This is a genomic window from Pseudomonas paraeruginosa, assembly GCF_003025345.2.
Lineage (GTDB): Bacteria > Pseudomonadota > Gammaproteobacteria > Pseudomonadales > Pseudomonadaceae > Pseudomonas > Pseudomonas paraeruginosa.
This window is the reverse complement of sequence record NZ_CP020560.1, coordinates 3,200,833-3,427,501: the sequence shown is the minus strand read 5'-3', so window position 1 is coordinate 3,427,501 and position 226,669 is coordinate 3,200,833. Positions and strand designations below refer to the sequence as shown.

Here is a 226,669-nt window from a genome sequence, read left to right as displayed (position 1 = left end):
GCCTGCAGCGGGTCTCGGCCACCCTGGATGTCCTCGCCCTGTACCTGCCCAAGGTGTTCGGCGCGGCCCTAGTGCTGATCGTCGGCGTGCTCCTGGCGCAACTGGTCAACAGCGTGGTGCGCGGCGCGGCGGATGGCGTCGGCCTCGAATACGCCAACGGCCTCGGGCGAATCGCCCAGTGGCTGGTCATCATCATCAGCATCTCGGTGGCGGTAGGGCAGCTGGAGGTCAAGACCGACCTGCTCAACTACATCATCGCCATCGTCCTGATCACCGTGGGCCTGGCCGCGGCGCTGGCCCTGGGCCTGGGCAGCCGCGAGGTGGCCGGGCAGATCATCGCGGGAATCTACGTCCGCGAACTGTATCAGGTCGGACAACAGGTGAAAGTGGGCGACATCGAAGGCACTATTGAAGAGATAGGTACGGTCAAGACCATCCTGCTGACGGAAGAGGGAGAGCTTGTGTCACTGGCCAACCGTCTACTGCTCGATCAGCGAGTTACCAGCCGCTGATCCTGGAGAGATAATGGACGTGGCTGCTCTGCAGGGCGGCCCGGCTTACGATATGACTGGCCTGATCTCACTTGAATAAGCCTCACCCCCTGTCACAGCGGTATGACCCACGCCAGCTTTCCGACGAAGAGCTGGTCGAGCGTGCGCACTCGGAGCTGTTCCACGTGACGCGCGCCTACGAGGAATTGATGCGGCGTTACCAGCGCACGCTGTTCAACGTCTGCGCCCGCTACCTGGGCAACGACCGTGACGCGGACGACGTGTGCCAGGAGGTGATGCTGAAAGTTTTGTACGGCCTCAAGAACTTTGAGGGCAAGTCGAAGTTCAAAACGTGGCTATATAGCATCACGTACAACGAGTGCATCACGCAGTACCGCAAGGAGCGCCGAAAGCGCCGATTGATGGATGCGCTCAGCCTCGACCCGCTGGAGGAGGCTTCCGAGGAGAAGTCGCCGAAGGTGGAGGAACGGGGCGGATTGGACCGTTGGCTCGTCCATGTCAATCCGATTGATCGGGAGATTCTGGTTCTTCGCTTCGTCGCGGAACTGGAGTTTCAGGAGATAGCGGATATCATGCACATGGGTCTGAGTGCGACGAAAATGCGCTACAAGCGGGCACTGGACCGCCTGCGCGAAAAGTTTTCAGATGCGACCGAAACATAGTTGGGTAAATATTGTCTCTCTATGCGGGAAGTTCTGATAAACTTGCCACCCAAGTTGTGCGGCTGATTGTTGGACAACTAACTGACCATCAAGATGGGGATTTAACGGATGAAACTGAAGAACACCTTAGGCGTTGTCATCGGCTCGCTGGTTGCCGCTTCGGCAATGAACGCCTTCGCCCAGGGCCAGAACTCGGTAGAGATCGAAGCCTTCGGCAAGCGCTACTTCACCGACAGCGTTCGCAACATGAAGAACGCTGACCTGTACGGCGGCTCGATCGGCTACTTCCTGACCGACGACGTCGAGCTGGCTCTGTCCTACGGTGAGTACCACGATGTTCGTGGCACCTACGAAACCGGCAACAAGAAGGTCCATGGCAACCTGACCTCCCTGGACGCCATCTACCACTTCGGTACCCCGGGCGTAGGTCTGCGTCCGTACGTGTCGGCTGGTCTGGCTCACCAGAACATCACCAACATCAACAGCGACAGCCAAGGCCGTCAGCAGATGACCATGGCCAACATCGGCGCTGGTCTGAAGTACTACTTCACCGAGAACTTCTTCGCCAAGGCCAGCCTCGACGGCCAGTACGGCCTGGAGAAGCGTGACAACGGTCACCAGGGTGAGTGGATGGCTGGCCTGGGCGTCGGCTTCAACTTCGGTGGTTCGAAAGCCGCTCCGGCTCCGGAACCGGTTGCCGACGTTTGCTCCGACTCCGACAACGACGGCGTCTGCGACAACGTCGACAAGTGCCCGGACACCCCGGCCAACGTCACCGTTGACGCCAACGGCTGCCCGGCTGTCGCCGAAGTCGTACGCGTACAGCTGGACGTGAAGTTCGACTTCGACAAGTCCAAGGTCAAAGAGAACAGCTACGCTGACATCAAGAACCTGGCCGACTTCATGAAGCAGTACCCGTCCACTTCCACCACCGTTGAAGGTCATACCGACTCCGTCGGTACCGACGCTTACAACCAGAAGCTGTCCGAGCGTCGTGCCAACGCCGTTCGTGACGTACTGGTCAACGAGTACGGTGTGGAAGGTGGTCGCGTGAACGCTGTCGGTTACGGCGAGTCCCGCCCGGTTGCCGACAACGCCACCGCTGAAGGCCGCGCTATCAACCGTCGCGTTGAAGCCGAAGTAGAAGCCGAAGCCAAGTAATCGGCGGAGCCTTCAAAGAAAAACCCGGCCCAGGCCGGGTTTTTCTTTGCCTGGAAAAAGACCGCTCGTCAGGCGCTCAGGGAAACCGGTTGCGACACGATGCCGCGGGTCACTTCGCCGATCACCAGGATCGCCGGACTCTTCAAGGCGAAACGTCCGGCGTCCCGCAGTAACTTGCCGAGGTTGCTGCGGCACTCGCGCTGGTTGCCCAGGGTGGCGTTCTCGATCATTGCCAGCGGCGTATCCTCGGCCATGCCTCCAGCCAGCAGCCCGGCCTGGATTTCCGCGAGACGGGCTACGCCCATGTAGACCACCAGCGTGGTGCCGCTACGCGCAAGGGCTTCCCAGGCCAGCGGGCTATCGTCCTGGGTATGCGCGGTCACCAGGGTCACGCCGCGACTGATGCCGCGGTAGGTCAGCGGTATGCCGCAGCCAGTGGCGCCAGCCAGCCCGGCGGTGATGCCGTTGACTATCTCGCTGTCTATCCCGTGCCGGGCCAGCCATTCGGCTTCTTCGCCGGCGCGGCCGAAGAGGCATGGATCGCCGCCTTTCAGGCGTACCACGCTGCGCCCCTGGCGGGCATGCCGCAGCATCAGGCGCTGGATGAAGTCCTGCGGGGTGGAGCGGCAGCCGCCGCGTTTACCGACCCGGACCAGCCGGGCGGACGGACAGTGCTCCAGTATGCTCGGGTTGACCAGATCGTCGACCATCACCACATCCGCGTCCTGCAGGGCGCGAACTGCCTTCAGGGTCAACAGTTCCGGATCGCCGGGACCCGCACCCACCAGCCAGACCTTACCGCTCATCGTCGTTCTCCTCAGGCATTCGCCGCCATGGGCCGGGGGGCCGCCAGCAGTCTCTTGATTTCCGGTACGCAGGAGCCGCAGCCGGTGCCGCAGCCGAACTCGCGCTTCAATCCGTCCAGGTCCAATCCGCGGGCGATGCCGCCGAGCACCGTTTGCTGGCTGACGTTCTGGCAACTGCACAGGGTCTTGCCGCCCGCACCCTGGCTGGGTCGTCCCGGTGCCGCGCCGAGTGGGGCGAGCAGCCAGCGGCGTAGCTCGCTATCGGCCCGGCCGGTAAGCCAGAGCTCTTTCAACCAGTCGCGGGCGAGGGTTTCGCCGGCGAGCCGGACGGCGACGATGCGCCCGTCTTCGAGGCGCACGCGTTTGCCGATCGCCCGTCGCGGATCGTCGTAGGCGAGGATCGGTCCGTCGAGCAGCTCGAGCTGGCGGTCTATGCGTTCCAGCAGGGTGCTGTCCGGCGCTTCGCGATGCGCTGCATCGATCAGCAGGGCCGGGCGCTCGCCTCCGGCAAGGCTGAAACCGGCATAGTCGAAGGCTTCGCACAGCGGGCGCAGGGCTTCGAAACGCGTCTGGATATCGATCTCGACCAGGGCGAACAGGCGCCAGGGCAGTTCGACGGACTCGACCTGTACCCCGGCATGCTTGAGTTCCGGCTGCTTCGACAGGGGATCGAAGGCTGGCACCGTCAGTACGTTGCAGCCCAGCCCCTTGAGGAAGCGGTCGCCCCAGTGCATCGGCAGGAAGGCCTGGCCGGGGCGCACCGAGTCGTCTGCGCCCACCGGCAGGACCAGGTCGCCACGCCGGCTCTTCAGGCGAACCAACTGTCCTTCCTGCAGTTGGCGGCGGCGCAGTTCCTCGGGATGCAGGTGTACCAGGGCTTCCCCCTCGTGGCCGAACAGCCGCGCGCAGGTACCGGTCCTGCTCATCCCGTGCCATTGGTCGCGCAGCCGTCCTGTATTGAGGGTCAGCGGGTAGCGGGCGTCGCGCCTTTCCTGCGGGGCGCGATAGGGATCGGCGATCAACTGGGCGCGCCCCGATGCGGTGGGGAAGTGCCAGTCGCCATAAAGGCGCGCGGTGCCCTGCTCGGCACCAGCGGGGAATGGCCATTGCTGCGGCCCCAGGCGGTCGAGCAGCTCGTAGCTGAGTCCCGCCAGGTCGAGGTCGCGCCCGGCGGTGAGTCGTTTGTACTCGTCGAACAGGCTGGCGCTGTCAGCGAAGTCGAACAGGCTGGGCTGGCCTGGACGCAGGCGGTGCTCCAGGCGGCGGGCGAAGTCGCAGACGATCTGCCAGTCCTGGCGGGCTTCGCCGGGCGGGGCTACGGCCCGGCGGACATGGCTGACGCGGCGCTCCGAGTTGGTCACCGAACCTTCCTTTTCTCCCCAGGAAGCGGCTGGAAGCAGAAGGTCGGCGTAGCGACAGGTTTCCGTGGTGGCGAAGGCTTCCTGGACCACCACGAAGGGGCAGCGCGCGAGCGCCTCATGGATCCTGCGCTGGTCCGGTAGCGACTGCGCGGGGTTGGTGCAGGCGATCCAGAGCGCCTTGATCCGGCCTTCATGAACCGCGTCGAACAGCTCGATGGCGCTGAGACCGGGGGCCGAGGGGAGTGTCTCGACGCCCCAGTGGCGGGCTACCTCCGCGCGATGCGCGGGGTCGGCGGCGTCGCGATGGCCGGGCAACAGGTTGGCCAGGCTGCCGGTCTCGCGGCCGCCCATGGCGTTCGGCTGGCCGGTGAGGGAAAACGGCCCGCATCCGGCACGGCCGATCTTGCCGGTGGCCAGGTGCAGGTTGATCAGCGCGCAGTTCTTCGCGCTGCCCGCGCTCGACTGGTTGAGGCCCATGCACCAGAGCGAGAGGAAGCGCGGCGAGCGGCCGATCCATTCTGCGCAGCGCTGCAGGTCGGCGATGGCGATGCCGCAGAGGTCGGCGACCGCGGCGGGGGGGTAGTCGCGCACCAGGTCTTTCAGGGCGGCGAAACCCTCGGTGTGCTCGGCGATGAACGAACGATCGATCCAGTCCTCCCAGAGCAGGATGTGCAGGAGGCCGTGGAACAGTGCGACGTCGGTGCCGGGGAGCAGCGCCAGGTGCAGGTCGGCCAGTTCGCAGGTATCGGTGCGCCGCGGATCGATGACGACGATGCGCATTTCCGGTCGCGCCGCCTTGGCGGCCTCCAGGCGGCGGAACAGGATCGGATGGGCGAAGGCCATGTTGCTGCCGGCGATCAGCACGCAGTCGGCGCAGTCGAGGTCTTCGTAGCTGCATGGCGGTGCGTCGGCGCCCAGGCTGCGCTTGTAGCCGACCACCGCCGAGGACATGCACAGGCGCGAATTGCTGTCGATGTTGTTGGTGCCGACCAGGGCCCGCGCCAGCTTGTTGAAGGCGTAGTAGTCCTCGGTCAGCAACTGGCCGGATATATAGAAGGCCACGCTGTCCGGCCCGTGTTCGCGAATGGTCTCGGCGAAACGCCCGGCGGCATGATCCAGGGCACTGTCCCAGTCGCTGCGAGCCCGCGCCAGTTGCTTGCCGAGGCGCAACTGGGGATGGAGCGCGCGGGCCTGGAGGTCGCCGGTCAGGTGCAGGGTGGAACCCTTGCTGCACAGCTTGCCGAAGTTGGCCGGATGCCGCGGGTCGCCTCGTACGCCGAGGATGCGTTCGCCGTCGTGTTCGATCAGGACGCCACAACCCACGCCGCAATAGCAGCAGGTCGAAGCGGTGGTGCGCAGCGGGGAGTCTGTCGGCATGCTCGCTCCTGTTATCGTCGAGAGATCAGGCGCACAGCGCCACGCTGTCCAGGCCGAGCAGCACCCGTCCGTTTTCCACCCGCACCGGGTGGCGATGGGCGCAGCCCTGGTCCGGGGCCACGGCTTCGCCGCTCTCCAGTTCGATCTGCCAGTTGTGCAGCGGACAGGCCACTCGCTTGCCGTAGATCAGGCCCTGGGACAGCGGGCCGCCTTTGTGCGGGCAGCGGTCATCGAGGGCGAAGACCTGGTCGTCGGCGGCACGGAAGATGGCGATGTCGCCTTTCGGGCCGGCGACCACGCGCGAGCCCAGCGGGTTGATTTCATCGAGGGCGCAGATATCCAGCCAGTTCATCGGTTTACTCCGGTTGGGAAGGGCCGCCGTGGGACGGCCCGGGCAAGGGCTTCAGACGTTTTCCAGTTGCTTGAGCGGAATCCGTTCGAACTCCTTCTTCAGTAGCGGCTGTTCGATGCGCTGCTTCCATGGGTCCTGCTCGAAGGACAGGGCGAATTGCAGGCGGGCGTTGAGTGCCTTGCGGTTTTCCGCGTCCTCGACCACCGCCTTGCGGATATGCGCCATGCCGACCCGCTGCAGGTAATGCACCGTGCGCTCCAGATAGAAGGCTTCCTCGCGGTAGAGCTGGAGGAAGGCGCCGTTGTATTCGCGCACCTCTTCGGCGGTCTTGAGCTTGACGAAGAACTCCGCGACCTCGGTCTTGATCCCGCCGTTGCCGCCGATGTACATCTCCCAGCCGGAGTCCACGCCGATGATGCCGACATCCTTGATCCCGGCCTCGGCGCAATTGCGCGGGCAACCGGAAACCGCCAGCTTGACCTTGTGCGGCGACCACATGTTGAACAGGTCGTGTTCCAGGTCGATGCCCAGTTGCGTCGAGTTTTGCGTGCCGAAGCGGCAGAACTCGCTGCCGACGCAGGTCTTCACGGTGCGGATGGATTTGCCGTAGGCATGTCCCGAGGGCATGTCGAGGTCTTTCCAGATGGCCGGCAGGTCGTCCTTCTTCACCCCCAGCAGGTCGATGCGCTGGCCGCCGGTGACCTTGACCATCGGCACCTGGTACTTGTCGGCGACGTCGGCGATGCGCCGCAACTCGGCGGCGCTGGTCACACCGCCCCACATCCGCGGGACCACCGAGTAGGTGCCGTCCTTCTGGATATTGGCGTGGGCGCGTTCGTTGATCAGGCGCGACTGCGGGTCGTCCCTGGCCTCTCCCGGCCAGGTCGAGATCAGGTAGTAGTTCAGCGCTGGGCGGCAGGTGGCGCAGCCGTTCGGGGTCTTCCAGTCCATGAAGCGCATGGCGGCGTCGAGACTGGTCAGCCGGTGTTCGCGGATGGCCTTGCGGATCTGCCCGTGGTTGAGCTCGCTGCAACCGCAGATGGCCTTCTCGCTTTTCGGCTTGACGTCGGCGGCGCCGCCGACGGTGCTGATCAGGATCTGCTCGACCAGGCCCGCGCAGGAGCCGCAGGAACTGGCGGCCTTGGTGTGTTTCTTGACTTCGTCGACGCTGAACAGGCCGTGTTCCTGTATCGCCTTGACGATGGCGCCCTTGCAGACGCCGTTGCAACCGCATACTTCGGCCGTGTCGGGCATGCTCGCGGCGCTGTTCTGGCCCTGGTGGCCGACATCGCCGAGGGCATTCTCGCCGAACATCAGGTGGTCGCGGATCTGCGCCACGTTGTGGTTTTCGCGGATCTGCCGGAAGTACCAGCCGCCGTCGGCGGTGTCGCCATAGAGGCAGGCGCCGACCAGCACGTCGTCCTTGATCACCAGCTTCTTGTAGACGCCGCCGATGGGGTCGGAAAGGGTGATGGTCTCGCTGCCTTCGCCGCCGATGAAGTCGCCGGCGGAGAACAGGTCGATGCCGGTCACCTTGAGCTTGGTCGAGGTCACCGAGCCCTGGTAGCGGGCATAGCCGAGATGAGCCAGGTGGTTGGCGCAGACCTTGGCCTGTTCGAACAGCGGCGCCACCAGGCCGTAGGCAATGCCACGGTGGTTGGCGCATTCGCCGACCGCATAGATGCGCGGATCGTAGGTCTGCAGGGTGTCGTTGACCAGGATGCCGCGGTTGCAGGGGATGCCTGCGCTTTCGGCCAGCTCGGTGTTGGGACGGATGCCGGCGGCCATTACCACCAGGTCGGCGGGAATCACGTCGTCGTCGTTGAACTGCACGGCACAGACCCGGCCGCTGCCGTTGTCCATCAGCTCGCGGGTCTGGGTGTTCAGGCGGAAGCGGATGCCGCGGGCTTCCAGCGCGCCTTGCAGGAGCTTGCCGGCGGTGCGGTCGAGCTGGCGCTCCAGCAGCCAGTCGGAGAGGTGCACAACGGTCACGTCCATCCCGCGCTGCTTGAGGCCGTTGGCCGCCTCCAGGCCGAGCAGGCCGCCGCCGATCACCACTGCGTGGCTGTGGCTCCGGGCGCAGTCGATCATGGCCTGGGTGTCGGCGATGTCGCGGTAGCCGATCACGCCCTGCAGGCGATTGCCGGGGATCGGCAGGATGAAGGGCAGCGAGCCGGTGGCCAGCAGCAGGCGATCGTACTCGGCTTCGGTGCCATCGGCGGCGACCACTTTGCGGCGGACCCGGTCGATCTGCACCACCTTGCGGTCGAGGAGCAGCCTGATGCCGTTCTCCGCATACCAGTCGAGGTCGTTGAGGACGATTTCCTCGAAGGTCTGTTCGCCGGCCAGCACCGGGGACAGCAGGATGCGGTTGTAGTTGGGATGGGGCTCGGCGCCGAACACCGTGATGTCGTAGAAGTCCGAGTTGAGCTTGAGCAGTTCTTCCAGGGTGCGGACCCCGGCCATGCCGTTGCCGACCATCACCAGCTTGATCTTCTTCATGCGGAGGAGCTCCTGCATAAGGTTGGCGCAAACAAAAAAGGCGTCCCGCTGTTGCCAGCAGGACGCCTTTGTCCAGGTCCCGTTCGGTCGGGAAGCGCCGCCTCGTCGTTGAGGTCGGCGCTGTGTTGTCGATTGTCGGGAAAGTCCAAGCAGGCGCCGTGCCAACTTGCGATATTGCCCCTCTCCACGATCTTGCGGGAATGACACGCGGGATCCGCGAGGCCTTTCTGCTCTGTGCCGGGGCGTTGCGCACCGGACTGGTGCCGCTCAGCTCTCCAGCCAGGCCAGGAATAGCGCCAGGTTGGCCGCGAGGGACAGCAGGGCGATGGCGCGCCAGGTCTTCAGCGGTTCGCGCTCCAGCAGCGGGCGGGGTGTCGTGGCCGGCAGCGCTTCTCCCTGCTGCAGCAGGAGCAGCCATTCCTCGGCGGTCTCGAAGCGCTGTGCGGGGTCGCAGGCGACGGCGCGCAGCAGCAGGTCGTCGATCCAGGCCGGCAGATCCGGGCGATAGCGGCTGGGCGGGACGGGGCGGCCGAAGCGGGGATGCTGGAAGGCTTCGATCTCGCCATAGGGATAGCGCCCGGTCAGCGCCTGGTAGAGGCAGACGCCGGCGGCGTAGAGGTCCTGGCGCACCGCGGGCGGACTGCCGGCGAAACACTCCGGCGCCAGGTAGCTGGGCGTACCCGGCAGCAGGTGGGGGTCTTCGCGCGACAATCCCGGACACCAGGCCAGGCCGAAATCCAGCAGGCGCAGCTCGCCGTCGCGGCCGAGATGGAGATTCTCCGGCTTGAGGTCGCGGTGCAGCAGGTTGCGTCGGTGCAACTGGCCTAGTCCGCGCAGCAACTGGTTGGCCAGCCCCAGCCACTCCGGCAGCGACAGCGGGCCATGGTTGCGCAAGCGCTCGGCGAGAGTCTCTCCGGGGTGCTCGCGCATCAGGTAATACAGATGCTGGCGCTGCGCCAATCCGTGCAGCTCGGGGAAATGCCGGCCCTGGACGCGGCGCAGGAACCATTCCTCGAGCAGCAGGGCCTGCGGCGCCAGCGAGTCGTTGGCACGCGCTGCGGGCAGGGTCTTCAACAGCCAGGGGTGGCCCTGGCCATCCTCGACGCGATAGAGCAGGGACTGGCGGGACTCGCCGAGCAACTGCCGGACCCGCCAGCCTTCGAAGAGCTGGCCGGGCTTCAGCGGCGGCGGCAGCGGCCATTGGCCCAGTTGCGCGAGGGCGTCGCCGAGACTGCCTGCGGGCACGGCTTCCACTCGTACCAGCAGGGCGCTGGCGTTGTCCTGGCTGCCTGCCAGGTGGGCGGCGCGAACCAGGGCCTCGGCGCTGCGCTGCGGCTCGTCGGCGTTGCGCAGGATGCTGCGGATGCCGCTATCGCCCAGCGTGGCCCAGACACCGTCGCTGACCAGTAGCCACTGGCTGCCGGGCTCCAGCTCACCTTCCAGGTAGTCGACCACCAGGTGCTGGTCCAGGCCCAGGGCGCGGGTCAGCACGTGCTGCATGTGCGGTTGCTCCCAGACGTGGTCGCTGGTCTGCCGGAGCAACTCGCCGTCGCGCCACAGGTAGGCCCGGCAATCACCGACGTGCGCCAGTGTGTAGCGCGTGCCGCGCAATACCAGGGCTGTGAGGGTGGTGAGCAGCGGCTGGCCGCCGCCGTTGGCCTGCAGCCAGCGATTCTGCGCCAGCAGCAGGCGGTCCAGGGAATGGACGATGGCCCAGGTCTCCGGAGTGGCGTAGTAGTCCAGGGCCAGTGCCTGCAGGCTGCTGCGCGCCGCCAGGCCGCCATCGGCGCACTGGCTGACGCCGTCGGCGATAGCCAACAGGTGGCCCTTGCTGGCGGCCAGGGCCGGAGCCGGGGTGACCACCCGCAGTGCGTCCTGGTTTTCCGCGCGGGGCCCGCAGGCGCTGGCCTCGCCGATGCTCAGGCGCAGGCCCATGCTCAGACCCGCGCGACGGTGACCGCCGCCGAGCCCCAGGTGGTGCGCCAGCGCCGCTTGACCCCATGGAGGCCGAACCAGGCCAGCACGCCAAGGCTGGCGAACAGCCACAGGCCGAGCTGGTAGTCGCCGGTGCCTTGCTTGATCGCGCCGAGGCCGGCGGTCAGGCAGAAGCCGCCGATGCCGCCGGCCATGCCGATCAGCCCGGTCATCACGCCGATCTCCTTGTGGAAGCGCTGCGGTACCAGCTGGAATACCGCGCCATTGCCGGCGCCGAGGCTGAGCATGGCGACCACGAAGAGACCGAGCGCGGCCATCGCGCTGGGCAGGTGGAAGCCGACCGCGGCGATGCAGATGGCGGCCAGGGTGTAGACCATCAGCAGGCTGCGGATGCCGCCGATGCGATCGGCCATGGCGCCGCCGAGCGGGCGCATCAGGCTGCCGGCGAAGACGCAGGCGGCGGTGTAGTAGCCGGCGGTCACCGGGTTCAGGCCGTACTGGTCGTGGAAGTAGCCGGGCAGGGTGCTGGCCAGGCCGAGGAAGCCGCCGAAGGTGACGCTGTAGAAGAACATGAACCACCAGCTGTCGCGGTCGCCGAGGGCCTTCAGGTAGTCGCCCATGGCCTTGGGCGCCGGCCGCTGCGGGGCGTTGCGCGCGACCATGGCGAACACCAGCAGGGTCAGGACGAGAGGCAGCAGGGCGAAGCCGAACACGTTGTTCCAGCCGAACGCGGCGGCCAGGCCGGGGGCGAAGAGGGCGGCGAGCACGGTGCCGGAGTTGCCCGCGCCGGCGATGCCCATGGCCTTGCCCTGGTGCTGCGGCGGATACCATTGCGAAGCGAGCGGCAGGGCCACGGCGAAGGACGCCCCGGCGAAGCCGAGGAACAGCCCCAGCAGCAGCGCCTGTGGATAGCTGTTCACGCCCAGCAGCCAGGCGGCCGCCAGGGCGGCGATGACGATGACCTGGGCGAGAATGCCGGTGCTCTTCGGCGACCAGCGATCGGCCAGCATGCCGAGCAGGAAGCGCAGCACGGCGCCGGCGAGGATCGGCGTGGCGACCATCATCGCGCGCTGCTGGGTGCTCAGTTGCAGGTCGCCGGCGATCTGCACGCCCAGTGGGCCGAGCACGTACCAGACCATGAAGCTCAGGTCGAAATAGAGAAACGCCGCGAACAGGGTCGGCGCATGGCCGGCCTTCCAGAAGCTGTTGTTCATCGAACACCTCGTATCCAGCGGATTCGGGGGCGGAATGGCCGCCCGGCGGAAGTTGCGTCGCTACAAGGTGAGCGTCCGACAGCGGAACACCCACCCGCCCCGGCACTGGGGCGAAACGACGAAGACGCCACGGGCCTCTCCCGGAGGAGTGGCCGCGCGACGTCTTTGTCGGGGAGGGGTAACCGCCGTTGGCTACCGTCAGGCTGGACTTAGCAAGCTCTTTGCCAAGTCGTCGAGAGCGCGCCGTAGAGCGGTCGCGGGGAAACCTGGGTGGCTGGGTGTGCACGCCCCGGTGGCAAGCGCCGGGAGCCTGCACAGGGCTGGGGCGGCGCATCCGTGCGCCGCGGTGGATCAGCGATGGGCGGTGTTCAGGTGGTAGATGGTCACGCGGCTGCCTTCGCCGCTGTCGCCGGCGTTGTCGTTCACGTAGGCACCGGCCTTGAAGTAGAGCAGCTGGTTGTCCCAGGCGCTGCCCAGGGTCTGGTAGTAGGCGTCCTCTTCGCCGTCCTGGCTGCGCGCGCGTACCGCCAGCTCGCCGCTTGAGGTGACCCGCAGGCTGTAGTTGAAACGCTCGTCCAGGCTCACCTGTTCGAGGATCGGCACGTTGCGACTGTAGGAATCGTCCGGGTGGTTGCGCACCAGCGCCTCCACGCGGCCGAGACCTTCCTCCGGCTTGTAGTAGTACTGCAGTTTCACCAGGGGCTCGCCGTCGTCGGTCTGCGGCGACTTGCTGTGGATCTGGCCGATGATCACCTTGTTCTTCGACGGGACCTTCTCGACGCTCATGGTCACCCGCAGTTCGTTGTCGGCCTGCCAGTAGTACCAGTTGTCGAGGCTGCCGTCGGCCTGGGTCTCGCGCAGCTCGGTGCGCGGGTAGGTGCTGTCCTCGGTGTGCGAACCGTCGATCGGTACCCAGAACACCAGGCCGCCATCGCTGCCTTGCTGGAAATACTGGCTCTGGTAGCCGTTGTTGAGCTGCTGGGTGGTGATCACCTGTGGGGTGGGCTCGGTGGGGATGGTGAGGTTCCAGGTGCTGAGATCGATCATGCTGAGCATCTCCTGACCGCTGAGTAGGCGGTGCGGTTCGGGCGGACGCCTGCGGCTCCTAGCCCTGGGCGTCCACTGCGGGCCTCCCTGGTCATGCTAGTCGAGGGTGGCGAGGGGGTGACTCCCAGAACGGATAGGTCCGCGCCGGGCGCCCGAGCATAGCCGCGCCGCCCCGCGCCGGGGGCCAGCAGGGTGGCTGGCGATATGATCGCCAGCTGCCCATCGGGCTTCAGCCGCCGAGCATGTCGTGCATGGCGATGATCTGTTCGGCGACCTGGATCAGTTTCTGCTGCCGGCTCATGGCCTGGCGCCGCATCAGCGTGTAGGCCTCTTCCTCGCCGCAGTGCTTCATCTTCATCAGCAGGCCCTTGGCCAGCTCGATGCGCTTGCGTTCCGCCAGCTGTGCCTCGCGCGCCTGGAGCTGGGCGCGCAGGGCCTGGTCGCTCTCGAAGCGCGCCATGGCCACGTCGAGGATCGGTTGCAGGCGGCTGGCCTGGATGCCTTCGACGATGTAGGCGCTGACCCCGGACTGGATCGCGCGGCGCATCACGCCCGGGTCGTGTTCGTCGGTGAACATCACGATCGGTCGCGGCTGGTCGCGACTTAGCAGGCAGACCTGTTCCATCACGTCGCGGCCCGGGGACTCGGTGTCGATCAGGATCACGTCCGGACGCAATGTTTCGACGCGGGCCGGAAGGTCGACGGTCAGCCCCGATTCGTCGACCACCTCGAAACCGCTCTCGAGCAGGGCGGTCCTGAGGCGTCCGACCTTCTTCGGGGTATCGTTGATCAGCAGGATACGCAGCATGGCGGGCGCACCAGGGTCAGAGGACGATGCCCTGGCCGGCGTCGGCCAGGGCATGGATCGGGAAGCTGCGGGCGTAGCCGGCGGGGTCGCTGCCGTCCCAGGTGCGGCCGTCCATCAGCGTCGAACTGCGCATGTCGCCGCCCTCCATGTTCAGGCCGAGGGCGCTGGCGGCGTCGCGATACAGCGCGGTCTGCTGCACCGCGCGAGCGATGGCCAGGTAGTCCGGGTCCTCGCGCAGCAGGCCCCAGCGGCGGAACTGGGTCATGAACCACAGGCCGTCGGAGAGCCAGGGCCGGTTGACCGCGCCCTCGCCGAAGAAACGCAGCGGATGGGGATCCTGCCAGGCGTTGCCGAGGCCATCCTGGTAGCGGCCGAGGAAGCGCGGCTGGATCGCGCCGAGCGGCGCGTCTACATAGTCGCGGCCACTGATCAGCTGCGCGGTGCCCAGGCGGTTCTCGGCGTTCCGTTCGATGAAGCGGCTGGCGTCGAGGACCGCCATCACCAGCGCGCGGGCAGTGTTCGGATGGGTGTCGACGAAGGCGCGGGTGGCGCCGAGGACCTTTTCCGGGTGGTCCGGCCAGATCGCCTGGCTGGTGGCGATGGTGAAGCCCTGGCCCTGCTCCACGGCCAGGGCGCCCCAGGGGCCGCCGGCGCAGAAACCGTCGATGCGCCCGGCCTGGAGGTGGCTGACCATCTGCGCCGGCGGAACCACCACGCTGTGCACGTCGTGCAGCGGATCCAGGCCGATGCTCGCCAGCCAATAGTTCAGCCACAGGGCGTGGGTGCCGGTGGGAAAGGTCTGCGCCAGGGTCAGGCATGCACCATTCTGGCGCCGATGGCGGAGCAGTGCCTCGGGACTGGTCACGCCCGCGCGCTTCAGCGATTCGGAAAGATTGATCGCCTGGCCGTTCTGGCACAAACCCATGAGTACCGCCATATCGCGCGGCGGGCTGCCGCCGAGACCCAGCTGCACGCCGTAGACCAGGCCGTAGAGGCACTGGGCGGCGTCCAGTTCGCCATTCAGCAGCTTGTCGCGCAGGGTGGCCCAGGACGGCTGGCGCCTGAGGTTGAGGGTCAGGCCGTAGGGTTGGGCGAAGCCCTGGGTGGCGGCGACGATCAGCGAGGCCGAGTCGGTCAGCGCCATGAAGCCGATGTCCAGGGCGCTCTTTTCCGGTGCGTCGGAGCCGCCGACCCAGGCCTGGTTGCGTATCGCTCTGTCTGTCATCGTCACCTCGTATACGGCGGGGCGGTACGCTCGCCCCTTGTCCGGCGTGCAGGCGCCATCGCTGGCGCGCACCATCGCCGGGGCAGCAGCAAGCGCTATGCCAGGAGGCGGCGGACCTTCGCGCGGGCAAGAAAAAGCCCCGCACGGGGCGGGGCTTCTTCGACGCGTCGCTGGGATCAGGCCTGGACGACCGGGATCTTGGCGTTCGCGGCCGCTTCGCGGAACTCGGCGATCTGGTCGAAGCTCAGGTAGCGGTAGACGTCGGCAGCCATGCTGTCGATGTCCTTCGCGTAGGCCATGTACTCCTCGACGGTCGGCAGCTTGCCGAGGATCGAGGAGACCGCCGCCAGCTCGGCCGAGGCCAGGAACACATCGGTGGCGTCGCCCAGACGGTTCGGGAAGTTGCGGGTCGAGGTGGAGACCACGGTGGAGCCGGTCTGGACGCGAGCCTGGTTGCCCATGCACAGCGAGCAGCCCGGCATTTCCATGCGCGCGCCAGCCTTGCCGTAGATGCCGTAGTAGCCTTCCTCGGTCAGCTGGTGGGCGTCCATCTTGGTCGGCGGGGCCAGCCACAGACGGGTCGGGATACCGCCCTTGACCTTGTCAAGCAGCTTGCCGGCGGCGCGGAAGTGACCGATGTTGGTCATGCAGGAGCCGATGAACACCTCGTCGATCTTGCGGCCCTGTACGCTCGACAGCAGGCGCGCGTCGTCCGGGTCGTTCGGCGCGCAGAGCACGGGCTCCTTGACGTCGGCCAGGTCGATCTCGATCACCGCGGCGTACTCGGCATCCTTGTCGGCTTCCAGTAGCTCCGGCTTGGCCAGCCAGGCTTCCATCGCCTGGGCGCGACGCTCCAGGGTGCGCGGGTCGCCGTAGCCTTCGCCGATCATCCAGCGCAGCAGGGTGATGTTGGACTTCAGGTACTCGGCGATCGCCTGTTCCGGCAGCTTGATGGTGCAGCCGGCGGCGGAACGCTCGGCCGAGGCGTCGGACAGCTCGAAGGCCTGCTCCACGGTCAGGTCGTTGAGGCCTTCGATCTCGAGGATGCGGCCGGAGAAGATGTTCTTCTTGCCTTTCTTCTCGACGGTCAGCAGGCCCTGCTGGATCGCGTAGTAGGGGATCGCATGGACCAGGTCACGCAGGGTGATGCCCGGTTGCAGCTTGCCCTTGAAGCGCACCAGCACCGACTCCGGCATGTCCAGCGGCATCACCCCGGTGGCGGCGGCGAAGGCCACCAGGCCGGAGCCGGCCGGGAAGGAGATGCCGATCGGGAAGCGGGTGTGCGAGTCGCCGCCGGTGCCGACGGTATCGGGCAGCAGCATGCGGTTCAGCCAGCTGTGGATGATGCCGTCGCCCGGACGCAGGGACACGCCGCCGCGGGTCATGATGAAGTCGGGCAGGGTGTGGTGGGTCTTGACGTCGATCGGCTTCGGATAGGCCGCGGTGTGGCAGAAGGACTGCATCACCAGGTCGGCGGAGAAGCCGAGGCAGGCGAGGTCTTTCAGCTCGTCGCGGGTCATCGGGCCGGTGGTGTCCTGGGAGCCGACGGTGGTCATCTTCGGTTCGCAGTAGGTGCCCGGACGCACGCCCTGACCTTCCGGCAGGCCGCAGGCGCGACCGACCATCTTCTGCGCCAGGGTGAAGCCCTTGCCGCTGTCGGCCGGGGCTTCCGGCTTGCGGAACAGGTCGGAGGCGCCCAGGCCCAGCTCGGCGCGGGCCTTCTCGGTCAGGCCACGGCCGACGATCAGCGGAATACGGCCGCCGGCGCGGACTTCGTCGAGCAGGACCGGGGTCTTCAGCTCGAAGGTGGTGACCACTTCGCCGCTGTCGTGGCGAACGACCTTGCCTTCATAGGGGTACACGTCGATGACGTCGCCCATGGCCAGGTTGGTGCAGTCGAACTCGATCGGCAGGGCGCCGGCATCTTCCATGGTGTTGTAGAAGATCGGCGCGATCTTGGTGCCGAAGCAGAAGCCGCCGGCACGCTTGTTCGGCACGAACGGAATGTCGTCGCCGAAGAACCACAGCACCGAGTTGGTGGCGGACTTGCGCGAGGAGCCGGTGCCGACCACGTCGCCGACGTAGGCGACCGGGAAGCCCTTGGCCTTGACCGCTTCGATCTGCTTCAGCGGACCGACCGAGCCCGGCTGGACCGGCTCGATGCCGTCGCGGGCCATCTTCAGCATGGCCAGGGCGTGCAGCGGGATGTCCGGGCGCGACCAGGCGTCGGGGGCGGGGGAGAGGTCGTCGGTGTTGGTTTCGCCGGGGACCTTGAACACGGTGAGGGTCAGCTTTTCCGGGACTTCCGGCTTGGCCTTGAACCACTCGCCATCGGCCCAGGACTGCAGCACGGACTTGGCCGCGGCATTGCCCTTCTTGGCGCGTTCGGCGACGTCGTGGAAGGCGTCGAACATCAGCAGGGTGTGCTTCAGCTGATCGGCGGCGATGCTGGCCAGTTCGGCATCGTCCAGCACCTCGACCAGGGTGGCGATGTTGTAGCCGCCCTGCATGGTGCCCAGCAGCTCGACGGCACGTTGCTTGTCGATAAGGGGGGAGGTGGCTTCGCCTTTGACGATGGCGGAAAGGAAACCGGCCTTGACGTAGGCGGCTTCGTCGACGCCCGGCGGTACACGGTTGGTGATCAGGTCAAGGAGGAATTCTTCTTCGCCGGCCGGCGGGTTCTTCAGCAGCTCGACCAGGCCTGCGGTCTGTTCGGCGTTCAGCGGTTGGGGCACGACACCCTGGGCGGCACGCTCTTCTACGTGTTTGCGGTAGGCTTCAAGCACAGTATTTCCCTCATCAGTGGTCCCGGGGGACACGTATCCAGGAACCGACGCAGATCCGCTCGTCAGGCCCAGGTGGACGGTAATCCACCAACCTACGAGGGCATCGGCAGGTTCCAGACAGAAGCTGTTTTCAAAGTTTTACGCCGGCGGGCTGGGGTGTGGGGCTGGCGAGACGCTTGAGGGTGGCGCCGTCGCCAGCGTACCTGCCGGAAACTGTGCTCGTGACGCTTTGAAAACAGCTTCTAACGGACATTGGCGCCTAAAAAGGCGGAGCAATATTACTGGAAACTCCGCACAAAGTTAAGTCGGAAACCCCAGGCGCCATGGGGTGATCTTGATTAGACAAAGGGCTAAGATGCCGCTTTGTCTTCGTTGTCCCGGTCATGTCTTCGCAAAGAATCAAAACCCCCTGCGTAGGGCTTTGCTCCACGGTATACGGCGACCTGGTATGTCGTGGTTGCAAGCGTTTCCACCACGAGGTGGTCAACTGGAACCTCTACGACGCCGAAGAGAAGCGCGCGGTCTGGAGTCGCCTGGAGCAGTTGCTGGCCCAGGTGATGGCCGCCAAGCTGGAAGTCTTCGACGCCGCGCGCCTGCGCCTGCAACTGGAGCAGCGGCAGATCCGCTTCGTCCCCGAGCAGTCGCCCTATTGCTGGGCCTACCAGCTGATCGCCCGCGGTTCGCGGCTGATCAACCAGATCGAAGCCTACGGCGTGGCACTGCTGCCGGAGTTCCGCGACTGGAACCTGCCGGACCTGCGCGATGCCATCGATCGGGAATTCTTCCTTCTGTCGGAGGCGCATTACCAGCGCTACATCGCGCCCTCGTTCCTGCAGGCCAGCGGGCGCTGACGCCGGCCCGTGAAGGAAAAAGCCGCCCGAGGGCGGCTTTTTTCACTCCGATGTCCCGTCAGTCCTGGCTGGCCAGTTCCTCCAGGTGGCTGATGGTGTCGTCCGGCTTGAGCACCAGGACGTCGCTCTCCAGGGTGTCCAGCACCACCTCCGCGGTATTGCCGATCAGTGCGCCGGACAACCCGGTGCGCGCCACGGTGCCGATCACCGTGACCACCGCGTCGAGCTTCTGCGCGGTGCGCGGGATCAGCACGTCGGCCGGGCCTTCCTCGATGTGCAGTTGTTCGTCGCTGAAGCCGTATTCGGCCTGAAAGGTGCGGCAGGCCTCGCGGTAGCGGGCCTCGATGGTCTCGCTGAGCTGGAAGGTCGGGTCGGCGGAGGAGAGCATCGGCGAGGGATGGGCGCTGATCACGTGCAGCGTGGCCTTGGCCAGGCCGGCGATGTCGTAGGCATGGCTGATGATTCCGGCGTGCAGGGCGCGGTGCTCGCCATCGTTGTTGCCGACATCGACCGCGGCGAGGATCTTGCCGCCGGTCCAGGGACGGGCGGTCTTGGTCATCAGTACCGGGCAGGGGGCGAAGCGCAGCAGCTTCCAGTCGTCCGGGGTGAGGATGGCCTTTTTCAGCGGGTTGTCGGGAAAGTGCTGCTTGATGATCAGCCCGCAGCCTTCGGCCTGCTGCTCGGCGATGATGGTCTGGTGCAGGGAGTCCTTCCAGGCCTGGTTGGTCGAGACGCTGTAGCCTTCCTCGCGCAGCTCCTGGGCCAGGTCGTTGAGGGCGGCGCTGTGGTCGCGGCGCTTCTCGCAGACCAGCAGGTGCAGGTGCGACTGGGTCACGCCGGCGATCAGTTGCGCCCGTTTCAGGGCGAGACCTTCCAGTTGGTCCGGTTCAATCACCACGAGGATGCTGCGAATGGCTTGCATGATCGTCTCCCTGAGTGCTTGTGGTTATCGCTGAAACAACTCTAGACGCAATCCCGCCGCTGCTCTTGATGCATATCAAGCGGGTCGGCCTGCCCGACCGTCGCAGCTTCCGTATAATGCTCCGCCTTTCCTGCCCCGGCCAGCGTCGTGGCAGGCCCTTTCCAGAATGAGTGACCTGCGCCATGTTGCCCGAGATCGACCAATTCCTCGCCTGTTCCACTCCCGCCGCCTGGGTCCAGGCGGCCCTGCAGCGCCAGGACGTCATGCTGCTGGACCACAAGGCCTGCGAGATGAAGGCCGCGGCGACGGCGATGCAACTGATCGGCAAGTACTCCGGCCGCCTGGACCTGGTGAACAGGATGAGCCGCCTGGCGCGCGAGGAGCTGCGCCACTTCGAGCAGGTGCTGGCGATCCTGAAGAAGCGCGGGATCCCGGTGGTCAATGTCAGCGCCTCCCGCTACGCCTCGGCGCTGCGCGACCTGGTGCGCAAGCAGGAGCCGCAGCGGCTGACCGATACGCTGGTGGTCGGCGCCTTCATCGAGGCGCGTTCCTGCGAGCGTTTCGCCGCCCTGGTGCCGCACCTGGACGCGGAGCTGGCGAAGTTCTACGGCGGTTTGCTGAAGTCCGAGTCGCGGCATTTCCAGGACTATCTGAAGCTGGCCTACCAGTATGGCGACGAGGCCGACGTGGAGCGGACGATCGAGGTGGTGCGGGCCAAGGAGGCCGAGCTGATCAGCGGCCCGGACAACGAGTTCCGCTTCCACAGCGGCCTCCCGGTGGACCTGGTGGCCTGAGCCGGAAACAGGAAAGCGCCCCGCGGGGCGCTTTTTTTGCTGCCTGGATCAGTCCTTGACCTTGAGGTCGAGGGCCAGGTCGCGGGCGGCCTTGGTCGCCAGAACGCCCATCAACTGACCGATCTCGTCCTGGCGGCTCGCCGCGCCGTTGGCGCCGGCACCCATCATCACGCTGGGGACGGGGGCCTGGGCGGCGGCTTCGGCCCAGACCTTGTTGATCGCGATCAGCGCGTCGAGCTTCGGCTGCAACGCGCCGTCCGCCTTGATCACCGCTTCGCGGGCGTAGGCCTCGGCGTCGGCGGTGATCTTGGTGGCCTGGGCGGTCACCGTGGCCTTGTCGCGCAGCAGTTCGGCGGTCTGTTTCTCGATCTCGGCGCGCTGCTTCTCGCGCTCGGCGTTGATCACCGCCAGTTGCTTGTCGGTTTCCGCCTGGGTGGTGCGTTCGATCTGGTCGCGCAGGGTTTCCTGGCGCTTGGCCTCGACTTCCTTCTCGCCGCGGGCGGTGACCAGCAGCTTTTCCTCTTCTTCCTTCAGGCGGTTCTGCCGCGCCACCGCCAGCTCGGCGAGCGCCTGCTGGACCTTTACCATGCGCTGCTTGTACTGCGGGTTGGGGTCGACATTGGTGATCCGCGCCTCCACCACTTCGACGCCGAACTTGCGGAACTGCTGCTGCTTGCGTACCGGGATGCCCTTGGCATCGGTGACCTTCTCGGTGACGAACTGGCTGGCGTTGTTGTCGCCGAACGCGCCCTGCTCGGTGCCGGCCTGGAGGATCGCGGTCTGGTGCGGGACGGCGCCGCGCGGACCGCGGACTTCCTTGCGCTTGATCAGGTACAGGCCGTCGTTGAGCTGGTTCTCGAACTCGGCGGCGAATTCGCTGCGGGCACCGGCATAGTAGTCGTCGGCGCTCATCAGCGAGGCGGTGGCCTGGAGGGTTTCCTTGATCGCCGGCACCAGCGCGGTGCGGATGAAGTTGTCCGGGTTGCGGTATTCCTGGGCCATCTTCAGGAACGGCTCGCCGCCGGGCAGGCGGAAGCGCGCGGAGGACTCGACCTTGGCATCGACGTTGCCGAGGAAGACGATCGGGAAGGCCTCGATGGTGGCGCCGAGGCCGTCGTTGTCCGGATTGGTGTCGTTGTCGTCCGTGATCAGCACGGACTGCACGCTGATGGCCTTCTTCCAGGTGGTGGCGCGGCCGAACCACTTGGTCGCGTAGCCGACGTCGTCGACGATCTTCTCGTCGCCGAAGATGGTCCGTACGTGGGTCATGAAGCCGGCTTCGTTGTAGAAGAACACGCCGTTGAACAGGCCGAAGCCGAGGGCCAGAACGCCGATGGGAGCGGCGACGAACTTGATCAGGTTTCCCTTCGAGATGAGCACGATCATTCCTTGATGCGGGGGTGGGGTGCGCGATCCTGCTGAAAGGTGGCCCGCGGCGTCAAGATGGACGATGAAAAAAATGCGAACTGCATAGGCTCTGGCTGAAAGGCCCGCGGGGCGGGCCTGGGCATATCAGAGCGGGAAGGGGGTTTGGCGCAGTCCGTCGGCGTCGGCTTCCAGCGCCCAGCCCTGGCGGTCCCAGTCACCGAGCACGATGCGCCGGGCGGGCTGGCCGTCGACTTCCAGCGCATGCTCGGCCGGACGATGAGTGTGGCCGTGGATCAGGGTACGCACGCCATGCCTGCGCATGGCCAGGGGCACTTCGTCGGCGGTGACGTCGATGATGTCGACGGCTTTCATCCGGGTCTGCGCCCGGCTTTCCTTGCGCAGCTTGCGCGCCAGCTTGTGCCGGGTGGCCAGCGGCAGGTGGCGCAGTACCCAGAGCGTGAGCGGGTTGCGCAGCCAGCGACGCAGGCGCATGTAGGCCTCGTCGCGGGTGCACAGGCTGTCGCCGTGCATCAGCAATACAGGCTCGCCGTAGAGGTCGATCACGCTCGGATCGGGCAGCAGCGTGCAGCCGGCCTCGCGGCAGAACGCCTGGCCGATGAGGAAGTCGCGATTGCCGTGCATCAGGTACAGGCGCGTGCCGCCGTCGGCCACCTGGCGCAGCGCGGTGGCGATGGAGTGCTGGAAGGCGTCCATGCCGTCGTCGCCGATCCAGGCTTCGAAGAAGTCGCCGAGTATGTACAGGGCCTCGGCCCGGCGGGCGCGCTCATCGAGAAAAGACAGAAACGCCCGGGTGATGTCCGGGCGTTCCGCTTCGAGATGCAGGTCCGAGATGAACAGGACGCTCATCGCTTCACTCTTCGACGATTTCGGCCTTCTCGATGATCACGTCCTCGGCCGGCACGTCCTGGTGGCCGCTGCGCATGGTGGTGGCCACGCCCTTGATCTTGTTGACCACGTCCATGCCCTCGACCACTTCGCCGAATACGGCATAGCCCCAGCCCTGGGTGGTGGGGGCGGTATGGTTGAGGAAGTCGTTGTCGGCGACGTTGATGAAGAACTGCGCGCTGGCCGAATGCGGGTCCATGGTACGGGCCATGGCGATGCTGCCGACCTTGTTGGTCAGGCCGTTGTTGGCCTCGTTCTTGATCGGTGCGCGGGTGGACTTCTGCTTCATGCCCGGCTCGAAACCGCCGCCCTGGATCATGAAGTTGTTGATCACGCGGTGGAAGATGGTGTTGTCGTAGTGGCCGCTTTTCACGTACTCCTTGAAGTTGGCCGCGGTTTCCGGGGCTTTCTCTTCGTCTAGCTTCAGGGTGATGACGCCATGGTTGGTATGCAGCTTGATCATGTGGGTAATCCGCTTTGTCGTGAAAATCGAAGGCCTGTCAGGGGGTTGACAGCTTCGGCTATGATAAGCGCTTTGATTTGCCTGGCCTACCCTGGCCGGGCGAGAGCATGACCAAGGATCCCATGAGCAAGCCAGAGACCACCGCCGCCCCGAACTTCCTGCGCCAGATCGTTCAAGCCGACCTGGATGCCGGCAAGCACGCGAAGATCGTCACCCGTTTCCCCCCGGAGCCCAACGGTTACCTGCACATCGGCCACGCCAAGTCGATCTGCCTGAACTTCGGCCTGGCCCAGGAATTCGCTGGCGACTGCCATCTGCGCTTCGACGACACCAACCCGGCCAAGGAAGACCAGGAGTACATCGACGCCATCGAGGCCGACATCAAGTGGCTGGGCTTCCAGTGGTCCGGCGAGGTCTGCTACGCCTCCAACTACTTCGACCAGTTGCATGCCTGGGCCATCGAGCTGATCAAGGCCGGCAAGGCGTTCGTCTGCGACCTCGGTCCCGAGGAGATGCGCGAGTACCGCGGCAGCCTCACCGAGCCGGGCCGCAACAGCCCCTACCGTGACCGTTCGGTGGAGGAGAACCTCGACCTGTTCGCCCGCATGAAGGCCGGTGAGTTCCCCGACGGCGCCCGTTCGCTGCGGGCGAAGATCGACATGAGTTCGCCGAACATGAACCTGCGCGATCCGATCCTGTACCGGATCCGCCATGCCTATCATCACCAGACCGGCGACAAGTGGTGCATCTATCCGAGCTACGACTTCACCCACGGCCAGTCTGACGCCATCGAGGGCATCACCCATTCGATCTGCACCCTGGAGTTCGAAGACCATCGCCCGCTCTACGAGTGGTTCCTGGCCAACCTGCCGGTGCCTGCGCAACCGCGCCAGTACGAATTCTCCCGGCTCAACCTGAACTACACCGTGACCAGCAAGCGCAAGCTCAAGCAACTGGTCGACGAGGGCCATGTCAGCGGCTGGGACGATCCGCGCATGTCGACCCTGTCCGGCTATCGCCGCCGCGGCTACACCCCGGAGTCGATCCGCAACTTCTGCGAGATGATCGGCGTCAACCGTGCCAGCGGCGTGGTCGACATCGGCATGCTCGAATTCAGCATCCGTGACCACCTGGACGCCAGCGCGCCGCGTGCCATGTGCGTGCTGAAACCGCTGAAGGTGGTGATCACCAACTACCCCGAGGGGCAGGTGGAGAACCTCGAGTTGCCGCGCCATCCTAAGGAAGACATGGGCGTGCGCGTGCTGCCGTTCGGTCGCGAGCTGTTCATCGATGCCGGTGACTTCGAGGAAGTCCCGCCGGTCGGCTACAAACGCCTGATTCCCGGTGGCGAAGTGCGCCTGCGTGGCAGCTACGTGATCCGTGCCGACGAAGCGGTGAAGGACGCCGATGGCAACATCGTCGAACTGCGCTGCAGCTACGACCCGGACACCCTGGGCAAGAACCCCGAGGGCCGCAAGGTCAAGGGCGTGATCCACTGGGTGCCGGCCGAAGGCAGCGTCGAGTGCGAGGTGCGCCTGTACGACCGGCTGTTCCGCTCGGCCAATCCGGAGAAGGCGGAAGAGGGTGGCAGCTTCCTCGACAACATCAACGCCGACTCCCTGCAGGTCCTGACCGGCTGCCGCGCCGAACCGTCGCTGGGCCAGGCGAACCCGGAGGATCGCTTCCAGTTCGAGCGCGAAGGCTATTTCGTCGCCGACCTGAAGGACTCCAGGCCGGGCAAGCCGGTGTTCAATCGTACCGTCACCCTGCGTGACTCCTGGGGACAGGGCTGAGGAAAGACCGTGCTGCAGATCTACAACACGCTGAGCAAGACCAAAGAAGTCTTCACCCCGCTGGTCGGCAACCAGGTGCGCATGTACGTGTGCGGCATGACCGTCTACGACTATTGCCATCTGGGCCACGGCCGCAGCATGGTGGCGTTCGACGTGATCACGCGCTGGCTGCGCCATCGTGGCTACGACCTGACGTACGTGCGCAACATCACCGATATCGATGACAAGATCATCAATCGCGCCAACGAGAACGGCGAGCCGTTCGACGTGCTGACCGAGCGCATGATCGCGGCGATGCACGAGGACGAGGCCCGGCTGAACATCCTCAAGCCGGACCAGGAGCCGCGCGCCACCGACCATATCGCCGGCATGCACGCGATGATTCAGACCCTGATCGACAAGGGTTATGCCTATGCCCCCGGCAACGGCGACGTGTACTACCGGGTCGGCAGGTTCGCCGGCTACGGCAAGCTGTCGCGTCGGCGGGTCGAGGACCTGCGCATCGGCGCGCGGATCGAGCCGGGCGAAGCGAAGGAGGATCCGCTCGACTTCGTGCTCTGGAAGGGCGCCAAGCCGGGCGAGCCGAGCTGGTCGTCGCCCTGGGGCGAGGGGCGCCCGGGCTGGCATATCGAATGCTCGGTGATGTCCACCTGCTGCCTGGGCGACTCCTTCGACATCCACGGCGGCGGTAACGACCTGGAGTTTCCGCACCACGAGAACGAGATCGCCCAGAGCGAGGCGGCGACTGGCAAGCCCTACGCCAAGTCCTGGCTGCATTGCGGAATGATCACCATCAATGGCGAGAAGATGTCCAAGTCCCTGGGCAACTTCTTCACCATCCGCGAGGTGCTGGAGAAATACCACCCCGAGGTGGTGCGCTATCTGCTGATCGCCAGCCATTACCGCAGCCCGATCAACTACTCGGAGGAGAACCTGCGTGAGGCCAAGGCCGCCCTGGATCGTTTCTACAATGCCCTGAAAGGCCTGCCGGAGGCGGCGCCGGCGGAAGCGGCCGAGCATGTCGAGCGCTTCGCCGCGGCGATGGACGACGACTTCAACACCGCTGGCGCCTGCTCGGTGCTGTTCGAGCTGGCCCGGGAGGTCAACCGCCTGCGCGACAGCGACCTGCCGGCTGCGGCGGCCCTGGCGGCGCGCCTGAAGCAACTGGCTGGCCTGCTCGGTGTGCTGCAACTGGAGCCGGAGGCCTTCCTGCAGGCGGGCGCCGAGGGCAAGGTCGACGCGGCCGAGGTCGAGGCGCTGATCCAGGCGCGCCTGGAAGCACGGGCGGCGAAGAACTGGGCGGAGTCCGACAGGATTCGCGACCAGCTCACTGCCATGGGCGTGGTGCTGGAGGATGGCAAGGGCGGCACTACCTGGCGCCTGGCCGACTGAGTCCGCAGCGATAAATGAAAAGCCCCGCGTTCGCGGGGCTTTTCATTGCCGGAAACCCTCAGTCGTGCAGGTGCTCGGCTGCGTGCAGGGTATTTTCCAACAGGCAGGCTCGGGTCATCGGTCCGACACCGCCCGGAACCGGGGTGATCCAGCTGGCGCGCCGGGCCGCAACGTCGTACTCCACGTCGCCGACCAGGCGGCCGTCGGCCTGGCGGTTGATGCCGACGTCGATGACGATGGCGCCTTCCTTGATCCACTCGCCCTTGACCAGCCCCGGCTTGCCGGCGGCGACCACCACCAGGTCGGCGCGCGACACGTGGGCCGCCAGATCGCGGGTGAAGCGGTGGGTCACGGTGACGGTGCAGCCGCCCAGCAGCAGTTCCAGGGCCATCGGCCGACCGACGATGTTCGAGGCGCCGACCACCACCGCGTCCATGCCGTACAGGTCGGCGCCGGTGCTGGCGAGCAGGGTCATGATGCCCTTCGGGGTGCAGGGGCGCAGCAGCGGCATGCGCTGGGCCAGGCGTCCGATGTTGTAGGGATGGAAGCCGTCCACGTCCTTGTCCGGGTGGATGCGTTCCAGCAGCAGGGAGGCATCCAGGTGGGCCGGCAGCGGCAATTGGACCAGGATGCCGTCGATGGCGGGGTCGTCGTTCAGGCGGTCGATCAGTGCCAGCAGCTCGTCCTGGCTGGTATCGGCGGGAAGATCGTAGGCCTGGGAAAGAAAGCCGACTTCCTCGCAGTCCTTGCGCTTGTGCGCCACATAGACCTGAGAGGCCGGATCGGTGCCCACCAGGATCACCGCCAGGCCGGGAACGCGCAGGCCTTGCTGGCGGCGCTCGGTCACGCGTTGGGCTATCTGCTGGCGAAGGTTGGCGGCGATCGCTTTGCCGTCGATCAGTTGTGCGGTCATGTCGGAAGGGTAACCATCGAATCGGGTGGAAAAAGGGTACGCATTTTCGCACGGACGCCGCCCGGGGCAAAGGAGGCGGCCCGCTGATTTGCCGTAACTCCTTTATATGACTGAATTTTTTTAAAAAACCCGTTGACGGCCTTTCGCCCCCTGTATAACATGCGCCCCGCTTGCCGAGCACAGCCGGACGCAGGGTAAGAGGTAATGCAAGTCGGTTGCTGACTTTGTGATTGCCAGAGCTTAAAGTTTGCGCTCAGCATTGAATGCAGATGAATAAAGCGCCCGTAGCTCAGCTGGATAGAGCATCCGCCTTCTAAGCGGATGGTCGCAGGTTCGAGTCCTGCCGGGTGCGCCATTCGGCGAATCGGCAAGAAGCAGGCGATGTTTTACCGCAAGTCGTAATATGGTGGGCGTAGCTCAGTTGGTAGAGCACAGGATTGTGGCTCCTGGTGTCGTGGGTTCGATTCCCATCGTCCACCCCATATTCCGAAGCGCCAGGCCCAAGGCCTGGCGTTTTCATTTCCAAGCAGTGTCCCGCGGACGTGGTGGAATTGGTAGACACACTGGATTTAGGTTCCAGCGCCGCAAGGCGTGAGAGTTCGAGTCTCTCCGTCCGCACCACCTTCAGGCAGAGTCCAGTCGACCGCCGCGGGTAACGCCGGATAATCCGGTACGATTTGAAATATGGTGGGCGTAGCTCAGTTGGTAGAGCACAGGATTGTGGCTCCTGGTGTCGTGGGTTCGATTCCCATCGTCCACCCCATATTTTCGAACGCCAGGCCTTGCGCCTGGCGTTTTCGTTTCCCCCCCCACGCCTCTGCATCGTCTTTCCCCGGATTTCCCGCGGTTCCGCCACGCCATCGCTTCCGCCTGGCTCGCTGGTGTCGGCCGGGCATGTCGACGGGTTGAACTTGTCACCGGCGCGGCGCTCTTAAGCGGGCCCGTGTTCCTGCCGGGCCCCTCTAGGCAGTATGAGTGAAGGACATGTCGATGAAATGGACCGAGCAGCGCTTGCGCAAGGCGTTGAAACAGATGGCCAACGATCATGAGTCTGCGGCCGTCGAGATCATGCGCGCCGTCGAGCGCTCGAGCGATCCCAGGCTGGCTCAGCGCTTGCTCGAAGTGATCGAGCGAATGCACCAGGGTGCCGATGTGCTTCGTTCCATCGATGACGACATCGCCAGCGGCGTGATCCGTTGCCAGTGAAGCGCGCCGTGGCCGAGGAGGATCAGGATTTTCCCGTGGCTGCCGGGGGCTCCTGGCGGCCTGTCGGTTTCTGGAGCGGGGCGTTGCCCTGCAGGGCGTTTCGGCGGGCGATGTAGGGTTGGCGGCCACGGAGGGCGAAGGTCGTGAACATGTCCGTGCTCTCTCTTGCGTGTCGTTTCAGAAGCGGTATTCCACCAGCGCGCTGAGCGAGCTTTGCGTACGACGTTCGACGATCGGGCTGTCGCCGGCGTCGCCGGCCAGGCGTTGTATGTCGAAGGCGCCGATCAGGCTGGTGTCCTGGCCAAGGGGATAGCGCCAGGTCAGGCTGGCGCCAATGCTCACCAATCCGCCGTGCGCGTCGTAGGCCTTGAAGCGGCTGCGCGCCGCTTGTCGCGCGCTGACGCCGTACCAGGTTCGCAGGTAGTCGCCGTCGCCGAAGCGGCTGTCGAGAGCCCCGTTCAGCCGGCCGAAGCGGCCTTCGTACAGTTCGCCGGAAAGGCTCAGTTCCAGGCTGCTGAAGGCGGAGCCGGTGTCGCGCTCGCTGTCTTTGCGCAGGGCGTGCTCGAAGGTCGCCCCGAGCGTGACCGGCCCTATATCGTAGGTACCGGCCAGGCCGAGCCGGGGGCGGGCATCGATCGAGCCCAGGCCGTTCAGGCGGTCCGAGCCATGGAAGCGCGAGCGGCGGTCCTTGCGGCGCTCGCTGGGGCCCGCGTAGAGCGCAAGACTGGCGTCCTGCCAGTCATGTTGCCAGCCGAGCCCTTTGTCCAGGTCCAGGAAAAATCCATAAGGACCCTCCACTTCCAGATTGACCAGGGGAGCGCTGACGCGTTCGTCGCTACCGCTGTAGCGGGGCGCGTTGCTGGCGCCCAGGCCGAGGCTGTAGTGCCATTCCTCGGCGGTGGCGGCGGAACACAGGCCGGCGAGCGTGCCGGCGAGGCACAGGGAGGCGGTTTTCATGAGGGATTCCTTTCGATTGGTTCAGGGTGATGCCTGGGTGCCCTGGCGGGCGAAGCGGTAGCCGAGCGCGTTCAGGCCGTCGAAGTCACGGCTGAAGGTGTCCCCCAGGCCCTGGCCGCTGCCGGCCAGGACCGCATGCGCGCTGTCCACGGGTTGCAGGATGAATTCGCCGAGCTGGCCGTTTCCGGTTCGTCCGCGCACCAGCAGGAAGCCATCCGCTAGCCTGATCGACAGGCCATCGAGGTAGCTGTGCCCGCCATTGCCGGACACGCGGTAGCTGCCGACGGTATCTACCCAGGCCTGGGGCAGGGGTGTCCGGGCGATGCGCTCGCCAAGGTAGGTGGTTCGTCCGTGGCGGCGGCAGACCAGGATCTGTCGCTGACCATGGCTGACGACGTCCAGTTGCGGTTGCCCGGGTTCCTTCAGGTCGACGGGCCAGAGTCCCAGCAGCCGTTTTCTCGCCTGGAGCCAGCCCGCGGCATTGCGCATCAGCTCCACGCGCTGGTCGCCGAAGTCGGCATACAGGCGGCCTTTGCGCTCGTGCAGGCGAACCAGTCCAAGACTGGTCGCGTAATGACCGCTCAGCCGCTGGCGATCCATGGGGCTTGGTACTGCCAGACCCGCGGATCTGGAGGGCGTCGTTGTCATCGGGGTGGGCGCGCCGCTTTGCTTGACCCGCAGCATCAGCGAAAGCGCATGCCGCGCCAGGGAGGAGGTGAGGCTGCCGGCGGCGGCGGAATTGCTCATGACGATGGCCGCCAGGCGCTGCTCCGGTGCCAGGATCAGGTAGGCGTGGAAGCCCGCCGCGCTTCCTGCGTAGGCGTAGTGGCGTCCGGCGTTTTCCAGGGACGGCGTGCCGCAGGACGTCAGGAACCACGCGAGACCCACCTGGCAGTCGAAGTCCAGGACGTTGCCGACGTTCTGCTGGCGGAACATCTCCTCGACCGACTGCTTGCGCAGCAACTGCCGGTCCTTGTACCGGCCGTTGGCGAACAGCATGCGGACGAAGCGGCTGAGGTCGGCCGGACTGGCCCACAAACCGTTGGCCGGCAGGTCGCGGGACTCGTCTTCGGTGGCGCCGTAGCCGCGGGCGCGATGCTGTTCCGTCCGCGTGTGCGTGGCGAAGCTGGAGCGGGACATCTGCAGGGGGCGCAGGAGGCTGTCCTGCAGGTGCTGCTCGAAATCCTCGCCGCTGCTGCGTTCGATGGCCGCGCCGAGCAGTGCGTAGCCCAGGTTGGAGTAGGCGACCTGGGTTCCGGGTGGATTGCTCAGCCAGACTCCGGATACTTTCGCGGGCAACTGTGCCAGTGGCAGTGGGCGGTCGTCGAACAGATCCGGCATGTGGTCGCCAGGCAGGCCGGATTGGTGGCTGAGCAGCCGGCGGATGGTAACGGCGCGATCCGCCTCGCCCTGGTCGGCATGGAACCGCGAGCGGACGTAGAACTCGCGCAGGCTGTCCTGCAGGGGGCTGTCGAGCGGCAGCAGCCCGCGCTCTGCCAGTTGCAGCGAGGCGCTGGCGGTCAGCAGTTTGGACAGGCCGCCGACGCGGAAGGCGGTGTGCTCGCTGGCGTTGCTCCTGCGTTCGACGTCGGCGTAGCCGAAGCCGCGTGCCCAGATCAGTTGCTGATCATCGACCAGCGCCAGGGCGAGGCCGGGGACCTTCTGGAGCTTCATCTGCTGGCGGATATGCTGCTGCAGGTAATCGATGACCTCGCCGTAGTGTTCCGGATCGGTGCTTGTCATCGGAGAGCTGGGTGGCAGGCCCTGGCAGCCGCTGGCGCCGATCAGGCAGCCGAGGAGAGGGAGATGCATTGCGCGGAACATGGAGCACCTGGCAGTAAGCGAGGTGTCTCATGCTAGGGGCGGTGCTGCGGACAATCCCAGCAGCTTTGTCAGCAATCTGTGAAAGATTGTTAAGCCTTCAGTGCGGGCGCGCCCAGGTCAGGCGGAACGAAGCGCCGCCTTGCGGGGCTCCCAGCGCTTCGGCGTGGCCGCCATGCCATTGCGCGACCCGGCGAACGATCGCCAGTCCCAGGCCGAAACCGCCAGTGCTGCGGTCGCGGCTATCGTCCAGGCGCGAGAAGGGTTCGAAGATCTTCTGCCGGGCGTCAGCCGGTATGCCCGGGCCGTCGTCGTTGACCCGTATCTGGCAGGTTTCCCCAAGGTCGAGCAGGGCGATCTCGACGCGTGAATGCGCGTGGCGGATCGCGTTGCGCAGCAGGTTGATCACGGCGCGAGCCATGAAGCGCGGCTCGATGCGGATCTGCTCGACCTGGCAGGCGCTGATCTCGCAAGTGATGCCGGCGGCCTCGGCCTCTAGGGTGACGTCGGCGACCACGCTGTCCAGCCAGCTCGCGGCATCGACGATTTCCCGGTGGCTGCCGACCGCACCGTGTTCCAGGCGGGCGTAGGTGAGCAGTTCGGAGACCATTTCCTCCAGTTCGCCAAGGTCGGCGCGCATATCCTCCATCAGCTCCTGGCGCGCTTCGGCGCCGATCTGCTTGTTCAGTTGTTCGAGTTCGAAGGACAGGCGGGAGATCGGCGTGCGCAGCTCATGGGAAACCGCGTTGGTCAGCTCGCGCTGGTTGCTGATCAGGCCCTCGATGCGATCGGCCATCTGATTGAAGTGTTCGGCCAGGGTGCGGATATCGGAGCGCCGGAAGATGCGCGTGCGCGATGAAAGGTCGCCGTCGCCGAAGCGCTGCGCGGCCAGGCGCAGCGTCTCGAGGTCGCGCCAATGCGGGCGTACCCAGACCAGCAGGGCGATGCCGACCAGCGCGCCGAGCAGGATATAGGCCAGTACGGTGTACAGCGGAGTCAGGGAGGGTTCCGGCGGCAGCTTGATATCCAGCAGTTGCGGGCCGTCGTCGATGCGGCTGATGAATTCGGTGAAGTCCTCGCGCACGACCAGAAGGTTCTTGTCGAGGAGTGCCCGTTCTTCCTGCGTCAGCTTCGCCAGGCCGGCGTCCGTCAGGCTCAGGCCCAGGCCGTAGTGGGGGCGCCATTCCTCGAGTTGGCGCAGGCGTCCGGCCTGATCCAGCGGGGCCAGCTTCTCCACCAGCGAATAGGCCTGTCCACGCACGGCGTCGCGGTGATAGTTCTCCAGGATGCTGTCGTAGGCGGCGTCGAGGACATGATCGACCACGAAGATCGCGGCGGCGAAGCCCAGGGCCAGGAGCAGGTAGAGTCGCAGGAACAGGCGCAGCATTCAGAGTTCCCAGCCCAGCGGGTTGAACAGGTAGCCCTTGCCCCAGACAGTCTTGATCCGGACCGGTTCGCGAGGATTGTCCTTCAGTTTGCTGCGCAACTTGCTGATGCAGACGTCGACGCTGCGGTTCAGGCCGTCGAAGCCGATACCGCGGATCTGGTTGAGGATCTCGTCGCGGGAAAGGATCTCCCCCGCCTGGCTGGCCAGTAGCCAGAGCAGCTCGAACTCCATGGTCGTCAGTTCGATGCTGCGACCATCCAGTTCCGCTTCGCGGCGCCGTCGATCGACGTTCAGTTGGCCGAACGCCAGGGTTTCGGGCGAGGCGGGCAGCGGTGCGTGGCGACGTATCAAGGCGCGCAGGCGGGCCAGCAGCACCGGGGGTTCGATCGGTTTGATCACGTAGTCGTCGGCGCCGGACTCCAGGCCGAGGATGTGGTCCAGGTCATCTTCCTGGGCGGTGAGAATGAGGATCGGCAGATTGTCCACGCGGCGGATCTCGCGGCACACCTGGAGGCCGTTCTGGCCGGGAAGCATGAGGTCGAGGACCACCAGTTCCGGCTTGAAGTCGAGAAAGGCGCCGAACGCGGCATCGCCGCGGTGTACCTGGCGCACTTCGAAACCATGCTGGGAAAGAAAGCTGGCGATCAGGCGGGCGAGCTTCTGGTCGTCTTCGACGAGCAATACCTTGCTGAGGGTAGGGCAGTCCATAAGGATTCATCGGTGGGAACGGAATCGGCGGGCATTATATGCGTCGGTCCCGGGCGAAGCTCCAGTGGCGGTCGACGACGTGGCGACCTTGGGAAAGCGGTCGGAATATTCCCGCGATGCCACTGCATCCTGCCGGGGTGACTTCTGCATTTCCCTCTACTAGAATGCATGCCCTTGATTCTGGGAGCCGGAAGGACCGGCTTACGTCTGTGCAACGAGGAATATCCATGCAAGTTTCTGTTGAAAGCACTTCCGCTCTTGAGCGCCGCATGACCGTTGGTGTGCCTGCCGAGCGTATCGAGACCGAAGTCAACAAGCGTCTGCAGCAGACCGCCCGTCGTGCCAAGATTCCAGGTTTCCGTCCCGGCAAGGTGCCGATGAGTGTCATTCGTCAGCGCTATGAAGCTTCCGCGCGTCAGGAAGCCATGGGCGATCTGATCCAGGAAACCTTCTATGAAGCCGTGGTCGAGCAGAAGCTGAATCCGGCCGGTTCGCCGTCGGTAGAGCCCAAGTCCTTCGAAAAGGGCAAGGACCTGGAATATATCGCTACTTTCGAAGTCTTCCCCGAGTTCACCGTTTCCGGCCTGGAAGGCATCAAGATCGAGCGCCTGCAGGCCGAGGTGGCAGACGCCGACGTCGATAACATGCTCGACGTCCTGCGCAAGCAGAACACCCGCTTCGAAGTGGTCGAGCGTGCCGCTCAGAACGACGACCAGCTGAACATCGATTTCGTCGGCAAGATCGACGGCGAAGCCTTCGCCGGCGGTTCCGCCAAGGGCACCCTGCTGGTGCTGGGCTCCGGTCGCATGATCGCCGGTTTCGAAGAGGGCCTGGTGGGCGCCAAGGCCGGTGAAGAGCGCGTGCTCAACCTGACCTTCCCCGAGGACTACCAGAACCTGGACCTGGCCAACAAGGCCGCCGAGTTCACCGTCACCGTCAACAGCGTTGCCGAGCCCAAGCTGCCTGAACTGAACGAGGAATTCTTCGCCCTGTTCGGCGTCAAGGAAACCGGCCTCGATGGCTTCCGCGCGGAAGTGCAGAAGAACATGGAGCGCGAGCTGCGCCAGGCGATCAAGTCGAAGGTCAAGAACCAGGTCATGGAAGGTCTGCTGCAGGCCAACCCGATCGAGGTTCCCAAGGCGCTGATCGGCAACGAGGTGAACCGTCTGCGCGTGCAGGCCGTCCAGCAGTTCGGTGGCAACATCAAGCCGGACCAACTGCCGGCGGAGCTGTTCGAAGAGCAGGCCAAGCGCCGCGTGGTGCTGGGCCTGATCGTTGCCGAAGTGGTCAAGCAGCACGAGCTGAAGGCCGACGAAGCCCGTGTGCGCGAGATGATCGAGGAAATGGCCTCCGCCTACCAGGAGCCCGAGCAGGTCGTCGCCTGGTACTTCAAGAACGAGCCCCAGCTGAACGAAGTCCGTTCTGTTGTACTGGAAGAACAAGTCGTAGATACTGTCCTGCAAAAGGCCACTGTGACCGATAAGCAGGTATCCTACGAGGAAGCGGTCAAGCCGGCCGAAGCTCCGCAAGCGGCCTGATTCGTCCTCTCGTTCGAACCCCACAAGCCAGCCTTAGTGCTGGCTTGTGCGTCTTTGAGGCTTCACTATCTGTTAGGGAGTGATCGCTAGACATGTCTCGCAACTCTTTTATTCCGCACGTTCCCGATATCCAGGCCGCCGGTGGCCTGGTGCCCATGGTGGTGGAGCAGTCCGCCCGCGGTGAGCGCGCCTACGACATCTATTCCCGCCTGCTGAAGGAGCGGATCATCTTCCTGGTCGGCCAGGTCGAGGACTACATGGCCAACCTGGTGGTTGCCCAGTTGCTGTTCCTGGAAGCCGAGAACCCCGAGAAGGATATCCACCTGTACATCAACTCGCCGGGTGGCTCGGTGACCGCCGGGATGTCGATCTACGACACCATGCAGTTCATCAAGCCGAACGTGTCGACCACCTGTATCGGCCAGGCGTGCAGCATGGGTGCCTTGCTGCTGGCCGGTGGCGCCGCGGGCAAGCGTTACTGCCTGCCGCATTCGCGGATGATGATCCACCAGCCGCTGGGCGGTTTCCAGGGCCAGGCCTCGGATATCGAGATCCATGCCAAGGAAATCCTCTTCATCAAGGAACGTCTGAACCAGGTTCTGGCGCACCATACCGGCCAACCGCTGGACGTCATCGCCCGCGACACCGATCGTGATCGCTTCATGAGCGGTGACGAAGCCGTCAAGTATGGCCTGATCGACAAGGTCATGACCCAGCGCGACCAGGCCGTCTAAGGCTCCGCAATGCTGGCGGCCGTGACATTCGGCCGCCTCGTGGGCTTGAAAATGCCCACAATTGCCTTCATCTTGTGTTTGAAGCTACCCATTGGATCGATCGAATGACTGATACCCGCAACGGCGAGGACAACGGCAAGCTGCTGTATTGCTCCTTCTGCGGCAAGAGCCAGCACGAAGTGCGCAAGTTGATTGCCGGCCCCTCGGTCTTTATCTGCGACGAGTGTGTCGACCTGTGCAATGACATCATCCGCGAGGAGGTGCAGGAAGCGCAGGCGGAAAGTAGTGGGCACAAACTTCCGGCGCCGAAAGAGATCCGCACCATCCTCGATCAGTACGTGATCGGGCAGGAGCGGGCGAAGAAGGTTCTGGCGGTAGCGGTGTACAACCACTACAAGCGCCTCAACCAGCGTGACAAGAAGGACGATATCGAGCTCGGCAAGAGCAACATTCTGATGATCGGCCCAACCGGCTCGGGCAAGACCCTGCTGGCCGAGACCCTCGCGCGCCTGCTGAACGTGCCGTTCACCATCGCCGACGCGACCACGCTGACGGAAGCCGGCTATGTGGGCGAGGATGTCGAGAACATCATCCAGAAACTCCTGCAGAAATGCGACTACGATGTGGAAAAGGCCCAGATGGGTATCGTCTACATCGACGAGATCGACAAGATTTCCCGCAAGTCGGATAACCCTTCCATCACTCGCGACGTCTCCGGCGAGGGTGTGCAGCAGGCCTTGCTGAAGCTCATCGAGGGCACTGTCGCCTCGGTGCCGCCGCAAGGTGGCCGCAAGCATCCGCAGCAGGAATTCCTGCAAGTCGATACGCGCAACATCCTGTTCATCTGCGGCGGCGCCTTCGCCGGCCTGGAGCGGGTCATCCAGAACCGTTCCGCGCGCGGCGGCATCGGCTTCAATGCCGAGGTGCGCAGCCAGGAAATGGGCAAGAAGGTCGGCGAGGCGTTCAAGGAGGTCGAGCCGGAGGATCTGGTCAAGTTCGGCCTGATCCCGGAGTTTGTCGGCCGTTTGCCGGTAATCGCCACGCTCGACGAACTCGACGAGGCTGCCCTGATGCAGATCCTCACCGAGCCGAAGAACGCGCTCACCAAGCAATACGCCAAGCTGTTCGAGATGGAAGGCGTCGATCTCGAGTTCCGCCCGGACGCCCTCAAGGCCGTGGCCCGCAAGGCGCTCGAGCGCAAGACCGGCGCACGCGGCTTGCGTTCCATTCTCGAAGGTATTCTTCTGGATACCATGTACGAGATTCCCTCCCAGCAGGATGTCAGCAAGGTGGTCATCGATGAGAGTGTCATCGATGGTTCGTCGCAACCCCTGATGATCTACGAGAACAGCGAAAAGCCAGCCAAGGCTGCGCCTGAGGCATGACAGAGCAGGGGCCTTCGGGCCCCTTTTCTTTTCCGACTGCCACGCTTGTTTTTTCCCGGGCCTAACCCCATCTTAGGCTGAAAGATCTTCCTATCTGTTTCGTGGCCAAGTGCCGCTGTAGAGCCGACATTATGAAAACACTCGTCGAATTGCCCTTGCTGCCGCTACGTGACGTGGTGGTGTACCCGCACATGGTCATCCCGTTGTTCGTCGGGCGGGAAAAGTCCATCGAGGCCCTCGAGGCGGCGATGACCGGCGACAAGCAGATTCTCCTGCTGGCGCAGAAGAACCCCGCTGACGACGATCCCGGCGAGGATGGCCTGTATCGCATGGGCACGGTCGCGACCGTGCTGCAACTGCTCAAGCTCCCGGACGGCACCGTCAAGGTGCTGGTCGAGGGCGAGCAGCGCGGCCAGGTCGAGCGCTTCATCGAGGAAGAGGGGCACATCCGTGCCGCGGTCCAGGTCGTCGACGACGCCGAGGTCGGCGAGCGCGAGGCCGAAGTCTTCACCCGCAGCCTGTTGAGCCAGTTCGAGCAATATGTCCAGCTGGGCAAGAAGGTCCCGGCCGAGGTGCTTTCCTCGCTGAACAGCATCGACGAGCCCAGCCGGCTGGTCGATACCATGGCGGCGCACATGGCGCTGAAGATCGAGCAGAAGCAGGACATTCTGGAAATCACCGACCTGCCGTCGCGGGTCGAGCACGTCCTGGCCCTGCTGGATGCCGAGATCGACCTGCTGCAGGTGGAAAAGCGCATCCGCGGCCGCGTCAAGAAGCAGATGGAGCGCAGTCAGCGCGAGTACTACCTGAATGAGCAGATGAAGGCCATTCAGAAGGAACTGGGCGACATCGATGAGGGGCATAACGAGGTCGAGGAGCTGAAGAAGCGCATCGACAACGCCGGCCTTACCAAGGAAGCGCACACCAAGGCTACCGCCGAGCTGAACAAGCTCAAGCAGATGTCGCCGATGTCGGCGGAGGCCACCGTGGTCCGCTCCTACATCGACTGGCTGCTGAATGTGCCGTGGAAGGCCGAGAGCAAGGTGCGCCATGACCTCGCCAAGGCCGAGGATATTCTCGACGCCGATCACTATGGTCTGGAGGAAGTGAAGGAGCGCATTCTCGAGTATCTCGCCGTGCAGAAGCGGGTGAAGAAGCTCAAGGGGCCGGTCCTTTGCCTGGTCGGCCCGCCCGGGGTGGGCAAGACCTCCCTGGCCGAGTCCATCGCCCGCGCCACCAACCGCAAGTTCGTCCGCATGGCGCTTGGCGGTGTGCGCGACGAGGCCGAGATTCGTGGCCACCGCCGCACCTACATCGGCTCGATGCCGGGGCGTCTGATCCAGAAAATGACCAAGGTCGGCGTGCGCAACCCGTTGTTCCTCCTCGACGAGATCGACAAGATGGGCAGCGACATGCGCGGCGACCCCGCGTCGGCCCTGCTCGAGGTGCTCGATCCGGAGCAGAACCACAACTTCAACGACCATTACCTGGAAGTCGACTACGACCTGTCCGACGTGATGTTCCTCTGCACGGCGAACTCCATGAACATCCCGGCGCCGTTGCTGGATCGGATGGAGGTCATCCGCCTGCCGGGCTACACCGAGGACGAGAAAGTCAATATCGCCTCCAAGTACCTGATTCCCAAGCAGGTCCAGGCCAACGGCCTGAAGAAGGGTGAGCTGACCTTCGAGGAGGCGGCCCTTCGCGACATCATTCGTTACTACACCCGCGAGGCCGGTGTGCGCAGCCTCGAGCGACAGATCGCCAAGGTCTGCCGCAAGGCGGTGAAGGAACATGCCAAGCTGAAGCGTATCCAGGCGCTGGTCACCACCGAAACCCTGGAGAACTACCTGGGTGTGCGCAAGTTCCGCTACGGGCTGGCCGAGCAGCAGGACCAGATCGGCCAGGTGACCGGCCTGGCCTGGACCCAGGTCGGTGGCGAGCTGCTGACCATCGAGGCGGCCGTGGTTCCCGGCAAGGGCCAGTTGACCAAGACCGGTTCGCTGGGCGATGTGATGGCGGAGTCGATCACTGCGGCCCTCACCGTGGTGCGCAGCCGCGCCCAGAGCCTGGGGATCGCGGCGGATTTCCACGAGAAGCGCGACATCCACATCCACGTGCCCGAGGGCGCCACGCCGAAGGATGGACCGAGCGCCGGGATCGGCATGTGCACCGCTCTGGTCTCGGCGATCACGCAGATTCCGGTGCGTGCCGACGTGGCGATGACGGGGGAGATCACCCTGCGGGGACAGGTGCTGGCGATCGGTGGGCTGAAAGAAAAACTTTTGGCGGCGCACCGTGGCGGCATCAAGACCGTGATCATTCCCGAGGAAAATGTTCGCGACCTGAAGGAAATTCCGGACAATATTAAGAGTGATCTGGTTATTAAACCGGTTAAATGGATTGACGAAGTCCTGCAAATTGCGCTGCAATACGCCCCGGAGCCCTTGCCCGATGCGGCTCCGGAGATGGTTGCAAAGGATGATAAACGCGAGCCTGATTCCAAGGAGCGAATTAGCACGCATTAGTCGGTAGGTATTCTTGACACTGTTTTTGGGCCCTTGTTATAAAGCGGCACTTGCTGAGTCAGTTGGCCTACCAGCACAGAATTTCCTTACACCTAACACATAGAAACATACTCAACAGAAATAAGGGGACTTAGAGTGAACAAGTCGGAACTGATCGATGCAATTGCCGCATCTGCTGATATCCCGAAAGCTGTTGCCGGTCGCGCACTGGACGCAGTGATCGAGTCCGTCACTGGCGCCCTGAAGGCTGGTGACTCCGTCGTGCTGGTTGGTTTCGGCACCTTCGCTGTCAAAGAGCGCGCTGCTCGCACCGGTCGCAACCCGCAAACTGGCAAGCCGATCAAGATCGCCGCTGCCAAGATCCCGGGCTTCAAGGCCGGTAAAGCCCTGAAGGATGCTGTCAACTAAGCGTCTTTTTGGACTAGTTCTACCCAGGTTGGCCAAGGCTGGCCTGGCTGCGGAGCGGTAGTTCAGTCGGTTAGAATACCGGCCTGTCACGCCGGGGGTCGCGGGTTCGAGTCCCGTCCGCTCCGCCAGTTACGAGAAGGCGCATCCTCGGATGCGCCTTTCTTATATCCGCATCTCTTACCCACGCCGCGCCGCCCCAGACGGCTGGTCGTGGCAGTTTTTGGGGGCTGCATGCTGCAGAACATCAGGGATAATTCCCAGGGCTGGATCGCCAAGACCATCATTGGCGTGATCATCGTTCTCCTGTCGCTGACCGGCTTCGACGCCATCATCCGGGCTACCGACCATTCCAACGTGGCCGCCAAGGTCAACGGTGACGACATCAGCCTCAACGAAGTCCAACAGGCCGTGGACATGCAGCGCCGCCAGCTGCTGCAGCGCCTGGGCAAGGATTTCGACCCATCCATGCTGGATGACAAGCTGCTCAAGGAAGCGGCCCTGAAGGGCCTGATCGAGCGCACCCTGTTGCTCCAGGCCGCCAAGGACGACAAGTTCGCCTTCTCCGACCAGGCTCTGGACCAACTGATCCTGCAAACGCCCGAGTTCCAGGTGGATGGCAAGTTCAATGCGGACCGCTTCGACCAGGTCATCCGTCAGATGAACTACAGCCGCCTGCAGTTCCGCCAGATGCTCGGCCAGGAAATGCTCATCGGCCAGCTCCGTGCCGGCCTGGCGGGCACCGGCTTCGTCACCGACAACGAACTGCAGTCCTTCGCCCGCCTGGAGCGGCAGACCCGCGACTTCGCCACCCTTGCGGTCAAGGCCGATGCGTCCAAGAGCAGCGTGGCCGAGGACGAGGTGAAGGCTTTCTATGAGGGCCACAAGAGCGAATTCATGACTCCCGAGCAAGTGGTCGTCGAGTACGTGGAGCTGAAGAAGTCTTCCTTCTTCGACCAGGTCAAGGTGAAGCAGGAAGATCTCGATGCGCTGTACCAGAAGGAGATCGCCAACCTCTCCGAGCAGCGCGACGCCGCGCACATTCTGATCGAAGTGAATGACAAGACCAGTGATGAACAGGCCAGGGCGAAGATCGACGAGATCAAGGCGCGCCTGGCCAAGGGCGAGGATTTCGCCGCGCTGGCCAAGGAGTTCTCCCAGGACATCGGTTCGGCCGCCACCGGCGGCGACCTTGGCTATGCCGGACGTGGCGTTTACGACCCGGCCTTCGAGGAGGCCCTGTACGCACTGAAGCAGGGCGAGGTGTCGGCGCCGGTGAAAACCCCGTATGGCTACCACCTGATCAAGCTGCTGGGCGTACAGGCACCGGAAGTTCCGAGCCTGGAAAGCCTCAAGCCTAAGCTCGAGGACGAGTTGAAGAAACAGATGGTCGAACAGCGTTTCGTCGAGGCCACCAAGGACCTCGAAAGTTCCGCCTACGAAGCTGCGGATCTGAGCCAGCCGGCGCAGGAGATGGGGCTGAAGGTGCAGACCAGCCAGCCGTTCGGCCGCTCGGGTGGCGATGGCATCGCCGCCAACCGCCAGATAGTGCAGGCTGCATTCAGCACCGAAGTGCTGGAAGAGGCTGCCAACAGCGGCGCGATCGAGCTGGATCCGGACACCGTGGTGGTCCTGCGGGTCAAGGAGCACAACAAGCCCAAGGAGCAGCCTCTGGAACAGGTCGCCGCGGGCATCCGCGACCGCCTGGCCGCCGAGAAGGCCGCCGAGGCGGCGAAGAAGCAGGGCGAGGCGCTGATCGCCGAGTTGCGCGAAGGGCGTGCGCCGTCTAAGCCGGGCGAAGCCTGGAAAGTGGTCGAAGCCGCTTCCCGGGGCCAGGAGGGCATCGATCCGAAGCTGTTGCAGACCGTGTTCCGCATGCAGCGTCCGGAAGCCAAGGACAAGCCGTCGTTCTCCGGCGTGACCCTGGCCAACGGCGACTACGTGGTGATCCGTCTGAATGGCGTCAGCGAGCCGGAGCAGGCTATCTCCGACGATGAGAAGGCCATGTACCGCCGCTTCCTGGCGTCGCGTAGCGGCCAGGAAGATTTCGCCGCCTTCCGTCGCCAGTTGCAGGACAAGGCCGAAGTCGAGAAATACTGAGACCGAAGTCGACAGGAAAGGCCGCGCAAGCGGCCTTTCCTGTTTCCGAGACATGAAAAAGGCCGCGTGGAGCGGCCTCTTTCGCTAGGCGCAGGACACCTAGTCGTCGCCCAGCGGCCCCATGGCGGTGGTATTGAAGCCGCCATCGACATAGAGAATCTCGCCGCTGATGCCGCTGGCCAGGTCCGAGCAGAGGAACGCGCCGGCGTTGCCGACTTCCTCGATGGTGACGTTACGCCGCAGCGGTGTCTGCCGTTCGTTGGCGGCGAGCATCTTGCGGAAGCTCCTGATCCCGGAGGCCGCCAGGGTGCGGATCGGTCCGGCGGAGACCGCGTTGACCCGGGTTCCTTCCGGTCCGAGGCTGCCGGCCAGGTAGCGCACGCCAGCCTCCAGGCTGGCCTTGGCCATACCCATCACGTTGTAGTTCGGCATGGTCCGCTCGGCCCCCAGGTAGGAGAGGGTCAGCAGGCTGCCGTTGCGGCCTTTCATCATTTCCCGACCGGCTCTGGCCAGGGCGATGAAGCTGTAGGCGCTGATGTCGTGGGCGATGCGGAAGCCATCGCGGGTGGTCACCGCGGTGAAGTCTCCATCGAGCTGATCGCCTGGCGCGAAGCCGACCGAGTGCACGATGATGTCCAGGCCATCCCAGTGCTTGCCCAGGGCGGTGAACACCGCTTCGATCTGGCCATCGTCGGCCACGTCGCAGGGAAAGCACAACTGCGGCCCCGAGCCCCAGCCGCTGGCGAACTCCTCCACGCGGCCCTTGAGCTTGTCGTTCTGGTAGGTAAAGGCCAGTTCGGCGCCTTCGCGATGCATGGCGGCGGCGATGCCGGAGGCGATGGAAAGCTTGCTGGCGACGCCTACGATCAGGGCGCGCTTTCCGGTGAGAAATCCCATTCTACGGTCCTCGTCTGCTATTCGGTTTCCACGGTTGCCGGGGCCATGAAGGCTGCTTCCAGCAGTTGTTGCGTGTACGCGTGCTGCGGTGAGGCGAAGACTTGCTCGGCGCTGCCCTGTTCGACCACCTTGCCGTGCCGCACCACCATCAACTGGTGGCTGAGGGCCTTGACCACCGCGAGGTCGTGGCTGATGAACAGGTAGGTGAGGTTGTACTTGCCCTGCAAGTGCCGGAGCAGCTCGACGACCTGGCGCTGGACGGTGCGGTCGAGCGCCGAGGTGGGTTCGTCGAGCAGGATCAGCGCCGGTTTCAGTACCAGCGCCCGGGCGATGGCGATACGCTGGCGCTGGCCCCCGGAGAACTCGTGGGGGTAGCGATAACGGGTCTGTGGGTCGAGCCCGACCTCCACCAGCGCGTCGATGATCGCCTGCTCCTGTTCGGCTTCGCTGCCGATGCCGTGGATACGCAGGCCCTCGCCAACGATCTCGCCGACGCACATGCGCGGGCTGAGGCTGCCGTACGGGTCCTGGAACACCACCTGCATCTCCCGGCGCAGGGGACGCACTTCGTGCTGCGACAGGCCATCCAGGCGCCTGCCTTCGAAGCGGATGCCACCCTGGCTTTCCAGTAGCCGGAGGATAGCCAGGCCCAGGGTCGACTTGCCCGAGCCGCTCTCGCCGACAATGCCCAGGGTCTGCCCGCGGGGCAATTCGAAATTGACCCCGTCCACCGCCTTCACATGATCCACGGTGCGGCGGAGCACGCCTTTGCGAATCGGGAACCAGACCCGCAGGTCGTCCACCGCCAGCAGGGTGTCGCCGGGTGGATTGGCCGCCGGGCCGCCGCTGGGTTCGGCATTCAGCAATTCGCGGGTGTAGGGATGCCGCGGGGCTTCGAAAAGCTCCGTGCAGGAGGCCTGCTCGACGATCCGGCCGCGCTGCATGACGCAGACGCGGTGGGCGATGCGGCGGACCAGGTTGAGATCGTGGGTGATCAGCAGCAGGGACATGCCCAGGCGTGCCTGCAGCTCCTTGAGCAGGTCGAGGATCTTCAACTGGACGGTGACGTCCAGCGCCGTGGTCGGCTCGTCGGCGATCAGCAATTGTGGCTCGCAGGCCAGGGCCATGGCGATCATCACCCGCTGCCGCTGGCCGCCGGAGAGTTCGTGCGGGTAGGCCTTCAGGCGCCTGGCCGGTTCCGGGATGCCGACAAGTTCGAGCAGTTCGAGAATCCTCGCGGCGGCCCTGGCGCCGCTCAGCCCCTTGTGCAGTGCCAGGACCTCGGCCAGTTGCTTCTCGATGGTGTGCAGCGGGTTGAGAGAGGTCATGGGCTCCTGGAAGACCATGGCGATGCGATTGCCGCGAATGCCGCGCAGGCGCCGTTCCGGCAGTTTCAGCAGGTCCTCGCCCTGATAGTGGATGCTGCCCGTGGGATGGCTGGCGATGGGGTAGGGCAGCAGGCGCAGGATCGAGTGGGCGGTCACCGACTTGCCCGAGCCGCTTTCGCCGACCAGCGCCAGGGTCTCGCCCTGGCGGATATCGAAGCTGACGCCTTCGACCACGCGCTGGCGTTGTTCGCCGGAGGTGAACTCGACGGCGAGGTCGCGGATTTCCAGAATGTTCTCGCTCATCTCATTTCCTCGGGTCGAACGCGTCGCGGGCGGCTTCGCCGATGAACACCAGCAGGCTCAGCATCACCGCCAGCACCACGAAGGCGGAGATGCCCAGCCAGGGCGCCTGCAGGTTGGATTTGCCCTGGGCCACCAGCTCGCCGAGGGAGGGCGCGCCGGGCGGCAGGCCGAAGCCGAGGAAGTCCAGCGAGGTGAGGGTGCCGATGGCACCAGTGAGGATGAATGGCATGAAGGTCAGGGTCGAGATCATCGCGTTCGGCAGGATGTGGCGGAACATGATGGCGCTGTTGCGCATGCCCAGGGCCCGGGCGGCGCGTACATATTCGAGGTTGCGGCCGCGAAGGAACTCGGCGCGGACCACATCCACCAGGCTCATCCAGGAGAACAGCAGCATGATGCCCAGCAGCCACCAGAAGTTCGGCTGGACGAAACTGGCCAGGATGATCAGCAGGTAGAGCACTGGCAGCCCTGACCAGACTTCCAGGAAACGCTGGCCGAGCAGGTCGACCCAGCCGCCGTAGTAGCCTTGCAGGGCGCCGACGATGACGCCGATCAGCGAGCTGAGCACGGTCAGGGTCAGGGCGAAGAGGATCGACACGCGGAAGCCGTAGATCACCCGGGCGAGCACGTCGCGGGCCTGGTCGTCGGTGCCCAGCCAGTTTTCCGCCGACGGCGGGGCGGGAGCGGGAACCTTCAGCTCGTAGTTGATGGTGTCGTAGCTGTAGGGGATCGGTGGCCAAAGCACCCAGCCGTCCTTCTCGGCGATCAGTTGGCTGATGTAGGGGCTCTTGTAGTTGGCTTCCAGGGGGAATTCGCCGCCGAAGGTGGTTTCCGGGTAGCGTTTGAAGACCGGGAAGTACCAGCCGCCGTCATAATGCACGACCAGCGGTTTGTCGTTGGCGATCAGTTCGGCGCCGAGGCTGCCGACGAACAGGATGAGGAACAGCCAGAGCGACCACCAGCCACGCTTGTTGCTCTTGAAGCGGGCCCAGCGGCGCTGGTTGATGGGAGACAGGCGCATCGGATTACTCCCGGTTCTCGAAGTCGATGCGCGGATCGACCAGGGTGTAGACGATATCGCTGATCAGCTTCATGACCAGCCCGAACAGGGTGAAGATGAACAGCGTGCCGAAGACCACCGGGTAGTCGCGGTTCATCGCCGCTTCGAAGCTGAGCAGGCCGAGGCCGTCGAGGGAGAAGATCACCTCGATCAACAGCGAGCCGGTGAAGAAGATCCCCAGCAGCGCAGCCGGCAGGCCGGCGATCACCAGTAGCATGGCGTTGCGGAATACGTGGCCGTAGAGCACGCGGCGTTCGGTCAGGCCCTTGGCACGGGCGGTGACCACGTATTGCTTGCCGATCTCGTCGAGGAAGCTGTTCTTGGTCAGCAGCGTGATGGTGGCGAAGTTGCCGATCACCAGGGCGGTTACCGGCAATGCCAGGTGCCAGAAATAATCGAGAACCTTGCCGCCGAGGCTGAGCTGGTCGAAGTTGTTCGAGGTCAGGCCGCGCAGCGGGAACCAGTCCCAGTAGCTGCCGCCGGCGAACAGCACCACCAGCAGGATGGCGAAGAGGAAGGCGGGGATGGCGTAGCCGACGATGATCGCCGAGCTGGTCCAGATGTCGAACAGGCTACCGTGGCGAACCGCCTTGGCGATCCCCAGCGGGATCGACACCAGGTACATGATCAGTGTGCTCCAGAGGCCGAGCGAGATCGACACCGGCAGTTTCTCGATGATCAGGTCGGTGACCTTGGCGTCGCGGAAGAAGCTCTGCCCGAAATCCAGGTGCAGGTAGTTCTTCAGCATGATCATGAAGCGCTCGGGCGCCGACTTGTCGAAGCCGTACATGCGCTCGATCTCTTTCACCAGCTCAGGGTCCAGGCCTTGCGCGCCGCGGTACTGCGAGCCGGCCACGGCGACTTCGCCGCCGCCGCCGGAGATGCGTCCGGTGGCGCCGCCGGAAGCGGCGTCGAAGCCTTCCAGCTTGGCGATCATCTGCTCCACCGGGCCGCCGGGAGCGGCCTGGATGATGATGAAGTTGATCAGCAGGATGCCGAACAGGGTCGGGACGATCAGCAGCAGGCGCCGCAGGATGTAGGAGAGCATGCGGCGTTACTCCCGTTCCGGCGCGGCGTCTTGCGCGGTTTCGGCTTGCGGCTTGCTCGGCAGCGCCTTGTCGCTGGTCTGCCACCAGGTCATCAGGCCCCAGTCGTAGAGCGGGGTGACCTTGGGCCGGCCGAAGCGGTTCCAGTACGCGACCCGCCAGGTGTCGACGTAGTAGTTCGGCACCACGTAGTAGCCCCATAGCAATACCCGGTCGAGGGCGCGGGTATGATCGATCAGGCTCTGCCGCGAGTCGGACTGGATCAGGCTGTCCACCAGGCTGTCGATGGCCGGATCCTTGAGGCCGATGAAGTTGCGGCTGCCGGCCTTGTCGGCGCTGCTGGAATGCCAGAACTCGCGCTGCTCGTTGCCCGGCGAGTTGGATTGCGGCCAGGTCGCCGAGGTCATGTCGAAATCCCGCGAGCGCAGGCGGTTGACGAACTGCGAGACGTCGACGCGGCGGATCTGCATGTCGATGCCAAGTTCGGCCAGGTTACGCTTGAACGGCAGGATGACCCGTTCCATGTTGGCCTGGAACAGCATGAACTCGAAGGTCAGCGGTTGTCCGTCGGGACCCACCATGCGGTTGTTCTCGATCCTGTAGCCGGCTTCGGTGAGCAACCGGTAGGCCTTGCGCCGCTGCTCGCGGATCACCCCGCTGCCATCGTTGACCGGGTTCTGGAAGACCTGGTCGAAGGCTTCGTCGGGAATCTTTCCGCGCAAGGGTTCGAGGATCTTCAGTTCGGCTTCGCTGGGCAGTTGGTGGGCGGCCATCTCCGAGTTCTCGAAGTAGCTGTTGGTGCGTTTGTAGGAGCTGAAGAACAATTGCCTGTTCGACCACTCGAAGTCGAACAGCAGGCTGATCGCCTGGCGTACCCGGCGGTCCTGGAACACCGGGCGGCGGATATTGAAGGCGAAGCCCTGCATGCCGACCGGGTTGTAATTGTGGATGCTGGCCTTGACGAAGCGCCCGTCGCGCAGCGCCGGCGACTCGTAGCCGGTGGCCCAGTCCTTGGCCGAGTATTCCAGGTTGACGTCGTACTGGCCGGCCTTGAAGGCTTCCAGGGCGACCGACATGTCGCGGTAGGAGTCGATGGTGATGGTGTCGAAGTTGTAGAACCCGCGGGACACCGGCAGGTCCCTGGCCCACCAGTCCTTGACCCGCTCGTAGCTGATGGATCGTCCCGGATCGACCTTGGCGATGCGATAGGGACCGCTGCCCACCGGGATCTCCATGCCGGTCTTGGCAAAGTCGCGTCCAGCCCACCAGTGTTTCGGCAGGATCGCGATCTGGCCGAGGATCAGCGGCAATTCGCGGTTGCCGGCGTGCTTGAAGTCGAAGCGCACGCGCAGCTTGTCTTCGGCGACCACCTTGTCGACATCCGCGTAATAGTTGCGGTACATCGGGTCGCCCTTGCTCACCAGGGTCTCGAAGGTGAACACCACGTCCTCGGCCGTCACCGGCGTGCCGTCGTTGAAGCGTGCCTGGGGACGCAGGTAGAAGCGCACGTAGCTGTTGTCCGGGGCCTTCTCGATCTTCTCGGCGAGCAGGCCGTACTCAGTGAAGGGCTCGTCCTGCGACTGGAAGGCCAGGGTGTCGTAGATCAGGCCCAGCGAAGGTGCGGAAACGCCCTTGCCGATGAACGGGTTGAGGCTGTCGAAGCCGCCGAAGTCGGCCTGGCGGAGGATGCCGCCCTTCGGCGCGTCCGGATTGACGTAGTCGAAGTGCTTGAAGTCGGCGGGGTACTTGGGGGCTTCGTCGTAGAGCGTGAGTGCGTGCTTCGGTGCGGCGAGAAGGGGGCCGCAGCAGCCGAACAGCAGGGCTGCCAGAAGGGGGGTGAAGCGGGGACGGATCATCGGGACGTCTCCAGGTTTTTCTGCCACCACGCGCGCAGGCCCAGGGTGTAGGGCGGGGTGGTGACGAAGGCGAAACGGTTGCGGTACGCCAGGCGGTGCGAATTGAGGTACCAGTTGGGAATGCTGTAGTACTGCCAGAGCAAGGTTCGGTCCAGGGCGCGGGCGGCGGCGACCTGCTCGTCGCGGCTGTGGGCGCCGAGCAGGCGGTTGAGCATCGCGTCGACCACCGGGTTGGCGATCCCCGCGTAGTTCTTGCTGCCCTTGACCTTCGCCTGGCTGGAGTGAAAGTACTGCCACTGCTCCAGCCCGGGGCTCAGGGTCTGCGGCAGGGTCATGAGGATCATGTCGTAGTCGAACTGGTCCAGGCGCTGCTTGTACTGGGCGCGGTCGACGGTACGCAGGCGCGCGTCGATACCGATGCTGGCGAGGTTTTCGCGGTAGGGCTGGAGAATCCGCTCCAGGCTCGGATTGACCAGCAGGATTTCGAAACGCAGCGGTTCGCCCTTCTTATTCAGCAGTCGGTCGCCGGACAGCTTCCAGCCGGCTTCGGCCAGTAGACCGAGCGCATGCCTGAGGGTTTCACGGGGAATGCCGCGCCCCTCGGTGGTCGGCAGGCTGAAAGGCTGCTTGAACAACTGCGCCGGCAACTGCTTGCGGTACGGCGACAGGTATAGCCATTCCTGGCCTTCGGGAACGCCGCGGGCGGCGAATTCGCTGTTCGGGTAGTAGCTGAGCGAGCGCAGGTAGGAATTGCTGAAGAGGGCGCGGTTGGTCCATTCGAAGTCGAACATCTCGCCCAGCGCCTGGCGCAGCGCGCGTTCCTTGAATACGGCGCGGCGGGTGTTCATGAACAGCGCCTGGGTCTGGCTGGGTATCTGGTGCGGGATTTCCGTGCGGATCACTTCGCCGCGCAGGACGGCGGGAAAGCGGTAGTTGTTCAGCCAGTTCTTCGCCTGGTGCTCGATATAGAAATCGAACTCGCCGGCCTTGAAGGCTTCGAAGGCGACTCCGTTGTCCCGGTAGAAATCCACCACGACCCGGTCGAAGTTGTACTTGCCGCGGTTTACCGGCAACTTTTCCCCCCACCAGTCCTTGACCCGTTCGAATACCAGGCGCCGGCCGGGATCGACCTCGACGACACGGTAGGGACCGCTGCCCAGCGGAGGTGTGAAGGTGGTGGCACGGAAGTCGCGATCCTTCCAGTAGTGCTGTGGCAGGACCGGAAGCTCGCCGAGGCGCAGGATCAACAGCGGGTTGCCGGAACGCCGCAGGACGAAACGTACCCGGTGGGGGTTAAGGATGTCGACCCGTTTCACCTCCTGCAGATAGGTGCGGTACATCGGATGTCCCTGCTTGACCAGGGTGCGGTAGGAAAAGGCCACGTCGCTGGCGGTGATCGGCCTGCCGTCGTGGAAGCGTGCCTCCGGGCGCAGGTTGAATACCACCCAGCTGCGGTTTTCCGCGTATTCCACGCTCTTGGCGATCAGGCCATAGCTGGAGGCCGCCTCGTCGCCGGAGGGATCGTACAGGCCGGTGCCGACCATCAGCGGCTCGTTCAGCTCGTTGACGCCGTACTGCAGGAAATCGCCGGTGCCGATCGGACTGGTGCCTTTCAGGGTGTAGGGGTTGAGCGTGTCGAAGCTGCCCGAGGCCATCAGGCGCAGGGTGCCGCCCTTGGGAGCGTCGGGATTGGTCCAGTCGAAATGCTGGAAGTTGGCCGGATACTTGAGCGTGCCGAACTGGGCATAACCATGGCTCTGGGTAATCGCGGCGAAGCCGGGCAGGCTTGCGGCCAGGCCGAGGATCAGGAAGGAGAGGCGACGCATCAGGCGTGTATCCGGGTCCTTGGCTATTTTTGACAACGAATCGTCCGGCAACAGTAACACCTTGCTCGCACAGGAAAAAAGAGGGCGCGCCGGTCCTGTCCGACACGTCGTTTCGCCGTTCCCGCGGTATTTGCGAAAACGCCACGCCGGCGGGAGCGGGCGTGGCGTTTCCAGGGCTGGTCGCAGCGGACCGTCAGCGGCTTGCGGTGTCCAGATACAGGGTCAGGGTCTGGCCAGGCTTGAGCGCCTGCTTGCTGCGTGGGTTCCAGCGCTGCAGGTGCTTCATCTCGACATTGAAGCGCTTGGCGATCAGGTACATCGAGTCGCCTCGCTTGACCTTGTAGTAGGTGGCGCTGTCACGCTTGCCGGACGTGCCTCCCTTGCGCGCCGCCAGGGCCTGGGTGCCGCCTTGCAGCTTGAGCGTCTGGCCGACCTTCAGGGCGTGCTTGTCCAGGCCGTTCCAGCGCTTCAGGTCGTTGACGTCGACGCCGTTGTTGCGCGCGATCTGCCAAAGGCTGTCGCCGTTCTTGACCTTGTAGGAGCGGGTCCGGGCCTGTGGCGCGCTCTGCCGGGCGAGCTGCTGGTAGACAGGCTTGCTGGCGCCGCCGGCGATCTGGCCGGGGATGCTCAGTTGCTGGCCCTTGCGCAGGTGGTTGCTGGACAGGCGATTGGCGCTCTTGAGCTCCGCCACGGTGACCCGGTAGCGGTTGGCGATGCTGTGCAGGCTGTCGCCGCTACGCACCCGGTATTGCTGCCAGGCGGTGATTTCCTTCGGCTTGAGGGTATCCAGCGAGGCGGTCAGGAACGCCGCTTTCTCCATCGGCACCAACAGTTGCTGGGGGCCGTCCATGGTCACGCGGCGCTTGTAGGCCGGGTTCAACTGGTACAGCTCGTCCTCGTCGAGGTCGGCGAGCGCGGCGACGCTGGACAGGTCGATCCCGCGCTTGACCCGCACGGCCTGGAAGTACGGCTCGTTGTTGATCGGGTTCAGGCTGATGCCGTAGGAGTCTGGCGCCATGACGATCTGCGAGAGGGCGAGCAGCTTGGGTACGTAGTCCTGGGTTTCCTGCGGCAGCGGCAGGTTCCAGTAGTCGGTGGGCAGGCCCAGCTTCTCGTTGCGCTCGATGGCGCGGCTGACGGTGCCTTCACCGGCGTTGTAGGCCGCCAGGGCGAGCATCCAGTCGCCGTTGAACATGTCGTGCAGGCGCTCGAGGTAGGTCAGGGCAGCGTTGGTCGAGGCGGTGATGTCGCGGCGGCCGTCGTAGAAGTTGGTCTGGCGCAGGTTGAAATGCTGGCCGGTGGCGGGAATGAACTGCCAGAGTCCGGCGGCATTGCTGCGCGACAGGGCGAACGGATTGTAGGCGCTTTCGATGACCGGCAGCAGCGCCAGTTCGAGCGGCATGTTGCGTTCTTCCAGGCGCTCGACCACGTAGTGCATGTAGAGGCTGCCGCGCTCGCTCGACTGTTCGAGGAACGACTGGTTGCTGAGGAACCAGAGACGCTGGCGTTCGATGCGCGGGTTGGTGCTGATCGCATCCTGGAGCTGGAAACCGTCGCGCATGCGGTCCCAGATATCGTTGTAGGCGGTGTCCTGGCCGGGCTGGGTGTGCAGCCAGGAGGGGTTGAACTGGACGTCGACGGCTCGGGCGCCGGGGCGTGCTGCTTTGGCCTGGGCCTCCCCCTTGATCTGGCCGCTGCCCTGGCAACCGGCGAGGGCGCCGGCGATGAGCAGGATAGACACCCGAACGGCGCGAGCCAGGGCGTCTAGATCGGGGGTTTTACGGGTCTGTGGCGGCATCGGCTGAGTGCTGTTCCGGGCAAAAATTCAGCCGATTCTAGAAATGACCTCAAGGGTGGTCAAGATTTCGCCAGCCTTCAGAACTGGTCCTTCCAGGCCCTCAGGACCGCAAAAACCTCCTCCGGGGTGCGGTTTTGCTGGCCGCTCCGCTGGTCGGCTTTTTTCTTAACAGAATTTTCCGAAACGCGAAGAAATGGATTGGTCGACAATTCCAGCGAGATTTCCGATGGCAGAGTGATGCGATCCCGTTCACGTAGCCGGGTCGCCTCCTCGAAGCGTTCCCGCAGCGCCTGGTTCTCGGGCTCCACCGCCAGCGCGAAGCGCAGGTTGCTCAGGGTGTACTCATGGGTGCAGTAGACCCGGGTGTTGGCCGGCAGGGCCGCCAGCCGTGCCAGCGAGCGATGCATCTGCGCCGGGGTGCCCTCGAAGAGGCGGCCGCAGCCGGCGGCGAACAGGGTGTCGCCGCAGAACAGCAGGGGTGTTTGTGCCGCGTGGTAATAGGCGATGTGGCCAAGGGTATGGCCGGGCACGTGGAAGATCTCGAAGACCAGGCCGAGCACCTCGACCCGTTCGCCATCCTCCAGCGCCAGGTCGCGCGCGGGGATCTTCTCGTTGGCCGGGCCGAGGACCCGCGCGCCGCTCAGCTCCTTCAGCGCGGCGACGCCACCGACATGGTCATGATGGTGGTGGGTCACCAGGATATCGCTCAACCGCCAGTCGGGATGGGCCGCCAGCCAGGCCTCCACCGGCCTGGCGTCGCCGGGGTCGACCACCGCGCAGCGACGGCTTGTCGCATCTTGCAACAGCCAGATGTAGTTGTCGTTGAAGGCGGGCAGGGCGTCGATCTGTATCATGGCTCAATGTCGCTAAGCAGAAGTCATTGGCGCATAGTATTGCTTATTTTCCCTTCGTGCCGATGTCTGTCGCCGCGAGGAGGAAGACGCTGGAGGTACGCATGAACGAACCGCAAGCCTTCGCCCAGACCGATGCCGAATGGCTGGCCTCGATCAACCGGGCGCGCGACTGGTTCCAGGGACCGCTGGGCAGTCTGATGCTGGCCGAAGAGCGACGCCTGCTGTGCGACGAGCTGACCCGCTACTTCGGTGGTTACCTGGTGCACTACGGGCCGCATGCCGAACTGCCGCCGAGCACCGGGCAGATCCAGCGCGGCGTGCGCCTGGGGCCGCCGCTGCCGGGCGTGGACATCGCCTGCGAAGAGGGCGCCTGGCCGCTCAGCGAACATGCCGCGGACGTGGTGCTGCTGCAACACGGCCTGGATTTCTGCGTGTCGCCCCATCGCCTGTTGCGCGAAGCCGCGCGTACCGTTCGTCCGGGCGGCCATCTGCTGCTAGTCGGCATCAACCCCTGGAGTCTCTGGGGTGTGCGGCATTATTTCGCCGGCGATGCGCTGCGCCAGGCACGCTGCATCCCGCCGTCGCGGGCCTGCGACTGGCTCAACCTGCTGGGCTTCGCGCTGGAGAAACGACGCTTCGGGTGCTATCGTCCGCCGCTTGCGTCGGCAGCCTGGCAATCGCGCCTGGCGCGCCTGGAGCGCTGGGGCGATGCCTGGCAGTCTTCGGGCGCCGGCTTCTATCTATTGGTGGCACGCAAGCTGGTCGTGGGATTGCGCCCGTTGCGCCAGAGCAAGCGCGAACCGCGCGGTCAGCTGGTGCCCATGCCGGTGGCGAAAGTCAGCCGGCGAGATTCCGAAATCTAGGCATGACAGATAAAGAACAGGTAGTGATCTACACCGACGGCGCCTGCAAGGGCAATCCCGGGCGCGGCGGCTGGGGCGCGCTGCTCCTCTACAAGGGCGCCGAGCGGGAGCTCTGGGGCGGCGAGCCGGATACCACCAACAACCGCATGGAACTGATGGCGGCGATCCAGGCACTGGCGGCGCTGAAGCGTTCCTGTCCGATCCGCCTGGTCACCGACTCGGAATACGTGATGCGCGGCATCACCGAATGGCTGCCGAACTGGAAGAAGCGCGGCTGGAAGACCGCCAGCAAGCAGCCGGTGAAGAATGCCGACCTCTGGCAGGCGCTGGACGAGCAGGTCGCCCGACACCAGGTGGAGTGGCAGTGGGTGCGCGGGCATACCGGCGATCCCGGCAACGAACGTGCCGACCAGCTGGCCAACCGCGGCGTCGCCGAGTTGCCGCGCTGAGCGGGCACCGTAGAAACAAGCGTTCCAGCAGCCTCGGGCTGCACCGAAAGAGAAGAAAGGCTCATAGATGCGTAGCGTCGTACTGGATACCGAAACCACCGGCATGCCGGTGACCGATGGTCACCGGATCATCGAGATCGGCTGTGTCGAACTGGAAGGCCGCCGCCTGACCGGCCGCCACTTCCATGTCTACCTGCAACCCGACCGCGAGGTCGACGAAGGGGCGATCGCCGTCCACGGCATCACCAACGAATACCTGAAGGACAAGCCGCGCTTCCGCGAGGTCGCCAACGATTTCTTCGAATTCATCCGTGGCGCCCAGTTGATCATCCACAACGCGGCGTTCGATATCGGCTTCATCAACAACGAGTTCGCCCTGCTGGGCCAGCAGGACCGCTCGGATGTCACCGAATATTGCACGGTGCTGGATACCCTGCTGATGGCCCGCGAGCGCCATCCGGGCCAGCGCAACAACCTCGATGCGCTGTGCAAGCGCTACGGCGTGGACAACTCCGGTCGTGATCTGCACGGCGCGTTGCTCGACGCCGAGATTCTCGCCGACGTCTACCTGGCGATGACCGGCGGCCAGACCAGCCTGTCGCTGGCCGGCAGCGGCGCGGAAGGCGACGGCAGCGGGCGCCCGATGGTCAGCCCGATCCGGCGGCTCGATCCGGCGCGGGTAGCCACCCCGGTGCTGCGCGCCAGCGCCGAAGAGCTGGCTGCGCATGCGGCGCGGCTGGCGGTGATAGAGAAGTCGGCAGGCGGTCCGTCGCTCTGGGCGCAACTGGAAGCGCCGGTCGGCGAATAGCCTGCCCACGCACCGCGGGCGCCGCATTCAGCGCGTCGCCCGGTCCTCCAGCGAGGTGTCGCGGAACCGCTCGAAACGGCGGCACCTGCCGTCCTTCACCATCCATATATGCGCCACCCGCGCCTCGAACGACTTGCCGCTGCGGCGGTGGGCGCTGCATATCGACCGACGGCGACCACGTTGTCGCCGCCGCCGATCAGGCGCTCGATCTCGACCCTGAAGCCCTCCCAGTCCCTCTGCAAGGCCTGGAACACCCCGGCGCGGATCGCCACGCCGACATGGGTGCCGGCCAGCGGGAAACCGGCCGTTTCCGTCCATTGCGTGCGTTCGTCCATGTCCGCCAGCATCCCGGCGAGGTCGCCGCGGGTCGAGGCGGCATAGTGGCCGCCGACGATCTGCCAGGCGTTGCGCATCGGTATCTTCTCTCGTGGGAGGGACCATGCTCCTCGCCGGCAGTTGGGGAGGCAGGCGCGCAAGCATGACTTGTGTTGCCGCGACCTTTTCTTATACGCGCAAGCCGCCGGGGGTTACGCGCGTGCCGGCAACTCTCTACCCTGAGCCCACCGGCGGGGTTCGCCCGCCTGCTGCTCGGGATCAACAATGTATAAAGACCTCAAATTTCCCGTCCTCATCGTCCATCGCGACATCAAGGCCGACACCGTTGCCGGCGAACGCGTGCGGGGCATCGCCCACGAGCTGGAGCAGGACGGCTTCAGCATTCTCTCCACCGCCAGTTCCGCCGAAGGACGCATCGTCGCCTCGACCCATCACGGCCTGGCCTGCATCCTGGTCGCCGCCGAAGGCGCCGGGGAAAACCAGCGCCTGCTGCAGGACGTGGTGGAGCTGATCCGCGTGGCCCGCGTGCGGGCGCCGCAACTGCCGATCTTCGCCCTTGGCGAGCAGGTGACCATCGAGAACGCCCCTGCCGAGTCGATGGCCGACCTGCACCAGTTGCGCGGCATCCTCTATCTGTTCGAGGACACCGTGCCGTTCCTCGCCCGCCAGGTCGCCCGCGCGGCGCGCAACTACCTGGCCGGCCTGCTGCCGCCGTTCTTCCGCGCGCTGGTCGAGCACACCGCGCAGTCCAACTACTCCTGGCACACGCCGGGCCACGGCGGTGGCGTCGCCTACCGGAAGAGCCCGGTGGGACAGGCGTTCCACCAGTTCTTCGGGGAGAACACGCTGCGTTCGGACCTGTCGGTCTCGGTCCCCGAACTGGGCTCGCTGCTCGATCACACCGGTCCCCTGGCCGAGGCCGAGGACCGCGCCGCGCGCAACTTCGGCGCCGACCACACGTTCTTCGTGATCAACGGCACTTCCACCGCGAACAAGATCGTCTGGCACTCGATGGTCGGCCGCGAGGACCTGGTGCTGGTTGATCGCAACTGCCACAAGTCGATCCTCCATTCGATCATCATGACCGGGGCGATCCCGCTCTACCTGACCCCGGAGCGCAACGAACTGGGCATCATCGGGCCGATCCCGCTGAGCGAGTTCAGCCGGGAGTCGATCGCCGCGAAAATCGCCGCCAGCCCGCTGGCGCGTGGCCGCGAACCGAAGGTGAAGCTGGCGGTGGTGACCAACTCCACCTATGACGGCCTGTGCTACAACGCCGAGCTGATCAAGCAGACCCTCGGCGACAGCGTCGAGGTGCTGCACTTCGACGAGGCCTGGTACGCCTATGCGGCGTTCCACGAGTTCTACGACGGCCGCTATGGCATGGGCACCTCGCGCAGCGAGGCGGGCCCCCTGGTGTTCGCCACCCACTCCACGCACAAGATGCTCGCCGCCTTCAGCCAGGCCTCGATGATCCACGTGCAGGACGGCGGCGCGCGCCAGCTGGACGTGGCGCGCTTCAACGAAGCCTTCATGATGCACATTTCCACCTCGCCGCAGTACGGCATCATCGCCTCGCTGGACGTGGCCTCGGCGATGATGGAGGGGCCCGCCGGGCGCTCGCTGGTCCAGGAAACCTTCGACGAGGCCCTGAGCTTCCGCCGCGCCCTGGCCAACGCGCGACAGAACCTCGGCCGTGGCGACTGGTGGTTCGGCGTCTGGCAGCCGGAGCAGGTGGAGGGCACCGACCAGGTGCGCACCGGCGACTGGGTGCTGGAGCCGAGCGCCGATTGGCACGGCTTCGGCGACATCGCCGAAGACTACGTGTTGCTCGACCCGATCAAGGTCACCCTGACCACGCCGGGGCTAAGCGCCGGCGGCAAGCTCGGCGAGCAGGGCATTCCCGCCGCCATCGTCAGCCGTTTCCTCTGGGAGCGTGGCCTGGTGGTGGAAAAGACCGGCCTGTATTCCTTCCTGGTGCTGTTCTCGATGGGCATCACCAAGGGCAAGTGGAGCACTCTGGTCACCGAACTGCTCGAGTTCAAGCGTTGCTACGACGCCAACCTGCCGCTCGTCGATGTCTTGCCTTCGGTGGCCCAGGCCGGCGGCAAGCGCTACAACGGCATGGGTCTGCGCGACCTCAGCGACGCCCTGCACGCCAGCTATCGCGACAATGCCACGGCGAAGGCCATGAAGCGCATGTACACGGTGTTGCCGGAAGTCGCGATGCGTCCGTCCGAGGCCTACGACAAGCTGGTCCGCGGCGAGGTCGAGGCGGTACCGATCGCCCAACTGGAAGGGCGCATCGCCGCCGTCATGCTGGTACCCTATCCGCCGGGTATCCCGCTGATCATGCCGGGTGAGCGCTTCACCGAGGCGACCCGCTCGATCCTCGACTATCTCGAGTTCGCGCGGACCTTCGAGCGCGCCTTCCCCGGCTTCGATTCCGATGTGCACGGCCTGCAGCATCAGGACGGACCGTCCGGGCGCTGCTATACCGTTGAATGCATAAAGGAATGAAGCCGATAGGCTAAGGGGAGTCGATGGCGGGGGAGAAAAGGCCGGCAAGCGCGGCATGGGGTTCTGGACCTGCAGCGCGCTGGTGATCGGCAACATGGTCGGCTCGGGTGTGTTCCTGCTCCCCTCCAGCCTGGCGGCGTTCGGCGGGCTCAGCCTGTTCGGCTGGCTGGTATCGAGTACCGGTGCGGTGCTGCTGGCGCTGACTTTCGCCCGCCTGGCGCGGGTCAACCCTGGCGCCGGCGGCCCCTATGCCTATACCCGCGACGGCTTCGGCAGCTTCGCCGGCTACCTGTGCGCCTGGACCTACTGGAAAGCCGCCTGGATCGGCAACGCGGCGATCGCGGTGACCCTGGTCGGCTACCTGCGAGTGTTCATCCCGGCGCTGGCCGATCCGCTGCTGATGGTCGGCGTCGCCATCGGTGCGATCTGGCTGTGCACCCTGATCAACCTGCGTGGCATCGGTACCTTCAGCGTGGTGCAGAACCTGCTGACCGTCCTCAAGCTGCTGCCGTTGCTGCTGGTCGGTATCCTCGGCTGGTTCCACTTCAATCCGGAGTACCTGGCGATCCCGGCGCGCAGCGAGCTGCCGAGCATGGGCTACGCCCAGGCGATAGCCACCACCGCGGCGCTGACCCTGTGGTCGTTCATCGGCCTGGAATCGGCCACCGTGCCGGCGGACGACGTCGAGGATCCGCGCCGCACCATCCCACGCGCGACGCTGTTCGGCACCCTGGCCGCGGCGGCGCTCTACATTCTCTCGATCACCTCGGTGCAGGGGCTGATGCCACCCGAGGTGCTGGCTCGCTCCACCTCGCCGTTCGCCGACGCGGCACGGATCCTGATGGGCGACTGGGGCTACTACCTGGTGGCCGCCGGCGCGGTCATCGCCTGTCTCGGCGCGCTCAATGGCTGGGTGCTGCTGCAGGGGCAGATCCCGGTGGCGCCGGCGCGCGACGGGCTGTTCCCGGAGTCGCTCGGCCAGCTCAACAAGAACGGCGCGCCGGCCCACGGCCTGCTGGCCTCGGGGCTGCTGGTCACGGCGCTGGTGATGGTCGACGGGCATGGCGACCTGGTCGATGTGTTCAACGTGATCATCCTGCTCGGCACCATGACCGGCGTGGTGCCCTACGCGTTCTGCACCGCCGCGCTGTTGCAACTGCTGGCGGTGCGCCCGGGCGAGTTCTCGCCGCGCTCGCGCCGGCAGTTGCTGGTGATCGGTTCGCTGGGCTTCGCCTACTCGCTGTGGGCGCTCTACGGCACCGGCCAGCAGGCGATCTTCTGGGGCTTCCTGGTGCTGATGGCGGGTATCCCGATGTACACCTGGCGGCAGTGGCGCAACCAGGTCAACGGGGTGCCTACGCTCAAAGCCAGTGACTGACCGCCCACCAGCCGAGACCGCCCATGACCAGGGTGTAGGGTAGCGCCATCCACACCATGCGGCCGTAGGACAGGCGCACCAGCGGGGCGATGGACGAGGTCAGCAGGAAGAGGAATGCGGCCTGGCCGTTGGGCGTCGCCACGCTGGGCAGGTTGGTGCCGGTGTTGATCGCCACCGCCAGGGTGTCGAAATGCTCGCGGGTCATGTGCCCGGCGTCCAGCGCCTGCTTCACCTCGGTGATGTAGATGGTGGCGACGAACACGTTGTCGCTGATTGCCGAGAGCAGTCCGTTGGCGATGAACAGCATGCCCGGCTGGCGTTCCGCCGGTAGCGCCAGCACCGCCTGGATGATCGGGGTGAACAGGTGCTGCTGGTGGATCACCGCAACCACCGCGAAGAACGCCACCAGCAGCGCGGTGAACGGCAGGGCTTCCTGGAAGGCGCGGCCGATCTGGTGTTCATCGGTGATACCGGTGAAGGCGGTGATCAGCACGATCACCAGCAGGCCGATCAGGCCGACCTCGGCGACATGCAGCGCCAATCCGATCATCAGCACCAGCGCTGCCAGCGCCTGTACCAGCAGCGCGGCCTTCTGCTGCGGCCCACGCTTGCGGCTTTCGCCCGCGGCGTACTCGGCGAGCACCTGGCGCACCGCCGCCGGCAACTGGGCGCCGTAGCCGAAGCGACGGCTCTTCTCCAGCGCCACGCAGGTCAGCAGGCCGGCTGCCAGCACCGGCATCGACACTGGCGCGACCTGGCGGAAGAACTCGACGAAATGCCAGCCGGCCTCGTGGCCGATCAGCAGGTTCTGCGGCTCTCCCACCAGCGTGCAGACGCCGCCCAGCGCGGTGCCGACCGCCGCATGCATCAGCAGGCTGCGCAGGAAGGCGCGGAACTCCTCGAGATGGGCGCGGTGCAGTTCGGGGACCTGGCGGTCGGTGGCGGGGTCGTAGTCCTCGCTGGCGCGTTGTCCCGAAGCGACGCGGTGGTACACGGCGAAGAACGCCACCGCCACGCTGATCACCACGGCGGTGACGGTGAGCGCGTCGAGGAAGGCCGAGAGGAGCGCGGCGAGCAGGCAGAACAGCAGCGACAGCAGGGTTTTCGAGCGCACGCCCAGCAGCAGGCGGGAAAACAGCAGGAGCAGCAGGTCCTTCATGAAGTAGATGCCGGCGACCATGAACATCAGCAGCAGGAGCACCGGGAAATTGTGCTGCAGCTCGGCATACAGCGCTTCGGGGCTGGCCAGGCCGAGCAGCAGCGCCTCCAGGACCAGCAGGCCGCCCGGCTGCAATGGATAGCATTTCAGCGCCATGGCGAGGGTGAAGATGAATTCGCCGACCAGTACCCAGGCGGCCACCGTCGGGCCGACCAGCCACAGCAGCAGCGGGTTGGACAAGAGGAAGGCAAGGATCGTCAGCTTGTACCAGCGTGGCGAATGCCCGAGGAAGTTCTGTGCGAAAGCCTGGCTCAAAGGGCTGCTCACGATGGTCTCCACGGCGGGGAAAACGCTGAAAATGCCAGCAGGACTTTCGTTAGATCAAGCGTTTAGCGCATCCATCGAAGAGATTGCGGTATCAATGGGCGTGCCCTGCATCACACAGTGCGGCATCGACATTTGGCTCGCCCTTGTTATAGTTGCGGGATTTTCCGCACAACAAAAATCTCTGCGTTCTGACAGCGCAGTTGCTCTGCCGAGGACTATCGCCGTGACCGAGTACAACGCATTCCGTGTGGAGCTGGCAGACAGGATCGCCCACGTCCAGATCAATCGTCCGGACAAGATCAATGCCATGAACCAGGACTTCTGGCGCGAGATCATCGAGATCTTCCGCTGGGCCGACGACACCGACGAGGTGCGGGTGGTCGTGCTGTCCGGGGCGGGCAAGCACTTTTCCTCGGGGATCGACCTGATGCTGCTGGCCCAGGTCGGGGCCCAGCTGGGCAAGGACGTCGGGCGCAATGCCGACGCCCTGCGACGCAAGATCCTCGAACTGCAGGCCTCGTTCAACGCTGTCGACAGATGCCGCAAGCCGGTGCTCGCGGCGATCCAGGGCTATTGCCTGGGCGGCGCCATCGACCTGGTCTCGGCTTGCGACATGCGCTACGCGACCGCCGATGCGCAGTTCTCGATCAAGGAGATCGACATCGGCATGGCCGCCGACGTCGGCACCCTGCAGCGCCTGCCGCGGATCATCGGCGATGGCATGATGCGCGAGCTGGCCTATACCGGGCGCATGGTCGACGGCGAGGAGGCGCGCAGCATCGGTCTGGTCAACCGCACCTATGCGGACCAGGCCGCTTTGATGGATGGGGTCTTCGAACTGGCGCGGCAGATCGCCGCGAAGTCGCCGATCGCCATCCGTGGAACCAAGGAAATGATTCGCTATATGCGCGACCACCGGGTCGACGACGGCCTCGAGTACGTCGCCACCTGGAACGCCGCCATGCTCCAGTCCGCCGACCTGCGGGTGGCGATGGCCGCGCATATGGCCAAACAGCAACCGGAATTCGCTGATTGATGCCGTTGTACATTCTTGCGCGGGAGGCGCACTAGGCCGATGGTCACAGGAGCCACGTCCCTCAGTCTGGTGCGCGACGAGTTGTTCGCCACCATGGAACAGGCCGAACAGGGCCTGGAGCAGTTCATTGCCGAGCGGCAGAACGGCAGCCTGCTGCAGCATGCCGTCGAATGCCTGCAACAGATCCGCGGCACCCTCAACCTGATCGAATTGGCCGGTGCCGAGTTGCTGGCCCAGGAGGCCCTGCAGCTGGCGACCGACATCCCCACCGGGGTCAGCGAGGAGCGCGACGGCCAACTGGCCGCCCTGGGCAATGCCCTGTACGTGCTGCGCCGCTACCTGGAGAACGTCGAGGCCAATCGCCAGGAGATCCCCGAGCTGCTGTTGCCGGCGATCAACGAGGTGCGTTGCGCCGCCGGGCAGCCGGCGCTGCCGGAGAGCTTCTTCTTCAGCGCTCGCCTGGATATCCCGCGGCCGCCGAGCACCGCCATCGACCACCTGCCTGCCGAGGCCGAGCTGGACGAGGAAAGCCGGCGCCTGCGGCACATGTACCAGATCGGCCTGCTCGGGCTGATCCGCGAACAGAACCTCTATCCGAGCCTCAAGCTGATGGGCCGTGCGCTGGCCCGCCTCGACAGCCTGCACGGCGGAGTGGCTCGCTCGCGGCTGTGCTGGATCGGCGCGGCGGCGATCGAGTCGATCGTCGATGGCCAGTTGCTGCCGCGCAAGTCGCGCAAGCAGCTGTTCTCGCGCATCGACCGGGAACTCAAGCAGTTGCTGATCGGCCCGGCCTACGAGGCGCCGCGCCATCTGCTCAAGGAACTGCTCTACCTGGTGGCGCTGTCCGACGGCCAGGGCCCGCGTTCGCGCGAGGTCCGCGAGCTGCATGGGCTGGCGCCGCTGCCGTTCACCGACCACCTGCTGGAAGAGGAATCGCAGCGCCTGTCCGGTCCGGGGCAGTCGGTGATGCGTTCGCTGTCAACGGCGATCCGCGAGGAACTGGCCGGGGTCAAGGACATGCTCGACCTGATCGAGCGCGGCGTGGCCCAGCCGGACAGCCTGAGCAACCTGCACGCGCAGTTGGGCAAGCTGAGCAAGACCCTCGGCATGGTCGGCCTGAATTCGGCCGGCACCGCCCTGCAAACCCAACTGCCCACCGTGGCCGCCTGGGCAGCCAGCGGCGTAGCCGACTCGCCGCAGGCGCTTCTGCGCCTGGCCGATGCGGTGCTGTACGTGGAAAGCATGGTCGGCAACCTGGAGCGTGGCGAGCGGCGCATCAGCCGGCCGTCTCCGCTGGAGGTCGGGGAGGCCGACGCCTTCGCGGTACACCAGCTGGCGGAGGCGCGCATCGTGGTGATCGAGGAGGCCAAGGCCGGCCTGGCGCTGGCTAAGCGGGCGATAACCGCCTATCTCGAATCCAACGGCGACAAGCTGAACCTGGCCAACGTCCCGGCGAGCCTGCAGGCCGTCCGCGGCGGCCTCTGGTTCCTCGGCCAGGAGCGCGCCGCGCTGCTGGTCGGCGGTTGTGCCGACTACATCCAGCAACGCATGATCGAGACTGCGCAGATGCCCTCGGAACAGATGCTGGAAACCCTCGCCGACGCCCTGACCAGCCTCGAGTACTATCTCGAGGGCGGGGCCGTGCTGCGCCCGCAGGGCCAGCCGGACGTGCTCGACCTGGCCAGCGCCAGCGTCAAGGCGCTCGGCCTGCCGGTGGCGGCCTGAGATGGCCGGCGAGTTCCGCTGGCAGGCTGGCCGGCCGGATACCGCCCAGGCGGGTGGCTGGGCGCTCGCGCACTGCCAGCAGCGTTTCCTCCAGGACGACAACGGCCTGCTGTTCCCCCGTGAATGGCTGAAGCGCCAGGACCTCCCGCTGCTGGCCGAGCATGGCGTCGGCCATTGGCAGGGTGAGCCGGTCTACCTGCTGGAGCTGGACGAACCGCTGGAACTGCCGGGAATGGCCTGGACGCCGCTGCGCCAGTTCATGCTGCACGGCGACTTCGACCAGTTCTGCATGCTCGGCTATGCCAGCCAGATCGGCATCTGGGCGCGCCACAACCGCTTCTGCGGCAACTGCGGCACGCGCATGCAGGCGCTGGGTCACGAGCGGGTGATGCAGTGCCCGCAGTGCAACCTGCACCAGTATCCGCGCCTGTCGCCGAGCATGATCGTGCTGGTCACCCGCGGCGACGAAGTGCTGCTGGCGCGTTCGCCGCGCTTCGTGCCGGGGGTCTACAGCACCCTGGCCGGTTTCGTCGAGGCCGGCGAGTCGGTGGAGCAGTGCGTGGTCCGCGAGGTGCGTGAAGAGGTCGGGGTGGAAGTCGCCAACCTGGAATACATAGGCAGCCAGAACTGGCCGTTCCCGCATTCGCTGATGCTCGGTTTCCACGCCGAGTACGTTTCCGGCGAGATCGTCCCGCAGGAGGACGAGATCGAGGACGCCCAGTGGTTCTCCCTCGACGCCTTGCCGCCGTTACCGGCGCAGCGCTCGATCGCCCGGCACCTGATCGACCTGTACCTGGCGCGCCGTTCAGGCGCCGCTGAACCAGTGCTGCCAGGCTAGCCGCGCGGTCAGCGCCAGCACCACCAGGATGAACACCGGGCGAATGAACCTCGCCCCGCCACCGATGGCGGTGCGCGCGCCGAAATAGGCGCCGATCATCAGCGACCCGCCCATGCACAGGCCGAGCAGCCAGACCACCTGGCCGGAGGCGATGAACACCGCCAGCGCCACGACGTTGCTGACGAAGTTCATGCTTCGCGCCACGCCGCTGGCGCGTACCAGGTCCAGGGGGTACATCAGTAGCGAACTGACGGTCCAGAAGGCACCTGTGCCCGGACCCGCCACCCCGTCGTAGAAGCCCAGGGCCAGGCCTTGCGGCCACTGGCGTTTGCGACCGACCGGAGCATCGGCGTCCAGCGGCGCCTTCGGCGTGCCGCCGAAGAGCATGTAGAGTCCGCAGACGAACACCACCGCCGGGAGCATCCGGTTCAGCCATTCGGCGGGCAGCAGGTGGGCGGCCCAGGCCCCCACGGCGGCACCGATGGCGGTGGCGAGCAGGCCGTTGCGCCACTTGCCGGGATGGAACAGCTTGCGCCGGTAGAAGGTGTAGCTGGCGGTCGCGGCGCCGAAGGTCGAGCTCAGCTTGTTGGTGCCCAGCGCCAGGTGCGGCGGGACGCCGGCGGTGAGCAGGGCAGGGATGGTCAGCAGACCGCCGCCACCGGCGATGGCGTCGATGAAGCCGGCGAGAAAGGCCACTGCGGCCAGGATGATCAGGGTGCTGGGGTCTATCGCGAGTTCGAAGGGCATGAAAAACCGGACCTGCTTCCAATCGGGAAACGGCCTCGCTGGCCGTCGGGAGGAGCGGTGCGCATAATGCCCGCAATTTCACCTAGAAGGAATCGCTTGCATGCAGTACGACGGCCTGGCCTGGGCATTCGCGCTATTGGCCTTGCTGGCCATCCTGGTCGCGGCGCGCATCCTGTTCGAGCGCACCTGGTTCCTCGGTTGGCTGCGCGGTACCTGCGGCCTGGCCTTCGTCGCCCTGGCGGCATTGCTGCTGGCGCTGGCCTGGGACCTGCGCAGCTATTCATTGCTCAAGCCCGAGCAGCCGATGGCCACCCTGAGCTTCCAGGCCGAAGGGCCGCAGCGTTACCGGGTATTGATCCAGGAGGGCGCCAGCGAACGCAGCGTAGTGCTGGACGGCGAACTCTGGCAACTGGATGCGCGGATCTTCCGCTGGAAGGGGCTGGCCGCCCTGATCGGCCTGGCGCCGGGCTACCGGCTCGACGCGCTGAGCGGCCGCTTCCTGGCCCTCGAGCAGCAATCCCGCGGCCGACGCCTGAGCCTGTCGCAGAGTCCGCTGGGCGTCGATCTCTGGCGCTGGCTGCGGGCCGGCGAGCACGATCTGTTCCTGTTCGAACCGCTGGCCGGGCGGGTGACCTTCCTGCCGATGGCGGACCAGGCCGTGTTCGCGGTGAACTACGGGGTCGCCGGGCTGCTTGCCGAGCCGATGAACCCGGCGGCCGAGGCAGCGCTCAGGGACTGGCGCTAGGTTTCCCGCCGAAGCTCGGCTCGGCGGCGACCGCCTGGGCCACTTCGCGAAAGCGCTCGACCAGCGCCGATGGCGTGCGGTAGGCCAGTGCCAGCCGGTAGGGAATCCGCGCTCGTCCGTGCAGGGGACGGAAGACCACGCCGGGCGGCCGCAGCGGCTGCAGCAGCGAAGGCACCAGGGCGACGCCGATGCCGCCGGCCACCAGGCCGGCGATGGTCTGCATCTGCCGCGCTTGCTGTACCACGTTCGGGACGAAGCCGGCCTCGGCGCAGGCGCTGGCGATCAGGTCGTGCATGCCCGGGCCGTGGTGCCGTGGGAAAAGCAGCCAGGGCTCCCCGGCTAGTTGCTCCAGGCGCAGGTTGGCATGGTGCGCCAGGGGATGGCCCTCGGGCAGCGCCACGCGCATCTCCCCATCCACCAGCAGGTGCGTGTGCAGGCCAGGCTGGCGCTCCACCGGGAGGACGATCAGCCCGGCATCGGTGCGGTCCTCGCGCAATGCTTCCAGTTGCGCCGCGGTGGTGTCTTCCTGGAGTTGGAAGTCCAGCGCGTCGCCGCCTTGGCGGAACGCCTGGAGGATGCGCGGAAGGAGCAGGTTGATGGTGCTGTCGACGAACGACAGGCGCAGCGTCGGGCGCCCGCTGGCGGCGCTGCGGGCGGCCGCCAGGGTGCGTTCGGCCTGGGCCAGTGTGCGCCGCGCCTCGTCGAGGAAGGCGCGTCCCGCCGGGGTCAGGCGGTGGATGCGGTTGTCGCGTTCCAGCAGGCGCGCGCCGACTTCCTCTTCCAGCCGCCGGATGGCCGTGGTCAAGGGCGGCTGGGCCATGTGCAAGCGCTCAGCGGCGCGGCGGAAGCTGAGCTCCTCGGCCACCGCGACGAACTGGCGGAACTGGCGCAGGTCGGCCACTGCGATACCTCCCGGATATGGCGTGTTGAGAAAGACAGTATTGGATATATCGCGGCGTAACGTCCGACAATTCTCCCGTCCACTCGCTCTGGCCAGACGAGGCGACCCCATCTCCCACAGAGGAAGCCTGTCATGCATACCCATCCTTCTCCGCGTAGCGCGCTGGTCACCGGCGGCTCCTCGGGCATCGGCCTGGCCATCGCCCGACATCTCCAGCAACAAGGCTATCGGGTCGCCCTGGTGGCCCGCGACCGACGACGCCTGGAGGCTGTCTCCGCCGAGCTGGGCGGTGTGGCCTGGATGGCCGCCGATCTCGCCCGACGCGACGACGTCGAGGCGGTCGCCGCCTGGATCGGCGAGACCTTCGATACGCTCGACGTACTGGTGAACAATGCCGGCTTCACCCGGTTGGTCGCCGCCACCACGCCCCTGGCGGAAGCAGAGCGGGAGTGGGATGCATTGCTGGCCGGCAACCTGAAGAGCGCCTTTCTCATGTCGCTGGCGTTGTTGCCACGCTTTGCCGAGGAGGGTGGACGGATCATCCACATCGGCTCGATCGCCGCCCTGGCCGGCAGCGGCAGTCCCGGCGCGCTGGGTTACGCGGCAGCCAAGGCCGGCCTGCACGGCTTCGGCCTGGCGCTGGCACGCGAACTCGGACCGCGCGGAATCACGGTGAACAGCGTGGCACCGGGCTACATCGCCGATACCCGGTTCTTCCCCGGCGGTCTCGACCCGCAGCGGGTGGCCGCCATCGTCGGGGAAACCCCGCTGGGCCGGACCGGGCGAGTCGAGGACATCGCCGCGGCGGTGGCCTGGCTGGCCTCGCCCGAGGCTGGCTTCGTCACCGGAACGGTGGTCTCGGTGAACGGTGGCTGGCGGGTCGGCAACTGAAGCGGAAGCGCCGGGTAACGCCTATGGCATCCGGCTGCCCGAGAACGCAGCTGAATAGCCCGCACTCGTGCGAGGCACTGGCAATCCTGAAATGAAAAGAGGGAGCCTTGGCTCCCTCTCGTGCGCTCGCCGTTCCGTCAGGAAAGGAAACCGCCGTCGACGTTCAGCGCCACGCCGGTGGTGTAGCTGGACGCCTCGCTGGCCAGGTAGAGCACGGCACCGGCCATTTCGCTCGGCTCGGCCACGCGCTTGAGCGGGATGCGCTGCAGGGCGAGGTTGCGGATCGCGTCGTTCTTCACCAGCGCCGAAGCGAACTTGGTGTCGGTCAACCCTGGCAGGAGGGCATTGCAGCGGATGCCGAACTGCGCGCATTCCTTGGCGAAGACCTTGGTCATGCTGATCACCGCGGCCTTGGTCACCGAGTAGATGCCCTGGAACTCGCCGGGCGATACGCCGTTGATCGAGGCCACGTTGATGATGCTGCCGCCACCGTGCTCCTTCATCAGCTTGCCGCCCTCGATGGACATGAAGTAGTAGCCGCGGATGTTGACGTCGACGGTCTTCTGGAAGGCGCCCAGGTCGGTTTCCAGGACGTTGCAGAACTGCGGGTTGGTGGCGGCGTTGTTGACCAGGATGTCGAGGCGGCCGAACTGTTCGCGGATCTGCGCGAAGACGTTCTGGATCTGCTCCATCTCGCCGATGTGGCAGGCGATCGCGGTGGCCTTGCCGCCCTCCGCGGCGATCGCGTCGGCGACCGCCTGGCAGCCGTCGATCTTGCGGCTCGAGACGATCACGTGGGCGCCTTGCTGGGCCAGGAGCTTGGCGATGGCCTCGCCGATGCCGCGGCTGGCGCCGGAGACGAAGGCGATCTTGCCGTCGAGGTCGAACAGGTGGGTCTTGGACATGGGCTATCCCCTTGTAGTGGTCGGTTACAGGCGGGAGCGCTCGATGGCCTGCAGGCTCATCTGCTCCAGCAGCTTGTTCATCTGCACGAACTGGGCGAAACGCTTGTCCTGGGTCTGCCCGTGGTAGTAGCGGTAGTAGATCTGCTGGACGATCCCGGCGAGGCGGAACAGGCCGTAGGTGTAGTAGAAGTCGAGGTTGACGATCGGCCCGATGCCGGCACGCTCGGCGTAGTAGTCGGCGAACTCGCGGCGGGTCAGCATGCCCGGCAGGTGGCTGGGCTGGCGGCGGGTCATTTGCACCGGCGCCGGGTCGCCGGCTTCCACCCAGTAGGCGAGCGTGTTGCCGAGGTCCATCAACGGGTCGCCGAGGGTGGCCAGTTCCCAGTCGAGCACGCCGATGATCTGCATCGGGTTATCCGGGTCGAGGATGACGTTGTCGAAGCGGTAATCGTTGTGCACGATGCCCGGCTTGTGGTGGTCGGCCGGCTGCTTGTCCTTCAGCCACGCCTTGACCGGCTCCCAGAGCGGCGCGTCGGGGGTCAGGGCCTTCTCGTAGCGGTCGGTCCAGCCGGCGATCTGGCGCTGCACGTAGCCTTCCGGGCGACCCAGGTCGGCCAGCCCGCAGGCGGCATAGTCGACGTTGTGCAGCTCGACGAACTTGTCGATGAAGCTCTTGCACAGGCTGCGGGTCTGTTGTTCGTCGAGATTCAGCTCCGGCGGCAGTTCGGCGCGCAGGATGATGCCCTTGACCCGCTCCATGACGTAGAACTCGGCGCCGATCACCGACTCGTCGGTACAGTAGAGATAGGCTTTCGGGCAGTAGGGGAAGCCGGCGTTCAACTGGTTCAGGATGCGGTATTCACGGCCCATGTCGTGGGCCGACTTGGCCTTGTGGCCGAATGGCGGGCGACGCAGGACGAACTCCTGGCGCGGGTATTCGATGAGGTAGGTGAGGTTGGAGGCGCCGCCGGGGAACTGGCTGATCTTCGGGGTGCCTTCGAGGCCGGGGATATGGGCTTTCAGGTACGGGTCGATGACGGCGGCGTCGAGTTCTTCGCCGGCGCGGATGCGGGTGGACTGGTCGGTCAGCGACATGGGGTTCCCTTCTCGTGGTGCCACGGCGGAGCCGCGGAAGCCGGTGCGCGCATCAGGCTGCGCAATGATGGTGACCGGCGATAATTGGCTAATCTAATGCCCTGTCCCGGGCCTCACAAGCCGCCGCCGGGCGTTATGGGCAAGCGTGTTGCCGCTCCATCACGGTGCCTGATCGTCGGCCTGGAGGAATGCCGGACGAAAAAAAACCGGAGCCGCGAGGGACTCCGGTCTTCCTTCTGGCATGACGCCGGAAACGATCAGACCGGGAACAGTTCGCCCAGCTTCATCGCCAGCATCATGTCGCCTTCGGCGCGCAGCTTGCCGGCCATGAAGGCCTGCATGCCGTCGGTCTCGCCGCTGGTGATGCCTTTCAGGGTCTCGCTGTCCATGATCAGGGTGACGTTGGGGTTCTCGGCGTCGCCCTGTACCACTTCGCAGGTACCGTCCTTGACGACCAGGTAGTGGTTGTCGCCGTCTTCGATGTTGAACTGGAACACCAGATCCAGGCCGGCGGCCGCGCTGGCGTTGAACTTGCTTTTCATGGTGGAGACGATGTCAGCAACGGTGGTCATGGGTTCTATTCCTTTCTTCTAGGGTTTTTTCGGCGACCGGAACGGTCGCGGTAGGCCGGCTCATCGATAGGTGATGAGGTCCGGCGCCTTCAACAGTTCCAGGTGCACGTGACTGTTGAAGGAAGCCAGTGACACTTCCTCGCCGCGGAACTTCAGGCGAGTCAGCGAGGTATTGACGATCTGCCAGTTCAGCTCGAAGGCCTTGAGCGGCGGAATGCCGACGATCAGCTGGAGCAGGGCGGTGATGGTGCCGCCGGAGGTGAACACGGCAATCCTGTCCTTGCCGCTGGCCTCGGCCAGCAGACGGCGAAGACCGTCATGGACCTTATCGAGGAATCCGGCCCAGCTTTCCAGCCCATCTTTCTCATGGTTGCCGGAAACCCAGCGCGCGATGATGGTGGAAAACAGGCGCTGGAACTCCGCCCGATGCTCGGCGGCATGGCGAAGGATATGCAGGGCCTCGGGTTGCTCCTCGAGCAGGTCCGGCAGGTGCGCGCGGATCACCGCGTCGGCTTGGAATTCGTCGAACGCCGGATCGACTTCCAGTTCCGCTGTCTGCAGGCCGCCGGCCCGCAGGCGCTCGAGGGCGGCGCGGGCGGTGTGCTGCTGGCGGCGCAGGCCGCCGCTGAGCACGCGGTCGAAACGGACGCCGAGGTTCAGCAGGTGGTCGCCGAGGATCTCCGCCTGGCGCACGCCGGTCGGCGACAACACGTCGTAGTCGTCGGCACCGAACGACGCCTGGCCATGTCGAATCAGGTAGATGCTGCCCACGGGCGGACCTCGGCGGGTGAAAGTTCCGCGAGGGTATGAGGATCACCGGGGGCTGTCAACGAAAAAACATACGCTTGTTTGAATGCCATTCGCTGCCTTTATCGGCCTGCCCGGGCGCGCCCTGCGAAGGTTCTTCCGGCAGCGGCATCGCTGGCCGCCCGTCGGTGGCCTGGGTATGCTTGCGCAATCGTGTCGCCCGCCGATGGGTGCGTCAACAGTAGAGAGGGGGTTGTGTGGAGTTCATTGCCGAATATGCGGGCTTTCTGGCCAGGACCGTGACCGTGCTGGCGGCGATCATCGTGGTGCTGGTGGTGATCGTCGCCCTGCGTGGTCGCGGACGGCGCGGCGCAGGCGGGCATCTCGACGTGCAGAAGCTCAACGACTTCTACAAGGACCTGCGCGAGCGCGTTCGCCATAGTGTCCTCGACAAGGCCAGCCTCAAGGCCCTGCACAAGGAGGAGAGCAAGGCCGCCAAGCAGGCGAAGAAACATCCTGAACAGAAATCGCGGGTCTACGTCCTCGACTTCGACGGCGACATCAAGGCCTCGGCCACCGAGCAACTGCGCCATGAGGTGACGGCGGTGCTGAGCATGGCCGGCAAGGACGACGAGGTGGTGCTGCGCCTGGAAAGCGGCGGCGGCATGGTCCATGGCTACGGCCTGGCGGCCTCGCAGCTGGCGCGTATCCGCCAGGCCGGGGTGCCGCTGACCGTCTGCGTCGACAAGGTGGCGGCCAGCGGCGGCTACATGATGGCCTGCATCGGCGAGCGGATCCTCTCCGCGCCCTTCGCCATCCTCGGCTCGATCGGCGTGGTGGCGCAGTTGCCCAACGTCCATCGCCTGCTGAAGAAGCACGACATTGACTTCGAGGTGCTTACCGCTGGCGAATACAAGCGTACGCTGACGGTATTCGGCGAGAATACCGAGAAGGGCCGGGAAAAATTCCAGGAAGACCTGGAAGTGACCCACGAACTGTTCAAGAACTTCGTTGCCCACTACCGGCCGCAACTGAACATGGACGAGATCGCCACCGGCGAGGTCTGGCTGGGCCAGGCCGCGCTCGGCAAGTTGCTGGTGGACGAACTCAAGACCAGCGACGAATACCTGGCCGAGCAGGCCCGGGAACGCGACGTCTACCAGGTGCGATTCGTTGAACGCAAGAGCCTGCAGGAGCGTGTCGGCCTGGCCGCCAGCGTGATCATCGATCGCGTGCTGGTGACCTGGTGGGGACGCCTCAATCAGCAGAAGTTCTGGCAGTAGGCCGGCGCTGGCAGGGACGAACAGGCTGTCTTAAGGGTTTTCACGAGAGGAGGTCGAAATGGCTGTATTCAAGGCGTTGTGGGTGACGGAAGCGCCCCACGGCGTTTACGAGACGCAGGTGGTCGAGCGCGATACCGGCGACCTGCCGGCGGGCGACGTACTGATCCGCGTGCAGTATTCCTCGCTGAACTACAAGGACGCGCTGTCCGCCAGCGGCAACCGTGGGGTGACTCGCAAATACCCGCATACCCCCGGCATCGATGCCACCGGTGTGGTCGCCGAGTCCTCGGTGGCCGAGTTCGCTCCCGGCGACGAGGTGATCGTCACCGGCTACGACCTGGGCATGAACACCGCCGGTGGCTTCGGCCAGTACGTCCGGGTGCCGGCGGCCTGGGTGATCAAGCGCCCGCAGGGGCTGAGCCTGCGCGAGGCGATGATCCTCGGCACCGCCGGCCTGACCGCGGCGCTGTGCGTGGACAAGCTGGAGCGCAGTGGCCTGCGTCCTGATCACGGTTCGGTGCTGGTCACCGGCGCCAGCGGCGGGGTCGGCAGCATCGCCGTGGAGCTGCTGGCCAAGCTCGGCTACACCGTGGCCGCGGCCACCGGCAAGCTGGAACAGGCCGAGTTCCTCAACCGCCTGGGTGCCAAGCAGATCCTCGACCGCGCCACCGTCGCCGATGGCGTCGACAAGCCGTTGCTCAAGGAGCAGTGGGCCGGCGCGGTGGACACCGTGGGCGGCGACATCCTCTTCAACGTGGTCAAGTCGCTGCAGTACGGCGGCAGCGTCGCCTGCTGCGGGCTCACCGCCGGCGCCGGCTTCAAGGCCTCGGTGCTGCCGTTCATCCTGCGCGGGGTGAACCTGCTCGGGGTGGACTCGGTGGAGCTGCCCCTGGTGGTCAAGGCGTCCATGTGGGACAAGCTGTCCCTGCAGTGGAAGCTCGACAACCTCGAAGAGGTGGTGCGCGAGATCACCCTGGAGGAATTGCCGGGCGCGATCAACCAGATCCTTGCCGGCAAGCTGGTCGGCCGGGCCCTGGTCAACCTCGGCTGAGAGCGTTGCCGGAGCTCAGCTCCGGCAGCAGGTAGCCCGCCCACAGCGACTCGGCGAACTGCGCCCGGAAGAAGCCGAAGTGACCGATGTGGCGGGCGCCGATTTCTTCAGGCGCGATGCGCCAGGCGGTTTTCGGCGCTTCGCGGTAGAAGCCCAGCAGCGATTCGATGCTGCGTCGGGACATCATTTCGTCATCGGTGAATGACAGCGATACCATCGGCGTGCGTACGGTGGAGAAGGCCCGGCGGATGTCCTCGCCATCCGCCAGGGCGTACTGCGGGTGCAGGCACCAGCGCCGCCACTGTTCGATCACCCCGCGCGGCAGATCGCCGACCATGCCCAGGCGGCGGCCCGGGAAATAGCCGAGAAGGGGTGTCAGCAGGGGCGCGATGACATACCACAACAGCCAGACCCTGTTGCGCAGCGGGACGCTGTTTTCCTTCCAGTAGCCGCTGCCGCTGGCGATGCTGAAGATTCGCGCGATGCGTTCGCGCCCTTCGACGAAAGGCAGGATCTGGCCGCCCAGGCTATGGCCGATCCAGTACAGCGGCCTGTCCCCTATCTCGGCGAGCGCGGCGGCGAGCATGGCGCTGCAGTCGTGGCGAGCCCAGTCCAGCACGCTGACCTCCAGTCCGCGCAGCGGCCCGCTGCGCGACTGCCCCATGCCCAGGTAGTCGAAGGTCACGGCGAGATAGCCCCGCTCCGCCAGCCAGGCGGCAAACGCCGCGTAGAAGCGTTGCTCCACGCCCATCGCCGGCGCGATCAGTGCGCAGCCGCGCGGCGCTCCTTCGGGCCGGTACCAGTGGCTGGCCAGTATGTGGCCGTTGCCGTTGTCGATGGCTCGGTGTTGCGCTCGGCTCATGTGGCGCTCCGGTGTCTGTCCAGCACTACGAGGATAGGATCAGGCGAGTGCGCGCCTCCAGCCGGCCGAAAGCACGGTGGGAGGCGCGTGGCCTCAGGCCTGCTGGCTGACGTACATGGTGATCTCGGCGCGGAATACCGGCTGGTCGTCGACATAGGCGACCACCGGCACCACCAGGTTGCCGGTGGCGTTCCAGTCGACCTGGCTGCCGTCGGCCACCGCGCGCACGTCGCCAGTGGCCTTGGCCAGGTACTCGACGGTCATGCCGCGCGGAATCCAGCGGTGGCCGGCGGGGATCGAGGCGTCGGTCATGGTCCCGGCGACCAGTTCGGCGGCATTGCACAGCGCGATGGCGTGCACCGTGCCAATATGGTTCAGCACCTCGCGGCGCTTGGGAAGGTGACTTCGGCATAGCCGGGGCGCAGTTCGACGAACTGCGGGGCGATGCTGGCGAAATAGGGTGCGAACTGGCCGATCATGGCGCTGAACTGGGCCGGGCCGACCTGCCGGTACATCTGCATCATCTGACTCATGGGAAAACTCCGGGCGTTTCAGGATTGAAGATGTGTGCGCACCGGGGCAGTATACGAACGTTAGAAATTTATTCTAGAAAAATATTCTAGTCAGCGTTTCGACGATTATCGACAAGGACCGACATGGGCCGTTCCTCCCGCAAAGACGAGATTCTCCAGGCCGCCTTGGCCTGCTTCAGCGAGCATGGCGTGGACGCCACGACCATCGAGATGATCCGCGATCGTTCCGGCGCGAGCATCGGCAGCCTCTACCACCATTTCGGCAACAAGGAACGCATCCATGGCGAGCTGTACCTGGCGGGGATCGGCCAGTACGCGGCGTTGCTCGAAGCCGGCTTCGCCAGGGCGAGCAGCGCCGAGGAAACGGTCAGGCTGCTGGTCACCAGCTACATCGACTGGGTGGTGGCGAATCCCGACTGGGCGCGTTTCATCCTGCACAGCCGCGGGCGGGTGGAGGCGGGGGAACTGGGTGAGCGCCTGCGGGCCTACAACCAGGCGCACTTCGCAAGGATCCATGCGGCACTGGCGGGATATCGGGCCGAGGGCCTGTTCCGCGAGATGCCGGACGACTGCTTCGCCTCGGTGGTGATCGGCCCGGCCCACGACCTGGCCCGCCAGTGGCTGGCCGGACGGAGCCGGGTGGCGCTGGCCGACTGTCGCGAACTGCTGGCGCAGGTGGCCTGGGACAGCGTACGGGCGGCCTGAGGCGTCCGTGGCGCCAGGAACGGAAAAGCCCCGCCGAAGCGGGGCTTTTTCTCATGGATTGGGCTCAGCCGCGCCGACGGAACAGCGGCAGCGGCTGTTCCACCGAGGTCTGGTAGACCTCGCTGAAGTCGTCCAGGCTGGCCAGGGCGTCTTCCGGGCTGCGGTCGGCACGGATGGCGTAAGCGTCGAAGCCGCAGCGGCGCATGAAGAACAGCTGGTCGCGCAGCACGTCGCCGATGGCGCGGATCTCGCCCTTGTAGCCGTAGCGCTCGCGCAGCAGGCGCGCGCTGCTGAAGCCGCGGCCATCGGTGAAGACCGGGAAGTTCACCGCGATCACCTGGAACCTGTCGAGGTCGCCGGCGATGCTTTCCGGTTCCTCGTCCGCGTCCAGCCAGACCCCCAGGCCGCCGTCGCGGCCGCGCAGGGCCGGGCCGTGCTCGAGCCACAGGGCCAGTGGGATGATCACGTCGTCGCTGTTGGGCACGCTTTCCAGGGTCGCGTCCTTGGGCAGCACGTGCCAGCGGTCGTCGACCACCTGGCGGTCCTTAATGATTCGCTGCATATACGCGCTCCTTGAACGGGTCGATACCGATACGGCGGAAGGTGTCGATGAAGGGCTCTTCCTCGGTCCGGCGTTCCACGTAGACCTGGATGATCTTGTCGATCACGTCGGCCATCTGTTCCTGGGCGAAGGACGGACCGAGGATCTGCCCGAGGCTGGCGTCGCGCGCCGAGCTGCCGCCGAGGGAGACCTGGTAGAACTCCGCGCCTTTCTTGTCGACCCCGAGGATGCCGATGTGGCCGACATGGTGGTGGCCGCAGGCGTTCATGCAGCCGGAGATGTTCAGGTCGATGTCACCGATGTCGAACAGGTAGTCGAGATTGTCGAAGCGACGCTGGATGGCCTCGGCGATCGGGATCGACTTGGCGTTGGCCAGGGAGCAGAAGTCGCCGCCCGGGCAGCAGATGATGTCGGTCAGCAGGCCGACGTTGGGTGTGGCGAAGCCCAGTTCGCGCAGTTCGCCCCAGAGGGTGAACAGCTCGCCCTGCTCGACGTCGGCGAGGATGATGTTCTGGTTGTGGCTGTTGCGCACCTCGCCGAAGCTGTAGCGGTCGGCGAGGTCGGCGATGGCGTCCAGCTGCTTGTCGGTGACGTCGCCCGGGGCCTGGCCGGTGGGTTTCAGCGAGAGGGTCACGGCGATGTAGCCGGCCTTCTTGTGGGCGAAGGTGTTGCGTGCGCGCCAGCGGGCGAAGCCGGGATGCTCGGCATCGAGCCGGGCGAGGGATTCGTCGAGGTCGTCGAGGGCCTTGTAGGCGGGATCGACGAAGTGCGCGGCGACGCGCTGGACTTCGGCCTCGGTGAGGGTGCTCGGACCGTCCTTCAGGCTGGCCCATTCGGCCTCGACGCGCTCGGCGAAGACTTCCGGGGTCAGCGCCTTGACCAGGATCTTGATCCGCGCCTTGTACTTGTTGTCGCGACGGCCATAGCGGTTGTACACGCGCAGGATGGCGTCGAGATAGCCGAGCAGGTGCTGCCAGGGCAGGAACTCGTTGATGAAGCTGCCGACGATCGGGGTCCGGCCCAGGCCGCCGCCGACCGAGACGCGGAAGCCGAGCTCGCCGGCCCCGTTCTTCACCGCTTCCAGGCCGATGTCGTGCACCTCGATGGCGGCGCGGTCGCTCACCGCGCCGTTCACCGCGATCTTGAACTTGCGCGGCAGGTGGGCGAACTCGGGATGGAAGGTCGACCACTGGCGAATGATCTCGCACCAGGGACGGGGGTCCACCAGCTCGTCGCGGGCGACGCCGGCGAACTGGTCGGTGGTGGTGTTGCGGATGCAGTTGCCGCTGGTCTGGATCGCGTGCATCTGCACGGTGGCCAGTTCGGCGAGGATTTCCGGCACGTCCTCCAGTTCCGGCCAGTTGAACTGCACGTTCTGCCGGGTGCTGATGTGGGCGTAGCCCTTGTCGTAGTCGCGGGCGATCTGCGCCAGCTTGCGCAACTGGCGCGAGGAGAGCAGGCCATAGGGCACGGCGATGCGCAGCATCGGGGCATAGCGCTGGATGTAGAGGCCGTTCTGCAGGCGCAGCGGGCGGAACTCCTCGCCAGTCAATTCGCCCGTCAGGTAACGGCGGGTCTGGTCGCGGAACTGCTTGACGCGGTCCTCGACGATCCGTTGGTCGTACTCGTCGTATACGTACATGAATTTTCCTGCTGTCAGGCTATGCGGCTTACTGCGTTAACCAGCGCGCACGGCTACGCGCTCCACGCGGAGTGGGCGCACGATACCAGTTCGGGGTTATGCGTAAAAGTGATGTTTGAGTATATGGTAAGAACCAAAAAGCCTAAGGCGTCAGGCAAGCATAACTGCTTTGCAAGCGTGCCTTTCTTGAGCGATGGGCGGCGCTGGTCTTAACTGGAACATGCCTTTCGATGTCTTCGTCCCGGATACTCACAAGAAGCAGGGGGAGTCATGAGCGAGCCGAGCAAAACCCAGGAAAACCGCGATAGCGTGGTCGACGCGCGCGCGGCCTTCGTACTGATCCTGCTGGTGGTGGCCACCGCCGTCTTCTGGGTCAGCCACCAGTGACGCCTAGCCTCGGCGGCCGCCGGGTCAAAGGCCGCTGAGGCTCAGCACCAGCTTCACGATCCCCGCCAGCAGCAGCACGAACACCAGGGTGAACAGCAGGCCCAGCATGATGAAGTGGACGGGCTTGCCGTGGGTGAAGTCGCGGGCGCGGTTCCGCCCGCTCTGCACGCCGAAGGCGGCAGCCATCACGCTATGCAGCATCTGCCAGAAGGTCGGCGGCTTCTGGTTCGGTTCTTCCGTCTCGATACCCATCGGTGGTCCTCCCTTTTCCATACCTGCCCTGAGAGTCTAGACCCTTGGCGGGAGGAGGGTGGCTTCAGGCCTGGCGGGCGGGGATGCGCCGTTCCGCCGTGCCCTGCGTGGCCCTGGCGCGCAGTTGCCCGCAGCCGCCGTCGATGTCCTGGCCGGCCGAGTTGCGCACCTTGGTCAGCACGCCGCGGCTGTGCAGGTAGCGCACCAGCTCGACTATCCGCTCTCCGCGCGGGCGCCGGTAGGCGTCGCCGTCCATGCTGTTGTAGGGGATCAGGTTCATCACCGCGAAGCGGCCCTTGAGCAGGCGCAGGATGCCGTCCATTTCCTCGAGGCTGTCGTTGACGCCTTCGAGCAGGGTCCACTGGTACTGGATCGGATAGTCGACCTGGCGCGCGTAGGTTTCACCGGCCTCCACCAGTTCTTCGGGGCTCAGTGGCGGCGCCTTGGGCAGCAGCCGTCGGCGCAGTTCGGCATCGGTGCTGTGCAGGGAGAGGGCCAGCGCGGGTTTCACCCGCTGCCCGGGCAGGCGCTCGAATACACGGGGGTCGCCGACCGTGGAGAGCACCAGGTTCTTGTGGCCGATGCCGCCGTCGGTGCCGAGCAGGTCGATGGCTTCGAGGACGTTGTCGAGGTTGTGCGCCGGCTCGCCCATGCCCATGAACACCACTTTCTTCACCGCTCGCCGGCGCCGCGCCAGGACCACCTGGGCGACCATTTCCAGGCTGCCGACCTGGCGCAGCAGGCCGCTGCGGCCGGTCATGCAGAACACGCAGCCGACCGCGCAGCCAACCTGGGTCGAGACGCACAGGCCGCCGCGCGGCAGCAGCACGCTCTCCACCATCTGCCGGTCGGCCAGCTCCACCAGCAGGCGCGACGAACCATCGCTGGCCGGGTGTTCGCTGTGCAGGCGGGCGATGCCTTCCAGTTCCTCGGCCACACGTGGGAGGCCCTGGCGTACGCTCAACGGCAGGAAGTCCTCGGCCCGTTGGCGGGCGGTACAGGCATCCAGGGCCCGGCCCTGCAGCCAGGCGCGGACGATCCTCCCGCAGTGCAGGGGCTTGGCGCCGAGGTCGGCGAGGCGCTGGTGGAGGTCTTGGCTACGCATGGGGCGCGCATCCTACCATTGCCCGCCATGAGGCGGTATGGCCGGCGCCGACGTGCTATCGTTGCGCTCCGCTCCACCCCAGCAACGGAACCGTTCCATGAAATTCGTCCACCAGCGCGAACACCTCAACGAAGACGACATCGTGGTCATCGAGTGTTCGCAGCAATGCAACATCCGTCTGATGAACGACGCCAATTTCCGCAGCTTCAAGAATGGCGGCCGGCATTCCTACCACGGTGGAGCCTTCGACCGCTTCCCGGCGAAGATCAAGGTGCCCAGCACCGGGTTCTGGAACATCACCATCGATACCGTGACCCGGCGCCCGATCAGCGTGACGCGCAAGCCGAACTTCAAGTGGTCGATCAGGTTCGTACGCCGCTCCGGCAACTGATGAGGCCGACGCAGGTCCTCACTTGCGCGGCGCGAATCCATATTGGGCCGGATGTCCAGCGATGATCCAGTCCGGGTAGGCGTGCCGGCATGCCCGTTCGATGCAATCGGCCAGTTGTTGCGGCGCCTCGTCCCGCGCCAGCCTGATCGGCTCGAACAGCACGTGACCGAAGCGACCTTTCGCGAAGGTCAGATGGAAGGGTAGCAGCAGGGCGTCCAGGCGCGCGCCGATACGGAATACGCCGCGGTGGATCCGGGCCGGTCGGCCGAGCATCGAGACAGCGATCGTTTCCATCGGATAGCGTTGCATCAGATAGGGCGGCACATCGGCGAACAGTACCGCGAGGCGATCCCGGCGCAGCGCCTGGAGCACTTTCAGGCCGAGTGCGTTGCGGTTGCTTTCATCGTAGGTATGCAGCAGGCGCAGGCCAGGTGCTAGCGCCCGCTCCCGATGCCCATAGTCTGCGCGGGGTACGCCGGAAACCACGGCTATCTCGTCGAGTCCCAGCAGCGAGCGTAGCCGGTCCATCAGGTAGATATTGGCGTGCTGCGACACGTAGTGGAACGGCGAGAGAATCACCGGCTGGCCCGGTAGGTCCCGGTGGAGCCTCTGGAGACTCTCGTGCAGGGCGCAGGCCGTCTCTTCGAGATCCGGCCAGCGGGACGGCCTTCCAGCGATCCGCTCCAGCAGAAAGCGCTGGTCCAGCAGTCGTTCCAGATGGCCGGCAGCGCAGGTGCGCCACACGGCCTCACGCTCCAGGGACAGGGTCGTTTTCCCCCATTCGTAGCGTAGCCAGCCGTTCCAGCGCGTGCGGGAGTCGAACAGGCTGCGCGTGCACCATGACAGCAGCGCAAGCCGTTCGATGCCGTGCGGCGACAACCGCAGCAGAAACCGGTCATGCCAGCGCAGTGCGGAGTTCGACAATCTAATGCGCATCGTTTGCCAGCCAGTGGTCCAGCCGGGCGATGTCGCCCAGATCAAGGGCGGCCGCGTCGGCTTTCAGCGAAAGATAGGACGTAAGCATGTCGTGGTGCGCCTGGACCAGTTCCTTCGAGCTGTCATGCAGGGCTTCCTGGGCGCGCAGGACGTCGAGGTTGCCACGACTGCCGGCCAGGTAGCCCATTCGCGTTGCCGCCAGGGCGGCTTGCCGGGCCTGGACCAGATCGTTCAGCGTCTCGTTGCGCTCGCGGGCCCAGATGAAGTTCTCGAAGGACTCGCGGCTATCGCTGCTGGCCTGGCGCGTCGCCTCCAGCAACTCGTTACGGGCCAGGTCCTCCGAGGCCAGGGCCTGGCGTACGCGGGTACGGATTTCGCCACCGGTGAACAGCGGCACGGTAACGGTCAGCATGGCCGTGGTGGTCGTGGTGGGCCTGGCGTAGCCGGAAGCGGCGCCCGAGGGAGAATGGGTACCGCTGAGACTGACCACCGGATAGCGCTGGGCGCGAGTCCTTTCTGCGTCATCCTGTGCGGCGCGGACCTTCAGTTGTCCGAGCTGTACCCCATAGTTTTTCGTTTCGGCCTGATGCACCCATTGCTCGATGCTGCCCGGTTCGAGCCACGGTGCGGGGATGCTCGCCAGGTTCCTTGGGGCTAGGCGGGCTGGTCGGCCGCTCAGGCTTTCGAGTTCTCGCAGCTTCGAGTCGAGTGCATGGCGCGCCGAGCGTCGTTGCAGGCGGGCGCTGTCCAGGCGAACCTGCGCTTCCCGCATGTCGATCAATGTCGCTTCACCGCCCTGGTGCTGATGAAGGACGAGCGAGTGTTGCGCCTGGACAGCGTCCAGGTAGCCCTGTGACAACTCCAGGACATCTTGTGCCTGGAGCGCGTCGAAATAGCTTCGCGCGGTGCGCAAGAGCAGATCCTGCCAGGCCTGCGCGTATTCCAGGCGCGAACGCGCACTGGCTGTGCCGGCCTGTTTCAGCGCGATCCAGCGTTGCCAGTCGAACAGTGGCTGGGTGAGGGAAACCGTCCAGCCATTCTGCCGGTAGCTGATCGAGGGTACATCCTCGGTTTCGATCCGATTGTAGGCTCGGCCCCAGCCGCCCTCCAGCCTGGGCAGGAGCGCGGAGCGTGCCCGCGGGACCTCCAGGCGGCCGATCTCTACGCTGGCACGCCCACCGGCGAGCCCTGCGTCGTAGGCAAGGGCATCATTGACCAGCGCCAGCAGCTCGCCCGCGGTTGCGGGGCCGGTGCAGATCAGGGCGAGCAGGAAAATCAGCCGTCTCATGGCGTCGCCAGCCCGGCCTGCCGGCCACGAGATAGCAGGGTTCCGTCGTGCATCTGGTAGCAGCGTTCGAAACTGGCTGCCAGCGCACGATCGTGGGTGATCACCACGAGGGTACGATCGAGGTCGCGCAGCAACCCGGCGATGCGCTGGACGGAGGCCGGGTCGAGGTTCGAGGTTGGCTCGTCCAGCAGCAACAGCTCGGCGGGCTGGTACAGCGCCCGTGCCAGCAGCAGGCGTTGGCGCTGGCCGGCGGAAATGTTGGCGATGGAGTCGCTGATGACGGTTCGGGTGCGCATGGGCAGGCGCATCACATCAGCCAGCAGACCTACCTGGTCGAGCAGGTGGTGGATGCGCTGCTGGTCGGCGTTGGCGCTGAACAGCGAGATGTTGTCGGCGATGGTGCCGCGCAGGATCAGATCGCCCTGGCGCATCTGGGTCATGTGGCGGCGAATCTCGTCGACCGCCAGGTTGGCGAAGTCCACGCCGTTGAGACGGATCTCGCCGTGCTGAAGAGGCTCGGCTGCGCACAGGAGTTTGAAGAGGGTCGACTTGCCGCTGCCGGAGGGGCCGAGGATAGCGATCTTGTCGCCCTTGCGGATGTCCAGGTTGACCGCGTCCAGCACGTTACGGTCGGAGGCCCCGTAGCTGAAGGACAGGTCGTGGACCTGCAGCCCCTCGAAGTGGCGGAACTCTGCCGGGCCACCGGACTGCTCGGCGGCGGCATAGCGTTCCGGGGGATTGTCGATCACGTCGGCCACCCGCTCCACCGGTACGCTCAGCATGAAGCGGCCGAACAGAGCGTTGATGGCCTGCGCCAGGCGCTCGGATGCCAGGGACTTGTAGATCATGAATGAGTAGAAGACGCCCACGGACAGCTTGCCGTCGAGCATGAGGCCGGCCGAGAGCCAGGTTATGGCGATGACGTCCATGTAATCGACGAACTTGAGCACGCCATCGCGGATCGCGGAGAGCCTGGCGCTGTCCAGCATCGCGGCGGCATAGGCCCTGAACTTGCCCATGTAGATCGAGGTGCGCCGGACCTCGCCGGAGGCGAGCTTGACCAGGCTGGCGCCGCGGATCGTCTCGATGAGTGTGTCGTCGCATTCCGCGGAGTGTTCCAGCACCCGCATGTGGGCGTCGCGCATGGGGACATACAGGGCGAACGCGGTCGCCAGGTACAGCGCGAAGATAGCCAGCGCGACGGCGGTCAGCAGCGGGCTCTGGACCAGCATCAGCAGCAGCGCGGCAAGCCCGACCACGAGGTCGATGCGCAACGAGATGGCTGTATGCACCGTATAGTCGTTGATTTCGTCCTGGGACTTGAGCCGGGCGAACAGGTCGCCTACGTTGCGTTTCTCGAAGTAGGGGATCGGGTTGCGCAGCAACTGGCCGACCAGTCCCTGGGTGACGTTGACGCTTACCAGCGCGGTGACCAAAGCGGTCAGATAGGACTGGACCAGCGTGCTGATGGTCCCGACCAGGAAAATGCTGGCGAAGGTGAAGGCCAGGATGTGCAACAGGTTGCGATTGTCGCTGGTCACGACCTGGTCGAGGACCAGGTTGCCGAAGTAGGGCATGGCCAGGATCGCGAACTGTCCTCCGATCGCGACGAACATCAGCTTGCCGATCTGGCCACGCAGTTGCGGATTGAGTTCGCGGACACGGGCAAGGGCCGCCGGTATCCGGGAGCGTGCGCGTATGCGTGGCATGCGTGGGGTCGGCGCGCACTCGAGCAGGTAGCCCGAAACGTTCGCCAGGAACATGTCGAGGGCTATGCGCCGGCGGCCCAGCGCGGGGTCGATCACCTGGACGTAGCCGCGGCGGTACTTCTCGAAGACCACGAAGTGGGCTCCGCCGAAGTGGACGATCGCGCCACGCTTGATCTCCCCGAGGTCTCCGGCATCGAACCGGTAGGCCTGCACGGCGAGGCCGAACTCGGTGGCCACATCGTACAGATCCATCAAGGTCAGCCCATGGGAGGAGATCGGGCGCTGCGCGGTAATCTCGCGGACTTCCGTGGCGCGGCCCAGATGACACAGCACCATCGCCAGGCAGGCGTAGCCGCAATCGGCCACTTCGTTCTGGTAGATGACCCGCATGATCAGCCCCGCACCATCTGGAACAGCGGTTCGAGTACCCACTCGGCGATGCTCCTGCGCTCGACGACGATGCTGGCGGTACCCTGCATGCCGGGCAGTATGCGCAACGGCCGGCGCGCCGGGCCGAAGCTGTCGCTCGGAAGGAGCGCCCAGGCCATGTAGTCGGCTTGGCGCACCGGGGTGGGGAGCGCTGGCGGGGATGTCGGCTCGACCTTGCCCATGGTGGTGCCGGAGATCGACCGTATGCGTGCTTCCACCGCGCCGAAGCGGGCGTACGGGTAGGCGTCGAGCTTGATCTTGACCGTCTGGCCCTCGCGGACGAATCCGCGCTGCCGCGACGGAATGCGCAGCATCACCGACAGCGATTGCGAGGAGCCGGTATCGATCACCAGGCTGATGTCCTCGCTCTGCAGCGTGTGGCCTGCAACCAGGCTGGAAAAGGCGATGGTGCCGTTCCGGGGCGCGGCGACGACGATGTCCTGGCGTTCGTTCTCGAAGCGCGTTTGCACGTCCTGGATGTCGCGCGCGCGCTGGGCGTCCAATTCTGCTATCTGGGCCTGGAGTTCGTGGCGCGCACCGCGCAGCGTTTCGATCTCCGCCTGCAATGAAAGACGCCGGGCGTCACCCTGTGCTGCGTCCGCCTCGCTTTGATGCTGGCGTGCGCGTGCCTGCTCCAGGCGCTCGGCGGTGACGTAGTCGGCAAGGCCCAGCAGGCGTTCGAGCGTGGCCCGTGTATCCCGGACCAACTGGCGGGCGCGTGAACGTTGCCTGTCCAGTGCCTGGAGTTCGCGGGTCCGTGCCATCTCGCTCAGTTCGCCGGCCTGCAGGCGGGCGGAGAGGGCCGAGCGACGATCGACGAATTGCGCCTCGATGGTGGCCAGCTTGGCATCGCGCATGCGTTCGTCGAATTTCGGTCGTGGGGTTCCGTCGCTGGAAAGCGTCAGGTCGCGGCTCAGCTCGAACAGCGGCTGGCCCTCGCGGACAGGCTGTCCGGGAGCTACCAGGACACGGGTGACGAGTCCTTCGTGGCCGGTGATCTTGAGTTCGGAAGGCGAGACGATTTCGCAAGGCACGTCCCGCTTCAGCTCGACCTCCTGAACGAACGCGAAGACGACACCCCCCAGGACCGCGGCCGATGAACAATAGGCGATCCAGCGCCACGATACATCACTGAAACGCGGCAGTTTGCCTGCTTGTAGACTCAATTTCCTGACCTGTCGCGAAAAGCCTGCCGGATACTCTTGTGGGAAGTGGCAGGTAGCTGAAAGGGCTGGCCGGTCCCCCTCGACCAGCCAGCGCGCCCGGACGGCGAGCGATGCGCTAGTCCGTAACGGGCAGATGAAACCGGCGCGACAGGCTCGTGGCTTGCCGCGGCCGGTTCCATGCCGGCTCAGGCCCAGCGAGCGGGCGGTGGAACGGTCACTCCACCGCCGCCACCCGGGTTGGTGGGTGGCGTGGGCGGGGTGGGCGCCGGCGTGGTATTGGCTGTCCGGTTGTAGTTGGTCGGGGTGGAGCGGTACTTGCAGCAGCCTCCAGCAAGTTCGGACTGGGCGAGCGCTTCGCGGGTGATCTTCTTCATAGGATCATTCAACCTCTCGATAAACGTTTATTGATAGGTGACGCCGGATCTGAATTCGTTTCAGCACCTCCTTGGCCAATGGGGAAAGAACGCGATTCACTGGTACGACATGGTGAAGGTTGCGCTGCCGTTGGCCTTGCCAGCCTTGGCGTTCGTCGCGGTGCGGATGTAGCGGGCGGTGAACTGCTCTTCGTGGATGCGGTTGGCAACGGTACCCAGGAGGAGCTGGTTGGGATTGCCCGCGTCCCGCGAGTCGGCGCCGAAGCGCACCTTCTGGGCGCCGAGCAGGATCTGGATGCCGAAGCCGGTCGCGGTGGAGTCACGGCTGAGGGACAGAACGTCGGAGCGGTTCGAGGGGGATGTGGCGTCGGTGAAGGTCACCGCTAGCTTGGTGCTGGTCCCCCGGCAGTCGATGCTCAGCCTGAAGGTACGGGCGGACGATACGCTGTTGAGATCTTTCATCTCGCCGATGCCTATCGGCCCGAACGCAACGTTCACGGGCTGCCTCGTCTGCAAGGTGCAGGTCTGCGGCGTGACGTGCACCAGTGGGGTCGAGAGGGTGATGGTCGAACTGGTGAACCCGCCCACTCGCTGGCTGAGGAGCAGGCCGCCGCTAACCTCGGCACCGGGGTGCACTTCGCCGGTCTTGACCAGTTCGAGGATGATCGGGCTGCCCAGGTAGAGGTAGCATTTGCCGCTGGCCGGATAGCCGCACAGTGACGGCGTGGTGAAGGTCGTCACCGGGACCTGCGAAGAGCCAGGTTTCAGGGCGTACTCGCTGGAGGTGGCCTTCAGTCGATAGCCGATGCCAGGAGTGCCGCTGGGAATCACTCCATCGGTGTTGGCCGACTGTCCATTGCCAGAGATCCAGTCCACTGTCACGCCGGTGTTGCAGTAAACGCCGACCGGGCTCGACTGGTTGAAGCTGTAGTTGTAGCGGGCGCTGGCTATGACGCTGCCAGGCGCTGCGTCGCGCGGTACGGTGACGCTGGTCGGCAATGACAGCGTAGCCCTGTAGACACCACCTGAGCCGACTTCGCATGCCGCCATGGCCGAGCAGGAAAACTGCCAGGCGAACAGGGCGAGCGCCACTCTCCGCAGAACGATTCTGGAGCGGGATAAGGGTGGGGAATCCGGATGCTTTCCGGGTATGGAAAGAGGCTTCATCATCGGCACCAGTCCCAGCATCCTTGCCTTCTTCGGTGCAGCTTGTCCGTAGTTCTTCGACATGCAGTGCTCCAGTCGCGATCTGAACCGTCCTGCCAGGCAGGTTCAGTTGCTAGTTGAATAGGGCCAAGGCCCTGGTGATATCTCATTGAAATATAAGGGGTATTTGACTAAGCCTAAGGGCTGGGGCTGCTATTTGTAAGAAGGCATTTCTTCATAAGAGGCAGGAAATGTCTGATAAGCGCTGAACGCGCCCGTTCGACGCGAGCGCGCCGGGTCGCCAGGCCCTGGTAAGAGAGATGCCGGGAAGCAGGATGTCTGCGGGGGAGGCGGCGTGGCTCGGAAGGGTGGGTCGGCCCCGTCGACGCCAATGTCGCCAGTGTCTGGGGCCGGTTCGTTCAGCCGTGCTGCCGAAGGGCGTGGTACGGCAGCAAGAGCGTATCGACGGCGGCATCGCTGGGCAGGGAGACCATGTTCACCGACAGGCAGACGATGCTTATCTTGCAGATGAGGGCGGTCGGGGGCAGCCGGTTTCCAGGCCGTCGAACAGCAGCCTCGGTCGGCCTGGGTACCCTTGTAGTAATCATCGGGTCCCGTGGCTGGATCTGCCGTCGCCCTGGGTCATCAGGTACCGCAGCCGCCGAGAGAAGCGCTGGACAGGCACAGGGCAAGCAGCAGGAGCGGCGCGCGCATGGAACGAGTTCTCTTCCGCTCGACGGCTTACTCCAGGGTGCGCCGCTGCCAGTCTGCGCCAGGTCATGCCGGCGCGGATTTCACTCGAAGAAGTTGTGCCAGCAGTCGCTCAGTGGGCCGATCTCGAAGGAGGTGCACCAGGGTTGGGCTTCCAACCACAGGCGGGCGCTTTCCCGGTCCGCCTCGTCCAGGCTGCCGACCCGCGCCAGGCACAGGTAGCCGCTGATTTCGGCCTGTTCCGGCGAGCCGCCGCCGCCGAACACCCAGCCCCGGGCCTCGACGAAGTCGATCAGATGGTCCAGCGCATCGTCGTGGGTGAGGGCGCTGCGGTCGTAGGTCAGTTCGAAGCTGAAGCCGAACTCCTGGAACTCGCCCAGGCGCAGCTTCTTGCGCAGGCGGCGCTTGCGCGGCTTTTCCATCTGCTCGGGAGTGAGGAATTTCATCGTCGGCCTTCCTGGGTCAGTCGTCGTAGCCAAGGTTCGGCGCCAGCCAGCGCTCGCTGACGCTGGCTTCCTGGCCCTTGCGCTGGCTGTAGCGTTCCACCTGGTCCCTGTCGATCTTGCCGACCGCGAAGTACTGCGCCTGCGGATGGGCGAAATACCAACCGCTGACCGCCGCGGCGGGGAACATCGCGTAGTGCTCGGTCAGGCTGACGCCGGACAGGCCCTGCGGATCGAGCAGTTCGAACAGGGTGCCTTTCTCGGTATGGTCGGGGCAGGCCGGGTAGCCCGGTGCCGGGCGGATGCCGACGTATTGCTCCTTGATCAAGGCCTCGTTGTCGAGGTGCTCGTCGCGGGCGTAGCCCCAGTACTCCTTGCGCACCCGCTCGTGCAGCCACTCGGCGCAGGCTTCGGCGAGGCGGTCGGCGAGCGCCTTGACCATGATGCTGTTGTAGTCGTCGCCCTTGGCTTCGTACGCCTTGGCCACTTCCTCGGCGCCGATCCCGGCGGTGGTGATGAAGCCGCCGAGGTAGTCGCGCACGCCGCTTTCCTTCGGCGCGACGAAATCGGCCAGCGACAGGTTCGGCTTGCCGTCCGGCTTGATCGTCTGCTGCCGCAGGTGGTGCAGGGTGGCGAGGGTCTCGCCGTCGGCGTCGTAGACCTCCAGGTCGTCGTGCTCGACCTGGTTGGCCGGCCAGAAGCCGAACACCGCGCGGGCCTTGATCAGCTTCTCGTCGATCAGCTTCTTCAGCATCGCCTGGGCGTCGTTGAACAACGAGGTGGCGGCCTCGCCGACCACCTCGTCGGTGAGGATGCGCGGGTACTTGCCGGCCAGGTCCCAGGAAATGAAGAACGGTGTCCAGTCGATGTACTCGGCGAGCACCGCGAGGTCGATCTCGTCGAGCACCCTGACGCCGGTGAAGGAAGGCGTCGGCGCCTGGTAGCCGGCCCAGTCGAAGGCCGGCTTGTTGGCGATCGCCTGTTCGTAGCTCAGTCGCTCGGTGCGGGCGCTGCGGTTAGCCGTGCGTTCGCGGACCACCGCGTAGTCGGCGCGGGTGCGGGCCACGTAGTCGGCCTTCAGCTCCTTGGACAGCAGGCTGGTGGCCACGCCTACCGCGCGCGAGGCGTCGGTGACGTAGACCACCGCGTCGTTGCTGTACTGCGGGTCGATCTTCACCGCGGTGTGAGCCTTCGAGGTGGTGGCGCCGCCGATCATCAGCGGCAGCTGGAAATTCTGCCGCTGCATTTCCTTGGCGACGTGGACCATCTCGTCCAGCGACGGCGTGATCAGGCCGGACAGGCCGATGATGTCGCACTTCTCGGCGATGGCGGTCTGCAGGATCTTCTCCGCCGGCACCATCACGCCGAGGTCGACCACGTCATAGCCGTTGCAGCCGAGCACCACGCCGACGATGTTCTTGCCGATGTCGTGCACGTCGCCCTTCACCGTGGCCATCAGGATCTTGCCCTTGGCTTCCGGCTTGTCGCCTTTCTCCGCCTCGATGAAGGGAATCAGGTGGGCCACCGCCTGCTTCATCACTCGCGCGGACTTGACCACCTGCGGGAGGAACATCTTGCCGGCGCCGAACAGGTCGCCGACCACGTTCATCCCGGCCATCAGCGGGCCTTCGATGACCTCGATGGGGCGCGCGCACTGCTGGCGGCATTCCTCGGTGTCCTCGACGATCCAGGTGGTGATGCCCTTGACCAGCGCATGCTCGAGGCGCTTCTCGACGCTGTAGCTGCGCCATTCCTCGTCCTCGGCCTCCTTGACCGCGCCGCCGCCCCTGTAGTCGTCGGCGATCGCCAGCAGGGCCTCGGTGGCCTCGGGCGTGCGGTTGAGCACCACGTCCTCGACCCGGTCGCGCAGCGCCTTCGGGATCTCGTCGTAGATTTCCAGCTGGCCGGCGTTGACGATGCCCATGGTCAGGCCGTTGCGGATCGCGTAGTAGAGGAACACCGAGTGAATCGCCTCGCGCACCGGGTTGTTGCCGCGGAACGAGAAGGACACGTTGGACACCCCGCCCGAGCTGAGCGCGTAGGGCAGGTGGTCGCGAATGTAGGCGCAGGCGTTGATGAAGTCGACCGCGTAGTTGTTGTGCTCCTCGATGCCGGTGGCGATGGCGAAGATGTTCGCGTCGAAGATGATGTCTTCCGGCGGGAAGCCGACTTCGTCGACCAGGATGTCATAGGAGCGCTTGCAGATTTCTTCCTTGCGCGCCTGGGTGTCGGCCTGGCCGTCCTCGTCGAAGGCCATCACCACCACCGCGGCGCCGTAGCGCTTGCACAGGCGGGCGTGGTGCTTGAAGGCCTCGACGCCTTCCTTCATCGAGATCGAGTTGACGATGCCCTTGCCCTGGATGCACTTCAGGCCGGCCTCGATCACTTCCCACTTGGAGGAGTCGATCATGATCGGCACGCGCGAGATGTCGGGCTCGGAGGCGATCAGGTTGAGGAAGGTGACCATGGCCGCCTTCGAGTCCAGCATGCCTTCGTCCATGTTGATGTCGATCACCTGGGCGCCGGCTTCCACCTGCTGCTGGGCGACCTCGAGGGCTTCCGCGTAGTTTTCCTCGCGGATCAGTCGGGCGAACCTGGCCGATCCGGTGATGTTGGTGCGCTCGCCGACGTTGACGAACAGCGAACTGCGGTCGATGGTGAACGGCTCCAGGCCGGACAGGCGACAGGCCCGGGGTATCTCCGGGATGGCCCGCGGCGGGTACTTGGCCACTGCCTTGGCGATCGCCTCGATGTGCGCCGGGGTGGTGCCACAGCAGCCGCCGACGATATTGAGGAAGCCAGCCGCGGCAAATTCCTCGACCACCACGGCCATTTCCGCCGGCGATTCGTCGTATTCGCCGAAGGCGTTCGGCAGGCCGGCGTTGGGGTGGGCCGAGACATGGGTGTCGGCCTTGGTCGACAGTTCCTCGATGTAGGGGCGCAGCTCCCTGGCGCCGAGCGCGCAGTTCAGGCCCACCGAGATCGGCCGGGCGTGCCGCACCGAGTTCCAGAAGGCCTCGGTGGTCTGGCCCGACAGGGTGCGGCCGGAGGCGTCGGTGATGGTCCCGGAGATCATGATCGGCAGTTCCACGCCGAGCTCCTCGAACACGCCCTGGACGGCGAAGATCGCCGCCTTGGCGTTGAGGGTGTCGAAGATGGTCTCGATCAGGATCAGGTCGGCGCCGCCTTCGATCAGGCCACGGGTCGCCTCGACGTAGTTCTCCACCAGCTCGTCGAAGGTGACGTTGCGGTAGCCGGGGTTGTTCACGTCCGGGGAAATCGAGCAGGTGCGGCTGGTCGGGCCGAGCACGCCGGCGACGAAGCGCGGCTTGTCCGGAGTCTCGGCGGTCTTCGCATCGGCCACCTGGCGGGCCAGGCGCGCCCCTTCGACGTTCAGCTCGTAGGCCAGCGCCTGCATGCCGTAGTCGGCCTGGGACACCTGGGTGGCGTTGAAGGTGTTGGTCTCGAGGATATCGGCGCCGGCGTCGAGATAGGCCTTCTCGATGGCCTGGATCACGTCCGGACGGCTGAGCAGCAGGAGGTCGTTGTTGCCCTTCACGTCGCTCGGCCAGTCGGCGAAACGCTCGCCGCGGTAGTCCGCTTCTTCCAGCCTGTAGCTCTGGATCATGGTGCCCATGCCGCCATCGAGGATCAGGATACGTTCCCTGAGGGCGTGCTGGAGGGCTTGCAGGCGGGCGCTGCGATCGGTGAGCGGGCTGGACATGGATGGACCTGGCGTCAGTGGGCGGAAAGGTGAAAAGCATAACAAAGGCAGGGGCTTACCGACCGAGGTTGGCTGGACCATGAATTTCATTCAAGTTGAAGGCTGCTCATTTACCAGCAAAAGGCTGCGGGAGCGCCGCTGTGCCGTAGCGGATGCACAGGATTCGCAGGTCGCGAGGCGTGGGCAGTAGGTGCGGGAGACCCAGGCAGGACTGGCCGGGGCTGGCGGGATGCGGCCGCGAATGAGGTTGGCTCATTCGCGGCGCTGTCTCAACTGGCCTTGGGCAGGCTGCAGCTGGCCAGGGAGTAGACGTAATAGTCGAGGCGGTCGCGGTCGGTACGGTTCCACACCTGGCCGACCGATTTCAGCCCCTGGCTCTGGCCGACCGCGCCGGCGATGCTGCCGCACCAGCACAGCGGGTACTTCTGCCGATACAGCGGGCCGCTGATGACCACCGCCACGTGGCCGTAGGTGCGGCCCTTTAGGCCGGCGATCACCAGGTAACCCTGGGCGGCCTTCTGCGCGGCCTCGGCGCCGGAGGCGAGCCTGCTCCAGCCCTGATGCTGCGCCAGGCCGTCGACCATGGCGTTGGCATTGCCGCGCGGCATCGCCACACCGAGTTCGGCAGCCACCGACTGGACGAAGCCGGAACAGTTGTCCTTGTTCGGGGTGCCGGCCAGGTAGCTCTTGTCCCAGCTGTTCTTGCAGGCGTTGACGATGCATTGATCGAGACTGTCCATGTGTCACCTATGCGTGTCGGAAAAAGGGCGCTCCGGCCCGGGGTCATTTCTTTGCGGTCTGGCAGAACGGTGCGAGCGAGCGCTTCACGATCTTCGCGCAGCTGGCGACGGACTCGCCCGAGCATTTCTCGCCCAGGCGCAGCCCGTCCTTGTCCACCGCCCAGCGCTGGCCGGAGATGTCCTCGCGGTGCACCACCTTGCAGGTGGCGCTGTCGTAGGCCACCAGTTCGGCGCTGGAACCGCTGAATTCATGCATCAGCACGCGCCGCCCGTCCTCGCTGAGGAACACGCCGCCGCGCGACCAGATGCCGCCGTCCTCGATGCGGCAATCGTTGCCGCTGTCGCGGTCGGCCAGGTAGACCGGCGGTTCGGGAAAGGCGTCGGGATTGGCGTCGTTGGGGTCTTCGTTGCTGAACATCACGCGGACGTGCTCGTCCTCGCCGCCGAACATGTTCGGCGAGCCGAGCTGGGGCACGATTTCCAGCTGGGTGAAGGTACAGTCCGCAGCCTGGGCCGAAAGGCTCAGGAAGACAGCGGCGAAGCTGCCGGCGAGCAGTTTCATGGGGCGGGTTCTCCAATGGGCCGCGAGGGCGGCGAAAGGATGGACCAGGCCGCGCCGGGCGCGAACGGAAGCGCCGCCTGGCGACAGGAGGCGGAAGCGGCGAAGAGGGGACGTGGAGCGCACGCGAACGGGCGCGGATGGGGCGCGGCGAGTCGAAACATATCCCTGTTTCCTCGAAGTCATCGTCCTTGATCGCCAGGGCGGGCCTGGGAGCCCGGCTAGCATACGTGGCGGCCGAAGCCGGTGGAATGGCGGCTAAATGATGGCCCGTGCCCGGGGCAATGTCGTCCGCCGCTCCGAAAGTGCGGCGCAGAGAGGCGGGTTTGCTAGAATCGCCCGTCGCCGAGTGAGGAGTGGTTCATGTTGCCAAGACCGTTGGTTGGGTTGGCCTTCGTTTTGTCGTCTTTTATCCAGTCTGTTTGCGCCGCTGAAGTCTCCTATAGCCGCGACGTCCAGCCGATCTTCACTGCCAAGTGCGTCGCCTGCCACGCCTGCTACGACTCGCCCTGCCAGCTCAACCTGAGCAGCGCCGAAGGCGCGCAGCGCGGCGCCAACCAACTGCCGGTCTACGATGGCACGCGGACCAAGGCGCAGGAGACCACCCGCCTGTACCTCGATGCGCACGGCGCCGACGCCTGGCGGCGCAAGGAGTTCTGGTCGGTGCTCGAACCGCAGGGCGGCCAGGCGGCACTGATGGCGCGGATGCTCGAGCTTGGCCACAGCCAGCCGCTGCAGCCGAATGCGAAGATCCCTAAAGGCCTGGACATTTCGATCAACCGCGCCAACCAGTGCCCGACGCCGGCCAGCATCGACGAGTTCATCCGCAAGAACCCAGGTTCCGGCATGCCTTTCGCGGTGGCCGGGCTGAGCGACGACGAATACGCCACCTTGCAGAAGTGGCTGGCCGCGGGCGCGCCGGTCGACGAGCAGCCGTTGCGACTGACCGCCGCCGAGATGCGCCAGGTGGCCAGCTGGGAGAACTTCCTCAACCAGCCCGGAGCCAAGCAGAGCCTGGTATCGCGCTGGCTCTACGAACACCTGTTCCTGGCACACCTGTATTTCCCGGAGCAGGGCGCGCCCGGCCACTTCTTCCAGCTGGTTCGCTCGCGTACGCCCAGCGGCCAGCCGATCGACCCGATTCCCACCCGGCGCCCCAACGACGACCCGGGCAATACCTTCTACTACCGACTGTGGCCGATCCAGGGCGTGATCGTGCACAAGACGCACATCACCTATCCGCTGACGGCGAAGAAGCTGGACCATGTCCAAGAGCTGTTCTTCGGCACCCAGTGGAACACCGACAAGGTCCCCGGCTACGGCCTGCAGAGCCGCGCCAACCCGTTCGCCACCTTCGCCGCGATCCCGGCGCGGGCGCGCTACCAGTTCATGCTGGACAATGCCGAGTACTTCACCCGTACCTTCATCCGCGGGCCGGTCTGCCGCGGACAGATCGCCACCGACGTGATCCGCGACAACTTCTGGGTGGTATTCCAGGATCCCTCCCAGGACCTGTTCGTCACCGATGCCAACTTCCGCGCGCAGAGCGAGCCGCTGCTGGCCTTGCCGGGGCAGATAGACGAGCTGAAGAACCTGCTCGGCCTGTGGAGCGCCTACCGGGACAAGCGCAACGAGTACGAAGACCTGCGCCAGGACGTCTACGCCGACGCGCCGCCACCGACCTGGAGCACGATCTGGCATGGCAACGACAACGCCCTGCTGAGCATCTTCCGCCAGTTCGATAGCGCCTCGGTGCGCAAGGGCCTGCTTGGCGAGATACCGCAGACCCTGTGGCTGATGGACTACCCGCTGTTCGAACGGACCTACTACGGGCTGGTGGTGAACTTCGACGTCTTCGGCAACGTCTCGCACCAGGCGCAGACGCGCCTGTACTTCGACCTGATCCGCAACGGCGCCGAGCAGAACTTCCTCCGCCTGATGCCGGTGGACGCGCGCCAGCCGCTGCTCGACGACTGGTACCAGAACAGCGGCAAGCTGAAGATGTGGCTGGACTACCAGGCCTTCGACAACGACACGCCGAGCGCGCTCGGCCTGCCGGAGCAACAACCGAAGAAGGCCTTCGCCGAAGAACTGCTGCGTCGTTACGGCGACCTCAATGCGCGTCCCGACCCGATCAATCGCTGCCTGGACGGCAACTGCTATCGACCGGGCATCGACCGCGAACTGCAAGACGCCGAGCAGGCCTTCAGTCGCCTGGTCAGCCGGCCGGCGGCCGGCCTCAAGGTAATCGAGCGCTTCCCCGAGGCGACCATGCTGCGGATACGTACGTCCAGCGGCAAGCGCGAGGTCTATACCGTGCTGCGCAACCGCGCGCACAGCAATGTCGCCTTCATGCTCGGCGAGTCGCTGCGCTACCAGCCGGGCCTGGACACCCTGACGATCTACCCCGGCGTGCTGTCCAGCTATCCGAACTTCATGTTCGATCTGCCGGCGACGGATGCCGAGGCCTTCGTCGGCGCCTTGGAGGCGGCGAAGAGCGGCGAGGACTTCGACAAGGTGGTCGAACGCTGGGGCGTGCGCCGCAGCAATCCGCAGTTCTGGAGCTACTTCCACGATCTCGAGGCGTACATCCGCGAAACCGAGCCGGTCGAGGCGGGCGCACTGGACATGAACCGCTACGAGAACCTCTGAGTCTCGCGACCCGCTGCGCAAGGGGCGGGTCGGTTATCGCGAATTATTCCTACTAATTTACTAGGGCTTTATCCGCAAGTACCGATTGGCGTAAACTGTCGGCATATTTGCGAGGAGTTGCCATGAGCGCCATCACCATTACCGAAGCTGCCCAAGCGTATCTGGCCGAGTTGCTGGAGAAGCAGAGCACCCCGGGTATCGGCATTCGTATCTTCATCACCCAGCCGGGTACCCAGTACGCGGAAACCTGCATCGCCTACTGCAAGCCGGGCGAGGAAAAGGTCGAGGACACCGCCATCGCCCTGAAGGACTTCACTGCCTGGATCGATGCCGTCAGCGAGCCCTTCCTCGAAGACGCGGTGGTCGACTACGCCACCGACCGCATGGGTGGCCAGCTGACCATCAAGGCGCCGAACGCCAAGGTGCCGATGGTCAACGAGGACAGCCCGATCACCGAGCGCATCAACTATTACCTGCAGACCGAGATCAATCCCGGCCTGGCCAGCCACGGCGGACAGGTGAGCCTGGTCGACGTGGTCGAGGACAACATCGCCGTGCTGCGTTTCGGCGGCGGTTGCCAGGGCTGCGGGATGGTCGACATGACCCTCAAGGATGGCGTGGAGAAAACCCTGATCGAGCGTATTCCCGAACTGAAGGGCGTGCGCGACGTGACCGACCACAGCAACAAGGAGAACGCCTACTACTGAGGCGTTTCCGTAAAGCAGAAAAGGCGACCGCAAGGTCGCCTTTTTCGTTGCCGGCTCCTCAGCCGGACAGCGCCCGCGCGCGTCGGACCGGCCAGAGCAGGGCGAGTGCCAGCAGCAGCACCGGCCACGCCAGCAGGTTCACCGCGTTCCAGCCGAGGCTGGTGATCAGCGCGCCGGAGCCGAACGACATCAGCGCCGCCACCAGGCTGTTGCCTTGCTCCATCAATCCTTGCGCGGCGCCGCGCTCGCTGTCGGCGTGGCCCTCGCCGAGCAGGGTGGTACCGGCGATCAGCATCAGGTTCCAGCCGCTGCCCAGGGCCAGCGAACTGAGCAGGAACTGCATGACCGACTGCCCGCCCAGGGCGATGCCCGCGCTGGCGGCGAGCAGCGCGGCGCCGAGCAGGGCGACGCGGCGGTTGCCGATGCGGTCGACCAGCGGCCCGGCGAAGAACGCCGGGAGGAACATGCCCAGCACGTGCCACTGGATGACCCGACTCGACTGTTCCAGCGGCAGGCCGCAGAAACTCATGGCCAGCGGCGTGGCGTTCATGATCAGGATCATCAGTCCGTGTCCCGCCGCGGTGCAGGCGATGGCCGCGCGGACCACCGGCCGCTGCAACAGGCCGCCTACGTCGCGCCAGGCGAGTCGTGCCGGGCGCGGCGCCTGGCCTTCGCGGAGCAGGGCCATCAGCGACAGGCCGGCGAGGGCCAGTGCGGCGATCAGCAGATAGGCGCCGACGAAGGGCTGCGCCAGCGCGTTGCGCGACCACAGCGCCAGGCTCGGCGCCAGCAGCGCGGCGAATACCCCGCCGGCGAGCACATAGGCGCTGGCGCGGCCTTTCCGCCCGGCATCCACCGCCTCCAGCGCGGCGAACCGGTAGTACATGGCCGAGGCCTGGTAGATCCCGATGCACAGGGAGCCCAGGCAGAACAAGAGGAAGTCGCCGCTCCACACCCCGGCGGCGCAGACCAGGCCGCCGAGCACACCGCCGGCGGCGCCGAGCATCAGTCCGGGACGGCGGCCGTGGCGCTGCATGAAATACGCCAGCGGCTGCACCGCCAGCAGGTTGCCGAGTACCAGCAGGGCCAGGGGCAGGGTCGCCAGGCTGTTCAGCGGCGCCAACTGGACGCCGATCAGCGAGGTCAGGGTTATGCCGATCAGCGAGCAGGACCAGTACAGCGCCTGGCCGCAGAACAGCAGGAGCAGGGTCGGGTTGCGTAGCAGCATGGCCTCACTCCGGGCAACCGCCGGGCTTGACGACGCGCCGGCTGGAGGCAGGGTGGCGGACCAGCGCATTCGGCGGACGCCTTGGCCGGGCCAGCAGTTCGCCGCCGCAGTTCGGGCACTGGCCGCTCAGGCGGGTCGTTGCGCAGTCGCGGCAGAAGGTGCACTCGAAGGTGCAGATCAGCGCGTCGCCGCTGTCGCCGGGCAGGTCGCGGTCGCAGCACTCGCAGTTGGGGCGCAGTTCCAGCATGGGTAGGTCCTCGGAGGAGCGTCAGGCCAGCATGCCGAAGCGTTCGGCGTATTCCTGGGGACTGACCGAAAGGTGCTTGTGGAAAGTCCGCCGGAGGTTTTCCGGATGGCCGAAGCCGCACAGCCGGGACACCGTGGCGATCGACGCCTGGGCGTCCTGCAGCAGGGCGCGCGCGGCCTCCAGGCGAACCCGTTCGACGTAGCGACCGGGCGCCACGCCCAGTTCCTGGAGAAACACCCGGGACAGCGTACGCGGGCTCATGCAGGCCCGGTCGGCGAGGGCTTCCAGGGACAGGTGGCCGGCGAGGTTGGCGGGAATCCACTCGAGCAGCGCGGCCAGGCGTGGTGTACGGCTCGGTTCCGGGGTCAGCCAGGCGCTGAACTGGGCCTGGCCGCCAGGACGCTTGAGGAACATCACCAGGCGCCGCGCGACGCTGAGCGCCAGGCTGCGGCCGAGGTCGGCCTCGACCAGCGCCAGGGCCAGGTCGATCCCCGCCGTGACGCCCGCCGAGGTGAAGATGTGGGCGTCGCCGTCGCGGCACTGTGGGTCGTAGGTGTGCAGGCGGTCGCCTTGCACATGGACGCCGGGAAACCCCTGGCGCAGCGTCGCCACGTCGGCCCAGTGGGTGGTCGCCAGGCGTCCGTCGAGAACCCCGGCGGCGGCCAGGATCAGCGCTCCCGAACACACCGAGCCGAGCCGGCGTATGCGCGGTTCGGCGGCTTTCAGCCAGGCGAGCAGGTCGGCGTTGCGAGTCTGCGTTTCGACACCGAGGCCGCCGGGAATCAACAGGGTATCCAGGCTCTCCGGAGGACAGTCGCGCCAGGCGCGGTCGGCGCAGATGCGGATGCCCGCGGAGCTGGGCACCGCTTCGCTACGCTCGCCGAGCACCTCTATCCGGTAGAAGGGTGGCAGGCCCTGGCGCTGGCGTTCGACGTTGGCCGAGGCGAATACCTGCAGCGGTCCGGTCACGTCCAGGCTCATCACTTCGGGATAGATCAGGCAGGCAATCAGGCGCGGTTCGGGCATGGCACAACCTCATGACGATGCTGGCAGTCTGGCGTCCTTCGACCCTGGCCGCAATGCCAGTCGGCCCACGGATCTTGCCATTCGCTCGCCGGAACGATGTGCTGCACGATGGCTGGTATCGCCTCGGCACCTCGCATGCCCTATTGTCTGGTAACGGGTGATGGCTTTTTGACTCATCGCTGCAGTGGCGCCAGGGTATTGTCGTTCCAGGCCTGTTTCAGCGTCGGTCCGAGGTAGGGGAGTCAGCATGCTTGCACGCGACAGCCTGGTACAGGCTGGTCTGCCGGATAATCCGTATGCGCGCCAGTTGCGCAACGGTTTTCGCTGGTTGCGTTTCGAAAAGGAGCTGGAAAGCGAATTTCGCGAGTTTCTCAGCTGGAACTCGCTGATGCAGCGGCGCGCCGCCATCGGGGTGGCGCTCCTGATCTGGGCGTTGTTCATTCTGGCCGACTGGCTGATGGTGGATATCCGCCAGCATCCCAGCCTGCTCGAGCAACTGCTGGGCGTACGCCTGGGGATGATCGGCCTGCTGCTGGTGGTCTGGCCGGCGGCGTTCATGCCCAGTCTGCGCAGGGTCGGCGATGTCATCGCACCCTATTGCCTGTTGCTGATCAACCTGGCGGTGCTGGCCTGCGATGTGCTGTTCGAGTGGCATGGGGTGCCGCGCTTCACCCAGTTGGGCGCGACCCTCGGGATTCTCGCGGTGTTCTTTCCGCTCGGCCTGGCGTTCTGGACCTGCGTGCGTCTCGCGTTGTTGTGCCTGACCCTGAACCTGGCGGTATTCCTGCTCTTCGGCGGCGAAGAGAACCTGCGCACCAACCTGCTGAATACCCTCTACAACGGCCTGGTGGTACTGATCTGCTCCTTCGCCCTGTACCTGCAGGACTATGCCCAGCGCGAGCAGTTCCTCGGCCGGCGCCTGCTGGGCATGATGGCCGAGCAGGACAGCCTCACCGGCCTGGTCAACCGGCGCTACTACGAGCTGCTTGCCCAGCGGGCCCTGGAACAGGGTACCCGCGAGGGGAAGGGGGTAGCGCTGATCCTGGTGGATGTCGACGACTTCAAGGCCTACAACGACCACTACGGGCATCCGGCCGGCGATGCCGCCCTGCACCGGCTGGGTGCCGTGCTCCGGCAGGGCGCGCGGCGGCCGATGGATATCGCCGCGCGCCTGGGCGGCGAGGAATTCGCCGTGTTGCTGTACGACAGCGAGGAGGGCAACACCCTGGCCATCGCCGAACGCCTGCGGCAGGCGGTGGAGGCGCTGGGCATCGAGCACCGCCGCTCCAGCGCCGGCCCTTGCCTGACGATCAGCCTGGGGGTCGCCTATTCGACCTCCGGCATGGGCCTGGACGCGCTCTATCGCGAGGCCGACCGCGCTCTATACGAGGCCAAGGACGCGGGGCGCAACATGGTGCGCGTGGCGTTCCAGCAGCATGACCGTCTCGAATAGAGGAATGAAAAAGGCGCCCTGGGGCGCCTTTCGTCGTATGGAGCGGCTCAGCCTTGGCTGGGCATACTCCAGTCCTGCAGGCTGTAGCCGTTGTGGCTGAGTTCTTCGCGTGCCTGTTGCAGCAGGCCGGCAAGCTGCTCCGGATCGGAGTAGGCGGAGCTTGGAATGCGCGCACGACCCAGCAGGCGGGTGCCGGTGCGATCGACTACGGACAGGCTCAGGCCGCCGTCACTGCCTAGCTCGGACCAGGCAACGCACTGGTATGGCTGGAAGGCGCGCCCGGTGATCAGCAAAGCCTCGTTGAAACGGAGCGTAGCGTTCATGGGAGTCGGTCTCTCTCGTTCATTGTCTGCGTGGAACATGGGTGGCGCTTCCCGGCTCCACCGTGTTCGGTCACGCTAACTGATGCTTTCGAAAGCGAAAAAGTCACGCCATGGCGCGTTTGTGCAACAGGTTGTCGCCTTTTCGAAGGGTTTGAGCGCGCCGAAGCGGTTATGCGCGGTGTTTTGTCGCAGATTTCCAGGGGGGCGGCCAGGCCGGACTTCGCTCGCCGCCCGCGCCTGCACAGCCTAGAATGGCGGCCCACCTGTGGCAGCGGACCGCTTCGCATGGATATCGACCTCGCCCGTACCTTCCTGGAGATCGCCCGCAGCGGCAGCTTCGTCGCCGCCGCGGAACGCCTGCACCTGACCCAGACCGCCGTCACCGCGCGCATCCAGAACCTGGAAGGGCAGCTCGGCTGCCGGCTGTTCGTGCGCAACCGCGCGGGTGCCCGGTTGACCGCCGACGGCGAGCACTTCCTCGGCTACGCCAGCCAGCTGGTGCAGACCTGGGACGCGGCGCGGCGCGACCTGCCGCTGCCGGACGGCTTCCGCAACCTGCTCAACCTCGGCGGCGAGGTCAGCCTGTGCAATCCGTTGCTGCTGAACTGGATGCGCCGGCTGCGCGAGGCGATTCCCGGGCATGCCGTGCGGGTCGAGATCGGCCAGGGCGCCGACCTGCTGAAGCAGCTGGAGCAGGGCGCGCTGGATGCCGCACTGGTCTACCAGCCGGAATACTGGCCAGGGCTGCAGGTCGAGCAGTTGCTGGAGGAAAAGCTGGTGATGGTGCGTTCCGCCGTAGCCGCGGAGCCCTATCTGTATGTCGACTGGGGCGCGGACTTCCGCAGCCAGCACGACGCCGCGCTGCCGGACCGGGCCAAGGCCGCGCTGGCCTGCAACCTCGGTCCGCTGGCCCTGCAATACATCATGCAGAACGGTGGCAGCGGCTATTTCCGCACCCGGGTGGTGAGCAGCTACCTGGACAGCGGCACCCTGCAGCGGGTCGAGCAGGCGCCGGAGTTCGCCTACCCGACCTACCTGGTGTATTCCCGCGAACGCCTCTCGCCGACCCTGCGCCATGCCTTCCAGTTGTTGCGCGAGCTGGTTCGCGAGGACAGCGACTGGTCGCAGCGCTGGGACTACGTGATCTGATCGGCGTGGCCCAGGTGCTGCAACCAGTTGCGATAGAGCGCGGCGATCAGGTCGGTCTGGCTGACGATGCCGACCAGGTAGCCTGCCTCGTTGAGCACGGGCAGGCAGTGCAGGCCCTCGTCGGATAGCAGCGAGACCAGTTCGACGGCATGGGTGTCGGCCTGCACGCAGACCACCGGGGTGGTCATGATCGTCTTCAGCTTGGTCCCGCGCAGGAAGCGCAGGCGCTTGAACGGGCTGCCGTCGGGGCGGAAGTGCTTGAGCAGGTCGCTCTGGGTGACGATGCCGGCCAGCCGGCGATGCTCGTCGAGCACCGGCAGGGCCTTCAGGCGGTGCTCCTGCAATTGCTTCCAGGCATCGTCGATGAAGGTCTCGGTGCTGGCCGTCTGCACGTCGCGGGACATGATCCGTGCCGCGGTCAGCTCGCCCATGCGCCGGCGCAGGGCGTAGCGCTCCGTGTGGTGGATCAGGCGCTCGAGATCGTCGCGGGTGATGTCGACGAATTCACCGAAGTCCTGTAGCGCCTGGTCCAGGTCCCGGGCGGAAAAGTCCGTCCGCGCGCTCGGCGCCAGGTCGCGGGTGCCGTGCAGGTTGGCCCGGGGCGGCTGGTAGGGCCGGGGGTAGGGTGAGCGCATCAGGTTGTTGTAGAGCAGCGCGCAGCCGATCAGCACCAGGGTGGCGAGGAGGATCGGCCAGACCACGTCGACGCCGAGTTCGCTCAGCGACGGGTTGAGGGCCACGCTCAGGGCCAGCGCGCAACTTGGTGGATGCAGGCAGCGCAGGGCGAACATCAGCAGCATGCCCAGGGCCATGCCGACCAGCGCCGGGGCCAGTTCGTGCCCGAACCAGCAGGCGCTGAGACCGCCGGCCAGGGCGGCGACCAGGTTGCCGCCGAGCATCGACCAGGGTTGTGCCAGCGGGCTGGAGCCGAGGGCGAACAGGAGTACGGCGGATGCGCCGAGCGGCGCGGCCAGGCGCAGCGCCAGCTCGGTGCCGAACAGCGCCTGGCAGGCGAACACCGCGGCGAGCGCGCCGATGCAGGCGCCGAGTCCGGCGCGCAGGCAGTCGCGCGGGCGAGCGTTCAGGGTCAGGGGGCGGAAGCCTTTCAGCCAGGTTCTTACGGTGACGCCGGGAGAATCGTTCATGAGTTCATCGAGACAAAAGAAAGGGGCCGTTGCCGGCCCCGCAAAGGCACTTGCGTGCTGGAGGCATCCATCCCTGGATGATGGAGTCGGTTCAGGCGAGGAAGGGCGGGTCGCTTGTCTCGCGGACTTCCTCGAGCGGCCGCACGACTCGCCGACAGACCTTGCCGGTATCCCGGGCCACCCGTCGGGCCGCCTCCGGGTCGTCGGCGAACGGCAGCAGGGCGGCCTGCTCGCGCTCCTCGCGGGTACTGCCGGCGAGGCTGAGGACCAGGCCGAGCGCCAGGGTCGAGAGACACAGCAGGGACAGCAGCATGTTCAGGCCTCCTGCCCGGCCGCGAGGGCCGGCAGTGGCCGGTCCTGCGCCGCGCGCAGGGTCCGCCAGGTGTTGTAGGCCATCAGCAGCATGCCGCTGGCGAAGGTGGCGCCGCCGAGCAGGCGCACCACATAGCCCGGATGGCTGGCCACCAGCGCCTCGACGAACGAGTAGGTGAGCGTGCCGTCCTCGTTGATCGCCCGCCACATCAGGCCCTGGGTGATGCCGTTGACCCACATCGAGGCGATGTACAGCACGGTGCCGATGGTGGCCAGCCAGAAGTGCGCGTTGATCAGGCCGGTGCTGTGCATCCGCTCGCGGCCCCAGAGTTTCGGGATCATGTGGTAGAGCGTGCCGATGGAAATCATCGCCACCCAGCCGAGGGCGCCGGCGTGGACGTGGCCGATGGTCCAGTCGGTGTAGTGGGACAGCGAGTTGACGGTCTTGATCGCCATCATCGGGCCTTCGAAGGTGGACATGCCGTAGAACGCCAGGGAGACCACCAGGAAGCGCAGGATCGGATCGTCGCGCAGCTTATGCCAGGCACCGGAGAGGGTCATCATGCCGTTGATCATGCCACCCCAGCTCGGCGCCAGGAGGATCAGCGACATCACCATGCCCAGCGACTGCGCCCAGTCCGGCAGCGCGGTGTAGTGCAGGTGGTGCGGGCCGGCCCAGATGTAGATCGAGATGATCGCCCAGAAGTGCACGATGGACAGGCGGTAGGAGTAGATCGGCCGGCCGGCCTGCTTGGGCACGAAGTAGTACATCATGCCGAGGAAGCCGACCGAGAGGATGAAGCCGACCACGCTGTGCCCGTACCACCACTGGATCATCGCGTCGGTGGCGCCGGAATAGGCGGAGTAGGACTTGGTCAGGCTCACCGGTAGCAGCGCATGGTTCACGATGTGGACCATCGCGGTGACGATGATGAAGGCGCCGTAGAACCAGTTGCCGACGTAGATGTGCTTCACCTTGCGGCGGGCGATGGTGCCGAAGAACAGATAGGCGTAGACCACCCAGACGATGGTCATCCACAGCGCCAGGGGCCACTCCATCTCGGCGTATTCCTTGGAGGTGGTGTAGCCCAGCGGGTAGCTGACGATCATCCCCACGATCGCCGCCTGCCAGCCCCAGAACACGAAGCGCGCCAGGGAATCGGAGATCAGCCGCACGCCGCTGGTGCGCTGCACCACGTAGAAGGACGTGGCGAACAGCGCGCTGCCGCCGAAGGCGAAGATCACCAGGCTGGTATGGATCGGGCGGATCCGGCCGAAGCTGGTCCAGGGCAGGTCGAGGTTGAGCTGCGGCCAGACGAGTTGGGCGGCGATGAACACCCCCAGGCCCATGCCGAGGATGCCCCAGACCAGGGTCATCAGGGTGAACTGGCGGACGACGTCGTAGTTGTAGCCGTCCGGGTCTTTTCTGCTATCCGTATCGTTCATGGTCGCTGGCACGCCGGGCCCCGGAGTCCGGCCGGCTGGCGAGCAGGCGCGACCCTCGGGTCCTCGTTGGGTTATCGGTATTTTTCTGGGTATCCCGTTGCCGGGTCGATGGAGTGCGGAGGTCGGATCTTCGTCTGGAAGGCTCGGAACAGACGGCTCGTGGCACTTGGTGGACATTCTAGGAGGGGAGGTTTATTCGTCTCCAACGAATAATGTTGCTATTACAGTGCAAAATAATTGAATTAAAGCGAGCGAGGTCTTGCGTGGGGACGAGCCCTCGCGGATGTCCGCGCCACGAGGTGGGACGAGTTCTGCGCTAGGGCGGATAACCGTTTCGCGGTTATCCGCCGTTCCTGCGGTAATGGCGGATGACGCTGCCGCGATGACAGGCTCAGCCCGCCTTTTTCTTCTTCGGCAGCAGGCGCTTGACCAGCAGCACCCCTGCCAGCACCACCGCGCCGGCGACGATGCCGAACAGGAAGTTCAGCAGGGTCGGGGTGATCGCCGCCAGCAGCGGGCCCAGCGTGGCGATGCCGGCGACGCTCTGCGCGGCCTGTTCGATGGCGTGGTGGACCAGCGGGATGCCGTGGGTGAGGATGCCGCCACCGACCATGAACATCGCCGCCATGCCGACCACCGACAGGCCTTTCATGAGGTACGGCGCGGTGCGCAGGATGGCGCCGCCGAGCCCCCGGGCGAAGCCGCTGTCGCGCTTGGACAGGTAGAGACCGGCGTCGTCCAGCTTGACGATACCGGCGACCAGGCCGTAGACACCGACGGTCATCACCAGGGCGATGCCGACCAGCACCAGCACCTGGGTGGTGAAGCTGGACTCGGCGACGGTGCCGAGGGTGATGGCGATGATTTCCGCGGAGAGGATGAAGTCGGTGCGGATGGCGCCGCCGATCTTCTGTTTCTCCAGGGCTGCCAGGTCGACGTTGGCCGCCAGCGCCTGCTCGTCGCCATGCTCGTCTTCATGGGGCAGGTACTTGTGGGCGATCTTCTCGAAACCCTCGAAGCACAGGTAGGCGCCGCCGAGCATCAGCAGCGGGATCACCGCCCAGGGCGCGAAGGCGCTGATCAGCAGGGCGGCGGGGACGAGGATCGCCTTGTTCCGCAGCGAGCCCTTGGCCACCGCCCAGACCACCGGCAGTTCGCGGTCGGCGTTGACCCCGGTGACCTGCTGGGCGTTCAGCGCCAGGTCGTCGCCGAGGACACCGGCGGTCTTCTTCGCGGCGACCTTGGTCATCAGCGAGACGTCGTCGAGCACCGCGGCGATGTCGTCGAGGAGGGTGAGGAGGCTGGCTCCGGCCATCTTGGGGTTTCCTTACAGGTAGTGGGCGGTGAGGGGCGCCTATTTGACAATGTAACGATGCCCGCGAACAGAGGGCCTTTGCGGCTGAAACAGGCAATTTCGACAGGCAGTTCCGGATTCGCCCCATGGGCCGCTAGAATACGCGGCTGTTCGCCTCCCCTGAAACAGGTTGTTACGGAATGAGCCTTTCCCTGCTTCGCCTGGTGGGATTCGTCCTCGGTCTTTTCCTGCTCACCCTGGCGGCCAGCATGCTGATTCCGCTGCTGACGCTTGTGCTCTTCCAGCGCTACGACGATTTCGATGCCTTCCTCTGGTCGAGCCTGCTCACCGCGGCTGCCGGCCTCGCGCTTCTCCTGCCGGGGCGCCCGGCTCAGGTGCATTTTCGTGCCCGGCACATGTACTTCCTGACCACCGCCAGCTGGGTGGTGGTCTGCGCCTTCGCCGCCTTGCCGATGGTGATGGCGCGGCACATCAGTTATACCGACGCGTTCTTCGAGACCATGTCGGGCATCACCACCACCGGTTCCACGGTATTCAGCGGCCTGGACCAGATGTCGCCGGGTATCCTCATCTGGCGTTCGCTGCTGCACTGGCTCGGCGGCATCGGCTTCATCGGCATGGCGGTGGCGATCCTGCCGCTGCTGCGCGTGGGCGGCATGCGCCTGTTCCAGACGGAGTCTTCCGACTGGGGGGAGAAGGTGGTGCCGCGATCTCACATGGCGGCCCAGTACATCCTCGCTGTCTACGTGGCGCTCACGCTGCTGGGCGTACTGTGTTTCTGGTGGGCGGGCATGACGCCCTTCGAAGCGCTCAACCATTCGATGGCCGCGCTTTCCACTGGTGGCTTCTCCACCTCCGACGCGTCTCTCGCGCACTGGCCGCAGCCGGCGGTGCACTGGGTCGCCGTGCTGTTCATGATCCTCGGCAGTCTGCCGTTCACCCTCTATGTCGCTACTCTGCGCGGCCATCGCATGGCCCTGCTCAAGGATCACCAGGTACATGGTTTCATCGGCTTCCTGGGGGTGACCTGGCTGGTGATCGCCTGCTGGCTCTGGATGAACTCCGATTATGGCTGGTGGGATGCGCTGCGCCTGGTGGCCGTCAATGTCACGTCGGTGGTGACCACCACCGGCTTCGCCCTGACCGACTACACCACCTGGGGCACCTTCGCGGTCATGCTGTTCTTCTACCTCACGTTTGTCGGCGGCTGCTCGGGATCGACTGCCGGAGGACTGAAGATATTCCGCTTCCAGGTGGCCTTCGTGCTGCTCAAGGCCAACCTGCAGAACCTGGTGCATCCGCGCGCGACTATCCGGCAGAGCTACAATGGTCATCCGCTGGACGAGGAAATCGTCCGCTCGCTGATCACCTTTTCGTTCTTCTTCACCATCACCATCGGCGTGATCGCGCTCGGGCTGACCATGCTCGGCCTCGACTGGATTTCCGCACTCACCGGTGCCGCCACCGCCGTGTGCAACGTCGGGCCTGGGCTCGGGCCGATCATCGGACCGGCGGGCAATTTCTCCAGCCTGCCAGACATGGCCAAGTGGCTACTGACCGTCGGCATGCTGCTGGGGCGCCTGGAAATCCTCACCGTACTGGTGTTGTGCACCCGCGCATTCTGGCGCTTCTGATCAGGCCTCGCGGAACAGGCTGTCGAGTGCCAGGCGGGCGATGACCAACTCGGCTGCGGTCTCCTCGTGGCTACCATCCTCGTCGAACCAGGCCGCCGAAAGGCCGGCCCAGGCCAGGATCCACAGCAGCAGCCGGTGTCGCTCCAGGCCACTGGCGGCGACGACGATGTCCAGCTGGCGCCCGAAGCGACCGGGCGCCTGGGCGGTCTTCGCGTCGGGGTTGGTGAACAGGTTGGCGTAGTCGTAGCCGCGTTCGCCGTAGAGGCGCTTGGGATCGATCACCAGCCAGCCGCGCGCGCCGAAGTCGAGCACATTGCCGTGGTGGATGTCGCCGTGCAGCGGGCGCTGCTCGCGGGCGGTCGCCAGCAGGTGGCGGGCGGCGTCCGCTGCGTCGACGTAGAGCCCGCCGTAGCGGCGCTCGGCGGCGTACAGCGAGTCGAACCAGCGCTCCAGCGGGACCAGTTCCGGCAGCGGCCCCGGGCGCGGCACGTGGATACGCTCGATGGCCTGGCAGAGGATGCGCGTCGCCTGTTCGTCCTCGCCGCGCTCGACCATCTGCAGCAGCGAGCGCGTGCCGGTGGCACGCTCCATCAGCAGCGCCTGTTCGTCATGGGCCAGCACTCGCGCGGCGCCCTGGCCGTCCCACCAGTTGAGCAGCACGTGGCCGAAGCGTTCCTCCTCCGCGCAGGCGATCTTCAGCATCGCCGGCGCGCCGCGATGGCGGACCGGCAGCAGATGGCTGCTGTGGGTGGCGAAGGGCGCGCCGTCGGGTTGCAGCGCCCAGCGTTCGAGATAGGGCGAGAAGTCGAGGCGCTCGTTCACGGCGGACTCAGGCGCCGAGGCGCTGCTGGATGAAGTCGAGGAAGCACTGGATGCGCAGCGCCAGTTGCGAATTGCGGTAGTACACCGCATGGATCGGTTGCCGGTATTCGCTCATCTGTTCGGCGAACAGCGGCACCAGTCGGCCTTCCAGGATGTCGCGGTCGGTCATGAAGCTGGCCAGGCAGGCGATGCCCTGGTGGCTCAGCGCCAGCTGGCGCAGGGTTTCGCCGCTGGAGGCGCAGATGTCCGGCTGGATGTCCAGGCGGTCGCCGTCGACATGTACCACCGGCCAGCGGTTGAGGTGTTCTGGCTGGGTGAAACCGAGCAGCGTGTGCTCGGCCAGCGCCTCGACATCCCGTGGCGGGCCAGGTACTCGGGGCTGGCGAGGATGTGCAGGCGGCTGGCGCCGAGCGGGCGAGCGTGGAGGGTCGAGTCGCTGAGGGCGCCGATGCGGATCGCCACGTCGGTGCGCTGTTCCAGCAGGTCGATGATCAGGTCGTTGGTGTTCAGTTCCAATTGGATGTTCGGGTACAGCCGGCGGAACTCGCCGATGTGCGGCACCACCGCGTGCAGCATGAAGGGCGAGGCGGCGTTGATCCGCAGGCGCCCGGCGGGACTTTGCCGGCGCAGGGCGAGGCGTTCCTCCAGTTCTTCCATCCGTTGCAGGATCTGCCGGGCCTGTTCGAGGAAATAGCGCCCTTCCTCGGTCAGTTCCATGCGCCGGGTGGTGCGGTTGAGCAGGGTGGTGCCGAGCTTGTGCTCGAGGCGCGAGAGGGTACGGCTGACGGCCGAGGCGGTCAGACCCATGTGCTCCGCGGCAGCGCTGATGGAACCGCTGTCGACTACACTGACGAAGCTTTGCAGTTCATCGGAGTTGGCTTTCATTCGTGACTCCAGGGCAATCATTGCGAAGCATAGCGATCTTTTCAGCAATGAATGAAGAGGCACGCGTGCCAGCAGGAGGTTTTCATGCCCGGCCATCGCATCACCCTCACCGGAGAAAAGCAGACACTCCTGATCACCCTCTACGCCAAGGCTCTGGACAGCCGCCTGGAGGACTCCATCCTCCATGATCGTTTCGCCGAGGAGGCGGTGCGGCAGATCGACTTCGACTTCTCCAGGGTCGCCCTCGGCAAGGGCAACGAACGGGCCCTGGCCATGCGCTCGCATTACTTCGACCAGGCCTGCCGCGACTTCCTCGGCCGCCATCCCGAGGGCCAGGTGCTCAACCTCGGTTGCGGCCTGGACAGCCGTATCTACCGGCTCGATCCGCCGGCCGAGGTGCCTTGGTTCGACCTTGACTATCCGCAGGTCATGGACCTGCGCGAGCGCCTCTACCCGCCGCGCGCCGGCGCCTACCGGGCGCTGCGCCACTCGGTGGACGACGACGGCTGGCTGCAAGGGGTGCCGCGCGAACGGCCCGCCCTGGTCCTGGCCGAGGGGCTGATGCCTTATCTGCGGGAGCCCCAGGTGCGGCGCCTGGTGGAGCGCCTGGTCGACCACCTGGGCAGCGGCGAGCTGCTGTTCGACGGCTACGGCCGCCTCGGCATCATGCTGCTGCGCCTGTATCCGCCGCTGCGCGAGACCGGGGCGCAGGTGCACTGGAGCATCGACGACCCGCGCGAACTCGAGCAGTGGCATCCGGCCCTGCGCTTCATCGAAGAGGTCACCGACTACGATCCGCAGGATGTCGCCAAGCTGCCGCAGTCGTCGCGGCTGCTGCTGCCGATCTACAACGGCTTCGCCTTCCTGCGGCGGATGGGCCGGTTGATCCGCTACCGTTGGCCCAGGGTCTAGGCGCCGAGGCGAGGCCGGGGTTCAGGCGAGCACCGCCACCGACTTGATCTGCGCCCACACCAGCTGGCCGGGCCGTAGTTGCAGTTGGTCCCGTGAGTAACGGGTGATCCGCGCCAGCAACGGGTTGCCGCCGGCGTCCAGGCGCACCAGCACGTGGGCCGCGGTGTCGGTATCGACCAATTCCAGGACCCGTACCGGCAGGCGGTTGAGGATGCTGCTCTGGGCGTCCTCGCGCAGGTTCAGGCTGACGTCGCGCGCCTGTACCTTGAAGCGCAGGCGCTTGCCGGCAGCCAGCGGGGCGTGGGCGACACGCATCTGCAGCGCGCTGCCGGGCAGGACCAGGGTCAGCAGGCCGTAGGCCGGGTCGTGGCCGCTGACCGTACCCTCGATCACCACCCCGGCGTCGTCGTCCAGCGCCAGCGGCAGGTCCACTCGCGCCAGGGTTTCGCCGATCGGCCCGCTGGCGCGGACCCTGCCGTTCTCCAGCAGCACCAGGTGATCGGCCAGGCGCGCCACTTCGTCCGGCGAATGGCTGACATAGAGGACCGGGATGTCCAGTTCCTCGTGCAGGCGTTCGAGATAGGGCAGGATCTCGCCCTTGCGTTTCAGGTCGAGGGATGCCAGCGGCTCGTCCATCAGCAACAGACGCGGGCTGGTGAGCAGGGCCCGGGCGATGCCGACGCGCTGCTGTTCGCCGCCGGAGAGACGTTCGGGCATGCGCTCGAGCAGGTGCTCGATGCCGAGCAGGGCACAGGCCTGTTCCAGCTCGACGCGGCGTTCGGCGGCGGCGATGCGCCTGAGGCCGAAGACCAGGTTGCGCCGCACCGATAGATGGCGGAACAGGTTGGCGTCCTGGAACACATAGCCGAGGGCGCGCCGGTGCGGCGCGACGAAGAGGTTGCGGCGGCTGTCCTGCCAGGTCTCGCCGTTGATCGTCACCTCGCCCTCGGCGGCCTTTTCCAGGCCGGCGATGCAGCGCAGGCAGGTGCTCTTGCCCGAGCCGGAATGGCCGAACAACGCGGTGACGCCGCGGCCGGGCAGGTCCAGGTCGACGTCCAGTTCGAAGCCGGGGTAGGCGCGGCGGAAGCGCAGGCGCAGGCCATCCATCTCAGGCCCAGCCCGGCCGGCGGCGCCGGCCCGAATAGAGGGCGAGGAGGACGATGAAGGAGAACACCACCATGCCACCGGCCAGCCAGTGGGCCTGGGCGTACTCCATGGCTTCGACGTGGTCGAATATCTGCACCGAGACCACGCGGGTCTTCTCCGGAATGTTGCCGCCGATCATCAGCACCACGCCGAACTCGCCGACGGTGTGGGCGAAGCCGAGGATCGCGGCGGTGACGAAGCCCGGCCGGGCCAGCGGCAGGACCACGCTGAAGAAACGGTCGATGGGGCTGGCGCGCAGGGTCGCAGCGGCCTCCAGCGGTTTCTCGCCGATCGCCTCGAAGGCGTTCTGCAGCGGTTGCACGACGAAGGGCAGCGAGTAGAACACCGAGCCGACCACCAGGCCGGCGAAGGTGAAGGGCAGGGTGCCCAGGCCGAGGCCCTGGGTGAGCTGGCCGATGAAACCGTTGGGACCCATGCTGACCAGCAGGTAGAAACCGATCACCGTCGGCGGCAGCACCAGCGGCAGGGCCACCACCGCGCCGATCGGCCCCTTCAGCCAGGAGCGGGTGCGCGCCAGCCACCAGGCGATGGGCGTGCCGATCAGCAGCAGGAGGAGGGTGGTGAGCGAAGCCAGTTCGATGGTCAGCCAGATGGCCGCCAGGTCCGTACTGTCGAGTGGCAACGCCATGCGGGTCCCGCCTTAGAGTTCGTAGCCGTAGGACTTGATCAGCGCGGCGGCCCTGGGACCCTTGAGGTAGTCGACCAGGGCCCTGGCGGCGGCGTTGTCCTTGCCCTTGTTGAGGATGACCGCGTCCTGACGGATCGGGTCGTGCAGCTCGGCGGGAACGATCCAGGCCGAGCCGCTGGCGACTTTACCATCCTTGTAGATCTGCGACAGGGCGACGAAGCCCAGTTCGGCGTTGCCGCTGGAAACGAACTGGTAAGCCTGACTGATGTTCTGTCCTTCCACCAACCTCGGCCCGAGCGTGGCGGCGAGACCGAGCCTGTCCATCGCCTGGGTCGCGGCGAGGCCGTAGGGCGCGGTCTTCGGGTTGGCGATGGCCAGGTGCTTGAAGCCGGCGCGCTTCAGCACCTCGCCCCTGGCGTCGACGTAGCCGGCCTTGGGCGACCAGAGCGCCAGGGTGCCGATGGCATAGGTGAAGCGCGAGCCGGGCACGATCTCGCCTTCCTGCTCCAGCTTCGCCGGCGTGCTGTCGTCGGCGGAGAGGAAAACCTGGAATGGCGCGCCGTTCTTGATCTGGGCATAGAACTGGCCGGTGGCGCCGTAGGCGGCGACCAGCCTGTGCCCGGTGTCCTTTTCGAAATCCCTGGCGATGGCCTGGATCGGCGCGGTGAAGTTGGCCGCGACGGCGACCTGAACTTCCTCGGCGCTGGCGGCCAGGGTTACGGCGCTGGCGAGGAGGGCGAGCAACAGCTGGGGCAGTCGGGTGGTCATGGGAGCTCCTGTGGAGGGCGGACGGGGCTGGCGCAAGCTTAGGGCTTCGCTATGGCTTTTGGAATATAGCGGTGCGTGGAAATTGATCTCGCGCAAGACGCTCAGGCGCCCACCGCACGGATCCGCCGGCGCGCGGCGGACTCGGCGGGGGTGGCGAGGCAACCGGCGCAGACCAGCCGGACGATGTTCTCCGCCGCCTGCCGGTAGTCGTCCGGACGCAGTCCCGCCTGCCCGGTCAGACGCGCCAGCTGCCAGCCGCCGAGGGCATAGGACTCGGTCATGGCCCAGAGGTTGAGCAGCAGGTGGTACGGATCCAGCGGCGCCAGCAGGCCCTCGGCGATCCAGTGGCGGATGCGTTCGGCGTTGCGTTCGGCCTGGGCGTCGAGGCGTTCCAGCAGCGTCGCCGGCATGCGCGGCGCGCCGCGCATGATCTCGCAGGAGAAGACCCTGGCCGCGTGCGGCCGCTCGGCGCCGATGCGCATCTTGTTGTCGACGTAGGCGCGTAGCGCCTCGGCGGGCGGCTGGTCGCCGGCGAATGGCCGGGAGGCTTCCAGCAGAGGCTCGACGATGCTGTCCAGCACCGCTTCGTAGAGTTGCGCCTTGGAGCGGTAGTAATAGAGCACGTTGGCCTTGGCCACGCCGGCGTGCTCGGCGACGTCGCTGAGCCGGGCGGCGCTGAAGCCGCAGTCGGCGAAGACTTCGCAGGCGGCGTCGAGGATCAGTTGCAGGTTGCGTTGGCGGATCTTCTTCATCGGACCGATACGGGGCAGGTTTCGTTGTTAATATTTTTATATAACGAACGCCTTGTGCCTGGATAGTCGTCGCCATGCCGGTGACGCTTGATCGGATGCGCATTGCCAAGCCGCGGGGGCACTGGTATCTGTATGCATGAACAGTACCAGGCTCCGCTTCCCGTGAATTCCCCAGCGCTTCCCGAACCCTTCTACTACCTGCACAACTTCCGCGCGGTGCTCGCCTGGATCGGCGAACGCTATGCCGATCTGCTCGACGACCAGGAGCGCGCCTTCATCGCCGCGTTCGCCGCGCTGCCCGAGGCCAGCCAGGCGTTGCTGGTGCGCATGGTGATGCGCAAGGGCACGCTGTTCCGCGAAGGCAAGCTGGCCTATGCCGAGATCGGCGATACCCATGCTGCCGTGCAACCCTTGCTCGCGCTGGGCTGGGTGGACGCGCAGCCGGAGCTGGAACTGGCGCAGCTGTTCGCGCTGCTGAAGAAGGACGAATTGTCGCGGCTGTTCCGGGCGCATCTCGAGCGGGCCAACCTGCGCAAGGACGAACTGCTGGAACGGCTGCAGCCGTTGTTTCCCGAGGCGCGGCGGCTGGCCGAGTGGCAGGCCGACTTCCCCGAGCCGATCTATGCGCTGCGCTGCATGGCGCTCTGCGACCGCCTGCGGCTGATGTACTTCGGCAACCTGTGGCAGGACTGGTCGGAATTCGTCCTCGCCGATCTGGGCATCTATCGCTACGAAAGCGTCGAGTTTTCCGCCGATTCCCGCGGCTTTCGCCAGCGCGAGGACATCGACGCCTACCTGCGCCTGTTCGATTGCCGGCAGCGCTTCGACCTCGGCGAGCCGCTGGGCGAGCTGCTCGCCGACCTGCCGCGCGAGCCGTATGCCAACTCCTGGCTGGAGGGGCGACGGGTCAAGCTGCTGTTCCAGTTCGCCCAGCACTGCGAGAAGCGACAGGATTTCCACCTGGCCCACGCACTCTATCGCCAGTCCAGCCATCCCGGCGCGCGCCTGCGGGCGATCCGCAGCCTGGAGCGCGGCGAGCGCTTCGCCGAGGCCCATACGCTGGCGCTGGAGGCCGCCAGCGCGCCGGAAAGCGACGCCGAGCGCCAGGGCCTGGCGCGGCTGTTGCCGCGCCTGCAGGGCAAGCTCGGCCTGCCGCGGCAGGCGCGGGCCGCGCCGCCGGAAATCGAGCGCCTGGAACTGTGCCTGGCGTTCCCGGACGAGCCGCGCAGCGTCGAGTGGGCGGTCCGCGAGCACCTGGAAGAGCCCGGTTGCGCGGTGCACTACGTCGAGAACGGCCTGATCAACTCGCTGTTCGGGCTGCTCTGCTGGGAGGCGATCTTCGCCGCCATTCCCGGGGCGTTCTTCCATCCCTTCCACAGTGCGCCGGCGGACCTGCACGGTGCCGACTTCCACCAGCGCCGCGCCGCCCTGTTCGAGGCCTGCCTGGGCCGGCTGGAGGATGGCAGCTATCGCGATGCGATCCGCCGCCGCTACCGCGAGAAATCCGGCCTGCAGTCACCCTTCGTCCACTGGGAGCTGCTCGGCGAGGATTTGCTCGAGCAGGCGCTCGACTGCCTGCCGGCGGCCCACCTGCGCGCCTGGTTCGAGCGCCTGCTGGAGGATATCCCGGGCAACCGCGCCGGCCTGCCGGACCTGATCCAGTTCTGGCCGGCGCAGCGCCGCTACCGGATGGTCGAGGTCAAGGGACCGGGCGACCGCCTGCAGGACAACCAGTTGCGCTGGCTGCAATTCTGCCGCGAGCGCGACATGTCGGTGGCGGTCTGCTACGTGCAGTGGCGTGCCGATGCCTGAGGCCGGCGTCGACGTCCCTTACCAGGTGGCGGTGCGCGCGCTCTGCGAGTTCACCGCCAAGCGCGGCGACCTCGACCTGCGCTTCACCCCTTCGCCCAGCGCCCTGGAGGGCATCGCCGGACACACCCTGGTGACCTCCCGGCGTCCCGCCCACTACCAGCGCGAAGTGGCGCTGAGCGGACGCTACCGGCACCTGCAGGTACGCGGCCGGGCGGATGGCTACGATCCACAGGCGAACTGCCTGGAGGAAATCAAGACCCACCGCGGCGACCTCGCCCTGCAACCGGCCAACCACCGGCACCTGCACTGGGCCCAGGCCAGGGTCTACGGCTGGCTGCTCTGCGCCGAACGGAAGCTGGAGGAAATCGAACTGGCGCTGGTCTACCTGGAGGTCGGCGGCCACAAGGAAACGCGTTTCGTCGAGCGCCAGCGCGCCGACGACCTGCGGATCTTCTTCGAAACCCAGTGCCAGGCGTTTCTCGCCTGGGCCGAGCAGGAACTCGCGCACCGCCAGCGACGCGACCGCGGACTGCTCGCGCTGCGCTTTCCCCACGGCGAATTCCGCCATGGCCAGCGACAACTGGCGGAGGCGGTGTACAAGGCGGCCTCCGCCGGTTGCTGCCTGATGGCACAGGCGCCGACCGGGATCGGCAAGACCATCGGCACGCTGTTCCCGCAGCTCAAGGCGATGCCCGGGCAGCGCCTGGACCGGCTGTTCTTCCTCGCCGCCAAGACCCCGGGTCGGGCCCTGGCCCTGGATGCCCTGCGCAGCCTGCACGGGGAGGCCGGCGAACTGCCCGTGCGAGTGCTGGAACTGGTGGCGCGGGACAAGGCCTGCGAGCACCCGGACAAGGCCTGCCACGGCGAATCCTGTCCCCTGGCCCGGGGCTTCTACGAGCGCCTGCCGGCGGCGCGCGCCGCCGCCGTGGAGGCGCGCTGGCTGGACCAGGCGCGGTTGCGCGAGGTGGCGCTGGCGCACCAGGTCTGCCCCTATTACCTGGGCCAGGAACTGGCGCGCTGGTGTGACCTGGTGGTGGGCGACTACAACTACTACTTCGACCTCGGCGGCATGCTCCATGGTCTGGCCCAGGTCAACCAGTGGCGGCTGGCGGTGCTGGTGGACGAGGCGCACAACCTGGTGGAGCGCGGCCGGCGGATGTACTCCGCCGAACTCGACCAGGGCGATTTCCTCGGCGTGCGCAAGAGCGCCCCGGCGGTCCTGAAGAAACCCCTGGAACGCATCCAGCGTGCCTGGAACGAACTGGCCAAGGCCCAGGCGGACGACTACCAGGCCTACGAGGAGCCACCGCAGAAGCTGCTCCTGGCCTTGCAGAGCGCGGTGGGGGCGATCAACGACCTGCTCGCCGAGCAGCCGCAGGCGCTGGAGCCGGCGCTGCAGGAGTTCTACTTCGCGATCCTGCAGTTCGGCCGCCTCGCCGAGCTGTTCGGCGAGCATTCCCTGTTCGATATCGAGAAGCGTCCAGGCAGCGGCGGCCGCAGCCTGGCCCGCCTGTGCCTGCGCAACGTGGTGCCGGCGGCGTTCCTCGCCGAGCGCTTCGCCGCCAGCCGTTCCACCGTGCTGTTCTCCGCTACCCTCGGGCCGCGCGACTATTACGCCGACCTGCTCGGCCTGCCGGCGGGCACGCCCTGGCTGGAGGTGGACTCGCCGTTCAGCGCCGAGCAGCTGGAGGTCCACCTGCAACGCCGGGTGTCCACGCGCTACGCGCATCGCCAGGCATCCCTGGCGCCGATCGCGGCGATTCTCGGCGAGCAATTTCGCCAGCGGCCGGGCAACTACCTGGCCTTCTTCAGCAGTTTCGATTACTTGCAGCAGGCGCTGGAAGTCTTCCGCCAGGCATACCCGTGGCTGCCGTGCTGGAGCCAGACGCGACGGATGGACGAAGAGGAGCGCCGGGCCTTCCTCGAACGCTTCGTCGCGGGCGGCGAGGGCATTGGCTTCGCCGTGCTCGGCGGTGCCTTCGGCGAAGGCATCGACCTGCCGGGCGAGCGCCTGATCGGCGCTTTCATCGCCACCCTCGGGTTGCCCCAGGTCAACCCGGTCAACGAGCAGATTCGGCTGCGCATGCAGCGCCTGTTCGGCGACGGTTACGACTACACCTACCTGTACCCGGGCCTGCAGAAGGTGGTCCAGGCCGCTGGGAGGGTGATCCGCAGCCGCAGCGATCGCGGCGTGGTGCATCTGATCGACGACCGTTTCGCCCAGGCCAGGGTGCGCCGGCTATTGCCGGGCTGGTGGCAGGTGCGTTGACCGGTTGCGGCACGCCGGGGGTGCTGCCGGAGCGCTGGGGAGCCATGTATAATCGCGCCCCCACGATTTCCCCCGATCCGGACACGCCATGGCTTCCGCCCCCGACGCTACTCCCCAGGCCCCTACCACCGACGACGCCCCGGCCCCTGCCGCGCCGAGCGACGCCAGCGCGCTGCTGAAAGCCGCCCTGGCGAAGAAGAACCAGGCCCAGCTCTATCCGCAGCACAGGGTCCACGACAAGGGCCAGCGCCCCGGCATGGCGCCGCGCGGCACCCGTCGTTCGATGGGCAAACGCTGATACCGGTCTTTCTCCACGACCGTTTTGTGGGCCAGTTCCCGGCCCGGCGGTTCAAAGCGGGCGTCTTTAACAGTTTTGCCCTTTCGCGGCCATAGGCCGCGAGACCATCCCTTATGCTCGCCGCCCCTGGGCGAGCCGCGCCGTTGCAGCATGCCCGTCTGCCGGAACCCGTCTGCTGCATGTCGCGTCATTTCCCATCGTTTCCCATTGCCCCGCGTGGCCTGTCCAGGCAGGTGCCCGCCGCGCTCTGCGTGCTGCTGCTGGCGTTGCTCAGCGCCAGCCTGGCCAGCCAGGCTCGGGCCCTGCGCCATGAACTGGGCGCGTTGCCCGCCGCGTTGCCCGTGGCACCCGCGCGCGCGTCGGTGCCGGCTTCGCGCGCGGCGCTCGCCAGGTTGTTCGGCGCGGCCCCGCCGCCACGCGGCGCGCCCGCCGGCGAGCGCCTGCAATTGCGCCTGCTGGCCTGCTTCCTGGCGCGTCGCGCGGATCGTTCGGCGGCGCTGATCGCGGTGGCCGGGCGCTCGCAGCGCTTCCTGGCGGGCGCCGAAGTGCGCCCCGGCACCGTGCTGCTGGCGGTCTATCGCGACCACGTGGTGCTACGCGACCAGGGTCATGAAGAACGTCTGTATTTCCCCAAAGCCGGAAGGGCAGAAGCCACCCATGCCACGTTGTAGTACCCGTTCCGCCCTCCGTCTGTCTTCGCTGTTCCTGCTGCTGGCGCTCGTCACTCCCGGCCTGGCGGCGACGGCGCATCCGGCGCCTGCCGCCACTGCCGCCGCGCAGGAGGAAGAGCAGTGGACGATCAACATGAAGGAGGCCGAGCTCGGCGACTTCATCGAGCAGGTCTCGGCCATCAGTGGCCAGACTTTCATCGTCGATCCGCGAGTGAAGGGTCGGGTCACGGTGGTTTCCCAGGCGCGGCTGAACCTGGCGGAGGTCTACCAGCTGTTCCTTTCGGTGCTCGCCACTCATGGCTACGCGGTGCTGCCCCAGGACGGGCAGGCGCGCATCGTACCGAACATGGAGGGGCGCCAGGACGCCGCCGGTGGCGGCGTCCACGTCGGGCCGGGCAGCCTGGAGACGCGGGTGATCCAGGCCCGGCAGACCTCGGTGGTGGAGCTGATCCCGATGATCCGTCCGCTGGTCCCGGCCCACGGCCATCTCGCGGCGGTACCCTCGGCCAATGCGCTGATCGTCAGCGACCGGCGCGCCAACATCGAGCGCATCGAGTCGATCGTGCGCAGCCTCGACCAGGCCGGCGAGCACGACTACAGCATCTACGACCTGCGCCATGCCTGGGTCGCGGAAATCGCCGAGGTGCTCGACCAAAGCGTCACCCCGGCCGCCGGAAAGAACGCCGCCACCGTCCAGGTCCTCGCCGACAGCCGCAGCAACCGCCTGGTCCTGCTCGGCCCGCCACAGGCGCGGGCACGGCTGTTGCGCCTGGCGCAGTCGCTGGACGTGCCATCGTCGCGCTCGGCCAACAGCCGGGTGATCCGCCTGCGCCATGGCGACGCCAAGACCATCGCCAGCACCCTGGGAGAGATCGGCGAGTCGCTGCGGGAAGGCGGGGATCAGGGACAGCGGCGCAGCGGCAAGCGCGGCGCGCTGGTGCGTGCCGACGAATCGTTGAATGCGCTGGTGATCCTCGCCGATCCGCAGGAGGTCGGATTGTTCGAGGAGATCGTCCGCCAACTCGACGTGCCGCGCGCGCAGTTGCTGGTGGAGGCGGCGATCGTCGAACTGACCGGCGAACTCAACGAGGCGCTCGGCGTGCAATGGGCCATGCGCGGCGGGCATGCCGTCGGCGGCACCAGCTTCGCCGGCAGCGGACTGTCCATCGGCACGCTGCTCGGTGCGCTACAGAGCGGCAAGCCACCAGCCGAACTACCGGATGGCGCCATCGTCGGCCTTGGCAGCCGCGACTTCGGCGCGCTGATCACCGCGCTGACCCGCAACAGCAACAGCAACCTGCTGTCGACCCCGAGCCTGCTGACCCTGGACAACCAGAAGGCGGAGATCCTGGTCGGGCAGAATGTACCGTTCCAGACCGGTTCCTACACCACCAACAGCGAAGGATCGAGCAACCCCTTCACCACTGTCGAGCGCAAGGACATCGGAGTGACCCTGAAGGTGACCCCGCATATCGGCGATGACCGCATGCTGCGCCTGGAAATAGAGCAGGAGATCTCCTCGATCGCGCCAGCGGCCACGCTGGCGGCCAAGACGGTGGACCTGGTGACCAACAAGCGCTCGATCAAGAGCACGGTGCTTGCCGACGACGGCCAGGTGATCGTGCTTGGCGGGCTGATCCAGGACGACGTGGTGCGCAGCGACTCGCGGGTGCCCCTGCTCGGCGACATTCCCGGGGTCGGCCGGCTGTTTCGTTCGACCCGGGACACCCGGGTGAAGCGCAACCTGATGGTCTTCCTGCGCCCGAGCATCGTCCGCGACGCCGTCGGCCTGGCACGGGTCAGCCAGGGCCGCTACCGTTCCATCCAGGTATTGCGCGGCGCCTCGACTCCCTTGTTCGACGCCGCCCCGGCCATCGACCTGCGCCCCGCCGCGCAGGCCCTGCCGGCGCTTCCCGAGTCGCCGCGCGGCTACCCGGAGCCGGCCCCGGTGCTGATGGAGAAGCCGCGCCTGGCGGACCCGGCGAGCCTGGGCAACGGCCGTGGCGGCGAGGTGCTGGAGGTGCGCGAGAGCGAGCCCTCGGCGGCGCCAGCGCGGCGTTACACGGTGCGCCTGATCGAAGGTAGCAGCGAGGCGTTCATGCGGGCGCTGATCGAACGCCACGCGGGGCTGGCCTTGCGCCTGCGCCGCGAGAAGCGCGACGACGGCGAGTGGTTCGCCGTGGAGCAGGGCGATTTCGCCGATCCGCGGCAGGCGCAGCGGGCCCTGGCCGGATTGCCGGAGAGCCTGCCGCGGGCCAGGGCGCGGGTGGTAGCGCGCACCCAGGAAAGGCTGTGACAGGCTTCATCTTCCCGGCAGCGGTTCAGCCACCGTGCCAGCCCGGCAGGGCGCGGCGGCCGTGGGTCGGCCTTCCGCCACTGCCAGATCTGGCAGTTGTCGCTGGCGGGGGCGGAGGCTTTATTAGCCGCACTTTTCCACGGTCGGGACATCGGGACCGCGAGGCATGGACGACATCGAGACCAGAGTGAGGAAACTGGTGGCCGCCCGGCTCGGCGTGGAGGAATGCGACATCCGGCTCGACAGCGACTTTCGTCGCGACTTCGGAGCCGAGTCGCTCGAGGTGGTCGAGCTGGTCATGGCCCTGGAAGCGGAGTTCGGCGTCGAGATCGCCGATGACGACGTGGAGCGGATCGAGACCGTGCGCGAGGCCGTCGACTACCTCGAGGAAGCCGTCCCTAGCTGACTCCCCCTGGACCACCGGCCGATGCCCGTGGTCATTCCCTGCGAAACGCTGTGCGCCACCTCCCGCCGTCGGCGGCAAGGTGCGCGACGTCCCGCGCTTCGATTCCGCCGGATCGTCCAGCCCGCCCCGGGCCGATCCGGCTTTTTTTTCCGCCGCCAGGCTGCCGTCGGTTGGAATTCCTGAATCTTCCCGTGCCTCGCCGGTCGACCCGACAAGGGCGCTGCGCGGTGCGCAGTCTTCATCCGACATTCGTAACGGGAGGTCGCCATGGCTACACGACGGAAAACCACGCCCCAGGAAATCGACGATATCCAGGACCGCATGGGCTCGATCCGCGAGCTCGATTTCGACGAGCGCCGCCAGGCGCGCAAGGCGCGCATCGGCGATGAGCGTCCGGAAGCCGAGGTGGACGCCGAGTTTTCCTCGCGACGGGTGCGCGAGGCCGGGCATGCCGGCGGACAGCCGGACGCGGACGATGGTTACCAGGACAATGTCGGCATGGACGACCTGGCGCCGGAGACCCTGATCGACGAGAGCGGCGCCCGCTCGCCCGCCGAGCGTGGCGGTGAAGCACCCGCGGACAAGCGGCTGAGGGTCGTGCGTGGCAACGAGATCGGTGCCGGACACGGTCTCGACGAGGCCGAGATGGCCCGTCGCGACCCCCTCGACGGTAGCGGCGACGAAGAGCGTTGAAGGCGCGGATTGTATCGAGGTATTTCCGTGGGCTGGCGTACTGTGATCGACTCGATGGGTGCTTGGTGCGCTGCCGCACATTTTTCCGACTGAAACTGCCAGGGGGCGGATTTACTGCAAAAGCTGGTAGTTGCCCCCCGGCTGGTGGCGTTGCACGGTCCTGCGGCGTGCAACCCGGCCTGGGCGAAATACCGGCGGAGCGGACCAGGTCGCCCCGTTGGAGACGATGTTGCCGGGCTGCTGGCTTTCAAGGTTTCCCTTCGATGACCAGGAGCTACCCATGCAACACAAACGATCGCGTGCCCTGGCGAGCTCCAGCTCGCCGTTTCTGCTCGCCGTGTTGGCGCTTGCCGTGAGCGGCGCCGCCAGCGCCCACGACGAGGGTCTGCCGGCATTCCGCTATACGGCGGAACTGCTCGAGCGGCTGCAATTGCCCAGCGTGGCCCTGCCGCTGAACGACGACCTGTTCCTCTACGGCCGCGACGCCGAGGCCTTCGACCTGCAGGCCTACCTGGCGCTGAACGCGCCGGCGTTGCGCGACAGGAGCGAGTACCTGGAGCACTGGAGCGGCTACTACAGCATCAACCCGAAAGTGCTGCTGACGCTGATGGTCATGCAGTCCGGCCCGCTCGGCGCGCCGGACCCGCAGGCCCTGGCGGCGCCGCTGGGGCGCCTGTCGGCGAAGCAGGGCTTCGAGGCCCAGGTACGCGATGTGCTGCAGCAGTTGTCGCGGCGCTACTACGGCTTCGAGGAGTACCGGTTGCGCCAGGCGGCAGCCGCCGGCACCGTTGCCGAGAACGGCCTGAACCCGGCTTCCGCCGCGCTGCTGGGGCTGCTGTTGCAGGACACGGCGAAAGCCGACGCCAATGGCGGTCATCCGCTGGGCGCCTATGCCGAGACCTTCCAGCGGCTTTTCGGCACCCCGTCCCAGGCGCTGCTGCAGCCGCGCAACCGTGCGGCCCGCCAGCTGCAGGCGAAGGCCGCGCTGGTGCCGCCGGCCAACCTGATGCAGTTGCCATGGCGGCAAGGCTACTCCTGGCAGCCGAATGGCGCGCATTCGAACAGCGGCTCGGGCTATCCGCTGTCGTCCATCGACGCCTCCTACGACTGGCCGCGCTGGGGCAGCCCGACCTACAGCGTGGTCGCCGCCCATGCCGGCACGGTGCGGGTGCTGTCGCGCTGTCAGGTGCGGGTCACCCATCCCAGCGGCTGGGCGACCAACTACTACCACATGGACCGGATCCAGGTGAGCAATGGCCAGCAGGTCAGCGCCGACACCAAGCTCGGGATCTATGCCAGCGATATCAACACCGCACTCTGCGAGGGCGGCAGCTCGACCGGACCGCATCTGCACTTCTCGCTGCTGTACAACGGTGCCTTCGTGTCGCTGCAAGGCGTCAACCTCGGCCCCTATCGGATCAATGTCGGCAGCGGCAACTACGACAACGACTGCCGGCGTTTCTATCTCTACAACCAGAGCGCCGGCACCACCCATTGCGCCTTCCGCCCGCTGTACAACCCCGGCCTGGCCTTCTGACGCCCGGGGGGCCCGTCTTCAGCCGGGCCCCCTGCGCCGGCCGTTCGGCAGCAGGACCGCCAGCAAGGCCAGCAGGACGCAGCCGAGACCACACAACTGGCGCACCGACACGGTTTCGCCGGCCAGCGCCGCTGCCAGCAGCGCGCTGACCGGCAATAGCGCGGTGAACAGCGAAGCTTCGCTGGCGCTGACCCGGCTGGCGCCGGCGTACCAGAGCAGGAAGCCGGCCACCGTCGGCAGCAGCGCGTAGTAGAGCACCGCGAGCAGCGCCGACAGCGGCACCGTGGCGAGGCCGGGCAGGGCGGGCAGCGCCAGCGGCAGGCTCAACAGCAGGCCGAGGGCGCTCATCGCGGTGGACAGCGGCAGCGCTGGCACAGCCGTGCGCAGCGCCTTGTTGAGCAGGATGAACAGCGCCTCGCAGCCCACCGCCAGCAGCACCAGCAGGTTGCCCAGCCAGGCGCCGCGCGGGCCGCCGGGCTCCAGGGTGATTGCCGCCACCCCGGCCGAAGCCAGCGCCAGGGCCGCCAGCAAACGGCGCGACGGACGTTCACCGAGCAGCAGGATCGACAGCGAGGCCGCCACCAGCGGCAGGGCGCCGAGGATCACCCCGGCGTCGGCGGCCGAGGTGTAACGGAGGCCGACGATCAGCAGCACCGTATAGCCGACACTGCCGGCCGCCGCCTGCGCCAGCAGCAAGCATCCGTCGCGTGCTCCCAGGCGCGGCCAGCGCTGGCCGGACAGGCGCAGCAGGATGAGGAAGCAGGGCAGGGCGAGGGCCAGGCGCAGGGCGGTGGCGAGGAAGGGGTCGAGGGCGTGGGCCAGCAGCTTGCTGACCACCACCGTGCTGCCGACCAGCAGCATGGCCAGTGCCAGGCAGGACTGGGCGAGGTGACGGGAGGACATGACATGGGCTTCCGCTGTTGGAGCGGCCTACTGCACCAGCAATGCGGACGGCGTTCTTGAACGAAATTGCAGTCAGCGCCGGGGCCGGGCGTAGCGCCCGGGCGAGATGCCATAGAGGCGGGCGAACAGCCGGGTCAGGTGGCTCTGGTCGGCGAAGCCACAGGCCAGGGCGATGTCGGCCAGCGGCTGGTCGGTGCCGAACAGGCCACGGGCGCGCTCCAGCCGGCGTTGCAGCAGGTAGGCGTAGGGCGTGAGACCGGTGGCGCGGGAGAAGGCACGCAGCACCTGGTAGCGGCTGAGGCCGGCGATGCTGGCCAGTTCGGCAAGGCTCAGGGGCGCGAGCGGATCGTCGTCGATCCGCTCGCGCAGAGGCTGGATGCGGATGTCCGCCGGCGGCTGGCGGGAAGGTACGACGATCTCCGCCAGCAGGCCGACCAGCGATTCCTCGATGGCCAGCGACTGGGCGTCGCCCAGTGTTTCGGTCAGTGCCGTGAACGCCTGGCGGAACACTGCCGCCAGCCTCGGCGCGCGCAGTACCGGGAGGGTGAATTCCGGCGGGCTCGCCGAACGCTCGTCGATACCGGCGCAGGCTTCGGCCAGCAACGCCGGCTCCAGGTAGAGCATCCGCCAGCGTCGCGCCCGCCCGCCCAGCGGACTGCCGTCATGCACTTCGCCGGGGTTGACGGTGATCAGGTCGCCAGCCTCGGCCTCGACCATGCCGCGCCCGCTCAGGGACTTCTGCGCGCCGGCCTCGACCAGACCGATACCGTACTGTGCGTGGGAATGCCGGGGGAAACGGTGCAGGCTTTCCGCGGCGACCGCCTCCACCCCCGCCAGATGCGCGGGCAGCAGCTCGAAGTCGCGCGCCGGCATGCTCAGCCGAGCCGCGGCAGCAGGGCATAGGCCTCGCGCACCACGTCCTTGCCGTAGTGACGCTCCAGGCGACGGACTACGAAATGGCCGCGGGCCATGGCCTGGAAATGGTTCATGAACACCGTGTTGATCGCCGCGCCGCCGAGGGCGCCGACGATCGGCACGATCTGTGCCGCGAGTTTCTCCGAATATTGCACGCCCAGGCGTTCGGCGACCTTGCGCACCAGCGCCAGGAGCATCGGTGCGGCCTTCTTGCTGCCGGCGTCCTTGCCGAGGAAGTCGGCGGCGGCCTTGACCTGCTGTGCCAGCGCCGTGCGCACGGCATAGTAGCCCGACTCCGAGGCATCGTCGGAGCCTGACTTGCCGCCGAGGGCGAAGACCTCGATGCAGGCCATCAGGGTATCCATGTCCTTGACCGACTCGCCCTCGCTGCGTGCGATGTCGGCGATGGAACGGAAGATGATGCCGGTGGTGACCGGTACCTCGACGAGCATCGCCAGCGGCCCGAAGAAGCCGCCGACGCCACCGGAAACGGCGGCGCCCAGGGTATGCAGGCGGTTCGCCGGCTGACCGCTGGCGTTCTCCTGGAGGGTCGCGGTGGCCGAGCGGGCGACTTTCAGCAATGCGCCTTCGATCACCGAACCGAGCTTCTCGCTGACCTTGCGCGGCAGCTTCTTCAGGCCGTATTCGATCGGTGTGCCGAGCAGGCTGGTGAGCTGCGCGGTGAGGCCGGGGTTCTCCAGCAGGTTCTTGGCGGCCTGGAGTTGCTTGAGATCGGCGGGGGAGAGGCTCATGGGCGGTCCGGGTGGAGGGTCGTCGTGCAACCTAACCACTGTCCGCTGGCGTTGTCCATGTTCAGCAGTCGTCGTGTTGTTCGGCGCGGTTCGCGGAGAGGCGCAGGGCCAGCAGCTGGTCCTCGATATGGTCCACCGTCATGCGGGTGTCGCGGGCGATCTGGGGCAGTCGCCCTGGTCGCGCAGCAGGTGGATCAGCAGTTCCAGGGACGAGCGGAGGAGCGAAAGCGTTCGCCGTGCTTCACCGAGGAGCGCGGTTTGTCCACCGAGCGCAATGGCTGCGTCCGCGCGTTGACCGGCAGGCGACCGCGGGCGCAGACCACAGAGGGTGGTGACCTCCGAGGAAACCAGGCGGAAATTGAAGACCACGTCGTTGACCACTGCCAGCAAGGTGGAGTCGACGTGCCCGATGCGCGCGGAGCGCGAACCTTCGCGCAGGCTCTCGAAGGAATAGTCCGGCACTTCCTCAGCCGGCGCTCAGAAACACGTCCGGGTCCCGGGCCTGTCGCAGGCAGGCAGGCGAGGGCGGAGTCGACTTCCCGCCCCGGTTCGCCGGGGCGAAAGCCATGGATCAGGCCGGACAGGTCGGTGTCCTGGGCAGGGGAGAAATCGTGATTCATGCGCGCTCGCGGGAGAAGACCGATTTCGTAACTTGGCACCGGATCGGTGACGCTTTGATGGCGGAGCGATGGAAATCGCCGTGTGGAAGAATAACGAGGTATCGGAAAGTCATTTCGTGGTGAACCGGCGCACCTGGAAATCTGTTATGAAATCCGCATCGTAGAGTTCTGATATTGATTTCGAGGTTTATTGGAATGGGTTTACTTTTTCAGGTCCATCGGAATGTTTACAAAGTATTATATCTTTTTGATTATATATTGATTATCAAGAAGATAGAGTCGTGATGGCTAAGTGATTTCAGATTCTTGAGAAGTTGTATCGATTGGTTTTCCACCAGGGGTTTTCTTAGTCGTTATATATAAAGTCAGACTCGCCTTTTGTTTAAAAGCTGCTATTTCTGGATTACATGGTGCGACCGCTCGGTCGCTGCTTGACAAGAGGAATGTCGGAAATGACGATCCAGGCGAAAGTTACCTCCATCGATCAAAGTATTTCTTCTGCGGCTGCCGTCGAAATACCGGAAAACGGGATCATCCATCTATCCCAGAGCAGCAATGTCGCGCTGGACGTCGCGCCGGACGCGGTGGCGGGATATTCGAAGAGCGGTTCCGACCTGATCGTCCAGCTCAAGACCGGTGAAACGGTCCGGATCGCCGACTTCTACGCCGAAGGCCAGCCCTCCAGCCAGTTGTTCCTGGCCGACAAGGACCAACTGGTGGCGGTGGACCTGCCTCCGGTGGCCGCCGACGGGCCGCTCATGGCCGGCTACATCCCGCAGGAAAGCTTCGCCGGCTTCGAGTCGCTGACCGGCGCCGGGCTGCTCGGTGGCATGAGCGCCGGTACCGCGCTGTTGATCGGTGCCGCGGTGATCGGTGGCGGCGTGGCGCTTTCCAACAGCGGTGGCGGCGGCGGTGGGGGTGGCGGCGTACCGCCGGATACCACGCCGCCGAAGGCCGCCAGCGGGCTGAAGGTTGCCCCCGACGGCAGCGGCATCAGCGGTCAGGCGGAGGCCGGCGCGAGTGTCGGCATCGATACCAGTGGCGACGGCAAACCGGACATTACGGTGATCGCCGACTCCAATGGCAATTTCACCGCGCCGTTGAACCCACCGCTGACCAATGGGCAGACGGTCACCGTGGTGGTCACCGACCCTGCCGGCAACGCCAGCCCGCCGGCGCAGGTCGTCGCGCCGGACACCACTGCGCCGGCGCCGGCCACCGGGGTGCAGGTCGCACCGGACGGCGGCAGTGTGATCGGCAAGGCCGAGCCGGGCGCCACCGTCGGCGTCGACAGCAATGGCGACGGCCAGCCGGATACCACCGTGGTGGTCGGTCCCGACGGCAGCTTCGAGGTGCCGCTGAACCCGCCGCTGACCAATGGCGAGACGGTGACGGTGGTGGTCACCGATCCGTCCGGCAACGTCAGCCCGCCGACCCAGGCCACCGCGCCGGACACCACCGCGCCGGCGCCGGCCACCGGGGTGCAGGTCGCACCGGACGGCGGCAGCGTGATCGGCAAGGCCGAGCCGGGCGCCACCGTCGGCGTCGACAGCAATGGCGACGGCCAGCCGGATACCACCGTGGTGGTCGGTCCCGACGGCAGCTTCGAGGTGCCGCTGAACCCGCCGCTGACCAATGGCGAGACGGTCACCGTCGTGGTCACCGACCCGGCCGGCAACAGCAGCACTCCGGTCACCGCCGAAGCACCCGACTTCCCCGATGCGCCCCAGGTCAATGCCAGCAACGGCAGCACCCTCAGCGGTACGGCGGAAGCGGGCGTGACCCTCGTGATCACCGACGGCAACGGCAATCCGATCGGCCAGACCACCGCCGATGCCAACGGCAACTGGACCTTCACTCCCGCTAGCCAACTGCCGGATGGCACCGTGGTCAACGTGGTGGCCAGGGACGCCGCCGGCAACAGCAGCCCGGCGACCTCCATCACCGTCGACGGCGTGGCGCCGAGCGCGCCGGTGGTCGAGCCGAGCAATGGCAGCGAGCTCAGCGGGACCGCCGAGCCGGGCAGCAGCGTGACCCTGACCGACGGCAACGGCAACACGATCGGCCAGGTCACCGCCGATGCCAACGGCAACTGGACCTTCACTCCGTCCACTCCGCTGCCGGACGGCACCGTGGTCAACGTGGTGGCCAGGGATGCCGCCGGCAACAGCAGTCCGCCGGCCAGCGTTACCGTGGATGCCGTCGCGCCGGCCACGCCTATCGTCGATCCGAGCAACGGTACGACCCTCAGCGGGACCGCCGAGCCGGGCAGCAGCGTGACCCTGATCGACGGCAACGGCAACCCGATCGGCCAGGTCACCGCCGATGGCAGCGGCAACTGGAGCTTCACGCCGAGCACGCCTTTACCCAATGGTACCGTGGTCAACGCCACGGCCACCGACCCGTCCGGCAACGCCAGCGCGCCGGCCAGCGTCACCGTGGACGCCGTGGCACCGGCTACGCCAGTGGTCAACCCGAGCAACGGCACCACGCTCAGCGGCACCGCCGAGCCAGGCAGCAGCGTGACCCTGACCGATGGCAACGGCGCCCCGATCGGCCAGGTCACCGCCGACGGCAGCGGAAACTGGAGCTTCACGCCGAGCACAGCGTTGCCCAACGGCACCGTGATCAACGCCACGGCCACCGATCCTTCCGGCAACACCAGTCCGGGAGCCAGCACCACCGTGGACTCGCAGGCCCCGGCCGCGCCGCTGGTCGACCCGAGCAATGGCACGACCATCAGCGGGACCGCCGAGCCGGGCAGCAGCGTGACCCTGACCGACGGCAACGGCAACACGATCGGACAGGTCACCGCCGATGCCAACGGCAACTGGACCTTCACTCCGTCCACTCCGCTGCCGGACGGCACCGTGGTCAACGTGGTGGCCAGGGATGCCGCCGGCAACAGCAGTCCGCCGGCCAGCGTTACCGTGGATGCCGTCGCGCCGGCCACGCCTATCGTCGATCCGAGCAACGGTACGACCCTCAGCGGGACCGCCGAGCCGGGCAGCAGCGTGACCCTGACCGACGGCAACGGCAACACGATCGGACAGGTCACCGCCGATGGCAGTGGCAACTGGACCTTCACCCCGACCACGCCTTTGCCCAACGGCACCGTGGTCAACGCCACGGCCACCGATCCGTCCGGCAACGCCAGCGCGCCGGCCAGCGTCACCGTGGACGCCGTGGCACCGGCCACGCCAGTGGTCAACCCGAGCAACGGCACCACGCTCAGCGGCACCGCCGAGCCAGGCAGCAGCGTGACCCTGACCGATGGCAACGGCGCCCCGATCGGCCAGGTCACCGCCGACGGCAGCGGCAACTGGAGCTTCACGCCGAGCACAGCGTTGCCCAACGGCACCGTGGTCAACGCCACGGCCACCGATCCCTCCGGCAACACCAGTCCGGGAGCCAGCACCACCGTGGACTCGCAGGCCCCGGCCGCGCCGCTGGTCGACCCGAGCAATGGCACGACCATCAGCGGCACCGCCGAGCCGGGCAGCACGGTGACCCTGACCGATGGCAACGGCGACCCGATCGGCCAGGTCACCGCCGATGGCAGCGGCAACTGGAGCTTCACGCCGACCACGCCGCTGGCTGATGGCACCGTGGTCAACGCCACCGCAACCGATGCCGCCGGCAACACCAGCGGGCAGGCCAGCGTCACCGTGGACGGCGTGGCGCCGGCCACGCCGACCGTCAACCTGAGCAACGGTAGCAGCCTCACCGGCACCGCCGAGCCGGGCAGCACGGTGACCCTCACCGACGGCAACGGCAACCCGATCGCCGAAGTCACCGCCGATGGCAGCGGCAACTGGACCTACACCCCGAGCACGCCGATCGCCAATGGCACCGTGGTCAACGTGGTGGCCCGGGACGCCGCCGGCAACAGCAGTCCGCCAGCGACGGTGACCGTCGACTCCAGCGCGCCGCCGGCGCCGGTGATCAACCCGAGCAATGGCACGACCATCAGCGGCACCGCCGAGGCCGGCGCCAGCGTGACCCTGACCGACAGCAACGGCAACCCGATCGGCCAGGCCACCGCCGATGGCAGCGGCAACTGGTCGTATTCCCCGGCTACGCCGCTGGCCAATGGCACGGTGATCGTCGCCACCGCCACCGACCCGACCGGCAACACCGGGCCGCAGTCCGCCACCACCGTGGACTCGGTGGCGCCACCGGCACCGCTGGTCAACCCGAGCAACGGCGCGACCATCAGCGGCACCGCCGAAGCCGGAGCCAAGGTGATCCTCACCGACGGCAACGGCAACCCGATCGGCGAGACCACCGCCGATGGCAATGGCAACTGGTCCTTCACCCCGGGCACGTCGCTGGCCAATGGCACGGTGGTCAACGCCGTGGCCCAGGATCCGACCGGCAACACTGGCCCGCAGGGCAGCACCACGGTGGACGCGGTGGCCCCGGCCGCGCCGGTGGTCAACCCGAGTAACGGCAACGTCATCACCGGCACCGCCGAGCCGAACAGCACCATCACCCTCACCGATGGCAACGGCAACCCGATCGGCCAGGTCAGCGCCGACGGTGGCGGCAACTGGACATTCAGCCCCGCTTCGCAACTGCCCAACGGCACCGTGGTCAACGCCACCGCGACCGACGCCGCCGGCAATACCAGCGGGCCCGGCAGTACCATCGTGGATACCTCGCTGCCGTCGATCCCGCAGGTCGATCCGAGCAATGGTTCGGTGATCAGCGGCACCGCCGATGCCGCCAATACCATCATCATCACCGACGGTAACGGCAACCCGATCGGCCAGGTCAGCGCCGATGGCAGCGGCAACTGGTCGTTCACACCAGGCATTCCGCTGCCGGACGGCACCGTGGTCAACGTGGTGGCGCGCAGCCCGAGCAACGTCGACAGCGCGCCGGCGGTGATCATCGTGGACGGCGTGGCGCCGGCCGCGCCGGTGGTGGAACCGAGCAATGGCACGGAGATCAGCGGTACCGCCGAGGCCGGTGCGACCATCATCCTCACCGACGGCAACGGCAACCCGATCGGCCAGACCACCGCCGACGGCAGCGGCAACTGGAGCTTCACGCCGAGCACGCCGTTACCCAATGGCACCGTGGTCAACGCCACGGCCACCGATCCCGCCGGCAACACCAGCGGTCCGGCCAGCGTCACAGTCGATGCCGTCGCGCCGCCTGTGCCGGTCATCAATCCGAGCAACGGGGTGGTGATCAGCGGCACCGCCGAAGCCGGAGCCAAGGTGTCCCTCACCGATGGCAGCGGCAACCCGATCGGCGAGGTCACCGCCGATGGCAGCGGCAACTGGGCGTTCACTCCGTCCACCCCGCTGGCCGATGGCACGCTGGTCAACGCCGTGGCCCAGGATCCGTCCGGCAACACCAGCGGTCCGGCCAGCGCCACGGTGGACGCGGTGGCCCCGGCCGCGCCGGTGGTCAACCCGAGCAATGGCACGGTGGTCAGCGGTACCGCCGAGGCCGGTGCGACCATCATCCTCACCGACGGCAACGGCAACCCGATCGGCCAGACCACCGCCGACGGCAGCGGCAACTGGTCGTTCACCCCGGCCACCCCACTGGCCAACGGCACGCTGATCAATGCCGTCGCCGAGGATGCCGCGGGCAACGCCAGTGGCCCGGCCAGCGCCACGGTGGACGCGGTGGCCCCGGCCGTCCCGGTGATCGACCCGAGCAACGGCAGCGTGATCTCCGGTACCGCCGAAGCCGGCGCAACGGTGATCCTCACCGATGGCGGCGGCAACCCGATAGGGCAGGCTACCGCCGACGGCAGCGGCAACTGGAGCTTCACCCCGGCTACGCCGCTGGCCGATGGCGCGGTGATCAACGCCGTGGCCCAGGATCCGGCCGGCAACACCAGCGGTCCGGCCAGCACTACGGTCGACGCGGTGGCCCCGGCCATCCCGGTGGTCACCCCGAGCAACGGCAGTGTGATCGCCGGTACCGCGGAGGCGGGGGCCAAGGTGATCCTCACCGATGGCAACGGCAACCCGATCGGCGAAACCACCGCCGACGGCAGCGGCAACTGGAGCTTCACCCCGGCTACGCCGCTGGCCAATGGCACGGTGGTCAATGCCGTGGCCCAGGACACCGCCGGCAACACCAGCGGCCCGGCCAGCACCACGGTGGACACGGTGGCCCCGGCCACCCCGGTGCTCGATGCGAGCAATGGCACGGTGATCAGCGGTACCGCCGAAGCCGGCGCCACGGTGATCCTCACCGACGGCAATGGCAACCCGATAGGGCAGGCCACCGCCGATGGCAGCGGCAACTGGAGCTTCACCCCGGGCACGCCGCTGACCAACGGCACGGTGGTCAATGCCGTGGCCCAGGACGCCGCGGGCAACACCAGCGGTCCGGTCAGCACCACGGTGGACGCGGTCGCCCCGGCCACGCCAGTGATCGCGCCGAGCAATGGGGTCGAACTCAGCGGTACCGCCGAGCCCGGCGTCAGGGTGATCCTCACCGACAGCAACGGCAACCCGGTCGGCCAGACCCTCGCCGACGGCAGCGGCAACTGGAGCTTCACCCCGGGCACGCCGCTGGCCGATGGCACGGTGGTCAACGCCGTGGCCCAGGACCCGGCCGGCAACACCAGCGGCCCGGCCAGCACCACGGTGGATGCGGTCGCCCCGCCCACGCCGGTGATCAACGCCAGCAACGGCAGCGTGATCACCGGCACCGCCGAAGTTGGCGCCAAGGTGATCCTCACCGACGGCAACGGCAATCCGATCGGCGAAACCACCGCCGACGGCAACGGCGACTGGACGTTCACCCCGGCCACCCCGTTGGCCAATGGCACGGTGGTCAACGCCGTGGCCCAGGACCCGGCCGGCAACACCAGCGGCCCGGCCAGCACCACGGTTGACTCGGTGGCGCCATCGGCGCCTTTGCTGAGCATCAGCGCCGACGGCGCGCTGCTGACCGGCACCGCCGAGCCGAACAGCCAGGTGCGTATCGTGGTCAACGGCGATACCGCCAACCCGATCACGGTCACCGTCGACGGCGCCGGCAACTTCAGCCTGCCGTTCGCGCCGCCGCTGATCACCGGCGAACTGATCGCCGGGGTTGCCGTCGACGCCGCCGGCAACGTCAGCGGGCCGGCGACGATCAACGCGCCGGACCTGGCGCCGCCGACCATCAGCGTGCCGGAGGCCGCCGATAGCTGGATCAACGCCGCCGAGATCGGCGATGGCATCCAGGTCGACGTCGCGGTGCGCCCGACCATGCAGGCCGGCCAGGTGATCACCGTCAAGTTCGCCGGACAGAACGGCTACGAGGCCGAGGTCAGTCATACGCTCACCGCAGGCGACATCGCCATCGGCAACGTGACCCTGACCCTGTTGCCTCCCAGCGGCCAGGGAGCGTTCCCGGAGGGTGCCTCGACCGTCACCGCCGACATCGACGGCGGCACCGCGTCGAATACGGTGAGCTTCACAGTCGATACGGTGCCGCCACCCGCTCCGGTACTGTCGCTGGTGGGCAACATCCTGACCATCTCGACGGAGCCGGGCTCCGAGGTCACGGTAGAGGTGAACATTGGGGGAGCCGTGGCGACGGTCACACTGACGGCCGACAATACCGGGCTTGCCTCGCTGGACCTGTTGACGGGCCTGGATATAGACCTGAGCTGGGACCAGTTGCTGAACGCCCAGGTTTCGGTGAAGGGCGAAGATCTGGCGGGCAACCCCAGCCCGGTGGCTTCCATTGGCGTCGGGACCAACATTCCGCAGCCGGTGACCATTGGCAACTTCGGCCTGGATGTCGCGCTGCTGCCGCCGACCTTCGGCTTCAGCGGCGATACCGCCCCCAACTCCGGACTGGAAGTGCGCGTGGTGACCCCGGCGGCGAACGTGACCGTGCCCTTGACGGCGGATGCGTCCGGGCATTTCGCTTTGAACCTGCTGGATCCGGCGCTGTTGCTGCAACTGGGCCTGGGGAGCATCACCGATCTGCTCAACCTCGGCTCGCAGCTGTCGTTCAATGTCGTCGCCATCGACAGCAACGGCAACGACAGCGCGTCGTACGGGATCACGTTGAGCGGTTCCGGGGTCGGTCTCAATATTGGCCAGATCGACGTCAATGGCACCAGCGGGGATGATGTGCTCTCCGGTGCCAACGGCAGCTCCGAGCACATCAATGGTGGTGCCGGCAGCGACCTTATCCTCAACGTCGGCACTGGCGACCAGGTACAGGCGGGGGATGGCAACGACACCATCCAGATCACCGCGACCGACTTCGTCAGCATCGACGGCGGGAACGGTTTCGACACCCTGCTGCTGGCCAACGGCATCGACCTCGACTACAACGCCGTCGGTGTCGGCACGCTCAGCAACCTCGAGCGTATCGATCTGGGCAAGGGTGACGGCGGCAGCGTGCTGACCCTTACGGCGGCGGAGGTGGACGTCATCACCGATGCCAGCAACACCCTGCAGATCACCGGTGAAAGCAACGACACGCTGAACGTGAGCGGCGCGGTGAACACCGGTACCACGCAACTGATCAACGGCATTACCTACGACGTCTATACCTTCGGCAGTACCACCCTGCTGGTCGAGGACAACACGGTACAGGTCGTGGTCTGATGCGCGGGCGCCGGCAGTACGCGCGCAAGGGACGGCGGTGCGGGAAGGGAGCCATCTGGCTCCTTTCCCTGGGCCTGCCGATGTTCGCGCCGGCCATGCCCCTGGACCAGGCGGTCAGGGCAGGGCTGGCGATCCACCCGGAAGTACGATCCGCGATGGCCGAAGCGGACCGCGCAGGCACCGAGGTGGAGATGGCCAAAGGGGGGTACTACCCCTCCGTCACGATGTCCGGAGGGCCGCAGGAGTTCGACTTCGGCGAGATCGTCTACGATCTCACCGCGTCGCAGATGCTGTACGACTGGGGGCGGGTGACGAGCAAGGTGGACAGCGCCAGCGCGACCCAGCGCAAGCTGTCCGAGGCGGTGCTGGTGGCGCGCGACGACGCGGCGCTGGACATCGTCGAGACCTATCTCGACGTGCTCGCCTCGGAGCGCCGGGTCGAGGCGGTACGCGCGCACATCCAGCGCCTCGACGGCATCCGCGAGATGACCCAGGCGCGCGGCGGCGACGGCTATGCCGACCGCAGCGAGCTGGACCGCGCCAACCTGGAGCTGGCGCGTGCCCAGGAACAGCTGTCACTGGAAAAGGGCAACCTGCAGGACGCGCGCAACCAGTACGCGATCCTGGTCGGCCAGGAGCCTGCCGACCTGGTGGAGCCCGAGCCGATGTCGCTGCAACGCTACCTGGCGGCCAGCGATATGGCGCGGGTGATCCGCGAATCGCCTTTGCAGCGCAAGGCCCTGGAGGACGCCAATGTCGCCGAGGCCGAGGTCCGCGAGGCCAAGGCCTCTCTGCTGCCGCAGCTGAACCTGGAGGCCAGCGCGCTGCGCCGGGAGATCGGCGGACATCCGGAGAGCGACTCGGTGGTATCCCTGCGCTTCCGCATGGATACCTTCCAGGGGCTTTCCAACTTCCGCCGGCCGACCGCCGCGCAGCAGCGCCTGGAATCGGCGAAATGGACCGCCGACGCGATGCAGCGCGACATCCGCCGGCAACTGCAGAACCTCTTCGACAACGGCGACACGCTGCGCTGGCGGGAACAGTCGTTGACCCAGCAGGTGACCGAGTCGGAGCAGGTCGGCGAGCTCTATCGCGAGCAGTTCGAGGTCGGCCGGCGCGACGTGATCGACCTGCTCAACGTGCAGCGCGAGCGCTTCGAGGCGGAGCGGCAACTGATCAACCTGCGTATCGAACGCAAGCGCATCGAGTATCGGGCGGCCGCGCAAGTCGGCCTGTTGGGTCCGCTATTGGAGAACCGGCTGAATCATGGAAGCTGAGAAAACCCCGGATAACGTCGTGATCCTCAACCACGACCCCGTCGTCGACCCGTTGCGCCAGGGCCTGTTGCTGCTCTGCCGGCAGCTCGGCCGGCCGCTCGGCGACGCCGAACTGGTGGACGGCATGCCGCTGGAACACGGCCGCCTGCCGTTGCACCTGGTGGCCCGCGCGCTGCGCCGGGCCGATATCACCGCCCGGGTCGAGCGGCAGCCGCTGCGGCGGATCGACGCCTACCTGCTGCCGGCCCTGCTGTTGCTCGACGATGGCGGCAGCCTGGTGCTGGTCGGCAACGACGGCGAGCACGCCGAGGTGCTGGTGCCGCAGAGCGACGGCGGCCGCGAACGCCTGCCGCTGCGCGAGCTGGAGGCGCTCTACAGCGGCACGGCGATCTTCGCCAAGTGCCGCTACCGGCCGGACGGGAGGGTTGGCGACTATGCCAGCGCCTTGCCCGAACACTGGTTCTTCGGCCCGCTCAAGCGCCTCTGGCGCTCCTATGCCGAGGTTACCGCCGCGGCTCTGATGGCCAACGTCCTGGCGGTGGCCTCGGCGCTGTTCGCCATGCAGGTCTACGACCGCGTGGTGCCCAACGCGGCGTTCGACACCTTGTGGATCCTGGCCAGCGGCGTGGCCCTGGCGATCGTCCTCGACGGCGTGCTACGGATCATGCGCGGGCATCTGCTCAACGTGCTCGGCAAGCGCCTCGACCTGCAGCTCTCGACCCTGTTGTTCTCCCGCGTACTGAGCACGCGCATCGCTGCCAAGCCGGCGTCGATGGGCGCCTTCAGTACCCAGGTGCGGGAGTTCGAGTCGGTGCGCGAGTTCTTCACCTCGTCCAGCGCGGCGCTGATCAGCGACCTGCCGTTCGTGGCGATCTTCCTGCTGATCATCGCGCTGATCGGCGGCCACGTGGTATGGGTGCCGCTGGTGGCCTGCGTGCTGATGGTTCTGCCGGGACTGCTGACCCAGCGCCTGCTCGGCCACCTGTCGCGACAGAACCTGCGCGAGGGGGCGATGAAGAACGGCGTGCTGCTGGAAGCCTTCGAGCATCTGGAGACGGTCAAGGCGACCCGCGCCGAGGGTCGTTGCCTGCACCAGTGGGAAAGCCTGACCGGCGAGCTGGCCGGCACGGCGATGAAGACCCATACCCTGGCCTCGACCCTGAGCTACCTGGCGAGCATCGTCCAGCAACTCTGCTACGTCGGCGTGGTGGTGTTCGGCGTCTATCGGATCAGCGAGGGCGCGATGACCGTCGGCGCCCTGGTCGCCTGTTCGATCCTCGCCTCGCGGGCCATCGCGCCGCTGTCGCAGGCGGCCGGCATCCTCGGCCGCTGGCAGCACACCAAGGTGGCGATGGAGGGCCTCGACCAACTGATGAGCGCCGAGCAGGAGCGGCCCAAGGGCAAGCGCTTCGTGCACAAGGAGCGCCTGCTGGGAAACTATCGCCTGGAAGGCGTTCGCCTGGCCCACGGCGACAGTCCACCGGTGGTCGACGTGCAGGCACTGGGCATCCGCGCCGGCGAGCGGGTGGCGCTGCTCGGCGGCAACGGCGCCGGCAAGTCGACCCTGCTGCGCCTGCTCAGCGGCCTGCTCGACGTGCAGTCGGGCCGCCTGCTGCTGGACGACGTCAGCCTGACCCAGATCGACCCGGCCGACCGCCAGCGTGGCATCGGCTACCTGCCGCAGGACGTGGCGCTGTTCCATGGCAGCCTGCGCGACAACCTCAACCTGGAGAACGCCGCGCTGAGCGATGAGGAGCTGCTGGGGACCCTCGACGGGGTCGGCCTGGGCGCCTTCGTCCGCGGCCACCCGCTGGGCCTGGACATGCCGATCCAGGGCAACGCCAGCCTTTCCGGCGGCCAGCGCCAGGCTGTCGGGCTGGCCCGGGTACTGCTGCAGGATCCGCCGATCCTGCTGCTCGACGAGCCGACCGCCGCCTTCGACCAGACCAGCGAGAAGCAGGTCATCGACTACCTGCAGCAATGGCTGGGCAAGCGCACCCTGGTCATCACCACCCACAAGAAAAGCATGCTCGCCCTGGTCGAGCGCGCGGTGGTCCTGCGCCAGGGCAGGGTGATCATGGACGGCCCGCTGGAACAGGTGGTGCAGGGCAACCAGGTACAGGCGCCGCAGGCCGCCGAAGGAGGCAACCATGGAGTCTGAGCGCAATGCCGCCGCCCTGCGCCGGCAACTGGCCGACCCGCTGCTGGCGGCTACCCATCCGGTCTACCGGCCGCTGCTCTGGACCCTGCTCGGCTGCGTGCTGCTGTTCATCGGCTGGGCCGCCTGGGCGCAACTGGACGAGGTGACCCGCGGCGATGGCCGGGTGGTGCCGTTCAGTCGGATCCAGAAGATCCAGAGCCTGGAGGGTGGCATCCTCGACCGCCTGCTGGTGAAGGAGGGCGACCTGGTGGAAGTCGGCCAGCCGCTGGTGCGCCTGGACGAGACGCGCTTCCTCACCAACTTCCAGGAGTCGGCCAACCAAGCCAGCGTGCTGCGCGCGGCCATCGCCCGGCTGGATGCCGAGGTGCTCGGCAGGAAGAGCATCGAGTTCCCGCCGGATGTCGATCCCGACGGGCCGCTGGCGCGTTCCGAGCGCGAGCTGTTCAAGTCGCGGCGCGACAAGCTGCTGGAAGGCAGCCAGGCGATCCAGCGGCAGATCCACCTGGCGCAGAGCCAGCTCGACCTGGTTCGCCCGCTGGTGGCCAAGCGCGCGGTGAGCCAGATGGAGGCGCTGAAGCTGAGCCAGGACATCGCCACCCTCAGTGGCAAGCTGACCGAACTGAAGAGCACCTATTTCCAGGACGCCTACACCGAGCGCGCGCAGCGCAAGGCCGACCTCAGCGCCCTGGAACCGATCGTCCAGCAGCGCCAGGACCAGTTGCGCCGCACCGAGATCCTGTCGCCGGTGCGTGGGCGGGTGAACACCGTGCTGATCAACACCCGCGGCGGGGTGATCCAGCCCGGCGAGCCGATCATGGAAGTGATCCCGGTGGAAGAGCGCCTGCTGGTGGAGGCGAAGATCAAGCCGCGCGACGTGGCCTTCCTGGTGCCCGGCATGCCGGCCAAGGTGAAGATCACCGCCTACGACTACACCATCTATGGCGATCTCAAGGGCACCCTGGAGCAGATCAGCGCCGACACCATCGAGGAGGACACCCCGCATGGCAAGGAGTCCTACTACCAGGTGCTGATCAAGACCGACGGCAGCCAGTTGAAGCGCGGCGAGGAGGTATTGCCGATCATTCCGGGGATGGTCGCCGAGGTGGACATCCTCAGCGGCAAGCGCAGCGTGCTGAACTACCTGCTGCGCCCGCTGATCAAGGCGCGCCTTTACTGAAGCGTGCAGGACAGCTCCCGCTCGGTGGAAACGTGCCAGCCGCTTCCCTGTAGCCATGGCGAGCTACGTAGGCGGTGGCGCTGGTAACGCTGCCCGGGGCGCACGCTAGGCGTCGCGCCGAGCCGCGAGGCGCTGTCGGGTCCTGGCGTCGAGTAGCTCGCGCAGGGCCTTGAACAGCGGTGCGCGGTCGGTATAGCGACGGCCGTAGTCGAGGTTGAAGGCATAGTCGAAGTCCGCCGGATTGTCGCCCTGGGTGTGCTGGAGCAGGGTTTCCAGCTTGTCCAGGGCCTTCACTGCCAGGGCTTCGGCGGACTCGCCGCGCTCGTATTCATCCCACAGGGCGAGCAGGCGTTCGCGCAGCGGCGCGTCGAGGTGACGAGTCAACTGCAACAGGTCGGCGCGTTCCTGTTCGCCCTTGTCCGGGTGCGCGGCCTGCTCGACGGCCGGGATGTCGCCGTGGATCGCTTCGCCGAGGTCGTGGACCACGCACATGCGTAGGACCTTGCCGAGGTCCAGGCCGGCCAGTTGATCCTCGAAGGCCAGCGCCATCAGGCACAGCCGCCAACTGTGTTCGGCGGTGCTTTCCGGGCGACCGGAAGACGTATGCGCGGAGCGCAGGACATCTTTCAGGCGTTCGGCTTCGCTGAGGAAGTCGAGGCGGTTCTTCAGCAGTTCGAGGGACATGGCAGGGGCTCCGCTACGGATGAAGCGAGCCTGCAAGCCTAGGCGCGGGGACGCCGGCGGTCCACGGATAAAATATCCGCGGTGCCGTTCAGAGGGTTTCCACCAGCCGCACCGCGCGGCCGTCGGAGAGCGTCAGGCGGGTCCAGCGGCAGCGGCTGCGCCGGATCGGCACGATGGTCGAGGCGTTCGTTCCGCTGGCGAACTCCAGCGCCGGCGGCGCCAGCAGCTCGCGCCAGCCGAGGTCGTCGAGGGCGGCTTCCTGGCGGAGGATCTCCTCGCTGCAATACGGCCACAGCGAACGGCCGAGCAGGTCGCCGAGGGGGACGGCGAATTGCGCGGCGCGCGCCGGCGAGCAGGCCAGCAGGCGGTGGGTGAGGTCGCAGATCAGATGCATCGGCTGCGGGCTGCCATCGACCAGGCGGGCCAGCGCCCGGTCGGCGGCGGTCTCCAGGCGGGCGCCGAGGAGGGTTTCCAGGCGCGTCCGTTCCTCCGCTCGCAGCGCCTGGGCGCCGGATTCCCAGCGCGAGATGGTCGACTGGGCCACGCCGAACAGCTCGGCGGCGTGCGCCTGCTTGACCCGGTGCAGCAGGCGCCAACGGCGCAGGGCGGGGCCCAGGGACGAAGAAGGAAGAGGCTCGGTCATGCTTGGCTACGCTGGCGAATGGACGTCGAAGTCTGCGCCCGACGCCGGGCGGAGGCAAATCGGCGCGACGCCGGGGCGACCGGCGTGGTCGGCGGCGGTCCCCGGATGGTCGCCTGAGCCGCGCCGGCAGCCGCGGGGCCGCCGGCGGGCGCCTGGTTCAGGCCTTGGCGAAGGTGGTGGGGAAGGGCAGGTGGTAAAGGCGCTGGCCGGTGGCGGCGAAGATCGCATTGGCCAGCGCCGGGCCGATCGGCGCCACGCCGGGTTCGCCGACCCCGGTGGGGGCTTCGCCGGAGGGCACGATGTGCACCTCGACCCTGGGCATCTCGGCGATCCGCAGCACCTGGTAGCCGTCGAAGTTGTTCTGCTCGACCTTGCCGTCCTTCAGGGTGATCGCGCTGTGCAGGACCGCGCCGAGGCCGAAGCCGATGCCGCCCTCCATCTGCGCGGCGATCACGTCAGGGTTGATCGGGATACCGCAGTCCACCGCGCAGACCACCCGCTCGACCTTCAGCTTGCCGTCCTTGTCCACCGAGACCTCGACGACCTGGGCGACGAAGGTCTTGAATGCCTCGGTCACCGCGATACCGCGCCCGCGCCCGGCGGGCAGCGGCTTGGCCGGGTCCCATCTGGCCTTTTCCGCGGCCAGTTCGAGCACGCCGCGCAGGCGCGGCTGCTCTGCCAGCAGGTCGCGGCGGAACAGGTAGGGATCCTTGCCGGCGGCCTGCGCCGCCTCGTCGATGAACGCCTCCACCGCGTAGACCGTGTGCGAGCTGCCGACCACCCGCCACCACAGGACCGGTACGCCGACCTGGGTGGTGCTCAGCTCGACCGAGACGTTGGGCACCGCATAGGGCAGGTTGGCGGCGCCTTCCACCGAGGTGCCGTCGATCCCGTCCTTGACCATCATCGCGGCGAACGGCGTGCCTTCCAGGATCGACTGGCCGACGATGCGATGTTGCCAGCCGACCAGCTTGCCGTCGGCGTCCAGCCCGGCTTCGAGCTTGTGGTAGTACATCGGCCGGTAGAAGCCGCCATGGATATCGTCCTCGCGGGTCCACTGCAGTTTCACCGGCACGCCGTTGGCACCCAGCGCCTTGGCGATCGATACCGCCTCGACGATGTAGTCCGACCAGGCATTGGCGCGTCGGCCGAAGCTGCCGCCGGCGTACAGCGTGTTGATCTTCACCTGCTCCGGCTTCAGCCCGGCGGTGCGCGCCGCGTTGCCCTGGTCGACGGTCTGGAACTGGTCGCCGGCCCAGATCTCGCAGCTGTCGGCGGTCAGCCTGACCACCGCGTCCAGCGGCTCCATCGGCGCATGGGCGAGGAAGGGGAATTCGTAGCTGGCGGCGACCTTCTTCGCCGCCCCGGCGAGCGCCCCGGCGGCGTCGCCGTCCCTGCGCGCGGGCTTGCCGGGTTGCTCGGCGAGCTTGCGGTACTCCGCCATCAGCGCCTCGGAACCACGCTTCTCGGCCTTGCTCTCGTCCCATTCGACCTTGAGCGCGTCGCGGCCTTGCTTCGCCGCCCAGAAGCCCTTGGCGACCACCGCCACGCCGTGCGGCACCTGGACTACCTCGACCACCCCCGGAATCGCCCTGGCCGCCGTGGCGTCGAACGCTTTCACCGTGGCGCCGAACAGCGGCGGGCGCTGGAGCAGGGCGACCAGCATGCCGGGCAGGTTGACGTCGAGGGTGAACTGCGCGCTGCCGTCGGTCTTGCCGGGCACATCGACGCGCGGCGCCTGGTGGCCGATCAGGCGGAAGTCCTTGGGATCCTTCAATTGCACTTTTTCCGGCACCGGCAGTTCCGCCGCCGCCGCGGCCAGCGAGCCATAGCTGGCCTTGCGCTGGCTGGCCGGGTGTTCGACGAAGCCGTCGCGGGTGCGCAGCTCGGCGGCCGGCACCCGCCATTGGCGGGCGGCGGCCTCGACCAGCATCGCCCGCGCCTTGGCCCCGGCCTCGCGCAGTTGCATCCAGGAATTGGCCATCGCCGAACTGCCGCCGGTGCCCTGCATGGTGCCAAAGGCCAGGTTGGCGTAGCGCTTGGCGTCGGCGGGGGCGCTTTCCACGCGGACCTTGTTCCAGTCCGCGTCGAGTTCCTCGGCGACGATGGTGGCAATGCCGGTATAGGCGCCCTGGCCCATTTCCACGTGCTTGGCGATCACCGTGACACTGTCGTCCGGGGCGATCCGCAGGAAGGCGTTGGGCGCGAAGCCGGACTCCGGCAGGGCGGCGGCCAGCGCGCGGCGCGCGCCGCTCCACTGGAAACCGATGCTCAGGCCGACCACCGCGGCACCTTTCAGGAAGCCGCGGCGCGAGCCGGGCAGGGCGTTGCTCAGATCGATCTTGCTGTTCATGGCGTCAGGCCTTCAGGGTGTCGGCGGCTTCGTGGATGGCGGCGCGGATCCGCGCATAGGCGGCGCAGCGGCAGATGTTGCCGTTCATCGCGGCATCGATCTCGGCGTCGCTGGGGCTGGCGTTCTGCTCCAGCAGCGCGGTGGCGGACATGATCTGGCCTGACTGGCAATAGCCGCACTGTGGTACCTGGAGCTTGACCCAGGCGTCCTGCACGGCCTTGCCGGGCTTGCTCCGGATGCCTTCGATGGTGGTGACGCGCTTGCCGGCGACGGCGGACACCGGCAGCACGCAGGAGCGTACCGCGGTGCCTTCCAGGTGCACGGTGCAGGCGCCGCACTGGGCCATCCCGCAACCGAACTTGGTGCCGTGCAGGCCGGCGCTTTCGCGAATCGCCCAGAGAAGGGGCATGTTCGGGTCGACATCGAGGGTGATGTCCTTGCCGTTCAGAACGAGCGAGGTGGGCATGGTGGTTCTCCACGGAAAGGCCCGGGCAGGGCGTTATCTCTTGTCAGGCTGGGATACATCGGGCGAAGTGTGCGCGAGGGGCGTGGCGGACGCCTTGCACGATCCTGCGAAAGTCTAGATCAATCCTGCCGAACGCCCGGCGCGCTGGCCGAAACGCGGCGAAACATCTCCGCCCGCCGCGGGCGTTCACTCCGGCGCCGGCGATGCGCTAGGATCGCCGCCGTCGGTGACTGACCGCCCGCCCGGGCGGCACGCACGTTCAGCCGGAAGCGGGACGACCCGTTTTCCTTCTTTCATTGCGCGGGGACGACCCTGCAGAGAGGCTGAAAATGGCGTGGATCTATCTCCTGCTCGCCGGTGTCTTCGAAATCGTCTGGGCCACGGCCATGAAGGAGTCGGCCGGCTTCACCCGCCTGTGGCCGAGCCTGGTTACCCTGACGTTCATGGTCCTCAGCTTCGGCCTGCTGGCCGTCTCCATGAAGAGCCTGCCCCTGGGCACGGCGTACACCATCTGGGTCGGCATCGGCGCGGTCGGCGCCTTCGCCCTGGGTATCCTGCTCTTCGGCGAAAGCCTGAGTCCGCTGCGGCTGCTGGCGGTGGCGCTGATCGTGGCCGGCATCGTCATCCTCAAGCTGGCCACCCCGCAGGGTTGAGGAGCGACCACCATGCATGGAATTCTCAGTCCCGGGGCCTGGGCGTTCATCGCCTACGTCCTTGGCGCGGTCGCCCTTTGCCTGGTCATGCTGGGCTTGGGCCGGGTTCTGGGCGGCCGCTCGCATGGCCGGGCGAAGAACCTGCCGTTCGAGTCCGGGGTGGACTCCACCGGCTCTGCGCGCCTGCGCTTCCCGGTCAAGTACGCCCTGGTGGCGATGCTCTTCGTGATCTTCGGCATCGAGATGCCATTCCTCTATCTCTGGGCGGTATCGGTGCGGGAGAACGGCTGGGCGGGCTTCGTCGAGGCGGCGCTGTTCGTCTCCCTGCTCCTGGCCGGATTGTTCTACCTGCACCGGGTCGGCGCCCTCGACTGGTCGCCGGAGCGTCGGCGGAGAAAGCCGCGCGACTAGTCGTGGAGAATCACCAGCAGGTAGCGGCAGGGTTGTCCGGCGGTGACGAAGGTCACCGCGCGGTCGACGCCGAAGTCCAGGCGGTCGCCGTGCTCCAGCATGAAGCGCTGCTCGCCGTAGCCAATTTCCAGGGTGCCTTCGAGCAGCCACAAGCGCTGCCGGTAGGGCCGGCCGCCCCAGCGCGGATAGTCGAGGCGGGTATCCGCCGGGATTTCCACTTCGACCATCTCGCAGCCGCTGTGCGGGTCGCGCGCACCCACCTGGCGGCGGCGGTAGCCGCTGGCCGGGTCTTCCCAGACCTCCTGCCGGTCGCGCCGGCAGAGCGGGGCGGCCGGCGCCTGCGTGTCGCCGAGCAGATCGGAAAGGGCGACCCCCAGGCCCCCGGCGAGACGGCCGAGCACGCTGGCGGTGGGACTGCTTTCGTTGCGTTCGATGCGCGAGATCATCGCCTTGCTCACCGCGCTGCGTTCCGCCAGCTGGGCGAGGGTCAGACGGCGCTCACTGCGCAGCGTGGAGAGGCGTCGGGCGATCAGTTCATCGAGGTCCATGGCGACTCCCTGGCGGTGGATTGTCGTCCATGATATTCGTATTCCACTATATTGGAAATTTCATTGCGCAGGAGAGATGGCGATGAGCGAACCGACGATTCGCCGCCTGGCGGCCGAGGAGGCCCTGGCGCGCCTGGACGAGTTGGCCGAGGTGCTGCTGGATTGCGTCGAAGGGGGGGCTTCGGTCAGCTTCATGTGGCCGTTGCCGCGGGAACAGGCCAGCGCCTTCTGGCGCGGCGTCGCCGAGGGCGTGGCGCGCGGCGAGCGCCTGCTGCTGGTGGCGGAGGCGGGCGGAACCATCGTCGGCAGCGTGCAGTTGCTCCTGGCGCAGCCACCGAACCAGCCGCATCGCGCCGATGTGGCGAAGCTGCTGGTGCACCGGCGGGCACGCCGACGCGGCCTCGCCGAGGCGCTGATGGGCGAACTGGACCGGCTCGCCGTGGAGCACGGCAAGTCCCTGCTGGTGCTGGATACGGTCAGCGGCAGCGGCGCCGAGCGGTTGTACCTGAAGGTCGGCTGGACGCGGGTCGGCGAAATCCCGGACTACGCCCTGATGCCGGACGGCGCGCTCTGTCCGACCACCTATTTCTACAAGCGCCTGGCGGCCACCGCCTGACCGAAGAGGCCGGCGTCCGACCGCCTGGCCGGGTAGAATCGCCGGATGACAGTCATTCGGGGTCGATGGTGGAGTTACTGCAAGGGTTCGTCCTGACCCGGCACTGGCGCGATACGTCGGCCGGCACGGAAGTCGCGTTCTGGCTGGCGACCGACCACGGGCCCCGGCATGTGCGGTTGCCGCCGCAGCCGTCGGTGGCGTTCGTGCCGGTCGAGCAGCGCGTCCGGGTCGAGACGCTTCTTGCCGGGGAGAGCGGCGCCGAGCTTCGCCCGCTGGCGCTGCGCGACTTCCAGCAGCGGCCGGTGCTGGGCCTGTACTGCCAGCAGCATCGCCAGCTGATGAATCTGGAGAAGCGCTTGCGCCAGGCCGGCGTCGAGGTGTTCGAGGCCGATATCCGGCCGCCGGAGCGCTACCTGATGGAGCGCTTCATCACCGCGCCGGTCAGCCTGGAGGCGAGTGTCGAGGCCGACGGCAGCCTGCTCGCCCGGCGCCTGAAGCCGGCTCCGGACTATCGTCCGCGCCTGCGCCTGGTGTCGCTGGACATCGAGACCAACGCCCGCGGCGATCTCTACTCCATCGCCCTGGAAGGCTGCGGCCAGCGCCAGGTATACATGCTCGGTCCGGCCAACGGCAACGCCTCGGCCGTGGATTTCCGCCTCGACTATTGCGACAGCCGTGCCGGGCTGCTGGAACGCCTCAACCAGTGGCTGGCCGAGCACGATCCCGACGCCATCATCGGCTGGAACCTGGTGCAGTTCGACCTGCGCGTCCTGCATGAGCATGCCCAGCGCCTGAAGGTGCCGCTGCGCCTGGGGCGCGGCGGCGACGAGATGGGCTGGCGCGAGCACGGCAGCCGCAACAACCACTATTTCGCCGCGGCGGCCGGGCGCCTGATCATCGACGGCATCGAGGCGCTGCGCTCGGCGACCTGGAGCTTCCCCTCGTTCAGCCTGGAGAACGTCGCCCGGACCCTGCTCGGCGAAGGCAAGGCGATCGACAATCCGTACCAGCGGATGGACGAGATCGACCGCATGTTCGCCGAGGACAAGCCGGCCCTGGCGCGCTACAACCTGAAGGACTGCGAGCTGGTCACGCGGATCTTCGCCCGTACCGAACTGCTCGACTTCCTCCTCGAGCGGGCCACCGTCACCGGCCTGCCGGCGGACCGCAGCGGCGGCTCGGTGGCGGCCTTCACCCACCTGTACATGCCGTTGATGCACCGCGCCGGCTTCGTCGCCCCGAACCTCGGCGAGAAACGCCCGGAAGCCAGCCCCGGCGGCTTCGTCATGGACTCGCGGCCGGGCCTCTACGAATCGGTGCTGGTGCTCGACTACAAGAGCCTGTACCCATCGATCATCCGCACCTTCCTGATCGATCCGGTCGGCCTGGTGGAAGGCCTGCGCCAGCCGGACGACGAGCACTCGGTGGAAGGCTTTCGCGGCGCCCGTTTCTCGCGTACCCGGCATTGCCTGCCGGCCATCGTCGCGCGGGTCTGGGAAGGCCGCGAGGCGGCCAAGCGCGAACGCAACCAGCCGCTCTCGCAGGCGTTGAAGATCATCATGAACGCTTTCTACGGCGTGCTCGGCTCCAGCGGTTGCCGCTTCTTCGACCCACGCCTGGCCTCGTCCATCACCCTGCGCGGGCATCGGATCATGCGCCGTACCCGCGAGCTGATCGAGGCCGAGGGCCATACGGTGATTTACGGCGATACCGACTCCACCTTCGTCTGGCTCGGCAGCCCCCACGCCGAGGAGGAGGCCGCGGCCATCGGCCGGGCGCTGGTGGCGCGGGTCAACGACTGGTGGCGCGAGCACCTGAAAGAAGAATTCGGCCTCGCCAGCGCCCTCGAGCTGCAATTCGAGACCCATTACCGGCGTTTTCTCATGCCCACCGTGCGCGGCGCCGAGGAGGGCAGCAAGAAACGCTACGCCGGCCTGGTGCGCCGCGCCGACGGCGGCGAGGAGATGGTCTTCAAGGGCCTGGAGACCGTACGTACCGACTGGTCGCCGCTGGCCCAGCGCTTCCAGCAGGAGCTCTACCTGCGCATCTTCAACCGCCAGCCCTACCAGGACTACGTACGCGACTACGTGCGGCGGACCCTGGCCGGCGAGCTGGACGACCTGCTGGTCTACCGCAAACGCCTGCGCCGGCGCCTCGACGACTACCAGCGCAACGTGCCGCCGCATGTGCGCGCGGCGCGCATCGCCGATGACTACAACCTCCAGCGCGGCCGCCCGCGGCAGTACCAGAGCGGCGGCTGGATCAGCTACGTGATCGGCGTCGCCGGCCCCGAGCCGCTGGAGTTGCGGCGCTCGGCGATCGACTACGAACACTACGTGGGCAAGCAGTTGCAGCCGGTGGCCGATGCCATCCTGCCGTTCGTCGGCGACGATTTCGACACCCTGGTCGACCGGCAGATGGCGCTGTTCTGAGCCCGCTTCCAGGCGCACGTCGGTGCGGTAGGGAATGTCATAGACGATCAGCGGCACGCTGGATCGTCGGCGACGCCATGGAAGAAGCGCACCAGCGCCTCCTGGGAGGGGCGGATAGAGTAGGGCGCCGGCATCCAGCAGATGGTCGAGCGGGCACGGCAGCGCGACGAAGTCGATCTCGCCATGGCGGAACGGCGTGACCAGCGGGACCCAGATACCTTGGAACGATGACATGAATCTCTCCTGATGGCTGACCGTCTTGTCGGCGTCAGGAGGGCGGAAAGGATTCGGCGGGAGCGCCTGCGTGTCCTGTCAGCTCACCTGACGGGACAGCACGCCCCGGTCGAATGAGCGACTGTTTCTTCGATTTCTTCGCGGCGACGGCACGGCCCCGAGCCTTGGCGCCGGGGCCAAGCGGAAAGCGCTCGAAGTCGAGGGACAGGGACGTGCCGTGGAATACCGGAAAAGAGGACCGGGCAATTTCTACGGGCTGCGCGGCGCGCTATCAATCGCGCCGCGGGTTCAGGCCAGTTGCGCCGGGTCGAGCATGTCGCTCTCGAAGGTCATCCAGCCGCCGTTCTCGCTGGCCGCGCCGTCGAGGATCGGGCCGTAGTAGGTGAGGCCGATGGCCAGGCTGAAGCAGATGTGGGTGGCGTTCTCCGGGGCGTCCAGCTGGCCTTCGAAGTGCAGCTTGAGCACGCCCGGCTCGACGCTTTCCAGGCCGATGGCGACGTTCGGGTTGTCCACGGCCTCGCTTTCGTGGCCGCGTTGCTCGGCGCTGACGGTGAGGGTCACGGTGTCTCGGTACATGTCTTGCTCCAGTTGGCGTGGGGCCGGCGTCGCCAGCGCGGCGGACAGACTACTGGCAGTCGCGCCGGCTGGCCAGTGCCAGCTGCCTGCGGCAGGCGTCGCGCGGGCCTGGGAATCATTCGGCGGCGGCGCAGTCCAATCCCGCATCACCAACCGACCCCCGAGGGGATGATGAAGCTACCCGTGCTCGCTGTATTGGGCGCCGCGCTGTTGTTGAGCGCCTGCGCGAAGAAGGAGGCCGAGGCCTGTGCCTCGCCGGACGTGAAGGACCAACTGATGCGGATCTTCCTCCAGGGCGCGATCACCGAGCGTTCGCCGGAGTTCAAGGACAGCGCGTTGCGCGACGTGGCGATCCTCGAGAAGGATCCGGACAGCGGCGTGCTGTCCTGCGTCGGCACCCTCAGCGTACCGGCCGGCCAGCAGGTGGTCGAGGGCGTCCTGCAATACCGCATCGCCCCTGTGGCCAAGTCCGACTACGACTACCTGCTGCTCGATACCGCCGGCGCCAACACCACCGCCCTGGCGCAGCGCCTGGGCAAGGCGCTCGGCCAGTGATACCGCGCCTCGCTCAGGGTACGCCGTTGCGGCCATGGGCGAGGAAGCCGGGGCGGGCGCCGAGGCGCTCGTAATAGGCGTGCACCGCTGGCAGCGACGGACGCTCGAACGGCGTCTCGTACCAGCGGTTGACCGACAGGCCGATGGCGATGTCGGCCAGGCTGAAGGTCTCGCCGGCGACATAGGCGTCGGTGCGTAGCAGTTGTCCCTCGAGGATTTCCATGAAGCCCGTCCAGCCGCGCAGCGAAGCCTCCACCTGGGCCGCGTCGCGGTGCGCCGGCGACTGCCGGACCAGGCTCATGAAGGCATAGCTCCACGAGCGGTTGAGGTCGGAGGCCTGCCAGTCCAGCCACTGGTCGACCCGCGCGCGCGCCGCCGCCTGCCGCGGATAGAGGCGTTCGCCGGCATAGCGATTGGCCAGGTAGCGGATGATGCTGTTGGACTCCCAGAGCACCAGTTCGCCGTCGCGCAACACCGGCACCATGGCGTTCGGGTTGAGGGCGAGGAATTCCGCCTCGCGGGTGTCGCGGAAGCCGCTGCCCCAGTCTTCGCGGCGGTAGGGCAGGTCCAGTTCGGCGCAGGTCCAGAGAACCTTGCGCACGTTGATCGAAGAGGCCTTTCCGAGAATCTCCAGCATGGCGATGGCGCGTCCTTGGGCGGATGAGGGAGGCCCCGAGTATACGGGCCGATCCCGTCGACGGGGAGCGGCTCGACCGGGCGGGCCGGCTAGGCGCCACCGGCTTGCCGGTGGCCCGGGTTGCGGCGCGCCCAGAAACCGAAATACAGCCAGCCGATGACGAACGACGGCGCCACGCTCGCCAATGGGTGCGGCGCGCCCGCAAGCCCGTGCAGCGCGGCCATCGGCGTGGTCAGCAGGAGCACCACCAATAGCGGTGCGTGACGTTGCGTCAGGCCGCCGCGACCACCGAAACGGCCCAGCAGGTGCAGGCCCAGGCGCGTTGCCAGGAGGCTGGCGCCACCCTGGAGCAGGGCGGCGACACCCATTCGCGCCAGGCCGCCGTCCTGGTTGGCATAGGCTGCCCAGGCACCGTAGAGCACCGCGGCCGGTAGCGCCGCCAGCCACGGGTCGTCGGAGCGCTGCGCGAGTCCGCTCACCGGATGATCCTCTGCTGCACGTAGGGTTCGGCACCGGGTGCGAGGCGGACCATGCAGAGGATCTGGTCGCTGCTGCCGACGTGGGCGACGAAGTGGTCGTTGGTCCTGGCGTGGCTGGACATCGCCATGCGCGGGAAGAAATCCGGGGCGACGCTGCGCTGCCCGCCGGGTATCAGGCCGGTTTCCGCGTCCAGGCGCAGGTTGGCGGACAGCGTGCCGACCACCTCGCGAGCCAGGTCGACCATGTCCGGGCACTGGCGCGGCGCTTCCAGGTCCGGGTACAGCGTCGCTCCCGGGATCCGCGCGCTGAGGGCGCGGAACATGTTGTAGACCACCGGGTTGTAGGTCTTCGCCACGATCAGCGGCGGCAGCCCGCCGTTGCGCTCGCTGACCTGGCGCAGGAAGAACTGGTTGATCCGCTTGAACAGGCTGGTGCGGTGGTAGCGGTCGGCAACCATCGCCGTCCACAGGTAGAGGAAGCGCGTCGAGCCGCGGACGAAGTCCTTCGCTCCGAGGATGCCGATGATCCGTTCTCCCTCCGGGTCGGTCGCCAGCACCAGGTGGTCGTAGGTCTCGAAGATCTCCGGCTGGTTGCCGAAGTATTGCAGCACGTCGAACTGCGGCATTCCCTCTTGCAGGTCGGCGACTATCTTGCGCTTGAAGCCTTCGGGGAATTGCCGCTCGCGGCTGGAGTAGTCGAGGTCGAAGGCGTTTTTCTGCGGATCGCTGGTCATGGTCGTGGCTCGCCGGAGGAAGAAGGTGAAGGGCGCAGGACCAGTGGGCGGTCCGTCGCGCCGGGGGCGTCGTCGGCGATACGGATGTACTCGCCGCGGGCCCAGAGTTCGTTGAGGTCGGTGGCGCCGTCGAACGGCAGGCCGGAGTTGCGGGTGGACAGCGCGTAGCGCGAGTTGTCGAAGTCCGCCAGGTCGATGACCATCCGCAGGGTCGCGGCGATCCGCGTGTTGAACGGGTTGTCGGGGTCGCTGTAGTCGAAGCGCCCGACGTCGACGCTGAAGTTGTCGCCGCCCTTGTTGTTCTTCAGGTCGAACAGCGCGCGCAGCGGGGTTTTGTGGAAGGGCACGTGTTCGGCGACGGCCGCGTGCGCCTCGCCCCACTTCCAGCCGTCCGGCGAAGGCCCGTGGGCGGCCCGCAGTTCGTCCAGCGCGCTGCGCAGCGACTGGTTCAGCTTGAGGTCGCAGCCTTGTTCCTGGCCGCACCAGAAGCGCAGGTCGGCCTGGCCGTCGAGGATCAGCCGGAGGAATCCGTCGTAGTTGCGCTGGTTCCAGCCGCGGGCCAGCAACCGCGCGCCGATCCGCGGTTGCAGCAGTTCGCGGGTGAAGGCGCGCGCCCAGTAGCCGGCGATCAGCGGCGCGGCCAGGTCGGCGGCGGCCTGGTGGTTCCAGCCCCGGAGCAGGGCGAAGGCTTCGCTGGCGCGCAGTTCGGGGTCGCTGACCTGCTCCAGCATCTTCGGCAAGAGGCTCGCCATCACGCTGGAGAACTCGTCGTTCTGCAACTCCAGGCTGTCTTCCAGGGTGCGCTGGCCGGGGCCGCCGAGCCACTCGCGGATGCGCTCGTAGCGGTAGGGCAGGACCCAGTCGTGGCCGAAGTCGAAGGCATTGTCGGGCGGCACGATGCGCTGGTTCGCCGTGGCGATGAACCCTTCGCGCGGGTTGAGGCTGCGTGGCTTGGCGCTTTCCGGAACGTAGCCGACCCAGTCGTAGCGGCTCTCCCAGCCGGGCGAGGGGGCCAGCCCGTGGAGGTCGTCGGCGGCGCCGCGCAGCGGTACGCGACCGGCGGAGATGTAGCCGATGTTGCCCTCGACGTCGGCATAGACCATGTTCTGCGGCGGTACGCCGAAGTCGGCGGTGGCCTCGAGGAACTGTTCCCAGCCTTCGGCGCGGTTGATCGCCAGCAGGCTCGGGAAGGTCTTGTCGTGATGGTCGAGGCCGGTCCAGGCGAGCGCGATCACCAGCCGGTCGCGCTGCGCCTGCGGCAGCCGCGCCGGTTCGTAGATGTCGCTGATCACCGGGCCGTGGCGGGTGCTGCGGACCTCCAGGGAGACCGTCTCGCCGTCGCGCACGGCGATGCGTTCCAGGCGCGTCTCGAAGGGCCGGTAGCCGTCCGGGGTCAGGTAGCGCCGTGGGTCCTGGGGGTCGACGCGTTCCAGGTAGGCGTCCTGGATGTGCGAGCCGGTGTTGGTGTAGCCCCAGGCGATGCGCCGGTTATGGCCGATGACGAACAGCGGGGCGCCGGCGAAGTTGGCGCCGGTGAGGCTCAGGCCGGGGATCTCCAGGCGGGCCAGGTAGAAGGCCGCCGGGTTGGTCAGGCGCAGGTGCGGATCGTTGGCCAGCAGCGGCTTGCCGGTGGCGCTGCGGCTGGCGGAGACCACCCAGTTGTTCGAGCCGATGCCTTCGACGTTGGAACCGGGTAATTGCCCCAGCAGCTTGCCGGCGTCCGGCGTGCCGCGCAGGGAGCGGTACAGGCTGACGTAGTCGCGGGTGGCCAGCGGCCGCTCGCCCGGATAGGGGGCGAATACCTCGTTGATCCGCGCCAGGTCCAGGTGCTCGGCCAGCGCCAGGCGCTGCAACTGCATGCCCAGGTTGGCGCTCAGGGACCAGGAATAGAGCAGGTGCAGGGACAGGCTGTCGACCGCTGTCCAGGGCCGCGGCCGTTCGTGGCGGACCAGGCTGAACTCCAGCGGCAGCGCGGCCGGAGCCTGCTCCAGGTAGGCGTTGACCCCGGCGCTGTAGCGTTCCAGCAGGACGCGCGTGGACGCGTCCAGGTTGGCGTGGATGCCCTCGGCGGTGCGGCGGAAACCGATGGTGCGGGCGAACCGGTCCATCGCCAGGGTCTTGCCGCCGAACACCTCGGAGAGCGTGCCGCCGGCATAGCGGCGGGCGAACTCCATCTGCCACAGGCGATCCCTGGCGTGGCTGTAACCGAGCAGGAAATAACCGTCCTCCAGGTTCTGCGCGCGGATGTGCGGGACGCCGGCGGCGTCCCAGGCGATCCGCCCCTCGTGCTCCAGGCCGCTGCCGACCTGGATCTCCCCATACCTGAAGCCCAGCGGGACGGCCACCAGGTACACCGCGTAGGCCAGCAGCCCGAGCAGCAGGCCGCCGAGCCCGAGGCGCCAGGCGTAACGTGCATTTTTCGACATCGTTTCCGGTCTCCACGCCGGCGGGTCAATAGACCCGCCGGTTCCGTTCCGCATGGCGACTGACGAAGAACACCAGCGAGACGCGCTCGCCGGCGGTCACCTGCTGGACCTCGTGGGGATAGCTGCAGTCGCTGATGATCACCGAGCGCGGCTCCGGCTTGATGTCGTTGCGCAGGTTGCCGTCGCGGTCGTAGACCACGAACTGGCCGCCGGAGAAGTAGGTGCCGAGCTGCAGGACGATGGAGTACTGGTAGTCCGGGTTGCTGTCGGTATCCAGGTGCCGGCCGATGAACGAGCCGGCCTTCATCCGGTTCACCTGCATGCGCCGGACGTAGAAGGCGTCGTCGCCCATCAGTTTGCGGAACAGGCTCATCACGTTGTCGTTGCAGACGCGCGGGATGATCAGCTCCGACAGCGCATGGTTGACCACCGTGGGACGGTCGCGGTCGGTCATGAAACGGGCCACGTAGAGGTCGTTCTCCTCGTCGGCGTCGCCGATCAGGATCTTCTCCCACGGCAGGCTCGAATTGGCCAGGACCTGGTTCATCAGCTCCCAGTCATGCTCGTCGTAGAGCGCGTCGCTGGGGGGATGTAGGCGCAGCCGTTGGCTGCCAGGCTCTGGGTGATCTGGGCGATCTGAGTATTCATGAGGGTTCCTGTGTCTGATCAGGCGGTGGCCTGGGTTACCGGTTGGTGGGGAAGTGGCTGGTTGGCGGCGTCATGCTCGGGGGCGAGCCGGGCCTGGTTCTCGCGGTACCAGTCGACGATGCCGAACGGGTCCGACTGGCCGCGGCAGAGGTGGTCGCGCAGGATCAGGAAGTTCTCCCACATGCCCCAGGTCTCGGTCATCGGGCCGAACTTGGAGGGAAGTGCCTCGTTGGCCGCGCGTTCCGGCGCGATGCGCCAGAAGTTCACCCCCGGCTTGCGGTGGTGGAAGTCGTGGCTGGGCAGGTCCTGCATGAAGGAGAACACCCGCAGCGGGATGTCGATCAGCAGCACGCCCAGGCTCCAGCGAGCGAGCGCCAGGGCGAAGGCCAGGCCCTGCTTGTCGGCCGGGTAGGGGCGGCCGAGGAAGCGTCCCCAGCTCAGCGAGCCGTAATGCAGGAAGCGCGGCAGGCCGTGCTCGTTGCGGGCGAACCAGAGATGCTCGGAGACGTGCTGGATCCACGACGAGTACTGGGTCAGGATGAAGATCGGGAACAGGTAGAACAGCGCGAACGCCTCCAGGTAGCCGCTTGCGCTGACCAGGGCCAGCAGCGCCGTCCAGTACAGCGCGCGACTGATCCGTTCGTGGCGCGCGGCGGAGACGAAGCTGACCTCGAAGCGGAACTTCAGGTGTTCGAGGATCCGCGCCGGATGGAACGGGGCGAGCACCAGGCGGGTCCAGAACGCGGCCTCGGACATGCCCTTGTAGAAGCCGTGCTGCTTCATGAAGATCAGGTCGACGTCCTGTTCGGTGTTGAAGGTGCGCACGCTGTGGTGCTCGTTCACGTGCAGCCTGATGTACTCGTCGCGCGGCGTGTGCAGGATCGGGATCGACAGGATCCACTTGCAGGTGAAGCGCGCCAGCGCCTTGTTCTCCAGGCTGGCGCCGTGGGTGGTGTAGTGGAAGGTATGGAGGAAGCCGCGCTGGCGGTTGACCACCAGGCACATGATCAGCGCGCCGAGCAGGCACTTCAGCCACAGCGGCTGCTGCGAGGCGAGCAACTGCTGGCCGTAGATCACCGCGAGGAAGAACACCGCGTAGCCCCAGCTGATGTGCAGGTAGAGCTGCCAGGGCTTGAGCAGGGTGTCCTTCGGCCGCCGCGGCGGGCGGTCGTTCAGCGACTTGCCGGTGACCCAGGTCCAGAACGGCTGGCAGGGCAGGTCCTTGTAGGTGCGGCGTACGTCGATGCCGTAGCCGTACCTGGAGTAGCGGGTCTTGAACAGTTCATCTTGCATGGCGCAGGCGCTCCCTGGTTACAGGTAGTCGGTTCGGATGTAGAGCGTCGGGACGGTCGCGAAGAACGAGTAGAACGGCTCCATCCGGTAGTGATCGACGGCCAGCACGACGAAGTTGTCGAAGCGCTCGCCGAAGAGTTTTCCCATCAATGCGTACTCGGCGGCCTGGGAGATGAAGCTGGCCCGGATCTGCTCGCGCGACTGGCTGGCGAACCATTTCTCGTAGAGCGGCAGGCGCGACAGGAAGATCGACTCCAGGGCCGGGTAGTCCAGCCCGGTCTGGCCGTAGTCGCCCTGTTCCAGGCGCTGGACGATCTCGCCGTGGGCCCGGTGCCAGCCGTCCTCGCCGCCGCACATCTCGAAGAACGAGCAGGTCGCGGCCGGGCAGGGCAGCGCCCCGGCGATCCGCTCGAGCTGGCGTTCGACCTTGCCGAGGAAACCCTCGCGGGTCTCGCCGGTGGCGGGATTGCGGTTGAACGACAGGTACTCGAACTCGCCGCCGAGGATCGCGTGGCGGATCTCCACCTGGCGCGCCCTGGCCAGCTCCGCCACCGCCTGGCCGGCGCTGATCAGCTTGGCGCCGGCCAGGCCGGGCTGGTCGCCGACCCGTTCGAAGGTGTAGCGCGGCTTGCCCTCGGCATCGCTGGAGTGCGAGTAGTCCGGGCATACCGCGCTCACCAGGTGCAACGGACGGCCTTCGCCGACGGCGCGCTCCAGCGCCGCCACCAGGCCGCGCAGCGCCCGCTCGCTGGGCGGCATGACGTTGCCGGCGGCCAGCCAGCGCTCGATGTCGCGGGCGTGGCGGTCGAGCTGCGGGATGTCCGGATGCTTGAGCTCCAGCTCGCTCCTGGCGTTGACCGCATCGGCCAGGAGCAGGGTGGTCAGGGACGGGATGCGTCCCTTGCTCTTGAACCGGTGGATGTTGGTGACCACCGAATTGCCCTGGCGCAGCTTGAAGTCGAACTCCTGGTGGCGCGACTGGAGGATCAGGTAGAACAGGTAGTTGCTGAACGGCAGCTCGCGCGCGCCGTGGGAGATGCGCAGCTCCAGATACCTGCGTTTCAGTTCGCCGAGGCGCGTTTCCAGTTGCGCATAGGTATGGTCGGGGACCACTTCGGCGAGGGGGAGGCCATACGAGATGGATTTCAATATGTTCCGGCTGAGACGGGAATCGATGTCTGGAATCATGGCGTTCACCTGACGTCGGGCTTGACCAGGACGGGAGCGGGCTCGGTTTTTCCGGGAAGGCTGTGCACGTCGCGGAACAGCAGCATGTCGACGAACTGCTGCTCCTTGTCGCCGGCGAAGCCCTGCGGCTCGTCGATGCGGCGGGGGTTCTCGTAGGTGCCGAACAACATGTCCCAGATCGGGAAGTCGCTGTAGTTGCACTCGTGGCGGTCGCGCTGGTGGTGGATGCGGTGCATCTCCGGGCGCTGGAACAGGTAGCCGAGGACGTGCGGGGTGCGCAGGTTCGAGTGGTAGAACATCTCGCCGAGCGCGGCGAACATGATGTAGTAGGCGCCGGCCTCGATGCTGATGCCCATCACCACGTAGGCGACGAAGCTGCCCAGCAGCGAGTTGAAGACCATCTCGGTGGGGTGCTTGTAGAAGGAGGTGAATACCTCGATGCGTTGCGGCGCGTGATGCAACTGGTGGAACAGCCGCCAGAGCGTGTCGTTGGCATGGCGCGCGCGATGCCACCAGTAGGTGACGAAGGTGTTGACGAAGTAGGCGGCGAAGCCGGCCAGCAGCGGCGGCAGGGCGTCAGAGGTGTGCAGCAGGCTGTGGCCCATCATCCATTTGTTCCAGGTGATGCCGGCGAGCAGGGCGATCGATACCTGGACGATGTTGAGGAAGATCACCCGGGCCACCCAGGTGCTCACCTTGGGCAACTTCCAGCCGGGGATCAGTTGCTCCAGCATGAATATGAATAGCGCCACTCCGATCAAGTAATAGATCATTCGTTTATCTCCTCTTCCTTCAGGGACGGACGCGGCGCGGAACTTCGTAGAGGCGAAATACCAGCGTCCTGTTTATTGTTCGAAGCACTTCTCGGCAGGCTGCGGTTATCGCTTCGCTATATACGGGGAGCGATCTCGGTCAGGCGTGGATACGTTGTCCATGGCCGAATGGAGTGCTCTTCTTAATTGCCTCAGAATGCGCTCCGTGAACATCGGCACGGAAAACGAAATGCCTGGTCGAATTAAATTGTCACAGGCATGCAGCGACAACCTGCCCTTCCGGGCAGGTATCTGCGAGGAGATAAGGGGGGAACCATGTAGCTGCCATTTCGTGCCCGTACGCATGCCGTTCCAGCGAGGCTGCGCATGGGTGGGTTGTTGGCGGGCGCTTGTCCCGACGACGATGGAGCGTGCGAGAAGAAGAATGAATAAGACCACCGTGAGGCCCGTCGGAGAGCCGTTCAATGGCTCCCGCAAACGCCCGGGGCGCCGTCCCGTCCAGTGCCGCGCAGGCCTTGCGCGGAACCCCGCGTCCGTACTCTTCGGGATTCTCTCTTCAGGTTCGTTTCGCCGCCGCCCGGTCCGGGATGGACGGGCAGGGCGTCGCCTCGAGTTTTGCAACCGGGTCGGCCGCGATATGAACTTGCGTGTCCTGATTGATAAAGGGAAGTGTCATGAGCGGATAAGTCGGAAGCCGAAAAGAATAACAATTACCGAGAACCGAATCCTGCCGGGATCGATTGTGGACTGGTGAAGCTGGCATGCGTGATGAGAGAGAGGGATATCTCGAGATTTTGTCAAGAATAACGACCGAGGAAGAGTTCTTTTCCCTGGCGCTCGAGATATGCGGGAATTATGGTTTCGAATTCTTTTCATTCGGTGCGAGGGCGCCTTTCCCCTTGACCGCCCCCAAATATCATTTTCTGTCGAATTATCCAGGGGAGTGGAAAAGCAGATATATCTCCGAGGACTACACGTCCATCGATCCGATCGTTCGCCATGGTCTGCTGGAATACATGCCGCTGATCTGGAACGGCGAGGACTTCCAGGAAAACCGCTTCTTCTGGGAGGAGGCGCTGCACCATGGCATCCGCCACGGCTGGTCGATTCCCGTGCGCGGCAAGTACGGCCTGATCAGCATGTTCTCCCTGGTGCGCTCGGCCGAGAGCATCGCGGCCGCGGAGATCCTCGAGAAGGAATCCTTCCTGCTCTGGATCACCAGCATGCTGCAGGCCACCTTCGGCGACCTGCTGGCGCCGCGCATCGTCCCGGAAAGCAACGTGCGCCTGACCGCCCGGGAAACCGAGATGCTCAAATGGACCGCGGTCGGCAAGACCTACGGCGAGATCGGCCTGATTCTTTCCATCGACCAGCGCACGGTGAAGTTCCATATCGTCAACGCCATGCGCAAGCTCAACTCCAGCAACAAGGCGGAGGCCACCATGAAGGCCTACGCCATCGGCCTGCTCAACTGAGCCGGGCGGCCTGCGACCGGACCGGGGCGTGGCGCGCCCGGCGGTTTCCGCCACGCTGATCGTCCCGGCCGCTCCCCAGACGGCCGCTGCCGCTTCCCGGCGTCGCAGCGACGCCTTCCCTTCGAGCACACCCCGGCCAACCGGGCCCGCCTCGCGCCCGTTCCGTCCTGCCTGGCGATCCCGCTGGAAGCGGTTTCCCTCGGCGGACGGCAAAACGGCGAAAGAATAGAACGGAATTTATGCCTGGCACCTGTAATTTTTAAGGGGTTATGGGGCTTGCAAAAAAGCGTTTATAAGTTTGTCCCCTGTCAAATTTGGTTACATCTGGTTTGCAGGCGAAATAATCGGCATGGCAATTCGGCACTAGTTGAAACTTTGGAGAGACTCCGAAGCGGGCGACTTTTGCCCAGGAAAAGTTACATGGTTTTTTCTCCGGCCTGTCATTCCGATGTCTTCTTTGCGGGATCGAAGCCTATCGATTCGTCTGACGGAGGTTTGCAACATGCGCGAGTACCAACGGCTGAAAGGGTTCACCGACAACCTGGAGTTGCGCCGGCGCAACCGCGCCACGGTAGAGCGCTACATGCGCATGAAGGGGGCCGAACGTTTGCAGCGACACAGCCTGTTCGTCGAAGACGGCTGCGCCGGCAACTGGACCACGGAAAGCGGCGAACCCCTGGTTTTCCGGGGCCATGAGAGCCTCAGGCGGCTCGCCGAGTGGCTCGAGCGCTGCTTCCCCGACTGGGAGTGGCACAACGTGCGGATCTTCGAGACCGAGGATCCGAACCACCTCTGGGTGGAGTGCGACGGGCGTGGCAAGGCGCTGGTCCCGGGGTATCCGGAGGGCTATTGCGAGAACCACTACATCCATTCCTTCGAACTCGAGAACGGCCGGATAAAACGCAATCGCGAGTTCATGAATCCGATGCAGAAATTGCGTGCATTGGGAATACCCGTTCCGCAAATAAAACGTGACGGCATTCCCGCCTGATTAATGATTATTCCAATTCAAGAGGAGATATGACGATGCTCGATAATGCCATTCCCCAAGGTTTCGAAGACGCCGTGGAGTTACGCAGGAAGAATCGCGAGACGGTAGTCAAGTATATGAACACCAAGGGCCAGGATCGCCTGCGCCGCCATGAACTTTTCGTCGAGGATGGTTGCGGCGGCCTGTGGACCACCGATACCGGCGAACCGATCGTCATTCGCGGCAAGGACAAGCTGGCCGAGCACGCGGTGTGGTCGCTGAAATGCTTCCCGGACTGGGAGTGGTACAACATCCAGGTCTTCGAGACCGACGATCCCAACCACTTCTGGGTCGAGTGCGACGGCCACGGCAAGATCCTCTTCCCCGGGTATCCCGAGGGCTACTACGAGAATCACTTCCTGCATTCCTTCGAGCTGGACGACGGCAAGATCAAGCGCAACCGCGAGTTCATGAACGTCTTCCAGCAACTGCGCGCCCTGAGCATTCCGGTGCCGCAGATCAAACGCGAAGGCATTCCCACCTGAGGCCATCCTGGAAGGGGTGAACTATGGACGATCTATTGCAACGCGTACGGCGCTGCGAAGCGCTGCAGCAACCCGAGTGGGGCGATGCGTCGCGGCTGCGCGAGGTGCAGGCGTACCTGCGCGGCAGCCCGGCGCTGATCCGCGCCGGCGACATCCTGGCCCTGCGCGCGACCCTGGCGCGGGTGGCGCGCGGCGAGGCGCTGGTGGTGCAGTGCGGCGACTGCGCCGAGGACATGGACGACCACCATGCCGAGAACGTGGCGCGCAAGGCGGCGGTGCTGGAACTGCTGGCCGGCGCCCTGCGCCTGGCCGGCAAGCGCCCGGTGATCCGCGTCGGGCGCATCGCCGGGCAGTACGCCAAGCCGCGCTCCAAGCCGCACGAGCAGGTCGACGGGCAGACCCTGCCGGTCTACCGCGGCGACATGGTCAACGGCCGCGAGGCTCGCGCCGAGCGGCGCCAGGCCGATCCGCAGCGGATCCTCAAGGGCTACGCGGCGGCGCGCAACGTCATGCGTCACCTGGGCTGGGACGCCGCTTCCGGGCAGGAGGCGAACGCCTCGCCGGTGTGGACCAGCCATGAGATGCTGCTGCTCGACTACGAGCTGGCGATGCTGCGCGAGGACGAGCAGCGCCGGGTCTACCTCGGCTCGACCCATTGGCCGTGGATCGGCGAGCGCACCCGCCAGGTCGACGGCGCCCACGTGGCGCTGCTGGCCGAGGTGCTCAACCCGGTGGCCTGCAAGGTCGGCCCGGAGATCGGCCGCGAGCAGTTGCTGGCGCTCTGCGAGCGCCTCGATCCGCGCCGCGAGCCGGGGCGCCTGACGCTGATCGCGCGGATGGGCGCGCAGAAGGTCGGCGAGCGCCTGCCGCCGCTGGTGGAGGCGGTGCGCGCGGCCGGGCACCCGGTGATCTGGCTGAGCGACCCGATGCACGGCAACACCATCGTCGCCCCCTGCGGCAACAAGACCCGCCTGGTGCGCAGCATCGCCGAGGAGGTGGCGGCGTTCCGCCTGGCGGTCTCCGGCTCCGGCGGGGTGGCCGCCGGGCTGCACCTGGAGACCACCCCGGACGACGTCACCGAGTGCGTCGCCGATTCCAGCGGCCTGCACCAGGTCGGCCGGCACTACACCAGCCTCTGCGATCCGCGGCTCAACCCCTGGCAGGCGCTCAGCGCGGTGATGGCCTGGTCCGGCGCGCAGGCGAGCCCGAGCGCAACCTTCCCCCTGGAGACCGTGGCATGAGCGGCATTCCCGAAATCCTCGCCTATCCCTTGCCGACCGCCGGCCAGCTGCCGGCCAACCTGGCGCGCTGGAACCTGGAGCCGGCGCGCGCGGTGCTGCTGGTGCACGACATGCAGCGCTACTTCCTGCGCCCGCTGCCGGCGAGCCTGCGCGCCGACCTGGTGGCCAACGCCGCGCGACTGCGCCGCTGGTGCGCCGGGCAGGGCGTGCAGATCGCCTACACCGCCCAGCCGGGCAGCATGACCGAGGAGCAGCGCGGCCTGCTCAAGGACTTCTGGGGCCCGGGCATGCGCGCCAGTCCCGCCGACCGCGAGGTGGTCGAGGAGCTGGCGCCGGGGCCGGACGACTGGCTGCTGACCAAGTGGCGCTACAGCGCCTTCTTCCACTCCGACCTGTTGCAGCGCATGCGCGCCGCCGGCCGCGACCAGCTGGTGCTGTGCGGCGTGTATGCCCACGTCGGGGTGCTGATCTCCACGGTCGACGCCTACTCCAACGACATCCAGCCGTTCCTGGTGGCCGACGCCATCGCCGACTTCAGCGAGGCGCACCACCGCATGGCCCTGGAATACGCTGCCAGCCGCTGCGCGATGGTGGTCACCACCGACGAGGTGCTCGCATGAACGGCCTGCCCACATCGCTGCTGCAACGCCTGCTCGAGCGGCCGGCGCCGTTCGCCTTGCTCTACCGTCCGGAAAGCAATGGCCCGGGCCTGCTCGACGTGATCCGTGGCGAGGCGCACGAGCTGCGCAGCCTGGCCGAGCTGCCGCTGGACGAGCCCGGCGCCGGCCTGCCGCGCCACGACCTGCTGGCGCTGATTCCCTACCGGCAGATCGCCGAGCGCGGCTTCGAGGCGCTCGACGACGGCGCGCCGCTGCTGGCGCTGAAGGTCCTGGAGCAGGAGCTGCTGCCGCTGGAACAGGCCCTGGCGCTGCTGCCGAACCAGGCGCTGGCCCTGGACGAGGAAGGCTTCGACCTCGACGACGAGGAATACGCCGAGGTGGTCCGGCGGGTCATCGCCGACGAGATCGGCCGCGGCGAAGGCGCCAACTTCGTGATCAAGCGGCGCTTCCAGGCGCGCATCGACGGCTACGCCACGGCCAGCGCGCTGAGCTTCTTCCGCCAGTTGCTGCTGCGCGAGAAGGGCGCCTACTGGACCTTCATCATCCACACCGGCGAACGCACCCTGGTCGGCGCCTCGCCCGAGCGGCACATCAGCGTGCGCGACGGCCTGGCGGTGATGAACCCGATCAGCGGCACCTACCGCTATCCGCCGAGCGGGCCGGACCTGGCCGAGGTCATGGAATTCCTCGACAACCGCAAGGAAGCCGACGAGCTGTACATGGTGGTCGACGAGGAACTGAAGATGATGGCGCGGATCTGCGAGGACGGCGGCCGGGTGCTCGGTCCCTACCTCAAGGAGATGGCGCACCTGGCGCACACCGAGTACTTCATCGAGGGCCAGAGCAACCGTGACGTGCGCGAGATCCTGCGCGAGACGCTGTTCGCCCCGACCGTCACCGGCAGCCCGCTGGAAAGCGCCTGCCGGGTGATCCGCCGCTACGAGCCGCAGGGGCGCGGCTACTACAGCGGGGTCGCGGCGCTGATCGGCGGCGACGGCCAGGGCGGGCGCACGCTGGACTCGGCGATCCTGATCCGCACCGCCGAGATCGAGGCCGACGGTCGCCTGCGCATCGGCGTCGGCTCGACCATCGTGCGCCACTCCGATCCCCGCGGCGAGGCCGCGGAAAGCCGCGCCAAGGCCTCCGGGCTGATCGCCGCGCTGAAGAGCCAGGCACCGCAGCGCCTGGGCTCGCATCCGCACGTGGTGGCGGCGCTGGCCAGCCGCAACGCGCCGATCGCCGACTTCTGGCTGCGCGGCGCCAGCGAGCGCCAGCAGTTGCAGGCCGACCTCTCCGGACGCGAGGTGCTGATCGTCGACGCCGAGGACACCTTCACCTCGATGATCGCCAAGCAGCTCAAGTCGCTGGGCCTGGCGGTGAGCGTGCGCGGCTTCCAGGAGCCGTACTCGTTCGACGGCTACGACCTGGTGATCATGGGCCCCGGCCCGGGCAACCCCACCGAGGTCGGCCAGCCGAAGATCGGCCACCTGCACCTGGCCATCCGTTCGCTGCTCAGCGAGCGCCGGCCGTTCCTCGCCGTGTGCCTGAGCCACCAGGTGCTGAGCCTGTGCCTGGGCCTGGACCTGCAACGCCGGCAGGAGCCCAACCAGGGCGTGCAGAAACAGATCGACCTGTTCGGCGCCGCCGAGCGCGTCGGCTTCTACAACACCTTCGCCGCGCGCGCCCTGCAGGACCGCATCGAGATCCCCGAGGTCGGCCCGATCGAGATCAGCCGCGACCGCGAGACCGGCGAGGTCCATGCCCTGCGCGGGCCGCGCTTCGCCTCCATGCAATTCCACCCCGAATCGGTGCTGACCCGCGAGGGTCCGCGCATCATCGCCGACCTGCTGCGCCACGCGCTGGTCGAGCGGCGGCCCTGAGCCAGGAGACCCCATGCACAGATATGTCGTGATAGACGCCTTCGCCAGCGAACCGCTGCAAGGCAACCCGGTGGCGGTGTTCTTCGACTGCGACGACCTCAGCGGCGAGCGCATGCAGCGCATGGCGCGGGAGATGAACCTGTCGGAGAGCACCTTCGTGCTCCGCCCGCAAGAGGACGGCGACGCGCGCATCCGCATCTTCACCCCGGTCAACGAACTGCCGTTCGCCGGCCACCCGCTGCTGGGCACCGCCATCGCCCTGGGCGCCGAGACCGACAAGGACAGCCTGTTCCTGGAGACCAGGATGGGCACCGTGCCCTTCACCCTGGAGCGCCAGGACGGCAAGGTGGTGGCCTGCAGCATGCGGCAGCCGATCCCCACCTGGGAGCACTTCGGCCGCCCGGCCGAGCTGCTCGCCGCCCTCGGCCTGAAGGGCTCGACCTTTCCCATCGAGGTCTACCGCAACGGCCCGCGCCACGTCTTCGTCGGCCTGGAGAGCGTCGCCGCGCTGTCCGCGCTGCACCCCGACCACCGCGCCCTGTGCGACTTCCCGGACCTGGCGGTGAACTGCTTCGCCGGCGCCGGGCGGCACTGGCGCAGCCGCATGTTCTCGCCGGCCTACGGCGTGGTCGAGGACGCCGCCACCGGCTCCGCCGCCGGGCCGCTGGCGATCCACCTGGCGCGCCACCGGCAGATCCCCTACGGGCAGCAGATCGAGATCCTCCAGGGCGTCGAGATCGGCCGGCCGTCGCGCATGTACGCGCGCGCCGAGGGCGCCGGCGAGCGGGTCTCGGCGGTGGAAGTGTCGGGCAACGGCGCGGCCTTCGCCGAAGGCCGGGCCTACCTGTGAACCCCCAGAGCAAAGGAGCGCCGCCATGGGCGTGAACCCGAACATCTCCGAGTCCCTCACCGGGACCATCGAAGCCGCCTTCCCGGAGTTCGAGGCGCCGCCGGCGAACCCCATGCAGGTCCTGCGCAACTGGCTGGAACGCGCCCGCCGCTATGGCGTGCGCGAGCCGCGGGCGCTGGCCCTGGCCACGGTCGACGGGCAGGGCCGGCCATCGACGCGGATCGTGGTGATCGCCGAACTCGGCGAGCGCGGGGTGGTGTTCGCCACCCACGCCGACAGCCAGAAGGGCCGCGAACTGGCGCAGAACCCCTGGGCCTCGGGAGTGCTGTACTGGCGCGAGAGCAGCCAGCAGGTGATCCTCAACGGCATCGCCGAACGCCTGCCCGACGCACGCGCCGACGCCCAGTGGCTGAGCCGCCCGTACCAGACCCACCCGATGTCCATCGCCTCGCGGCAGAGCCAGACCCTCGCCGACATCCACGCCCTGCGCGCCGAGGCCCGCCGCCTGGCCGAAACCGCCGGCCCGCTGCCGCGCCCGCCGGGCTATTGCCTGTTCGAGCTGTGCCTGGAGTCGGTGGAGTTCTGGGGCAACGGCACCGAGCGCCTGCACGAACGCCTGCGCTACGACCGCGACGAGGGAGGCTGGAGGCACCGCTACCTGCAACCGTGACGATGCCGTAGCGCCGGCGTTTCACGGCGGATATGCGTCCCGCGGCCCCGGAGTCGGGCCGTAGAGCGAATAACGCCACCGGCGTTATCCGCCGCTGCGCCGACGTTTCATGGCGGATAACCGCAAGCGGTTATTCGCCTTACGCGGCCTCGAAGCTCACCCGTTTTACGGTGGGTAACCGCACGCGGTTATTCATCCCACACGGCCTTGGAACCCATCCGTTTCACGGTGGATAACCGCATGCGGTCATGCGCCTTGCGCGGGCTCGGAGTCCGGCCCAGACGATGTTCGGGGTTGGACGCCGTAGCCGAATGCTCGGCGCAATCCGGCGATCGCCTGTTGCCGATCCATGCCGCGCACGGCCGGCGGATCGGCGCGTTCGCAGAATTCGCGCCAGACGAACAGGGTCAGCTCGGCGCCATCGGTAAGGGGGGCGGCGGTCGGCACGCCGAACTGCTGGAGCGTCCGGTAGCGCGTGTCCTCCCAGAACAGTTCCTCGACCCAGTCGTACAGTGGAATCAGGTGGAAATGCACCGGCAGGCCGGGCATATGGCCGTAGCGACCGACATAGATGCGTCGCGGCCGCAGCAGCGCGTCCATTTCGCGTTCGACCCTGGCCAGCAGCGGCCCGAATTCGGCGAGGGCTTGTTCCGGCAACTGGTGGAAGGCCGTCGCCGGTTGCCGCGAGCCGAGCATGCAGTAGCCGGGCAGGGCCGAGTCGATCCGCTGGTTCAACGTCCAGTGGCGGGTCTGGTGGATGATCAGCTCGGGCGGGATATGCATGGACGGCGCTCCGCAGATGGGGCGCCCACTGTAACCCGTGGTCAGGGAAGATCCAGCTCGGTCTTGCGCCGTTTCATTTCGTCGATGCGTTGTCGCAGCGCCAGGCGCTGGGTTTGCGGCTTGGCCAGCCACCAGTCGCGCACCGCCGAGTTGTCATAGCGCGTCAGCCAACCGGAGAAACGCGCCATCTGCGCTTGCGGAAAGTCGTTGGCGCGGCCGCGCAGGTAGTGATCGAAGAAACCCAGCACCAGGGTGTTGGGCGCCTGGATGAGGATTTCCGTCGGGGCCGAGCCGAGCAGCCCGTCGCGCAGCGGCCGGCGGATGAACAGCGGATTGTCGGTAAGACCGGCATGGGCCGAGTCGCGCAGTACCAGGCGATGAATGTCCTGGCGCTGGCCGGCGTGTTCGAAGCGTTCGTAGGAAAAGTCGTTGAAGCTTCTCGGGCGGGCCGGCGGTTCGATGCCGAACAGCCGGTAGAAGTTGCCAAGGTCGGCGTGCAGCATCAGCAGCGGTGCCGGGAAATCGCTATCGAAGGGCGCGAAGTCGAAGTCGCCACCGTCGAGGTTGACCGCCGCCGCGCAGCGTCGGTCGACCATGCAGACCGCGCCGGTGGTCGAGCCGCCGAAGGACATGCCCATCTCGCCGGTATGCGCGAAGTCGCTGGCGGCCACCAGGTCGGCGACCCTGTCCGGGACCTCGCCGGCCTGCAGGCGGTCATGGACGAACAGGCGGTCGGCCAGCCATACCGGCGCGCTGAGGTTGACGGCGCGGTTGGCCGGGACGGGCAGGTCGAGGGCGGTGTGCAACTGGCCGTCGAGGCGCTGGTCGAGATCGTCGCTGACATAGCCCTGGCGCATGGCCTGCGGCAGGCCGTCGTGGGCGGCCCGGCGCAGGTGTTCGACCAGGCCGGGGTCCATGGGCAGCAGCGTACCGTCGGGCAGGCGGGTCGGCGACGCGTCGCCGCTGTGCTGGATCGCGTAGACGGCATAGCCGTGGCTGGCCAGCTCTTCCATCAGGGTCCAGTTGCCGCCGGCGAAGGCGCTGTAGCCATGGCTGTAGAACACCACCGGCAGGCGAGCGGAGTCGTCGCGCAACGGGGCGTCCGGATAGGAATGGGTGTGCAGGTGCTTGAGGTAGGTGAGCAACGGCGGAAAGCCGAGTATTTCACCGAAGCCCCGCGCGGTGCTGCGCGCCTCGTCCGGGTCGAAGTAGTGGCGTGGCGCGGTGCCGACGATCGGGCGCGCCGGGTACCAGGCGCGCACCAGCAGGCGCCGCGGCTGCCCGGCCGGGGCGCCGAGCAGGCCGGGCCGGCTGGGGTCGGCCAGTTCGAAATCGCGCACGCCGACTGCATAGGGGCCGCTCGGCGCCGGTAGCGGCGCGACCGGGAACAGGTACAGCGCGGCGATTGCCAGCAGCACCAGCAGGCCGTACAGCGAACCGCTCCGGAACGGCAGGCCGCGCACGGGCTTGCGGCGCAGACAGGTGCCGAGCAGCAGGGAGAAACCGGCGAAGGCACCGACGGCGGCCTGCCAGCGGTCGTCCCATGCAGCGTACAGGCCGGCGCCGAGCGCCAGCGTCGAGGCGAACGCCAGCAGACCACGGTGGCCGGGCAGGGCGGGTATCCACCAGGCGAGCAGGGCCGCCAGCAGGGTCGCGACCAGCAGCAGGTCGACAGCGGTCATGGGGCTTCGCTCCTCGTTTCCACGGGGCGCGTCGGTTGGCTCGGCCAGAGCGCCGCCAGCGCCAGCAGCAGGCCGACCAGCGCGTAGGGGGCGCGGCTGTCCAGTTGGTGGAGCAGCGCGCCGAGCAGCGGCCCGCTGATCAGGCCGAAGCCATGTACGGCCACCAGGGTGCCGGCGGCGCCCTGTTCCTCGGCGCGCACGGCATTGGCGTTGAGCGCCGAGACTGCCGGGAACAGCCAACCCATGCCCGCCGCGGCGACGAAGAAGGCCAGCCAGAGCAGTGGCGGCGAGTCGGCGAAGCACACGGCGGCGAAGCCGATGGCGGCGACCAGCCCGCCGGCCCGGATCAGTCGCGACGGTGGCCAGTCCAGGTGGCGCACCAGGACCTGGGCCAGGATCAGCGCGACGCCCACGGCGGTCAGGGCGATGCCGGCCACCCGCGCGGCGTCGGCGGACTCCAGGCGCAGCCGGTCGAGAGCGAAGAAGCCTACGGTGATCTGCGCCACGGTGACGCTGAACATCGCCACGAAGCCCAGCGCCAGCGGCCGCCGCAGGCGGCGGTCGCCGAGGGCCAGGGGGAGGCCGCGGTTCGGCTGGCGGCGCTCCTCGCGTGGCAGCCAGCGGTAGAGCGCCAGCAGGGCGACCAGGGGCAGCGCGGCGGTGAGCAGCAACGGCAGGACCAGCCCGTGAATCGCCAGCAGCCCGGCCAGCCCCGGTCCGATCACCATGCCCACCCCGCTGGCCGCGCCGAGCCCGGCCAGTGCCGCGGCGCGTCGTTGCGCCTCGACGTGATCGGCCACCAGGGCCGCCGTGCAGGCCGGCACCGCGGCGTAGAAACCGCCGGCGAGGCCGCGCAGGAGAACGATGCCGGCGAAGGCGAGCAGGCTCGGCAACGTCCAGTGCAGGGCGAGCACGATGAACAGGCAGAGCGAGCCGTAGGAGAGGGCGAAGCCGGCCAGCCCGCCGAGCAGTACCCGCCGTCGCCCATGCCGGTCGCTGGCGATGCCCCAGGGGCGCGCCGCGAGCATCCAGGCGATGCCGCCGGCGGTCACCGCGGCGCCGGCCTGCCAGGGCGCCAGGCCGAGCTTGCGGGCGAGCGGGCCGACCAGGGCGACGAAGGACATCACCGCCAGGGTGCAGGCGAAGGTCTCGAACATCAGCGGACGCAGGTCCAGGGTGCTGGCAGGTGGCGGCGGGGCAGTCATTCAGGGGTTCCTTCGGGTTCGCGGCAGGCGCAGCCAGACCCAGCCGATCAGCACCAGCGGAGTGCCCAGGGCGAGCCAGGAGAGCAGGTCGCAGAGACCGTCGCCGAGCAGCGCCGAGAGCAGCCCGAAGAGGCCGAGCAGGGCCAGCAGCAGGGGCCAGCGGAAGATCATCCAGAGACCGCGCCTCATGCCTTGCCCTCCGTCGCCAGGCTGCCGTCCGGCAGTTCCGCCAGGCGCTTCTCCAATGGCGTCTTGCGTCGGCCGAACCAGAGGTAGAGACCGCTGGCGAGGATGACGATGCTGACGAGATCGAGCAGCGCCCAGACGATCTTCAGCGGCATGCCGCCGTAGTCGCCGAAGTGCAGCGGCTGCGACAGCAGGAGCGTCTTCACGTACAGCGGCATCTCGCGCATGTCGGTGAGTTCGCCGGTCTGCGCGTCGATCAGTGCCGGCTTCAGCAGGCGCTCGGTGAGCGGCGTGTTGCCGCGCATGAACACCGCATAGTGATGCTGGCTGCTGAACTGGGTACCGGGGAAGCCGACGAAGCTGACCTCCATGTCCGGCGCCGCCCGGCGTGCCGTGGCCAGGGCCGCGTCGAGCGAGCCGAGGCGCTGCAGCGGCGGCGCGTCCTTGTAGGGCGCGGTCATTTCCGCCAGCTGCCCGCCTTGCCAGAGCATCAGGATCGGCAGGGCCAGGGTGTTGATCACCCCGGTCACGCCGACCACCAGTACCCAGGACAGGGTGACGATGCCCAGCAGGTTGTGCAGGTCCAGCCACTTCAGGCGACGGCTGCGTTCGGCGCGTACCGTGGCGAAGTCCAGCTTGCGCATGAACGGCGTGTAGACCACCACCCCGGACACCAGCGAGGCCACCAGCAGCAGGCCCATCAGGCCGAGGAACAGGTAGCCGGGCAGGCCGAGGAACAGGTCGGTGTGCAGCTTCAGCATCAGGTACATGAAGCCGCCCGGCGGCGGCAGCGCGTCGAAGAATTCTCCGGTGCGCGCGTCGAACGGCTGCATGTGGCCGTTCTCCGGCGGCGGCACCAGGGTCGGCGCGGTGATCACCAGGCCCAGCGGGTCGTCCTTTTCGAATACCAGGAAGCGCACCACCTCGCCCGGCCGGGCGGCCATGGCGCGGGCGATCACGTCGTCGTAGTCGATGCGCGGCGACTCGGCGGTGAGCGGTTCGAGCTGCGGATGCGGCTCGAAGTAGTGCTCGATCTCCTCGTGGAAGATCAGCGGCAAGCCGGTGAGGCAGAGCATCAGCAGGAAGATCGTGGAGATCAGGCTGGTCCATTTGTGCACCAGGTACCAGGTGCGCAGGGTTTTCGCGGTCATTGGCGGCTCATCGGCGGTTTCTGGTCATGGCGGGGCGGACTCAGAAGTCCGCCGTGAGTGACAGGGAAAGGGTGCGCGGCGAGCTGATCGACAGGTAGCCGTTGGCCGCGGTCCAGTAGTCCTTGCCCAGCGCGTTTTCCAGGTTGGCGCGCGCCACCAGCGGCTTGCCGGCGACCTGGAAGGCGTAGGCGGCGCCGAGGTCGACGCGGTTCCAGTGCGGCACGTCGAGGGCGTTGGCGCTGTCCACGTAGGCCGAGCCGGTGTAGATCCAGCGGCTGTCGAGGGTTAGTCCGTCGACGAACGGGGTGTCCCAGCTGAGCCCCAGGTTGGCCTGGCGGCGGGCCACGCCGGGCGCGTCCCTGCCTTCGCTGGCGGGGTCGCCGGTCTTGTTCTGCTCGGGCTTGATGTAGGTGGCGCCGGCCATCACCCGCACGCCGTCCAGCGGTTCGCCATAGAGGCTCAGCTCCACGCCGCGGTTGCGTTGCTCGCCGTCGGCGCGGAAGACGTTGCTGGCGTCGGTGTAGGCGTTCGGTTTCCTGATCTCGAACAGCGCCAGGGTGGTGCTGAAGCCGCCCAGCTCGTACTTGGCGCCGATCTCGTACTGCTCGGCCTTGTACGGCGCCAGCACCTGGCCGGCGTTGGCCGCGGTCATCGGCGCCGCCTCGCCCTGGCTGAGGCCCTGGATGTAGCTGGCGTACAGCGACAGGTCCTGCAGCGGCTTGACCAGCACGCTGGCCATCGGCGTCCACACGTGCCGCTTGTCATGGCTGGTGCGCGCGCCGCTGGTCTGGTCGTAGTTGCGCGATTCGATCTGCTGGCGGCGCACGCCCAGGGTGACCTGCACGCGATCCTCGAGCAACGACAGCCTGTCGGCCAGCGCCACGCCGCCGAGGTCGGTCTCGTTGGTCTTCGGGATGCTTCCGTCGAGGCTGGAGAAGTCCGGGACCGGCGTGTGCGGCGAGGTCTGGTAGAGGTTGCCCGGCTGCATCCCGGTGAAGGCGTAGACCATGCCCAGCCGTTCGTGCAGGCGGTTGGCGCTGAGCGTCCAGTCGTGGCGGAGCGGGCCGGTGTCGAAGTTGCCGCGCAGGCCGACCTCGGCGGAATAGGTGCGGCGGTCGCCGCGCTGGCGTGCCAGGCTGTTGACGATGTCGCCCTGGTTGCCGTCGAGGATGCTGTTGGCGGCGACGGTTTCGTAGTTGCTCTGGCGGCCGCCGAGGCTGGCGAACGCCGTCAGGTTGTCGGCGAGGTCGTACTCGCCGCGGTTGACCATGGAGTAGTCCTCCTGGTCCAGGTAGGAGTCGCGCAGGCCGAAGCGGGTCTTCGAGTCCGGCGCGTGGGGTATGTGGGTGGTTCCCGGGCCGGGCAGCAGCGGTCGCACCACGCCTTCCAGGCTCTCCTTCTGGTACAGCAGGTCGCTGGACAGGCGCAGGCGCTCGCCACGGAAGTCCAGGCCCAGGGAGAGCATGGGAAACTCGCGGCTCTGATGGTCGACAGCGGTGTCGCCGTTGCGGTAGACGCCATTGAAGCGCACGCCGAAGGCGTTGTTCTCGCCGAAGCGACGGCCGATGTCGAGGTGGGTGCCGAGCTGACTGCGCTGGCTCCAGTCGACGCTGACGCGGGTCAGCGGCTGGTCGTCGGCGCGCTTGGGCACCAGGTTGATGGTGCCGCCGACGCTGCCGCCGGGAGAAATCCCGCCGAGCAGGGCGTTCGGCCCCTTGAGCACTTCCACGCGTTCGGCGAACTCGATCGGCACCCGCCAGAACGGCAGCAGACCATAGAGGCCGTTGAAGGCGACATCGGCGTTCTGCACCGCGAAGCCGCGAATCGTGTAGCTGTCCACCAGGTCGCCGCGCCCGCCGACCACCCGCACCGACGGATCGTTGGCCTGCAGCAGGTCGGCGACGCTGCGCGCCTGCTGCTGGTCGATGGTCCTGGCGGTGTAGCTGACGATGCTGAACGGCGCGTCCATCACGTCGACGTTGCCCAGCATGCCCAGGCGCGCGCCACGCGCCACCTGGCCGCCGGTGTACTCGGCGGGCAGGGTCTCGGCGCCGGCGGCCTGGGCGGTGATCAGCGAGGATTGCAGTTCCAGCGCGCCATCGGTGGGCGCCGGCACCAGGGTGTAGCTGCCGTCGCCGCGCTGTTGCAGTTCCAGGCCGCTGCCCAGCAGCAGGCGGTGCAGCGCCTCGACCGGCGCGTAGCGACCGCGCAGGGCGGCGTTGCGACGTCCCTCGGCGAGGGCCGGATCGAAGGCCAGGGACACGCCGTTTTCGCTGGCGAAGGCCGACAGGGTACGGCCCAGCGGGCCGGGGGCGATGTCGTAGCTGCGCGCCGCGCTGGCGACGGGTGCCTCGGCGGCGTGCAGGACGGGCACCGTGCCGGCGAGGGCCAGGCTCGTGGCGGCGACGTGGATGGCCAGGGACAGCGAACGGGGGCGAAGCGTGCGTACGGGCATGTACAGGGTTCCTCGTGGTCTCTGCGGACCTTGGGTCGGACGGATTCCTCTACTTGCCAGCCGAGATGGGAAAAGGTCTCAGGTCGTGGAAAGATTCTTTCGTGGGAGCGGCCTGTCGCTGGACATGTCGGACTTGGCGCTATGCGCCCTCCGGCAGGGGTCTTCGCGCGGGGCGCACCCTGGGCTCACGCCGGCACCAGGGTGATCCAGTAGTCGGTCACCCCGCGCACCTTCAGCGGGTAGGTGGCCTGCAGCATGCCCAGCGTGCGCCGCAGATCCAGCAGCGGATAGGCGCCCGACACCGCCAGCCTGGCCAGTTGCGGATCACAGCGCAGGACGCCGCGACGGTAACGGCCGAGTTCGCCGAGCAACTCGGCCAGCGGCATCCGGTCGGCCATCAGCATGCCGCGGGTCCAGGCGTCCGGCATATCGTCGCGGGCCAACGGGCGCGCTTCGCCATCGTTGCCCAGGCGCACCGATTCGCCGGCTTCCAGCCAGTGCCCGCGCCCGTACAGCGGAAGCAGTTCGACCCGTCCGGCGAGAACCGCGATCCGGGTGGCGGCGTGCTCCTGGCGCACATTGAAGCGCGCGGCGCCGGCAGCCAGCCGCGCCTCGGCGGTGGCGACGCGGAAGGGGCGCGGTTCGGCGCGGCTGTCGACGAGGATCTCGCCGCGCTGCAGGCGTACCAGGCGCTGGCTGGCGTCGAAGGCCAGGTCCACGGCGCTGTCGGTGTTCAGGGTCAGCAGGCTGCCGTCGGGCAGATCCAGGCGGCGCTGTTCGCCCACGCCGGTGCGCTGGTCGGCCAGCCAGTCGCGCAAGGGTTCGGCCCGCCAGGTGGCGAGCCCCAGCGAGGCGCCGCCGAGGACCAGGGCGAGGTGCTTGATCGCGCGCCGCCGGTCGAGCCCGCGTTCGCGACCGAGGGTCGGCAGGGCCAGCGCAGGCGGCAGGCTGCCGAGGCGTTGCAGCAGGCGTTCGGCGCGCTCCCAGGCGTGGGCGTGTTGCGGGCTTAGCTGGCGCCAGCGGGCGCAGGCCTGGCGGGTGGCGTCGCTGCAGGCGCTGTCCTGCAGGCGCACCAGCCAGTCGGCGGCTTCGTCGAGGATATGCGAGGGAATCCTGCCGTCGAGCGCGATACTCACTCCATCAGCTCCAGGCAGTGGCGGAAAGCCTGCTGCATGTAGCGCTTCACCGAGCCCAGGGAGACTCCCAGGCGTTCGGCGATGGCCTCGTACCTCAGGCCTTCGATCTGGGCCAGGAGAAAGGCCTGGCGCACCTTGCCCGGCAGGCTGCCGAGCAGGGCGTCGATCTCGTGCAGGGTCTCCAGCACCATCAGACGCTGTTCCGGCGGCGGCGCCAGTTCTTCGGGTAGCGTGGCCAGGGTGTCGAGATAGGCGCGTTCCAGCGACTGGCGCTGGAACCAGTTGATCATCAGACCCTTGGCGACGGTGGTCAGGTAGGCCCGTGGCTCGCGCGCCTCCAGCACCCGGCGCGAGGCGAGCAGGCGGGCGAAGGTGTCCTGGGCCAGGTCGGCGGCGTTCTCCGCGCAGCCCAGGCGCCGCCGCAACCAGCCTTGCAGCCAGCCGTGGTGGTTCTGGTAGAGATGGCTCACAGCGTCGTGCAGGGAGGCGTCGGCCGGTGGCATGGGGGAGTCGCTGTTGTAATTGAGAATGAGTCTCATGCTACTTGCAGCCAGGGGCGGCCCACAAGTCCCCCGGACCGGCGGCGGCGCCTGCCGGCGCGGGCGACGAGGAAACTCAGGCGTGTTCCAACCCGTACTGGAAGAACGCCATGTCGGCCAGGCGGCCGGTGGGATAGAGCAGTCCCTGGCGGGCGGTTTCCAGGCGCGGGAAGGACAGCCGTTCCGCGCCGATCAGGCCGTGCAGCGCGGTCAGCGTCTTGCCGCTGGCGCGGGTCAGGTGGGGGCGGCGCGGGTACAGCGCGCGACAGGCGGCCACGTAGTAGCGGTCGAGGGCGGGGAACTCGCCCCAGACGCCGAGGAGGATCTTGCTTTTCAGGGTGTCGGTCCAGCTGACCCGGCTGCTGAGGGTGTCCATCGCGCCGAGCACCGTCTCCAGCAGTTCCTGGTTACGCGCCAGGCGTGGGGCGCTGGCGGCGAAGTCCACCAGCGACAGTTCGAACAGCTCCGGCCCCGGGCCGCCGAACAACTGCCGGGCCAGGGCCTTCATCAGGTCCAGATTGCTGTTCTGCAACAGGCCTGACGAGCCATGGAACATGCCCCAGTTGGCCAGGTAGAAGCCTAGGTGCAGTGCGGTGGTATCGAGCTGCTCGGGAGCGACCAGGTCGTCCCAGCTACGCCGGGAATCCCAGATGTATTCCCAGAGGAACTCCCAGGCTTTCAGGCGCGGGTATTCATTGCCCGGAGCATATTCCAGGCTGGCGTGGTAGCGGTGGACATAGTCGGCGGCGTCGAAGGCCATGCGTTCGTTCCCAGGGCGGCGTGGAAAGGAAAGCATGGTAAAACGTGTGATATCAAAGCGCCATATATCGGGCGGAGACGCCGCGGCGCCCCCGCCGGGCGGCCTCAGGTGTTGTTGCAGCCCTTGGCGATCGAGTCTTCGTTGGAGGTATACGGCCGCGACGGTTCCAGGTTCCACTCCGGTTTGTCGCGGGCGATGTTGAAGTGACAGACCAGTTGCCGGCGCATGCTGCCGATGTTGCTGTCGCGGTTGTCCGGGTTGTCCTTCCAGGCGCTGTCCAGGTAGTGGTCGACCACCAGTTCGTTGAAGAAGTTGTTGGTCTGGTCGTCCTGGATCCTGCGCCCGCAGTCGGTGGGGATCACCTCCAGGGTCATGATTTTCTTCCTGAAGCCGGGATCGTCGCGTTCCACCCAGGTGGCGCTTTCCACGTAGCGTTGGCAGGCGTTCTTCGCGCTGATCGGGTAGATCGCCTGCTTGCGGCTGTCGTAGGCGAACTGCGCCTCCTGCTGGCGGGTCTGCGGCAGTCTCATGTTGATGATCGGCAGGAACGCCTGGACCGACTGGTACCACTGGATCTGGTTGAGGCGCGCGCCTTCCAGGCCGGCGTCCTCGGTGTAGAACGCGGCGAGGATCGACGGCGACTTCGGCGGGTTCTCCTCCCACTTGGCCAGGCGCAGTTCGTTCTGGGTGGTGAAGGATTCGTCGGCGATCTGCGCCATTGCCCGGATGCTCTGGTAGAACGCCGGTCCGGCGGCGACATTGCGCTCGTCGCGGACATCGAAGGAGCACTGCCGGGAATGGTCGCCGCGATTCTGCCGGTAGTTCGCCGCCCACTGCTCGGCGGTGCCGACGTTGATGTCCTGGCAGAACTTCTCGACGCTGTTCGGCGTGCGCCGCGAGTCGGTGCAGCCTTGCTGGGCGCGATCGTCGGTGGCGGCGTCGATGGGGAAGGAACAGAGCACCGCGTAGTCCTGGTGATCCTTCGGGTTGCCGAAGATGGTGTCGAAGATGAAACCGCTCTTCAGCCCGTAGGCGAGCTTGCGGTATTTCGCGTCCTTGCGCAGGTAGGAGGCGGAGACGCCACCGCTTTTCTGGCTCTTCGGACTGACGCTGTAGAACATGTAGTCGGTGGACGGCCAGGTGGCTCGGAACAGCACGCCGGAACAGAGGAACGCCGGCTTCGACGGTCCGCCGCAGTCCTGGCGGGTGTCGTTGTACAACTGGTTGAGGCGGGCGACCACGTCGTTGCCCTGGTCGGCCTGGGCCGCCGGGGTGAGCGCCAGGCCGCCGGCGGCGAGAAGAGAGAGAAAGGCGGATCTGCTTCCGTTCATGGGATGGACTCCACACAGGTTCGAAGGAACGGGCCGGGGACGACCCGGTTGGCCCCGATAGGGCGAGTGCGACGGGCGGATCGCGGGGGATGGTCGGGAAACGCATGCGGCGGCGGGCGCCGGCGCAGCGCAGATCAGCGGAAAGCGGCGGCGCGGGGCAGCAGGCGGATGTCGTGGGCGATGCCGGGTTCGCTCGTGGCCGAAGACGGCGTGGCGAGCGGGTGGCGGTGGTCGAGAGAGGCGGCGAAGGCCGCAGTGACAACCACGAACAGGGTGGTTAGCGGGGCGGATACCACTCGAACTCCGTTATGCATCGCAGGCCTCCTTTGCGCCGCGCCGATGGGCTTGCGTCATACCGTTCGAGCCTAGAAGCGCGGGCCGCGTCGCTCCAGCGGCGGGGTGGCTAGCTAGCAAGGGGGATTAATGCATTCGCAAAGGCGCTCGCTGTGGAGCGACTGCCGGACGCGGTAGTGCGGCATACACGGGCCGCGCCGGTTGGCGCTGGTGGCGTCCTGCAAGCTCCGGGTAACGGGCTTCGCCGCCAGTCCAGGCGACCGCCTCGGTTCGCGGACTGTGCCAGGACGCCGCTCCCGCGTTCGGCGACAGCCGCGCCGCCTGCAAGGCGAACCACAGGGTCGCCACATCGGCGGTGCCGTCCAGCGAGCGGCCGCTGACTTCCTCGATCCGGCGCATTGATATGGGTCTTGTGCGAGCCTCTATCGCCGGGGCTGGATGCCCGGTCCGAGGAGCAGGATGGCGCGCCCGAGCGGCGCCGATGGGGCGGCTCAGGCGTCGCGCAGCTCGAAGGCGGGAAACAGTGCCTCCAGCTCTCGCCATAGCTGGGGGGCGCCCTGCGGCGCGGGCGCCGCGAGAAGCGTCGGATCGAGCTGGCGGGCCGGGCGCGCCAGTTGTACGGCGAAGCGCTCCACGCCCATCCCGCGCAGGCGCGTCGCCAGGCGCCAGAGGCGTTCGCTATCGAACAACCGCCAGTGCACCGTGGTCCGGCATTCGTAGGCCACGCCGCTGTCGAGCAGGCGTTCCAGGCTGCGCCAGTTGGCCGCGCCGCTGCCGCGCACGCCGGTAATGGCGGCGACGTCCTCGGCCAGCGCCTTGACGTCGAAGCCCACCCAGTCGGTATGCGCCAGTACCCGGGCGAACGCGCGCGGGTTGATGCCGGCGCTGTGCAGGCCGACGCGGAAGCCCAGTTCGCGTACCGTGCGCATGGCGTCGCCGAGGGCCGCCTGCAGGGTCGCCTCGCCGCCGCTGAAGACCACCGCCTGCAACAGGCCCTGGCGGCGGCGCAGGAAATCGAGCAGGCCTGCCCAGGGAATCTCCCGCGCGCCACGGGAGGCGATCAGTTCCGGGTTGTGGCAGTAGCGGCAGCGCCAGGCGCAGCCCTGGCAGAACAGCACGCAGGCGAGCAGGCCGGGATAGTCGAGGGTGGTCAGGGGCACGACGCCCCCGACCCTGAGCGTGGCGCTCATCGCGTCTCGCGGAAATGGCGGCGTTCGCGATGCTCGGACTGCTTGCCGGCATTGAACGCGGCTACCGGACGGTGGTAGCCCATCACGCGGGTCCAGACTTCGCAGCGCTGGCGCTGGCTTTCGGGCAACTGGTTGACGCTCATCGGTGTACTCCTTGCGGTTGGATGGAAGGGAAAAGGGCCGGCTCAACCGCCACAGCCGCCGCAGCAACTCCTGGCGCCCGCGCGGCGCAGCAGTTCCTCGTCGCACTTCGGGCAGAACTCATGCTCGCCGGCCAGGTAGCCGTGCCGCGGGCAGATCGAGAAGGTCGGGGTGACGGTCAGGTAGGGCAGGCGGAAGCGCCCGAGGGCGTTGCGTACCAGGGTCTTGCAGGCCTCCGCCGAGGATATCCGCTCGGCCATGTACAGGTGCAGCACGGTGCCGCCGGTGTACTTGCATTGCAGGGCGTCCTGCAGTTCCAGGGCTTCGAACGGATCGTCGGTGAAGCCCACCGGCAGTTGCGAGGAGTTGGTGTAGTAGGGGGCCTGCGCGGTGCCGGCCTGGAGGATGTCCGGATGGCGCTTGCGGTCCTCGCGGGCGAAGCGGTAGGTGGTGCCTTCGGCGGGGGTGGCTTCCAGGTTGTAGAGGTGTCCGCTGTCTTCCTGGAAACCCACCAGGCGGGCGCGCACGTGGTCGAGCAGGGCCAGCGCCATCTCACGCCCGGCTTCGCTGTGCAGTCCCTCGCGGTCGTCGCTGAAGTTGCGCACCATCTCGTGCAGGCCGTTCACCCCGATGGTGGAGAAATGGTTGCGCAGGGTCCCCAGGTAGCGCCGGGTGTAGGGATAGAGGCCGGCGTCCATGTGCTGCTGGATCACCTTGCGCTTCAGCTCCAGGCTGGCGAAGGCGAGTTCGAGCAGGTGGTCGAGCTGGCGGTAGAGGCCGACGGCGTCGCCACGGTGGCGATAGCCCAGGCGCGCGCAGTTGAGCGTCACCACGCCCAGCGAGCCGGTCTGCTCCGCCGAGCCGAACAGGCCGTTGCCGCGCTTGAGCAACTCGCGCACGTCCAGTTGCAGGCGACAGCACATGGAGCGCACCTGGTTGGGCTGCATGTCCGAGTTGAGGAAGTTCTGGAAATAGGGCAGGCCATAGCGCGCGGTCATCTCGAACAGGCGCGTGGCGTTGTCGCTGTCCCAGGGGAAGTCGTGGGTGATGTTGTAGGTCGGGATCGGGAAGGTGAACACCCGGCCGTGGGCGTCGCCGGCCTGCATCACCTCGATGTAGGCGCGGTTGATCAGGTCCATCTCGGCCTGCAAATCGCCGTAGGCGAAGGGCATTTCCTCGCCGCCGATGCGCGGCACCTGGTCGCGCAGGTCCTCCGGGCAGACCCAGTCGAAGGTCAGGTTGGTGAAGGGCGTCTGGGTGCCCCAGCGCGACGGTACGTTGAGGTTGTAGATGAACTCCTGGAGCGCCTGGCGCACGCCGGGATAGTCGAGGCGGTCCTTGCGTACGTAGGGCGCCAGGTAGGTGTCGAAGGAGCTGAAGGCCTGGGCGCCGGCCCATTCGTTCTGCAGGGTACCGAGGAAATTGACCATCTGCCCCAGGGCGCTGCCCAGGTGCTTCGGCGGCCCGGCCTCGACCCGCCCCGGCACGCCGTTCAGGCCTTCGTTCAGCAGGGTGCGCAGCGACCAGCCGGCGCAGTAGCCGGCGAGCATGTCGAGGTCGTGGATGTGCAGGTCGGCGTCGCGGTGGGCGGCGGCGACCTCGGCGTCGTAGACCTCGTCGAGCCAGTAGTTGGCAGTAACCTTGCCCGACACGTTGAGGATCAGGCCACCGAGGGAGTAGCCCTGGTTGGCGTTGGCGCGTACCCGCCAGTCCTCCTGCGAGAGGTACTCGTTCATCGACGCGGCGACGTCCACCAGGCTCCTGCGCTCGCGCCGCAGCCGGCCGTGGCGTTCGCGGTAGACCACGTAGGAGCGTGCGGTGGGATAGTGGCCGGCCTCCATCAGCACCCGTTCGACCAGGTCCTGGACCCGTTCGATATCCAGGCAGGCGCGCTCCGGCAGGCGCTCCACCACGCGCTCGGCGAGCGCCTGCGCCTGCCGCGAGTCCAGTTCGCCGGTCGCCTGGCCGGCGGCGGCGATGGCGCGTTCGATCTTGCCGGGATCGAACGGGACTTCACGTCCGTTGCGCTTGAGCAGGGTGGCCGGCGAGGAAGCCTTCCGGGGCTGGGTCATTTCAGATTCTCCACAACATGATGTGTTTTGTTTTTTCAAAACAACAATATGTTGTGGATTCTGGCGGGCGTCGCCGGGCGGACGTTGATCTGCGTCAACCTCCGGCGGATTGCCCGGGTTCCATTGGAGGTATTCCCTGTGTCGGTGACCGCGTCGACCAGACCCGGGCGAGGCGGGCGAAGACCGCATGGTCGTCCAGTTCCTGGCAGACCGTGGCGACCTCGGCGAAGCCCGCCTGGCACGCAGCGTGAAAAACGGCTGGCGTTCTTCGTCTCATAAAATGTTATGTTATAACTTCTGATTATTCATAATTCATGACTGCCGACCATGCTCCCCCATTCCTCCCCGCGCCGTCTTCCTCCGCTGCGGCTGGCCCGCGCCATGCCGGTCCTCTACCTGTTCCCCTGCCTGGCGCTGGCTGCGCCGGTCGACCTGGAGCCCACGGTGGTCAGCGCCACCAATACCGAGCGCAAGCTGCGCGACGCCCCGGCCAGCATCTCGCTGATCGCCGCCGAGGACCTGCGGCGGCGCCCGGTGCGCGACCTGCAGGAAGCTCTGCGCGGTTCGGAAAGCCTGCAGTTCAACGGCGTCGGCATGTCCCGGCGGGGCATCAGCGTTCGCGGCATGTCCAGCGAGCACACCCTGGTGCTGGTGGACGGCCAGCGGATTTCCACCTCGTCCGGGGCCATCGCGCATTCCGACTTCGATCTCGGCTGGGTGCCGGTGGAAAGCATCGAGCGCATCGAGGTGGTGCGCGGGCCGATGTCCTCGCTCTACGGTTCGGAAGCCCTTGGCGGGGTGGTGAACGTGATCACCCGGCGCGCCACCGATACCTGGACGGGCAGCGGCCTGCTCGATGGCGGTGTGCGCGAGGACGGACTCGGCGGACAGAACCACCAGCTCGGCGCCTATCTCTCCGGGCCGCTGGTGCCCGGCAAGCTGGGCGTCGCCCTGAACGGCGAGAGCCGCCGCCAGCAGGAGACCCCGGACGCCGACAACCGCCGGCTTTCCGAGCTGGAGGGCGGCAACGCCGACAGCGCCGGGCTGAACCTCAGCTGGACTCCTGACGAAGCCCAGCGCATCGAGCTCGGCCATCAGCGCGGGCGCGAACGACGCTGGCGCAACAGCGAGACCGGCGGGCCGCGCTCGCGCTACTACGAGTCGCGCGACGTGATCGAGCGCGAGCGCTGGTCGCTCGCCCACAATGGCGAATGGCACTGGGGCAGCAGCCAGTTGCGTACCTACCGCAACCGCCTGGAGCGACATAACGCGCGTTCCGACGGGCAACCGCCGAGCAACCCGCAGCGCCTCACCGACAGCGTGGTCGACGGCCATGTCAGCGTGCCGGCCTTCGAGCGGCACCTATTCACCCTCGGTGGCGAATGGCGCAAGGAAGAACTGGAGGATCGCTCGGTGAACGCCGCCGGCGACGCCAGCGCGCGGCACGAGGCGCTGTTCCTGCAGGACGAGATCGCCTTCGGCCCGGACTGGTCGCTGACCCTCGGCAGCCGCTTCGACAAGCATGAGGCGTTCGGCTGGGAAAGCAGTCCGCGCCTGTACCTGCTGCACCATCTTTCCGATGCGCTGACCCTGCGCGCCGGTGTCGGCCGCGGCTACAAGGCGCCGAGCCTGAAGCAGTTGTCGCCGGAGTATGCGGCGGTGGGCGGCGGCGGGCGCTTCACCATCTACGGCAATCCCGACCTGAAGCCGGAAACCAACACCTCCTACGAACTGGGCGCCGACTACCAGGGCGACGGCTGGACGCTGAAGGGCACGCTGTTCGAGAACGACGTCAACGACCTGATCCAGACCGTCTGCGTAGCGCGCTGCGGGGTACGCGGCGCCGAAGTGCGCAACTACGAGAACGTCGAGAAGGCGCGGATCCGCGGCATCGAACTGGGTGGTGGCGTCGACCTGCCCGCGGACCTGCGCTGGGAGTTCAACTACACCTATCTCGACGCGCGCAACCGCACCGTTGACCAGCGCCTTGGCGACCGTTCCCGCCACCTCGCCAACAGCCAGTTGCGCTGGACGCCCGACGCGCACTTCAGCGCCCAATTGCGCACCGAATACGTCGGCAGCCAGGTGACCTACAGCAGCAACGTCGGCTACGCCTTGCCGGCCTACAGCCTGTGGCACCTGGAGCTGAGCCGGAAGCTCAGCGAGAACCTGACCCTGCGCGGCGGCATCGAGAACCTCGGCGACCAGCGCCTGGCCGACGACGACACGCACTTCACCTACGCCGAACCTGGGCGGACCTTCCATCTCGGTCTGGTGGCGAGCTTCTGATGCGCCGTTCGCTACTCTTCTGCGGCGCGCTGCTGGTCAGTCTCTGTGCCTGGGCGGAGCCGGCCCAGGTGCGTCTGCTCAGCAGCGATTTCGTCCTCCCGGGCAAGCACCAGCGCCTAGCCGGTTGGGCGCGCGAGGCCGGTGTCGAGTTGCGCGGCCTGCGCCTCGGCACGGGCGAGGCGCGGCTCGACGAATGGCTGGACGGCGGCGACCTGCTGATCCTCGACACGCCGCGTCCGACCGATCGCGCCCAGGTCGAGCAGGCGCTGGGCGAGCGCTTGCAAGGCGGGACGCAACCCTGGATCCGCGTCGGCGGCGGTCCGCCGGGTTTCGGCAACCTGCCGGCGGCGCTGGGCGGGCGCCTGGTTGGCTACTACGCGAACGGCGGCGAAGCCAACCTGCGCCGGCTGTTCGAGGCGGTCCGACGCTGGCATGCCGGCCTGCCCGTCGACGCGTTGCCGGCGCCGCAGCCCCTGGCGCAGGCAGGCTTCTATCATCCCGACGCACCGGCGCCGTTCGCCGGCCTCGCCGACTACCTGGCCTGGGGCGCCTCGCGCTGGGCCAGCGATGCCCCGCGCATCGCCTTCCTCATTCCGCGCGGGGCCATCGCCGACGCCCAGACCGGCGCCATCGACGAACTGTTGCGGCGTAGCGAGCGGCACGGCCAGGCGCCGCTGGCGGTGTGGTTCGACGACAGCGATCCGGACGCGTTGAGGAAGTCCTTCGCTGGCGCCGATGTCCAGGCGCTGGTCAACCTGCAGCACCTGCAGAACGGCCCGGCGCGCCGTGCCGAGTTCCTCGCGCTGGACGTGCCGGTATTGCAGACCCTCGGCTACCGCGACGGCAACGAGGCCGACTGGCTGGCCGCCGCCAGCGGGGTGGCGCCGCGTACCGCGGCGGCCTTCCTCGGCATGCCGGAAACCTGGGGAATGAGCGATCCGTTGGTGATCAGCGCCCTGGAGAACGGCGAGCCGAAGCTGATGGCCGGGCAGGCCGAGGCCCTGCTGGACAAGCTCGACCGGCTGCTGCGCCTGCGTCGCCTGCCGGCGGCGGACAAGCACCTGGCGCTGATGTTCTGGAACCACCCGGAAGGCGAGAAGAACGTCGCCGCCTCGCATCTCAACGTACCGGCCAGCCTGGCCCGCCTCGGCGAGGCGCTGCGGGCGGACGGCTACCGGGTTGCGACGAGCGACGAAAGCGCGCTGGTCGATACCGCCCAGCGCCTGCTCGGCGGCTACTACCGGCCGCAGACCCTGGACGCGCTGTATCGCGACGGCCTCGCCGCGAGCCTGCCGCTGGAGGCCTACCTGCGCTGGTTTGAGGCGCTGCCGGCGGATCTGCGCGAGCGGATGCGCGCGCGCTGGGGCGACCCGAGTCGACATTGGGCCTTGCGCGATATCGACGGCCAGCGGCGCTTCGTGTTCCCGGCGGCGCGCCTGGGCAATCTCCTGCTGTTGCCGCAGCCGCCGCGCGCCGGCCGTCCGGGCGAGGCCTACCACGACAGCGCGGTGCCGCCGGACCACCTCTACCTGGCGGTCTACCAGTTCGTCCGCGAGGGCTTCGGCGCCGACGCGCTGATCCATTTCGGCACCCACGGCACCCAGGAATGGCTGCCCGGCAAGGATCGCGGGCTGGCGGTGGGCGACTATCCGCTGCGGGCGCTCGGCGACCTGCCGGTGTTCTATCCATATATCCAGGACAACGTTGGCGAGGCGCTCCAGGCGCGCCGGCGCGGGCGCGCGGTCACCGTCAGCCACCAGACGCCGCCGTTCGCCCCGGCCGGGCTGTACGACGAACTGCGCGACCTGCACCAGCTGATCCACGAATACCAGCAACTGGACGAGGGCGTGGTGCGCGAGCGCAGCGCCGAGCAGATCCGCGCGGCGGTGCTGGCGGCGCACATGAACGACGACCTGGGCTGGAGCGAGGCGGCGATGCGCGAGGATTTCCCGGCGTTTCTCGGTGTGCTCCACGACCACCTGCACCGACTGGCCGGCGCGGCGATGCCGCTGGGGTTGCACACCTTCGGCGTCGCCGCGGCGCCGGAGCTGCGCCTGGGCACCGTCATGCAGCAACTCGGCGAACCCTACTACCGCGCGCTCGGCCTCGATCTCGGGGAACTCTTCGCCAGCGACTTCAAGGCAGTGCGCGACAGCCGCGCCTACCGCACGTTGCAACGCTACCTGCGCGACGGCGACGAGATCGCGGGTGTGGCCGACCCGCGCCTGCGCGAACAGCTGCTGCGCGCCCGCGAGCTGGACCGCCAGCTCGCCGCCACCGGCGAACTGGAGGCGTTGCTCGCCGGCCTCGCCGGGCGCTTCGTCGCGCCCGGACCGGGCGGCGATCCGATCCGCAATCCGCAGGTGCCCAGCGGGCGCAACCTGTTCGCCTTCGAGGCCGACAAGGTACCGACGCGCGCCGCCTACGAAGCCGGCGCCGAGGCCTTCGGCCAACTGCTGGAAAGCTACCGCGCCGAGCACCAGGGCAGGGCGCCGGAAAAGCTCGCCTTCAGCCTCTGGTCGTCGGAAACCATGCGCCACCTGGGCATCGTCGAAAGCCAGGCGCTGCACGCCCTCGGCCTGCGCCCGCGCTGGGACGCCGGTGGCCGCCTGCTGGCGCTGGACATCGTGCCGGCGGCGGAGCTGGGGCGTCCACGGGTGGATGTGGTGCTGCAGGTGACCAGTGTCTACCGCGACCAGTTCGACGGCTTCATGCGCCTGCTCGCCGAGGCCATCGAGCGCCTCGCCGCGCTGGACGAGCCGGGCAACCCGCTGGCGCGCAACAGCCAGGCGCTGGAGCGGCGCCTGCGCGAACGCGGCATCGAAGCGCCACTGGCGCAGCGCCTGTCGCGCCTGCGGCTGTTCGGCAACGCGCCGGGCGACTACGGCACCGGGGTAACGCAACTGACCCTCGACTCCACCCGCTGGGACGACGACTCGGCGCTCGCCGAGCAGTTCCTCGGGCGCTTGCAGTATGCCTACGGCAGTCGCGACTGGGGCGTGAAGCTGGACGGCGGCAACCTGTTCGCCGAACAGTTGAAGGGCGTCCAGGCGGCGCTCCTCTCGCGCTCTTCGACGCTCAACGGCGTGCTCTCCACCGACCACCCGTTCGAGTACCTCGGCGGCCTGTCACTGGCGGTACGCTACCTCGACGGCGCCAGCCCGGCGCTGTACATCGCCGACCTGCGCCAGCGCCAGCCGCGCACCACGGCCGCCGCGCAGTTCCTCGCCAGCGAGCTGCGCGGGCGCTACCTCAGCCCGCAGTGGATCGCCGCGATGCAGCGCGAGGGCTACGCCGGCAGCCTGGAAATGCTCGACCTGGCCAACAACCTGTGGGGCTGGCAGGCGGCGGATCGCACCATGGTCCGCGCCGACCAGTGGCAGGCGTTGCACGACACCTTCGTCATGGACCGCCGCGAGCTGGGTCTCGCCGAGTGGTTCGAAACGCACAACCCGACCGCCCAGGCGCAGATCATCGCGCGCATGGCCGAGGCGATCCGCAAGGGCTATTGGGACGCCAGCGAGCAGACCCGCCGCGAACTGGCCGAGCGCTGGCGGCGACTGGCGGCCGCCGGCGCCGGCGAGGTCGGCGCGGCGACCACCCGTGAATTCATCGAACGGATGGCCGGCGGTTTCGGCGAGGCCGCGGCGCAGGTGGAGGGCGCCGCGGCGTCCGGTGCCGGCGAAACGGTCAGCGGCCGCGTCCTCGAAGAAGTCGCGCCGCCGCCGGCCGGCGAGCCGCAGCCCTGGCTCCGGCTGGCCGCCGCCGTGCTGCTCGCGCTGTTCGCCGCCGGTGCCGTCCGGCAATCCGTAGTCAATCGTCGTCCGATGGAAAATCGCTCATGAATGGTCTGGAAACCAGCCTCTACGAACTCACCCGCCTGTTCCTGCTGCCGGTGCTGCTGTTGATCCTCGCTGCGCTGGCCTACGCCTTCGTCGCCCTCGGCGGCTTCGCCATGGAAGCCTGGCAGCGCCGTCGCGGGCGCTACCGCTCGCGCCTGGCGGCCTGGCAGGCGCTGCATGGCGGCAACAGCGACGACCTCGAACTGTGGATCATGCAGCGCTTGGAGTGGCTGCGGGTCACCTCGCGCAGCGCGCCGATGCTCGGCCTGGTGGCGACCATGATCCCGATGGGGCCGGCGCTGCTGGCGCTGACCCGCAACGATGCGCAAGGTATCGGCGAGAACCTGGTGGTGGCGTTTTCCGCGGTGATCCTGGCCCTGGTCGCCGCCAGCGTCACCTTCTTCATCCTCACCGTGCGCCGCCGCTGGCTGCTCCAGGAACTGCGCGCCGTCGAGCGCGCGCGGGAGGCTGGCTGATGCGCTTCCTCGAACACGACGAGGCGGACGACCCGATCCTCTCGATGGTCAACCTGATCGACCTGTTCCTGGTGGTGATCGGCATCCTCCTGATCGTCATCGTGCGCAACCCGCTCAATCCGTTCAGCCAGGACAAGGTGGTGGTGGTCGAGAACCCCGGCGAGGCGGACATGCGCATGCTGGTCAAGGATGGCAAGGAACTGAAGCGCTACCAGGCCAGCGGCGAGATCGGCGAAGGGCAGGGCAGCCGCGCCGGGGTGACCTACCGCCTGGCCGACGGGCGGATGATCTACGTGCCGGAAAGCGGAGGGAGCGCCGACCGGCCAGCGGCCCAGTGACGAGCCGGCGCGACGGCGGACTCGATGCCGCCGCCGGGGGCCGGCGCGCTCCCGGCCGTTCGCGGATCCGCCGGTCGTCGATCATCTGGCGGTCCGCCTCGCATCGATGGAAAGACGCGCACCGGGGCGCGCAGGGTCAATGCGGGACGGCGGCGAGCAGCTCGATGACTTCGTCGTCGTCGAGCGGGTGGAAGTCCCGGTAGTGGTCGCCCACCGCGCGGAAGGTCTCCGGCGTGTCCAGGCAGACCAGTTCGTCCAGCAGCGGGCGCAGGCGCGCCACGCTCGCCGCCGACGCCACCGGCAGCGCCAGGCGCAGCGAGCGCGGGGCTTGCCGGCGCAGGGCCTGGAGGCCGGCGAGGGCGCTGCTGCCGGTGGCCATGCCGTCGTCCACCAGCAGCACGTCGCGACCCTCTATCCGCGGCGCCGGCCGTTGCCGGCAGTAGCGTGCGCGACGACGCTCCAGTTCGCGCAGTTGCACGGCGAGCTCGTGCTGGAACCAGTCCGGCGGCGGCTTGAACAGTTCCATCATGCGCTCGTCCACCACCCAGTGCGGATCGGCGCCGTCGACCACCGCGCCGAGGGCGAACTCCGGATGGCCCGGCGCGCCGATCTTGCGCACCAGCAGCAGGTCCAGCGGCGCCGCCAGGACCAGGGCGATCTCGTAGGCGACCGGCACCCCGCCGCGCGGCAGGGCCAGCACCAGCGGCCGCGGCAAGCGCAGGCCGCGCAGCCGGGCGGCCAACTCGCGGCCGGCGTGGCGGCGGTCGGCGAAGCGTGGATAGCTCATCTCAGACTCCGAAGGGGTAGGTTTCGCTTTCCGCGCCGGCGCCGCCGTCCAGCGGATCCAGCGGAGTAACCGGCGTGCCGCGCTCGAACCACAGGTAGGCGTCGAACTGCTCGGCCAGCACCGCCTCGTAGTAGTGGCTCAGGCGCTCGCTCTGCGGCCGGTAGATCACCCCGATGGCGCGTTGCAGCCGTGCCTGGGCGAGGGCTTCGCGCAGCGTCCGGCGGCGCTCGCCGCGCCAGTCGGTAAGCGAGGCCGGCAGGCCGGCCTGGAGGAAGCGTCGCTCCCAGCTGTCCTCGCGCGCCGGCGGCACCTGCTTGATCCGCAGCGGCCCGCCCCAGTCATCGGCGGCCGCCACTTCGCCATGGTCGCTGCCCATGCCCAGCAGCACCGCCTCGTCGCCCCAGGCGATCCGCGCCAGCTGGCCGAGGTTGAATTCGCCGCGCCAGCCCATGGCGGTGGCCGAGGCGTCGCCGACATGCGAGTTGTGCGCCCAGACCACCGCCCTGGCGTCGCGGCCACGCTGGCGCAGCAACTGCCTGAGGGTGTCGAACATGTGGTTGTCGCGCAGGTTCCAGGACGACACCGAGCCGTGGTACAGCGACCGGTAGTACTGCTCGGCGGCGCGCACCACGCGGGCGTTCTGGGTCGCGTCGAAGAGTCCTTCGCCGTGGTCGAGGGTCTCCAGGCGGGCCCGCAGCAGATCGTCGAGCTGCTCGACCACTGCGTTTTCGCAGGAGTCGCCGCCGCCCCACTCGACCCGCGCGCCATAGGCGCCCGGATCGTCCTGCCAGGGCGTCAGGCAGGCGTAGCGTCGCCGCGCCTCGCCGGCGCGTTCCGGGTAGCGCGCGTCCAGGTAGCGCAGCACGGCGTCCATCGAGGCGCGCAGGCTATAGATGTCCAGGCCGCGAAAGGCGCAGCGCGCGGCGGCGGGGCGCTCGGCGTTGTGGCGTTGCAGCCAGCGGACGAACGCGAGCACCTCGTGGTTGCGCCACATCCAGCTGGGAAAGCGGCTGAAAGGCGTGTCGCCGCTATCCACACGGTCGTCGCCGAGCGCGCGGACATGACGGTCGATGCGCGCGGCGTCGGGCCAGTCGCCCTCGATGGCGACCAGGCCGAAGCCGTGCCGCTCGACCAGGCGACGAGTGATGGCGGCGCGCGCCCGGTAGAACTCCGAAGTACCGTGGCTGGCTTCGCCGATCAGCACCACGCGGGCATCGGCGAAGCGCTCGAAGGCGGCGCCGAACGACTCGTCGTCCAGCGCCGGCAGCGGTTCGGCGTGCCGCCGCAGCAGCGCGTCCAGGCGCGCCTCCTCGTTGGCGCGGTGTGCAGGTGCGGGTGCGGGCATGCTGGTTACCTCCCGGGGTGTGGCCGGCGCCGATCCATGCCGGACAGCGCCGAGGCTTCGCCTCTGCGCCTCCCTGCGCGCGGGCTAGAGGGTTCGTTTGGGCAGCGGCTGGCGGGCCGGACCGTGCAGCACCGCGCCGTCGGCGCGGAAGATCGAGCCGTGGCAGGGGCAGTCCCAGGTGCGCTCGGCGTTGTTCCAGGTCACCGTGCAACCCATGTGCGTGCAGGCCGCATCGACCGCGTGCAGTTGCCCGTCGTCGTCGCGCCACACCGCCAGGTGCTCCTCGCCACGGCGGATCACGCCGCCCGAACCGGGGGTCAGGCGCGCCGGATCGTCGATCCGCGACTGGCTGTCGCCGCCCTGGTTGAAGTCCTTCGCGGCCGGCCGGTCCGGGGCGAAGAGCGTGCCCCAGGGGCGTTCGCCGTCGACGATCTCCCCGGCGATGGCCAGCCCGGCGGCGGTGCCGGTGCTGATGCCCCAGGCGTTGAAGCCGGTGGCGACGTAGAGGCCCGGCGCCTTGCGTGGGTCCGCTTCGCCGACGTAGGGCATGCGGTCCGGGGTGTCGTAGTCCTCGTTGCACCAGCGCCAGGCCGCCTCGGCCACCGGCAGGTGGCGACGCGCCCAGTCCTCCAGTTCGACGAAGCGTCGCGCCACGTCGCCGTCCTGGCCGGTGTTGAAGCGCGGGCCGAGCACCAGCAGCAATGGCCCCTCGGCGTCGCGGCCGCTGCGGATCGAATGCGTGGGCGGGTCGATACCGATGAACATGCCCGGCAGCCGCGCCCGCTCCTCGAGGCGAAAGGCCATCGCCACGTGGCAGCGCGGTTGCGTCGGACTGGCGTAGTCCACCGGGGTTTCTACCGGGAGGTGGGTGGCCAGTACCACCCGGTCGGCTTCCAGCGTGCCGCCGTCGAAGGCGATCCGCCAGCGCCGGTCGTGCTCGAAGCCGGTGGCGCGGGTCCGCCGGTAGACCTGCCCGCCGCCGGCCTCCAGCGCCCGGGCCAGGCCGACCAGGTAGCGCGCGGGGTTGAATTGCGCCTGGCCGGGGAATTCCAGCGCGCCGCTGGTGGCGAATGGCAACGGCGCGCGCTCCAGCAGCCGCGCGTCGAAGCCCAGCGAACGCGCGGCCTCGGCCTCTTGGCGAAGCGCCGCAAGGCCCTCCGGCGTGTTCGCATAGGCGTAGGCCGACTGCGGCTGGTAGTCGCAATCGATACGGTACTCGCCGATCCAGCGGGCGATGGTCTCCAGCGCCTCGCGGTTGGCGTCGGCATAGGCCTGGGCCAGTTCGCGACCGAAGGTGTCGATCAGGTAGTGATAGATCAGCCCATGCTGGGCACTGATCTTCGCCGTCGAGCGGCCGCTGACCTGCTCGCCGACCTCCAGCGCCTCCAGCACGGTCACCGTCTTGCCGGCCTGGCGCAGAGCGAGGGCGGCGCTGAGACCGACGATGCCGGCGCCGATCACCGCCACCTCGCAGTCATGGTTCGTGGTCAGGCGTGGAAAGCTTGCCGGCGGGACACTGGCGGTCCAGCAGCAGCCGGTGCTCGCGGATGCTTCGCTCATGGGCTCCTCCTCGGTTTCGCGGTTTCGCGGGCCGGTACGCAACGCCCGCGTCCGGCGCGTTGGCCCGGTTCTCGGCGTCGTACCTTGCCGCGCCGACGCCCTGTGAAGGCTGTGGTCGCCTGTTCGGCGGATGGTTCCATCGGATCGACATGAGGCGGCGCGCCCGCTTGCGGCCGAAGCGCAAGCGAGCGGATGCTCCCGCGCCGATGTTCTGGAGTTGCACAGGCGGAACGCCCAGCTGGCGATCCTGCGCGTGGACTCCGGCGACGTGGTCCTGCCGATGTACCACAGCGCCCAGGGCAACGCCGCGGTGACCAAGGAAGGCATCGCGGTGGAGCGGATCGACTACCGCGTCGGCGTTGCGCTGGCGGACGTATCGGCGGGCCGCGCGTTCTTCCGCGCCCTGGAGCAGGTTGAGCGCCTACCGGGAGTGAACCCCGCCGCCAGGCACGCCGGCGGAACTGCGGCGTGCCTGGGAGACGGACGGTGCCGCGCACCGCGAGGAAAGTTGACGGACGCCGATCTACACTGGCGTTTAGCGGTAGGACGACTATCTCCGGCTCTCTACTCCCTCGCGATGGCAGGCGCCATCAAGGAGTCGTGCGCGATGCTCTTCGGCAGAAAAAGCAGGGCGGTGGAAAGCGCCGCCAAAGGTGAAGACCTGGCGTGGCGACTCGAGGCGATCGGGCAGAACGTCGCCACCATCCGGTTCACTCCCGAGGGCCAGGTGCTGTCCGCCAACCCGCTGTTCCTCGCGGTGGTCGGCTACACGGCGGACGAACTGGTCGGCAAGCACCACCGGATCTTCTGCGAGGAGGACTACCGGGCTTCCGCCGACTACGCGCGCTTCTGGAAGGAGCTGGCGGGAGGCACGCCGCAGCGCGGCGTGTTCAAGCGACTGCGGCGCGACGGCTCGCCGGTCTGGCTGGAAGCCACCTACTTCCCGGTGAAGAATGCCCAGGGAGCGGTCATCGAAGTGCTGAAGATGGCCGCCGACGTGACCCGCAACCACTCCGAGCTGCTCCTGCTCAACGCGATCAACGACGCCATGCGCCAGTCCATGGCGGTGATCGAGTTCACCCCGGACGGCGAGATACTCGACGCCAACGAGAACTTCCTGCGTCTCTTCGGCTACAGCCTCAAGTCGCTCAAGGGCCAGCACCATCGCATGCTCTGCTTCGACGAGTTCTACCGCGAGCATCCGGATTTCTGGGCCCGGCTGCGCCACGGCGAGTTCTCCCGCGGGCATTTCGAGCGCCGCACCGCCGCCGGCGAGCGGGTACATATCGAAGCCACCTACAACCCGGTGAAGGATGGCACGGGGCGGGTGTTCAAGATCGTCAAGTTCGCCATCGACGTCACCGAGCAGGTCCATCGCAACGAGGAAGTACGGCGCGCCGCCGAGCTGTCGTTCTCCACCGCGGAAGAGACCGCGCAGATTTCCACCCGCGGCATCGACTCCCTCGACCAGTCCGTCGCCCTGTCGGCCCAGACCCTGTCGATGGTCAATACCGCTGTCGGCCTGATTTCCCAGCTCACCCACCAGACCAAGGACATCGAGAACATCGTCACCACCATCCAGAGCGTCGCCGAACAGACCAACCTGCTGGCCCTCAACGCGGCCATCGAGGCGGCCCGCGCCGGCGACATGGGGCGCGGCTTCGCGGTGGTCGCCGACGAGGTCCGGCAACTGGCGGCGCGCACCAGCGGCGCCACGGTGGAGATCAAGAACGTGGTCACCGAGAACGTCAAGCTGACCCAGCAGATCAACCAGAACATGCAGACCATCGAGTCCAGCGCCCGGGAGAACAACAACCAGATCGCCACCGTGGCCGGCATCATGCAGGAGATCAGCAAGGGCGCCGAGCACGTCGCGCGGGTGGTGTCGAGCCTGTTCAAGTGAGGGCGACGCAGGTCCCGGACGGCCGCTAGGCGGCGCAGGCGTCGAGCAGCCGCTCGCCGTGGCGCGCATGGCCATGGCCGTCATTTACTTTGAACGTCTCTTCCAGGCCCCCGGTCGGACCTGAAAAAGCGGCATCCGCCGCGCCGATGCACCGACCGCGAGGCTAGCACCATGACCAATCCGGAGCCGGCGGACCAGCCGATCAGCCTGCTGATCAATGGCCAGCGCCGAGAGCTGAGAGTACCCCCGTGGCTGACGCTGCTCGACCTGCTGCGCGAGCGGCTCGACCTGGTGGGCAGCAAGAAGGGCTGCGACCACGGCCAATGCGGCGCCTGCACGGTGCTGCGCAACGGTCGCCGGATCAACGCCTGCCTGACGCTCGCGGTGATGTGCGACGGCGACGCGCTGACCACCATCGAGGGCCTGGCCGAGGGCGACCGCCTGCATCCCCTGCAACAGGCGTTCATCCGCCACGATGCCTTCCAGTGCGGCTACTGCACCCCCGGACAGATCTGTTCGGCCCTTGGCCTGGCGCGCGAGGGGCGGGCGCGCTCGCGGGCCGAGATCCGCGAGGGCATGAGCGGCAACCTGTGCCGCTGCGGCGCCTACGGCAATATCCTCGACGCCGTGGAAGACGCCTTACCGCTGCTCGATCGCGACGGGCAGGGAGGGCCGCGCACATGACGCCCTTCGCCTATGCCAAACCGGCCGACATCGAACAGGCGCTGGGCCTGGCCGGTCCGGAGTCGCGCTACATCGCCGGCGGCACCAACCTGCTCGACCTGATGAAGGAAAACGTCGCCAGGCCCCGGCGGCTCATCGACATCACCGGCCTGCCGCTGCGCGACATCCGCCGGACGCCCACCGGCGGCCTGCTGGTCGGGGCCCTGGTCAGCAACGCCGAACTGGCCTGGCATCCCGCCGTCGAGGCGGATTATCCCTTGCTCGTCCAGGCGATCCTCGCCGGCGCCTCGCCGCAATTGCGCAACATGGCCAGCACCGGCGGCAACCTGTTGCAGCGTACCCGCTGCCAGTATTTCTACGACACCGCCACGCCATGCAACAAGCGCGAGCCGGGCAGCGGCTGCCCCGCACGCAGCGGGCTGAACCGCAACCATGCGATTCTCGGCGCCAGCGAACACTGCGTGGCGGTACATCCATCCGACCTGTGCGTGGCGCTGGCGGCGCTGGAGGCGAGGGTGCATGTGCGCGGTCGTGCCGGCGAGCGGCGGGTCGCTTTCGCCGACTTCCATCGCCTGCCGGCGGACACGCCCGAGCGCGACAACTGCCTGGCCGGCGACGAACTGGTCACCGCCATCGAGCTGCCGGCGCCGCGCTTCGCCCGCCATTGCCACTACCTGAAGGTGCGCGACCGGGCCTCCTACGCCTTCGCCCTGGTCTCGGTGGCGGCGGCCCTGGAACCGGACGGCGAGCGCATCGGCGAACTGCGTCTGGCGCTCGGCGGGGTGGCGCACAAGCCATGGCGTGTCGCAGAGCTGGAGCAACGCTTCAGGGGGCACCCGGCGAACCGCGACAGCTATGCGCGCTTCGCCGAAGCGCTGCTGCGTGATGCCAGGCCGCTGGCCCACAACGCCTTCAAGATCGGATTGGCGCGCAACGCCATCGTTCGCGCACTGGAAGAAGCCCACTCGGGAGGGATCGGCCAATGAGCAGCCTGCCACACAGCACCGGGCAAGCCCTGGATCGCGTCGACGGTCCGGCCAAGGTCACCGGCCAGGCCCGCTACGCCGCCGAATATCCCGCCGCCGATCTGCTCCATGGCAGCGTGGTCAGCAGCCACGTCGCCCGCGGCCGGGTGCGCGGCATCGACTGTGCGGCGGCGCTGGCGGTTCCCGGGGTGGTCGCGGTGCTGCACCACCTGAACCGGCCGCCGATGGCGGGCGACGCCGAGCCCTACAAGGACGCCGATGCCGCCGAAGGCGAACCCTTCCGCCCGCTGTTCGACGACCGCGTCCTGTACAGCGGCCAGCCCCTCGCCCTGGTCCTGGCACGGAGCCTGGAACTGGCCCGCCACGCGGGCTCGCTGCTACGCATCGATATCGAGCCCGAGCCGCACCAGACCGACCTGCTGGCCGCCCTCGACCAGGCCCATGAGGCTCCCGCCGAACTGCCCGCCGAGCGCGGCGATTTCCAGCGCGCCTATCACTCCGCGCCGGTTCGTATCGACGCGAGCTACAGCACGCCGAGCGAGCACCACAATCCCATGGAGCCACATGCGTCCACGGTCATCGTCCAGGCCGACGGCAGCCTGCTGGTGCACGACAAGACCCAGGGGACGCAGAACAGCCAGGCCTACCTGCAAAAGGTCTTCGGCCTGCCCGGCGACAAGGTAAGGGTCTGTGCCGCCTACGTCGGCGGCGCCTTCGGCTCCGGCCTGCGCCCGCAATACCAGTTGGCCCTGGCGGTGATGGCGGCGCTGCAACTGCGGCGGTCGGTGCGGGTAGTGCTGACCCGCCAGCAGATGTTCACCTTCGGCTACCGGCCGCGCACCCTGCAGCGCCTGCGACTGGGCGCCGATGCCGAGGGGCGCCTGCTCGCGCTGGGCCACCAGGCGACAGCGCAGACCTCGCGCTTCGAAGACTTCACCGAGCACGTGGTGGAGTGGAGCGGCATGCTCTACCGCTGCGAGAACCTTTCCCTGGCCTACCGCCTGGTGCCGCTGGACGTCTATACCCCGCTGGACATGCGCGCCCCCGGCGCGGCGCTGGGGCTGATCGGGCTGGAATGCGCGATGGACGAACTGGCGGTGCGGCTCGGCATGGATCCGATCGCGCTGCGCCGGATCAACTTCGCCGAGCGCAACGGCAACGAGGACAAGCCGTACTCCAGCAAGGCGCTGCTGGCCTGCTACGAGGAAGGCGCCCGGCGCTTCGGCTGGCAGGCCCGCGACCCACGGCCACGGAGCATGAGCGAAGGGCGCCGGTTGCTCGGCTGGGGCATGGCCGGCGGCGTCTGGGAGGCCATGCAGGGCAAGGCCAGCGCCAGGGCGCGGCTGGAGGCGGACGGCCTGCTGCGGGTGGCCAGCGCGACCACCGATATCGGCACCGGCACCTACACGGTGATGACCCAGATCGCCGCCGACGCCGCCGGCATGGCGCCGGAAGAGGTGCGCTTCCAGCTTGGCGACAGTGCGTTGCCGAAGGCCCCGTTGCAGGGCGGTTCGTCCACCGTCTCTTCGGTCGGTTCCGCCGTCCGCCTGGCCTGCCTGCGCCTGCGCCAGGCCCTGGTCGCCCATGCCAGAGCCCGCCATCCGGAACTGGCCGGCGCCGCCGAAGAGCGCTTCCGCATATGCCGGGGCCACCTGGAAGCGGGCGATACGCGATACGCCCTGGCCGACCTGCTGCAAGGGCTGCCGGACGACGCGTTGCAGGTGGAGGTGGAAGCTGAACCCTCGGCGCGGCGCGAAGGTTACGCCAGCGCGAGCCATTCGGCAGTGTTCGTCGAGGTGCGCGTCGACGAAGCCCTCGGCAGCCTGCGCGTGAGCCGGGTGGTCAGCGCGGTGGCGGCGGGGCGGGTGATCAACCCGAAGACCGCGCGCAGCCAGATCCTCGGCGGGGTGGTCTGGGGCCTGGGCATGGCCTTGCAGGAGGAAACCCAGGTCGACCATGCGCTGGGCCGCTGCATGAACCACAACCTCGCCGAGTACCACATCCCGGTGAACGCCGATATCGGCGATATCGAGGTGATCTTCGTCGACGAGCCCGACGCTATCGTCAACGAACTGGGCTCCAAGGGCGTCGGCGAAATCGGCATCGTCGGCGTCGCCGCCGCGGTGGCCAACGCCGTATACCACGCCACCGGCCGCCGCCTGCGCGACTTCCCGCTGACCGTCGACAAGTTGCTTGGCTGAACCCGGCAGCCTGCGCAAGCGGCTTGGCGGCCCCCCGCCGGGTCGCCGGGGTGGACTCGCTCCCCGCAACGGAGTCGAACACGGCATGCCGCCGACAGCCTCGGTGGCGCCCTCGCCGAGCGCTACCGCGATGCCGGTCCAGGCGCACTTGTTGCATCGCGGCCACGCCGAAGCGGACCTGCCCGGCGCCCATTGGGCCATCGCCTGGGCCGAGCGTCCGGCCTGTGGTTGCAAGCGTTCGAGGGCAGCCTGGCGGGCGCGAGGACCGTGTGGGGCCGAAGACCGGCGTTCCGCGTAGCGAGCGATTTTCGCCTGGAAGCACGGTTGCGGGAAAAGTTCCGCTGGAAACCCTCCGACTTGCAGAACACGAGGCGCCCCGCATTCCTTGGCACTGCGCTTGATAGCGGCGAAAAGACCCACGGAAAATCACCGGGTCGTTCAGTCTTTGCCAAAGGAAATCAGTATGAAGAACGCAATGGCCCTGACCCTGGCCGGCCTGCTGGCCGCACCTTCCCTCGGCTTCGCCGCCGCGCCGGACGCAGTGATGGTCTTCGCCCGCCAGGGCGACAAGGGCAGCGTGTCCGTCGGCGACAAGCACTTCCGCACCCAGGCCTTCAAGGTCCGCCTGGTGAATGCGGCGAAGAGCGAGATCAGCCTGAAGAACAGCTGCCTGGTGGCGCAGTCCGCCGCCGGCCAGTCCTTCAGGCTGGATACCGTGGACGAGGAACTCACCACCGAGACCCTCAAGCCGGGGGCCACCGTCGAAGGCGACGCGATCTTCGCCTCCGAAGACGACGCGGTGTACGGCGCATCGCTAGTCAGGCTGAGCGACCGGTGCAAGTAGGCGACTAGCCGTTGCGCAGCGAAAGCCGCAGGGCAGCCTCGGCGGCTTTCGGGTGCGAGGAAACGGCTTTCGAAGGTTTCGGCGCGAATCTGAAATCATTCAGGGCGCGTTTCCGGTGCTTCTGGTTGCCTGGGCTGGGGGCCGAATTCCAGTTACCCGGGCCTAGGGGAGGGTAGACATCGTTCCAGGCTGCGCCCGAGCGAGGCGCTCGACCCACAAGGCACGCCCCAACCCTCTCCTGCGTGCGGAAGAGGGTTGGGGCGAGGGCCAGCAGCACAATACCCGCCAACACCAGATTCCAAAAACCGAATCCGCACCACTCAAGCCGCAGCTATTGCGGTTAGCAGTGGGGGGGAGGTTGTGGTTCTGCGGGTGGCAAAAGGTGTGCCGTTCAGGTATGGGAAAGGGCTATGGCTTAGGGAGGGAAGGGCTGTATACGGCCCAGACCGTGTAAAAACGCAGCAAGCGATGGCAATCCACTGCCGGGGGATTTTCTCAGTGTCCAAAGCGACTGGAATCGGCTCTTTATTTCGGCCACATCAATAGTTTTACTTCCAACACCCTTCCATATGAGCACGCCACTCTCATTAAGAACAGATGTTACATTTTGCTTGATCAATGCTGCATTTGATCCGGGTGTGCTCAAGATGAATAATTTATGCTTGAAGAGTAGCAAGATTCCCGCATACAAATTTCTAACGCTAGAGACAAGGCGGTCATCGCGCCAATAATCATTTAGGCCGGTCTGAATAGAGCGAATAGCATTGTCAAACGAGCTTACAACCACCCACCATCAATCCAATAAACTTCGAGCTTTATCTTGGGGCTCTAACACCCATTAGAGAGGCAATAGCTTAGGGCCGCCGGTCCAGTATTTGTAGGAGGTTTCCTTCGGGCTGCGAATATAGCAACTAAAGGCCCCAAGGAAATATTGATCGCGGATGCAGCAAGCGTGACATTAGTCGCTGCCAAATAAGGTGTGAACTATCTATTTACCAAACGGCAAGCGGGCGACAGAACGTATGTGTAATGCGGAGGCTGCGGTCATTATGAGGCTATACCGTAACAACGGCATGCCCCCATAAGGATCAGAAGCGCAGTTCTTCCTCAGCGTGACCAATCCTCTACGGGCGGATGCCAGCCGGGGCAGTCCATCTCCTCCACCATTTTTCCTGCCCGCTCTCGCAGCCTGCCCTTGTACATCTGCATGCGGTCAAGCTCGGCGCTTGCGCCCTACTGCCAGCAGGATCAGCCTCCAAACTACTTGTCTTCATCATCAACAGATGTCGTCACATGTGTTTCATACCATCTAGCAACGCGAAAAATGGAGAACGTTGCGGCGAGCAAAAGCAGTGATGAATAGGCAAATATTAGAAAGCCAAATCCCCACCCCAGCACATTGAGAAAAGGAAGAAGCTCCAAATAAAATCTTGGAGCGGTCGCCCAAATAAAGAAGAGAGACTTGGCTATTAGAGCCATTAGAAATGCAGCGCCTTGCCACACAACAAAATTAACAAAGGCGACTACGATATCCAAGAATGGAGAGCTAGGGCTATCAGAGTCTTTATAGGCGATAATCCTTTTGAACCCTTCATCGCTAACGCTAAAGAAAATTGCTAGACCCGCAAGGGTAAATCCTAGAAAAGTCGGGGCAACAGATATAACTGTATCCCACCACTCAGGTCTAGACCAAAATCTGTAGCAAATGGCTGTACAAAAAATAGCAACGTGAAAGTATGGAGAAACAAGAAGAGCCCTCCACCCACCATACAATTTCCAATAGCTTCCCCAGACCTCAAAAACCGAGGACCATGAGCCTTTTACCTCAGTCCAGAGGCTCATCGACCACCAAAAAATCTGGCATGCAAACTTGCCGCGAAATTTTGCAAACTACTGCGTTCCGACTGGATATTGGAATCATAACTCACAACTTCTTGTAGAGGATGCTTCTCTGTAGATAGAGTGACGACCTCACCGTTCGAGTTCTGTCCACGAGCACGCACCTCGCCATTGTTGGCGGCTATCTTAATAAGAATTTTCGTTTCATCGTCAGGCTTAATCCCACTGCTTGATGCTTCGGTAAGAGTAATCTCAGATCTTTTAATATTTTGTTTCTTCAGTCTTGCCTGCATCAGTGCCTCAGCACTTTTCTGGTCGTCTGGATTAGGTTTATGGATGTCTAAATAAAGACTCTTTAGCCTACTGAGAGAAAGTATTTGGCTAATAGACTCTTCACTTGGCACCACCGTTAGCTTAATCTCGCCAAACCGGCTAAACTCTGCGCGCTCAACGACACGCTCCAAATATGACAGCAAAAACTTTGGAGACAATTGCGCCCCGCTACGCGAGGAAACAAAATACAAGCGGTGCCCTTTGGGATAGAACACGTAAGAAAACTCTTGCAGATGCGGTTTAAGATGATCCGGAATAGATATCTTACTAAGCTCTCCTTTATCTGCAGCAGTTCTCTTCTGCGTATCGAACCAAGGTTCGGCAGCGTCGAGCTTAAAGAATTTATATACTACACCTGTAACTCCTTCTTTATCATTTCCATCGTTGACTGCCGAGCATGAACCAATCATGACAGCAGATGTACCTCGAACCTTCACAGGGTCATCGCTGGAGAATATCTCACGCCAGAGTTCAGCATATTTCTCTGGGCTATGAGGATGAAGTACGATATTTATTGCAGATACACGATATGTACGCTCTCGCCCTTTCACCTGTTTAGACGTATGTTTTTTAATAGGTGCTTTTGCCATTTTCATTCCTTAGTTTTGGCAGAGATTCGATTCATGATGGCACATCGCTTGAGGCGTTGACAGCCTCCTATCCCAACCAAAGTCTACCTTGGGGTCGCCTTTGCAAATTCAGCAGCCTGGGATTGGCGTCCCAATAATGCGGACCGAAAGGGGCAAATTTATTTGCTACTGACCGGCCGCTTCTGGCCGTTTTCTGCCAGTCCAAATTGGCGAAATCAATACCAATGAGAGACGCCATACGCAGCTACCTTCCACCACCCAACCCCTCATCCATTCCTCCCCAACCTATACCCACTGACCGCCTCGTAAACCGCCTTCCGCAACCGGTTGATCCCACCGATCGGCCGATGCTCCGGCAGCGCGTGCCAGGGGTTGAACGAGAGGTTGTCACAGAACAGGTTCTGTTCACGGCTATCGAAATCCTGAGCTGGCACAATGATGTCAGCTATGGTAGCGAAGGGCGCGTCCGACTCCTTCCATTCGACGCTGGTGTCTTCGATGGGCATGTACTTGCCCGGATCCTGGCGCTGCACCTGGAAGGCGTAGCAGGCGGGGGCGCGGTCGATGGAGAGTTGCTGGTACAGGGCGGCGCGGAGGAAGTTGGGCAGGTCCTGGTTCTGCTTCGGTAGCTGGTAGGCCGGGCACTTCTCCGGGGCGGGGACGACGCGGAACTTGATGTTGTGTTCGCCCAGCTTGTACGGCGAGATGCCGTTGTAGCCGGCGTGCAGCGGGCTGTCCGGGGCGGGGGCGAGGGTGCGCAGGGCGATCAGCAGGTGGCGCAGTTCCCAACTGGTGGGGTTCCAGTTGGGGAAGAAGGCCAGGGCTTTCTTGCCGTCGGCCTGGGCGGCGAAGTTCTGCCGGTATTCGGCGATGTCGCGGATGAAGAACACCGGCTGGTTGAACATGACGAAGTCCTGCTCGCTGTCGTGGCCACGGCCGGGCAGGAGTTTCTCGCCGGGCACGTCGAGCAGCTTGATGGCCATGCCGCGTGCGTCGTTCTTGCTGTCGAACTGCGGGTAGGCGTTGCCGTTGGAGAAGCGTACCCAGGCGTTCCAGGTCTTGCCCGCTTCGGCGAACACGCCGCGACGCAGGGTTGGGTCGAGGTCGGCGCGTACCTTGAATTCGGCCTTCACGCAGCCGTGGGCCTTGGCGTGGGCATCGCGCAGGACGCGGGTGTTGTCGCGGTGCTGTTCGACCACGCGGATGGCGTCCTGGATGATCGCCTGGGTGATGCGGGCTTCGTCCGGGGCGATCTGCTCTTCCGCGGACACCGGGCCGGAGAATTTCCAGGCGTAGTAGAGGCTGCCGATGGCCCAGCCGCCGAGGCCGACGGCCAGCAGCAGGAGCAGCAGGCGGCCGAGCCATTTGCCGAGGAACAGCCAGGCGTGGGTGAGGAGTGCGCGCATGGAGTGGGTGTCCTTGGTGGTGTGCGTTGGCTGGGGGCTTTCATTCTTTTGGGGTGGGAAGCGCTGCCCGATTGCCTCTCCCCAGCCCAGGTCCCGGAGGGCGTGGGCTGGTTCGGAGCGGAGAGGGGCGGCGTGCGTTGCTCCACTTCCTGGTTCAGCGTTGCGCGGTCCGTTGCTCCGGCGCCGGGCATTTCGGGCCGGGCGTCCAGGGTGGGGTCTGGGCCGGGACCAGGCGGCGTTCGAATTCGGGGTTGCCGAGCACTTTCAGGTATTCCACCAGCGCCCAGCGTTCTTCCGGGCTGAGGGCGCGGCCGATCACACCGTTCTGCCGGCAGCCGTCGCGGAATTCGTGGCCGCTGTTGCGGTTGCCGGTAATGCGGGTGTCGAGGAGGAAGCCGCCAGGGAATTTCTCGGTGCGGAAGCCGACGAATTTCGGATCGAATTCGAAGGTACCGACGTAGAACTGCGGCGAGCGTTCGGCGGCCGGGGAGAGCAACTGGAACAGGTTCGGCACCGAGCCGTTGTGCAGGAACGGCGGAGTCGCCCAGGCTCCGTCCAGCGGACGGGCCTTGTAGGCGCGCAGTTCCTGCACGCCGATCGGCAGGTCGAAGCCGTTCATGGTCTTCTGCTGTTCCGGCGGAATGCCGGCATCCCGATAGGCGCGCTGCTCGACGAAGGCGGTGATGTAGGCCAGGCCCTTGGCCGAGGACAGTTGCGAGAGGTCGAGTTGCTGCGGATCGGCGCCGATCAGCTGGACGTTCATCCGCGCCAGTTCGTCGACGCTCCAGCCGAGCTTGCGCAGGTCGTAGCGGTGGTCGGCGATGTTGTCGGCGGTGGTCGGGTCGGTGCCGATCACCTCGGTGGGCACCATGTGCATGCGCCACTCGGGATTGCGTCCGGGGGCGGCGTATTCCGCCGGTTGCACCTTGGGCGCATGGCAGAAGGCGCAGTTGGCTTCGAACAGGGCGCGACCCTGGGAGGCACGTTGCAGGTCGATGCGGCCGAACAGGTCTTCCGGCCAGGTCGGCGGTTTCAGCTGTTGCAGGGTTTCTTCCAGGGCGTGCAGGTCGTGCAGGCGCACGCTGGAGGCGTAGCGCTGCTCGCCCTGCAACGGCTGGCCATGCTCGTCGAAAATCCGCAGGCGCGCGCCGACGCCGAGGGCCTCGCCGATGTTGCGCGCCATCGGCTGCATGGCCGAGCCGTTCCATTGCACCCAATCGAACTTCCAGATGTCCCACACCTGCGGATAGCTCACCGGGGCGTTGGCGACGCGGTAGTTGCCCGGGTCGATGGCATCGCCGAAGACGCTGTTGGCGATGCGCCCGAAGGCGTCGGTGCGGCCGGGGCCTTCCTCGGTGGGGTAGAGGTGGCGGCGGGTGTCGTTCCAGGCGGTGCGCAGGAGGGTGTCGAGCACCGCCTTGAAGTCGGCGCGCAGTTGCGCCTTGTCCTGTTCGTAGCGCTCGCCGAGGACCTTCCTGGCGAAGCGGTTGAACTTGAACGGGTTGTAGTAGGTGGCGGCCATGCTCGCGCCGAGCGCCTGGCCGAAGGCCCCGCCGCGCAGCGTCGGCACGGTGGCGGCGATGGAGTGCATGGCGGCGCCGCCGTCGATGCGCAGCGCCTTGCCCTGGTAGCGCAGCTCGCCGGTGTGGCAGGCGGCGCAGGTGATGTCCAGGTAGCGGGTGCCGGTCTGCTCGTCGCGGTGCTGGCTGAAGCCCACCGGCAGGTTGCCGGGGTTGAGCTCGCTGGGTTTCTGCCGCGGGTCGACGAGGAAGCCGAAGCGGGCGAGGTATTCGGGGGCGGCGAAGGGGTCTTCGGAGAGGGGCAGTTCGAGGGCGGTGAACCAGTCGTAGTGCAGACCTTTCACCAGGGTGCCCTGGGGTGTGTAGTAGAAGCGCTGGCGGGCGTCGTCCTGCCACTGCGGCAGGTAGCGTACTTCGCTCGGCGCCTGGTAGCGCGGCAGGTTGGGGTTGGCGACGTAGTAGAGCAGTACGCCGAGCGCCGCCAGTACGATCACGCCGACAACCAGCAGAGCCTTCTTCACGGTGCGCATCGGGAACGTCCTTGTAGGCCTTTTTTGCGCATCGTTATGCCAAGGCGTCGGCATATTGGCAAGCTGCTATCAGCTTTTTTGACAAGGTTTTCTTGACGGCGAACAGGTGAAACGTTTTTGCATCGCCCAACCAGGCAGGTTGCCGACGAATGATTGGCGTTTCGCTGGAGAACGGCGTGGAACGGGAAGGGCAGGAGGGAGGCCGCCGGCGGCCCGCCGGTCAGAGACCGGAAAAGGCCAGCCAGGCGATGATCGCGGCGTAGAGCATCCAGGTGGGGTCGGTGCGGCGGTCGAGCAGGGCTTTCATTTCTTCGCCTCCGCGCTCCAGAAGCCTTGGGCGTTGCGGAACGGCTGGCGGGCCAGTTGTTCCAGGCGGGTGATGCCGTCGGCGCGCATGGCGTTGATCAGGGCCGAGAAGGATTTGGCGGAGTAGCTCATGGTGTCGTCTCCAGTTCCGTTCTGGTTATTCGGGGATCTGGCGACCATGTAAACATCGGCGCTGGCGAATGAAAAATGGATAGTCTCACTAGCCACTATCGATGGAATTGATGGGGCGTATTCATCACGGTGGCGAGGAGGCTGATTCACCCGAGAAATCTTTCATCAAACAGGCACATACCGACTGAGTTTCATCCTTCTAATCTATTTCTGTAGTTGTTGATGAAGTCTCGATGTGTCGCTTTCCAGTAGTGGTGTGGGAGTTTTCTGAAGCTGCGCAAGAGTAATTGTCTTCTATTAAATTTCACCATTATTCTTTTCTGGTTTTCATGTCAAACAAAGGACAAAGGGAAGAATCATGGGGTATGGACGACTTGTATCTGGCGTAATTGTGGCTCTTTCTCTGTCTGCATGCGCCTCCATGTCCGTTACGGATGCGCAGCTGAAGCAGAGTACGGCATTTGCGCTCGGCCTGGAGCAGGACGAGTTTGTGATTTCCAATCGCGTGGACTCTGGCATAAAGAGCAGTTATACGGTGAAGACGAAGGACGGTCGCCAATATAATTGCTATGTGGAAGGGATGATAAGCTTCTTTGGTAGATCGGTTTCCGATGCCGTCTGTAGCGAAAAGGGCAAGCCTGTGGGTAATCCATTCATGAGGTAAGTGACGCTGGCGCTCGGAGTCAATATGTCCGGCCCTGATCGAAAGCGTTCGGGTCGCGGGCAATCTTTGTTGGCGTTCTGCAAGCAGGCCCTCGCTATTGGCGAGGGCCTGCTTCATTTCGCGTTGAACAGGATCACCGCCGCGCGCAGCTTACTGCGGCCGAAGCGGCTCATCTTGTCGAACTCGGCGTGGCTCACCGGGATGTGCTGGCAGTCCAGCGGCTGGCGGTGCTGGCTGTGGTCGACGTCGGGGTCGTGGAGGTAGACGAAGTCCTCGTCGTAGTGGGTGACCAGCACCCAGTGCGGGGCCTTGGAGCGGGTCAGGCGGTAGCTGCTGATCAGCACCAGCGGCTGGCCGCCCCTGGCTAGCTGGCGCGGGATGTCGAGCCGGGCCGAGCGCTTCTGCTCGACGCCCGAGGCGTCGAGTTCCTCGCAGAAGTCCTCGTGGACCAGGCGCATCACCGCCTTCTTGTCTTCGTTGCGTACGCCGTCGAGGAACAGCGGGCCGCTGGCGGAGAGCACCAGCTTGACCCGGAAACCGCGCCGCCAGGCAGCCAGCGCCAGGCCCTGGGGGCTACAGCCGCCGTGGCCGGCGGTCATGTAGATGGTGGTCGCCTCGCGCCACAGGCGCAGTTCCTCGCGGCGGGTCAACTGGCGCTCCGGTTGCAGCGCGCCCATGGCCATCAGCAGGCAGGCCGGGCCGCAGGTGAAATCGGTGGTCTGCCGGTAGAAGGGCACGTGGCGGCGCTGGTCGTGGCCGGGGTTGCGGATGCGTTTCTCGAAGCGCAGCGCTTCGCTGTGGTCCTCGTAGTAGTCGCGCACGGTGGCGAAGGGACGGTAGCCGTTGCGCTCGTAGAGGGCGATGGCGCCACGGTTGTCCGGGCGCACTTCCAGGCGCATGTAGGCGCGGTCGTTGTCCCGCGCGGCCTGCTCGGCGGCTTCCAGCAGCTTCTGGCCGAGGCCGATGCCGCGGGCGCGCGGGTCGATGGCGATGGAGTAGAGGCGGGCCAGCGAGGTGCCTTCGTGGAACAGCACCAGGGCGTAGCCGAGCACGCCGCCGTCGCCCTCGGCGACCGTCAGGCTGGCGTGGGCGCGGGTGAGCATCCACTGGAAGTTGCGGCGGGACAGGCGATCGTAGTCGAAGCAGCGGTTTTCCAGCTCGACCAGGGCGGACAGGTCGTCCACGCCGGCCGGGCGGAGGGTCAGGTTCATAGCGCTCTCCACGGCCGCGGGCGGGAACTTCCGCGCGGGCGTGCTGTAATGGGTGCTGTACGTTTCGGTTTGCTGGCGGGCGCCATAGAGCGGTTTCGCAAGGGATTCCCGCCGAGTATTGGCCGGGATGCGCGCGCCGGCAAGCCGGTTCCGAATGCGCCGTGGTTTCGCTGTCACCCCGGGAGGTGTCGTGAGCAAGCTGTTCATCATCGTGGAACGCAAGGAAGACTGGACGTCCTATTACCCCAGCGAGGATGTGGTCACCGCCCAGGAATACCTGGAACTGCCCATCGACGACGACACCGGCAAGCGGGTACAGGTGATCAACCTGTGCCGGCACTACAAGTACCTGCGCCACGGCTACTACTGCTCGCTGCTCGCCGAGGCGCGCGGGCACAAGGTGATCCCCTCGGTGCGGACGATCAGCGAGCTGGCCAGGAAATCGCTGTACAGCCTGGTCCTGGAAGACCTCGACCGCACCCTGGACAAGGCCCTGGCCGCGCACCCCTACGGCAGCACCGATGGTTTCACCCTGACCCTGTACTTCGGCCGCACCGACATCGAGCCGCTGCAGGACCTGGCGCGCCAGCTGTTCGAGGCGTTTCCCTGCCCGTTGCTGCTGGTGGAGTTCAAGCGCAACCGCGGCTGGCACATCGAGGGCATCAAGCCCGGCGCCATCCACAAGCTGCGCGAGGACCAGGAAGACCTCTTCGCCAACGCCCTGGACAGCTTCAGCCGGCAGATCTGGCGCAAGCCGCGTTCGCGCAAGCCGTTCCGCTACGACCTGGCGATCCTCCACGACCCCGGCGAGGCGTTCCCGCCCTCCGACGCCAAGGCGCTGAAGAACTTCGTGCGGGTCGGCCGCGGCCTGGGCATCGACGTCGACCTGATCGAGCGCAAGGACTATTCGCGGATCGCCGAGTACGACGCGCTGTTCATCCGCGAGACCACCAATGTCGCCGACCACACCTACCGTTTCGCCAAGAAGGCCGAGAGCGAAGGGCTGGTGGTGATGGACGACCCGGTGTCGATCCTGCGCTGCACCAACAAGGTGTACCTGGCCGACCTGCTGCGCCGCCACAAGCTGGGCATGCCGGCCACCGAGATTCTCTACAAGGAGAACCCGCAGGAACTGGAGAAGGTCGGCGAGCGCCTGGGCTTTCCGCTGGTGCTGAAGATCCCCGACGGCAGCTTCTCGCGCGGGGTGATCAAGGTGGAGGACCAGGCGCAGCTGCTGGCGGCCAGCGCCGAGCTGTTCGAGCGCTCGGTGCTGATCCTCGCCCAGGAGTTCTTCTATACCGAGTACGACTGGCGCATCGGCGTGCTCAACCGCAAGCCGATCTTCGCCTGCCAGTACTTCATGTCCAAGGGCCACTGGCAGATCTACGACCACAGCCCGGACGCCGAGGAGGTCAGCGGCGACTTCCGGACCATGGCCGTGCACGAGGCGCCGCGCAAGGTGGTGGAGCTGGCGGTGAAGACCGCCAACCTGATCGGCGACGGTCTCTACGGGGTGGACCTGAAGCAGGCCGGCGACAAGGTGGTGGTGATCGAGGTGAACGACAACCCGAACATCGATTGCGGAGTGGAGGATGTCTACCTCGGCGACGACCTCTACAAGCTGGTGCTCGAGGAATTCGTCCGGCGCCTGGAAGTCAAGCGCCGCGGCTACGACTGACAAGACGATTTCGGCATCGGCGATATAAACGAAGATTCACTCGCGCGGGGAGCGGCGCGGGAGTCCGTGCAAAATAACCTGCGTTCGCTACCGGTAGCGATCTAGAATCCAACCGATCCCGACCGGTTCGCGACAGTTGCTCGTGGCAATTGACAGAATCTGTCAGATCGAAGCATATTCATCTAACGCAAACGTTTGCGCCTGCACGAAAGCCTCAATAAAACGATAAGAAAAGCTGGAGGATACACCATGAAGCGGGTCGCTTCCCGGCGCCTGTTGGCCGCCGTTGTCCTGACTGCCTGTTCCTCGTTCCTGCCCCTGTCCGCCGTCCACGCGGAATCTCCCGAAAAGCCCAGGATCGCGCTGGTGATGAAGTCGCTGGCGAACGAGTTCTTCCTGACCATGGAGGACGGCGCCAAGGCTTACCAGAAGGAGCATGCCGACCAGTTCGAACTGGTCTCCAACGGCATCAAGGACGAAACCGACACCTCCAGCCAGATCCGTATCGTCGAGCAGATGATCGTCTCCGGCGTCGATGCGCTGGTGATCGCGCCGGCCGATTCCAGGGCGCTGGTGCCGGTGGTGAAGAAGGCGCTGGAGGCCGGCATCGTGGTGGTCAACATCGACAACCGCTTCGACCCGCAGGTACTGCAGGCGAAGAAACTCAACGTGCCCTTCGTCGGACCGGACAATCGCAAGGGCGCTCGGCTGGTCGGCGAGTACCTGGCGAAGCAGCTGCAGGCCGGCGACCAGGTCGGCATCATCGAAGGCGTGTCCACCACCACCAACGCCCAGCAGCGCACCGCCGGCTTCAAGGACGCCATGGACGCGGCGGGGATGAAGATCGTCTCCCTGCAATCGGGAAACTGGGAGATCGAGAAGGGCAACGCGGTGGCCTCGGCGATGCTCAACGAATATCCGCAGCTCAAGGCGCTGCTCGCCGGCAACGACAGCATGGCCCTCGGCGCGGTATCGGCGGTGCGCGCGGCGGGCCGCGCCGGACAGGTGAAGGTGGTCGGCTACGACAATATCCAGGCGATCAAGCCGATGCTCAAGGATGGCCGGGTGCTGGCCAGCGCTGACCAGTTCGCCGCGAAGCAGGCGGTGTTCGGCATCCAGACCGCGCTCCAGCTGCTCGCCGGGCAAACCCCGGAACACCAGAGAGACGGCGTGGTCGAGACGCCTGTGGAGTTGGTGACCGCGCCCTGACGGTCCCGAGGGAGTCTTTCCATGTCTAGCGACGCATTGCCGCTGCTGAGCATCCGCGGGGTCGGCAAGACCTACGCGCAGCCGGTGCTGGCGGAGATCGACCTGCAACTGTTCGGCGGCGAGGTGCTGGCCCTGACCGGCGAGAACGGCGCCGGCAAGAGCACCCTGTCGAAGATCATCGGCGGCCTGGAGCGTCCCGGCTCCGGCAGCCTGGAGCTCCTTGGCCGGCCCTACGCCCCGGGCAGCCGCCGCGAGGCCGAGGCGCTCGGCGTGCGCATGGTGATGCAGGAACTGAACCTGTTGCCGACCCTGTCGGTGGCGGAGAACCTGTTCCTCCACGACCTGCCGCGACGCGCCGGCTGGATCGACCGCCGGCGCCTGCGCCAGGCGGCCGGCGAGGCGATGGCCCAGGTCGGCCTGGAAGCGATCGACCCCGACACCCTGGTCGGCGACCTCGGCATCGGCCACCAGCAGATGGTCGAGATCGCCCGCAACCTGATCGGCGACTGCCGCCTGCTGATCCTCGACGAACCCACGGCGATGCTCACCGCGCGCGAGGTGGAGATGCTCTTCGAGCAGGTCGAGCGCCTGCGCCGGCGCGGCGTGGCGATCGTCTACATCTCCCATCGCCTGGAAGAACTGGCGCGGATTGCGCAACGCATCGCCGTGCTGCGCGATGGCCGGCTGGTCTGCGTCGAGCCGATCGCGCGCCATGACGCCGATCAGCTGGTGACCCTGATGGTCGGCCGCGAGCTGGGCGAACGCCTCGACCTCGGTCCGCGGCGCCTGGGCGCGCCGCTGTTGCGGGTGGAGAAGCTGAGCCGGCGCGGCAAGGTGCACGAGGTATCGTTCGAGGTCCGGGCGGGGGAGATCTTCGGTCTCTCCGGCCTGATCGGCTCCGGACGCACCGAATTGTTGCGCCTGATCTATGGCGCCGACCGCGCCGACGGTGGTCAGGTCCTGCTCGGCGACCCGCCGCAGCGCCTGAGCCTGCGTTCGCCGGCCGACTCGGTGCGCCAGGGGGTGGCGCTGATCACCGAGGACCGCAAGGGCGAGGGCCTGCTGCTGAGCCAGTCGATCAGCGCCAACCTGGCCCTGGGCAACCTGCCGGCGCTGGCCCGTCACGGGATAATCGACCGGCGCCGCGAGGAGGCCCTGGCGCGGCGCCAGGTCGAGGCACTGCGGGTGCGCTGCGCGGACATCGGGCAGGCGGTCGGCGAGCTGTCCGGCGGCAACCAGCAGAAGGTGGTCATTGGCCGCTGGCTGGAACGCGACTGCCAGGTGCTGCTGTTCGACGAGCCGACCCGTGGCATCGACATCGGCGCCAAGTTCGACATCTATGCGCTGCTCGCCGAGCTGACCCGCCAGGGCAAGGCGCTGGTGGTGGTGTCCAGCGACCTGCGCGAGCTGATGCTGATCTGCGACCGCATCGGCGTGCTCTCGGCGGGGCGCCTGGTCGACATCTTCGCGCGCGACGCCTGGAGCCAGGACGCGCTGCTGGCGGCGGCCTTCGCCGGCTACCGGAAACGCGACGCGCTGCTGGCGACGTCGTGAACATGCAACGCAAGGAACCAGAAATGAGCGACCCGACCTCTTCCGCCTCCATCGCCACGCCGCCGCCGCGTCGTGGCAACTGTTTCGGCCTGGGCACCTACCTCGGCCTGGCCGGCGCGTTGCTGGCGATGATCGCGCTGTTCTCGGCGCTGAGCAGCCACTTCTTCAGTTATGGCACCTTCCTCGCCATCGCCAACCAGATCCCCGACCTGGTGGTGCTGGCGGTTGGCATGACGTTCATCCTGATCATCGGCGGCATCGATCTCTCGGTGGGCTCGGTGCTGGCCCTGGCGGCTTCGGCGGTGAGCCTGGCGACCCTCGGCTGGGGCTGGGGTGTGTTGCCGGCGGCGCTGCTCGGGATGGCCTGCGCGACCCTGGCCGGCTGCGTCACCGGCTCGATCACGGTGGCGTGGCGGATTCCCTCGTTCATCGTTTCCCTCGGGGTACTGGAGATGGCCCGCGGCCTGGCCTACCAGATGACCGACTCGCGCACCGCCTATATCGGCGACGCCTACGCCTGGCTGTCCAACCCGCTGGCCTTCGGCATCTCGCCGGCCTTCGTGATCGCCCTGCTGGTGATGTTCGCCGCCCAGGCGGCGCTGACCCGCACGGTGTTCGGGCGCTACCTGATCGGCATCGGCACCAACGAAGAAGCGGTGCGATTGGCCGGTGTGAACCCGAAACCCTATAAGATTGCAGTATTCGCCCTGATGGGGCTGCTCGCCGGGTTGGCCGCGCTGTTCCAGATCTCGCGTCTGGAGGCGGCCGACCCCAACGCCGGGGTCGGCCTGGAGCTCCAGGTCATCGCCGCGGTGGTGATCGGCGGCACCAGCCTGATGGGCGGGCGCGGTTCGGTGGTCAGCACCTTCTTCGGCGTGCTGATCATTTCCGTATTGGCGGCGGGGCTGGCGCAGATCGGTGCGTCGGAGCCGACCAAACGAATCATTACCGGGGCGGTGATCGTGGTAGCGGTGGTGCTGGATACCTACCGCAGCCATCGCGCCCGCAGAAAGGGCTGAACGATGGCGACAATGAAGGACGTGGCGGCGATGGCGGGGGTTTCCTTCACCACCGTGTCGCATGTGGTGAACAGGACGCGGCCGGTCAGCGACGCGGTGCGCAAGAAGGTCGAGGACGCCATCGCGCAGCTGCACTACGTGCCCAGCGCCGTGGCGCGCTCGCTGAAGGTGCGCACCACCTCGATCATCGGCCTGCTGGTGCCGAACAGCACCAACCCGTATTTCGCCGAGCTGTCGCGTGGCATCGAGGATTGCTGCGAGCGCAACGGCTACTGCGTGATCCTCTGCAATTCCGACGACAACCCGCAGAAGCAGAGCAACTACCTGCGAGTGCTCCAGGAGAAGCGCATCGACGGCCTGGTGCTGGCTTCCGCCGGCGGCGACGGCGCGCTGGCCAAGGGCCTGGCGAACATGCGCACGCCGACCGTGATCGTCGACCGCGAGGTGGAGGGGGTGGAGGCCGACCGGGTGCAGATCGACCACGAGATGGGCGCCTACCTGGCGACCCGCCACCTGCTCGAGCTGGGCCACCGCGACATTGCCTGCATCGGCGGGCCGCTGTCGACCAAGGTCTCGACGCTGCGGGTCGAGGGCTACCGCCGGGCGATGGCCAGGGCCGGCCTGGAGGTGCGCCCGCAGTGGCTGCTGGAAAGCGAGTTCAGCAGCCCCGGCGGCTACCACGCGGCGCTCGGCCTGCTGGGCGGCGCGGGCGAGCGGCCGACGGCGGTCGTCGCCGGCAACGACATGATCGGCATCGGCGTGCTGCGCGCCGCCGCCGAACTGAATATCCGCGTACCGCACGAGCTGTCGGTGATCGGCTTCGACGATATCGAGCTGAGCCGCTTCGTGTTTCCCGCGCTGACCACGGTCGGCCAGTCGATCCGACTGCTTGGCGAGATCGCCGCGCAACTGCTGTTGCAGCGCATCGCCGAGCGCGAGGAGCCGATGCAGCGGCGGGTGGTGGCGCCGGCGCTGGTCCTGCGCGAATCCACCGCGCCGCCGCTGGTGCGGGTCTGAACCGGGCGCCGGGGGCGCCCTCGCTAGAGAGAGGCTGGAACAAGGACGCAACGATGCAAGCGAACGTACTGGTGGTGGGCAGCCTGAACATGGACCTGGTGGTGCGCGCGCCGCGCCTGCCCCGGGGTGGCGAGACTCTCGCCGGGCAGTCCTTCGCCACCATTCCCGGCGGCAAGGGCGCCAACCAGGCGGTGGCCGCGGCGCGCCTCGGCGCGCAGGTGGCGATGATCGGCTGCCTCGGCGACGACGCCTACGGCGACCAGCTCCACCGGGCTCTGCAGGCCGAGGGCATCGACTGCCAGGGGATCGAGCGGGTGGCCGGGGAGTCCAGCGGGGTGGCGCTGATCGTGGTCGACGACAGCAGCCAGAACGCCATCGTCATCGTCGCTGGCGGCAACGGCCACCTGTCGCCGGCCGTACTGGCGCGCCACGAGCACTTGCTGGAACAGGCGCAGGTGGTGGTCTGCCAGCTGGAGAGCCCGCTGGAGACGGTTGGCCATGTGCTGCGCCGGGCCCATGCGCTGGGCAAGACGGTGATCCTCAACCCGGCGCCGGCCACCCGCGAGGTGCCGGCGGACTGGCTGCCGCTGGTGGACTACCTGGTCCCCAACGAGACCGAAAGCGAACTGCTCTGCCGCCTGCCGGTGGACTCCCTGGAGAGCGCCGGGCGTGCCGCCGAGCGCCTGCGCGCAATGGGTGCCGGCAGGGTGATCGTCACCCTCGGAGCACAGGGGGCGCTGTTGGTGGGCGAGGGACGGGTCGAGCATTTCCCGGTGGCGCGGGTCAAGGCGCTGGATACCACGGCCGCCGGCGACACCTTCGTCGGCGGCTTCGCCGCGGCCCTGGCGCGCGGCCTCGACGAGGCGGCGGCGATCCGCTTCGGCCAGGCCGCCGCGGCGATCTCGGTGACCCGTCTCGGTGCGCAGACCTCGATCCCCTCGCGCGCGGAAGTCGAGCGGGCGCTCGCTGGCGAGGCCTGAAAGGGAAGGTGCCGTTGCCGGGTGCCGGCGGATTCGCCTGTGGCGTTATCCGCCCTGCGCAGCTACGTGATGATCGTTCCCAGGCTCACGCATCCCCTTGAGGAGTAGGCATGCCCAGGCCGAAATAGCTGGCGTTGGCGTCGCTGCCGCTGACGATCTGCCACTCCTGGCCGCCCTGCCTGATCTTGCTCTTCTGGCTGCTGAGCCCTGATCAGCGTTGCAAGGGAACGAGCATGGGGCCTGCCGGTTCGAGCCTTTCCCTGGCGATCAAGGACTTGGCCGCGCGGGATGGGGCGATGGGAGTAAGTGTTTCAACCTTGCAACGGCGGGCCGGCGGCAACCGCTGAAGGGCGCCTGCCGGTGGGCATGGCGAGGGCTGTTTCAATGCCGAGACAGCGTTCCGCGTTCTCTCGCCGAGCGCGCTACGGCAAGGCTTCGTCGGCCCAGCCGCTGTATCGTCGGTGTGACAGGACGGCCCCGTCAGTCATCGTCGAGCAATTGCTCGACGGCGGCGAAGGCCTGCCGCTGGCGCTCCGCCCAGTCGCCGGCGATGGTCCGGTAGGCTTGTCGATGATCTTCCAGCCAGGCGCGGCAGGCGCGATGGAATGCCTGGCGCTGCGCCAGTTCCGGCTGGCAGCGCTGGCCGTCGGCGCTCCAGGCCACGCCTTCCGGCGAGAGCAGCAGGTGGAGGTCGTAGCGCCGCCGCAGCAGCGCGGGTTCGAGCCAGTGCGGGCAGTCGCCGAAGAGAATCCGACTCCAGAGGATGTTGCTCAGCAGGTGGGTATCGAGGACCAGCAGCGCAGGTCGCTCCGCGCGGGCGGCATCTTCCCAGGCCAATTGCCCGCGGGCGATGGCGGGGATGTCGGCGTAGCGGGTGTCGCGGCGCTGTTCTTCGATGAAGTGGCGGACGTACTCGCCGACCACTCGGCCACCGAAACGGGCCTGGACCTGTTGCGCAAGCCAGCTCTTACCGCTGGACTCGGGCCCGGTGAGCACCAGCACCTTCATGCGGCGACGCCCTCGCGCAATGCCGGGTCGCGGCGCCAGGTGCGCCAGCCGTGGATCGCCAGCAGGGTGAAGAGGGCGTAGAGGGCGGCGGTCAGGTACAGCGCCTTGCTGGCGAAGAGCGCCACGAACAGCAGGTCCACCACGATCCACAGTGGCCAGCACTCCAGGCGTTTCTGCGCCATCCAGCATTGCGCGACCAGGCTGAAGGCGGTCAGGCCTGCGTCCCACCAGGGGCTGGCGGCGTCGGTGTGGGTCGCCATCAGGTAGCCGAGCGCGCCGCTGCCAGCCAGCCCCGCGGCAAGGCCGAGCAGCCGCTGCGGGTTGCTCAGGCGGCTCACCGAGCGGCCGTCGTGGCGTTGCCCGCCGCGTGTCCACTGCCACCAGCCATAGAGCTGGAGGGCCGCGTAGACCACCTGCAGGAGCATGTCCGAGTAGAGCTTCACCTCGAAGAAGATCCAGGCATAGAGCAGCACCATCACCAGCCCGATGGGCCAGCACCAGGGGTTCTGGCGGACAGTCAGGTAGACGGCGATGACGCCGAGCGAAGCGGCGAAGAGTTCAAGGGGTGACACGGAAGGCCCTCATGCGACGAGGGCGCATTGTAGCCAATGTGCCCGCCGTGCCGGGAAGTGGCGTGTCGGAAGGCTGTCTCGGCAGTTTCGCCCAGCGGCCGCAGTGCAAGAATTACGAGATTCCCTGGTTGCCGCTCTGGTAGCATGCCCGCCGGTTTCGACTTCGGGCGTGGGGGAACTGGTCGGGTTCCTTGGAGTCGTAAGGCCTTCTCAAAAGACGGCGACTGTTTCGCCGAGAACAACGAAAGCGTGTTCGGGACAAGTAGTGGAAGGGGGAGAATATGGAGTGGTGGACTGCTTTCCAGGCGTTCATCCTGGGTGTGGTGGAAGGGTTGACCGAGTTCCTGCCGATTTCCAGCACCGGGCACCAGATCATCGTCGCCGATCTCATCGGCTTCGGCGGTGAACGCGCCAAGGCGTTCAACATCATCATCCAGCTGGCGGCGATCCTCGCCGTGGTCTGGGAGTTTCGCGGGAAGATCTTCCAGGTCGTGCGTGACCTGCCGAGCCAGCACCAGGCTCAGCGCTTCACCGTCAACCTGCTGATCGCGTTCTTCCCGGCGGTGATCCTCGGCGTGCTGTTCGCCGACCTGATTCACGAATGGCTGTTCAATCCGATCACCGTAGCCCTGGCGCTGGTGGTGGGCGGGGTGATCATGCTCTGGGCCGAGCGCCGCCAGCACGTGATCCGCGCCGAGCATGTCGACGACATGACCTGGAAGGACGCCCTGAAGATCGGCTGCGCGCAATGCCTGGCGATGATCCCGGGCACCTCGCGCTCCGGCGCGACGATCATCGGCGGCCTGCTGTTCGGCCTGTCGCGCAAGGCGGCCACCGAGTTCTCGTTCTTCCTGGCGATGCCGACCATGGTCGGCGCGGCGGTGTACTCCGGCTACAAGTACCGTGACCTGTTCCGTCCCGAGGACCTGCCGGTGTTCGCCGTCGGCTTCGTCACCTCGTTCGTCTTCGCCATGGTGGCGGTGCGCGCCTTGCTGAAGTTCATCGGCAACCACAGCTACGCGGCCTTCGCCTGGTACCGGATCGCCTTTGGCCTGCTGATCCTGGCGACCTGGCAGTTCCACCTGATCGACTGGAGCACCGCCGGCGATCTGTGAGGCTCCGTGCTGCATGGGAGAAAGGCGCGGCTCCGGTCGCGCCTTTTTTCGTTCGGCCGGCGCCAATGGCTAGAATGCTGCGCGACAGCATTAGCGAGCGAGGACACATGGAAAAGCCTGGCATGATCAGCCGCTGGTACGACGACAAGGGGTTCGGTTTCATCCAGCCGAAGGCCGGCGGCGAGGAGATCTTCCTGCACATCTCCGCCTTCCGTGGCGACCGCCGGCCGCTGCAGGGCGACCAGGTCTGGTTCCTCGCCAGCCAGGACGCGCGGGGTCGGTTGCGCGCCGAGCGGGCGCGGCTGGACGCGCTGACCCTCGACCCGCCCCGTGTCCGCCGTGGTGCCCAGGCCCCGGTGACGCGGGCCCAGGCGCGTCCGCCGGCGGCGCCGGCGCATGCCTTGCAGCGGCCGTTGGCCAAGTCGCTGGTCCTGTTGCTGCTCTGCGTGCTGCCGGCCGCCGGCGCCTGGCGCATGCACCTGGATGGCCAGGCGCTCTGGCCGCTGCTGGCCTATCCGCTGGCCAGCCTGCTGGCGTTCGCCCTCTACTGGCAGGACAAGCGCCGCGCCGCGCGCGGCGACTGGCGGACTCCGGAGGCTCGCCTGCACCTCTTCGAACTGCTCGGCGGCTGGCCCGGCGCCTTGATCGCGCAGCAGGTCTTTCGGCACAAGACCCGCAAGATTTCCTTCCAGCTGCTGTTCTGGGGCATCGTCCTGCTGCACCAGCTGTTCTGGCTCGACACCCTGCTCGGCGGGTGGCTGTCCGCCACGCTGCTGCAACGGCTTAGCTGAGCGGCGTGGCTCAGTCGCTGGCGCGCCGATAGGCCGGGCCGGCTTCTTCCGCGGCGCGCTGCAGGGCCTCCACGAGAAAGTCGAGCAGCGCCCGGATCGCCGGCACCTGGCTGCTGCGCGGCAGGTAGGCCGCCTGCAGGGTGCTCTGCGGCAAGGTCCAGTGCGGCAGGATGCGTATCAGGCTGCCCTCGGCCAGCTCCTTGTCGCAATAGCCTTCGGGCATCAGGGTCACGCCCAGGCCGGCGATGGCGGCTTTCTTGCGCAGGAGAAAATCATCGACGCCCAGGCGCGGTTCGCGCGCCAGGTGGTAGCGGCTGCCGTCCGGCCCGATCAGGGTGGCGTGGACCTTGCGGTCGTTCTCGATAGCGCCGAGGAAGGGCAGGTCGGCGAGATCGTCGGGATGTTCCAGGCGGCGTCCGCCGATCAGCGTCGGCGCCGCGAGGATCTGCGTGGTCGCCGGGACCAGCCGGCGACAGACCAGCGCCGGGTCCTCGTCACCGATCTCGCGCACGCGCAGGGCTACGTCCACGCCTTCGTTGAGCAGGTCGACCCGGCGGTTGGTCAGGAGAATCTCCAGTTGCACCAGCGGGTGGCGTTCGAGAAACCGCGGCAGCAGGTCGGCGAGGTTGCTCGAGGCCATCGCCACCGGGGCGGACAGGCGTAGCCGGCCGCGCGGCTCGACGCTCAGCTCGGCGATCACCTGGTCGGCCATCTCCGCCTCCAGCAGCAGGTTGCGGCAATGCTGCAGGTAGCGCTCGCCGACCTCGGTGAGCGCCAGCTTGCGCGTGGTGCGGTGCAGCAGGCGGACCTGCAGGCGCTCCTCGAGTTCGGCGATGCGCCGCGACAGGCGAGACTTGGGGATGCCGATCTCGCGTCCGGCCGCGGCGAAGCCTCCGCATTCCACCACCTTGGCGAAGTAGTACAGGTCGTTGAGATCGTGGGACATGGCCGCGCTCCGTTGGGAAGTGGGAGATTGTCCTATGGGTGGGACGAATAGTCATGTTCTTGCCGACTAATCGACGATTGCTCTTGCGGGTAGGATGCAACCCACTCGATCGCCGACCCGCGGTCCCCACTTCCAGGAGCGAACCATGAAACTGTTGCACATCGATTCCAGCATCCTCGGCGACGCTTCCGCTTCCCGCCAACTGGGCGCCGAACTGGTCCAGGCCTGGCGCCAGAACGAGCAGGGCCTGGAGGTCAGCTACCGCGACCTGGCCGCCGACGCCGTGGCCCACTTCTCGGCGCTGACGCTGGCCGCCGGCGGCACCCCGGACGAACTGCGCGACGCCGCGCAGAAGCACGAGGCCGCACTGAGCGAAGCGCTGCTGGAGGAGTTCCTCGCCGCCAACGTGGTGGTGATCGGCGCGCCCATGTACAACTTCACCATCTCCAGCCAGCTCAAGGCCTGGATCGACCGCGTCGCGGTGGCCGGCAAGACCTTCCGCTACACCGAGAACGGTCCGGTGGGCCTGGCCGGCGACAAGAAGGTGGTAATCGTCTCCACCGCCGGCGGCCTGCACGCCGGCCAGCCGAGCGGCGCGGCGCACGAGGGCTACCTGCGCACCGTGCTGGGCTTCTTCGGCATCACCGACATCGAGGTGGTCCGCGCCGAAGGCCTGGCCTATGGCGAGGAACCCCGCGCCCAGGCCATCGCCGCCGCCCGTCGGCAGATCGCCGAGCAGTTCGCCGCGGCCTGATCCCCGCGTCAGCGCAGAACCCCGCCTCGGCGGGGTTTTCGCGTTGTGCGCGGCACCGCGCTGCGTGTAGATTGGCCGGACAATTACAAGCACAAGGAACCGGCCTGTGAACGCGTGTTACTGCCGCAACTGCGGCGCCCGAGCGACCCGTCTCGTCGAGAGCGGCATCTGCGAAGCCTGCAAGCGGCGCTCGGACATCAACCCGAAGAACGTCCTGATCGCCGCGGCCCTGATCGTCTACATCGGGGTGAACGTGGCCGCCTACATCAAGGACCATCCGCCCCGCGAGCTGACCGCCGAGCAGCGGGCGAAGATCGCCGAGGGCCAGCGCCTGGCGACCCGCGCGGCGATGATGGCCGGCTACGTCGACTGAGTCCGGCCGCTGGAGCAATTTCCGGGATGACCGCGCGTGGGGGCGGGGCGTCTGCGGCCATCCGCCGGGACGGGACGGCGGGCAGGAAAAAGCCCCGCGGATGCGGGGCTTTTCGTTGCGCGTCCTTGGATCAGACCACGCCCTGGCTGCGCAGGTAGTCGTCGTAGCTGCCGCTGAAGTCGGTCACGCCGTTCTCGCCCAGCTCGATGATGCGGGTGGCCAGCGAAGAAACGAACTCGCGGTCGTGGCTGACGAAGATCAGCGTGCCCGGATAGTTGTCCAGCGCCAGGTTCAGCGCCTCGATGGACTCCATGTCCAGGTGGTTGGTCGGCTCGTCCATCACCAGCACGTTGGGGCGCTTGAGGATCAGCCGGCCGAACAGCATGCGGCCCTGCTCGCCGCCGGAGATCACCTTCACCGACTTCTTGATCTCGTCGTTGGAGAACAGCATGCGCCCGAGGGTGCCGCGCACCAGTTGTTCGCCGCCCTGGGTCCACTGGGCCATCCAGTCGAACAGGCTCATGTCGTCGGCGAAGTCGTCGGCATGGTCCTGGGCGAAATAGCCGACGTCGGCGCTGTCGGTCCATTTCACCTCGCCGCTGTCCACCGGCAGGTCGCCGACCAGGCAGCGCAGCAGGGTGGTCTTGCCGATGCCGTTGGGGCCGATGATGGCGACTCGCTCGCCGGCCTCGACCTGCAGGCTCAGGCCCTTGAACAGCGGCTTGCCGTCATAGCCCTTGCCGATGTTTTCCACGGTCACCGCCTGGCGGTGCAGCTTCTTGTATTGCTCGAAGCGGATGAACGGACTGACCCGGCTGGACGGCTTGACCTCTTCCAGCTGGATCTTGTCGATCTGCCGGGCGCGGCTGGTGGCCTGCTTGGCCTTGGAGGCGTTGGCCGAGAAGCGGCTGACGAAGGATTGCAGCTCGGCGATCTGCGCCTTCTTCTTGGCGTTGTCCGACAGCAGACGCTCGCGGGCCTGTTCGGCGGCGGTCATGTACTCGTCGTAGTTGCCCGGGAACAGGCGCAGCTCGCCGTAGTCCAGGTCGGCCATGTGGGTGCAGACGCTGTTCAGGAAGTGGCGGTCGTGGGAAATGATGATCATGGTGCTGTTGCGCGCGGTGAGCACGCCTTCCAGCCAGCGGATGGTGTTGATGTCCAGGTGGTTGGTCGGTTCGTCGAGCAGCAGCACGTCCGGGTCCGAGAACAGTGCCTGGGCCAGCAGCACGCGCAGCTTCCAGCCGGGAGCGACGGCGCTCATCGGGCCGAAGTGCTGCTCCAGCGGGATGCCCAGGCCGAGCAGCAGCTCGCCGGCGCGGGACTCGGCGGTGTAGCCGTCGAACTCGGCGAACTGGACTTCCAGCTCGGCCACCGCCATGCCATCTGCCTCGCTCATTTCCGGCAGCGAGTAGATGCGGTCGCGCTCGGCCTTCACCGCCCAGAGTTCCTCGTGGCCCATGATCACCGTGTCGATGACGCTGAAGTCCTCGTAGGCGAACTGGTCCTGGCGCAGCTTGCCCAGGCGCACGTTGGGTTCGAGCATGACCTGGCCGGCGCTCGGCTCCAGGTCGTTGCCGAGGATCTTCATGAAGGTCGACTTGCCGCAACCGTTGGCGCCGATCAGGCCGTAGCGGTTGCCGTTGCCGAACTTGACGGAAACGTTCTCGAACAGCGGCTTGGCGCCGAACTGCATGGTGATATTCGCGGTGGAGATCAACTTCTTTACCTATAGAGGACTTACGCACGCCTGGACCATGGCGATACCGGTCTGGTACCGGTTCTCGGCTTTCCGCTTCGCTCCATCTGGAGCATGGGTCGATCCTGCGGGCATTCGTGGAGTGCCGCAGCCAGCGTCATGACGTGGCTGTAGCGCGATGAAGGCGGGATGTGATGCCTGGCATTCGGCGAATTGTCTCACAGGTGCGCCTGCCGTTGCATGACAGCGTGCGCCGAAGCGGTTTTTCCCGCTGCCCGGCAGGTGGTAGAGTCCCGTCTTCCGCTCATCCGCAAAGGACTCCCCGATGAAGCCCGCTGTTCTCCCCGCGTTGTTGGTTCTGTCGCTGCTGGGCGGTTGCGGGGATTCATCATCGGACGGAAAGGCTGCTTCCGGGCCGCTGGCCCTGCGCTGCGGAGACTTCGGCGAACTCGAGGTGATCGACGGTTTCGCCAGTCTCAAGCTGCCCGACGGCAGCAGCGTCCAGTCGCTGGGCGGCGATGTCCGCAGCCTCGCCGATGGCCAGGCGCTGAGCGCGATTTCCTATAGCGACGGTTCGGTCCTGTACCGCCAGGCGGGCGACTCGGCCGGCTACCTGTACACACCGGCCAAGGGCCAGCGGCAGGCCTGCGAGACGCGTTGAGCCGGGGCGCGGAAGCCGACTGTCGCATCCCTTGCCCACTCGCTAGAATCCCGCTTCCCATTCCCCGCAAGGCCCGCCAGCATGCCGCATCTCGTCATCGAAGCCACCGCCAATCTCCGCCTCGAAACTTCCCCCGGCGAACTGCTGGAGCAGGCCAATGCCGCGTTGCTTGCCTCCGGGCAATTCGGCGAAGCGGACATCAAGTCGCGTTTCGTCACCCTGGAGTCCTACCGGCAGGGCACCGCGGCGGTCGAGCGCGCCTACCTGCACGCCTGCCTGTCGATCCTCGATGGACGCGACGCGGCGACCCGGCAGGCGCTGGGCGAGGCCGTCTGCGAGGTGCTCGCCGGAGCGGTGGCGGGCGGCGGCGAGGAGGGCGTGCAGGTCAGCGTCGAGGTGCGCGAGATGGAGCGCGCCAGCTACGCCAAGCGGATCGCCGCCGGCCGCAACTGAGTCCTTCCGAGCGCCTGGATCAGATCCAGGCGTTCAGCGCCGCGCCGGCCTGCGTCGGGTCCTTCTGCCGGCCCGGCGCCTGGCCGTTCTGCATGGCGATCATTTCGCGCACGCGTTCGCCGATGCTGTTTTCCACCTGCTCGCGTTTCTCCGGCGGCATCGCCGCCAGTTCTTCCTCGCTCAGGCCAAGGCTCTTCAGGACCTGCTCGCGCATCCTCTCGGCGGGCGACTTCTGCATGTACTCCTTGAACTCGTCATAGGCCGACTTGCCTTCGCTGGCGGCGGCAGGGGGATGCGCCTGGTTCTGCTTCAGCGTCAGGTTCAGCTTCGCGAGTCCTTCGTCCAGGGCCTGGCGGGCGGACTCCGCGGCGGGATCGGCGGCTTCGCCGCCTAGCGGCGTGCCGAGGGCGGGGCGCGGTTTCGACAGATCGCCGCCGGTGTCGACGGTGGTTTGCCGCTGGTTGTTCAGGTGACGCGCAGGCCAGCCGGAAAGGCTGGCGGCACCGATGCTGTTCATGACCGGCTTCCATGGAAATGAATGACCCCCGCTGCTTCGCAAAGGCCGTGCCAGATCGTCGGGGCCCAGGCTCAGAGGGATCTGCGCATGGCGCAGGGCGGGACGCAGGCAAGCGCTTGCCGCGAACGGCAACGGTGTTCCAAGGTTAGAATGCGCGGCCTGTGCATCACGTTGCGAAGAGAGCCATGACCGATACTCCCGACGATCGAACCGCAGATGCCTCCGGCCTGTCGAAGCGCAAGGCATTCCACCAGCAGCACCGGCAACGCGCCGAAGAGGAAGCCCGGCGACTGCTCGCCGCCCGCGCCGAACAGGGCGGGCGCTGGCTGGACTGGGTCGCGGGGCAACTCTACCTCCTGCGTCCGCCGGAGTACGCGGCCATGGTGCGTCGCGAACTGCAGCGCCTGAGCGGCGACTGAGGCTGGCGAATTTGTCAGCGCGGATTGCAGTTTCGCCAGCAAACCCATGCCACTGGTAAGGTGGTGGTTCCAGAAGATCAGAGGAGGCGGTATGCCTTTGAAGCAGTTTTCCAGTGCACTCGTTCTAGCGGCCCTGCTCGCCGGTTGCAGCAGCAACGGCGACGGCCCGTCCACCGACAGCGCCAGCGCGCCCGCGGCGACCCCGGCAGGAGACGGCCGTTGCGATGCCCAGGCGGTGCAGGGCTACGTCGGCAAGCAGGCTTCCGCGGCCGCTGTCGAAGAGGCCCGCCGCGCCGCCGGCGCGGAAGTTGCCCGGGCGTTGCGCCCGCATGACGCGGTGACCATGGACTACAACCCGCGTCGCCTGAACATCGATGTCGACGACAACCTGGTGATCAAGCGCCTGTCCTGCGGCTGAGCGTCCGCCGAAACGCAGAAGCCCCGCGTCGCGGGGCTTTTTTATGCGGGGGGGAACCGCTCAGATGGCGTTGCTGCGGCCGGCGGCGGTGGTTTGGCTGACAGTGGTTTCCGCTTGCTGCTGGAGAATCGCCTGGCGCTTGGCCTGGTACTCCTCGAACGACAGGCTGCGCCGCGCCAGGTCTTCCAGCGCCAGTTGGCGGACCTCGTCTTCGCCGTAGGGGCGCGAGGGGTTGTAGTCGCTGGCGCAGCCGGCGAGGGCGAGGGAGAGGAACAGTACGCTGATGAGTGCCTTGGCCATGACCGGCTCCTGGATTCGGTTTCCCGGGGAATGGTCGAAAGGCTAACAACGGCGTCGCGGCGCTAGAAATCATCCCGCTCGATAGTGCTTATTCGCTCGACTGAAAGCAGGAAGAACTCCTGCTATCGAGGTTATGCACACTGTAGGAAGGACGGCAGGCCTGGTGCGGCAGGGAGCGGCAAACGGAGCCCGCAGCGCGAGGAGGCTCGGGTGCGAGCCGGCGCAATGCGGCGCCCGCGCGCTGCGCGTCGGAGTAGGAGCGACACCCGTCGAGAGGTGCCGCTCCGCGCCTTTGCCCCCATGGCTACGTGGGGCGCAGGCGTATCGCCGGGAAGGATCAGGCCGCGACCTGCGCCGGCTTGCCCAGCAGGCGGTCGACCAGGCTGCAGGCGGCGAGGGTGGCCACCGAGGGTATCAGCCAGGCCAGACCCTGCTCGGCCAGCGGCAGATGCAGCAGCCACTGCGGGAAGTCCTGGCTGAGACCCGCTGCCTTCAGCGCGTCGAGCACACCGAACGCCAGCGAGACCAGCATCACCGGGGCGAGGATGCGCGTCGCCGAATGCCAGAGGCTGGCACAGAAGCTCAGCGCCACCAGCACGATGCACGGCGGGTAGATCGCGGTGAGCACCGGGATCGACACCTGGATCAGCTTGGTCAGGCCGAGGTTGGAGACGACGAAGGAGAAGCCCGCCAGCAGGATCACCAGGCTGCGGTAGGACAGCGGCAGGCGCTGGCAGAAGTATTCGGCGCAGGCGCAGGTCAGGCCGACCGCGGTGACCAGGCAGGCCAGCGCGATCAGTCCGGCGAGGAAGGCGCTGCCGAGGCTGCCGAAGGTATGTTGCACGTAGGCGTGGAGGACCGCCGCGCCGTTGCTGGCGTCGGCGGCGATGGCGTGGCTGCCGGCGCCGAGGCGGAACAGGCTGGCATAGACCAGCACCAGGCCGACACCGGCGATCAGCCCGGCGACGATCGCGTAGCGGGTGATCAGCCGCGGCGACTGCACGCCGCGGGAACGAATGGCGTTGACGATGACGATGCCGAAGACCAGCGCGGCAAGGGTGTCCATGGTCAGGTAGCCGTTGACGAAGCCTTGGGAGAACGCGGCCTCGGCGTATTCCGGCCGGGCCGTGCCGATCGGGCCGGCGGGCCAGAGGAACGCGGCGACGCCGAGGATCGCCAGGGCGAGGATCTTCAGTGGGGCGAGGAAGCGCCCGACGGTGTCCAGCAGGCGCCCGGGGTAGAGGGAGATGGCCAGGGCCAGGAGGAAGTACGCCAGGCTGTAGACGAACAGCGCCGTGCCGCTCTCGCCGAGCAACGGCACCACCCCGACCTCGAAGGACACCGTGGCGGTGCGCGGGATGGCGAACAGCGGGCCGACCGCCAGGTAGCAGACCGCCGCCAGCAGGCCACCGGCGTAGCGGCCGATCGGGTGGCTGAGGGCGTCGACCGAACCGCCGACCTTGGCCAGGGCGATCACGGTGATCACCGGCAGGCCCACCGCGGTGATCAGGAAGCCCAGCGCCGCCAGCCACACATGGGGACCGGACTGCAAGCCGACGATGGGCGGGAAGATGATGTTGCCGGCCCCGACGAACAGGGCAAAGGTCATAAAACCAAGCGCCAGGATGTCCCGGCCTTTCAAAGCGTTCATGCTGGAGAGGTACCGCGCTGCTCGAGGAAATTCACAGAAGGGTTTCCCGTGGGGTGGGGGAAACGGCACTCATCTGGATGGGACGAGCAGGGAGGCGGCCGCCGTCCTTGTGGGAGCCCGGGCCGGAAGCCAGGCATGCTAGCGAAAATGGCGGGGTCGCGGGATAGACATTGGTCTGGCTGTCCTTTCGTTGAAAAACGACGTCGCAATCAGAACAGTCCGTAGGGGCCTGCCTCCGTTTCCCTTGCCGGTTCCTGTCGCGACGATCGCGGGGGCGGCGTTCCCCGGGGCAACCCGGCGAGGCTTTTCCGAAGCCTTCGGCAAGCTTTCCGCGAGCTTCTCGTTATCCGTCTG

Annotated in this window: 192 protein-coding genes, 5 tRNA genes and 6 pseudogenes (1 of these 203 cut by a window edge); 87 read left to right on the top strand and 116 right to left on the bottom strand. The window is 66.8% G+C overall.

Features of this window, described 5'->3' with window-relative positions; genetic code table 11:
* The 3 genes from B7D75_RS16150 to oprF all read left to right on the top strand — a co-directional run.
* Positions 1-512, top strand: the 3' portion of a protein-coding gene (locus B7D75_RS16150) for a mechanosensitive ion channel family protein (protein WP_033997249.1). 313 nt of this gene lie to the left of the window's left edge; the window shows 512 of its 825 coding nt (coding positions 314-825); its start codon lies beyond the left edge, outside the window; its stop codon occupies positions 510-512.
* Between the two features lie 71 nt (positions 513-583).
* A complete protein-coding gene (sigX, locus tag B7D75_RS16145) occupies positions 584-1,174 on the top strand; it encodes an RNA polymerase sigma factor SigX (RefSeq protein WP_003098059.1) in 591 nt (196 codons plus the stop codon).
* A 108-nt stretch (positions 1,175-1,282) separates the two neighbouring features.
* Positions 1,283-2,335, top strand: a complete 1,053-nt coding sequence (gene oprF / locus B7D75_RS16140) for an outer membrane porin OprF (protein WP_003087843.1) — start codon at positions 1,283-1,285, stop codon at positions 2,333-2,335.
* 68 nt (positions 2,336-2,403) lie between these two features.
* On the opposite strand, the gene cobA is transcribed toward oprF, so the two are convergent.
* The 10 genes from cobA to acnB all read right to left on the bottom strand — a co-directional run bounded on the left by cobA (position 2,404) and on the right by acnB (position 17,748).
* Positions 2,404-3,141 (bottom strand): uroporphyrinogen-III C-methyltransferase, encoded by a 738-nt coding sequence (gene cobA / locus B7D75_RS16135; RefSeq protein ID WP_107114219.1) that lies wholly within the window; start codon positions 3,139-3,141, stop codon positions 2,404-2,406.
* Positions 3,142-3,152: 11 nt separating this feature from the next.
* Positions 3,153-5,879 (bottom strand): nitrate reductase, encoded by a 2,727-nt coding sequence (locus B7D75_RS16130; protein ID WP_058129348.1) that lies wholly within the window; start codon positions 5,877-5,879, stop codon positions 3,153-3,155.
* 25 nt (positions 5,880-5,904) lie between these two features.
* Positions 5,905-6,231: a nitrite reductase small subunit NirD gene (nirD, locus tag B7D75_RS16125; protein WP_003098054.1), complete on the bottom strand. Its 327-nt coding sequence runs from the start codon at positions 6,229-6,231 to the stop codon at positions 5,905-5,907.
* A 51-nt stretch (positions 6,232-6,282) separates the two neighbouring features.
* The gene (gene nirB, locus B7D75_RS16120; protein ID WP_058129349.1) at positions 6,283-8,733 is read right to left on the bottom strand and encodes a nitrite reductase large subunit NirB; all 2,451 of its coding nucleotides are present in this window, start codon (positions 8,731-8,733) and stop codon (positions 6,283-6,285) included.
* A gap of 267 nt (positions 8,734-9,000) precedes the next feature.
* Complete coding sequence (locus B7D75_RS16115) at positions 9,001-10,596, bottom strand: bifunctional protein-serine/threonine kinase/phosphatase (RefSeq protein ID WP_234420766.1); 1,596 nt, start codon at positions 10,594-10,596, stop codon at positions 9,001-9,003.
* A 74-nt stretch (positions 10,597-10,670) separates the two neighbouring features.
* A complete protein-coding gene (locus B7D75_RS16110) occupies positions 10,671-11,882 on the bottom strand; it encodes an MFS transporter (protein ID WP_058136030.1) in 1,212 nt (403 codons plus the stop codon).
* A gap of 351 nt (positions 11,883-12,233) precedes the next feature.
* A complete protein-coding gene (locus B7D75_RS16105) occupies positions 12,234-12,929 on the bottom strand; it encodes a polysaccharide lyase family 7 protein (protein WP_012076186.1) in 696 nt (231 codons plus the stop codon).
* 229 nt (positions 12,930-13,158) lie between these two features.
* The gene (locus B7D75_RS16100) at positions 13,159-13,737 is read right to left on the bottom strand and encodes an ANTAR domain-containing response regulator (protein ID WP_003152926.1); all 579 of its coding nucleotides are present in this window, start codon (positions 13,735-13,737) and stop codon (positions 13,159-13,161) included.
* Positions 13,738-13,753: 16 nt separating this feature from the next.
* On the bottom strand, positions 13,754-14,962 hold the full coding sequence (locus B7D75_RS16095) for a CmpA/NrtA family ABC transporter substrate-binding protein (protein ID WP_034078891.1): 1,209 nt from the start codon (positions 14,960-14,962) through the stop codon (positions 13,754-13,756).
* Positions 14,963-15,138: 176 nt separating this feature from the next.
* Positions 15,139-17,748 carry a bifunctional aconitate hydratase 2/2-methylisocitrate dehydratase gene (gene acnB / locus B7D75_RS16090; RefSeq protein WP_012076184.1) on the bottom strand — a complete coding sequence of 870 codons (2,610 nt, stop codon included), beginning with the start codon at positions 17,746-17,748 and terminating at the stop codon, positions 15,139-15,141.
* Positions 17,749-18,131: 383 nt separating this feature from the next.
* Here acnB and B7D75_RS16080 point away from each other — a divergent pair, with 383 nt between their 5' ends.
* Positions 18,132-18,599, top strand: coding sequence for a DUF1289 domain-containing protein (locus B7D75_RS16080; RefSeq protein ID WP_012076182.1), 468 nt, complete (start codon positions 18,132-18,134; stop codon positions 18,597-18,599).
* A 58-nt stretch (positions 18,600-18,657) separates the two neighbouring features.
* On the opposite strand, the gene B7D75_RS16075 is transcribed toward B7D75_RS16080, so the two are convergent.
* Positions 18,658-19,521: a universal stress protein gene (locus B7D75_RS16075; RefSeq protein WP_003152928.1), complete on the bottom strand. Its 864-nt coding sequence runs from the start codon at positions 19,519-19,521 to the stop codon at positions 18,658-18,660.
* Positions 19,522-19,691: 170 nt separating this feature from the next.
* Between B7D75_RS16075 and B7D75_RS16070 the strand changes: the two genes are divergently transcribed.
* The gene (locus B7D75_RS16070) at positions 19,692-20,315 is read left to right on the top strand and encodes a tRNA isopentenyl-2-thiomethyl-A-37 hydroxylase MiaE (protein ID WP_074197320.1); all 624 of its coding nucleotides are present in this window, start codon (positions 19,692-19,694) and stop codon (positions 20,313-20,315) included.
* A 48-nt stretch (positions 20,316-20,363) separates the two neighbouring features.
* Here B7D75_RS16070 and B7D75_RS16065 read toward each other — a convergent pair whose 3' ends face one another.
* The 3 genes from B7D75_RS16065 to B7D75_RS16055 form a co-directional block, all read right to left on the bottom strand.
* Positions 20,364-21,695, bottom strand: coding sequence for an SPFH domain-containing protein (locus tag B7D75_RS16065; RefSeq protein ID WP_074197322.1), 1,332 nt, complete (start codon positions 21,693-21,695; stop codon positions 20,364-20,366).
* A 132-nt stretch (positions 21,696-21,827) separates the two neighbouring features.
* Positions 21,828-22,550, bottom strand: a complete 723-nt coding sequence (gene lpxH / locus B7D75_RS16060; protein ID WP_034078899.1) for a UDP-2,3-diacylglucosamine diphosphatase — start codon at positions 22,548-22,550, stop codon at positions 21,828-21,830.
* A gap of 4 nt (positions 22,551-22,554) precedes the next feature.
* Positions 22,555-23,052, bottom strand: coding sequence for a peptidylprolyl isomerase (locus B7D75_RS16055; protein ID WP_012076179.1), 498 nt, complete (start codon positions 23,050-23,052; stop codon positions 22,555-22,557).
* A 122-nt stretch (positions 23,053-23,174) separates the two neighbouring features.
* On the opposite strand from B7D75_RS16055, the gene B7D75_RS16050 reads away from it, so the two are divergent.
* Together B7D75_RS16050 and cysS are read left to right on the top strand one after the other, a co-directional pair.
* On the top strand, positions 23,175-24,845 hold the full coding sequence (locus tag B7D75_RS16050) for a glutamine--tRNA ligase/YqeY domain fusion protein (RefSeq protein WP_034078901.1): 1,671 nt from the start codon (positions 23,175-23,177) through the stop codon (positions 24,843-24,845).
* A gap of 9 nt (positions 24,846-24,854) precedes the next feature.
* A complete protein-coding gene (gene cysS / locus B7D75_RS16045; RefSeq protein ID WP_003153597.1) occupies positions 24,855-26,237 on the top strand; it encodes a cysteine--tRNA ligase in 1,383 nt (460 codons plus the stop codon).
* Positions 26,238-26,295: 58 nt separating this feature from the next.
* On the opposite strand, the gene folD is transcribed toward cysS, so the two are convergent.
* Positions 26,296-27,150, bottom strand: a complete 855-nt coding sequence (gene folD / locus B7D75_RS16040) for a bifunctional methylenetetrahydrofolate dehydrogenase/methenyltetrahydrofolate cyclohydrolase FolD (RefSeq protein ID WP_012076177.1) — start codon at positions 27,148-27,150, stop codon at positions 26,296-26,298.
* Positions 27,151-27,428: 278 nt separating this feature from the next.
* On the opposite strand from folD, the gene B7D75_RS16035 reads away from it, so the two are divergent.
* The 5 genes from B7D75_RS16035 (at position 27,429) to B7D75_RS16015 (ending at position 28,356) form a co-directional block, all read left to right on the top strand.
* Positions 27,429-27,505, top strand: a tRNA-Arg gene (locus B7D75_RS16035).
* A 51-nt stretch (positions 27,506-27,556) separates the two neighbouring features.
* Positions 27,557-27,632 (top strand) — tRNA-His (locus B7D75_RS16030).
* Between the two features lie 54 nt (positions 27,633-27,686).
* Positions 27,687-27,771 (top strand) — tRNA-Leu (locus B7D75_RS16025).
* 66 nt (positions 27,772-27,837) lie between these two features.
* Positions 27,838-27,913, top strand: a tRNA-His gene (locus tag B7D75_RS16020).
* Between the two features lie 227 nt (positions 27,914-28,140).
* The gene (locus B7D75_RS16015; protein WP_003153596.1) at positions 28,141-28,356 is read left to right on the top strand and encodes a hypothetical protein; all 216 of its coding nucleotides are present in this window, start codon (positions 28,141-28,143) and stop codon (positions 28,354-28,356) included.
* 177 nt (positions 28,357-28,533) lie between these two features.
* Here the strand turns inward: B7D75_RS16015 and B7D75_RS16010 are convergent, their stop codons facing one another.
* From B7D75_RS16010 to parR, 4 genes are all read right to left on the bottom strand, one after another.
* The gene (locus B7D75_RS16010) at positions 28,534-29,313 is read right to left on the bottom strand and encodes a MipA/OmpV family protein (RefSeq protein ID WP_003153595.1); all 780 of its coding nucleotides are present in this window, start codon (positions 29,311-29,313) and stop codon (positions 28,534-28,536) included.
* Between the two features lie 21 nt (positions 29,314-29,334).
* The gene (locus B7D75_RS16005) at positions 29,335-31,137 is read right to left on the bottom strand and encodes a serine hydrolase domain-containing protein (RefSeq protein WP_107114218.1); all 1,803 of its coding nucleotides are present in this window, start codon (positions 31,135-31,137) and stop codon (positions 29,335-29,337) included.
* Positions 31,138-31,234: 97 nt separating this feature from the next.
* Positions 31,235-32,521 (bottom strand): sensor histidine kinase ParS, encoded by a 1,287-nt coding sequence (gene parS / locus B7D75_RS16000; protein WP_034080099.1) that lies wholly within the window; start codon positions 32,519-32,521, stop codon positions 31,235-31,237.
* Positions 32,522-33,229, bottom strand: a complete 708-nt coding sequence (parR, locus tag B7D75_RS15995; RefSeq protein ID WP_012076173.1) for a response regulator transcription factor ParR — start codon at positions 33,227-33,229, stop codon at positions 32,522-32,524.
* A gap of 227 nt (positions 33,230-33,456) precedes the next feature.
* Here parR and tig point away from each other — a divergent pair, with 227 nt between their 5' ends.
* From tig to B7D75_RS15955, 7 genes are all read left to right on the top strand, one after another.
* On the top strand, positions 33,457-34,767 hold the full coding sequence (tig, locus tag B7D75_RS15985) for a trigger factor (RefSeq protein ID WP_043103119.1): 1,311 nt from the start codon (positions 33,457-33,459) through the stop codon (positions 34,765-34,767).
* Between the two features lie 92 nt (positions 34,768-34,859).
* The gene (clpP, locus tag B7D75_RS15980; protein ID WP_003153591.1) at positions 34,860-35,501 is read left to right on the top strand and encodes an ATP-dependent Clp endopeptidase proteolytic subunit ClpP; all 642 of its coding nucleotides are present in this window, start codon (positions 34,860-34,862) and stop codon (positions 35,499-35,501) included.
* A 104-nt stretch (positions 35,502-35,605) separates the two neighbouring features.
* On the top strand, positions 35,606-36,886 hold the full coding sequence (clpX, locus tag B7D75_RS15975) for an ATP-dependent Clp protease ATP-binding subunit ClpX (RefSeq protein WP_003087924.1): 1,281 nt from the start codon (positions 35,606-35,608) through the stop codon (positions 36,884-36,886).
* 131 nt (positions 36,887-37,017) lie between these two features.
* Positions 37,018-39,414: an endopeptidase La gene (gene lon, locus B7D75_RS15970; protein WP_034080097.1), complete on the top strand. Its 2,397-nt coding sequence runs from the start codon at positions 37,018-37,020 to the stop codon at positions 39,412-39,414.
* A gap of 135 nt (positions 39,415-39,549) precedes the next feature.
* A complete protein-coding gene (hupB, locus tag B7D75_RS15965; RefSeq protein ID WP_003087931.1) occupies positions 39,550-39,822 on the top strand; it encodes a nucleoid-associated protein HU-beta in 273 nt (90 codons plus the stop codon).
* Between the two features lie 51 nt (positions 39,823-39,873).
* Positions 39,874-39,950 (top strand) — tRNA-Asp (locus B7D75_RS15960).
* 103 nt (positions 39,951-40,053) lie between these two features.
* Entirely contained in the window at positions 40,054-41,919 is a 1,866-nt protein-coding gene (locus B7D75_RS15955) for a SurA N-terminal domain-containing protein (RefSeq protein WP_012076170.1), read from the top strand.
* Positions 41,920-42,018: 99 nt separating this feature from the next.
* Here B7D75_RS15955 and fabI read toward each other — a convergent pair whose 3' ends face one another.
* The 8 genes from fabI to gloB form a co-directional block, all read right to left on the bottom strand.
* A complete protein-coding gene (gene fabI / locus B7D75_RS15950) occupies positions 42,019-42,816 on the bottom strand; it encodes an enoyl-ACP reductase FabI (protein ID WP_003153589.1) in 798 nt (265 codons plus the stop codon).
* Positions 42,817-42,833: 17 nt separating this feature from the next.
* Positions 42,834-44,447 (bottom strand): ABC transporter ATP-binding protein, encoded by a 1,614-nt coding sequence (locus B7D75_RS15945; RefSeq protein WP_107114217.1) that lies wholly within the window; start codon positions 44,445-44,447, stop codon positions 42,834-42,836.
* 1 nt (position 44,448) lies between these two features.
* Complete coding sequence (locus B7D75_RS15940) at positions 44,449-45,468, bottom strand: ABC transporter permease (RefSeq protein ID WP_012076167.1); 1,020 nt, start codon at positions 45,466-45,468, stop codon at positions 44,449-44,451.
* Positions 45,469-45,472: 4 nt separating this feature from the next.
* Positions 45,473-46,555: a microcin C ABC transporter permease YejB gene (locus B7D75_RS15935; protein WP_003153588.1), complete on the bottom strand. Its 1,083-nt coding sequence runs from the start codon at positions 46,553-46,555 to the stop codon at positions 45,473-45,475.
* 6 nt (positions 46,556-46,561) lie between these two features.
* Entirely contained in the window at positions 46,562-48,409 is a 1,848-nt protein-coding gene (locus tag B7D75_RS15930; RefSeq protein ID WP_043103108.1) for an extracellular solute-binding protein, read from the bottom strand.
* Positions 48,406-50,235: an extracellular solute-binding protein gene (locus tag B7D75_RS15925; protein WP_003153584.1), complete on the bottom strand. Its 1,830-nt coding sequence runs from the start codon at positions 50,233-50,235 to the stop codon at positions 48,406-48,408. The genes B7D75_RS15930 and B7D75_RS15925 overlap by 4 nt, the downstream gene beginning before the upstream one ends.
* 193 nt (positions 50,236-50,428) lie before the next feature.
* Positions 50,429-52,033 (bottom strand): lytic transglycosylase domain-containing protein, encoded by a 1,605-nt coding sequence (locus B7D75_RS15920; protein WP_107114216.1) that lies wholly within the window; start codon positions 52,031-52,033, stop codon positions 50,429-50,431.
* 77 nt (positions 52,034-52,110) lie between these two features.
* Positions 52,111-52,887 (bottom strand): hydroxyacylglutathione hydrolase, encoded by a 777-nt coding sequence (gene gloB, locus B7D75_RS15915; protein WP_012076164.1) that lies wholly within the window; start codon positions 52,885-52,887, stop codon positions 52,111-52,113.
* 101 nt (positions 52,888-52,988) lie between these two features.
* On the opposite strand from gloB, the gene B7D75_RS15910 reads away from it, so the two are divergent.
* From B7D75_RS15910 to dnaQ, 3 genes are all read left to right on the top strand, one after another.
* Complete coding sequence (locus B7D75_RS15910) at positions 52,989-53,750, top strand: class I SAM-dependent methyltransferase (protein WP_107114215.1); 762 nt, start codon at positions 52,989-52,991, stop codon at positions 53,748-53,750.
* A 2-nt stretch (positions 53,751-53,752) separates the two neighbouring features.
* Positions 53,753-54,199 (top strand): ribonuclease HI, encoded by a 447-nt coding sequence (gene rnhA, locus B7D75_RS15905; RefSeq protein ID WP_003153574.1) that lies wholly within the window; start codon positions 53,753-53,755, stop codon positions 54,197-54,199.
* Positions 54,200-54,266: 67 nt separating this feature from the next.
* A complete protein-coding gene (gene dnaQ, locus B7D75_RS15900; RefSeq protein ID WP_003153573.1) occupies positions 54,267-55,007 on the top strand; it encodes a DNA polymerase III subunit epsilon in 741 nt (246 codons plus the stop codon).
* A 27-nt stretch (positions 55,008-55,034) separates the two neighbouring features.
* On the opposite strand, the pseudogene B7D75_RS15895 reads toward dnaQ, so the two are convergent.
* Positions 55,035-55,420 (bottom strand): annotated as a pseudogene (locus B7D75_RS15895) (nuclear transport factor 2 family protein).
* A gap of 187 nt (positions 55,421-55,607) precedes the next feature.
* On the opposite strand from B7D75_RS15895, the gene ldcA reads away from it, so the two are divergent.
* Together ldcA and B7D75_RS15885 are read left to right on the top strand one after the other, a co-directional pair.
* A complete protein-coding gene (gene ldcA / locus B7D75_RS15890) occupies positions 55,608-57,863 on the top strand; it encodes a lysine-specific pyridoxal 5'-phosphate-dependent carboxylase LdcA (RefSeq protein WP_012076162.1) in 2,256 nt (751 codons plus the stop codon).
* A 55-nt stretch (positions 57,864-57,918) separates the two neighbouring features.
* The gene (locus B7D75_RS15885; protein WP_107114214.1) at positions 57,919-59,241 is read left to right on the top strand and encodes an amino acid permease; all 1,323 of its coding nucleotides are present in this window, start codon (positions 57,919-57,921) and stop codon (positions 59,239-59,241) included.
* On the opposite strand, the gene nhaB is transcribed toward B7D75_RS15885, so the two are convergent.
* A complete protein-coding gene (gene nhaB / locus B7D75_RS15880; protein ID WP_107114676.1) occupies positions 59,225-60,727 on the bottom strand; it encodes a sodium/proton antiporter NhaB in 1,503 nt (500 codons plus the stop codon). The genes B7D75_RS15885 and nhaB overlap by 17 nt on opposite strands.
* Before the next feature lie 223 nt (positions 60,728-60,950).
* Between nhaB and B7D75_RS15875 the strand changes: the two genes are divergently transcribed.
* The 3 genes from B7D75_RS15875 to nudC are packed head-to-tail and all read left to right on the top strand — an operon-like array spanning position 60,951 to position 64,326.
* Positions 60,951-61,763: a crotonase/enoyl-CoA hydratase family protein gene (locus tag B7D75_RS15875; RefSeq protein WP_003153567.1), complete on the top strand. Its 813-nt coding sequence runs from the start codon at positions 60,951-60,953 to the stop codon at positions 61,761-61,763.
* 39 nt (positions 61,764-61,802) lie between these two features.
* Positions 61,803-63,488 carry a type IV pilus/biofilm regulator FimL gene (fimL, locus tag B7D75_RS15870; RefSeq protein WP_053814103.1) on the top strand — a complete coding sequence of 562 codons (1,686 nt, stop codon included), beginning with the start codon at positions 61,803-61,805 and terminating at the stop codon, positions 63,486-63,488.
* A 1-nt stretch (position 63,489) separates the two neighbouring features.
* Positions 63,490-64,326 (top strand): NAD(+) diphosphatase, encoded by an 837-nt coding sequence (nudC, locus tag B7D75_RS15865; protein WP_012076159.1) that lies wholly within the window; start codon positions 63,490-63,492, stop codon positions 64,324-64,326.
* Here nudC and B7D75_RS15860 read toward each other — a convergent pair.
* Positions 64,294-65,073 carry a TSUP family transporter gene (locus tag B7D75_RS15860; RefSeq protein WP_012076158.1) on the bottom strand — a complete coding sequence of 260 codons (780 nt, stop codon included), beginning with the start codon at positions 65,071-65,073 and terminating at the stop codon, positions 64,294-64,296. The genes nudC and B7D75_RS15860 overlap by 33 nt on opposite strands.
* Before the next feature lie 100 nt (positions 65,074-65,173).
* On the opposite strand from B7D75_RS15860, the gene B7D75_RS15855 reads away from it, so the two are divergent.
* Positions 65,174-65,818: a hypothetical protein gene (locus B7D75_RS15855; RefSeq protein ID WP_003153560.1), complete on the top strand. Its 645-nt coding sequence runs from the start codon at positions 65,174-65,176 to the stop codon at positions 65,816-65,818.
* Here B7D75_RS15855 and B7D75_RS15850 read toward each other — a convergent pair.
* Complete coding sequence (locus B7D75_RS15850) at positions 65,802-66,719, bottom strand: LysR family transcriptional regulator (protein WP_058136018.1); 918 nt, start codon at positions 66,717-66,719, stop codon at positions 65,802-65,804. The two genes, B7D75_RS15855 and B7D75_RS15850, sit on opposite strands and share 17 nt — an antisense overlap.
* A gap of 132 nt (positions 66,720-66,851) precedes the next feature.
* Here B7D75_RS15850 and B7D75_RS15845 point away from each other — a divergent pair, with 132 nt between their 5' ends.
* Positions 66,852-67,610, top strand: coding sequence for an SDR family NAD(P)-dependent oxidoreductase (locus tag B7D75_RS15845; protein WP_107114213.1), 759 nt, complete (start codon positions 66,852-66,854; stop codon positions 67,608-67,610).
* A gap of 137 nt (positions 67,611-67,747) precedes the next feature.
* On the opposite strand, the gene B7D75_RS15840 is transcribed toward B7D75_RS15845, so the two are convergent.
* The 4 genes from B7D75_RS15840 to B7D75_RS15825 all read right to left on the bottom strand — a co-directional run bounded on the left by B7D75_RS15840 (position 67,748) and on the right by B7D75_RS15825 (position 70,953).
* Complete coding sequence (locus B7D75_RS15840) at positions 67,748-68,515, bottom strand: SDR family oxidoreductase (RefSeq protein ID WP_012076155.1); 768 nt, start codon at positions 68,513-68,515, stop codon at positions 67,748-67,750.
* Between the two features lie 24 nt (positions 68,516-68,539).
* The gene (locus tag B7D75_RS15835) at positions 68,540-69,610 is read right to left on the bottom strand and encodes a phosphotransferase family protein (protein WP_107114212.1); all 1,071 of its coding nucleotides are present in this window, start codon (positions 69,608-69,610) and stop codon (positions 68,540-68,542) included.
* Between the two features lie 257 nt (positions 69,611-69,867).
* Positions 69,868-70,182: an SCP2 sterol-binding domain-containing protein gene (locus B7D75_RS15830; protein ID WP_003087993.1), complete on the bottom strand. Its 315-nt coding sequence runs from the start codon at positions 70,180-70,182 to the stop codon at positions 69,868-69,870.
* 60 nt (positions 70,183-70,242) lie between these two features.
* Positions 70,243-70,953 carry a histidine phosphatase family protein gene (locus B7D75_RS15825; RefSeq protein ID WP_034080086.1) on the bottom strand — a complete coding sequence of 237 codons (711 nt, stop codon included), beginning with the start codon at positions 70,951-70,953 and terminating at the stop codon, positions 70,243-70,245.
* Positions 70,954-71,186: 233 nt separating this feature from the next.
* Between B7D75_RS15825 and sohB the strand changes: the two genes are divergently transcribed.
* Together sohB and B7D75_RS15815 are read left to right on the top strand one after the other, a co-directional pair.
* Positions 71,187-72,212 carry a protease SohB gene (sohB, locus tag B7D75_RS15820; protein WP_058145408.1) on the top strand — a complete coding sequence of 342 codons (1,026 nt, stop codon included), beginning with the start codon at positions 71,187-71,189 and terminating at the stop codon, positions 72,210-72,212.
* A 58-nt stretch (positions 72,213-72,270) separates the two neighbouring features.
* Positions 72,271-73,263: a YhdH/YhfP family quinone oxidoreductase gene (locus tag B7D75_RS15815; protein WP_107114211.1), complete on the top strand. Its 993-nt coding sequence runs from the start codon at positions 72,271-72,273 to the stop codon at positions 73,261-73,263.
* Here the strand turns inward: B7D75_RS15815 and B7D75_RS15810 are convergent.
* The gene (locus B7D75_RS15810) at positions 73,250-74,125 is read right to left on the bottom strand and encodes an alpha/beta hydrolase family protein (RefSeq protein ID WP_034080084.1); all 876 of its coding nucleotides are present in this window, start codon (positions 74,123-74,125) and stop codon (positions 73,250-73,252) included. The two genes, B7D75_RS15815 and B7D75_RS15810, sit on opposite strands and share 14 nt — an antisense overlap.
* A gap of 93 nt (positions 74,126-74,218) precedes the next feature.
* Entirely contained in the window at positions 74,219-74,680 is a 462-nt protein-coding gene (locus tag B7D75_RS15805; RefSeq protein WP_239481370.1) for a hotdog fold domain-containing protein, read from the bottom strand.
* 101 nt (positions 74,681-74,781) lie between these two features.
* On the opposite strand from B7D75_RS15805, the gene B7D75_RS15800 reads away from it, so the two are divergent.
* Positions 74,782-75,363 (top strand): TetR/AcrR family transcriptional regulator, encoded by a 582-nt coding sequence (locus B7D75_RS15800; RefSeq protein ID WP_034080082.1) that lies wholly within the window; start codon positions 74,782-74,784, stop codon positions 75,361-75,363.
* A 64-nt stretch (positions 75,364-75,427) separates the two neighbouring features.
* On the opposite strand, the gene B7D75_RS15795 is transcribed toward B7D75_RS15800, so the two are convergent.
* From B7D75_RS15795 to B7D75_RS15775, 4 genes are all read right to left on the bottom strand, one after another.
* On the bottom strand, positions 75,428-75,925 hold the full coding sequence (locus tag B7D75_RS15795) for a DUF934 domain-containing protein (RefSeq protein WP_034080081.1): 498 nt from the start codon (positions 75,923-75,925) through the stop codon (positions 75,428-75,430).
* Positions 75,909-77,567 (bottom strand): nitrite/sulfite reductase, encoded by a 1,659-nt coding sequence (locus B7D75_RS15790; RefSeq protein ID WP_107114210.1) that lies wholly within the window; start codon positions 77,565-77,567, stop codon positions 75,909-75,911. Before B7D75_RS15790 ends, B7D75_RS15795 begins: the two co-directional genes overlap by 17 nt.
* Before the next feature lie 411 nt (positions 77,568-77,978).
* Positions 77,979-78,206: a DUF2970 domain-containing protein gene (locus B7D75_RS15780; protein ID WP_003098182.1), complete on the bottom strand. Its 228-nt coding sequence runs from the start codon at positions 78,204-78,206 to the stop codon at positions 77,979-77,981.
* Positions 78,207-78,270: 64 nt separating this feature from the next.
* Positions 78,271-79,311 carry an RNA methyltransferase gene (locus B7D75_RS15775; RefSeq protein ID WP_043103088.1) on the bottom strand — a complete coding sequence of 347 codons (1,041 nt, stop codon included), beginning with the start codon at positions 79,309-79,311 and terminating at the stop codon, positions 78,271-78,273.
* Between the two features lie 37 nt (positions 79,312-79,348).
* Here B7D75_RS15775 and B7D75_RS15770 point away from each other — a divergent pair, with 37 nt between their 5' ends.
* Positions 79,349-79,702: a DUF1883 domain-containing protein gene (locus tag B7D75_RS15770; protein WP_079383488.1), complete on the top strand. Its 354-nt coding sequence runs from the start codon at positions 79,349-79,351 to the stop codon at positions 79,700-79,702.
* A gap of 18 nt (positions 79,703-79,720) precedes the next feature.
* Here B7D75_RS15770 and B7D75_RS15765 read toward each other — a convergent pair whose 3' ends face one another.
* The 10 genes from B7D75_RS15765 to tsi1 form a co-directional block, all read right to left on the bottom strand.
* Positions 79,721-80,638, bottom strand: coding sequence for a lysophospholipid acyltransferase family protein (locus B7D75_RS15765; protein WP_043103086.1), 918 nt, complete (start codon positions 80,636-80,638; stop codon positions 79,721-79,723).
* Positions 80,628-81,926 carry a TolC family outer membrane protein gene (locus B7D75_RS15760; RefSeq protein ID WP_107114209.1) on the bottom strand — a complete coding sequence of 433 codons (1,299 nt, stop codon included), beginning with the start codon at positions 81,924-81,926 and terminating at the stop codon, positions 80,628-80,630. Before B7D75_RS15760 ends, B7D75_RS15765 begins: the two co-directional genes overlap by 11 nt.
* Positions 81,923-84,025 (bottom strand): peptidase domain-containing ABC transporter, encoded by a 2,103-nt coding sequence (locus tag B7D75_RS15755; RefSeq protein ID WP_058136009.1) that lies wholly within the window; start codon positions 84,023-84,025, stop codon positions 81,923-81,925. The genes B7D75_RS15760 and B7D75_RS15755 overlap by 4 nt, the downstream gene beginning before the upstream one ends.
* A gap of 2 nt (positions 84,026-84,027) precedes the next feature.
* Entirely contained in the window at positions 84,028-85,098 is a 1,071-nt protein-coding gene (locus B7D75_RS15750) for an HlyD family efflux transporter periplasmic adaptor subunit (RefSeq protein ID WP_239481351.1), read from the bottom strand.
* 317 nt (positions 85,099-85,415) lie between these two features.
* A complete protein-coding gene (locus B7D75_RS29410; RefSeq protein WP_123809545.1) occupies positions 85,416-85,604 on the bottom strand; it encodes a hypothetical protein in 189 nt (62 codons plus the stop codon).
* Between the two features lie 96 nt (positions 85,605-85,700).
* A complete protein-coding gene (locus B7D75_RS15745; RefSeq protein ID WP_107114207.1) occupies positions 85,701-86,834 on the bottom strand; it encodes a fimbrial protein in 1,134 nt (377 codons plus the stop codon).
* Between the two features lie 710 nt (positions 86,835-87,544).
* Complete coding sequence (locus B7D75_RS15735) at positions 87,545-87,907, bottom strand: YggL 50S ribosome-binding family protein (RefSeq protein ID WP_034080073.1); 363 nt, start codon at positions 87,905-87,907, stop codon at positions 87,545-87,547.
* A gap of 16 nt (positions 87,908-87,923) precedes the next feature.
* Complete coding sequence (metH, locus tag B7D75_RS15730; protein WP_058129360.1) at positions 87,924-91,628, bottom strand: methionine synthase; 3,705 nt, start codon at positions 91,626-91,628, stop codon at positions 87,924-87,926.
* A 269-nt stretch (positions 91,629-91,897) separates the two neighbouring features.
* Positions 91,898-92,368 carry a CHAP domain-containing protein gene (locus B7D75_RS15725; RefSeq protein ID WP_003154271.1) on the bottom strand — a complete coding sequence of 157 codons (471 nt, stop codon included), beginning with the start codon at positions 92,366-92,368 and terminating at the stop codon, positions 91,898-91,900.
* A gap of 43 nt (positions 92,369-92,411) precedes the next feature.
* Complete coding sequence (gene tsi1, locus B7D75_RS15720; RefSeq protein ID WP_003154272.1) at positions 92,412-92,930, bottom strand: type IV secretion system immunity protein Tsi1; 519 nt, start codon at positions 92,928-92,930, stop codon at positions 92,412-92,414.
* Positions 92,931-93,290: 360 nt separating this feature from the next.
* Here tsi1 and B7D75_RS15715 point away from each other — a divergent pair, with 360 nt between their 5' ends.
* Positions 93,291-95,579 carry a fatty acid cis/trans isomerase gene (locus B7D75_RS15715; RefSeq protein ID WP_107114206.1) on the top strand — a complete coding sequence of 763 codons (2,289 nt, stop codon included), beginning with the start codon at positions 93,291-93,293 and terminating at the stop codon, positions 95,577-95,579.
* Positions 95,580-95,701: 122 nt separating this feature from the next.
* Positions 95,702-96,286, top strand: coding sequence for a Fe-S biogenesis protein NfuA (gene nfuA, locus B7D75_RS15710; RefSeq protein ID WP_003088034.1), 585 nt, complete (start codon positions 95,702-95,704; stop codon positions 96,284-96,286).
* Between the two features lie 58 nt (positions 96,287-96,344).
* Here nfuA and B7D75_RS15705 read toward each other — a convergent pair whose 3' ends face one another.
* The 3 genes from B7D75_RS15705 to B7D75_RS15695 are packed head-to-tail and all read right to left on the bottom strand — an operon-like array spanning position 96,345 to position 98,787.
* On the bottom strand, positions 96,345-97,514 hold the full coding sequence (locus tag B7D75_RS15705) for an MFS transporter (protein WP_033997228.1): 1,170 nt from the start codon (positions 97,512-97,514) through the stop codon (positions 96,345-96,347).
* A gap of 4 nt (positions 97,515-97,518) precedes the next feature.
* Complete coding sequence (locus tag B7D75_RS15700; RefSeq protein ID WP_107114205.1) at positions 97,519-97,761, bottom strand: DUF1272 domain-containing protein; 243 nt, start codon at positions 97,759-97,761, stop codon at positions 97,519-97,521.
* A 21-nt stretch (positions 97,762-97,782) separates the two neighbouring features.
* The gene (locus B7D75_RS15695) at positions 97,783-98,787 is read right to left on the bottom strand and encodes a GlxA family transcriptional regulator (RefSeq protein WP_107114204.1); all 1,005 of its coding nucleotides are present in this window, start codon (positions 98,785-98,787) and stop codon (positions 97,783-97,785) included.
* A 247-nt stretch (positions 98,788-99,034) separates the two neighbouring features.
* Here B7D75_RS15695 and B7D75_RS15685 point away from each other — a divergent pair, with 247 nt between their 5' ends.
* On the top strand, positions 99,035-100,240 hold the full coding sequence (locus B7D75_RS15685; protein ID WP_012076140.1) for a GGDEF domain-containing protein: 1,206 nt from the start codon (positions 99,035-99,037) through the stop codon (positions 100,238-100,240).
* A gap of 47 nt (positions 100,241-100,287) precedes the next feature.
* On the opposite strand, the gene B7D75_RS15680 is transcribed toward B7D75_RS15685, so the two are convergent.
* Positions 100,288-100,563: a hypothetical protein gene (locus tag B7D75_RS15680; RefSeq protein WP_003154276.1), complete on the bottom strand. Its 276-nt coding sequence runs from the start codon at positions 100,561-100,563 to the stop codon at positions 100,288-100,290.
* A gap of 285 nt (positions 100,564-100,848) precedes the next feature.
* On the opposite strand from B7D75_RS15680, the gene B7D75_RS15675 reads away from it, so the two are divergent.
* Positions 100,849-101,712, top strand: a complete 864-nt coding sequence (locus B7D75_RS15675) for a LysR family transcriptional regulator (RefSeq protein WP_003154278.1) — start codon at positions 100,849-100,851, stop codon at positions 101,710-101,712.
* Here B7D75_RS15675 and B7D75_RS15670 read toward each other — a convergent pair.
* The 4 genes from B7D75_RS15670 to B7D75_RS15655 form a co-directional block, all read right to left on the bottom strand.
* Positions 101,700-102,857, bottom strand: coding sequence for a CBS domain-containing protein (locus B7D75_RS15670; RefSeq protein WP_003154280.1), 1,158 nt, complete (start codon positions 102,855-102,857; stop codon positions 101,700-101,702). The genes B7D75_RS15675 and B7D75_RS15670 overlap by 13 nt on opposite strands.
* A gap of 91 nt (positions 102,858-102,948) precedes the next feature.
* Positions 102,949-103,170 (bottom strand): hypothetical protein, encoded by a 222-nt coding sequence (locus tag B7D75_RS15665; RefSeq protein ID WP_012076139.1) that lies wholly within the window; start codon positions 103,168-103,170, stop codon positions 102,949-102,951.
* 2 nt (positions 103,171-103,172) lie between these two features.
* The gene (gene ccoN / locus B7D75_RS15660) at positions 103,173-104,615 is read right to left on the bottom strand and encodes a cytochrome-c oxidase, cbb3-type subunit I (RefSeq protein WP_053806713.1); all 1,443 of its coding nucleotides are present in this window, start codon (positions 104,613-104,615) and stop codon (positions 103,173-103,175) included.
* A gap of 391 nt (positions 104,616-105,006) precedes the next feature.
* On the bottom strand, positions 105,007-105,930 hold the full coding sequence (locus tag B7D75_RS15655) for a DUF808 domain-containing protein (RefSeq protein WP_012076136.1): 924 nt from the start codon (positions 105,928-105,930) through the stop codon (positions 105,007-105,009).
* 179 nt (positions 105,931-106,109) lie between these two features.
* On the opposite strand from B7D75_RS15655, the gene B7D75_RS15650 reads away from it, so the two are divergent.
* Positions 106,110-107,564: a TrkH family potassium uptake protein gene (locus B7D75_RS15650; protein WP_034080064.1), complete on the top strand. Its 1,455-nt coding sequence runs from the start codon at positions 106,110-106,112 to the stop codon at positions 107,562-107,564.
* Here the strand turns inward: B7D75_RS15650 and B7D75_RS15645 are convergent, their stop codons facing one another.
* Positions 107,565-108,386: an aminoglycoside phosphotransferase family protein gene (locus B7D75_RS15645; RefSeq protein ID WP_043103070.1), complete on the bottom strand. Its 822-nt coding sequence runs from the start codon at positions 108,384-108,386 to the stop codon at positions 107,565-107,567.
* A gap of 7 nt (positions 108,387-108,393) precedes the next feature.
* Positions 108,394-109,271: pseudogene (locus B7D75_RS15640) on the bottom strand (LysR substrate-binding domain-containing protein).
* A gap of 84 nt (positions 109,272-109,355) precedes the next feature.
* Between B7D75_RS15640 and B7D75_RS15635 the strand changes: the two are divergent.
* On the top strand, positions 109,356-110,183 hold the full coding sequence (locus B7D75_RS15635; RefSeq protein WP_033997222.1) for a class I SAM-dependent methyltransferase: 828 nt from the start codon (positions 109,356-109,358) through the stop codon (positions 110,181-110,183).
* 21 nt (positions 110,184-110,204) lie between these two features.
* On the opposite strand, the gene modC is transcribed toward B7D75_RS15635, so the two are convergent.
* The 4 genes from modC to B7D75_RS15615 form a co-directional block, all read right to left on the bottom strand.
* A complete protein-coding gene (gene modC / locus B7D75_RS15630) occupies positions 110,205-111,290 on the bottom strand; it encodes a molybdenum ABC transporter ATP-binding protein (RefSeq protein WP_004367884.1) in 1,086 nt (361 codons plus the stop codon).
* A 1-nt stretch (position 111,291) separates the two neighbouring features.
* Positions 111,292-111,978 (bottom strand): molybdate ABC transporter permease subunit, encoded by a 687-nt coding sequence (gene modB, locus B7D75_RS15625; RefSeq protein WP_012076131.1) that lies wholly within the window; start codon positions 111,976-111,978, stop codon positions 111,292-111,294.
* Positions 111,979-111,990: 12 nt separating this feature from the next.
* Positions 111,991-112,746 carry a molybdate ABC transporter substrate-binding protein gene (modA, locus tag B7D75_RS15620; protein ID WP_043103067.1) on the bottom strand — a complete coding sequence of 252 codons (756 nt, stop codon included), beginning with the start codon at positions 112,744-112,746 and terminating at the stop codon, positions 111,991-111,993.
* A 101-nt stretch (positions 112,747-112,847) separates the two neighbouring features.
* Positions 112,848-113,498 carry a TetR/AcrR family transcriptional regulator gene (locus B7D75_RS15615; RefSeq protein WP_034080058.1) on the bottom strand — a complete coding sequence of 217 codons (651 nt, stop codon included), beginning with the start codon at positions 113,496-113,498 and terminating at the stop codon, positions 112,848-112,850.
* A 132-nt stretch (positions 113,499-113,630) separates the two neighbouring features.
* Between B7D75_RS15615 and B7D75_RS15610 the strand changes: the two genes are divergently transcribed.
* From B7D75_RS15610 to B7D75_RS15575, 8 genes are all read left to right on the top strand, one after another.
* On the top strand, positions 113,631-115,310 hold the full coding sequence (locus tag B7D75_RS15610; protein WP_107114203.1) for a VRR-NUC domain-containing protein: 1,680 nt from the start codon (positions 113,631-113,633) through the stop codon (positions 115,308-115,310).
* On the top strand, positions 115,303-117,579 hold the full coding sequence (locus B7D75_RS15605; protein WP_107114202.1) for an ATP-dependent DNA helicase: 2,277 nt from the start codon (positions 115,303-115,305) through the stop codon (positions 117,577-117,579). The genes B7D75_RS15610 and B7D75_RS15605 overlap by 8 nt, the downstream gene beginning before the upstream one ends.
* Before the next feature lie 88 nt (positions 117,580-117,667).
* Positions 117,668-117,877: a hypothetical protein gene (locus B7D75_RS15600; protein WP_012076126.1), complete on the top strand. Its 210-nt coding sequence runs from the start codon at positions 117,668-117,670 to the stop codon at positions 117,875-117,877.
* A gap of 143 nt (positions 117,878-118,020) precedes the next feature.
* A complete protein-coding gene (locus B7D75_RS15595; RefSeq protein ID WP_054080491.1) occupies positions 118,021-118,548 on the top strand; it encodes a type II secretion system protein N in 528 nt (175 codons plus the stop codon).
* Entirely contained in the window at positions 118,535-120,844 is a 2,310-nt protein-coding gene (gene gspD / locus B7D75_RS15590; RefSeq protein ID WP_034080051.1) for a type II secretion system secretin GspD, read from the top strand. The genes B7D75_RS15595 and gspD overlap by 14 nt, the downstream gene beginning before the upstream one ends.
* 166 nt (positions 120,845-121,010) lie before the next feature.
* Positions 121,011-121,250 carry an acyl carrier protein gene (gene acpP / locus B7D75_RS15585; protein WP_012076123.1) on the top strand — a complete coding sequence of 80 codons (240 nt, stop codon included), beginning with the start codon at positions 121,011-121,013 and terminating at the stop codon, positions 121,248-121,250.
* 267 nt (positions 121,251-121,517) lie between these two features.
* Positions 121,518-121,943 (top strand): hypothetical protein, encoded by a 426-nt coding sequence (locus tag B7D75_RS15580; protein ID WP_012076122.1) that lies wholly within the window; start codon positions 121,518-121,520, stop codon positions 121,941-121,943.
* Between the two features lie 280 nt (positions 121,944-122,223).
* The gene (locus B7D75_RS15575) at positions 122,224-123,480 is read left to right on the top strand and encodes a M23 family metallopeptidase (protein WP_058145391.1); all 1,257 of its coding nucleotides are present in this window, start codon (positions 122,224-122,226) and stop codon (positions 123,478-123,480) included.
* A gap of 18 nt (positions 123,481-123,498) precedes the next feature.
* Here B7D75_RS15575 and B7D75_RS15570 read toward each other — a convergent pair whose 3' ends face one another.
* From B7D75_RS15570 to B7D75_RS15555, 4 genes and pseudogenes are all read right to left on the bottom strand, one after another.
* A complete protein-coding gene (locus tag B7D75_RS15570) occupies positions 123,499-124,383 on the bottom strand; it encodes a DMT family transporter (protein WP_107114201.1) in 885 nt (294 codons plus the stop codon).
* Between the two features lie 72 nt (positions 124,384-124,455).
* The gene (locus B7D75_RS15565; protein ID WP_107114200.1) at positions 124,456-125,256 is read right to left on the bottom strand and encodes an AraC family transcriptional regulator; all 801 of its coding nucleotides are present in this window, start codon (positions 125,254-125,256) and stop codon (positions 124,456-124,458) included.
* A 2-nt stretch (positions 125,257-125,258) separates the two neighbouring features.
* Positions 125,259-126,050, bottom strand: a complete 792-nt coding sequence (locus B7D75_RS15560; protein ID WP_003156207.1) for an EcsC family protein — start codon at positions 126,048-126,050, stop codon at positions 125,259-125,261.
* Between the two features lie 79 nt (positions 126,051-126,129).
* Positions 126,130-126,670, bottom strand: a pseudogene (locus B7D75_RS15555) (magnesium transporter CorA); the annotation flags it as partial.
* 452 nt (positions 126,671-127,122) lie between these two features.
* Here B7D75_RS15555 and B7D75_RS15550 point away from each other — a divergent pair.
* From B7D75_RS15550 to B7D75_RS15535, 4 genes are read left to right on the top strand one after another with little or no spacing between them, the layout of a single operon-like run.
* On the top strand, positions 127,123-135,258 hold the full coding sequence (locus B7D75_RS15550) for an Ig-like domain-containing protein (protein WP_107114199.1): 8,136 nt from the start codon (positions 127,123-127,125) through the stop codon (positions 135,256-135,258).
* Positions 135,258-136,535, top strand: a complete 1,278-nt coding sequence (locus tag B7D75_RS15545) for a TolC family protein (RefSeq protein ID WP_003153546.1) — start codon at positions 135,258-135,260, stop codon at positions 136,533-136,535. Before B7D75_RS15550 ends, B7D75_RS15545 begins: the two co-directional genes overlap by 1 nt.
* Entirely contained in the window at positions 136,525-138,696 is a 2,172-nt protein-coding gene (locus B7D75_RS15540; protein ID WP_043104503.1) for a type I secretion system permease/ATPase, read from the top strand. Before B7D75_RS15545 ends, B7D75_RS15540 begins: the two co-directional genes overlap by 11 nt.
* Positions 138,686-139,873, top strand: coding sequence for an HlyD family efflux transporter periplasmic adaptor subunit (locus B7D75_RS15535; RefSeq protein ID WP_012076116.1), 1,188 nt, complete (start codon positions 138,686-138,688; stop codon positions 139,871-139,873). Before B7D75_RS15540 ends, B7D75_RS15535 begins: the two co-directional genes overlap by 11 nt.
* A gap of 105 nt (positions 139,874-139,978) precedes the next feature.
* Here B7D75_RS15535 and B7D75_RS15530 read toward each other — a convergent pair whose 3' ends face one another.
* The 4 genes from B7D75_RS15530 to B7D75_RS15515 all read right to left on the bottom strand — a co-directional run bounded on the left by B7D75_RS15530 (position 139,979) and on the right by B7D75_RS15515 (position 144,019).
* Positions 139,979-140,557 carry an HD domain-containing protein gene (locus B7D75_RS15530; protein ID WP_107114198.1) on the bottom strand — a complete coding sequence of 193 codons (579 nt, stop codon included), beginning with the start codon at positions 140,555-140,557 and terminating at the stop codon, positions 139,979-139,981.
* Between the two features lie 88 nt (positions 140,558-140,645).
* Entirely contained in the window at positions 140,646-141,200 is a 555-nt protein-coding gene (locus B7D75_RS15525) for a helix-turn-helix domain-containing protein (protein ID WP_034082653.1), read from the bottom strand.
* Between the two features lie 157 nt (positions 141,201-141,357).
* Entirely contained in the window at positions 141,358-143,553 is a 2,196-nt protein-coding gene (locus tag B7D75_RS15520) for a xanthine dehydrogenase family protein molybdopterin-binding subunit (RefSeq protein WP_107114197.1), read from the bottom strand.
* Between the two features lie 4 nt (positions 143,554-143,557).
* Positions 143,558-144,019 (bottom strand): (2Fe-2S)-binding protein, encoded by a 462-nt coding sequence (locus tag B7D75_RS15515; protein ID WP_012076114.1) that lies wholly within the window; start codon positions 144,017-144,019, stop codon positions 143,558-143,560.
* Positions 144,020-144,348: 329 nt separating this feature from the next.
* On the opposite strand from B7D75_RS15515, the gene B7D75_RS15510 reads away from it, so the two are divergent.
* Together B7D75_RS15510 and ndhC are read left to right on the top strand one after the other, a co-directional pair.
* Positions 144,349-144,672 (top strand): DMT family transporter, encoded by a 324-nt coding sequence (locus B7D75_RS15510; protein WP_012076113.1) that lies wholly within the window; start codon positions 144,349-144,351, stop codon positions 144,670-144,672.
* 12 nt (positions 144,673-144,684) lie between these two features.
* Entirely contained in the window at positions 144,685-145,083 is a 399-nt protein-coding gene (ndhC, locus tag B7D75_RS15505; RefSeq protein WP_033997206.1) for an NADH-quinone oxidoreductase subunit A, read from the top strand.
* On the opposite strand, the gene B7D75_RS15500 is transcribed toward ndhC, so the two are convergent.
* The gene (locus B7D75_RS15500; protein WP_107114196.1) at positions 145,080-145,631 is read right to left on the bottom strand and encodes a helix-turn-helix domain-containing protein; all 552 of its coding nucleotides are present in this window, start codon (positions 145,629-145,631) and stop codon (positions 145,080-145,082) included. The genes ndhC and B7D75_RS15500 overlap by 4 nt on opposite strands.
* Before the next feature lie 82 nt (positions 145,632-145,713).
* On the opposite strand from B7D75_RS15500, the gene B7D75_RS15495 reads away from it, so the two are divergent.
* Positions 145,714-146,247, top strand: coding sequence for a GNAT family N-acetyltransferase (locus B7D75_RS15495; protein WP_079383602.1), 534 nt, complete (start codon positions 145,714-145,716; stop codon positions 146,245-146,247).
* Positions 146,248-146,315: 68 nt separating this feature from the next.
* On the top strand, positions 146,316-148,679 hold the full coding sequence (locus B7D75_RS15490) for a DNA polymerase II (protein WP_107114675.1): 2,364 nt from the start codon (positions 146,316-146,318) through the stop codon (positions 148,677-148,679).
* Between the two features lie 6 nt (positions 148,680-148,685).
* On the opposite strand, the pseudogene B7D75_RS29795 reads toward B7D75_RS15490, so the two are convergent.
* Both B7D75_RS29795 and B7D75_RS30025 read right to left on the bottom strand, forming a co-directional pair.
* Positions 148,686-148,913: pseudogene (locus tag B7D75_RS29795) on the bottom strand (dihydrodipicolinate synthase family protein); the annotation flags it as partial.
* A 288-nt stretch (positions 148,914-149,201) separates the two neighbouring features.
* Positions 149,202-149,489, bottom strand: a complete 288-nt coding sequence (locus B7D75_RS30025; RefSeq protein WP_043101663.1) for a hypothetical protein — start codon at positions 149,487-149,489, stop codon at positions 149,202-149,204.
* A 168-nt stretch (positions 149,490-149,657) separates the two neighbouring features.
* Between B7D75_RS30025 and B7D75_RS30020 the strand changes: the two genes are divergently transcribed.
* A complete protein-coding gene (locus tag B7D75_RS30020) occupies positions 149,658-150,044 on the top strand; it encodes a hypothetical protein (protein ID WP_003154194.1) in 387 nt (128 codons plus the stop codon).
* Between the two features lie 13 nt (positions 150,045-150,057).
* Here B7D75_RS30020 and B7D75_RS15470 read toward each other — a convergent pair whose 3' ends face one another.
* The 8 genes and pseudogenes from B7D75_RS15470 to B7D75_RS15435 form a co-directional block, all read right to left on the bottom strand.
* Entirely contained in the window at positions 150,058-150,681 is a 624-nt protein-coding gene (locus tag B7D75_RS15470) for a glutathione S-transferase family protein (protein ID WP_043101660.1), read from the bottom strand.
* Between the two features lie 89 nt (positions 150,682-150,770).
* On the bottom strand, positions 150,771-151,160 hold the full coding sequence (locus tag B7D75_RS15465) for a hypothetical protein (RefSeq protein WP_034082672.1): 390 nt from the start codon (positions 151,158-151,160) through the stop codon (positions 150,771-150,773).
* Complete coding sequence (locus tag B7D75_RS15460; protein ID WP_043101655.1) at positions 151,157-151,894, bottom strand: hypothetical protein; 738 nt, start codon at positions 151,892-151,894, stop codon at positions 151,157-151,159. Before B7D75_RS15460 ends, B7D75_RS15465 begins: the two co-directional genes overlap by 4 nt.
* Positions 151,891-154,320, bottom strand: coding sequence for a penicillin acylase family protein (locus tag B7D75_RS15455; protein WP_107114195.1), 2,430 nt, complete (start codon positions 154,318-154,320; stop codon positions 151,891-151,893). The genes B7D75_RS15460 and B7D75_RS15455 overlap by 4 nt, the downstream gene beginning before the upstream one ends.
* 25 nt (positions 154,321-154,345) lie before the next feature.
* Positions 154,346-154,968 (bottom strand): annotated as a pseudogene (locus B7D75_RS15450) (2OG-Fe(II) oxygenase).
* Positions 154,969-154,986: 18 nt separating this feature from the next.
* Positions 154,987-156,261, bottom strand: coding sequence for a fatty acid desaturase (locus B7D75_RS15445; protein ID WP_053814076.1), 1,275 nt, complete (start codon positions 156,259-156,261; stop codon positions 154,987-154,989).
* An 18-nt stretch (positions 156,262-156,279) separates the two neighbouring features.
* Positions 156,280-157,449, bottom strand: a complete 1,170-nt coding sequence (locus B7D75_RS15440; RefSeq protein WP_053814075.1) for a hypothetical protein — start codon at positions 157,447-157,449, stop codon at positions 156,280-156,282.
* A gap of 5 nt (positions 157,450-157,454) precedes the next feature.
* Positions 157,455-158,222, bottom strand: a complete 768-nt coding sequence (locus B7D75_RS15435; RefSeq protein WP_034082682.1) for a sterol desaturase family protein — start codon at positions 158,220-158,222, stop codon at positions 157,455-157,457.
* Between the two features lie 761 nt (positions 158,223-158,983).
* Between B7D75_RS15435 and qscR the strand changes: the two genes are divergently transcribed.
* The 8 genes from qscR to phzG all read left to right on the top strand — a co-directional run bounded on the left by qscR (position 158,984) and on the right by phzG (position 166,473).
* Positions 158,984-159,697, top strand: coding sequence for a quorum-sensing transcriptional repressor QscR (gene qscR / locus B7D75_RS15430; protein WP_012076101.1), 714 nt, complete (start codon positions 158,984-158,986; stop codon positions 159,695-159,697).
* Positions 159,698-160,199: 502 nt separating this feature from the next.
* Entirely contained in the window at positions 160,200-160,688 is a 489-nt protein-coding gene (gene phzA / locus B7D75_RS15425; protein WP_003154207.1) for a phenazine biosynthesis protein PhzA, read from the top strand.
* A gap of 35 nt (positions 160,689-160,723) precedes the next feature.
* Positions 160,724-161,212 carry a phenazine biosynthesis protein PhzB gene (phzB, locus tag B7D75_RS15420; RefSeq protein WP_012076100.1) on the top strand — a complete coding sequence of 163 codons (489 nt, stop codon included), beginning with the start codon at positions 160,724-160,726 and terminating at the stop codon, positions 161,210-161,212.
* 23 nt (positions 161,213-161,235) lie between these two features.
* Entirely contained in the window at positions 161,236-162,453 is a 1,218-nt protein-coding gene (gene phzC / locus B7D75_RS15415) for a phenazine biosynthesis protein PhzC (RefSeq protein ID WP_107114194.1), read from the top strand.
* Positions 162,450-163,073, top strand: coding sequence for a phenazine biosynthesis protein PhzD (phzD, locus tag B7D75_RS15410; protein WP_003157855.1), 624 nt, complete (start codon positions 162,450-162,452; stop codon positions 163,071-163,073). Before phzC ends, phzD begins: the two co-directional genes overlap by 4 nt.
* On the top strand, positions 163,070-164,953 hold the full coding sequence (phzE, locus tag B7D75_RS15405; RefSeq protein WP_034082842.1) for a phenazine biosynthesis protein PhzE: 1,884 nt from the start codon (positions 163,070-163,072) through the stop codon (positions 164,951-164,953). The genes phzD and phzE overlap by 4 nt, the downstream gene beginning before the upstream one ends.
* 13 nt (positions 164,954-164,966) lie before the next feature.
* Positions 164,967-165,803, top strand: coding sequence for a phenazine biosynthesis protein PhzF (gene phzF, locus B7D75_RS15400; protein ID WP_012074246.1), 837 nt, complete (start codon positions 164,967-164,969; stop codon positions 165,801-165,803).
* Positions 165,804-165,828: 25 nt separating this feature from the next.
* Positions 165,829-166,473 (top strand): phenazine biosynthesis FMN-dependent oxidase PhzG, encoded by a 645-nt coding sequence (gene phzG / locus B7D75_RS15395; RefSeq protein WP_043104244.1) that lies wholly within the window; start codon positions 165,829-165,831, stop codon positions 166,471-166,473.
* Between the two features lie 246 nt (positions 166,474-166,719).
* On the opposite strand, the gene B7D75_RS15390 is transcribed toward phzG, so the two are convergent.
* The 14 genes from B7D75_RS15390 to B7D75_RS15320 form a co-directional block, all read right to left on the bottom strand.
* Positions 166,720-167,256 carry an HIT family protein gene (locus tag B7D75_RS15390; RefSeq protein WP_053817328.1) on the bottom strand — a complete coding sequence of 179 codons (537 nt, stop codon included), beginning with the start codon at positions 167,254-167,256 and terminating at the stop codon, positions 166,720-166,722.
* 41 nt (positions 167,257-167,297) lie between these two features.
* Positions 167,298-168,938: an alpha/beta hydrolase gene (locus B7D75_RS15385; RefSeq protein WP_107114193.1), complete on the bottom strand. Its 1,641-nt coding sequence runs from the start codon at positions 168,936-168,938 to the stop codon at positions 167,298-167,300.
* Positions 168,935-170,143: an MFS transporter gene (locus B7D75_RS15380; RefSeq protein ID WP_107114192.1), complete on the bottom strand. Its 1,209-nt coding sequence runs from the start codon at positions 170,141-170,143 to the stop codon at positions 168,935-168,937. The genes B7D75_RS15385 and B7D75_RS15380 overlap by 4 nt, the downstream gene beginning before the upstream one ends.
* A complete protein-coding gene (locus B7D75_RS15375) occupies positions 170,144-170,332 on the bottom strand; it encodes a hypothetical protein (protein WP_012076097.1) in 189 nt (62 codons plus the stop codon). It lies immediately after the preceding gene.
* The gene (locus B7D75_RS15370; RefSeq protein WP_107114191.1) at positions 170,329-171,480 is read right to left on the bottom strand and encodes a PepSY-associated TM helix domain-containing protein; all 1,152 of its coding nucleotides are present in this window, start codon (positions 171,478-171,480) and stop codon (positions 170,329-170,331) included. The genes B7D75_RS15375 and B7D75_RS15370 overlap by 4 nt, the downstream gene beginning before the upstream one ends.
* 40 nt (positions 171,481-171,520) lie before the next feature.
* The gene (locus B7D75_RS15365) at positions 171,521-173,935 is read right to left on the bottom strand and encodes a TonB-dependent receptor (protein ID WP_058135027.1); all 2,415 of its coding nucleotides are present in this window, start codon (positions 173,933-173,935) and stop codon (positions 171,521-171,523) included.
* Between the two features lie 185 nt (positions 173,936-174,120).
* Positions 174,121-175,071: a FecR domain-containing protein gene (locus B7D75_RS15360; RefSeq protein WP_012076095.1), complete on the bottom strand. Its 951-nt coding sequence runs from the start codon at positions 175,069-175,071 to the stop codon at positions 174,121-174,123.
* Positions 175,068-175,574 (bottom strand): sigma-70 family RNA polymerase sigma factor, encoded by a 507-nt coding sequence (locus B7D75_RS15355; RefSeq protein ID WP_034083017.1) that lies wholly within the window; start codon positions 175,572-175,574, stop codon positions 175,068-175,070. The genes B7D75_RS15360 and B7D75_RS15355 overlap by 4 nt, the downstream gene beginning before the upstream one ends.
* 112 nt (positions 175,575-175,686) lie before the next feature.
* The gene (locus B7D75_RS15350) at positions 175,687-176,370 is read right to left on the bottom strand and encodes a hypothetical protein (protein WP_107114190.1); all 684 of its coding nucleotides are present in this window, start codon (positions 176,368-176,370) and stop codon (positions 175,687-175,689) included.
* 104 nt (positions 176,371-176,474) lie between these two features.
* Positions 176,475-177,701, bottom strand: a complete 1,227-nt coding sequence (locus B7D75_RS15345) for a DUF2599 domain-containing protein (RefSeq protein WP_053817324.1) — start codon at positions 177,699-177,701, stop codon at positions 176,475-176,477.
* A gap of 134 nt (positions 177,702-177,835) precedes the next feature.
* A complete protein-coding gene (locus tag B7D75_RS15340; RefSeq protein WP_107114189.1) occupies positions 177,836-178,015 on the bottom strand; it encodes a hypothetical protein in 180 nt (59 codons plus the stop codon).
* A 471-nt stretch (positions 178,016-178,486) separates the two neighbouring features.
* Positions 178,487-179,185, bottom strand: a complete 699-nt coding sequence (locus tag B7D75_RS15330; RefSeq protein ID WP_058135579.1) for an anaerobic ribonucleoside-triphosphate reductase activating protein — start codon at positions 179,183-179,185, stop codon at positions 178,487-178,489.
* Positions 179,182-179,328: an anaerobic ribonucleoside-triphosphate reductase gene (nrdD, locus tag B7D75_RS15325; protein WP_003149989.1), complete on the bottom strand. Its 147-nt coding sequence runs from the start codon at positions 179,326-179,328 to the stop codon at positions 179,182-179,184. The genes B7D75_RS15330 and nrdD overlap by 4 nt, the downstream gene beginning before the upstream one ends.
* A 42-nt stretch (positions 179,329-179,370) precedes the next feature.
* Positions 179,371-181,398, bottom strand: coding sequence for a ribonucleoside triphosphate reductase (locus tag B7D75_RS15320; RefSeq protein ID WP_107114188.1), 2,028 nt, complete (start codon positions 181,396-181,398; stop codon positions 179,371-179,373).
* Between the two features lie 327 nt (positions 181,399-181,725).
* On the opposite strand from B7D75_RS15320, the gene B7D75_RS15310 reads away from it, so the two are divergent.
* Genes B7D75_RS15310 through B7D75_RS15295 form a run of 4 tightly spaced genes read left to right on the top strand, consistent with a single transcriptional unit; the run spans position 181,726 to position 188,343 of the window.
* The gene (locus B7D75_RS15310) at positions 181,726-183,687 is read left to right on the top strand and encodes a TonB-dependent receptor domain-containing protein (RefSeq protein ID WP_107114186.1); all 1,962 of its coding nucleotides are present in this window, start codon (positions 181,726-181,728) and stop codon (positions 183,685-183,687) included.
* Positions 183,687-187,532: a cobaltochelatase subunit CobN gene (gene cobN, locus B7D75_RS15305; RefSeq protein WP_107114185.1), complete on the top strand. Its 3,846-nt coding sequence runs from the start codon at positions 183,687-183,689 to the stop codon at positions 187,530-187,532. Before B7D75_RS15310 ends, cobN begins: the two co-directional genes overlap by 1 nt.
* Positions 187,529-188,005: a MotA/TolQ/ExbB proton channel family protein gene (locus tag B7D75_RS15300; RefSeq protein ID WP_058135034.1), complete on the top strand. Its 477-nt coding sequence runs from the start codon at positions 187,529-187,531 to the stop codon at positions 188,003-188,005. The genes cobN and B7D75_RS15300 overlap by 4 nt, the downstream gene beginning before the upstream one ends.
* Positions 188,005-188,343, top strand: coding sequence for a DUF2149 domain-containing protein (locus B7D75_RS15295; RefSeq protein WP_012076087.1), 339 nt, complete (start codon positions 188,005-188,007; stop codon positions 188,341-188,343). The genes B7D75_RS15300 and B7D75_RS15295 overlap by 1 nt, the downstream gene beginning before the upstream one ends.
* Before the next feature lie 136 nt (positions 188,344-188,479).
* Here the strand turns inward: B7D75_RS15295 and B7D75_RS15290 are convergent, their stop codons facing one another.
* From B7D75_RS15290 to B7D75_RS15280, 3 genes are all read right to left on the bottom strand, one after another.
* The gene (locus tag B7D75_RS15290; RefSeq protein WP_043103994.1) at positions 188,480-189,130 is read right to left on the bottom strand and encodes a phosphoribosyltransferase; all 651 of its coding nucleotides are present in this window, start codon (positions 189,128-189,130) and stop codon (positions 188,480-188,482) included.
* A gap of 1 nt (position 189,131) precedes the next feature.
* On the bottom strand, positions 189,132-190,475 hold the full coding sequence (locus B7D75_RS15285; protein ID WP_043103993.1) for an erythromycin esterase family protein: 1,344 nt from the start codon (positions 190,473-190,475) through the stop codon (positions 189,132-189,134).
* Between the two features lie 84 nt (positions 190,476-190,559).
* Entirely contained in the window at positions 190,560-192,035 is a 1,476-nt protein-coding gene (locus B7D75_RS15280; protein WP_053814066.1) for an FAD-dependent oxidoreductase, read from the bottom strand.
* A 607-nt stretch (positions 192,036-192,642) separates the two neighbouring features.
* On the opposite strand from B7D75_RS15280, the gene B7D75_RS15275 reads away from it, so the two are divergent.
* The 5 genes from B7D75_RS15275 (at position 192,643) to B7D75_RS15255 (ending at position 198,653) form a co-directional block, all read left to right on the top strand.
* Positions 192,643-193,938 carry a methyl-accepting chemotaxis protein gene (locus B7D75_RS15275; protein WP_043103990.1) on the top strand — a complete coding sequence of 432 codons (1,296 nt, stop codon included), beginning with the start codon at positions 192,643-192,645 and terminating at the stop codon, positions 193,936-193,938.
* Positions 193,939-194,109: 171 nt separating this feature from the next.
* Positions 194,110-194,622 (top strand): (2Fe-2S)-binding protein, encoded by a 513-nt coding sequence (locus B7D75_RS15270; RefSeq protein ID WP_053817316.1) that lies wholly within the window; start codon positions 194,110-194,112, stop codon positions 194,620-194,622.
* Positions 194,619-195,608 carry an FAD binding domain-containing protein gene (locus tag B7D75_RS15265; RefSeq protein ID WP_053817315.1) on the top strand — a complete coding sequence of 330 codons (990 nt, stop codon included), beginning with the start codon at positions 194,619-194,621 and terminating at the stop codon, positions 195,606-195,608. The genes B7D75_RS15270 and B7D75_RS15265 overlap by 4 nt, the downstream gene beginning before the upstream one ends.
* Positions 195,605-197,809, top strand: a complete 2,205-nt coding sequence (locus tag B7D75_RS15260; RefSeq protein WP_107114184.1) for a xanthine dehydrogenase family protein molybdopterin-binding subunit — start codon at positions 195,605-195,607, stop codon at positions 197,807-197,809. Before B7D75_RS15265 ends, B7D75_RS15260 begins: the two co-directional genes overlap by 4 nt.
* 463 nt (positions 197,810-198,272) lie before the next feature.
* Positions 198,273-198,653 carry a DUF4354 family protein gene (locus B7D75_RS15255; protein WP_009315589.1) on the top strand — a complete coding sequence of 127 codons (381 nt, stop codon included), beginning with the start codon at positions 198,273-198,275 and terminating at the stop codon, positions 198,651-198,653.
* A 1,260-nt stretch (positions 198,654-199,913) separates the two neighbouring features.
* On the opposite strand, the gene B7D75_RS29405 is transcribed toward B7D75_RS15255, so the two are convergent.
* The 6 genes from B7D75_RS29405 to B7D75_RS15225 all read right to left on the bottom strand — a co-directional run bounded on the left by B7D75_RS29405 (position 199,914) and on the right by B7D75_RS15225 (position 207,184).
* On the bottom strand, positions 199,914-200,495 hold the full coding sequence (locus B7D75_RS29405) for a hypothetical protein (RefSeq protein WP_071533892.1): 582 nt from the start codon (positions 200,493-200,495) through the stop codon (positions 199,914-199,916).
* Entirely contained in the window at positions 200,492-201,415 is a 924-nt protein-coding gene (locus tag B7D75_RS15250) for a DUF4747 family protein (RefSeq protein WP_071533893.1), read from the bottom strand. The genes B7D75_RS29405 and B7D75_RS15250 overlap by 4 nt, the downstream gene beginning before the upstream one ends.
* Positions 201,416-201,681: 266 nt before the next feature.
* Entirely contained in the window at positions 201,682-202,821 is a 1,140-nt protein-coding gene (locus B7D75_RS15245; RefSeq protein ID WP_058135041.1) for a catalase family protein, read from the bottom strand.
* 154 nt (positions 202,822-202,975) lie between these two features.
* On the bottom strand, positions 202,976-204,871 hold the full coding sequence (locus B7D75_RS15240; protein ID WP_058135042.1) for a di-heme-cytochrome C peroxidase: 1,896 nt from the start codon (positions 204,869-204,871) through the stop codon (positions 202,976-202,978).
* Between the two features lie 303 nt (positions 204,872-205,174).
* On the bottom strand, positions 205,175-205,309 hold the full coding sequence (locus B7D75_RS29950; protein ID WP_003088290.1) for a hypothetical protein: 135 nt from the start codon (positions 205,307-205,309) through the stop codon (positions 205,175-205,177).
* A 777-nt stretch (positions 205,310-206,086) separates the two neighbouring features.
* Positions 206,087-207,184, bottom strand: coding sequence for a GNAT family N-acetyltransferase/peptidase C39 family protein (locus B7D75_RS15225; RefSeq protein ID WP_034082993.1), 1,098 nt, complete (start codon positions 207,182-207,184; stop codon positions 206,087-206,089).
* A 190-nt stretch (positions 207,185-207,374) separates the two neighbouring features.
* Here B7D75_RS15225 and B7D75_RS15220 point away from each other — a divergent pair, with 190 nt between their 5' ends.
* Positions 207,375-208,862: a RimK family protein gene (locus tag B7D75_RS15220; protein WP_107114183.1), complete on the top strand. Its 1,488-nt coding sequence runs from the start codon at positions 207,375-207,377 to the stop codon at positions 208,860-208,862.
* 162 nt (positions 208,863-209,024) lie between these two features.
* On the opposite strand, the gene B7D75_RS29400 is transcribed toward B7D75_RS15220, so the two are convergent.
* Positions 209,025-209,195, bottom strand: coding sequence for a hypothetical protein (locus B7D75_RS29400; protein ID WP_162184771.1), 171 nt, complete (start codon positions 209,193-209,195; stop codon positions 209,025-209,027).
* On the opposite strand from B7D75_RS29400, the gene B7D75_RS15215 reads away from it, so the two are divergent.
* Genes B7D75_RS15215 through rbsK form a run of 5 tightly spaced genes read left to right on the top strand, consistent with a single transcriptional unit; the run spans position 209,139 to position 214,641 of the window.
* A complete protein-coding gene (locus B7D75_RS15215) occupies positions 209,139-210,071 on the top strand; it encodes a sugar ABC transporter substrate-binding protein (RefSeq protein WP_235560641.1) in 933 nt (310 codons plus the stop codon). The genes B7D75_RS29400 and B7D75_RS15215 overlap by 57 nt on opposite strands.
* Positions 210,072-210,092: 21 nt before the next feature.
* Entirely contained in the window at positions 210,093-211,625 is a 1,533-nt protein-coding gene (locus B7D75_RS15210; protein WP_053814060.1) for a sugar ABC transporter ATP-binding protein, read from the top strand.
* A 23-nt stretch (positions 211,626-211,648) separates the two neighbouring features.
* Entirely contained in the window at positions 211,649-212,644 is a 996-nt protein-coding gene (locus B7D75_RS15205) for an ABC transporter permease (protein ID WP_034082988.1), read from the top strand.
* Positions 212,645-212,647: 3 nt separating this feature from the next.
* Positions 212,648-213,661 (top strand): LacI family DNA-binding transcriptional regulator, encoded by a 1,014-nt coding sequence (locus B7D75_RS15200; RefSeq protein ID WP_012076073.1) that lies wholly within the window; start codon positions 212,648-212,650, stop codon positions 213,659-213,661.
* Between the two features lie 53 nt (positions 213,662-213,714).
* Entirely contained in the window at positions 213,715-214,641 is a 927-nt protein-coding gene (gene rbsK / locus B7D75_RS15195) for a ribokinase (RefSeq protein WP_107114182.1), read from the top strand.
* Positions 214,642-214,750: 109 nt separating this feature from the next.
* Here the strand turns inward: rbsK and B7D75_RS29780 are convergent.
* From B7D75_RS29780 to pnuC, 3 genes and pseudogenes are all read right to left on the bottom strand, one after another.
* Positions 214,751-214,852: pseudogene (locus tag B7D75_RS29780) on the bottom strand (hypothetical protein); the annotation flags it as partial.
* 269 nt (positions 214,853-215,121) lie between these two features.
* Positions 215,122-215,649, bottom strand: a complete 528-nt coding sequence (locus B7D75_RS15190) for an AAA family ATPase (RefSeq protein WP_012076070.1) — start codon at positions 215,647-215,649, stop codon at positions 215,122-215,124.
* Entirely contained in the window at positions 215,646-216,221 is a 576-nt protein-coding gene (pnuC, locus tag B7D75_RS15185; protein ID WP_033997158.1) for a nicotinamide riboside transporter PnuC, read from the bottom strand. The genes B7D75_RS15190 and pnuC overlap by 4 nt, the downstream gene beginning before the upstream one ends.
* 281 nt (positions 216,222-216,502) lie before the next feature.
* Here pnuC and B7D75_RS15180 point away from each other — a divergent pair, with 281 nt between their 5' ends.
* Both B7D75_RS15180 and B7D75_RS15175 read left to right on the top strand, forming a co-directional pair.
* Complete coding sequence (locus B7D75_RS15180; RefSeq protein ID WP_033997156.1) at positions 216,503-217,336, top strand: undecaprenyl-diphosphate phosphatase; 834 nt, start codon at positions 216,503-216,505, stop codon at positions 217,334-217,336.
* Between the two features lie 74 nt (positions 217,337-217,410).
* A complete protein-coding gene (locus B7D75_RS15175) occupies positions 217,411-218,127 on the top strand; it encodes a DUF1294 domain-containing protein (protein ID WP_052151154.1) in 717 nt (238 codons plus the stop codon).
* A gap of 10 nt (positions 218,128-218,137) precedes the next feature.
* On the opposite strand, the gene B7D75_RS15170 is transcribed toward B7D75_RS15175, so the two are convergent.
* Positions 218,138-219,073 carry a LysR substrate-binding domain-containing protein gene (locus B7D75_RS15170; protein ID WP_053814057.1) on the bottom strand — a complete coding sequence of 312 codons (936 nt, stop codon included), beginning with the start codon at positions 219,071-219,073 and terminating at the stop codon, positions 218,138-218,140.
* A 145-nt stretch (positions 219,074-219,218) separates the two neighbouring features.
* On the opposite strand from B7D75_RS15170, the gene B7D75_RS15165 reads away from it, so the two are divergent.
* Both B7D75_RS15165 and B7D75_RS15160 read left to right on the top strand, forming a co-directional pair.
* The gene (locus B7D75_RS15165) at positions 219,219-219,827 is read left to right on the top strand and encodes an FMN-dependent NADH-azoreductase (protein ID WP_012076064.1); all 609 of its coding nucleotides are present in this window, start codon (positions 219,219-219,221) and stop codon (positions 219,825-219,827) included.
* 106 nt (positions 219,828-219,933) lie between these two features.
* Entirely contained in the window at positions 219,934-220,200 is a 267-nt protein-coding gene (locus B7D75_RS15160) for a hypothetical protein (protein ID WP_003156016.1), read from the top strand.
* Positions 220,201-220,330: 130 nt separating this feature from the next.
* Here B7D75_RS15160 and B7D75_RS15155 read toward each other — a convergent pair whose 3' ends face one another.
* On the bottom strand, positions 220,331-221,917 hold the full coding sequence (locus B7D75_RS15155; protein WP_107114181.1) for an ABC-F family ATPase: 1,587 nt from the start codon (positions 221,915-221,917) through the stop codon (positions 220,331-220,333).
* Between the two features lie 304 nt (positions 221,918-222,221).
* Between B7D75_RS15155 and B7D75_RS15145 the strand changes: the two genes are divergently transcribed.
* Both B7D75_RS15145 and B7D75_RS15140 read left to right on the top strand, forming a co-directional pair.
* Positions 222,222-222,557, top strand: a complete 336-nt coding sequence (locus tag B7D75_RS15145; RefSeq protein WP_003156012.1) for a hypothetical protein — start codon at positions 222,222-222,224, stop codon at positions 222,555-222,557.
* An 81-nt stretch (positions 222,558-222,638) separates the two neighbouring features.
* Positions 222,639-223,010 carry a 5-carboxymethyl-2-hydroxymuconate Delta-isomerase gene (locus tag B7D75_RS15140; protein WP_003156011.1) on the top strand — a complete coding sequence of 124 codons (372 nt, stop codon included), beginning with the start codon at positions 222,639-222,641 and terminating at the stop codon, positions 223,008-223,010.
* Between the two features lie 19 nt (positions 223,011-223,029).
* Here the strand turns inward: B7D75_RS15140 and B7D75_RS15135 are convergent, their stop codons facing one another.
* Positions 223,030-223,527 (bottom strand): hypothetical protein, encoded by a 498-nt coding sequence (locus B7D75_RS15135; protein WP_053814055.1) that lies wholly within the window; start codon positions 223,525-223,527, stop codon positions 223,030-223,032.
* Between the two features lie 185 nt (positions 223,528-223,712).
* Between B7D75_RS15135 and B7D75_RS15130 the strand changes: the two genes are divergently transcribed.
* Together B7D75_RS15130 and B7D75_RS15125 are read left to right on the top strand one after the other, a co-directional pair.
* A complete protein-coding gene (locus tag B7D75_RS15130) occupies positions 223,713-223,946 on the top strand; it encodes a hypothetical protein (protein ID WP_003156009.1) in 234 nt (77 codons plus the stop codon).
* A 91-nt stretch (positions 223,947-224,037) separates the two neighbouring features.
* The gene (locus B7D75_RS15125; RefSeq protein WP_012076061.1) at positions 224,038-224,364 is read left to right on the top strand and encodes an I78 family peptidase inhibitor; all 327 of its coding nucleotides are present in this window, start codon (positions 224,038-224,040) and stop codon (positions 224,362-224,364) included.
* 60 nt (positions 224,365-224,424) lie between these two features.
* Here the strand turns inward: B7D75_RS15125 and B7D75_RS15120 are convergent, their stop codons facing one another.
* Complete coding sequence (locus B7D75_RS15120; protein WP_034082978.1) at positions 224,425-224,664, bottom strand: hypothetical protein; 240 nt, start codon at positions 224,662-224,664, stop codon at positions 224,425-224,427.
* Positions 224,665-225,001: 337 nt separating this feature from the next.
* Positions 225,002-226,315, bottom strand: coding sequence for a branched-chain amino acid transport system II carrier protein (gene brnQ / locus B7D75_RS15115; RefSeq protein ID WP_107114180.1), 1,314 nt, complete (start codon positions 226,313-226,315; stop codon positions 225,002-225,004).
* Positions 226,316-226,669: the final 354 nt, after the last annotated feature.

Excerpts from the sequence above, each read along its gene's own strand:
- ccoN (WP_053806713.1), bottom strand. The coding sequence starts at position 104,615 with ATGAACGATACGGATAGCAGAAAAGACCCGGACGGCTACAACTACGAC.
- tig (WP_043103119.1), top strand. The coding sequence starts at position 33,457 with ATGCAAGTTTCTGTTGAAAGCACTTCCGCTCTTGAGCGCCGCATGACC.
- B7D75_RS15180 (WP_033997156.1), top strand. The coding sequence starts at position 216,503 with ATGGAGTGGTGGACTGCTTTCCAGGCGTTCATCCTGGGTGTGGTGGAA.
- B7D75_RS29410 (WP_123809545.1), bottom strand. The coding sequence starts at position 85,604 with ATGAAGAAGATCACCCGCGAAGCGCTCGCCCAGTCCGAACTTGCTGGA.
- qscR (WP_012076101.1), top strand. The coding sequence starts at position 158,984 with ATGCGTGATGAGAGAGAGGGATATCTCGAGATTTTGTCAAGAATAACG.
- nirB (WP_058129349.1), bottom strand. The coding sequence starts at position 8,733 with ATGAAGAAGATCAAGCTGGTGATGGTCGGCAACGGCATGGCCGGGGTC.
- B7D75_RS15240 (WP_058135042.1), bottom strand. The coding sequence starts at position 204,871 with ATGCGCACCGTGAAGAAGGCTCTGCTGGTTGTCGGCGTGATCGTACTG.
- B7D75_RS15375 (WP_012076097.1), bottom strand. The coding sequence starts at position 170,332 with ATGAGGCGCGGTCTCTGGATGATCTTCCGCTGGCCCCTGCTGCTGGCC.
- B7D75_RS16095 (WP_034078891.1), bottom strand. The coding sequence starts at position 14,962 with ATGACAGACAGAGCGATACGCAACCAGGCCTGGGTCGGCGGCTCCGAC.
- B7D75_RS15535 (WP_012076116.1), top strand. The coding sequence starts at position 138,686 with ATGGAGTCTGAGCGCAATGCCGCCGCCCTGCGCCGGCAACTGGCCGAC.
- B7D75_RS15500 (WP_107114196.1), bottom strand. The coding sequence starts at position 145,631 with ATGGACCTCGATGAACTGATCGCCCGACGCCTCTCCACGCTGCGCAGT.
- modB (WP_012076131.1), bottom strand. The coding sequence starts at position 111,978 with ATGGCGTTGCCACTCGACAGTACGGACCTGGCGGCCATCTGGCTGACC.
- B7D75_RS15495 (WP_079383602.1), top strand. The coding sequence starts at position 145,714 with ATGAGCGAACCGACGATTCGCCGCCTGGCGGCCGAGGAGGCCCTGGCG.
- B7D75_RS16110 (WP_058136030.1), bottom strand. The coding sequence starts at position 11,882 with ATGAACAACAGCTTCTGGAAGGCCGGCCATGCGCCGACCCTGTTCGCG.
- B7D75_RS15520 (WP_107114197.1), bottom strand. The coding sequence starts at position 143,553 with ATGAACAGCAAGATCGATCTGAGCAACGCCCTGCCCGGCTCGCGCCGC.
- B7D75_RS15815 (WP_107114211.1), top strand. The coding sequence starts at position 72,271 with ATGGCTGTATTCAAGGCGTTGTGGGTGACGGAAGCGCCCCACGGCGTT.
- phzC (WP_107114194.1), top strand. The coding sequence starts at position 161,236 with ATGGACGATCTATTGCAACGCGTACGGCGCTGCGAAGCGCTGCAGCAA.
- B7D75_RS15940 (WP_012076167.1), bottom strand. The coding sequence starts at position 45,468 with ATGCGCCTGTCTCCCATCAACCAGCGCCGCTGGGCCCGCTTCAAGAGC.
- B7D75_RS15675 (WP_003154278.1), top strand. The coding sequence starts at position 100,849 with ATGGATATCGACCTCGCCCGTACCTTCCTGGAGATCGCCCGCAGCGGC.
- B7D75_RS15125 (WP_012076061.1), top strand. The coding sequence starts at position 224,038 with ATGCCTTTGAAGCAGTTTTCCAGTGCACTCGTTCTAGCGGCCCTGCTC.
- B7D75_RS16105 (WP_012076186.1), bottom strand. The coding sequence starts at position 12,929 with ATGATCGATCTCAGCACCTGGAACCTCACCATCCCCACCGAGCCCACC.
- ldcA (WP_012076162.1), top strand. The coding sequence starts at position 55,608 with ATGTATAAAGACCTCAAATTTCCCGTCCTCATCGTCCATCGCGACATC.
- B7D75_RS15670 (WP_003154280.1), bottom strand. The coding sequence starts at position 102,857 with ATGAACGATTCTCCCGGCGTCACCGTAAGAACCTGGCTGAAAGGCTTC.
- metH (WP_058129360.1), bottom strand. The coding sequence starts at position 91,628 with ATGTCCAGCCCGCTCACCGATCGCAGCGCCCGCCTGCAAGCCCTCCAG.
- B7D75_RS15120 (WP_034082978.1), bottom strand. The coding sequence starts at position 224,664 with ATGGCCAAGGCACTCATCAGCGTACTGTTCCTCTCCCTCGCCCTCGCC.
- B7D75_RS15355 (WP_034083017.1), bottom strand. The coding sequence starts at position 175,574 with ATGCCACCGGCCGACGCCTCCCTGCACGACGCTGTGAGCCATCTCTAC.
- folD (WP_012076177.1), bottom strand. The coding sequence starts at position 27,150 with ATGACCGCACAACTGATCGACGGCAAAGCGATCGCCGCCAACCTTCGC.
- B7D75_RS15735 (WP_034080073.1), bottom strand. The coding sequence starts at position 87,907 with ATGAAATTCCTCACTCCCGAGCAGATGGAAAAGCCGCGCAAGCGCCGC.
- B7D75_RS15350 (WP_107114190.1), bottom strand. The coding sequence starts at position 176,370 with ATGGCCTTCGACGCCGCCGACTATGTCCACCGCTACCACGCCAGCCTG.
- B7D75_RS15210 (WP_053814060.1), top strand. The coding sequence starts at position 210,093 with ATGTCTAGCGACGCATTGCCGCTGCTGAGCATCCGCGGGGTCGGCAAG.
- B7D75_RS15845 (WP_107114213.1), top strand. The coding sequence starts at position 66,852 with ATGCATACCCATCCTTCTCCGCGTAGCGCGCTGGTCACCGGCGGCTCC.
- rbsK (WP_107114182.1), top strand. The coding sequence starts at position 213,715 with ATGCAAGCGAACGTACTGGTGGTGGGCAGCCTGAACATGGACCTGGTG.
- B7D75_RS15440 (WP_053814075.1), bottom strand. The coding sequence starts at position 157,449 with ATGATTCCAGACATCGATTCCCGTCTCAGCCGGAACATATTGAAATCC.
- cobA (WP_107114219.1), bottom strand. The coding sequence starts at position 3,141 with ATGAGCGGTAAGGTCTGGCTGGTGGGTGCGGGTCCCGGCGATCCGGAA.
- B7D75_RS15760 (WP_107114209.1), bottom strand. The coding sequence starts at position 81,926 with ATGAGACGGCTGATTTTCCTGCTCGCCCTGATCTGCACCGGCCCCGCA.
- B7D75_RS15390 (WP_053817328.1), bottom strand. The coding sequence starts at position 167,256 with ATGCATATCCCGCCCGAGCTGATCATCCACCAGACCCGCCACTGGACG.
- phzG (WP_043104244.1), top strand. The coding sequence starts at position 165,829 with ATGGGCGTGAACCCGAACATCTCCGAGTCCCTCACCGGGACCATCGAA.
- oprF (WP_003087843.1), top strand. The coding sequence starts at position 1,283 with ATGAAACTGAAGAACACCTTAGGCGTTGTCATCGGCTCGCTGGTTGCC.
- B7D75_RS15145 (WP_003156012.1), top strand. The coding sequence starts at position 222,222 with ATGAAGCCCGCTGTTCTCCCCGCGTTGTTGGTTCTGTCGCTGCTGGGC.
- B7D75_RS15290 (WP_043103994.1), bottom strand. The coding sequence starts at position 189,130 with ATGAGCTATCCACGCTTCGCCGACCGCCGCCACGCCGGCCGCGAGTTG.
- B7D75_RS15920 (WP_107114216.1), bottom strand. The coding sequence starts at position 52,033 with ATGCCGCCACAGACCCGTAAAACCCCCGATCTAGACGCCCTGGCTCGC.
- nrdD (WP_003149989.1), bottom strand. The coding sequence starts at position 179,328 with ATGAGCGTCAACCAGTTGCCCGAAAGCCAGCGCCAGCGCTGCGAAGTC.
- B7D75_RS15855 (WP_003153560.1), top strand. The coding sequence starts at position 65,174 with ATGCAGTACGACGGCCTGGCCTGGGCATTCGCGCTATTGGCCTTGCTG.
- B7D75_RS15380 (WP_107114192.1), bottom strand. The coding sequence starts at position 170,143 with ATGACTGCCCCGCCGCCACCTGCCAGCACCCTGGACCTGCGTCCGCTG.
- B7D75_RS15330 (WP_058135579.1), bottom strand. The coding sequence starts at position 179,185 with ATGAGCGCCACGCTCAGGGTCGGGGGCGTCGTGCCCCTGACCACCCTC.
- B7D75_RS16075 (WP_003152928.1), bottom strand. The coding sequence starts at position 19,521 with ATGCAAGCCATTCGCAGCATCCTCGTGGTGATTGAACCGGACCAACTG.
- B7D75_RS29950 (WP_003088290.1), bottom strand. The coding sequence starts at position 205,309 with ATGAGCTACTCCGCCAAATCCTTCTCGGCCCTGATCAACGCCATGCGC.
- tsi1 (WP_003154272.1), bottom strand. The coding sequence starts at position 92,930 with ATGAAACTGCTCGCCGGCAGCTTCGCCGCTGTCTTCCTGAGCCTTTCG.
- B7D75_RS15130 (WP_003156009.1), top strand. The coding sequence starts at position 223,713 with ATGACCGATACTCCCGACGATCGAACCGCAGATGCCTCCGGCCTGTCG.
- B7D75_RS15300 (WP_058135034.1), top strand. The coding sequence starts at position 187,529 with ATGAATGGTCTGGAAACCAGCCTCTACGAACTCACCCGCCTGTTCCTG.
- B7D75_RS15830 (WP_003087993.1), bottom strand. The coding sequence starts at position 70,182 with ATGACCACCGTTGCTGACATCGTCTCCACCATGAAAAGCAAGTTCAAC.
- ndhC (WP_033997206.1), top strand. The coding sequence starts at position 144,685 with ATGCATGGAATTCTCAGTCCCGGGGCCTGGGCGTTCATCGCCTACGTC.
- nirD (WP_003098054.1), bottom strand. The coding sequence starts at position 6,231 with ATGAACTGGCTGGATATCTGCGCCCTCGATGAAATCAACCCGCTGGGC.
- phzB (WP_012076100.1), top strand. The coding sequence starts at position 160,724 with ATGCTCGATAATGCCATTCCCCAAGGTTTCGAAGACGCCGTGGAGTTA.
- B7D75_RS15280 (WP_053814066.1), bottom strand. The coding sequence starts at position 192,035 with ATGAGCGAAGCATCCGCGAGCACCGGCTGCTGCTGGACCGCCAGTGTC.
- B7D75_RS15345 (WP_053817324.1), bottom strand. The coding sequence starts at position 177,701 with ATGAACGGAAGCAGATCCGCCTTTCTCTCTCTTCTCGCCGCCGGCGGC.
- B7D75_RS15365 (WP_058135027.1), bottom strand. The coding sequence starts at position 173,935 with ATGCCCGTACGCACGCTTCGCCCCCGTTCGCTGTCCCTGGCCATCCAC.
- B7D75_RS15935 (WP_003153588.1), bottom strand. The coding sequence starts at position 46,555 with ATGCTCTCCTACATCCTGCGGCGCCTGCTGCTGATCGTCCCGACCCTG.
- B7D75_RS16010 (WP_003153595.1), bottom strand. The coding sequence starts at position 29,313 with ATGAAAACCGCCTCCCTGTGCCTCGCCGGCACGCTCGCCGGCCTGTGT.
- B7D75_RS15765 (WP_043103086.1), bottom strand. The coding sequence starts at position 80,638 with ATGCGCATTAGATTGTCGAACTCCGCACTGCGCTGGCATGACCGGTTT.
- modC (WP_004367884.1), bottom strand. The coding sequence starts at position 111,290 with ATGGATGGCCTGCGCCTGCGCTTCCGCCGCGCCTACCCCGGCTTCGAA.
- B7D75_RS15525 (WP_034082653.1), bottom strand. The coding sequence starts at position 141,200 with ATGACCGAGCCTCTTCCTTCTTCGTCCCTGGGCCCCGCCCTGCGCCGT.
- B7D75_RS15320 (WP_107114188.1), bottom strand. The coding sequence starts at position 181,398 with ATGACCCAGCCCCGGAAGGCTTCCTCGCCGGCCACCCTGCTCAAGCGC.
- B7D75_RS15635 (WP_033997222.1), top strand. The coding sequence starts at position 109,356 with ATGCCCGGCCATCGCATCACCCTCACCGGAGAAAAGCAGACACTCCTG.
- B7D75_RS15655 (WP_012076136.1), bottom strand. The coding sequence starts at position 105,930 with ATGGCCGGAGCCAGCCTCCTCACCCTCCTCGACGACATCGCCGCGGTG.
- B7D75_RS15685 (WP_012076140.1), top strand. The coding sequence starts at position 99,035 with ATGCTTGCACGCGACAGCCTGGTACAGGCTGGTCTGCCGGATAATCCG.
- brnQ (WP_107114180.1), bottom strand. The coding sequence starts at position 226,315 with ATGAACGCTTTGAAAGGCCGGGACATCCTGGCGCTTGGTTTTATGACC.
- B7D75_RS15470 (WP_043101660.1), bottom strand. The coding sequence starts at position 150,681 with ATGCTGGAGATTCTCGGAAAGGCCTCTTCGATCAACGTGCGCAAGGTT.
- B7D75_RS15460 (WP_043101655.1), bottom strand. The coding sequence starts at position 151,894 with ATGACCAGCGATCCGCAGAAAAACGCCTTCGACCTCGACTACTCCAGC.
- B7D75_RS15385 (WP_107114193.1), bottom strand. The coding sequence starts at position 168,938 with ATGACCGCTGTCGACCTGCTGCTGGTCGCGACCCTGCTGGCGGCCCTG.
- B7D75_RS15260 (WP_107114184.1), top strand. The coding sequence starts at position 195,605 with ATGAGCAGCCTGCCACACAGCACCGGGCAAGCCCTGGATCGCGTCGAC.
- B7D75_RS15175 (WP_052151154.1), top strand. The coding sequence starts at position 217,411 with ATGCTGCGCGACAGCATTAGCGAGCGAGGACACATGGAAAAGCCTGGC.
- B7D75_RS15885 (WP_107114214.1), top strand. The coding sequence starts at position 57,919 with ATGGGGTTCTGGACCTGCAGCGCGCTGGTGATCGGCAACATGGTCGGC.
- B7D75_RS15650 (WP_034080064.1), top strand. The coding sequence starts at position 106,110 with ATGAGCCTTTCCCTGCTTCGCCTGGTGGGATTCGTCCTCGGTCTTTTC.
- fabI (WP_003153589.1), bottom strand. The coding sequence starts at position 42,816 with ATGGGATTTCTCACCGGAAAGCGCGCCCTGATCGTAGGCGTCGCCAGC.
- gspD (WP_034080051.1), top strand. The coding sequence starts at position 118,535 with ATGCCACGTTGTAGTACCCGTTCCGCCCTCCGTCTGTCTTCGCTGTTC.
- B7D75_RS15250 (WP_071533893.1), bottom strand. The coding sequence starts at position 201,415 with ATGGCAAAAGCACCTATTAAAAAACATACGTCTAAACAGGTGAAAGGG.
- B7D75_RS15955 (WP_012076170.1), top strand. The coding sequence starts at position 40,054 with ATGCTGCAGAACATCAGGGATAATTCCCAGGGCTGGATCGCCAAGACC.
- B7D75_RS15925 (WP_003153584.1), bottom strand. The coding sequence starts at position 50,235 with ATGCGTCGCCTCTCCTTCCTGATCCTCGGCCTGGCCGCAAGCCTGCCC.
- B7D75_RS15790 (WP_107114210.1), bottom strand. The coding sequence starts at position 77,567 with ATGTACGTATACGACGAGTACGACCAACGGATCGTCGAGGACCGCGTC.
- fimL (WP_053814103.1), top strand. The coding sequence starts at position 61,803 with ATGGTCACAGGAGCCACGTCCCTCAGTCTGGTGCGCGACGAGTTGTTC.
- B7D75_RS15310 (WP_107114186.1), top strand. The coding sequence starts at position 181,726 with ATGCTCCCCCATTCCTCCCCGCGCCGTCTTCCTCCGCTGCGGCTGGCC.
- B7D75_RS15700 (WP_107114205.1), bottom strand. The coding sequence starts at position 97,761 with ATGCTGGAACTGCGCCCCAACTGCGAGTGCTGCGACCGCGACCTGCCC.
- parR (WP_012076173.1), bottom strand. The coding sequence starts at position 33,229 with ATGGACTGCCCTACCCTCAGCAAGGTATTGCTCGTCGAAGACGACCAG.
- B7D75_RS15205 (WP_034082988.1), top strand. The coding sequence starts at position 211,649 with ATGAGCGACCCGACCTCTTCCGCCTCCATCGCCACGCCGCCGCCGCGT.
- B7D75_RS15275 (WP_043103990.1), top strand. The coding sequence starts at position 192,643 with ATGCTCTTCGGCAGAAAAAGCAGGGCGGTGGAAAGCGCCGCCAAAGGT.
- B7D75_RS15570 (WP_107114201.1), bottom strand. The coding sequence starts at position 124,383 with ATGTCCTCCCGTCACCTCGCCCAGTCCTGCCTGGCACTGGCCATGCTG.
- B7D75_RS15340 (WP_107114189.1), bottom strand. The coding sequence starts at position 178,015 with ATGCATAACGGAGTTCGAGTGGTATCCGCCCCGCTAACCACCCTGTTC.
- B7D75_RS15445 (WP_053814076.1), bottom strand. The coding sequence starts at position 156,261 with ATGCAAGATGAACTGTTCAAGACCCGCTACTCCAGGTACGGCTACGGC.
- B7D75_RS15545 (WP_003153546.1), top strand. The coding sequence starts at position 135,258 with ATGCGCGGGCGCCGGCAGTACGCGCGCAAGGGACGGCGGTGCGGGAAG.
- B7D75_RS15860 (WP_012076158.1), bottom strand. The coding sequence starts at position 65,073 with ATGCCCTTCGAACTCGCGATAGACCCCAGCACCCTGATCATCCTGGCC.
- B7D75_RS15515 (WP_012076114.1), bottom strand. The coding sequence starts at position 144,019 with ATGCCCACCTCGCTCGTTCTGAACGGCAAGGACATCACCCTCGATGTC.
- gloB (WP_012076164.1), bottom strand. The coding sequence starts at position 52,887 with ATGATACAGATCGACGCCCTGCCCGCCTTCAACGACAACTACATCTGG.
- B7D75_RS15190 (WP_012076070.1), bottom strand. The coding sequence starts at position 215,649 with ATGAAGGTGCTGGTGCTCACCGGGCCCGAGTCCAGCGGTAAGAGCTGG.
- parS (WP_034080099.1), bottom strand. The coding sequence starts at position 32,521 with ATGCTGCGCCTGTTCCTGCGACTCTACCTGCTCCTGGCCCTGGGCTTC.
- B7D75_RS30025 (WP_043101663.1), bottom strand. The coding sequence starts at position 149,489 with ATGTACCGAGACACCGTGACCCTCACCGTCAGCGCCGAGCAACGCGGC.
- B7D75_RS15755 (WP_058136009.1), bottom strand. The coding sequence starts at position 84,025 with ATGCGGGTCATCTACCAGAACGAAGTGGCCGATTGCGGCTACGCCTGC.
- B7D75_RS15200 (WP_012076073.1), top strand. The coding sequence starts at position 212,648 with ATGGCGACAATGAAGGACGTGGCGGCGATGGCGGGGGTTTCCTTCACC.
- B7D75_RS15575 (WP_058145391.1), top strand. The coding sequence starts at position 122,224 with ATGCAACACAAACGATCGCGTGCCCTGGCGAGCTCCAGCTCGCCGTTT.
- B7D75_RS15295 (WP_012076087.1), top strand. The coding sequence starts at position 188,005 with ATGCGCTTCCTCGAACACGACGAGGCGGACGACCCGATCCTCTCGATG.
- B7D75_RS15140 (WP_003156011.1), top strand. The coding sequence starts at position 222,639 with ATGCCGCATCTCGTCATCGAAGCCACCGCCAATCTCCGCCTCGAAACT.
- B7D75_RS29405 (WP_071533892.1), bottom strand. The coding sequence starts at position 200,495 with ATGAGCCTCTGGACTGAGGTAAAAGGCTCATGGTCCTCGGTTTTTGAG.
- phzD (WP_003157855.1), top strand. The coding sequence starts at position 162,450 with ATGAGCGGCATTCCCGAAATCCTCGCCTATCCCTTGCCGACCGCCGGC.
- B7D75_RS15770 (WP_079383488.1), top strand. The coding sequence starts at position 79,349 with ATGGCCGGCGCCGACGTGCTATCGTTGCGCTCCGCTCCACCCCAGCAA.
- B7D75_RS15530 (WP_107114198.1), bottom strand. The coding sequence starts at position 140,557 with ATGTCCCTCGAACTGCTGAAGAACCGCCTCGACTTCCTCAGCGAAGCC.
- B7D75_RS16005 (WP_107114218.1), bottom strand. The coding sequence starts at position 31,137 with ATGTTCCGCGCAATGCATCTCCCTCTCCTCGGCTGCCTGATCGGCGCC.
- B7D75_RS15255 (WP_009315589.1), top strand. The coding sequence starts at position 198,273 with ATGAAGAACGCAATGGCCCTGACCCTGGCCGGCCTGCTGGCCGCACCT.
- B7D75_RS15165 (WP_012076064.1), top strand. The coding sequence starts at position 219,219 with ATGAAACTGTTGCACATCGATTCCAGCATCCTCGGCGACGCTTCCGCT.
- B7D75_RS15435 (WP_034082682.1), bottom strand. The coding sequence starts at position 158,222 with ATGATCTATTACTTGATCGGAGTGGCGCTATTCATATTCATGCTGGAG.
- B7D75_RS15780 (WP_003098182.1), bottom strand. The coding sequence starts at position 78,206 with ATGGGTATCGAGACGGAAGAACCGAACCAGAAGCCGCCGACCTTCTGG.
- clpP (WP_003153591.1), top strand. The coding sequence starts at position 34,860 with ATGTCTCGCAACTCTTTTATTCCGCACGTTCCCGATATCCAGGCCGCC.
- cobN (WP_107114185.1), top strand. The coding sequence starts at position 183,687 with ATGCGCCGTTCGCTACTCTTCTGCGGCGCGCTGCTGGTCAGTCTCTGT.
- B7D75_RS15225 (WP_034082993.1), bottom strand. The coding sequence starts at position 207,184 with ATGAACCTGACCCTCCGCCCGGCCGGCGTGGACGACCTGTCCGCCCTG.
- B7D75_RS16015 (WP_003153596.1), top strand. The coding sequence starts at position 28,141 with ATGAAATGGACCGAGCAGCGCTTGCGCAAGGCGTTGAAACAGATGGCC.
- B7D75_RS15695 (WP_107114204.1), bottom strand. The coding sequence starts at position 98,787 with ATGCCCGAACCGCGCCTGATTGCCTGCCTGATCTATCCCGAAGTGATG.
- B7D75_RS15455 (WP_107114195.1), bottom strand. The coding sequence starts at position 154,320 with ATGTCGAAAAATGCACGTTACGCCTGGCGCCTCGGGCTCGGCGGCCTG.
- B7D75_RS15615 (WP_034080058.1), bottom strand. The coding sequence starts at position 113,498 with ATGAAGAAGATCCGCCAACGCAACCTGCAACTGATCCTCGACGCCGCC.
- B7D75_RS30020 (WP_003154194.1), top strand. The coding sequence starts at position 149,658 with ATGATGAAGCTACCCGTGCTCGCTGTATTGGGCGCCGCGCTGTTGTTG.
- B7D75_RS15795 (WP_034080081.1), bottom strand. The coding sequence starts at position 75,925 with ATGCAGCGAATCATTAAGGACCGCCAGGTGGTCGACGACCGCTGGCAC.
- B7D75_RS15665 (WP_012076139.1), bottom strand. The coding sequence starts at position 103,170 with ATGCTGCTGTCCCTGCTGTGTCTCTCGACCCTGGCGCTCGGCCTGGTC.
- phzF (WP_012074246.1), top strand. The coding sequence starts at position 164,967 with ATGCACAGATATGTCGTGATAGACGCCTTCGCCAGCGAACCGCTGCAA.
- B7D75_RS15705 (WP_033997228.1), bottom strand. The coding sequence starts at position 97,514 with ATGCTGCTACGCAACCCGACCCTGCTCCTGCTGTTCTGCGGCCAGGCG.
- B7D75_RS15510 (WP_012076113.1), top strand. The coding sequence starts at position 144,349 with ATGGCGTGGATCTATCTCCTGCTCGCCGGTGTCTTCGAAATCGTCTGG.
- B7D75_RS15810 (WP_034080084.1), bottom strand. The coding sequence starts at position 74,125 with ATGAGCCGAGCGCAACACCGAGCCATCGACAACGGCAACGGCCACATA.
- B7D75_RS15135 (WP_053814055.1), bottom strand. The coding sequence starts at position 223,527 with ATGAACAGCATCGGTGCCGCCAGCCTTTCCGGCTGGCCTGCGCGTCAC.
- B7D75_RS15715 (WP_107114206.1), top strand. The coding sequence starts at position 93,291 with ATGTTGCCAAGACCGTTGGTTGGGTTGGCCTTCGTTTTGTCGTCTTTT.
- B7D75_RS16080 (WP_012076182.1), top strand. The coding sequence starts at position 18,132 with ATGTCTTCGCAAAGAATCAAAACCCCCTGCGTAGGGCTTTGCTCCACG.
- modA (WP_043103067.1), bottom strand. The coding sequence starts at position 112,746 with ATGACCACCCGACTGCCCCAGCTGTTGCTCGCCCTCCTCGCCAGCGCC.
- lon (WP_034080097.1), top strand. The coding sequence starts at position 37,018 with ATGAAAACACTCGTCGAATTGCCCTTGCTGCCGCTACGTGACGTGGTG.
- B7D75_RS15945 (WP_107114217.1), bottom strand. The coding sequence starts at position 44,447 with ATGAGCGAGAACATTCTGGAAATCCGCGACCTCGCCGTCGAGTTCACC.
- B7D75_RS16050 (WP_034078901.1), top strand. The coding sequence starts at position 23,175 with ATGAGCAAGCCAGAGACCACCGCCGCCCCGAACTTCCTGCGCCAGATC.
- dnaQ (WP_003153573.1), top strand. The coding sequence starts at position 54,267 with ATGCGTAGCGTCGTACTGGATACCGAAACCACCGGCATGCCGGTGACC.
- B7D75_RS15930 (WP_043103108.1), bottom strand. The coding sequence starts at position 48,409 with ATGATCCGTCCCCGCTTCACCCCCCTTCTGGCAGCCCTGCTGTTCGGC.
- B7D75_RS15610 (WP_107114203.1), top strand. The coding sequence starts at position 113,631 with ATGCATGAACAGTACCAGGCTCCGCTTCCCGTGAATTCCCCAGCGCTT.
- B7D75_RS15835 (WP_107114212.1), bottom strand. The coding sequence starts at position 69,610 with ATGTCGCTGACCGACCAGTCCACCCGCATCCGCGCCGGCGAAGAACTC.
- phzA (WP_003154207.1), top strand. The coding sequence starts at position 160,200 with ATGCGCGAGTACCAACGGCTGAAAGGGTTCACCGACAACCTGGAGTTG.
- clpX (WP_003087924.1), top strand. The coding sequence starts at position 35,606 with ATGACTGATACCCGCAACGGCGAGGACAACGGCAAGCTGCTGTATTGC.
- nfuA (WP_003088034.1), top strand. The coding sequence starts at position 95,702 with ATGAGCGCCATCACCATTACCGAAGCTGCCCAAGCGTATCTGGCCGAG.
- B7D75_RS15565 (WP_107114200.1), bottom strand. The coding sequence starts at position 125,256 with ATGCCGGCGCGCGACTTCGAGCTGCTGCCCGCGCATCTGGCGGGGGTG.
- acpP (WP_012076123.1), top strand. The coding sequence starts at position 121,011 with ATGGACGACATCGAGACCAGAGTGAGGAAACTGGTGGCCGCCCGGCTC.
- B7D75_RS15265 (WP_053817315.1), top strand. The coding sequence starts at position 194,619 with ATGACGCCCTTCGCCTATGCCAAACCGGCCGACATCGAACAGGCGCTG.
- B7D75_RS15285 (WP_043103993.1), bottom strand. The coding sequence starts at position 190,475 with ATGCCCGCACCCGCACCTGCACACCGCGCCAACGAGGAGGCGCGCCTG.
- B7D75_RS16130 (WP_058129348.1), bottom strand. The coding sequence starts at position 5,879 with ATGCCGACAGACTCCCCGCTGCGCACCACCGCTTCGACCTGCTGCTAT.
- B7D75_RS15245 (WP_058135041.1), bottom strand. The coding sequence starts at position 202,821 with ATGCGCGCACTCCTCACCCACGCCTGGCTGTTCCTCGGCAAATGGCTC.
- B7D75_RS16055 (WP_012076179.1), bottom strand. The coding sequence starts at position 23,052 with ATGATCAAGCTGCATACCAACCATGGCGTCATCACCCTGAAGCTAGAC.
- B7D75_RS15580 (WP_012076122.1), top strand. The coding sequence starts at position 121,518 with ATGGCTACACGACGGAAAACCACGCCCCAGGAAATCGACGATATCCAG.
- phzE (WP_034082842.1), top strand. The coding sequence starts at position 163,070 with ATGAACGGCCTGCCCACATCGCTGCTGCAACGCCTGCTCGAGCGGCCG.
- B7D75_RS15550 (WP_107114199.1), top strand. The coding sequence starts at position 127,123 with ATGACGATCCAGGCGAAAGTTACCTCCATCGATCAAAGTATTTCTTCT.
- B7D75_RS15775 (WP_043103088.1), bottom strand. The coding sequence starts at position 79,311 with ATGCGTAGCCAAGACCTCCACCAGCGCCTCGCCGACCTCGGCGCCAAG.
- B7D75_RS15600 (WP_012076126.1), top strand. The coding sequence starts at position 117,668 with ATGGCTTCCGCCCCCGACGCTACTCCCCAGGCCCCTACCACCGACGAC.
- B7D75_RS15840 (WP_012076155.1), bottom strand. The coding sequence starts at position 68,515 with ATGTCCAAGACCCACCTGTTCGACCTCGACGGCAAGATCGCCTTCGTC.
- B7D75_RS15560 (WP_003156207.1), bottom strand. The coding sequence starts at position 126,050 with ATGAGCCTCTCCCCCGCCGATCTCAAGCAACTCCAGGCCGCCAAGAAC.
- B7D75_RS15605 (WP_107114202.1), top strand. The coding sequence starts at position 115,303 with ATGCCTGAGGCCGGCGTCGACGTCCCTTACCAGGTGGCGGTGCGCGCG.
- B7D75_RS15370 (WP_107114191.1), bottom strand. The coding sequence starts at position 171,480 with ATGACCGCGAAAACCCTGCGCACCTGGTACCTGGTGCACAAATGGACC.
- nudC (WP_012076159.1), top strand. The coding sequence starts at position 63,490 with ATGGCCGGCGAGTTCCGCTGGCAGGCTGGCCGGCCGGATACCGCCCAG.
- B7D75_RS15745 (WP_107114207.1), bottom strand. The coding sequence starts at position 86,834 with ATGTCGAAGAACTACGGACAAGCTGCACCGAAGAAGGCAAGGATGCTG.
- B7D75_RS15680 (WP_003154276.1), bottom strand. The coding sequence starts at position 100,563 with ATGAACGCTACGCTCCGTTTCAACGAGGCTTTGCTGATCACCGGGCGC.
- rnhA (WP_003153574.1), top strand. The coding sequence starts at position 53,753 with ATGACAGATAAAGAACAGGTAGTGATCTACACCGACGGCGCCTGCAAG.
- B7D75_RS15270 (WP_053817316.1), top strand. The coding sequence starts at position 194,110 with ATGACCAATCCGGAGCCGGCGGACCAGCCGATCAGCCTGCTGATCAAT.
- B7D75_RS15170 (WP_053814057.1), bottom strand. The coding sequence starts at position 219,073 with ATGTCCCACGATCTCAACGACCTGTACTACTTCGCCAAGGTGGTGGAA.
- B7D75_RS15725 (WP_003154271.1), bottom strand. The coding sequence starts at position 92,368 with ATGGACAGTCTCGATCAATGCATCGTCAACGCCTGCAAGAACAGCTGG.
- lpxH (WP_034078899.1), bottom strand. The coding sequence starts at position 22,550 with ATGAGCGTCCTGTTCATCTCGGACCTGCATCTCGAAGCGGAACGCCCG.
- B7D75_RS16100 (WP_003152926.1), bottom strand. The coding sequence starts at position 13,737 with ATGCTGCGTATCCTGCTGATCAACGATACCCCGAAGAAGGTCGGACGC.
- B7D75_RS15910 (WP_107114215.1), top strand. The coding sequence starts at position 52,989 with ATGAACGAACCGCAAGCCTTCGCCCAGACCGATGCCGAATGGCTGGCC.
- B7D75_RS15800 (WP_034080082.1), top strand. The coding sequence starts at position 74,782 with ATGGGCCGTTCCTCCCGCAAAGACGAGATTCTCCAGGCCGCCTTGGCC.
- B7D75_RS15540 (WP_043104503.1), top strand. The coding sequence starts at position 136,525 with ATGGAAGCTGAGAAAACCCCGGATAACGTCGTGATCCTCAACCACGAC.